This is a genomic window from Micromonospora mirobrigensis (assembly GCF_900091555.1).
GTDB classification, from domain to species: Bacteria; Actinomycetota; Actinomycetes; order Mycobacteriales; family Micromonosporaceae; genus Micromonospora; species Micromonospora mirobrigensis.
In genome coordinates this window covers 1,022,407-1,248,262 of record NZ_FMCX01000001.1, presented here as the reverse complement: position 1 = coordinate 1,248,262, position 225,856 = coordinate 1,022,407, and the positions used below count along the sequence as shown (strand labels likewise).

The following is a 225,856-nucleotide window of genomic DNA, read 5'->3' as shown; positions in this document are numbered from 1 at the left end:
TGCCGTTGGCCCGGTAGCGCTTGGTCCGCAGCCAGATCTGCTCGAACTGCTCCCGCTGGTAGACGTTGCGCACGGCGTCGTCCGAGGAGGAGGCGGGGTCGTTGACGATGACGTCCCCGTCGGCGGTGAAGCCGACCACCACGAACAGGTGCCCGGCGGTGCCGTAGTTGGCCCCGTCCAGTTCGCTGGCGAGGAAGGACTGCGAGGTGACGACCGGGATACCAGCCTTGATGAAGCGTTCCACCTCGTCGAGGGAGTGCAGCCGGGTGACCTTGGCGTCGAGGCCCGGGAAGCTGGCCGCGTACGCGGTGTTGAACGGCCAGTTGCCGGCGCCCTCGTACTCGTGGTCGTAGGTCATCCGGGCGGCGTGGTCGACCGTCGGGTCGGCGTAGCTCGGGTCGACCCAGGCGGTGTCCTCCGCCGACGGCCTGCGTCCCCAGTACTCGACCACCATCTCGGTGGAGGTCGGTGAGCACCAGGCCTCACCGCCGTTGTCGTACTCGGGGTACTCGCCCCTGTGGATGTTCTGCGAGTAGCGTGGCACGGGCAGTTCGGTGCCCCAGGCGATGCCACCCCTGCTCGGGGTGACGGTGAACCGGTCGGGCACGTTGGAGGCCATCGCGCCGAGCATCCGGACCCGGGGGGAGGCGGCCTGTCCGGGCGCCCGGTAGAGGCTCAACCTCAGCTGGTACGACCGCAGCAGCACGCCGGCCTTCGCGTCGTCGATGGCGAAGGTGTCGGTCCAGACGCTCGACCAGGGGTCGCCCTGCCCGTCCAGGGTGGCCCGCTTGATGTCCTGGTCGCCGGAGGCCCAGCGGCCCATCACGTACCAGGGGGTGTGGTCGCCGGTGTTGTAGGTGCCCTGGAGCTCGACCTGGATCCAGGTGCCGGCCGGGGTCTCGGCGTTCCAGGAGGCGACCAGTTCGGTGGCGTCGAAGCCGACCTGCCGCTGCGGGGAGGTCCAGGTGGCGTACTCCCAGGTGCGGGTGGTGCCGCTGTGTTCGTCGGTGAACTCGGTGGTTCCGGCCGGCTCGCCCATGGTGATCCCGGTGCGGTGACCGGGGATGGCGTACGTCCCGTGGTGTTCGCCGGTACGCCAGTCGGGGTGGCTGGACCATTCCTGCCAGGTGATCTGTTCGTCGTGGGTGGGCACGGGGAGATTGTTGTCGGCCCGGGCCGGGGTGGGGGCGAGGAGGGTGAGCGCGGTGGCGCCGGCGAGGGCGACCGCGCGCAGCTTCGGTGTGACCATCGGAACTCCGCGAGGTGAGGTGGACGGGGGTGGGTTGGTCGGGGTCACCAGTTGGTGGAGCCGGCCACCTGCGGCCAGGCGACGCCGGCCGGCTTGATCAGGTAGACGATTCCGCCGGACCCGCTGCCGGTGCCGCCGCTGGCGGTGGTCCGCTGCGTGCGCAGCCAGATCTGCTCGAACTGGGCGCGGGGGTAGACGTGCCGGACCGCGGCGTTGCTCGGCGACGCCGGGTCGTTGACGATGACGTCGCCGGTGGCGGTGAAGCCGACCACGACCATCAGGTGCCCGGCGGTCCCGTAGCCGGCACCGTCGAGCTCACTGGCCAGGAAGGACTGGCTGGTCACGACGGGGATGCTGGCGGCGATGAAGTGTTCCAGCTCGTCGAGCGAGTGCAGCCGGGTGACCTTTGCCTCCAGGCCGGGGAAGCTGGCCGCGTAGGCGGTGTTGAACGGCCAGTTGCCGGCGCCGTCGTACTGGTAGTCGTAGGTCATCCGGGCGGCGTGGTTGACCGTTGGGTCGGGATAGCTCGGGTCCACCCAGGCGGTGTCGGTGCTGGACGGCCCGCGGCCCCAGTACTCCACCACCATCTCGGTGGAGGTGGGCGAGCACCAGGCCTCGCCGCCGCCGTCGTACTCGGGGTAGTGCCCGGCGTGGATCTCCTGCGAGTGCCGGGGTACGGCCAGTTCGGTGCCCCAGGCGATCCCGCCGGCGCTGGGGGTGACGGTGAACCGGTCGGGTACGGCCGAGCTCATCGCGCCGACCGAGCGGACCACCGGCGTCGTGGTCCGGGTCGGGTCCCGGTAGAGGGTGAGCCGGAGCTGGTAGGCCCGGAGCAGCACCCCGGCGGCCGGGTCGTCGACGGCGAGGGTGTCGGTCCAGACGCTGGAGGTCTTGTCGGTCTGCTTGTCGACGCTGGTCCGCTTGATGTCGGCGTCGCCGGAGGCCCAGCGGCCCATGACGTACCAGGGGGTGCGGGTGCCGGTGGTGTAGGTGCCCTGGACCTCGACCTGGAGCCAGGTGCCGGCGGGGGTGTCGGCGTTCCACGAGGCGACCAGCTCGGTGGCCCCGAAGCCGACCTGGGTGACCGGCGAGGTCCAGGTGCCGTACGCCCAGGTGCGCCGGGTGCCGGTGTGCGGGTCCCGGTACCCGATGGTGCCGACCGGGGTGCCGAGGGCGAGCCCGGTCGCGGTGACGGTGGTGCCGGCGGTGGTGCCGGCGCCGAGGCTGGCACCGGACCAGCCCTGCCAGGTGATCTGCTCGTCGTGGGTGACGGTGGTCGTGCCGGTGGCCGGGCGGACGGCTCCGGCCGGTGCCGTGGTGCCGAGCAGGGTGAGTGCGGTCAGGCCGGCGAGGGCGGCCGTGCGCAGGGGGTTCGTGACCATGGCAGCTCCACAGTGCTGAGGCGTCCTTGCCGTTCACTGTCCCGCCCGGAGGGAAGTTTCGCCAGGGGTCGAAGCATGGAAACTTGTTGCCGGTATGAGGATCTGGTCGGGATGACGCCTCGATATTGATCTAAATTGATTGATCGGGTGGAGTGTGCGCAAGGACCCCGAGGAGGTTATCCATGGCCCTCCGCACGCCCACCCTTCGCCGCCTGGCGCTCGCCCTCGCCGCCGGGCTCGGCCTCGTCACCCTCGCCGGCACACCGGTCTCCGCACGACCGGCGCCGGACCGCACCGCCGAACCGGCCGCCGTCGCCTACCGGGTCGTCGGCCCCCGCACCCTCGCCGACCGGGACGCCGTCGCCCGCACCGGCGCCGCCATCGACCTGGTCGAGGACGGCAGGCTGTACGTCTCGGCCACCCGGCGGGAGGTCGCGGCCATCCAGCGCCTCGGCTTCACCCTGGAACTCCAGACCACGCCGGCGCCCGCCGGCAACGTCGGCAACCAGGCGTTCCCGTCCGCCGACTCCAACTACCACGACTACGCCGAGCTGAACGCGCTGGTCAACCAGGTGGTCGCCGACCACCCGACCATCGCCCGGCGGACCAGCATCGGCACCTCGTACGAGGGCCGGGACCTGATGGCGGTGAAGATCTCCGACAACGTCGGCACCGACGAGAACGAACCGGAGATCCTCTTCAACGCCCAGCAGCACGCCCGCGAGCACCTGACCGTCGAGATGGCGATCTATCTGCTCAACCTCTTCACCGACAACTACGGCACCGACTCCCGGATCACCAACATCGTCAACTCCCGGGAGATCTGGATCGTCCCCACCGTCAACCCCGACGGCAGCGAGTACGACATCGCCACCGGGTCGTACCGGTCGTGGCGGAAGAACCGCCAGCCCAACAGCGGCTCGTCGTACGTCGGGACCGACCTGAACCGGAACTGGTCGTACCAGTGGGGCTGCTGCGGCGGCTCGTCCGGCTCCACCTCGTCGGACACCTACCGCGGCCCGTCCGGCTTCTCCGCCCCCGAGACGTCTGCCCTGCGCAACTTCGTCAACAGCCGGGTGGTCGGCGGGGTGCAGCAGATCAAGGCGAACATCGACTTCCACACCTACTCGGAGCTGGTGCTCTGGCCGTACGGCTACACCACCGCGAACACCGCCACCGGGATGAACGCCGACCAGTACAACACCTTCGCCACCATCGGCCAGCAGCTGGCGGCCACCAACAACTACACCCCGGAGCAGTCCAGCGACCTGTACATCGCCGATGGCACCAGCATCGACTGGATGTGGGCGACCCACGGCATCTGGGCGTACACCTTCGAGATGTACCCGGGGTCGTCCAGCGGCGGCGGCTTCTACCCGCCCGACGAGGTGATCCCCGCCCAGACCTCCCGGAACAAGGAGGCCGTGCTGCTGCTGTCGGAGTACGCCGACTGCCCGTACCGGGCGATCGGGAAGCAGGCGCAGTACTGCGGCACCGGCGGTGGTGGCACCACCGTCTGGTCGGACACCTTCGAGACCGCGACCGGCTGGACGACCAACCCGGCCGGCACCGACACCGCCACCACCGGGGCGTGGGAACGCGGCGCCGCACAGGCCACCACCTCGTCGGGGGCCAAGCAACTCACCCCGTACGCCGGCAGCAACGACCTGGTCACCGGCCGGCTCGCCGGCACCGCGGCGGGTGACTACGACGTCGACGGCGGGGTGACCAGCGCCCGGTCCCCGGCGGTGACCCTGCCGGCGAGCGGCACCCTGACCCTCTCGCTGGCCTGGTACCTGGCGCACGGCTCGAACGCCTCGTCGGCGGACTACCTCAAGGTCAGCGTGATCCACAACGGCGGCACCACCACCCTGCTCAACGTCGCCGGGGCGGCCACCAACCGCGACGGCGCCTGGACGGTGTCGAACCTCGACCTCACCCCGTACGCCGGCCAGTCCGTCCGGATCCAGGTCGACGCCGCCGACACCGCCACGGCCAGCCTGGTCGAGGCGGCTGTGGACAACGTCACCATCACCGCCTCCTGACCTCGCACCGGCGGGGGCCCGCCACCCCCTCGGGCCCCCGCCACCCCACTGCCGGTCCCCGGACGTGCGCTATCGTGGCACGGATCGTCCCGCAGCGAAGCCGGTGGGAAACCGGCGCTGTCCCGCAACTGTGATGCCCCGCCCGGACACGGGTGGGGACGAGCCAGGTCGCCTGCGGACGATCGCGACACGCGCTCTCGAGGAAGGGCGCCTCGCGGACGGGTGGCCCCTGCGCCCTGTCGGCGAAGCACCACGCTCCTCGACCGACAGGAGGACCGATGTCCAGACGTACCCCCCGGGTGTTCGCCGCCCTGCTCGCGGCCGCCGCGCTGACCCTCGGCGCCTGCGCCGAGAAGAGCTCGGACACCACCGGAGCGGCCGGCGGGAACTCCCCGGCCGCCAGCTTCCCCGCCACGGTCGGCAAGCTGACCCTCGACAAGCGCCCCGAGAAGATCGTCTCGATGTCGCCGACCGCGACCGAGATGCTCTTCGCCATCGGCGCCGGCAAGCAGGTCACCGCCGTCGACGACCAGTCGAACTATCCGGCCGAGGTGCCCAAGAGCGACCTGTCCGGCTTCCAGCCCAACGCCGAGGCGATCGCCGGCAAGAGCCCCGACCTGGTGGTGCTCTCCAACGACACCAACAAGATCGTCGACCAGCTCACCAAGCTGAAGATCCCGGTGCTGCTCGCCCCGGCCGCCAACACCCTCGACGACACCTACCGGCAGATCACCGACCTGGGCACCCTCACCGGCCACCCGGCCGAGGCAACCGACCTCACCCAGCGGATGCGCGACGACATCGCCAAGCTGGTCAAGGACCTGCCGCAGCGGTCGGAGAAGCTGACCTACTTCCACGAGCTGGGCCCGGAGCTCTACACCGCCACCAGCAAGACCTTCATCGGCTCGCTCTACGCCCTGGCCGGCCTGGAGAACATCGCCGACGCCTCCGACGCCGACGGCAAGGCGATGGGCTACCCGCAGCTCTCCCAGGAAGTGATCGTCAAGGCCGACCCGGACTTCGTCTTCCTCGCCGACACCAGGTGCTGCCAGCAGTCGCCGGAGAAGCTCAAGGCGCGCAGCGGCTGGGCCGGCCTCACCGCCGTCAAGAACAACCAGGTGGTCGCCCTCGACGACGACATCGCCTCCCGCTGGGGCCCGCGCGTCGTCGACCAGGTCCGCGCGATCGTCGACGCGGTCGCCAAGGTGCCCGCGTGACGGTCCACCACCGGTGACCGTGCGACCCACGGAGCCCGACCGGCCGGCCGGGGCGTCCCGTACGCCCCGGCCGGCCGGCGTGCCCGTGACCGGTCCCCCCGCCGCCGGGCCGGGCGCCGCCGCCCAGCCGGGTGGCGCCACCGCCGGGTCCGGTGGCGCCGAGCGGCCCCCGGCCGGGCCGGGTGCGACGGCCCGGCCGGCCGGGCTGCGACTGCGCTGGCTGGTCGCCGGCATCGCCGCCGTCCTGGTGGCGCTGGTCGCCGGCGTCTCGCTGGGACCGGTCAGCCTGCCCGCCGGCAGCGTCGCCGTCGAGCTGCTCAACCTGTTCCCCGGGGTGCACCTGGACAGCGGGCTCAGCGCGAGCGAGATCGCCATCGTCACCGAGCTGCGGCTGCCCCGGGCGGTGCTCGGGCTGCTGGTCGGGGCGCTGCTCGCCCTCGCCGGCGGGGCGTACCAGGGGGTGTTCCGCAACCCGCTCGCCGACCCGTACCTGCTGGGCGTGGCGGCCGGCGCCGGACTCGCGGTGACCGTGGCGATCGTCCTCGGGGCGAACGTCGAGGTGTTCACCGGGATGTCGCTGACCGTGCCGCTGGCCGCGTTCGTCGGCTCGCTCGGGGCGGTGCTGATGACGTACCTGCTCGGGGCGGCCGGCGGACGGGACCGCTCCCCGGCCACCCTCATCCTGGCCGGGGTGGCCGTCTCCGCGTTCCTCGCCGCCGGCCAGACGTACCTGCTGCAACGGCACGCCGACACCATCCAGCCGGTCTACTCCTGGCTGCTCGGCCGGCTCGCCACCGCCGGCTGGGAGGACGTCCGGCTGGTCCTGCCGTACTTCGCGGTCACCGCCGTGGTGGTGCTGCTGCACCGGCGGGAACTCGACGTGCTCTCCCTCGGCGACGACGAGGCGACCAGCCTCGGGCTGCACCCGCAACGCTCCCGCTACCTGCTGATCGCCGCCGCCTCGCTGGGCACCGCCGCCGCCGTCTCCGCCTCCGGCCTGATCGGCTTCGTCGGGATCATCGTGCCGCACACCGTACGGATGCTGGCCGGCTCCAGCTACCGGGTGGTGCTGCCGCTCTCCATGCTCTTCGGCGGCGCCTTCCTGGCCCTGACCGACGTGGTGGCCCGGACCGCCGCCGCCCCGCAGGAGATCCCGATCGGCGTGGTCACCGCCCTGCTCGGCGGCCCGTTCTTCGTGCTGATCCTGCGGACCGCCCGGCGGGTCTTCCCGTGACCGGGCGCGAGCCGGCGGGTGCCGTGAGCCCGACCGCCGTGGCCGTCGAGGTGCGGGACCTGCACGTGACCCTGGACCGGGTGCCGATCCTCACCGGCGTCGACCTGACCGTCGCCGCCGGTGAGTGGGTCACCGTGATCGGCCCGAACGGCGCCGGCAAGTCGACCCTGTTGCGCGCCGTCGGCGGCCTGCTGCCCGCCGGCCCGGCGGTCACCCTCTTCGGTACGCCGATCCGGGCCCTGAAACCCCGCCAGCGGGCCCGGGTGGTGGCCACCGTGGCGCAGTCCCCGGCGGTGCCGGCCGGCATGTCGGTGCTGGACTACGTGCTGCTCGGGCGCACCCCGTACATCGCCCCGCTGGGCCGGGAGTCGGCCGCCGACCTGGGCGCCGTGCACGACGTGCTGGCCCGGCTGGACCTGGACGCCTTCCGCAGCCGGGAGCTGGCCACCCTCTCCGGCGGCGAACGGCAGCGGGTCTTCCTGGCCCGGGCGCTCGCCCAGGGCGCCACCCTGTTGCTGCTCGACGAGCCGACCAGTGCCCTGGACATCGGCCACCAGCAGGAGGTGCTGGAGCTGGTCGACCAGCTCCGCCGGGAGCACGGCCTGACCGTGCTCGCCACCATGCACGACCTCTCCATCGCCGGCGAGTACGCCGACCGCCTCGTCCTGCTCGACGCCGGCCGAGTGGTCGCCGCCGGCCCGCCGGACGAGGTGCTCACCGAGGAGCTGCTCGCCCGCCACTACCGGGCCAACGTCCGGGTCGTCCCCGGCGAGCACGGCCCCCTCGTGGTCCCCGTCCGCCGGGGGTGGAAGCAGGGGCCCCCTCTTAACGCCTCCGGTATAGGAAGGGCCCCCTGTTAACACCTACGGGCGGGCGATGATCGAGAAGAGCGCGCCGGCCGGGTCGCGGAGGGCGGCCTGCCGGCCCTGCGCGATGTCCCGCGGCGGCACCAGGATCGTGCCGCCCAGCTCGGCGGCGCGGGCCGCCGTGGCGTCGGCGTCGGCCACCGCGAACCACACCGACCAGTACGCCGGCAGGTCCGCCGGATAGCCGTCCCCCAGCGGTGGCGTCATCCCGGCGACGATCCGCGCCCCGCACCGCCAGCCGGTCCAGGTGCCCCCGTCCATCGGCCGGTCCTCGGGATGCCAGCCGAAGACCAGCTCGTAGAAGGCCTTCGCGCCCTCCGGGTCGGGGCTGACCAGCTCGTTCCAGCACATCGAGCCGGGGGCGTTGAACAGCTCCGCGCCGCGCATCCGCATCGGCTGCCAGACGCTGAACACCGCGCCGGCCGGGTCGGCGAAGACGCCCATCCGCCCCTGGTCGAACACGTCGAAGGGGCTGACCAGCACCTGCCCGCCGGCCGCCTCGACCCGGGTGGCCGCGAGGTCGGCGTCGTCGGTGGCCACGTACGTCGACCAGATCGGCACCTGGTCGGGGGTGGCCGGCGGCCCGGCTCCGGCGACGGCCCGCCCGTCGACGAGGAAGGTGGTGTAGCCGCCGGCCTCCGGCTGCGGCGCCACCCGCCCGGTCCAGCCGAACAGCTCGGGATAGAAGCGTTTCGCCCCGGCCAGGTCGGAGGTGGCCAGGTCGGCCCAGCAGGGCGTACCGGGCTCGACGCCGCTCACGGGAACCCCTCTCGGCCGCAGCACGGCCCGCAGGCCGGAGGCGGCCGGGACGGCACGCCCTGCCGGCATCGTGGCACCGGTACCGGCCCGGGCGGGGCGGAATCGGGCTAAACGTCAGCGGAACCGGCGACCCTGGTCCCGCCGGTACGCCCAACCGGCCACCCCGGCCAGCACCACGATCCAGACCCCCAGCATGACCAGGGCCAGCGGGTCGGGCCGGCGGTCGGTCACCGCCGCCCACATCAGCTCCACCGCGCCCCGGGTGGGGAGGTAGGGCGCGATCGTGCGGACGAAGCCCGGCGCGTCGTCGGGGCCGGAGAGCAGCCCGCCGCCGAACGCCAGCGGGAAGAAGACCACCTGCGCGACCACGGTCGCGGCCCGACTCGGCAGCGAGTAGCCGATGGCGAGCCCGAGCAGGGTGAACGGCGCCGACACCACGGCCACGCCGAGGGCGCCGAGCAGCAGCTGCACCGGGCTGACCCGGGCCGCGGTCGCCACCGCCGCGATCACCACCACCGGCAGCATGCTCAGGTAGGTCAACACCACCCCGGCCAGGATCCGGCCGGTGAAGCGCACCGCCGGACCGGCCGGCAACGTCCGGGTGTACGGATCCCAGGGCTGGTTGCGGTCCTCGGCGACGCCGATGCCGTACTGGAAGATGTTGGCGCTCATCACCGCGAAGGTGATCATCGCGGCGGTGGCGTACGTGGCGCCGACCGCGTCGTCACCGGCGAACGGCACCACGAAGAAGAGCATGGTGGCGGCGGGGAAGAACGCGCTGCCGACCACCGCGACCGGGATCCGGACGGTCTCCAGGAGTTGGTAGCGGGCGTGGACCAGGGCGAGTGGCACGGTCGGCTCCTCAGGCGGTCGCGGTCGCGGCTTCGGCGCGGTCGCCGTCGGTGATGGCGAGGAACGCCTCCTCCAGGGAGGTCGGGCGCACCTCCAGGTCCCGGAACGGCACCCCGGCGCCGACCAGATCCCGGACCAGTTGGTCGGCGTCGGTGGTGAGCAGGTGGGTCCGGCCGTCGGTGCGTTCGGTGGCCACCACGCCGGGCAGGTCGGGCAGCTCGTCGGCGACGAAGCTGACCCGGTGCACCCCGACGATGCCGCGGATCGCGGCCACCGTGTCGTCGGCGAGCACCCGCCCCCGGCCGATCACCACCACCCGCTGGGCCAGCGCCTCCACCTCCTCCAGGTAGTGGCTGCTCAGCAGCACCGTCCCGCCCTCGGCGTGGAACGCCCGGATCGCCTCCCACAGGGTGCGCCGGGCCGCCACGTCCAGTCCGGTGGTCGGCTCGTCCAGGATCACCAGCCGGGGCCGGCCGACGAAGGCCAACGCCACGGCGAGCCGGCGCCGCTGCCCGCCGGAGAGCCCGCCGGTCTGCCGGCGTGCCTGCTCGGCGAGGCCGAACCGGTCGAGCAGTTCGGCGCGGGGCACCGGGTCGGGGAAGTGCGCGGAGACGAAGTCGACCACCTCGCCGACCCGCAGCGTGCCGGGCAGGCCGGTCTCCTGCGGGGTGACCCCGAGGGCGCGGCGGGCGGCCGGGTCGCGGGGGTCGCCGCCGAACAGCTCGACCCGACCGGTGGTGGGGTGGCGCAGCCCGACCAGCAGGTTGATCAGGGTGCTCTTGCCGGCGCCGTTCGGCCCGAGCAGGCCGACGAGTTCACCGGCGCGGACGGTCAGGTCGACCCGGTCCAGGGCGAGCACCTCGCCGTACCGTCGGGTCGCCTGGTGGGCGCGCGCGAGGATCATGGGGCTCCTTCTCGGGGTTGCGGTCCCGGTCGGATCTGCCGCCCTCCCGTTGTACTCTGCCGCCGCCACTCCCGCTGTCCCGTCCGCCGCCGGTCGGTTAAGAAGGGGCCCCTGCTATACCGGAGGCGTTAACAGGGGGCCCCTCCTTTCACCCCAGCGGGGTGGGGAGGGGGGCGTGGTGCAGGACGGCGAGGCGGGAGACCGCCCGGGTCAGCACCACGTAGAGGCGGTGCAGGCCGCGCGGCTCGGCGGCCACGATCGCGGCCGGTTCGACGACCACGACGTGGTCGTACTCCAGGCCCTTGACCAGGGTGGCGGGGACGACGGTGACCCGCTCCGCGGCCTCGACGTCGTCGGCGGTCGCGGTCGGCACGCCGGCGTCGGCGAGCGCGCCGCGGATCCGGTCGACCGTGTCGTCGGCGGCGATCACGCCGACCGAGCCGTCGTGCGCGAGCGCCGCCCGCACCTCCGTCACCGTCGCCGCCACCAGGTCCTCGACGGTACGCACGTCAAGCGTGCCGTCCCGGCGCAGCGACTCCGCCGGGGGCACGTCGACGGCGAGCGCCGGAAGCAGCCGGTTGGCGAAGGCGACCACGGCGGCGGGCACCCGGAAGCCGATGCTCAACGGCACCACCGCGGCGTCCGGCTTGCCCAGGTGGGCCAGGCTCTCCCGCCAGTCCCGGGCGGCCCAGGGGGCGGTGCCCTGGGCGAGGTCGCCGAGGAGGGTGATCGAGCCGTGCTCGCTGCGCCGGGCGATGGCCCGGCACTGCATCGGGGAGAGGTCCTGCGCCTCGTCGACCACCACGTGCCCGAAGCCGGCCGGCCGTTCCAGCAGCCCGGCGGCCTCGTCGATCAGCACGGCGTCCGCGGCGGTCCACCGGGTGGCCTTCGGGGTACGACCGAGCTTCGTCCCGACGCTCCGCGAGCCGTTCCCGGCCGGTCCGTCCGCCTCGGGCGCCCGGCCGTGCAGCAGCCCCTGCTCGTCGGCGGTCAGCAGCCCGTCGGCGGCGGTGGCGAGCGCGTCCGGGTCGGTGAGCAGCCTGTGCAGCAGACCGTCCGGGGTGAGCGCCGGCCAGACGGTGTCGAGGAACTCGGTGACCGGCTTGGCCTTGCCCATCCGGCGCAGCCAGGCGTCGCTCGGTGACTCGGCCCGGCGCGCCTCGGCCTGGCGTTGCAGGAGTCCCACCACCCGGGCCCGGATCCGCTCGCGGCCGGTGGCGTACGGCAGCCCCTCCGCGCGGGTCTCGGCGACCACCCGGTGCAGCGGGTCGAGGCCGATCCGCCAGCGGAACGAGCCGTCGGAGACCATGATCGGCTCGGTGGGGCTGCCGATGTGCGCCTCGACGGCCCGGCGCAGCAGCTCGGCCATCCGTACGTCGTGCTTGAGGGTGGCCACGGCCGGGTCGTCGACCGCCCGGACCGGCACCCGCTCGACCAGGTCCTCGACGGTGGCCTGGGCGACCTCCACCTCGCCGAGCGCCGGCAGCACCGCGGCGATGTACGACAGGAAGGCCCGGTTCGGCCCGACGATCAGCACGCCCGAGCGGCGCAGCCGCTCCCGGTGCAGGTAGAGCAGGTACGCGGCCCGGTGCAGCCCGACGGCCGTCTTGCCGGTGCCCGGGGCGCCCTGCACGCAGATCGAGTCGGCCAGGTCGGCGCGGACCAGCTCGTCCTGCTCGGGCTGGATGGTCGCGACGATGTCCCGCATCGGCCCGACGCGCGGCCGTTCGATCTCGGCGGTGAGGATCCGGCTGGCGGTGCCGAGTTCCTCGCCCCGGTCGAGGTGCTCGTCCTCGAAGCTGGTCAGCACCCCGGCGTTGAACCCGAACCGGCGCCGGACGGCCACGCCCTGCGGGTCGCGGGCGCTGGCCCGGTAGAACGACCGGGAGACCGGGGCGCGCCAGTCCAGCACCAGGGGTTCGCCCAGGTCGTCGGTGACGTGCCGACGGCCGACGTGGTACTCCCGCCCGGCGTGGTCCGGGTCGAGGTCGCCGAAGTCGAGCCGGCCGAAGAAGAGCGGCGTGGTCGGGTCGTCGGCCAGCTCCTTGACCCGCCGGGCCATGTGCCGGCCGAGCTGTTCGGCGGTGTACGCGTCCCCGGCGACCTTGTCGCCGGTGGCGAAGAGGGCCTCGGCCCGCTCGCGCATCCGGCGCAGCGCGGCGCGGGAGGCGTCCAGGTGGGCGCGTTCGGCTCGGAGGTCGGTGTCGAGTTCGGTCAGGGACACGGTGGGTCCTCACGGATGGCTGGCTGGTCGCTCGCGTCTCCGGGGCGGATGGCCGGTGCCCGGCGCGGGACGTCCGCTGCGGTGTCGTCACACCCCGGCCGTCAGGCGGCCATCAACGTTAGTCGACCGCGCCGTCCCTCTCCACCTGATTTCACCCGCCGGGCGGGCGTGACGTCTCCGGCCGGCGCGGGATCATGGGGGGATGACGGAGGCGCGCGCCGAGCAGCGCCGGATGAGGATCAGTGACCCGCAGGTGATGCGGGCGCTGGCCCATCCGGCCCGGTTGTCGATCATGGAACATCTCAGCACCCTGGAGGGCGGCGCGACCGCCACCGAGTGCGCGGAGCTGGTCGGGCTGTCGCCGAGCGCGACCAGCTACCACCTGCGGGCGCTGGCCCGGTTCGGACTGGTGGAGCAGGCGCCGAGCCGGGGTGACGCGCGGGAGCGGGTCTGGCGCACCTTCAGTCAGAGCTGGATGGTCGACGCCGGGCGGGACGCCGGCCCGGAGGCCCGGGCCGCGGAGGCGACCCTGGTGGAGGCGCACACCGCGCGGGACGCGGAGCGGACCCGGGACTGGCTGCGGCGTGCCGGCGACGAGCCACCCGAGTGGTACGCGGCGACGCTGTCCAACGACACGCTGCTGCTGGTGACGGCCGAGGAGCTGGCGGAGTTGAACGAGAGGGTGATGGAGCTCCTCGCCCCGTACCGGCAGCGGACCCGGCAGGCCGACCCGCCGGCGGGGGCCCGCACGGTGGCCGCGCACTACAAGGTGGTGCCGCTGCCGTAGCGCAGGGTCTTGTGTGGACCATTTGTGAAGGATTAATTTCGAAGTATGTCCTTCACAACTGGCGAGTCGCGCTGGTCCGACGTCTGGATCTCCGCCACCGCCCGCGGCACCACCATCTGCGGCGAGTTCCTCGCGGCCACCGCCCTCGCGCTCGCCCTCCAGGGAGCCGGCGCCGGCGGTCTCGCCGTCGCCGGCCTGCTCCTCGCCGCCACCCTCCCGCTGGTGGCGCTCGCGCCGCTGACCGGGCGACTCGTCGACCGGTACGACAGCCGCACCCTGCTGGTCACCGCGGGCGCCCTCCAGTCCGCGGTCTGCCTGCTCCTGGCGTACGCCGGACACCCCGTCCTGGTGGTCACGCTGGTCGCGCTGCTCGCCTGCGGCCTCGCGGTGACCCAGCCCTGCCTCGCGGCGCTGCTCCCGACCATGGTCCGGCGCGCGGACCTGCCCCGGGCCAGCGCGATCCAGCAGACCGCCGTCTCGGTCGGAGCACTCGGCGGCCCGGTGCTCGCCGGCCTCCTGGTCGGCCAGTTCGGCACTCGGGTGCCGTTGCTGCTCGACGCGGCGAGCTACCTCGCGCTGGTCGCCGCCGGCCTGCTGCTGCGCACCCGCCGGGGTGGCCGGCGGACGGTCGCCGCCACCGTGACGGCCGCTGGAGCGGCCCCGGCGTGGCGGCTGCGCCGGGACCCGTTGATGCTGGCCATGGTGGTGATCACCGCGACGGTGATCACCGCGATCGGCGGCATCAACGTGATCGAGGTCTTCTTCATCCGGGAGACCCTGGACTCGTCCACCACCATGTACGGGCTGGTCGGTGCGGCCTGGATGGCGGGCATGCTGCCGGGAAGCTGGCTCGCCGCCCGGCTGGCCGGCCGGCTCACCGCCGACGGCGCGCTGGTCCACGGGGTGCTCACCACGCTGGGCGGCTGCGCGCTGATGGTGGTGTGCGCCGCGTTCGTGCCGACGGCCGGCTACCTGGTTCCGCTCTGGCTGATCGGTGGGGCGGCCAACGGCGGTGACAACGTCTTCGCCAACGTGCTCACCGCCCGGCGGGTGCCGGAGGCGGCGCGTGGCCGGGCGTACGCGGTCAACGGCGCGGCCGTGCAGGGCGGCTCGATGGCCGGCCGTCTGATCGGCGGCGCGCTGCTGGCGGTGCTGCCGCCGAGGCCGGTGATCGCCGGCCTGGGCGTGGCCGGCCTGCTGGTGGTCGCCCTGTTCGTGCCGGTCGTCGCCCGGGCGGTCCGGCGGTCCGGGCCCGCCGCGGCACCCGACGACCCGCCGGGTGCGGAGTTGGCCACTCCCACGGCCGCCCGGTGAGCCCTCGGCGGGCGGCGGGGATACGGTCGGGGCATGGCTGAGCGCGTCGCACGTCCCCGGGTCGGGCACATCCAGTTCCTGAACTGCCTGCCGATCTACTGGGGCCTGATGCGCTCCGGCGCCCTGCTCGACGTCGACCTGCACAAGGACTCGCCGGACCGGCTCAACGCCGCGCTGGTCGCCGGCGACCTGGACATCGGCCCGATCTCGAACGTCGAATATCTGCGGCACGCCGACGAGCTGCTGCTCCTGTCCGACCTGGCGGTCGGCAGCGACGGGCCGGTGCTCTCGGTCAACATGGTCTCCACCCGGCCGCTGGGCGAGCTGGACGGCCGCCCGGTCGCGCTCGGCTCGACCTCACGGACCGGCGTGCTCCTGGCCCAGCTGCTGCTCGGTGAGCGGTACGGGGTTCGGCCGGAGTACTTCCGCTGCCCGCCCGACCTGACCCAGATGCTGCTGGAGGCCGACGCGGGGGTGCTGATCGGCGACGTGGCGCTGCGCGCCCTGCACGAGGCGCCCCGCCGGGGCCTCGAGGTGACCGACCTCGGGCAGGCCTGGCGGGAGTGGACCGGCCTGCCGATGGTCTTCGCCGTCTGGGCGGTCCGCCGGGACTTCGCCGCCGCCCATCCCGGCTTGGTCAAGGAGGTGCACGAGGCGTTCCTGCGCTCGCGCGACCTCTGCCTGGCCGAGCTGGACCAGGTCGCCGAGGCCGCGGCCCGGTGGGAGACGTTCGACGCGGCGACCCTGGCGACCTACTTCCGCACGCTGGACTTCTCGCTGGGTGAGCGACAGGTGGCGGGCGTGCGCGAGTTCGCCCGCCGGGTCGCCGCGATCGGCGAGGCGCCGGCGCTGCCCGAGGGCGGCCCGGAGTTCTTCGCCGGCTGACCGACCCCCGGCCCCGCCCGGCCCGGGGCCGTCGGCAGGTCGGCCGGGTCAGACGGCCGGGCGGAGCAGCGCCTTGGTGATCTTCTGGCAGTTCTGCATGCCGTAGTCGTAGCCCATGCCGATCGGGTAGCGGACCATCACGCCCATCGTCCAGGTGTCACCGATGGCCAGGCAGTTGATGTGCATCTCCTGCTCCCGGTCCCGGTTGATCCACCCGTTCTTGATGGCGATCTTCTTCTGTTCGGCGGGCGGGAACGCCTTGCGGATGCCGAAGTCGCCCGGGGCGCGCACCAGCCGCATCTCGTTGAGCAGCCACTTGGTCCACTTCGGCCCGGCGGCCCGACCGTCCTTGATGCACAGGCCCATCCGGGCGGTGTCGCGGGGCGAGAGGTTCGTCCGGCTCCAGCCGCCGTCGGCTGCCGGCTTGCTGTCGGTCAGGTCGCAGATGGCGATCAGTCGCTTGATCGACGGGGACCGGCCGACGGCGTTGTAGAACTGCTCGGCCCGGGTGTTGTCACTGTCCCGGATGATCTTCGTGGCGTCGGCCAGCTTGGCGTCGCTCGGCGTGTCGCCGGCCTCGGCGGTACGCCGCAGGTAGTCGGCCACCACCCACGCCTTGATCATCGATGCGGTGGTGCTGGTCTGCGCCTGGTTCGCCGAGCCGATGAACTTTCCGGTCCGGGTGTCCAGCACGCTCCACGAGTACCAGCCCTTGATGCCGAGGCTGGTCAGCGAGCGGGCCTGGAACGGCAGCGGCGGCAGCGGAGGCGGCGTCGGCGACGGGGTGGGGGACGGGCGCGAGCTGCGGTTGGTGGGCTGGCCGGAGGCCCGACCCTCCGTCGAGGTGGTGCCGGTCCCGCTCGGGGCCGCGGAGGCCAGCGGCGAGCCGGGGACGAAGCGGAGGGAGACCAGCACCAGCCCGACCAGGGTGACCGCGATCGCCCCGACCAGCAGGGGGGTGTTGCGTCCGCGCCGTCGGGGGGCGCGTCGGCTGCCCGCCATCAGAGCGTCCCGGCCGGCTGCTGCGGCGCCTTGGCGGCGGTGCCCGGCTGCTGCGGGGTCACCAGTTGGGTGGCCACGCTGGCGCAGACCTTCGCGCCGTAGGTCAGACCGTTCTCGGTCGGGTACCGCATCATCACTGCGAGGCTCCACTTGTCGGTCACGGCGAGGCAGTTCACGTGCCAGTTGCCGTCGTACTGCAACGGGGTCCAACCGTTCTTGATGCTGACCCGGGTCTGATCCGTGATCGACGAGGGCAGCCCGTCGATGATGCCCCATCGACCGCCGCCGGAACGCTTCTGCTGCTCCTCGACCGTTCCGCGGACCTTCGACATCTCGTCGAGCACCAGCCCGGTCCAGGTCGGCCCGGCGGCCGTGCCGTCGGCGACGCAGTCACCGAGCCGGGCGGCGTCCCGGGGGGACATCTGGGTGAAGCTCCACCAGCCGAGATATCCGGGCACGGTGCCGGGGTGGGTGTCGGTCAGCCCGCACATCGTGATCATCCGGTCGATGTCGGCCGCGCCACCGGCGGCCTTGTAGAGCGCGTTGGCCGCGTCGTCGTTGCTGTCCCGGATGGCGGTGACCACGTTCTCCCGCATGTCGGCCGGGGGCTGCTGGTCGCCGAGTTGCCGGAGGTAGTCCGAGACGATCCAGACCTTGATCATCGACTCGGTCGAGCTGGTCGACGTGAGGTTCGGGGCGCCGGAGATCTCCCCGGTCGCCCGGTCCAGCAGCGCCCAGGAGAAGAACTCTCCGTCGAAGTTCACCGACACCGGGCGGTCGGCCAGGGTGGCCGGGCCGGTGACGGTGTTCTCCGGCACGACCACGCGCTCCGCGGCGCCGTTGCCGGCGACCAGATCGTCGCCGACCAGCCGCGCGTACGCGGTGGGGGCCAGGGCGACGCCGCCGAGCAGGAGGGTGACGGCGGCGAGCACCAGGGCCATGCGGGATCGCATGAGTAGGAAGCTCCAGATGTGGGGGCCGGGGGGCCGGTGGTTGTCCGGATCGGCTGTTCGCCCAGGCCGGGGGAGTGGCCTGCGTCGTGTCGGCGACCGTCGGCGGCACGACCGTTCTGCGCGGAAAGTCTACGTCCGTGGGGGCGACGCGCCAGGGTTCGACGCTCGGTGCGGCGGGTTGATGAGCCGCTATGCCGCGCTTGGGGGGATTCACCTTTGCAAAGTGAGTGATGTCACAGCTGGCCACGTGGCCCGGCTCGCCGGTGACGCTGTGTTCGCGCACCGTTCCGGAGGCCGGAATCCTGTTACACACCTCTGGTGTGTGGGTCGGTGAGCTGTAACACTGGCTGCATGTATGGCAACGACTTCCCCGCGCCGGACGACGCGTCCGGCGGAGGCCTGCTCGGTGAGGTGGAAGCCGCCGAGGCGGCGCTCCGCGAGGCCGCGGCCCGTGCCCGGCGCTTCGGGGCGCCCACTCCCGACGCGGACCTCGACGCCTACTTCGCCGACGTGATCGAGGCCGACCAGAAGATCGAGCCGCGCGACTGGATGCCGGAGGCGTACCGCAGGACGCTGATCCGGCAGATCGCCCAGCACGCGCACTCCGAGATCATCGGCATGCAGCCGGAGGGGAACTGGATCAGCCGGGCGCCGTCGCTCAAGCGCAAGGCGATCCTGCTGGCCAAGGTCCAGGACGAGGCCGGCCACGGGCTCTACCTGTACGCCGCCGCGGAGACGCTGGGCATCAGCCGGGACGAGCTGGTGGACCTGCTCCTGTCCGGCCGGCAGAAGTACAGCTCGATCTTCAACTACCCCACCCTCACCTGGGCCGACGTGGGCGTGATCGGCTGGCTCGTGGACGGCGCCGCGATCGTCAACCAGGTTCCGCTCTGCCGCTGCTCCTACGGCCCGTACGCCCGGGCGATGATCAGGGTCTGCAAGGAGGAGTCGTTCCACCAGCGGCAGGGCTACGAGATCCTGCACGTGCTGGCGCACGGCACCGCGGAGCAGAAGGCGATGGCCCAGGACGCCGTGGACCGCTGGTGGTACCCGTCGCTGGCCATGTTCGGCCCGCCGGACGGCGACTCCACCCACTCCGCGCAGTCGATGGCCTGGAAGATCAAGCGGTTCTCCAACGACGAGCTGCGCCAGCGTTTCGTGGACATGTGCGTGCAGCAGGCGGAGGTCCTCGGCCTCACCCTGCCCGACGAGGACCTGCGCTGGAACGACGAGCGCGGGGCGTACGACTACACCCAGCCGGACTACGACGAGCTGATGCAGGTGATCAAGGGCAACGGCCCGTGCAACCGGCAACGGATGGAGCACCGCCGCCGCGCCCACACCGACGGCGCCTGGGTACGCGAGGCCGCCGCGGCGTACGCCGCCAAGCGGGAGCAGCAGAAGGAGAAGGTCGCCGCATGAGCGAACGCACCGAGCGAGGCGAGGGCCGTGAGGGCATGCCCGGCCAGCACCGCGTGAGCACCGAGCAGCACACCCCGCTCTGGGAGGTCTTCGTGCGGGCCCGGCGCGGGCTGTCGCACACCCACGTCGGCAGCCTGCACGCCCCCGACGCCGAACTGGCGCTGCGCAACGCCCGGGACGTCTACACCCGGCGGCAGGAGGGCGTGTCGATCTGGGTCGTCCCGGCCGCCGCGATCACCGCCTCCAGCCCGGACGAGAAGGACGCCTTCTTCGACCCGGCCGCGGACAAGGTCTACCGCCACCCGACGTTCTACGAGGTGCCGGAAGGGGCGGGCCACCTGTGAGCGCCGATCTCTTCGACTTCGTCCTCGGGCTCGGCGACGACGCGCTGATCGCGGCGCAGCGGCTCGGCGAGTGGACCTCCCGCGCGCCGGAGATGGAGGAGGACATCGCGCTGGCCAACATCGCCCTCGACCAGCTCGGCGCCGCCCGTCTGCTGCTGACCTACGCGGGTGAGCTGGAGGGCGCCGGCCGGGACGAGGACGCCCTGGCCTACCTGCGCGGCGACCGGGAGTTCCGCAACTGTCTCCTGGTCGAGCTCCCCAACGGCGACTTCGCGGTCACCATGGCGAAACTGTTCTTCCTGTCGGCGTACCAGCTGCCGCTCTACGACGCGCTGGCCGGGTGCGGCGACGAGCGGCTGGCGGCGATCGGCGCCAAGGCCCGCAAGGAGTCGGCGTACCACCTGGACCACTCCTCGCTCTGGGTGCGGCGGCTCGGCGACGGCACCGAGGAGTCGCACCGGCGCATGCAGGAGGCCGTCGACCAGGTGTGGCCGTACACCCACGAGCTGTTCGCGGCGGACCCGGCGGCGCCGGTCGATCCGGCCGGCCTGCGGGCCGGCTTCGAGGCGACCGTCGAGCCGGTGCTGACGGAGGCGACCCTGACCCGGCCGGGCGACGGCTTCACGCCGGGCGGTGGCCGCCAGGGCCTGCACACCGAGCACCTGTCGTTCCTGCTGGCCGAGATGCAGGTGCTGCACCGCGCCCACCCGGGGGCGAGGTGGTGAATCCGAGGGAGGCCGCGGCGGCGGTGGTGGACCCGGAGATCCGGGTGATCACCATCGACGAGCTGGGCATCCTGCGGTCGGTGGAGACCGATCCGGCCACCGGCCGGGTCGTCGTCACCATCACCCCCACCTACACCGGCTGCCCGGCGATGGACGTGATCCGCGCGGACGTCCGCCGGGCGCTGGCCGCGGCCGGCCACCCCGACGCCGAGGTCCGCACGGTCTACAGCCCGGCCTGGAGCACCGACTGGATCTCCGATTCCGGTCGGGCCAAGCTCTCCGCCGCCGGCATCGCCCCGCCCGCCCCTGTCGCCCGGCCGAACGTGGTGCCGCTGACCCTCGCCGTGCGCTGTCCGCGTTGCGGTTCCCCGGAGACCGAGCAGGTCAGCCGCTTCGGCTCGACCGCCTGCAAGGCGCTCTGGCGCTGCCGTTCCTGCTCCGAACCGTTCGATCACCTGAAGGCGCTGTGACTGTCACCATCACCCGCCCGGTCCGTCGCCGGCCGGCCTTCCACCCGCTGAGCGTGACGGCCGTCGACCGGCTCACCGACGACGCCGTCGCGATCACCTTCGCCGTGCCGCCGGAGCTGCGGGAGACCTTCGCGTTCTCCGCCGGCCAGCACCTGACCCTGCGGCTGCCCGGCGAGGCCGCCGCCGACGGCGGGGACGTGCGGCGGTCGTACTCGATCTGCTCGACCCCGGACGACCTGGCCCGGCACGGCCGGCTGCGGATCGGGGTGCGGGAGATCCCCGGCGGGGCCTTCTCGGCGTACGCCTGCGGCGCGCTGCGGCACGGCGACACCGTGGAGGTGCTGCCCCCGCTGGGGCACTTCACCACGGCGTTCGCCTCGGACCGGGCCCGGCACTACGGCGCGGTGGTCGCCGGCTCCGGCATCACCCCGGTGCTGTCGCTGGTCGCGACCGCGCTGGCCGTCGAGCCGGCCAGCACCTTCACCCTGGTGTACGGCAACCGCACGGCGAACACGGTGATGTTCGCCGAGGAGTTGGCCGACCTCAAGGACCGCTATCCGACCCGGCTGCACCTGGTGCACGTGCTGAGCCGCGAGCAGGGCGAGTCGCCGCTGCTCTCCGGCCGGATCGACGCCGAGCGGCTGACCCGGCTGCTGGAGACGGTCGTTCCCGGCGACACCGTGCAGGAGTGGTTCCTCTGCGGCCCGTACACGATGGTGGTGGACGCCCGGGCGCTGCTGACCGGCCGGGGTCTGCCGGAGTCGGCGGTGCACACCGAGCTGTTCCACGTCGACGCGCCGCCGGAGCCGGTCCGCCGCCCGTCCGACGAGCCGGGCGCCGGCGCCGAGGTGACGATCGTGCTGGACGGCCGCTCGTCGAGCTTCACGATGGGCCGCGACGAGCGGGTGCTGGACGCCGCGCTCAAGGTCCGCGGCGAGCTGCCGTACGCCTGCAAGGGCGGGGTCTGCTCGACCTGCAAGGCCAAGGTCGTGGTGGGCGAGGTGACGATGGCTCGCAACTACGCGCTGGAGCCGGACGAGGTGGCCGCCGGCTACGTGCTGACCTGCCAGTCCAGCCCGACCACCGACAGGCTCACGGTCGACTACGACGCGTGAGGTTTAGGGCGGCGGCAGTGTGTCGTCACACCTGGTTGCTTCCCCGGCGACCCGACCACAACCTCCCGCCGCCTTTGCTCTGCTGCTGCGGACGCGACACCTGCCTTGACCAGGCGATTCCTGATTGCTGGCGCGGCGCGCCCCGGGATGGACTATCACGGTAGGTGACTGTTGCGCGGGTGGCAGCAGAGCAAAGGGTGGGCGGGGTATGGGTGGGCCGGGGCGCTTGGTCACGGAGAGTGCTGGAGTGTCGGTCGGGGCCGCCCGCCGCCGAGGAGGTCACATCCGGGTGGGCGCGCTTCATGGGGGCGGGCCGGGCGACGTAGGCTCGGGGGCGTGACGGTGAGCCGGGAGATCGACGACATCCTGCAGCGCGGCGCGGACGGCGGGCGGATCACGCCCGAGGAGGCCCTGCTGCTCTACACCGAGGCGCCCTTCCACGCCCTCGGCGAGGCGGCCGACGCGGTGCGCCGGCGGCGCTATCCGGACAACATCGTCACCTACCTGATCGACCGCAACATCAACTACACGAACGTCTGCGTGACGGCGTGCAAGTTCTGCGCCTTCTACCGCGCGCCGAAGCACTCCGAAGGGTGGACCCACCCGACCGAGGAGATCCTGCGGCGCTGCGGCGAGGCGGTCGAGCTGGGCGCCACCCAGGTCATGCTCCAGGGCGGCCACCACCCGGACTACGGCGTGGAGTACTACGAGGAGCTCTTCTCCTCGGTCAAGCAGGCGTACCCGCAGCTGGCCATCCACTCGATCGGCCCGAGCGAGATCCTGCACATGGCCAAGGTCTCCGGGGTGAGCCTGGACGAGGCCATCGCCCGGATCAAGGCCGCCGGGCTGGACTCCATCGCCGGGGCGGGCGCGGAGATGCTGCCCGAGCGACCGCGCCGGGCGATCGCCCCGCTCAAGGAGTCCGGCGAGCGGTGGCTGGAGGTCATGGAGCTGGCCCACCGGCAGGGGGTCGAGTCGACCGCCACCATGATGATGGGCACCGGCGAGACCGCCGCCGAGCGGATCGAGCACCTGCGGATGATCCGCGACGTGCAGGACCGCACCCGGGGCTTCCGGGCCTTCATCCCGTGGACGTACCAGCCGGAGAACAACCACCTCAAGGGCCGCACCCAGGCCACCACCCTGGAATACCTGCGGCTGGTCGCGGTGGCCCGGCTCTTCTTCGAGACCGTGCCGCACCTCCAGGCGTCCTGGCTGACCACCGGCAAGGACGTCGGCCAGCTCGCCCTGCACATGGGCGTCGACGACCTGGGCTCGATCATGCTGGAGGAGAACGTGATCTCCTCGGCCGGCGCCCGGCACCGCTCCAACCTGCACGAGCTGATCGGCATGATCCGCACCGCCGGCCGGATCCCGGCCCAGCGGGACACGCTCTACAACCGGCTGGCCGTGCACCGGACGCCGGCGGACGACCCGAGCGACGACCGGGTGGTCTCGCACTTCTCCTCGATCGCCCTGCCGGGCGGCGGAGTGGGCAAGGCCCTCCCGCTGGTCGAGGCGCGCTGACCGCTCAGGTCACAGCCGGGGAACGGTTTGCGCGTGGGGGCTGGTGCCCGCCGCCCGGGGTCGCTAACGTGCCCGCTCGTAACGCCGTTGCGCGGCCCTGACCAGGGACGGACGGCGACACAGGTCCTCCATCGGCCCAGGCGGGCCGTTCACATAACGCACGGCAGTCGGGAGCGGGACGGTTTCGTCCCGCTCCCGCTGTGTCCTCGACGGAGCGTCGACGGATCCCGGCCGGTTCGACCGGCTCGGCCGGCGGAACGGGTGGGGGAAATCCGGACGGCGGTCCTGGCGTGGCGGGACCGGCTTCGATAGCGTCCCTCGGGTTCCGCACTTTCCCGTCCCTTACCCCGGGGGATCGATGATCTTTGTAAACCGCTCGGCGCTGGCGCGTGCCGGTGCCGCAGCCCTGCTCGCCGTGGGCGGCCTCGCCGTCGCGACCACACCCGCCGCCGCCGCACCGGCGCCGACCGTCCCCGCGCCCGCCGGCGCCGCAGCCGGTGGCGAGGCCGACCTGGCCCTGGTGCCGCTCAGCACGAAGCTTGCGGTGGGCGTCCGGGAGGCCCGGGCCAAGCCGTTCAAGTTCACCGTGGACAACACCCGTGGCGCTGCCGACGCCCGCGACGTGACGTACACGGTGGACATCAGCAACCTGGATCCCGACCGGGTCGGCTACCTGCTGGACCCGGACTGCGCCGTCGCCCGGGACGGCGACAGCTTCACCTGCCCGCTCGGCGACCTGGCCGGCGGCACCAGCGAGGACTTCGCGATCCCGCTGTTCAGCACCGGCGGCAGGGGCGACGCCGGCAGCCTCACCGTCACCATCGGCTCGGCCACGGCCGACCAGGAACTCGGCGACAACACCGTCGACCTGGACATCGAGGTGACCGAGGCCGGCTACGACCTGACCGCCTGGGCCCAGGACGTCTACGCCGACGCGGTGGTCGACGGCGACGACGCCGGCGAGAACGCCCTGCGCGGGGTCCGGCCGGGCGACACCGCGCCGCTGGACTGGTTGGTCTACAACGCCGGCAGCCGGGCCACGACCGGGGTCTTCTACGGCATCACCCTGCCCGCCGGGGTCACCTTCGCGGAGCTGCCGGCCGGCTGCGTACGCCAGGAGATCGGCGGGCTCGCCCAGGCGTTCTGCCAGGACGACGCCGTCGTGCTGCGGCCTGGCGAGTTCTACACCGACACCGTGCGGGTGACCGTCGACGCGCGGGTCGACGACCCGGTGCTGCGGATCGGCAACCTCTTCGCCGTCGGCCTGGACGGCGTCTCGGCCGGCCGGGCCAAGGAGCAGCCGCGGGTCGCCACGAAGGCGCAGCGTCGCGCCCTGGCCGAGGTGGACGAGGGGGACAACAGCACGGTCTTCGACGTCTTCGTCGACCTCTCCGCCGAGCCGACCCCCGGCCCGACCGGTCAGCCGACGCCGACCCCGACCGCGACGGCGACTCCGACGACCGCCCCGACCGCCTCACCGACCGTGGCGCCGACCGGGCAGCCGTCCGCGTCCGCCACGACCCCCGGCGCCGGTGGTGACGGCGGCGGCTCCGGCTCCGACGACGGTGGGCTGCCGGTGACCGGTGTGCAGGCCGGCCTGATCGGCGGCATCGGCCTCGCGGTGCTGGCCGCCGGTGCGGCGCTGCTGCTGCTCGCCCGGCGTCGCCGGGTGGTGCTGGTCACCCCGGGTGACGAGACGCCGACCGACTGATCCGTACGCGGAGAGCGGGGGCGCGGTGGTCACCACCGCGCCCCCGTCCGCGTCCCGGTGACCCACCGGGCGTACGGGCGCGGGCGGCTGGCAGAGTGGAGGGGTGAGCCGTACCCCGCAGGGCCAGCGCGCCAGCCTGGACAAGTCTCCGCACGAGGTCGCCGCGATGTTCGACGGCGTGGCGGCTCGCTACGACCTGACCAACACGGTCCTCTCCTTCGGGCAGGACCGGTTCTGGCGCCGGGCCACCCGGGCCGCCCTCGGCCTGCGCCCCGGTGAGCGGGTGCTGGACGTCGGCGCCGGCACCGGTGTGTCGACCGAGGAACTGGCCCACTCCGGCGCGTACGCGGTCGGCGCGGACCTCTCGCTCGGCATGCTGCACGCCGGCAAGCGGAGCCGGCCGCAGGTTCCGCTGCTGGCCGGGGACGCGCTGCGGCTGCCGTTCGCCGACGCGAGCTTCGACGCGGTGACCATCTCCTTCGCCCTGCGCAACGTGTCGGACACCGACGCGGCGCTGCGCGAGCTGGCCCGGGTCACCCGGCCCGGCGGTCGGCTGGTGGTGTGCGAGTTCAGCACCCCGGTCAACCCGGCGTTCCGGACCGTCTACCTGTCGTACCTGATGCGTTCGTTGCCGGCGGTGGCCCGCGCGGTGTCCAGCAACCCCGACGCGTACGTCTACCTTGCCGAGTCGATCCAGGCCTGGCCGGACCAGCGGGCCCTAGCGGCGCGGATCGGCGCGGCCGGCTGGGGTCGGGTCGGCTGGCGGAACCTGACCGGGGGAGTGGTGGCGCTGCACCGCGCGACCCGCGACTGATCCGACCCGCGGATGAGAGTTACCTGGATATCCTGCGTGATTTGACGCGGTTGTCCACTTTGCGCCCGTAAGCTCGGGCGCATGACGCGAGCAGACGAGGCGCCCGGCGCGACGGACGAGGACGCCGCCGAACTCATCGCCCAGCTCCGCGCGCTGGCCGGCGCCGATCCGGCCGACGTCCGCCAGGTGGTCGCCGAGGTGCTGGGCGCGTTGGACCGGGCGGCCGGGGGCGCGCTGCGTGAACACCTGCCGGAGTCGATCCGGATCGACGCCGGACTGGACCCGGTGACGCCCCGTCACGGCTGACGCCGCAGTGGACGCTCACCCGCCGTCACCTCGCCCGGTTAGGCCCACCTAACCCGGCCCGCATATGACGTCGGTCATAGACTCCAACCCGATCGGCTTGTGAAGCATTTCACGAGCATGCGGGAGGAGGCGCAGATGACCGCGGTGGAGAACGACGCCGACGTGATCGTCGTGGGCGCCGGTCCCGGAGGATCGGCGACCGCATACCACCTGGCGCGGCACGGCGTACGCGTGCTGCTGCTGGAGAAGACCGAGTTCCCCAGGGAGAAGGTCTGCGGCGACGGGTTGACCCCGCGCGCCGTACGTCAGCTCATCCGGATGGGCGTGGACACCTCGCCCGAGGCCGGTTGGCTGCACAACAAGGGCCTACGGGTGATCGGCGGCGGGGTACGCCTGGAACTGGACTGGCCCGACCTGGCCAGCTTCCCCAACTACGGCCTGGTCCGCACCCGGCTCGACTTCGACGACCTGCTCGCCCAGCGTGCGGTCGCCGCCGGGGCGAAGCTGCGGACCGGCGTGAACGTGCTGGGCCCGGTGCTCGGCGCCGACGACCGGGTGGTCGGCGTGCAGGCCGAGGTCGGCCCGGACAAGGAGCCGGTCAGCTTCCACGCGCCGCTGGTGGTCGCCGCGGACGGCGTCTCCGGCCGGTTCCCGCTCGCCCTCGGGCTGGCCAAGCGGGAGGACCGGCCGATCGGCGTCGCGGTCCGCCGCTACTACAAGTCACCGGCGAAGCACGACGACGACTACCTGGAGTCGTGGCTAGAGCTGCGGGCCAAGGGCAGCGACGCGCTGCTGCCCGGCTACGGCTGGATCTTCGGCCTCGGCGACGGTCGGGTGAACGTCGGCCTGGGCGTGCTGAACTCCTCGGCGGCGTTCGGCAAGACGAACTACCGGCGGCTGCTCACCGACTGGTTGGCCAACACCCCGCAGGACTGGGGGATGACCGACGAGACCAACGCGGAGGGGCCGATCCTCGGTGCCGCGCTGCCGATGGGCTTCAACCGGGTCCCGCACTACACCCGAGGGGTGCTGCTGGTCGGCGACTCCGGCGGCATGGTCAACCCGTTCAACGGCGAGGGCATCGCGTACGCGATGGAGTCCGGTGAGCTGGCGGCCGAGGTCGCCGTGCAGGCGCTGGCCCGGCCGGCCGGCCCGGAGCGCGAGCGGGCGCTGATGGCGTACCCGCAGGAGCTCAAGGCGCGGTTCGGCGGCTACTACCGGCTCGGCGGGATCTTCGTGAAGCTGATCGGCCGGCCGGAGGTGATGCGGATGGCGACCAAGCACGGCATGCCGCACCCGTTGTTGATGCGCTTCGTGCTCAAGCTGCTGGCCAACCTGACCGACCCGCGCGGCGGGGACGCGATGGACCGGGTCATCAATGCGATGACGAAGGCGGCCCCGGCCGTGTAGCGCGAGGAGTGAGCTTGCGAGCCCCGCAGTCGCAACCCAAGAGGGTGCCGTGTAGCGCTGGCACCGCCGCCGTCCCGGCGCGCGGAGAGATCGACCCCCGCTGACGGAGGTCACGAGGGACGTGAATAGTGTGATTTTGGTCAAGCACCGAGGGCAGGGAAGGACGAGCAGGAGACAACGATGACGCTCTCGCCTTACGCACCGATCATCGGGCTGTTCGCCCTCGCCGCGGCGTTCGCGCTGTTCTCGGTGGGCGCCGCCCGCTTCGCCGGTCCCCGGCGGTTCAACAAGGCCAAGCTCGAGGCCTACGAGTGCGGCATCGAGCCGAGCCCGCAGCCGGTGGGCGGCGGCCGGTTCCCGATCAAGTTCTACCTGACGGCGATGCTCTTCATCGTCTTCGACATCGAGATCATCTTCCTCTACCCCTGGGCGGTCTCGTTCGACGCCCTGCCGATCTTCGGCTTCGTGGAGATGGTCATGTTCATCGTCGCGGTCTTCGTCGCATACGCCTACGTCTGGCGGCGCGGCGGCCTGGACTGGGACTGAGGGAGGTACGTCAGATGGGCATCGAGGAGAAGCTCCCCGCCGGCGTCCTGCTCACCTCCGTGGAGAAGCTGGTCAACTGGTCGCGGAAGTCGTCCGTCTGGGGCGCCACCTTCGGCCTGGCCTGCTGCGCCATCGAGATGATGGCCGCCGGTGGTCCGCACTACGACATGGGCCGCTGGGGCATGGAGGTCTTCCGGGCCTCGCCGCGGCAGGCGGACCTGATGATCGTGGCCGGCCGGGTGAGCCAGAAGATGGCGCCGGTGCTGCGCCAGATCTACGACCAGATGGCCGAGCCCCGCTGGGTCATCTCGATGGGCGTCTGCGCCAGCAGCGGCGGCATGTTCAACAACTACGCCATCGTGCAGGGCGTGGACCACGTCGTCCCGGTCGACATGTACCTCCCGGGCTGCCCGCCCCGGCCGGAGATGCTCATCGACGCGGTGCTCAAGCTCCGCGAGAAGATCATGTACGAGCCGCTGGGCGCGAACGGCCGCAAGATGCTCGAGGCCCGCAAGGCGCGCGGTGACGTCCCCGTGGTCCCGTACGGCTCGATGCCGTCGTCGTACCGCAACGACAAGGCCCGGCGTGCCGAGTGGACCAAGGCGGTCCGCGAGGGGCGCGAGGAGCAGCTCCGGATCGAGAACTGGATGAAGGCGCAGAACCACCTCCACCCGTCCGGGGGTATCAAGTGACCGCACCGAACGACAGGAACGACAACGCGGGGGTGCCGGTACCGGTCACCCCGGCCGGCGCGAGCAGCACCGCCCCCGCCGAGTACCCGCCGGCCAGCCCGGCCGGGCGCGGCATGTTCGGCACCCAGGGCAGCGGCGACGTCTCCGGCTTCGGTGGCCTGGTCCGCCAGCGCAAGCCCGTCGAGGGGAGCCCCCGGCCGTACGGCGGCTACTTCGACGAGGTCCGGGACGCGCTGGAGGAGGCGTACCCGCAGTTCGGCGAGGCGATCGAGAAGGTCGTCGTCGACCGGGGCGAGCTGACCCTGCACGTCCGTCCGGAGCGGATCGCCGAGGTCTGCCAGGTGCTGCGGGACGACATGGCGCTCCGCTTCGAGCTCTGCTCCTCGGTGTCCGGCGTGGACTACCTGGGCGCCGACGAGCGGCGGCTGCACGTGGTCTACCAGCTCACCTCGATGACCTACCGGCGGCGGATCCGGCTGGAGGCCGCCGTCTCCCCCGAAGCGCCGCACCTGCCGAGCGTCACCGCCGTCTACCCGACCGCCGACTGGCAGGAGCGGGAGGCGTACGACATGTTCGGCGTCGTCTTCGACGGCCACCCCAACCTGACCCGGATCCTCATGCCGGACGACTGGGAGGGCCACCCGCAGCGCAAGGACTACCCGCTGGGTGGTGTCCCGGTGGAGTACAAGGGCGCCGAGATCCCGCCGCCGGACCGGAGGAGGTCGTACCAGTGACGACGTCGAACTACGCCACCGAGCGCGAGACCACCGAGGGCAAGGTCTTCACCGTCACCGGTGGGGACTGGGACCAGGTCGTCTCCGGCACCGACCCGATCAGCGACGAGCGGATCGTGGTCAACATGGGTCCGCAGCACCCGTCCACGCACGGCGTGCTGCGGCTGATCCTGGAGCTGGAGGGCGAGACGGTCCGGGAGGCCCGCTCGGTCGTCGGCTACCTGCACACCGGCATCGAGAAGAACCTGGAATACCGCAACTGGGTCCAAGGCTCGACGTTCGTGACCCGGATGGACTACCTCTCCCCGATCTTCAACGAGACGGCGTACGCGCTCGCGGTGGAGAAGCTGCTCGGCATCACCGACGACATCACCGAGCGGGCCAACACCATCCGGGTGCTCATGATGGAGCTGAACCGGATCTCCTCGCACCTGGTCTGGCTGGCCACCACCGGCATGGAGCTCGGTGCGATCAACATGATGCTGTACGGCTTCCGCGAGCGGGAGTACATCCTCGAGATCTTCGAGATCATCACCGGCCTGCGGATGAACCACGCGTACGTCCGCCCGGGCGGGGTGGCGCAGGACGTGCCGGACGACGCGATCGTCAAGATCCGCAAGTTCCTCGACCTGATGCCGAAGAAGCTCAAGGAGTACGAGAACCTCCTCTCCGGCCAGCCGATCTGGCTGGAGCGTACGCAGCACGTGGCGGTGCTGGACGTGACCGGCTGCCTGGCCCTGGGTGTGACCGGCCCGGTGCTGCGCTCGGCCGGGCTGGCCTGGGACCTGCGCAAGACCATGCCGTACTGCGGCTACGAGAGCTACGAGTTCGACGTGCCGACGCACACCGACGGCGACGTGTGGGGCCGCTACCTGGTCCGGCTCGCCGAGATCCGGGAGTCGCTGAAGCTGGTCGAGCAGGCGCTGGACCGGTTGAAGCCCGGCCCGGTGATGGTGGCCGACAAGAAGATCGCCTGGCCGGCGCAGCTGGCCATCGGCGTCGACGGCATGGGCAACTCGCTGGAGCACGTCGCCAAGATCATGGGTCAGTCGATGGAGTCGCTGATCCACCACTTCAAGCTCGTCACCGAGGGCTTCCGGGTCCCGCCGGGCCAGGTCTACGTGGCCGTCGAGTCGCCCCGCGGCGAGCTGGGCGTGCACGCGGTCTCCGACGGCGGCACCCGACCGTACCGGGTGCACTACCGGGAGCCGAGCTTCGTCAACCTCCAGGCCCTCCCGGCGATGGCCGAGGGCGGCCTGATCGCCGACGTGATCGCCGGCGGCGCCTCGCTGGACCCCGTGATGGGTGGTTGTGACCGATGAGTTTTTCTGAGACGACGCGGGAGCGGGCGCGGGAGATCATCGCCCGGTACCCGGCCGACCGGTCCCGCTCGGCGCTGCTGCCGCTGCTGCACCTGGTCCAGGCCGAGGAGGGGTACGTCTCCCCGGCCGGCGTGCAGTTCTGCGCCGAGGTGCTCGGCCTGAACAAGGCGCAGGTCGGCGCGGTGGCGACCTTCTACACCATGTACAAGCGCAAGCCGACCGGTGACTACCTGGTCAGCGTCTGCACCAACACGATGTGCAACGTGCTGGGCGGCCAGGAGGTCTACGACACCCTCGCCGAGCACCTGGGCGTCGGGCACGACGAGACCACCGACGACGGCCAGATCACCCTGGAGCACGCCGAGTGCCTGGCGGCGTGTGACTACGGCCCGGTGATGACCGTCAACTACGACTTCTTCGACAACGTGGACCCGCAGGGCGCGCTCGGCGTGGTCGAGGAGCTGCGGGCCGGCGGCCGGCCGATGCCGACCCGCGGCGCCCGGCTCTGCACGCTGAAGGAGATGGCGGTCCAGCTGGCCGGCTTCGCCGACGAGCGGGACGGCGCGGTCGCCGACGGCGGACCGGGCGAGCCCACGCTGCGCGGCCTGCGCCTGGCGCAGCAGCACGGCATCTCGGTGCCCGGGTACGACCCGAACACCCCGATCCGCAGCAAGGCCGAGGCCGACAAGGCCGCCGCCGAGGCCAAGGCGAAGGCGGAGGCCGCGAAGCCGGCCCCGGCCGCCGCCCCGGCCAAGGGCGGCGACGGCGCGGCCACCCCGGTGCACGACGCCGGCACCTCCCAGCCGGCGGAGAAGACGGGCGACGGCGCCTCCGCCCCGACGGTTCCCGGGTCCGCCCCGGCCACCTCCGGAGCCGCCGAGCCGGCGAAGCCGGAGCAGATCGGCGGCAGCAGCACCGCCCCGGACGTCAAGGCGCCGGACGACAAGTCGCCGCAGGTGCGTACCGCCGAGACCCGGCAGCCGGACGCGAACACCGCCGTGGCGGACGCCCCGGGCACCAAGGTTCCGGTGGACACCACCGCCCCCGCCCCACGCGACGCCCAGGCGGCCGAGGCCGCGGGCGCGGCGGCGAACGCCCCGGCCGGTGACGGCAAGCCCGCCGGCGACGAGGCCGGGGCGCAGGAGCGCAACCTCAAGGAAGCGGAGTCCGGGACGGGTGCCAACGGCGCCGACCCGGCGGTCGCGAGCGAAACGGGGGTCCAGAAGTGACCACTCCTCGGCCGGAGACCCTGGCCAGGCTGACGCCGGTGCTCACCAAGCGCTGGCTGTCGCCGGACGCCTGGCAGCTCGGCACCTACGAGAAGCTGGACGGCTACGCCGCGCTGCGCAAGGCCCTCAAGGCCCACCCGGACGACCTGATCCAGCTGATCAAGGACTCCGGGCTGCGCGGCCGGGGCGGCGCGGGCTTCCCCACCGGTCTCAAGTGGGGGTTCATCCCGCAGGGCGACGGCAAGCCGCACTACCTGGTGGTGAACGCCGACGAGGGCGAGCCGGGCACCTGCAAGGACCTGCCGCTGATGACGCACGACCCGCACGCGCTGGTCGAGGGCGTGATCATCGCGTCGTACGCGATCCGGGCCAGCCGGGCGTACATCTACATCCGTGGCGAGGCGGTGCACGCCGCGCGCCGGCTGCGCAACGCGGTGCGTGAGGCGCAGGCCAAGGGCTACCTCGGGCGCAACATCCTCGGCAGCGGCTTCGACCTGGAGCTGGTGGTGCACTCCGGCGCCGGGGCGTACATCTGCGGCGAGGAGACCGCGCTGCTGGACTCGCTGGAGGGCTTCCGCGGCCAGCCCCGGCTGCGCCCGCCGTTCCCGGCGACCCACGGCCTGTACGCCAGCCCCACGGTGGTGAACAACGTCGGCACCATCGCCAGCGTGCCGCCGATCGTGCTGGGCGGCGCCGACTGGTGGAAGACCATGGGGACCGAGAAGTCCTCCGGTCCGATGATCTACTCGCTCTCCGGCCGGATCGCCAACCCCGGCCAGTTCGAGTGCTCGATGGGCGTCACGCTGCGCGAGCTGATCGAGCTGGCCGGCGGGATGCAGCCCGGTCACCAGCTGCGGTTCTGGACCCCGGGTGGGTCGTCGACGCCGCTGCTGACCGCCGAGCACCTGGACGTGCCGCTGGACTTCGAGGGAGTGGCGGCGGCCGGCTCGATCCTGGGCACCACGGCCACCCAGATCTTCTCCGACCAGGACTGCCCGGTGTACGCGACCTACCGGTGGCTGGAGTTCTACCACCACGAGTCGTGCGGCAAGTGCACCCCGTGCCGCGAGGGCAACTACTGGATGGTCCGGGTCTACCGGCGGATCCTCGCCGGCCAGGGCACCCACGAGGACCTGGACACCCTGCTCGACACCTGCGACAACATCCTCGGCCGCTCGTTCTGCGGTCTGGGTGACGGTGCGACCAGCTCGGTGACCTCGTCGCTGAAGTACTTCAAGCAGGACTACCTCGACTACATCGAGGGACGTACCGCGCCGAAGCTGTCGGACAAGTCTCTGGTGGGAGCCCACTAATGACCGACGTAGCCAAGCAGACCGAGACCGTCACCCTCACCATCGACGGCGTCGAGGTCACCGCCGAGAAGGGCGCCCTGCTGATCCGGGTCGCCGAGCGGATGGGCACCGAGATCCCGCGCTTCTGCGACCACCCGCTGCTGGCCCCGGCCGGCGCCTGCCGGCAGTGTCTGGTGGAGGTGGAGGGCCAGCGCAAGCCGGTCGCCTCCTGCACCCAGACCGTCGCCGACGGCATGGTGGTCCGCACCCAGCTCTCCTCCCCGGTCGCCAAGAAGGCGCAGGAGGGGGTGATGGAGCTGCTGCTGATGAACCACCCGCTCGACTGCCCGATGTGTGACAAGGGCGGCGAGTGCCCGCTGCAGAACCAGGCGATGTCCACCGGCCGCACCGACTCGCGCTTCCACGAGCACAAGCGGGAGTACCCGAAGCCGCTGCCGATCAGCACCCAGGTGCTGCTCGACCGCGAGCGCTGCGTGCTCTGCCAGCGCTGCACCCGGTTCTCCGAGGAGATCGCCGGCGACAAGTTCATCGACCTGATGGGCCGGTCGTCCGCCGAGGAGATCAACATCTACCGGGACGACGCGTACGGCGAGGAGGGCGACTCCGGGGATGTCCCGTTCAACTCGTACTTCTCCGGCAACACCGTGCAGATCTGCCCGGTGGGCGCGCTGACCGGCTCGCAGTACCGGTTCCGGGCCCGCCCGTTCGACCTGGTCTCCAGCCCCAGCGTCTGCGAGCACTGCTCGGCCGGCTGCGCCCAGCGCACCGACTGGCGGCGTGGCAAGGTGCTGCGCCGGCTGGCCGGCGACGACCCGCAGGTCAACGAGGAGTGGAACTGCGACAAGGGCCGGTGGGGCTTCCAGTACACCCGCGCCTTCGACCGGATCACCACCCCGATGGTCCGCGACGAGAGCACCGGTGAGCTGCGCGAGGCCTCCTGGAGCGAGGCGCTGACCCGGGCCGCGGACGGGCTGCGCGACGCCCGCGACTCCGGCCACGGCACGGCGGTGCTCACCGGCGGCCGGCTGACCGTCGAGGACGCCTACGCGTACGCGAAGTTCGCCCGGGTCGCGCTGCACACCAACGACGTCGACTTCCGGGCCCGACCGGTCTCCCGCGAGGAGGCCGACTTCCTGGCCAGCAACGTCGCCGGGATCACCGACGTCACCTACGCCGACGTGGAGAACGCCTCGGCCGTGGTGCTGGTCGGCCTGGAGCCGGAGGAGGAGTGCCCGATCCTCTTCCTGCGACTGCGCAAGGCGTACCAGAAGAAGAAGCTGAAGGTGTACGCGATCGCGCCGTTCGCCAGCCGCGGGCTGGAGAAGCTCGGCGCGAAGCTCGCCCGGGTCATCCCCGGCGAGGAGGCGCAGGTCCTGGCCGAGCACGAGACGGTGACCGAGGCGCTGAGCGCCGAGGGCGCCATCCTCTTCGTCGGCGAGCGGCTGGCCACCGTCCCCGGTGGGCTCTCCGCCGCGGCGGGCATCGCCCGGCGTACCGGGGCGAAGCTGGCCTGGGTGCCGCGGCGCGCGGGTGACCGCGGCGCCGTCGACGCGGGCTGCCTGCCGAACCTGCTCCCCGGTGGCCGGCTGGTCACCGAGCCGGCCGCGCGGGCCGAGCTGGGCGAGGCGTGGGACATCCCGGCCGGGGTGATCCCGAGCCAGGCCGGTCGGGACACCGAGGGCATCCTCACCGCCGCCGCCAACGGCCAGCTCGGCGCGCTGGTGGTGGCCGGTGTCGACCCGGCCGACCTGGCCGACCCGCGGCTGGCCGAGACGGCCTTGGACGCGGTGCCGTTCCTGGTCAGCCTGGAGCTGCGGATGACCGCGGTGGCCCGCCGGGCGGACGTCGTCCTCCCGGTGGCGCCGGTGGTGGAGAAGGCCGGCAGCTTCCTGGACTGGGAGGGCCGGCTGCGCCCGTTCGACGCGGTGCTGGAGACGGCCGCGATGACCGACGGGCGGGTGCTGGACGCCGTCGCCGCGCTGCTGGACGTCCGGCTCGGCACCGGTGACGTGCTGAGCGTCCGCCGCGAGCTGGGCGCCCTGCCGCCGACCCGCCAGCACCGACCGGCCGCGCCGTCGGTCGAGCCGACCGCCGTGCCGCACGCCGGGGCCGGCGAGGCCGTCCTGGCCACCTGGCACCAGCTGATCGACCTGGGCAGCCTCACCGACGGCGACGAGCACCTCGGCGGCACCGCCCGCCCGGCGGTGGCCCGGCTCGGCAAGGGCACCGCGGAGGCGCTCGGCGTCGCCGACGGCGACCCGGTCACGGTGGGCACCGACCGGGGGGCGCTGACCCTGCCGGCGGCGATCACCGAGATGCCGGACGGGGTGGTCTGGCTGCCCACGAACTCGCCCGGTTCGACCGTGCGGCGCAGCCTCGGGGCCGCGTCCGGCGCGCTGGTGAAGGTCTCCGCCGGCGCTACCGGCGGGCCGGCCGTTCCGGCCGGACGTGTCGCGGCGGACGAGACCGGTCGCCCGGGTCCGCTCCTCAACACCGGGGGTGTGGCCCAGTGAGCCCCGCAGTCGCGAACGAAAGGTGGGCCCAGTGAACGCGCTCTACCTGGCGCAGGACCCGACCCTTGCCGACTTCGGCAGGGACCCGTGGTGGCTGGTCCTGATCAAGATCGTCTTTGCCTTCGTCTTCGGCCTGCTGGCCACCCTGCTCGGCGTCTGGTTCGAGCGCCGGGTGGTCGGCTTCATGGCGGTGCGGCCCGGCCCCAACCAGGTCGGCCCGTTCGGCCTGCTCCAGACCCTCGCCGACGGCCTGAAGATGGCGTTCAAGGAGGACATCCTCCCGCGCAGCGCGGACAAGGTCGTCTACTTCTTCGCGCCGGTCATCTCGGTGGTCTGCGCGGTCACCGCCCTGTCGGTGATCCCGTTCGGCCCGATGGTCAGCATCTTCGGCCACCGGACGCCGCTGCAGGTCACCGACGTCCCGGTGGCGGTGCTGGTGCTGCTGGCCTGCTCCTCGCTGGCCGTCTACGGCGTCGTGCTGGGCGGCTGGGCCTCCGGCTCCACCTACCCGCTCCTCGGCGGCCTGCGCTCCAGCGCCCAGATGATCTCGTACGAGGTCGCGATGGGGCTGAGCATCGTGGCGGTCTTCATGACCGCCGGCACGATGTCCACCAGCGGCATCGTCGCCGCCCAGGGGGACGCCACCCAGCTCAGCGTCGGCGGGTTCGACATCCCGGCCCCCGGCTGGTACGCGATCCTGCTGCTGCCCAGCTTCATCATCTTCTTCATCGCCATCGTCGGTGAGACGAACCGGGCGCCGTTCGACCTGCCCGAGGCGGAGTCGGAGCTGGTCGCCGGCTTCATGACGGAGTACAGCTCGCTGAAGTTCGCGCTCTTCATGCTCTCCGAGTACGTCGCCATGGTGACCATGTCCGCGGTCACCACGACGCTCTTCCTGGGCGGCTGGCGGGCCCCCTGGCCGATCACCCTGTGGTCGGGCGCCAACTCGGGTTGGTGGCCGATGCTCTGGTTCTTCGGCAAGGTGCTGGCCCTGGTCTTCGTCTTCGTCTGGCTCCGCGGCACGCTGCCCCGGCTCCGCTACGACCAGTTCATGCGCTTCGGCTGGAAGGTCCTGCTCCCGATCAACCTGGTCTGGATCCTGGTCCTGGCCGGGCTGCGCTCGATCGAGGACTGGCAGTCCCGGGACCGGCTGCTCGCCACCGCGATCGGCGCCGGTGTGCTGCTGCTGGCCACCCTGCTGTGGCCGAGCCGCCGCCGGGAGCCGAAGCCGACGGTCCAGGAGCAGGTCAACAGCCGTCCGCACGGCAGCTTCCCGCTGCCACCGATGGACCTGCAGGTACCACCGAGCCCGCGCACCAAGCGCGTGGTCGCCGAGCGGGAGCCGGCCAACGTCGCCGCCGGCTCGGACTCCAGGGAGGTGTGACGTGGGCGCGATCACCGGAACGTTCAAGGGCTTCGGGGTCACCTTCTCGCACATGTTCAAGAAGGTCGTCACCACCGACTACCCGTTCAAGCCGCCGACCCCGGCGCCGCGCTACCACGGGCGGCACATCCTGAACCGGCACCCGGACGGGCTGGAGAAGTGCATCGGCTGCGAGCTGTGCGCCTGGGCCTGCCCGGCCGACGCGATCTACGTCGAGGGTGGCGACAACAGCGAGGAGCAGCGCTTCTCGCCGGGCGAGCGGTACGCCAGCGTCTACCAGATCAACTACGCCCGGTGCATCTTCTGCGGGCTCTGCATCGAGGCCTGCCCGACCCGGTCGCTCACCATGAGCAACGAGTACGAGCTGGCCCGGGACAACCGGCAGGACCTGATCTTCACCAAGGAGCAGCTACTGGCGCCGCTGCTGCCCGGGATGGAGCAGCCGCCGCACCCGATGCGCCTGGGTGAGAGCGAGAAGGACTACTACATCGGGGCGCTGACCAACCCGGGCACGTCGGCCGGTGCCGAGCACGCGGCCAACAACCCGGGCCGGTACCAGGTGGAGGAGCACCCCGGCGTGACCTTCCCCGGTGCCGAGCAGCACGCCCAGCGGGCGGCGGCGGCCAAGGGAGAGAACGCATGACCACGTCAACGGTGCTCGCCGCGGCGAACCAGGTGCCCACCGGCGAGGCGGTGACCTTCTGGATCCTCGCCCCGCTCGCGCTGCTCGGCGCGATCGGGATGGTCTGGGCCCGCAACGCCGTGCACTCGGCGCTCTTCCTGGTGCTGACCATGCTCTGCCTGGGCGTCTTCTACGTCCTCCAGGCCGGGCCGTTCATCGGCATGGTGCAGATCATCGTCTACACCGGCGCGATCATGATGCTCTTCCTGTTCGTGCTGATGCTGGTCGGCCGGGACTCGTCCGACTCGCTGATCGAGACCCTGCGCGGCCAGCGGGTCGCCGCGGTGGTGCTCGGCCTCGGCTTCGCCGGCCTGGTGGGCAGCGGCCTCTACCGGGCGCTGGACGGCGTCCGGGCGGCCGGCCTGGAGCAGGCCAACGCCGAGGGCAACGTGCAGGGCATCGCCCGGCTGCTCTTCACCAAGTACGTCTTCGCCTTCGAGCTCACCTCCGCCCTGCTGATCACGGCGGCGGTCGGCGCGATGGTGCTGGCGCACGTCGAGCGGCGCAAGGAGGACCGGATGGACCAGATCGCCACGATGAAGGCCCGGTTCCGCCCCGGCAACTACCCCGGCCCGAAGCCCGGCCCGGGCGTCTTCGCCACCTCCTCCTCGGTGGCCACCCCGGCCCTGCTGCCCGACGGCCGGCAGAGCGAGCGGAGCACCCCGGAGATCCTGCCGGTGCGCGAGCTGACCGCCGAAGAGACGACCCTGAAGGGGACGGACCGATGACCCCCGACTACTACCTGGTGCTGGCCGCGGTGCTCTTCACCATCGGCGCCGTCGGCGTGCTGGTCCGGCGCAACGCCATCGTGCTGTTCATGTGCGTCGAGCTGATGCTCAACGCCGCGAACCTGACGCTGGTCACCTTCAGCCGGATCAACGGTGACCTGAACGGCCAGATCATGTCGTTCTTCGTGATGGTGGTGGCGGCCGCCGAGGTCGTGGTCGGCCTGGCGATCATCATGTCGATCTTCCGGACTCGACGCTCGGCGAGCGTCGACGACGCCAACCTGCTGAAGTACTGAGGGGCAACCGGTGGAAGAGATTCTGACGTATGCGCAGGCCGAGCCCGCAGGAACCGTCGCCTACGCTCCGGCGGGTGGGCTGCTGGGCAGCGTCTGGCTGCTGGTGGCGATCCCGCTGGTCAGCGCGGCGATCCTGCTGCTGCTCGGCCGGCGCGCCGACCGGTGGGGGCACTGGCTGGGGGTGGCCGCCGTCGGCGCCGCCTTCGTGCTGGGCCTGACCTACTTCTTCCAGCTGCGCGGCCTGGAGAACAAGTCCGTCGAGCGGAGCCTCTGGCAGTTCATCGCGGTCGGCGACTTCAAGGTCGACTTCGGGATGCTCTTCGACCCGCTGGCGGCGGTCTTCGTACTGCTGATCACCGGGGTGGGCTTCCTGATCCACCTGTACGCGGTGGAGTACATGGCGCACGACGAGGGCCGGCGACGGTTCTTCGCGTACTTCAACCTCTTCGTCGCGGCGATGCTGCTGCTGGTGCTCGGCAACAACTACGTGATGCTCTACTTCGGCTGGGAGGGCGTCGGTCTGGCGTCGTACCTGCTGATCTCCTTCTGGTACGAGCGGCCGAGCGCCGCCACGGCCGGCAAGAAGGCGTTCCTGATGAACCGGGTCGGCGACGCCGGCCTGGCCATCGGCATCTTCATCATGTTCGCCACCCTGGGCACCACGCAGTACGACGAGGTGTTCAACGGGGTGGGCGCGCTGGCCGGCGGCACGGTGCTGGCCCTCGGGCTGCTCCTGCTGCTCGGCGCCACCGGCAAGTCCGGCCAGTTCCCGCTCCAGGCGTGGCTGCCGGACGCGATGGAGGGCCCGACCCCGGTGTCGGCGCTGATCCACGCGGCCACCATGGTCACCGCGGGCGTCTACCTGATCGCCCGCTCCAACCCGATCTTCTCGGCCAACTCCACCCTCCAGCTGGTGGTGGTGAGCGTCGGCGCGCTGACCCTGCTGATCGGCTGTGTCATCGGCGCCGCCAAGGACGACATCAAGCGGGTGCTGGCCTGGTCGACGGTGAGCCAGATCGGCTACATGTTCCTCGGTGTCGGCCTGGGCGGCGCGGCGTACGCGCTGGCCATCGTGCACCTGCTGGCGCACGGCTTCTTCAAGGCCAACATGTTCCTCGGCGCCGGCTCGGTCATGCACGGCATGCACGACCAGGTGGACATCCGCCGGTTCGGCAACCTCTCCAAGTACATGAAGGTCACCTGGTTGACCTTCATGATGGGCTGGCTGGCGATCATCGGCATGTTCCCCTTCTCGGGCTTCTTCTCCAAGGAGCCGATCATCGTGGCCGCCTTCGAGCGGGAGGGCTGGACGGCCTGGCTGTTCGGCGGGGCGGCGCTGCTCGGCGCCGGGCTCACCGCCTTCTACATGACCCGGCTCTTCGTGCTCACCTTCCACGGCCCGGCCCGCTGGACCGAGGACATCGAGCACCCGCACGAGTCGCCGAAGCTGATGACCATCCCGCTGATCCTGCTGGCGATCGGCTCGGTCGCCGCCGGTTTCCTGCTCTCCACCTCGGTTCCGGACTGGCTGGAGGCCACCGCCGGGCTCGGGGTCCAGGAGAAGGGGCACGAGGCGGTCCTCGCCCACTGGCTGATCACCACGCTCTCGCTGCTGGTCACCGTGCTCGGCGCCGGGCTGGCCTGGGCGCTGTTCCGCAACGGCACGGCCACCGCGCCGCAGCAGGCCGGCGTGCTGGTCACCGCCGCCCGGCGCAACCTCTACGTCGACGCCTTCAACGAGGCGGTCTTCGAGAAGCCGGGCATCTTCCTCACCCGGGCGCTGGTCTTCCTCGACAACCGGGGGGTGGACGGGCTGGTCAACGGCCTGGCCGCCGCGGTGGGCGGGGGCTCCGGCCGGCTCCGGCGGCTCCAGACCGGCTTCGTGAGGTCGTACGCGACCTCGATCCTGACCGGCGCGCTGCTGGTGGTGGCGGCGTTCCTGGCCGTGCAGGCGGGGTGGCTGGCGTGATCGACCTCAACGCGCCCGCCACCGCCGGCGGACCATGCAGTGACGACGGAGGTAAGGCCGCATAATGTCCAACTTCCCGTTCCTCTCGGTGCTGACCGTGGCACCGCTGGTCGGCGCCCTGGTGGTGGCGCTGCTGCCGCGCCGCAACCCGGAGCTGGCCAAGCAGGTGGCCTTCGGCTGGTCGCTGCTGGTGCTGGTCCTCTCGGTGATCATGTGGATCACCTTCCAGGCCGGCGGTGACCGGTTCCAGTTCCGCGAGTCGTACCCGTGGATCCCCACCTGGGGGGTCCGCTTCACCTTCGCGGCGGACGGCATCGCGCTGGTCATGCTGATGCTGATCGCGATCCTGGTGCCGCTGGTGATCCTGGCGTCCTGGCACGACGCCGAGCACTCCAAGCGGTCGGTGCCGGTCTACTTCGCGCTGCTGCTCATCCTCGAGTCCACGATGATCGGCGTCTTCGCCGCCGCCGACGTCTTCCTGTTCTACGTGTTCTTCGAGGTCATGCTGGTGCCGATGTACTTCCTCATCGGCAGCTACGGCGGCCACCAGCGGCAGTACGCGGCGGTGAAGTTCTTCCTCTACTCCCTGGTCGGCGGCCTGTTCATGCTCGCCGCGGTGATCGGCCTCTGGGTGGTCGGCGGACGGACCTTCGACTGGAACCAGCTGGTCAACGCCGACATCGCCACCGGCACCGCCCGCTGGCTCTTCCTCGGCTTCTTCCTGGCCTTCGCCATCAAGGCGCCGTTCTTCCCGTTCCACACCTGGCTGCCGGACGCCGGTCGCGCGGCTCCGGCCGGCGCGGCGGCGCTGTTGGTCGGCGTGCTGGACAAGGTGGGCACGTTCGGCATCCTGCGCTACTGCCTGCCGCTGTTCCCGGAGGCGGCCAGGTGGTTCGCCCCGTACGCGCTGGCGCTGGGCCTGATCGGCATCATCTACGCGGCGCTGCTGGCGGTCGGCCAGAACGACCTGAAGCGACTGGTGTCGTACACCTCGATCGCCCACTTCGGCTTCATCGGGGTCGGCATCTTCGCCTTCACCACCCAGGCCGGCACCGGCGCGGTGCTCTACATGCTCAACCACGGGCTGGCCACCGGCCTGCTCTTCCTGGTGGTGGGCATGCTCATCGCCCGCCGCGGCTCGGCGATGATCAGCGACTTCGGCGGCGCCGGCAAGCTGGTGCCGCTCCTGGCCGGCGTGCTCTTCTTCGCCGGTCTGGCGTCGCTGGCGCTGCCCGGCACCGCGCCGTTCATCTCCGAGTTCCTGGTGCTGCTCGGCACGTTCACGGTGAACAAGCCGGTCGCGGTGATCGCCACGCTGGGCATCGTGCTGGCCGCGGCGTACGTGCTGTGGATGGTGCAGCGCACCACCCAGGGCACGCTCAACCCGGCGCTGACCGAGGTCGACGGCATGCGGCGTGACCTCAACCTGCGCGAGAAGGCGGTGGTGGCGCCGCTGATCGCGCTGATCGTGCTGCTGGGCTTCTACCCGAAGCCGGTCACCGACGTGATCAACCCCGCCGTCCAGGCCACGATGCAGGACGTCGGCAAGACCGATCCCGCCCCCGAGGTCGGCACCGTCCAGGAGGCCAACCGATGACCGAGCTGAAGTTGCCGTCGATCGACTACGCGGCACTCTCGCCCATTCTGATCATGCTGGGCGCGGCGCTGGTCGGCGTGCTGATCGAGGCGTTCGTGCCGCGCCGGCACCGGCACCTCGTCCAGCTGCTCTTCGCGCTGGCGGCGGTGCTGGGCGCGCTGACCATGGTGGTGCTCAACTCCGACGACCGGCTGCTCACCGCCGCCGGGGCGATCGCGATCGACGGGCCGACCCTGTTCCTCCAGGGCGCGATCCTGATCCTGGCCGCGATGGCGCTGCTGCTGATCGGTGAGCGGTCGGTGGAGCGGGGTGGGTACTTCGTGGCCCAGGCCGCGGTGACCGCCGAGTCGGTGGACGACCGGCGGCAGGCCGAGGGCGCCAACGGGGCCACCGAGGTGTACCCGCTGACCACCTTCGCCATCGGCGGCATGCTGATCTTCGTGGCGGCGAACGACCTGCTGACCATGTTCATCGCCCTGGAGGTCTTCTCCCTGCCGCTCTACCTGCTCTGCGCGCTGGCCCGTCGCCGGCGGCTGCTGAGCCAGGAGGCGGCGATGAAGTACTTCCTGCTGGGCGCGTACTCCTCGGCGTTCTTCCTGTTCGGGGTGGCCCTGGTCTACGGCTTCACCGCCGGCGTCCCGGGCCGGTCGGCCGGGGTCGACTTCGCCACCATCCACGCGGCGGTCGGCACCTCGCCGGCCAGCTCGGTGCTGCTCTTCGCCGGCATCGCGCTGCTCTCCATCGGCCTGCTCTTCAAGGCCGCGGCGGCGCCGTTCCACGTCTGGACGCCGGACGTCTACCAGGGCGCGCCGACCCCGGTGACCGGCTTCATGGCCGCCTGCACCAAGGTCGCCGCGTTCGGCGCCCTGCTGCGGGTCTTCCACGTGGCATTCGCGGGCGCCGCGTGGGACTTCACCCCGGTGCTCGGCGCGGTGGCGGTGCTGACCATGCTGGTCGGCGCGGTGCTCGCGGTGACCCAGACGGACATCAAGCGGCTGCTGGCCTACTCGTCGATCGCGAACGCCGGCTACCTGCTGGTGGGCGTGCTGGCCCCGTCGAAGGACGGCCTCTCCGGCACGATGTTCTACCTGGCCGCGTACGGCTTCTCGGTGCTCGCCGCGTTTGCCGTGGTGACCCTGGTCCGGGACGCCGACGGCGAGGCCACCCACCTGTCCCGCTGGGCCGGGCTGGGCCGGCGGTCGCCGTTCTTCGCGGCGGTCTTCACCTTCATCCTGCTGGCCTTCGCCGGTATCCCGCTGACCAGCGGCTTCACCAGCAAGTTCGCGGTGTTCGCCCCGGCGCTGGACGCCGGTCAGGCGTGGCTGGTGATCGCCGGTGTGCTGACCAGCATGGTGCTGGCCTTCCCGTACCTGCGGGTCGTGGTGATGATGTGGCTGTCCGAGCCGGGCGAGTCCACCCCCACGGTGGCCGTGCCGGGCGGGCTGACCGCCGCCGCGCTCATGATCGGCGTGGCCGCCACGCTGATCCTGGGTGTCGCTCCGGCGCCGCTGCTGGACCTGGCGTCCGGTGCCGCCGAATTCGTCCGATGACAGGGATCGACCAGGCCGGGGGCCGGCACGCCGTGGGCGTGCCGGCCCCCGGCCCGTCCGCCCCGTCCGGGGTCGACTCGAACGGGTGTGGCATGGTTGAAGGCGTGGTGAATCCGGCTGGCGAGCGTTCAGATGCCACCGGTTCCGACGACCGTCGGGGCCGGTCGGGCAGGGGTCAGTTCGGCGCGCTCGGCCTGCACCTGGCCGATCCGGGCGTCGAACGCTCGGTGCTCGGTCTGCTGGACGACGTCGAGGGTGCGCTGCGGGCCGGCGTGGCCAGCGCCGACCCGCTGGTGACCGAGGCCGCCCGGCACCTGGTGGAGGCGGGCGGCAAGCGGTTCCGGCCGCTGCTGGTGGCGCTTGGCGCCCAGTTCGGCGACCCGACCGGTCCGCAGGTGGTGCCCGCCGCAGTGGTGATGGAGCTCACCCACCTGGCGACGCTCTACCACGACGACGTGATGGACGAGGCCGCGGTGCGGCGGGGCGCCCCGAGCGCCAACTCCCGCTGGACCAACTCGGTGGCCATCCTGGTCGGCGACTACCTCTTCGCCCGGGCCGCCGACATCGCCGCCGACCTGGGCCCCGAGGCGGTACGCCTCCAGGCGCGCACCTTCGCCCGGCTGGTGCACGGGCAGATCGCCGAGACCGTCGGCCCGCGCGACGGCGAGGACCCGGTCGCCCACTACCTGCACGTGATCGCCGAGAAGACCGGTTCGCTGATCGCCACCTCCGCCCGCTTCGGCGGCATGTTCGGTGGGGCGGCGCCGGAGCACGTCGAGGCGCTCGCCGGTTACGGCGAGACGATCGGGGTGGCCTTCCAGCTCTCCGACGACCTGCTGGACATCGCCAGCGAGTCGACGCAGTCCGGCAAGACGCCCGGCACCGACCTGCGCGAGGGCGTGCCGACCCTGCCGGTGCTCTACGCGCTCGCCTCGGACGACTCGGACGCGGCCAGCGTACGGCTGCGGGAGATCCTGGCGACCGGTCCGCTGGTGGACGACGCCCTGCACGCCGAGGCGCTGGGCCTGCTCCGGGAGAGCCCGGCCCTGAAGCGGGCCCGGGAGACCGTCCGCAGCTACGCCGAGGACGCCAGGGCGCAGCTGGCCCCGCTGCCGGACACCCCGCCCCGCCGCGCCCTCGAGTCCCTCTGCGACTACATCGCCGACCGCACCAGCTGACCCACCGCGCGCCCTGCGCGCCGGTCAGGGGCGGGCCAGGAGGCGGCTGCCGGTGAGCATGAACAGGGCGGCGAGGAGCATCGCGGCGGCGGCAGCCGCCCACATCACCGGGTAGCCGAAGGTGTCGGCGAGGGCGCCGAGGCCGAGCGGACCGAGGCAGCCGCCCGCGTACACGCCGGTCTGGGTGATCGAGGTGGCGGCGGCCGGGGCCTGCGGGTGGAGCCGGACCACGGCGAAGTTCATCAGCCCCGGCCAGGCCCAGCCCAGGCCGAAGCCGAGCACCACGCCGGCGACCAGCGGCACCGGGCCGGCCATCGCGAGCAGGGCCAGCCCGCCCGCGCCGACCACGAGCATGCCGGCGATCAGCGCCACGTGGCCGCTCTCCCGCCGGTCGGCCAGCCAGCCGGCGCCCACCCGGGCCGCCACGCAGACCGCGCTGCCCAGGGTGAGGGTGAGACCGGCCAGGGCCGGGGAGAGACCACGGGTGGCCGAGGAATCCACCACGAAGGTGCCCAGCGCGTTGGCGGCGGCCGCGGCCAGGGTGGCGGCCACCCCGACGACCACCAGCGCCACCGTCGCGCGCCCGCCCCGCCCGCCGCTGCGCCGCCGCGTCGCCGCCGGCTCCCGCCCGGGTACGACCGCCAGGGCGGCCAGCGCCCCGACGGCCGCCGCCACGAAGGCCCACCGCCAGCCGACGGTCAGCGCCACGGTCGGTACGGCCGCCCCGGCCAGCAGGGTGGAGACCGGGATCGCGGCCTGCTTCACCCCGAACGACAGCCCCTGCCGGCGGGCCGGCACGTGCGCGGCCAGCGCCGCGTTGCTGGCCAGCTGGCCGAGCGCGTTCGCTCCGGCGCTCAACCCGAGCAGGACCACGAGCACCGGGTACGACCGGGCCAGTCCCGCCACCGCCAGCAGCGAACCGGCGGAGAGCAGGATGCCGGCGCGGGCCACCACGGCCGGGCCGTACCGCTCGACCAGCGCCCCGGAGGGCACCGAGGCCAGCGCGCTGACGCCGAAGTAGACGGAGACGGCGAGCCCGAGGCCCGCCGGGCTGAAGCGCAGGTCGTGGCCCATCTGCACGGCGAGGCCACCGACCAGGAAGATTGGGACGACGCAGGCGATGGTGACGGCGATGGCGCCCGCGCTGGCCCGTACCGGGCGGGGCGGCGCGGACCCTGCGGGGGTGGCGAGGGCGGTGTCGGTCATGGTCCCGCCAACCTACGCGACGCCCGGTTGCCGCACGCATCGTGTCCGCCGGAGTACGCATGGTGGGCGGCGGTCTGGCATCCTCGACCCGAACAGGCATTTCGCACTCGGCCCCTTTTTCATATGGTGTAAGTCCCTGGCCGGCGGAGGTGGTTGTGCGCGACCCCTTGGCGGAACCTTCGGATCTCATCCGAAGTGTGTCCCGCGCGCTTCGTGTGCTCGAGTCGGTCGGCCGCGCCCCGAAGGGGCTGACCGTCAAGCAGATCGCGCGCCGCTGCGAGCTGACCGTGGCCACCACGTACCACCTCGTCCGCACCCTGGCCTACGAGGGCTACGTGATCCGCCGGGAGGACGGGACGTACATCGTCGGGCTGGAGATCGCCGACCGGTACCGGGAGCTGGTGACGGCGTTCCGGGGGCCGCCCCCGGTCGGCGACTGCCTGCGCCGGGCCGCCGGGGAGACCGGCTACAGCCACTTCCTCGGCCGTTTCGTGGGCGGCCAGGTGGCGATCACCGCGACCGCCGAGGGGCACCGCTCACCCCACCTGGAGGACCTGGTCCCCGGCTTCGACGAGGGCGCGCACGCCACCGCGCTCGGCAAGGCCCTGCTGGCCACCCTCACCCCCGACCAGCGGCTGCGCTACCTGCGCGAGTACGGCATGCGGCCGTTCACCACCGCCACCCTGACCAGCGGGGATGCGTTCGAGGCGGACCTGGCCGCCGGTGACCGGCGGGGCATGCAGCTGGAGCTGGGGCAGTTCCGGCAGGGCGTGGCCTGCGCGGCGGTGCTGGTCGCCCCGGACAAGGACATGGAACGCCGGCTGGTGCTCGCCTGCGCCCTGCCGGCCAGCGAGATGATGACCTCCGCCCGGGTGGTCCGGGCCAAGCTGCTCACGGTCGCCCGGTCGGTCGCCGACGCGGTCGCCGCCGACACCTGACCCGGGACGATCCGGGCTCGCGGCTGAACCGCGCGGCGTCGGCGTACGTATGCAGGGGTGGATTCATCGCCGGACTCGCCGCCGGAAGCGAGGAGACCGCCATCAGCGACCACGACGCCCAGCTGCTGCGCGCGCTGCACGACGAGCACGCGGAGGCGCTCCTGGCGCACGCCCTGCGGCTGGTCAACGGGGACCGGACCCGGGCCGAGGACCTGGTGCAGGAGACGCTGCTGCGGGCCTGGCGCCACCCCGAGTCGCTCGACCCGCGCCGCGGCTCGGTCCGCGCCTGGCTGTTCACCACCGCCCGCAACCTCGCCATCGACGCCTGGCGGCGCCGGTCCAACCGGGTCGGTGAGGTCTTCACCGACCAGCTGCCCGAGCGGGCGGGGACGGTGGACGAGGCGGAACGCGCGGTGGAGGCGTGGACGGTGGCCGAGGCGCTGAGCCGGCTCAGCCCCACCCACCGGGACGTGCTGGTGGAATGCTTCTACCAGGGACGGTCGGTGGCCGAGGCCGCCGCGCGGCTGGGCGTGCCGCCGGGCACGGTGAAGTCCCGTACGCACTACGCCCTGCGGGCGCTGCGGCTGGTCCTGGCGGAGATGGGGGTGACCGGATGACCCGCTGCGAGTTCGCCCACGACGACGGCGCGTACGTGCTGGGCGCCCTGGCCCCCGCCGAGCGGGCCGCCTACGAACGGCACCTGGCCGGCTGCGCGTCCTGCCGGGAGGCGGTCGCCGAGATCGCCGTGCTGCCCGGGCTGCTGGGCCGCCTCGACCCGACCGCGCTGGCGGAGTTCCTGCCGCCGCCCGAGGAGGACACCCGGGTGCCCGCGCTGCTCGCCGCCGCGACCGAACGTCGGCGCCGCGAGCGGTCCCGCACCCGCCGACGGTACGCCTCGACCGCGCTGGTCGCCGCCGCCCTGGCGCTCCTGGCCGGGCTGGGCGTCAGCGCCGTGCTGCGACCCGCGCCGGCCCCGGCGCCGACCGTCCGGGCCGTCCGGATGGTGTCCATGGTGCCGGTGTCGACGGGCGCGCCGGTGCACGCCGAGATCGGCCTCACCGGCACCGACTGGGGCACCGAGGTCACCATGCACTGCGGGTACGACGCCACGTCCGGCTATCACAAGGCGTACACGTTCCGGCTGGTGGCGCACGGCCCGGACGGCGCGACCGAGCAGATCGGCTCCTGGCTGGCGGCCCCCGGCGACGACGTACGCCTCACCGGCGCGACCCGGTTCACCGACGCGGAGCTGGTCCGGCTGGAGCTGACCCGCGCCGACGGCACCCCCGTCCTCGGCTACGACGTCGGCTGACCCGCCCCGGGCCACGTCGGTCAGCGGGCGGCGGGGACCGGTTCGGGGGTGGCGCGGGCGGCGGCCCGGGTGCGCCGGCCCTGGCGCAGGGCGTCCACGGTGAAGACCACCAGGGCCAGCCAGACCAGCGCGAAGCCGGCCAGCCGGGCCGGCGGCATCGGCTCGTGGAAGATCAGCACCCCGCAGCCGAGCTGGAGGATCGGCGCCAGGTACTGCAACATGCCGAGGTTGGTCAGCGGCAGCCGGTTCGCCGCGCCCGCGAAGAGCAGCAGCGGGATCGCGGTGGCCGCACCGGCCCCCACCAGCAGCGCGGTGTGGCCCGCCGAGAGGTGCCCGAAGGTGGCGTCGCCCCGCCACCCCAGCCAGCCCAGGTACGCCAGCGCGGGCAGCGCCAGCACCGCCGACTCGACGAAGAGTCCCTCGGCGGCGGGCAGCCCGAGCCGCTTCTTGACCAGCCCGTACCCGCCGAAGCTGAAGGCCAGGGTGAGCGCGAGGTACGGCAGCCGGCCGTAGTCGACGGTCAGCACCACCACCGCGACCGTGCCCACCCCGAGCGCCGCCCACTGCGCCGGGCGCAGCCGCTCGCGCAGCACGAACACGCCGAGCAGCACCACGACCAGCGGGTTGATGAAGTAGCCGAGCGCGGTCTCCACCACCCGGTCGGAGTTCACGCCGTAGATGTAGGTGCCCCAGTTGACCGCGATCAGCAGCGCCGCCGCGACGATCCCGGCCAGCGCCCGGGGGCGGCGGGCCAGCGCGCGCAGGAAGCCGACGTTGCGGGCGGCGGCGAGCAGCAGCGCCACGAAGAGCAGCGACCAGACCACCCGGTGGGCGAGGATCTCCACCGGTCCGGTCGGGCGCAGCCGCTTGAAGTAGAGCGGGAAGAAACCCCAGAGCAGGTACGCGCCGAAGCCGTACAGGTAGCCGAGACGGAGCTGGTTCACTCCTCCACCGTAAGTGGCGAGGCGGGGTCGCGCTCCTTGCCGGTGAGCGGGCTCACCGATGCCGGCTCCCGCCGGTCGAGCTGCATGAACCGGTCCGGGGCGACCGGGGTGAAACCGATCCTCCGGTAGACGTCGTGCGCGTCGGCGGTGGACAGCAGGATCCGGCGTACGCCCAGCTCGGTCAGGTGGTCGCGGACCGCGCCGGCCAGCCAGGAGCCCAGCCCCCGACCCCGCTGCTCCCGGTCCACGTAGACGTCGGCGAGCCAGGCGAAGGTGGCCTCGTCGGTGACCACCCGGGCCACCGCCACCTGGACCCCGTCACGGGGCCGGTAGACGCCGTACCCGATCGAGCCGGCGAAGGCCCGCTCGACGGTGGCCCGGTCCCGCCCCAACGCCCAGTACGCGTCGGTGCAGAGCCAGTGGTGCACCCGGGCCAGGTCGAGCCGGTCCGGGTCGGTGCTGAGCTGATAGCCGTCGGGGCGGGTCAGGGAGTACACGCGCTCCACGCTAGCCCCGCCCCGACGGGCCGTCAGTCCCGGTCGAGGACCGCTCCGAGGATCCAGGTGACCACGCTGACGAAGAGCGCGCCGAGGACCGCGGCCGGCCAGAAGCCGTCCACGTGGAACGGCAGCCCGGCCTCGTCGGCGATGAAGCTGGTGAGCAGGAAGAGCAGGCCGTTGACCACCAGCGCGATCAGGCCGAGGGTCAGCAGGTAGAAGCCGCAGCCGACCGTCTTGATGATCGGCTGGAGCACCGCGTTGACCACACCGAAGATCACCGCGACGAGCACCAGCGTGGTGACCGTCTCGGTGGCCGAGGTGGAGTCCAGTGAGATGCCGGGGATGAGCAACGTGGCGAGCCAGAAGGCGAACGCGGTGGCCGCCAACCGGATCAGAAGACCCTTCAGAAAACCCATGGCGGGGATCGTGCCACGGACCGGCAACCGGCGGGAACCTCAGAAGATCACCGATTTCAGCGCCGGGCCGGCCGGCCGATCACCTGCGACTCGATCGGGGTCGGGGAGAGCAGCGCCCAGCGCAGCGCCCGCCGGTTCACCACCGCCACCATGTCCTCCCGGATCCGGGTCAGCCAGTCGGCCGTCCCGCCCAGGCCGAGCGCCGTGCCGGCCAGCGCCGCCTCGGCCCGGTCCAGCGGTTGCAGCACCGCCAGGTCGGCCCGGGCCAGCGCGTCCACGTCCGCCGCAGTCAGCTCGTCCCGGACGACCAGGGTGGACCGCCAGGCCGGCCCGGGCGCCGGGTCGGCCGGCACCGGCCCGACGTCCAGCACCAGCAGCAGCGGTCGCAGCGACGTGCCGGCGGCGTCACCCACCGGCCGCCCCGGTGGCAGCACCGGGATGGTGCCGGAGGTGGCGGCCACCCCGCGGACGAACGGCTCCCAGAACCGGGGCCGCCCGGTCTGCACCACCACGGCCGCGCCCAGCGCCATCGCCCGGACGGTGATCAGCTGCGCGGCGCGCAGGCCACCGACCAGCAGCACCCGGGTGCCCTCGGGCCGGAACAGCCGTACCGTGACCGCGCCACCGTGCCGGTTGGCGCCCACCATCAGCCCGGCGTCGCCGAGGGTCAGCTCCGCCGGCCCGTCGCCGTCGTGGCCCGCCCCGGGAGCGGCGGCCAGCGGCAGGGTGGCTGCCAACCCGGCCAGTTGCTCGCCGTCCAGCCGGCGCACCTCCGCGCCCAGCTCGGCGGCCGAGCGGCGCAGGACCTGCGCGGCGGCGGCCAGCTCCCCCGGGGTACGCGCGGCGAGCCGCACGGTCAGCCCGGTCCGCCCCGCGCCCGTCCCGGTACGCGGGCCGGCGCAGAGCGACACGGTGGTGGCGGTGGCCGGCGTCACCAGCACCCGGCTCACCAGGTGCGCCCCGGCCGGTTCCCCCTCGGCCGGCAGCCGCACCCGGAAGCAGCTCTGGAGCAGCTCGCCGGTGCGGACCGCCTGCCAGGACTCGCGTACCGGTGTCCCGTCGTCGTGGTGGGCGAGGTCCGCGACCGCCCGCAGCGCGGCGGGCGCGCCCAGCGGCCGGGCGGCGGACGGCCCCAGCCGCCGGACGATCCGCCGGACGGTGCCGGAGAGCGCCCGGCGCAGGTCCTCGTCCGACCAGCCGTCCACCCGCAGCACCCGGACGGCGAGCAGCGCCCGGCTGTGGCCCGGCAATCGGCCGTCGGTGAGCTGCCGGTAGGAGGTGCCCGCGGTGCCCTCGGCCGCCGAGGGAGCGGGTGCGGGCGCCGCGCCGAGCAGGAGCTGGACGCAGACCGGTGGGCTCTCCGCCGACACCGGCGGCAGCAGCGACGCCGGCCCGGGCAGCACCCGACCGCCACCGCCCAGCAGGTCACCCGGGTCGCCCACCTCCAGCAGCGCGGTCAGCCCGGTCGGGTCGTCCAGCACGGCCGCCGGACCGCCGGCCAGCTCCACCGCTCGCACGACGGCGCCCGGCGCCACCAGGTCCACCAGCTCCGCCGCCCCGGCCGACGGCAGGGCCCGGCGCCGGGCGAGCCGGGCCACGGCCACCCCGAGCCACCCGGCCAGCGGTCGGCCGCGCAGGCGTACCCACCAGGCGCAGAGCAGGAGGAGGGCGGCCACGCAGGCCAGGGCCACCACCCCCGCGCCCCGGCCGAGCGCGGCCAGCGGCAGGGCGAGGGCCACCTGGGCGGCGACCACCCGGCCGGTGCGGCCCGGCGCCCGGCGGTCGGTGACAGTGGGCATCCACCGTGGCGGCAGGGACTGCCGGGTGGGCGTTCGTGCCGGGTCGCCCGTCGTGGTCGCCGTCACCGCGTCTCCTCCGCTCGTCACCCGGTCGCCGGCTCATCCTAGGCGGGTGAGCGTGACGGAGGGGGCACGCATTGTCCACAGAAGAGGCCACAGGGGTAGCAGAACCGCGACCAGGCCGCTACCGTCAGCGACGAGTTCTGCCGGTCGACCTCCCGTCCCCTCCTGGTCGACATCCGCGACGGGTCGGGCTCCATCAGGGACAGTCGCCGGCAGTCGACGACGACAACGGGAAGCGAGGTGCGTGCGGGTGGCCGAGACCCAGGCGGAAGCCGTGGTGATGCAGCAGACCGCCGCGAAGTTCGAGCAGGTCGACCAGTCACTGCAGAGCATGTTGAGCAGCCTGATGGCCGAGCTGGAGGTGTTGCAGCAGGCCTGGCGGGGGGCCGGTGGACGTTCCTTCGAGCAGGTCAAGCAGCAGTGGTCGCAGGACCAGGCCGCCCTCGCGCGGGCCCTGCGCGAGACCGCGGGCGCGATCCGCACCGCGGGTCGGCAGTACGACGTCTCGGACACCGAGGCGGCCAGCCGGGTCGCCGGCACCAACCGCGGCATCCAGTTGCCGCTGTGACCCACCGGGGGAGGAAGATCCGATGAACGACGGTGTGCTGGTCGTCAACTTCGCCGCGCTCCAGCAGGCCAGCGCGGACATCCAGAAGGCGCTGAACACGCTCGACAGCCAGCTCGGGCAGTTGGAACGGGACGCCGCGCCGCTGGTGGCGAGCTGGGCCGGCGAGGCGCGCCAGGCGTACGAGCAGCGGCAGACCCGCTGGCGCTCCGCCTCGCAGGACCTTCAGTCCATGCTGCGGGACATCAAGCTCGCGGTGGACGACTCCGCGAACGACTACCTCGACACGGAGAAGCGGAACGCCGGCCTCTTCCAGTGAACGCCGCGCGGCGGCGTCGGGCCCTCCCGCCCGACGCCGCCGTCCGCGCATCCGGCCCGCCCTCCGGGTGCCCGTGCGCCTGGCTCAGGCGGGTCGCCAGCGGCGGCGGGCGCCGCGGGGCAGCACCACGGCCAGCAGCACCACGGCCACCGAGACCGCACCGCCCGCGGCGGCCAGCAGCACCGCCCGCTCCCGGGCCGCCGCCCGACGTCCCCGCTGCGCCGCCAGGGCCGGGTCCGGCCGCTCCCGGGGCAGCGCCGCGGCCACCGGCGGCGCGCCGGCACCCCCGCCGGTCTCGGTGACCGCCCGGTACGGGTTCAGCACCCCAGCGCCGTAGTCACCGCGCCGCCCGGTCCCCGGCGCGGGGTCGGCGCTGGCCAGGATCCGCCGGCTCACCTGGGCCGCGGTCCAGTCCGGGTGGTACTGGCGCACCAACGCCGCGGTCGCGGCGACGAAGGGCGTGGCGTAGCTGGTCCCGTCCGCCACCAGGTGCCCCCGCCCGGGGGCGGCCATCAGCACCTCGCCACCCGGCGCCACCAGGTCGACGTACGGGCCGGTCTGCGAGAACGTCGACCGCCCACCGTCGGGCCCGATCGCGCCCACCCCGAGCACCCCCTCGTACGCCGCCGGATAGGGGCGCGGGTCACCGCTGTCGTGCAGGTTGCCGGCGGCGGCCACCACCACCACGTCCCGCTCCTCGGCGTACCCGACGGCGGCCCGTACGGCCGGGGAGTCGGCGTAGACCACGACGGAGAGGTTGAGCACGTCGGCGCCGTGGTCCACCGCCCAGCGGATCGCCCGGGCGAACCCGGCGGCGCTGACCGTACGTCCCGACTCCCGGCCGTCGACGACCTGCTGCTCGCTGACCCGGACCGGCAGGATCCTGGCGTCCGGCGCCAGCCCCCGGAAGGCCACCCCGCGGGCCGGCCCGGCGGCGATGATGCTCGCCACACCGGTGCCGTGCCCGGGGCAGTCCCGCCCACCGTCGCCGCCCGGATCGAGCAGGTCGGTGCCGGGCAGCACCCGACCGGCGAGTTGCGGATGCCGCCGGTCCACGCCGGAGTCGATGACGGCGACGGTGATCCCCGCGCCGGTGGCGAGGGGTGCGAGGCGCTCCGGGGCGTACCGCTGCTGCGGCCACGGCCGCTCGGCGACCGTGCGGGCCGGGGCGGGCGGGCTGGCACAGGGCGGCGCGGGGGCGGCCGCGGCGGCCGGTGCGCCGGTGCCGGCGACGACCGGCGGGGTGGCCAGGAGCGCCGCCAGGACGGCGGTGAGAGCGGGGCGTGCACTGGGCCGGGGCATCGACCGCCTCCGTATCGTGTCGGCTCCGAAACCGGATGTTATAGCTTCCGCCGTGACCCGGCGCACCGCCGCCGGCCAGCCATTGTGATCTTGTTACTACCTTGTAGGTTGTACGCGATGCCGATGGCCTTTTCGCGGGAGGAGAGGTGGCCGTGACCGACTGGGAGCCGGCTACCGAGGCCGAAGCGGCGATGCGCGACGCGCTGAGCGCGAACGACCAGGAGCTGTATTTCCGCATCCTGGCCCGTACTGATCTCCTGCTGCCCGTCTCCGGTCAGCCCGGGCCCGGCCAGTCGCCCGGGTGGGGCACCTGGACGACCAGCGGGCGGACGCACGTGCTGGCCTTCACCTCCCCGACCGCCCTGCGGGCCTGCCTGGGCGACTCGACCGGCCCCACCCGACGGGCCGCGTACACCGACCTGGCCGAGGACTGGCCCAACCACGAGTGGTGGCTGGCGGTCAACCCGGGGCTACCCATCGAGGGCTACCTGCCGGCCTGGTTCGTCACCCAACTGTCCCGGGGCGAGGTCCGGCTGCCGGGCCGCACCATGGGCGCCCGGGCCCGGTTGGAGCGGGCCGAGTCGCTGGCCCGGGCCAGGGCGAACGCGGTCGACCGGGAGGCGCCCCGACGGGAACCGACGCCCGCGCCCGCCCCGCCGAACCCGCCGGCCCGCCGCGAGAGCGACCGTCCCGGCCCGAGCGCGGTGCCGGCCCCGCTGCCCGGCCCCGCTGCGGAACCCGTCGACCGGACGATCCCGGTACGCGCTGCGGCGAGCCGCGGTGCGACGGCGTTCGGCCCGGCGGGCGAGTCGCCGTCGGCCGTGGAGAGCGGCCGTACCGGTTCGCCGCCGGTCCGTCCCGAGGGCCGGCCGGAGCCGTCCTCGATCGCGGCGGCCAACGGCTGGCGGGAGCGACCGGACGACGAGCAGTCGGGCCGGTCCTTCTTCGAGCCGTCCGCCCAGCGCCGCGCCGGCGGTGAGGAGACCCGCCGCCCCGCCGAGCGCGCGGTGCCCCCGTCCCGGTTGGGGCGGAGCGGTCAGCCCTTTCCCCGCCGCCGGCCGATCAGCGAGCCGGTGCCCGCGCCACCCGTCGGGCCGCTGCCCGAGGAACCGACCCAGGCGTTCCGGGTCCCGGTGGCCGACGACGGGCTCACCCAGGTGTTCCCGCGCCGTGCCCCGGAGCCGCCGGCTGAGGAGGCGACCCAGGTGTTCCGGGCGGGCGCCCCGGACCACGATCTGACGGTCTCGCTGCCACGGCGGGCGGAGCCGGCCCCCGAGCAGGCACGGGTCGGCGGCGAACGCCCGGCCGGCCCGTTGCCCCGTCGCCACCCGGACGAGCAGACCCAGCGGCTGGCCGGCTCGCCCTCGTACGCGGCGGCCGGGCAGCCCGTCTCCCCGGCCGGTGCCGACGTGGACGACCTGCCGCCGTCGATCGCCGAGCCGGTCTCCGCCCCGCCGGCGCCGCGGCGCAGCCTCTCCCCGATCGTCATCGAGGGCACGGTCATCGAGTCCCGCGACCTCGGCGAGGCAGAGCCGGCCGGCCCGGACCGCCCGGCCCCGACCGGACCGCCGGCCGCCAACGGCGCGGCCTGGACCACTCCGGCCCGACCCGTCGACCCGCCGACCCTGGAGGTACGCGCCGCCCGCCCGGCCGAGCCGGCGCTCGCGGTGGCCGAGTCGTCCGCGCCTGCCGCACCCCCGGTCACCCCGGTCGAGCCGATGTCCTCTCCGGCCGGGGCGTCCGAGCTGGCGGGCGGGTCGGTGACGGGACAGGATGCTGCGGTGCCGCCGTCGTGGGCGACGGCGGCCGAGAACCTGTCGGGTGGTCGGGAGCCGGTGGCCGAGGCCGTTCCGGAGGCTCGCCTGGCGGCCCCGGCCGCACCCGAACCGCCGTCCGCCGCACCCGCCACGGCGTCCACCGCAGGCGCGCCGCCCTCCGCTGCACCCGCACCCGCAGCGACGCCCCCCGCACCGGCGCCGTCGCCCGCGTCGCCCGCGACGACGCCCGCCGCACCGGCACCGTCGCCCGCCGCGTCCACGCCACCTGCGCCGGCCGTACCCGCACCGGCCGTACCCGCACCAGCGCGAACCGCACCCTCACCTCACCCGGCCGGGGCCGGGGCTCAGCCGGCCGCGTCCGCGCCCGCCGCGTTCACCCCGGCCAACGAGGTGGAGGAGGAGTTGCTGGCCTCCGCCGGCGCCGGCAACACCGACGGCTTCCTCTCCACGCTGCTGCTGGCCCGGGTGCTGCTGCCGGCCGCCCCCGGTTCCGCGCCGGGCAGCCGGCCGGGCGAGCCGGGCTTCGTCTGGCACACCGAGCAGTTGGACGGCGAACCGTACGTCCTGGTCTGGACGTCGCCCGAGCGGATGGCCGACGCCGCCGTCGGCCCGGTGGAGACCGTGCTGGTCCGGTTCGTGCAGCTGATCCGGCGCTGGCCGGACCGGACCTGGTCGTTCGCGGTCAACCCGGGGACCCCGGTCGGCGCCAAGCTGCCCGGTGAGCAGATCGTCGGGCTGGCCAACTGGGCCGCCGACGTCGGCCTGGGCGACGAGCCGGAGACCGAGCCGGCGGCGGCCGAGGAGCCGGCCAGCCGCCCCCGGGTGGCCCCGCCGGTGGTGGACCCGACCCGTCCGGTCGTGATGCAGAAGGCGGTCGCCCCGAGCCAGCTCGCCTACTACCTGGACCGCGGCTACGACCGGGTCTCCGGCTTCGTGCACCGGGCCGGTGAGCTGGCACACCTGCACACCCCCGCCGAGCTCTACGACGCGCTGGGCCTGGGCTATCCCGACTCGCCCTTCGACCGGGCCGCCAGCGAGATCTACGTGCTGCGCTGGCCGGCGCACCGGCCGAGCCTCTACCGGATCCCGTACGGCGGGCAGAACGAGGCCGCCATGCGGGCCATGGAGGGCTGGGTCATCGAGCGAGGGCCGTTCCGGGGCAACGGCTTCGCCCCGGGGGAGAGCAGCGACGTGGTGGCGGAGTTCAAGGTGGACAGCGCCCGGTTGCCGCACGGCGCCCAGCTGTGGCGGATCGGGGCGGACGGCGCCGAGCGGGTGGTGGCGGTGCTGGACACCGACGCGTTGCTCTGGCGACAGGCCGGTGAGGACTGATGCGCGACGGCTACGTGGCCCGCTGGCGCGGCCGGGAATACCAGGCCAGCCCGGACGGCGACGACGTACGGCTCTACCAGCCCGGCCCGGGGGACGGCTTCGCCGAGGTCCGGCCCGGCCGCTACGTGCGGGTGGTCCCGGCGACCGAGGTCGACGACCTGGCGTACGTCCGGACGACCTGCACCTGGCAGGGGCAGCCGTTCATCGTGCTCGCCGCGCAGGACGGCTGGCTGCGGGTGGAGTACACCGGCGGGCGCTGGCCGGTGGCCCGGGCGATGGGCCTGGAGGTCTTCGACTTCGGGGTCTACCAGGGCTGGGCGCCCGCCGCCGAGGTCGCCGACCTGCGCGAGCAGCGGGTCTGAGTCAGGACTTCGTCCAGCGCAGGATCTCGCCCAGCACCACGTCGCGGGCCTCGACGTGGGGGAAGTGCCCCACCCCGTCCAGCAGCCGCCACTCGTAGGGGGCGGTGACATAGCGGCCGGAGCCCTGGGCGGTCCGGGCCAGGCTCGCCACGTCGGCGGCGCCGTGCAGTTGCAGGGTCGGGGTGACCAGCGGCTTCTGCATCAGCTTGACGAACCGGTAGCCGTGCAGCCGCAGCACCGACCGGAACGCCCACCGGTAGCCCTCCAACGCGCAGAACGCCGCCTGCGGGATCCGCATCGCCGTCCGGCAGGCCCGGGCGTACGCCTCGAAGTCTCCACCGGCGACCCAGGCCGGCCCGCCCCAGCGGCGCAGCAGCGACTCCACCTCGGCGGCGTCGTCCCGGGTCAGCACGTGCTCGTAGCGGGGCAGCTGGTATTTCAGGGTGGGCGTCGAGGCGGAGAACTGCCCGCGCGGGTCGGCGAAGATGGCGGCGCGCAGCCGCAGCGGGTGCGGGGCGCCGAGCACCACCAGCCGACGCACCAGGTTGGGGTGGAACGACGCCACGGTCCAGGCGATCATGCCGCCGGCCCCGGTGCCGACCACCGTGGCCGAGCGTTCGCCGAGCGCCCGGATCAGGCCGGCCACGTCGGCGGCGAGGGTGTAACCGTCGTACCCCCGGGGTGGCTTGTCGCTCGCGCCGTAACCGCGCAGGTCCACGGCGACCGCCCGGAAGCCGGCGTCGGCCACGGCGGGCAGCATCTCGTGCCAGGCCCACCAGTACTCCGGGAAGCCGTGCAGGAAGAGCACCATCGGCCCGGTGCCCGCCTCCACCACGTGGAACCGGCTGCCGTTGGCGCCGACGAAGCGGTGCGTCCAGGGCCCCTCGGTGAGGACGCAGGACTCGTCGACGGCTCCGCCGTGCTGCTCGGTCATGGGCACAGCCTAGGACCCGGTCGACCTGGCCGGCCCGCCCGTCGGTGCGGATGTGACGGCCGGTCGGGTGTGCGGGCCGCCGCCAGTCCGGCCGGGTGGCCCGCTCAGCGGGTCGACGGCCGGTCGGTGACGATCCGCATGGGCGTGCCGGGGCCGCAGTCGAACGGCTCGGCGGGCGGCGCGACCCGCAGGGTGACGAAGGCGCCGACGGCCAGGGGGCCGGCGTCCGGGCCGTGCAGCGCGTACTCCCGGTCGTTCTCGTCGACCAGGCCGTAGCAGGGGCCGTCGCCGCCGCGGGTGATCCGGCCGGCGATCAGGTCGGTGGGCCGGTTGTCGGTGGGTTTGCGCGGCGGCGCGGTCGGCCGGGGCGGGGTCGGCGGGCGGGTGGCCGACAGCGACGGCCGGTCGGCCGGCGCGACCGGGTCGCCGGTGGGGGAGGTGGCCTGGTCGTCGGGCATCGGCGCTCCGTTCCCGGCCGTTGCACAGCCGGTGAGAGGGACGAGCAGGGCCAGCACGAGGCCGGCGGGCATCGCCACGGTACGTCGGTTCACCCGGATCTGACTCGGCGGAGGCCGGCCCGGTTCCCGCCGTACCCGTCGGGTCGCCGCGTCGGGGGCCGGACAGGGCGATGCCCGGGCGGGGTGACCCCGCCCGGGCATCGCGTGCTGATGGAGCGCTGACCCTCAGGTCAGGAGATGCGGATCTTCATCGAGGTGCCGTTCTGCTCCAGAACGCGGATCTTGACCCCGTTGTTCGGGACCTTGACGCCGTGGTTCGGCAGCTCCGCGTACCAGTACTGCTTGCTGTCGTCGAACAGCGGCGCCGGACCCTGGCCCCGGATGTACGAGGGCTGGCTGTTCACGTGGAGGGTGAACGAGTCGGCCTTCTTGAGGCTGAACGGCGCGTCGTAGACCTGGACCCGGGCCCGCCAGGCGTTACCGGTCAGGTTGTACAGCGGCTTCGGCCGGGAGTCGATGTTCAGGTTCCGACCCTCGCCCGGGTGGCCGCCGGGGTTGTTGACCTTGTCGTACGGCATGGTGTTGTTGTCCGCCCACCGGGTGTTCCAGTAGGTGATCAGCAGACCCTGCTGGTACGCGTAGTGGTCCACGTAGTCCGGCCGCGTGTTGGCGTAGCCGAAGTAGTACGGACCGGTCTTGAGGTACTGGTCGTACGAGACGTAGGAGCGGTTCGCCGCGATGTAGAAGTTGTCGAAGTCGCGGGTGTAGGTCTCCTCGACGATGCTGAAGCCGTTGAGGGCCCAGCCGTTCGCGCCGTTCTCGGCGCCGTCGGAGAGGACGGTCTGCCCGTCGGCGGTTACCGTGATGGCGTCGCCGAAGAAGCCACCCTCGGAGACACCGCCGTCGGTGATGTAGTGGTAGCGGAACTGCACGACCTTGCCCGCCGCCACGTCCATCGGGATGGTCAGATCGACCCAGTCGGCGACACCGTCGTCGTCGGTGTCGGAGATGCCGTCAAGGGCGTTCCGGCCATTGCCGTCGGTCTTCGGCTGGCCGTTGACCAGGAAGGGCAGCGCGACCCAGTTCTGGCCACCGTCCAGCGACGCCTCGAAGTACATGTAGTCGTAGTCGGTCTCGATGTTGTAGCGAGCCTTCATCGACAGCGAGGCAGAGGACTTCCCGGTGAAGTCGAACGTCCGGGTCATCGTGGTGTTCAGGTTGTCGTCGTTGCCGGAGAAGTACTGCTTGGTGCCCTCCGCCGGCTTGCCGTTGTTGAACTCGTAGGGGCGCTGCGGGAGCACCACCACCGCAGCCTGGGCCTTGGCGGAGTTGTACTCGGACGGACCGAGCTTGATCGTCTGCGGGTCCTGCTTGGCCGGGACCACGGTCTCGTAGTCCAGCCAGCCGAGCTGCAGCTTGTTCCAGGCGCCCAGGTCGGCGCCGCGCTCACCGAGGCCGGCGTCGTTCTTGGCGCTGACCCGGCTCTGCGCCATCAGCGTCCAGTGCTCGAGGCTGTTGTCACCGCTGGTGCCGGTGTTGTAGTCGTCCGGCAGACCCAGGTCGTGACCGTACTCGTGGTAGAAGACGCTCCGGCCGCCGTTCTCCGGCTGCACCGTGTAGTCGCCGATCCAGACGCCGGTGTCGCCGATCTGGGTGCCGCCGAGCTTGGCCTGCGGCGGGCCGGTCTGGCCCTGGTCGGTGCCGAAGGCGTACCACCGGTGGCTCCAGATGGCGTCCTCACCCTGGTACGGGTCACCGTCGGCCTGGTCGCCGCCGGCGTGGACGATCTGGAAGTGGTCGATGTAGCCGTCCGGCTCGTTGAAGTTGCCGTCGCCGTCGACGTCGTAGCGGTCCCACTGGTCGAAGGACTTGACGTCGGCCGCGATCTCGGCGTCGGTGCGGCCCTGCTTCTTCTGGTCCGCGACCCACTGGTTGGCCGCGTCCCGAACCAGCTCCCAGGTGTTCTGGCAGGTGGTGGAGGCGCAGACGGCCGGGTCGTTGCCGTTGGCGTCGGTCGGGTTGTCGTTCGACCGACCGTAGCGGGCCTCGTTGTACTTGACCTTGACCCAGTCGGTGACCTCGCCGTCGACCGTGTACCGGCCGGACGACTGGGCCTCGTAGTACTGCTTGAGCGACTCGTCGCCCTGCCCGGTGCCGAAGTACAGCTTGCGGTAGTGGTCCGCGCTGTAGTCCGGCTGCCAGACGGTGGAGTTGTCGACGGCCCGGTTCGGCGCGTCGATCTCGTTGTGCAGGGGCCCGTCGAACCGGGTCGGCCCAGGGGTGTTCGGGTCGATGTCCTTGTCCGGGAAGGACGGGTGCCGCTCGTTGCCGAACTCAGCCAGGATCACGAAGATCCGGTCCGACTTCTCCCGCTCCAGCTCGACGTACTGGTCGGTGCGGGCAGCCGCCGCGTTGACCGCCGTCCGCGCCTTGGTGTTCCGGCCGGCGGCGTTGGTCGCGGTCTTGCCGACCTTGACGACGGTGCTGCCGTTGATCTTCTGCGGCTTCGCCCGCCCGGAGAGGACCTCGCTGAGGCCCTCCTGGCGCAGCGCTCGCCGCTTCTCCTCGAGCGGGTTGGGCAGGTCGTGGTCGACCTGGGCGGGCTCGGTGACCGACGGAGCGGACGTCGGCGCCTTCGGCAGCGGAGCGGCACTGGCGGACGAGGCCGCCACCAGACCGGTCGCCGTCAGCGACAAACCGAGCAGACCCACTGCGACTTTGCGCACGTGGTACCTCCGGTGTGAGGGAACCGGCCCAACGGGGGTTCGGGCCGGTGAGATCGGTCCCACTGAGGGGACCAATGGTGAACATAGACACTCCTGGGGCAGGTGTGAAGATTGGTGCGTCGTTTTGTTGCAGAAATTTGTTGAAGGAGCTCCGCCCCGTCACATCGATCGACTGGCAGAGCCGTCCTGGGCTGGGTGAACGTCGATGTCCGCCGGACGGTGACAGGTTTCGATCGATCGTCGGGTACGCACGAGAAAGGGGCCGGAGGCGTTCGCCTCCGGCCCCTTCCGGGGTGTCGCTACCCGATCAGTTGCTGACCTTGACGATCATGTCGCTGGTCGGGGTGGTGCCCTGCTGGAGGATCTCGATCTTGGTGCCGGTGCCGGCCACCTTCACCGAGTTCCACGGGTTGCTGCTGTTCCAGTACTTGTTCGCGCCGCTGTCGGTGAAGAGCGGGTTCGGGTCGAGCGCCGGAACGGTGACCGCCACGCCGTTCTTGTGGAAGGTCTGCGCCGGCTTGGTGTACAGGCTGAACGTCGCGTCGTAGCCGTTGCGGCGGTTGCTGATGGTGCCCTCGCCGCCGACCTTGATCTGGCCGGGCCGGACGTCGACCGGCAGGTTCAGGCCGTAGCCCGGGTGCGCCGACGTGTTGTTGTCGCCGTAGGCGTAGTTCACGTACCAGACCAGCATGCCGGGCTGGTTCGCGAAGCGCTCGACGAAGTCCGGCCGGGTGGTGCCCCAGCCGAAGTTGTAGCCACCGGTCCGCAGCGTGTCGTCGTAACCGAAGTAGGTCCGGTTCTCGGCGAGGTAGAAGCGGGGGTACGAGTCGGTGACCGAGCCGCCCATCCGGGTGAAGCCCTTGACCGCCCAGTCCGCCGACAGCGTCTCCGCGTCGTCGGTCCACGCGACCGCGCCGTTGCGGGTCAGCGAGATGTTGTCCAGGAACGCGCCGGCGTAGTGCAGGCCGCCGTCGGTGGCGTAGCGGTAGCGGAAGGTGATGCTCTTGCCGGCGTACGCCGAGAGGTCGTACGTCGAGTCCACCCACGCGCCGTTGCTGGAGCCGTCGATGCCGTCCTCGAGGGTGCCGTCGGTGGACCGCGTGTCGTGCAGGTTGTTCTTCAGCGGCGTCCAGGTGGCCCCACCGTCGGTGGAGACCTCGGCGAAGAGGTAGTCGTAGTCCTCTTCGATCTCGTAGGAGAGCTTCGACGAGATCGACGCGGTGGTCGCGCCGGTCAGGTCGATGGTGCGGGTCAGCGTGTTGTTCGCGCTGTCGGCCGCCCCACCCCACCACTCGTACGACCCGCCGAACGGCGTGTTGTACTTCGTGGTCTGCGTCTGCGCGGGCAGATTGACCAGGACCGCCTGGGCCTTCGGCCCGTCGCTGTCACCGGCCGGGCCCAGGGTGACCTGGGTGCTGCCCTTGCCGTACTCGACCGTGCTGTGGTTCAGCCAGCCCAGGAAGAGCTTCGACCACGGGTCCATGTAACCCGGGGTCGAGCCGATGTCGTCCTTGCCGTGGCTGAGCCACGAGCCCGAGGACATCAGCGTCCAGAAACCGGTGCCGTTGTCGCCACCCTGGGTGTCGTACAGGTCCGGCAGGCCGAGGTCGTGGCCGTACTCGTGGGTGAAGACGCCCAGGCCGCCGTTCTCCGGCTCGGTGGTGTAGTCACCGATCCAGAGGCCGGTGTCGCCGATCTGCACACCGCCGTCGAGGTTGCCCGACGGGCCGTTCTTGCCCACGCCGGAGGCGACCTTCCAACGGTGCGACCAGATGGCGTCCTCGCCCTGGGCGCCGCCGCCGGCCTCCTCGCCCTCGCCCGCGTGCACCGCCTGGAAGTGGTCGATGTACCCGTCGGGCTCGTTGAAGTCGCCGTCGCCGTCGTGGTCGTACCGGTCCCAGACGTCGAACTGCTTGAGGTAGCCCTGGATCTCGGCCTGGGACTTGCCGGCCTTGACCTGGGCCTGGTACCACGCCGTGGCGCTGTCGCGGATGAAGGCCCAGTAGCCGTCGTTCTCCGCGATGTTGTTGCTGCCGTACCGGGCCTCGTTGTAGGGCACGGTGACCCAGTCGCTGACGTCGCCGCCAACGGTGTAACGGCCGCCGGACTGCTTCAGGTAGAAGTCCTTGAAGGACTCGCCCGCACCGTAGAACATGTCCATGTAGTGGGCCCGCGAGAAGTCGGACCGCCACAGGGTGCTGTTGTTGTCGGTGGAGCTGCCGTCCCAGTTGCGGTCCGGCTCGGGGATCTGGTTGACCACCGGGCCGGGCGTGCCGCCGGTGGCCGGGTTGGTCTTGTCGCCGAAGTTGACCAGCATGGTGAAGATCGGGTCGGTCTTCGGGGCCTGCTGGTACTCGACGAACACGTCGTCCTTGACCTCGACGACCTTGGAGCCGTTGCGGGTCTGGACCTTGGCCTTGCCGGACAGCACGTCGGCGATGGCCTGCTTCTTGAGCTCCCGCTGGTGATCCACCTTCGGATCGGGGAGGTTGTCCCTGCCGTGCTTCGCCTTGGTGGCGCCGGAGGTCGGTTCCGCCGCGGGGGTGGCGGCGGACGCCGGCACCGTGACGGCGCCGGCTGCCAGCAGCGCGGCCGTGGCCGAGGCCAGGCCTGCTGCGACTCGTCTCCTCAAAGGTCCTCCTCCTTTGTGGAATCTGTTACATGACGGTGACGGACTGCGCCGTCCGCTGTCATGTGATTCGTTCTCGACGATGGCACGAGATTGGTCACTTGTCACCGGGCAAGCAGGCAAGTTTCTGAGTATTTTTTGCCATCAAAACGGGCCAATGCCGCGTCAGGGCACCGAAAAACTCAGCTAATTGTCAGCCCGACATCACTCACGGTGAGCGGATTATGAGGTCCCCGATATGGAGCGTCGACGGGTGCAAAAATGTCACACGATTCGACGGGGATCGACGGGTCGGTGTCAGAAAATAGCGGGTCCCGCCCGGAGCAGTGTGCTCCGGACGGGACCCGCTGGATACCCCGTCCCGACGAAACAGGGCGTATCAGGCCAGATCCGCGTACGCCGATCAGTCCTCGGCCTTGCCGCCCTGCAGGCCGGAGGAGATCAGCTCCATCACCGAGGAGTCCTGGAGCGTGGTGACGTCGCCGAGCGACCGGTTCTCCGCCACGTCCCGCAGCAATCGGCGCATGATCTTGCCGGAGCGGGTCTTCGGCAGCTCCGGCACCAGCATGATCTGCCGCGGCTTGGCGATCGGGCCGAGCGTCTTCGCGACGTGGTTGCGCAGCTCGGCGATGAGCTGCTCACCGGCCTCGCCGGAGATGTCGGCGGTGCCGCGCGGGATGGCGAACGCGACGATCGCCTGGCCGGTGGTCGGGTCGGTCGCGCCGACCACCGCCGCCTCGGCCACCGACGGGTGGCTCACCAGCGCCGACTCCACCTCGGTGGTGGAGATGTTGTGGCCGGACACCAGCATCACGTCGTCGACCCGGCCGAGCAGCCAGATGTGCCCGTCGTCGTCCTTCTTCGCGCCGTCCCCGGCGAAGTAGATCCACTGGTCGCCGCCGGTGTTGCCGGCGCCCGCCCCGAACCGGGACCAGTACGTCTCCAGGAACCGGTTGTCGTCGCCCCAGATGGTGCGCAGCATCGACGGCCACGGCTCGCGCAGCACCAGGTAGCCGCCGCCGCCGTTCGGCACCGACTGGCCCTGGTCGTCGACCACGTCGGCGACCACGCCGGGCAGCGGGGTCATCGCCGAGCCGGGCTTGGTCTCGGTGACGCCGGGCAGCGGCGAGATCATGATCGCCCCGGTCTCGGTCTGCCACCAGGTGTCCACGATGGGCAGCTCACCCCGGCCGACGTGCTGCCTGTACCACATCCACGCCTCGGGGTTGATCGGCTCGCCGACGCTGCCCAGCAGCCGCAGCGACGACAGGTCGAAGCCGGCCGGGATGTCCTCGCCCCACTTCATCATGGTGCGGATCAGCGTCGGCGCGGTGTACAGGATGCTCACCTTGTACCTGTCGACGATCTCCCAGAACCGGCCCTTGTGCGGGGTGTCCGGGGTGCCCTCGTACATGACCTGGGTGGCGCCGTTGGCCAGCGGGCCGTACACGATGTAGGAGTGGCCGGTCACCCAGCCGATGTCGGCGGTGCACCAGTAGACGTCGGTCTCCGGCTTCAGGTCGAAGACCGCGTGTGCGGTGTACGCCGCCTGGGTCAGGTAGCCGCCGGTGGTGTGCAGGATGCCCTTCGGGCGGGCGGTGGTGCCGCTGGTGTAGAGGATGAACAGCGGGTGCTCGGCGTCGAACGGCTGCGCGGTGTGCTCCGGCGCGGCGGTCTCCACCGTCTCGTGCCACCAGTGGTCCTTCGCCGACCAGGCGACCTCCTCGCCGGTGCGGCGGACCACCAGCACGTGCTCGATCGTCGGGCAGTTCGCCACCGCCTTGTCGACGGTCGGCTTCAGCGCCGACGGCTTGCCCCGCCGGTAGCCACCGTCGGCGGTGATCACCACCTTGGCGCTGGCGTCCTGGATCCGGTTGGTCAGCGCGTCGGCGGAGAAGCCGCCGAAGACCACGCTGTGCGTCGCGCCGATCCGCGCGCAGGCCAGCATCGCCACCGCCGCCTCGGGGATCATCGGCAGGTAGATGGCCACCCGGTCACCGGCGACCACGCCCAGGTCGGTCAGCGCGTTGGCCGCCCGGCAGGTCAGCTCGTGCAGGTCGGCGTAGGTGAGGGTGCGGGTGTCACCCGGCTCGCCCTCCCAGTGGATCGCCACCTTGTCGCCCCGGCCGGCCTCGACGTGCCGGTCCAGGCAGTTGTACGCCACGTTGAGCTGCCCGCCGACGAACCACTTCGCGAACGGCGCGTTCGACCAGTCGAGCACCTGGTCCCACCTGCGTGCCCAGGCCAGCCGGTCGGCCTGCCGCTCCCAGAAGGCCAGCCGGTCGCCGGCCGCCTCGTCGTACGCGTCGGCGGTGACGTTGGCGTTCGCCGCGAGTTCGGCCGGGGGCGGGAACTGCCGCGTCTCGTTCAGCAAGTTGGCCAATGCCTCGCTCATGCCGTGACTCCTCCGTCGCGTGACCAGCGTCTCCTACCCGGCCGAGGTTATCCCCGCCGCCCTGCCCCCGCGACAGCTCGCCCCCCGCCGCCGCGCCCAGCGGCCCACCGCACGCGCCGAGATGTAAGCAGGGGCCCCTTCTTAACGCCTGCGGTAGAGCAGGGGCCCCTTCTTAACACCGCTCCGCGGGGACCGGACCGGGTGGCGGTGGTCGCTTCCGGGCGACCGGCGGGTGGGCACCGGTCACCGGTCGCTAGCGTTGCGGGGGTGACCACCGATCCGCTCGCCCCGCTGCTGGAGCTCGCCGACATCGCGCCCGCCGTCGAGCGGGCCCGCGACCACGTCGACCAGGCCATGCGGCACCGCGCCCTGCGCCGCCAGGGCGGCCAGGTCGCCGCCGAGGTCAGCCTCCGGTCCGCGGTGGCCAGCGCCGCCCTCGAGGGGTACGCCCACGAGCGCGAGGCGGTCCGCACCGGCACCGTCACCGAGCCGGTGCTCCAGGGCGCGCTCCGGGTGGCCGGCGCGCTGCCCCAGCTGGTGGAGCTCTGGCCGAAGGCGCCCCGGCAGGCGCTGGCCAAGCTGCACGTGCTGGCCGCGCGGGACGTCGTACCCGAATCGGAGCTGGGGCGGCCGGTGGCCGACCCGGTGGTCGCGGTCCGGCTGGACGGCCTGGCCGGGCTGGTGGCCGGGGGGACGAAGGTCTCGCCGCTGGTGCTGGCCGCGGTGGTGCACGGCGAGCTGCTCAACCTGCGCCCGTTCGCCGGCCCGTCCGGGGTGGTGGCCCGGGGCGCGGCGCGGCTGGTGCTGATGTCCCGCGGCGTGGACCCGCGCGGCCTGGTGGCGGTGGACGTCGGGCACCGCGAGCGGGAGCCGGAGTACGTCGGCGCGGCCGGCGCCTTCGCCACCGGCACCCCGGACGGGCTGCGGTCCTGGCTGCGGCACTACCTGACGGCGGTGGAGGTGGGCGCCGACCAGCTCACCGCGATCGGCGACGACCTGCTCGCCGCCTCCTGAGCCGGTCCCGGCGGGCCTGTGGCCGGGCTCAGTCCCGGCGGGTCGCCCGGTTGACCTTCGCCTGTACCGCCCGGCGGGCGATCGGCCCGAGGTCGTCGACGATCTCGATGAGCACGGCGAGCTGGTCCAGCGCCGCCATCGCCCGTTCGGCGCCGGCCCGGTCCACCCCGTCGTAGAGCTCCAACCCCACGAACGCCGCGGAGACCGCCCGGGCCAGGCCGGGCACGTCGGCGATCTCGGCGAACGGGGAGCCGGCCAGCAGTCGGCGCAGCACCGACTCGATCTCGTCCACCCAGAGTTGCAGCGCAGCGGCCGTCGGGGCGGCCAACCGCTCGTCGGTCTGCGCGCCGGCCAGCATCTGGGCGAGGAACGAGACGTTGCCCAGGTGCCGCTCCTCCTCGTGCAGGGCCCGCCCGACGTCGAGCAGTTCGCGCAGCGACCTCACCCCGGCCAGCCGGCGCGACCAGTGCCCCACCCGTTCGGCGGTGCTCGTCCGGCAGGCCGCCGTCAACAGGTCGTCCACCGTGCCGAAGTGGTAGAAGACCAGTGCCTGGTTCACCCCGGCGGCGGCGGCGATGGTGCGGGCCGAGATCCCGGCGATGCCGTGCTGCCGGATCGCCGCGATGGTGCCGTCGAGGAGGCGCTGCTTGGTGTCGGACATCGTTCTCCTCGCGGGTTCGCCGGGTGCGGCGCTGCGATCATCGCATCGGTCACCAGCTGCGCGAACCAGGTGACCCCGGGCAGCCGCAGCGTCCAGCCCAGCAGGGCCCAGCCGAGGTGCAGATGGTCGAGCGCGCGGGCGACGGCGGCCACCCCCCGATCCGTGTGACCGTCGCCGCCCGCGTACTCGGCCCGCCACTGGTGCGCGGCGGCGGGCAGGATCATGAGGTGCACCGGGTCGCGGCGCTCCAGGAAACGGCGGGTCGCGGCGCACGGACCGCAGCCGTCGTCCAGCCAGAGGACGGCGGGCGGACCGACGGCGTACGGCCGGCGGCGCGGCCACCAGTCGCGGACCCGGCGCCGGTAGTCCCGCCACGGGCCGCCGTGCCGCCGGGCCAGGTCGTCCCCCTCGTGCGGCCTGGCCACCCCGGCGCCGAAGGCCACGGCCGCGCCGGCCACCCCCAGCAGGGCCAGGCTGCGGGTCGCCGCGGCGGTCAGCAGCACCAGCGCCACGGCGCTGACCTGCATCGGGTTGGCCAGATAGGCGTACGGCCCGGTGGTGACCAGGCGCGGCGGCGGATCCCACGGGTACGGGGTGCCGCCGCCGCGTACCGCGAGCTCCCGCACCGCCGCCAGGGCCGGTGTGGCGGCCAGCAGCGCCAGCTGGGCGAGGACCAGCAGCCGGGACGCCGGTAGCCCGGTCAGCCGGTCCCAGGAGCCGTCGCCGAACTCGAACGCGACGGTGGGCAGGAACCACAGCAGCAGCGCGGCGAAGAGCCCCAACTGGAGGAGGGTACGCAGGGCCAGGTGCCGACGGTCGGCGCTGCACCGACCGAGCAGCTGCGCTGGTGCTGCCACGCCCAGCAGGCCGACCAGCTCACCCACCGGCCAGTGCGGGCCGAGCCGGACCAGCGGCGACAGCGCCGGCATCGTCACCGCGTCCAGCCAGAGCAGCAGGCCCAGGGCGAGGGGCGGTGGAACGTGCCGACGCAGCAGCACGGGCAGCGGGCCCCAGAGCGCCGACCAGCCGATCCACAGGTCCACCGGCAGTCCACGGAAGGTGCCCGCCACCGGTGCGAAGTTCCACCAGCCGGCCGGCCGGGCCAGCCCGTCGAGCGCGGCCACTCCGATCCCGGCGGCCACGAAGGCGAGCAGCGCGGCGGCCCGGGCGTCCCGGGAGCGTTCGACCCGGCCGGCGGCCAGCACCGCCAGCAGGGGAAGCGCCAGGCTCAGGTGCCGGGCCAGGGTCATCGCAGGGCCAGCATGTCCAGCAGGTGACCGGCGCCCGCGCCGAGCAGGACGTCCTGGAGCGGACCGAAGTACCAGGAGGGGTCGAGCCCGCGCCGGAAGTCGACCCGGACGCGCACCTCGGTGTGGCCCGGGTCGACCGGCCGCCAGCGCAGGTCGGCGTGCTCGAAGGCGAGCCAGCGCCCGGTGATCGACGTGTCCTCGACGAACCGGAAGGCCAGGTGCTCGGGCTCGTGGGCCGCCACCTCGGCGACCAGGTGCCCGCCCGGGCCGTGCGCGCTGCCGTGGTAACCGAACATCCAGCGGTCACCCGGGTCGAGCCCGTCCCCGGTGACCTGCCCCGGGGTGGGGACGCCGAGCAGCCGCAACGGCACCGACCGGACCCCGACCGGGTGGGGGCCGTGGGCCAGCCGGGCGGCGACCTGGTCGGCGGGGAGGGCGACCACCCGTACCACCTCGACCGACTGCTCCGGATCGAAGCGAGGGGCGACACCGCTGCCCTCCAGCCCGGGCAGGAGCAGCAGCGGCACGGCCAGCACCGCGTACGAGCGCTCGCAGCGGCGTACCGCGTCGATCGCCGCCGTGGTGCCGTGCGCCACCGCGTACACCAGCGGAGCCGCCAGGATGACGCAGACCGCGCCCTCGTGCAGCGCGACCGCCGCCAGGAGCAGGGCGATCGTGGTCACCGAGAAGACCCGGCCGTGCGCCGTACGCCCGGGGGTGAGGGCGAGTGCCACGGCCAGCAGCACCGGCAGCGCCACGAAGAGCAGCGCGCTGTCGGCGTGCCCCTGGCTGACGGTGGTCACGAAGAGGGCCAGCCCGCAGGCCGCGATCATGCCGGCCAGCACCCAGTTCGCCCTGGTACGCCGTGGCCGTTCGTCCGTCCCGCTCATCTCGACCTCCCGTTTTGAGCACCCGCTCAACGCGGAGGGTAGCGTCGATTGAGCAGTCGCTCAAGAGGCTGGACGACCGAGCGGCCACGAAGGGTCTGTCCTGGACGCGCTACGGCGCGATGGGGCGTCGATCTGTGCCTGGAGGGCGACCCGGGCGGGTCAGGCGGCGGGGACGGCGGTGCGGGTGCGGCGGTGCCGGCCGTACCAGGCGATGCCGATGGCCACCCCGACCCCGACGCCGAGCGCCGCGGCGGCGACCGGCACGGCGGGGCGTTCCCGCAGTCGCCGGCCCAGCGGGATGGGGTGCCGGAACTCCAGCACCGGCCAGGTGTTCTCCGCGGCCAGCTTGCGCAGCGCCCGGTCCGGGTTGACCACGGTCGGGTGGCCCACGCACTCCAGCAGCGGGCGGTCGCTGTACGAGTCGGAGTACGCGTAGCAGTCGGTCAGGTCGTACCCGCGCTCGGTGGCCAGCTCGCCCACGGCGTCGACCTTGCTCGGGCCGGCCGCGTAGAACTCGACCTCCCCGCTGTACCGGCCGTCCTCGACCGCCATCCGGGTGGCGATCACGTCGGTCACGCCGAGCAGCGCGCCGATCGGCCGGACCATCTCCTCGCCGGAGGCGGAGACCAGCACGACGTCCCGGCCGGCCGCCTGGTGCTCCTCGATCAGGGCGGCGGCCTCGGCGTACACGTAGGGGTTGATCAGCTCGTGCAGCGTCTCCGCGACGATCTGGCGGACCTGTTCCACCTGCCACCCCTTACAGAGCGTGGCGAGATAGTCCCGGGTGCGGGCCATGGTCTGCTCGTCGGTGCCGCCCAACCGGAACATCAGCTGCGCGTACGCCGACTTGACCACGTCCCGTCGGGTGATCAGGCCGTCACGGTAGAACGGACGGCCGAACGCCAAGGCACTCGACTTGGCGATGACGGTCTTGTCCAGATCGAAGAAAGCGGCACTTCGGCCCACGGCGCGAAAGTCTAGCCCGATCACGCAGGGTCGGCGGGTGGCCGGGGTCAGGCAGTGGGGAGATTCCCGGACCCGACGTGGCGACAGCGCTCAAAGTGACGCCCCTCACACCGAAAGTCATCAAAATTAGGCGGTGAGTAGGGCTGACGGCACTCGACGTGTGCACGTTGCTGCGGCATGCTTGTCATCACGACGAGTGTTCATGTCTCGTACCCCGGACAGACCCTCGGCGGTTGCACCCCCCGTGACCGCTGAGTGGTTCGGCTCAACCCCCCCGGAGCCGAACCGCCGACGACCCCCGTCACCCCCCCGACGGGGGTCGTCCCTTTCCGGGCGGTGTGGCCGAGCACGGCTCAGCGGACGACGGCGCTGGCGATCTCCGGGGCGGGCAGGAAGCAGACCAGGGCGACACCCGCGCCGTCGGTCACCACCCACGGATGCCCGACATAGGTCTGCTGGCGGTACGACTGCCCGGGTTGCAGCGAGGTGTAGGGCTGCCGCTGGCCGCCGTAGTCGAGCCAATAGACCGTCACCGGCTCGGATCGGGCGTTGGCGAAGTCGACGAAGGTCTCCGGGCCGCCGCCGCTGGACCGCAGGCTCGGCTCCTGCGACGGGGGCAACGGCGAGAGCTCGCCGGGCCCCGGCACCGGTGGCTGGGTGGTCGGCGGCGGTGGCGGCGGAGCGGTGCTGGCCGGCGACGTGCTCGGCCGGTCGGGCGGTCGGGTGATCGCGGTGCCGGTCGGCTTCGGTGTCGGCTTCGCCTTCGGCGAGGCCAGCCGGGTCGAGAGCGACACCGGCGCCGGTGAGAAGGTCCGGCCGGGCGGGGCGGGCGCCGGCGTCGACGGGCCCGCGACGCCGATCACCTCGCCGGCCTGGGGCGGCGGCAGCCCCGCCCGGCGCGGCGAGGCGAAGAACGGCTGAAGGGCCAGCAGCACCACGGCGAGCGCGCCGACCCCCACCAGGGTCAGCACGAACACGGTCCGGGACTCCGCCCGGCCGCCGTCGCGCTCCGCGATCGGGCCCGACGTGGTCCAGCCCCGCGACGGCGCCTCCCCGGTGCCACGGCGCCGGGCCGTCCACGACGGAGCGATCTCCGGTGTACGTCCGTCCGGTCGCAACGGTGATCCGTGTCCAGGCTTGACTTCCGGTGCGTCGGCCATGGCCCCGCCTTCGGCGTCCCCGGTGCCGCCCCACGCGGCACCGGGGAACGATTATCCGGGGCGGTCGTTGCCCGACGTCAATGGTTCCGCAGGGCAGAAACAACGAGAACGTTCGTCAACTGTCTCCGGCTCGGTGGACCCGGGTCGAGCCGACGGGTCCGCTGGTCAGGCCGATTTCGCGACGGCCGGTCCGGACACGTGACGAACCGTCGGCGCCGATCGCTGATATGGCCCGGAAATCTGTTCCGGATCATGATTTCGGCGCAGAATGCCTGCTCACAGTCGGTGCGGTTGTCCGCTCTTCGACAATGCGGACCGGCGCTCGCGGGGGACGTCCTCCATAACAGATCCACCGGGCCGGCGGGTCGTCGTCCACAACGCCGCCCGCTGTCCACAGGCGAGCGGTGGGGCGTCGCCCGGAGGGGCGCTCGGGGGCAGGGTCTGGTCCAGCACCCGAGCCCGACCGCTGGAGGCCACGATGCCACCCCGTACCTTCCCCGCCCGCCCGCGACTGCCGTTGCTGGTGACCTCCGACGGTGACCTCCTCGACGAGCTGCTCCGCCTCGCCGCGGCGGGAGGCACCGAGGTGGAACTCGCCGCCGACCCCGCGGCCGCCCGGACCCGATGGCTGCCCGCACCCCTGGTGCTGGTCGGCAGCGATCAGGCGCAGGCCTGCCTGCGCGCCCGGCTGCCCCACCGGCCCGGGACGGTCCTGGTAGGCCGCGCGGGACAGCTCGACCCGCGCTGGGAGATCGCCGAGCTGATCGGCGCCGAGCACGTCGCGACGCTGCCCGCCGCCGAGCCCTGGCTGGTCGACCGGTTCGCCGAGTGCACACCGGACCGCGGTGGCGCCGGCCCGGCGCGGATCGTCGCGGTGCTCGGCGGGCGGGGCGGGGCCGGGGCCAGCGTGCTGGCCGGTGGACTTGCCGTCACGGCCGCCCGGGCCCGGCTGCGCACCCTGCTGGTGGACGCCGATCCGCTCGGCGGCGGGCTCGACCTGGTGCTCGGCTGGGAGCAGCTGGACGGCCTGCGGTGGCCCTCGCTCACCGACGCCGACGGCCGGGTCGACGCCCCCGCGCTGGTCCGCGCCCTGCCCAGCCGGGGCGACCTCGTCGTGCTGTCCTGGGACCGGGGAGACCTGCTCAACCTGCCCGCCCAGGCGATGGCGGCCACCGTGGACGCCGCCCGGCGGGGCCGGGACTTCGTGGTGATCGACCTGCCCCGGCAGCTCGACGACGCCGCGGTGGTCGCCCTCCAGGCCGCCGAGCGGGCCTTCCTCGTCGTCCCCGCCGAGCTGCGGGCCACGGCGGCGGCCGCCCGGGTCGCCGCCGCGGCGGCACCGCACTGCGCCGAGCTGGCCGCCATCGTCCGCGGCCCGGCACCCGGTCGGCTGAAGGCCACCGAGGTCGCTCGCGCGCTCGGCCTGCCGCTGGCCGGAACGCTCCGCCCCGAGCCGGGACTGTGCCGCGGGCTGGAACGGGGCGAGGCCCCCGCCGCGGCCGGCCGCGGCCCGCTCGCCGCGCTCTGCCAACGGCTGGTCGAGGAACTGACCGGCGCCACCGGCGCGGGTGCGGCATGACCGACCGGCCCGCCGCCGAGGAGCTCGCCGCCCGCGTCCGGCGGCGCTTCGCCGCCGCGGACACCCCGGTCACTCCCGCGTCGGTCGTCAGCGCCGTACGCGCCGACCCCACGGCCGGTGTCCTCGGCGACACCACCGTGCTGCGGATGGCCGACCGGGTGCACGACGACCTCGTCGGCGCCGGCCCGCTCGCCCCGCTGCTGGCCGACCCGGACGTCACCGACGTGCTGGTCAACGGGGTCCGGGTCTGGGTGGACCGGGGAAACGGGCTGCACCAGGTGGCCGTACCGCTCGGCGGGCCGGACGACGTCCGGCGGCTGGCCCAGCGCCTCGCCGCGAGCGCCGGCCGGCGGCTGGACGACGGCTCGCCGTACGTCGACGCCCGGCTCGCCGACGGCACCCGGCTGCACGCCGTCCTGCCGCCGGTGGCGACCGACGGGCCCTACCTGTCCCTGCGCACCTTCCGGCAGCGGCCGTTCACCCTCGACGAGCTGGTACGCCACGGCACCGTGCCGCGGCCACTGGCCCCCGTGCTCGCCGCGATCGTCGCGGCCCGGCTCGCTTACCTGGTCACCGGGGGCACCGGGTCGGGCAAGACCACCCTGCTCAACACGCTGCTCGGGATGGTGCCGTCGACCGAGCGCATCGTGCTGGTCGAGGACGCCGCCGAGCTGCGACCGGTGCATCCGCACGTGGTCGGCCTCCAGGCCCGCACGTCCAACGTCGAGGGCACCGGTGCGGTCGTCCTCGGCGACCTGGTCCGGCAGGCGCTGCGGATGCGACCGGACCGACTGGTGGTGGGGGAGTGCCGGGGCGCCGAGGTGGTCGACCTCCTCGCCGCCCTGAACACCGGCCACGAGGGTGGGGCGGGGACGCTGCACGCGAACGCGCCGACGGACGTACCGGCCCGGTTGGAGGCGCTCGGCCTGCTCGGTGGGCTGCCCCGGGCGGCGCTGCACGCTCAGGTCGCCGCGGCCCTCCAGGTGGTGCTCCAGGTTCGTCGAGGCGGGAACGGGCGGGTCCTGGAGTCGGTCTGCCTGCTGCTGCCCGAGGGACCGGACCGGCTGGTCACCGCCGTACCGGCGTGGATCCGTGGGCGTGGGCTCGGGCTGGCCGGACGCGCGCTGGCGGCGCTGCTGCACGAGCGCGGGGTCGCCGTGCCACCGCTGCTCTGCTCGGCCTGGCCGGGATCGGCAGGTCCGGCATGAATCCGGCCCTCTGGGCGGTGGCCCTCCTGCTGGGCGGGGCGGCGGTGGCGGTCGCCTGGCCGGTGCGTACCAGCCGGGCCCGCCGCCGCAAGGTGCTCGGCACGGGAGTGGCGGGGGCGGACCGTGCCGGGGAGGCCGCTCGCCACGGCACCCCGTCGACTCCGGGCCGGGAAGCGCGTGACCGGACCGGTGGCGGGCACCGCGCGGGCCACGGTTCCGTCCTCTCGATCGGGGCCGGCCAGGCCGGTGACGTGGGGGTGTGGGAGTCCACCGGACCGGCCACCCCTCGGCCGCCCGTCTCGACCGGCACGCCCGTCCCGCCCGGGCACCTGGTGGACCGCCGCGCCCACGGTCCATGGCGATCGGCAGGACGGCCGCCGACCGGTGGCCCACCGGGCCGGCGCGACCCCCGCCGTCCGGAGGGCGGCCCCGATCGGAGCGGCGGCCGGTCGATTCGCGGCTCGGCGTCGTTCGGCGCCGGCCGCCCGTCCCGGCTCACTCCCGGGCGGGTGACCCTCCTGACGGTTCTGGCCGGCGCCACGGTGGGTGCCCTGCTGGGTGGCCCGGTCGCGACGGTCGCGGTGGCCGGCTACGGGGCGTTCGGTGTCCGCTCGGTCCGCCGGCGGCGCGCCGTCCGGCACGCCGCGCTGGCCCGCCGCCGCCGACTGGACCAGCTCTGCGCGCTCGCCGCCGACCTGCGTGCGGGGCTGCCGGTGCCGGTGGCGGCCGAGGGAATCACCGACGCCGCGGTGACCGGACCCGAGGTGCGGCCGGCCCGGCCGGGCGGCGCGGACCGGCTGGCGCAGCTGGCCCGGGCCGCGGTGCGACTCGCCGACCGGACCGGGGCGCCCCTGGCCGAGCTGGTGGAACGGATCGAGGCGGACGCCCGGGCCACGGACCGGGGCCTCGCCGCCGCGGCGGCCCAGGCCGCCGGGGCCCGGGCCACCGCCCTGCTGCTGGCGGTGCTGCCGCTCGGCGGCATCGGCCTCGGGTACGGCATCGGCGTCGACCCCGTCGCGGTGCTGCTGCACACCCCGGTCGGCGGTGGTTGCGCGGTCGCCGCGATCGTCCTCCAGGTCGCCGGGCTGCTCTGGGCGGAGCGGCTCGGGGCGGCACCGGCGGGGGAGAGCTGATGAGCCGGGTGCCGTTGCTCGCCGGTTGCCTGATCGCCGCGGCCCTGCTCGTCGCCTGCTGGCCGGTTCCGGTGCGCCGGGCCGCCCACCGGCTCCGGATGGCCGGCCTGGCCCGTCCGGCCACCGACCTCGACCGCTCCAACGCCGGCCTGGCGCCTCCGGCCACCGCCACCGACCTCGACCGCTCCAACGCCGGCCTGGCGCCTCCGGCCACCGCCACCGAACTCGACCGCTCCAACGCCGGCCTGGCGCCTCCGGCCACCGCCACCGAACTCGACCGCTCGCACGCCGGCCTGAGCCGTCCAGCCGCCCCCACCGACCCAGACCGCCCGGCGGTCGGCCCGACCCGGCCGGCCGCCACCGCCGACCCCGACCGCCGAAGCGCCGGCCGTACGGCAATCGGGATGGGCCGGTGGGCGGCCAGAACGGACGTGATCCGGCTGAGTGCCGCGCTGGCCGGGCTGGCGGTGCTGGTCGTGGTAGGTGGCTGGGTGGGACTCTTCGGTGCCGTCCTCACCGCGACGGTCGCCGATCGCCTGCTCCGGCGCGTCGAACCGCGAGCCGTCCGGGACCGCCGACTCCGCGAGCTGGCCGACCTTCCGCTCGCCGCGGACCTCCTGGCGGCCACGCTGCGGGCCGGTGCTCCCGTCGACCACTCGGTGCTCGCGGTCGCCGACGCCCTCGGCGGTCCGCTGGCCGACCGCCTCGGCCGGGTGGGCCGAACCCTGCTGCTCGGTGGCGGGCCGGACGAGGCCTGGGCGCACCTGACGCCGGTGCCCGGCGCGGACCGTCTGGTCACCGCGGCGGTGCGGTCGTCGAGCAGCGGGGCGGCCCTGGCCGGTGCCCTCACCCGGCTCGCCGACGACCTACGGGCCGATCGGGCCACCGCCGCCGAGGCGTCGGCCCGGCGTGCCGGTGTGCTGATCGTGCTGCCGCTGGGGCTCTGCTTCCTGCCGGCCTTCATTCTCGCCGGCCTGGTGCCGGTGATCGTCGCCGTCCTCGGCGACGTGCTCTGACAACCGAGGAGAGAGGAACGTGCAATGCGTAAACTCCTGTCCCGCCTGCGCGGGGACGCCGGGATGAACACCGCCGAGTACGCGGTGGGAACGCTCGCGGCGGTGGCCTTCGCCGGCATCCTGCTCAAGGTGCTGACCTCGGGCAACGTGCAGTCCGCGTTGACCGCCGTCATCGACCGGGCGCTGAAGTGAGCCGGCGCCGGTGGGCCGGCCGGGACCGGGGCTCGTTCACGGCCGAACTCGCGGCCGGCCTGCCGGCGCTCACCCTGCTGCTGCTCGCCGGGCTGACGGCGGTGGACGCGGTCATCACCCGGGCGGGTTGCCTGGACGCGGCCCGGGCGGCGGCGCTCGCCGCCGCCCGGGGCGATCAGGGTGCGGCCGTGGCTGCCGGCGTCGCCCCGGACGGGGCCGACATCCGGCTCACCGTCGACGGGGACCGGGTCACCGTCACGGTTCGCGCGCCGGTCCGAACGCTCGGTGCCCGACTGCCCCGGCTCACCGTGGTCGGCGCCGCCGTCGCCGCCGTCGAGCCCGGCCTCCCGGCGGCCCGGCCGTGAACCGCCCACCACGGGTGGCCGGAGATGCCGCCGCGCCATCCGGCGCCGGCCGGACGGTCTGCGCCGTCCGCGGTCCTGCCGCGTTGCCCGGGGACCCGGCCGTTCGCGCCCCTGGTGACCGGACCGGCGGGGATCGGGGCAGCGCCACCGTCTATCTGCTCGCCGTCGGGCTGGTCCTCGTCGTGTTCGGGATCTTCGGTGCGGCGGTGGGTGCCGCCCGGGTGGCCCGGCAGCAGGCCCGGGTCGCGGCCGACCTGGGCGCGCTCGCCGGAGCGGGTCGGGCGGTCGAGGGCCCGGACACGGCGTGCGCCGTTGCCGGCGCCATTGTCCGCGCGAACGGTGGCCGTCCGGTCGCCTGCCGGCTCGACGGGCTCGACGTGCTGGTCACCGTCGAGATCACGGTGACCGCCCTGCCCGGGCTGGTACGGGAGGTCAGCGTGACCTCCCGCGCCGGCCCGGTACGCGGCTGAGCTCGCCGCTGCGCGGGTCAGCGCCCCTGGAGGGCGTCCAGCCCGATCGCCATGGCGATCACCAGGCGACGGTCGACCTGCGGCTGGTGGATCTCCACCACGTACCGGTCGCGCAGGCCCCACTTCTTGATCACCGAGAAGACCGGCTGGCCGTTGGCGGTGAAGTCGAAGTGGTACGGCAGCCAGGACAGCGAGTCGACGAAGCGCCGCAGCAGGGCCACCGGCATGCTCCGCTCCTGCCCGGTCACCTGCGGCAGGCCCGGCTGCTCCACGTGCCAGGTGGAGCGGAGCAGGGACTGGGCGAAGTCCTTGCGGAACAGCCCGATCGGGTTGCCGGCGTGGTCCGTCACGTCGTACGTGGCGCCCAGGTCGAGCCGCTGGCGGGCCTTGAACCCGAGCAGCGGGTACTGCTTCGAGTCGTCGGTGTAGATGGTCACCTGCTCCTTGAAGGCCAGGCGCTTCTGCTGGGCGAAGGCCAGCAGGCCGCCCTCCGAACCGTCCGGTGCGACGGAGTGGACCTCGTACTGGTTCACCATCATCCGGATCCGCTGGCGGATGTGGAACTGGCGCTGCTGCTGCAAGGCGTCGAGCTGCATCTGATCTCCTAGGAAGGGTGGGCCGGAGTCTCGCACAACCGGCCCGTCAGCGTCCGCCCTCCATGGTCGCCTTCATGGCCCAGGCGTTCAGCACCTGGTGGATGCCGCGCAGGCGTTCGTCGATCTGGGCCAGCCGCTCCGCCTGGGCGAGGGAGGCCAGCGCCGCGCCGTACGCGATCAGCTGGTCGGGGGTGAGTGTCTCCTGGTCGATCGTGTAGAGCAGGTCGACGGTCTCGGCGATGGTGTCGGCCATGGCTCCTCCTGCGGCGAAGGTACGGCGAGCTCGGCGGGCGCGGCCGGCGCCACTGGCGACCGACCATGCATGGAAGCGCTCCCATACTTCAATGCCCACCCGCACCCGATCTCATGCACGATCCCCGAACCCCACCACCCCCACCGGCCCGTCGATCATGAAGTTGGCGGCGTCAGGGAGCGTTCTCCATGACGCCAACTTCATGATCAACGGGGCGCGGGGCGAGGGGCCGCGGGAGGGTGGGGGTGGGGAGGTTGGTCAGGACGACGTCGAGGACCCGGACGGCGTCCGGCTTGGAGAGCGGGTTGTTGCCGTTGCCGCACTTCGGGGACTGGACGCAGGACGGGCAGCCCGCCTCGCAGCCGCACTCGGCGATCGCGTCCCGGGTGGCGCGCAGCCAGGCCGCCGCCGTCCGGTACGCCCGCTCGGCGAAGCCGGCCCCACCCGGGTGCCCGTCGTAGACGAAGACGGTGGGCGCCTCGGTGTCCGGGTGCACCGCCGTGGAGAGCCCGCCGATGTCCCATCGGTCGCAGGTCGCCATCAGCGGCAGCAGCCCGATCGCCGCGTGCTCGGCGGCGTGCAGCGCGCCCGGGATGTCGGCCGCCTCCACGCCGGCCGAGGCCAGCGACTCCGGTGAGACGGTGAACCAGACCGCCACCGTCCGCAGCTCCCGGGCGGGCAGGTCCAGCGGGCGGGTGTCGATCACCTCGCCGGAGGCGATCCGCCGCCGCTGGTACGACACCACCTGGCTGGTCACGTCGACCTCGCCGAGGAAGAGGCCGACCGGCCCGGCGTCGGTGTACGAGCGCACCGACACCACCGACAGCGAGGTGACGTCCCGGGCGTGGGTGGACCAGTCCGGCTCCTCGGCGTGCACCAGCGCGCACCCGTCGGCGAGGTCCAGCGAGTCGACCACGTACGAGACGCCCTGGTGCAGGTAGACGGCGCCGGTGTGCAGCAGGAAGTGCGACGAGCCACCGTCGACGGTGCCGAGCAGCCGCCCGGTCGACGCCTCCACCACGCAGACCGGTGCGCCGCCCTCGCCGCGCAGGTCGACCTCGGGCCGCTCGCGGTGCCGCCAGTACCAGCCGGTCGGCCGCTGCCGCAGCGCACCGGACGCCACCAGCGCGTCCACCGCCTCCTTGGCGCCATCGCCGAAGAGTTCCAGGTCGGCGGGGGTGAGCGGGGCCTCTGCGGCGGCGCAGGCCAGCTGCGGGCCGAGCACGTACGGGTTGGCCGGGTCCAGCACGGTCGCCTCGACGGGTCGCCCGAACAGCGCCTCCGGGTGGTGCACCAGGTAGGTGTCGAGCGGGTCGTCCCGGGCCACCAGCACGGCGAGCGCCTCGTCGCCGGAGCGACCGGCCCGGCCGGCCTGCTGCCACAGTGACGCCCGGGTGCCGGGCCAGCCGCAGATCAGCACGGCGTCCAGCCCGACCAGGTCGACGCCGAGCTCCAGCGCGTTTGTCGAGGCGAGGCCGAGCAGGTCGCCGTGGAGCAGGGCGCGTTCCAGCTCGCGCCGCTCCTCGCGCAGGTAGCCGGCCCGGTAGGCGGCGACCCGCTCGCCGAGACCGGGTACCGCCTCGTCCAGCGCCCGGCGGGCGGTCGCCGCCACCACCTCGGCGCCCTTGCGGGACCGGACGAAGGCGAGGGTGCGTACCCCCTCGGCGACCGTGTCGGCGAGCAGGTCGGCGGTCTCCCGCAGCGCCGAACGCCGCACCTGCAGAAGGTCGGCCTCCGGCGACGAGGAGTCGGCGGCCGGCAGCAGCGGCGGCTCCCAGAGCGCGAAGGTCACCCCGCCGCGCGGCGAGGTGTCCTCGGTGACGGCGGTGACCGGCAGCCCGGTGAGCCGGCCGGCAGCGGTGGCCGGGTCGCCCGAGGTGGCCGAGGCGAGCACGAAGGTCGGCCCGCCGGCGCGGCCGTACTTCGCGCACTGTCGCCGCAGCCGGCGCAGCACGTGCGCGACGTGCGAGCCGAACACTCCGCGGTAGGTGTGGCACTCGTCGACGACCACGTGGGTCAGCCGGCGCAGGAAGCCGGACCACTGGGCGTGCCCGGGCAGGATCCCGTGGTGCAGCATGTCCGGGTTGGTCAGCACGAACCGGGAGTGCCGCCGGATCCACTCCCGCTCGGCGCGCGGGGTGTCCCCGTCGTAGGTGGCGGGGCGTACCCCGTCGAGTTCCAGCGCGGCGACGGCCCGCAGCTGGTCGGCGGCGAGCGCCTTGGTCGGCGCCAGGTAGAGCACGGTGGCCCGGGGGTCGGCGAGCAGGGTGGCCAGCGCCGGGAGCTGGTAGGCCAGGGACTTGCCGGAGGCCGTCCCGGTGGCGACGACCACGTGCCGCCCGGCGTACGCCAGCTCGGCGGCCTCGGCCTGGTGCCGCCACGGCGCGACGACGCCGCGCCGGTCGAGCGCCGCGCGCAGCTCCTCGGGGGTCCAGTCCGGCCAGGGCGCGGTGACCCCGGCCCGGGCGGGCACCCGTTCGACGTGGGTGACCGGGTCGGCGGTGGTCCGGGCGCGCAGCCGTCGCAGCAGGTCGGCCGGCGCGCTCTGCGGGCCACGACCTGCGGGTACGGGGAATGTGCGCGTCACGTCCTGCACTCTCGCAGTGGTGTTCGGGATGAAACTCCGGGGCCCGGGGTAAGGGGTTGGCTCAGCCGGTGACCTTCGGGCCCGTCCCACCCGGGATGGTTAGATGCCCAGGAGAGTTTACGGCTCTTGCGAGGGAGGAGACCGATGGAGCTGTCGCTGGCGACCCGTACCGTGGGGGAGCACACGGTGCTCGAGGTCGGCGGTGAGGTGGACGTCTACACCGCCCCCCGCCTGCGCGAACGGCTCCTGGAGTTGATCGACGGTGGGGCCCGGCAGGTCGTCGTCGACCTGGGTCGGGTGGACTTCCTCGACTCCACAGGTCTCGGCGTGCTGGTCGGCGCGCTCAAGCGGCTGCGTACCGCCGGGGGCAGCTTCGCCCTGGTCTGCGACAAGGAGCCGCTGCTCAAGATCTTCCGGATCACCGCCCTGGACCAGGTCTTCCCGCTGCACCCGACGGTCGACGCGGCGGTCGGCGCCGACTCGACCGGCTCGGGCGCGTGATGGCGACGGTCCGACTCTCCTTCTCGCCGGCGCCGGTGCACGTGCGCACCGCCCGGCTCGTCGGGGTGGCGGTCGCCCGTCGCGCCGGCGTACGCGAGGACCTGCTGGACGAGGTCCGGCTGGCCATCGGTGAGGCGTGCACCCGGGCCGTCGCCCTGCACCGGCAGTACCACGTGCCCGACCCGGTGCTGGTGGAGATGGACGACGCCGGCTCGTACACGGTGCGGGTGATCGACCGGGCGCCGATCGAGGCGAGCATCGGCCTGGCCGCGCTGGACGCCGACCAGCTGGCCAACGAGTCGCTGAACGAGGACGACCTGACCACCGGGGTGGGCTTCGCGCTGCTCGCCGGTTTCGTCGAGGACCTCCAGGTGCGCCCGGTGGTGGAGGGCGTCGGCACCGAGGTCCGGATGGTCTGGCCGGTCGGCCGCTGATCCGCTGATCGTCGAGGGTCCACAGGCCACGTCCCGACAGGGGGCGTGGCCTCGTCGTGTTGGTCGCCCTCTATATCAGATTTTTCCTCATAACACAGCGACGAAGATCATCGGGACACGGTGGGCCCTGCGTGTGACCTCGGACACTGCGGAGGGCTACAGTACCCGGGTTGTCAGCAAGTGACCCGTCCCGCAGCCAGCGGGAACGGGTGTTCATCGCTGGTCCGCCGGGGTGGGTTGGCGCGCGCTTGCGAGTCCGCATCCAGGCGTCGGCCCGTGCGTCTCCACGAGCCGGCGCGAGTGTTCGGTATCAGGAGGACATAGATGTCCGGGACCTTGGCCGCCGACGGCGGCGCACTGTCCCTTACCGGAGCCAACGTGACGTACGTCGTCATCGCCGCGGTCATCGCGCTGGTGGCGCTCGTCTTCGCCGCCGCCTTGACAAAGGCCGTGCTGGCAGCCGGTAAGGGCACCACCAACATGCGGGAGATCTCCGGGGCGGTGCAGGAGGGCGCGTCGGCGTACCTGCTCCGGCAGTTCCGGACCCTGGCCATCTTCGTGGTCATCGCCGTCGTGCTGCTCTTCCTGCTGCCGGTGCACGACACCGACGGCAGCGAGATCGCGGTGAAGATCGGCCGGTCCGCCTTCTTCGTGGTGGGCGCCCTGTTCAGCGCGTTCATCGGCGGCGCCGGCATGTGGCTGGCCACCCGCGCCAACCTGCGGGTCGCCGCGGCGGCCCGGGAACGCCAGGGCGGCCGCGAGGCCGCCATGCGGATCGCCTTCCGCACCGGCGGCGTGGTCGGCTTCCTCACCGTCGGCCTCGGCCTGTTCGGTGCGGCGCTGGTGGTGCTGCTCTTCCGCGGCGACGCCCCGACCGTGCTGGAGGGCTTCGGCTTCGGTGCCGCGCTGCTCGCCATGTTCATGCGGGTCGGCGGCGGCATCTTCACCAAGGCCGCCGACGTCGGCGCCGACCTGGTCGGCAAGGTCGAGCAGGGCATCCCCGAGGACGACCCGCGCAACGCCGCCACCATCGCCGACAACGTGGGCGACAACGTCGGCGACTGCGCCGGCATGGCCGCCGACCTGTTCGAGTCGTACGCGGTCACCCTGGTCGCCGCGCTGATCCTGGGCCGGGCCGCGTTCGGCGTGGACGGCCTGGTCTTCCCGCTGGTGATCTCCACCATCGGCGTGCTGGTCGCCATCGTCGGGGTCTTCATCACCCGGCTGCGGGCCAGCGACCGCAACGGCCTGACCGCGATCAACCGGGCCTTCTACCTCTCCGCGCTGATCTCGGCGGTGCTGGTGGCGATCGCCGCGTTCGCGTACCTGCCGGCGACCTTCGCCGAGCTGGAGGGCGGGCTGACCGGCGTCGACCGCAACCCGCGGCTGGTGGCCATCGGCGCGGTGGTGATCGGCATCGTGCTGGCCGCCGCGATCCAGGCGCTGACCGGCTACTTCACCGAGACCAACAAGCGCCCGGTGCAGGACATCGGCAAGAGCTCGCAGACCGGCGCCGCCACCGTCATCCTGGCCGGCATCAGCGTCGGCCTGGAGTCGGCGGTCTACTCGGCGCTGCTGATCGCCGCCGGCGTCTTCGGCGCGTTCCTGCTCGGCGGCAGCTCCATCACGCTGTCGCTGTTCGCGGTGGCGCTGGCCGGCACCGGCCTGCTCACCACCGTCGGCGTGATCGTCGCGATGGACACCTTCGGGCCGATCTCCGACAACGCCCAGGGCGTCGCGGAGATGTCCGGCGACATCGACGAGCACGGCGCGCGGACGCTCACCGAGCTGGACGCCGTCGGCAACACCACCAAGGCGATCACCAAGGGCATCGCGATCGCCACCGCGGTGCTGGCCGCGACCGCGCTGTTCGGCTCGTACACCGACACGCTGGCCAGCTCGTACGCGGACGCGAAGGTGCCGAACGTGGAGGCCGCGATCGCGGACCTGCTGAACGTGGCGAACCCGCGCAACCTGGTCGGCCTGATCATCGGCGCGGCGGTGGTCTTCCTCTTCTCCGGTCTCGCCATCAACGCGGTGTCCCGCTCGGCGGGCGCCGTGGTGATGGAGGTCCGCCGGCAGTTCCGCGAGCTGCCCGGGATCATGGACCGGACCCAGCGCCCGGAGTACGGCAAGGTCGTCGACATCTGCACCCGGGACGCGCAGCGCGAGCTGCTGACCCCCGGCCTGCTGGCGATCATGGCGCCGATCGCGGTCGGCTTCGGCCTCGGGCCCGGCGCGCTGGCGTCGTACCTGGCCGGTGCGATCGGGGCCGGCACGCTGATGGCGGTCTTCCTGGCCAACTCCGGTGGCGCCTGGGACAACGCGAAGAAGCTGGTCGAGGATGGCGCGTACGGCGGCAAGGGCTCCGAGTCGCACGCCGCGACGGTCATCGGCGACACCGTCGGTGACCCGTTCAAGGACACCGCCGGCCCGGCGATCAACCCGCTGATCAAGGTGATGAACCTGATCTCGCTGCTGATCGCGCCCGCCGTGGTGGCGTTCAACGTCGGCGACGACGCGAACACCCCGGCACGGGTGGCGATCGCCGTGGTGGCGACGCTGGTCATCGTCGCCGCGGTGGTCTGGAGCAAGCGCAACGGTGTGGCGATGGAGTCCGACGCCGGGGCGAACACCCCGGACCAGCGGCCGGAGACGATCAACGCCTGACCCCGTTTCGCGGTCCACGGTCCCGGTCGGCGCACGCCGGCCGGGACCGTCCCGTGGACGAAACCTGACCGGTGGCGGTTCGCCCGGAAGGCCGTACGCTGCAACGCATGCGTACGTGCCGGGCGTCTGCCGCCGGAAAGCTCACGGTGGTCCTGGCCACGCTCCTGCTCACGGTGACCGCCTGCGGTGGCGGTCCCAGCCCCCGGGCCTGGGCGGCCTCGGTCTGTGAGGCGCTCACCCCGTGGCGGGCCGAGATCAGCAAGCTGACCAGCAGCACCCGGCAGCAGATGACCGCGCAGACCACCCCGGCGCAGGCGCGGGAGAACCTGGTCCGGCTCTTCGACGGGGCCCGGCAGGCCAGCGAGACGGCCCGCCGGGAGGTGGAGCGGGCCGGGGTGCCGGAGACCACCGGCGGCGACCAGGTCTCGGCCGGGTTCCGCGGCTCGCTGAGCCGGATGCGGGACGCGTACGGCCGGGCTCGGGACAGCATCCGCGGGCTCGACACCAGCCGGCCGGCCACCTTCTACGACGGCGTGCAGGCCGCGGTGGAGAGCCTGAACAAGGAGTACGACGCGAGCGCGCTGGACACCAGCCGGCTCAGCTCCACAGAGCTGAAGGCCGCCTTCGACGAGGTCCCGGAGTGTCGCTGAGCCCACCCCACCCACCCCCCGACCCGGGCCGGCAGCTGTCGCTGTTCGGCACCGAGGCGGCCGACCCGTCCGTGGCGGACCTGGCCGGCCTGCTCGCCGGGCCCGGGGAGGTGGTCCGGATGGGCGGCACGGCGCGGCTGTCGGTGGTGGTGGACGCCGGCTGGCGGGTGCACGTGCTGGTGGCGGAGCTGACCGCGCGGGGGCTGCCGCCGACCTGGGAGGCGGTCGGTGAGCCGGACGGCCCGCGGCGGCACCTGATCCGCACCGCGTACGCGAGCACCCTGGCGCCGCTGGCCCGGGCCTGGGCACGGGGGCCGGCGAAGCGACCACCGGCCGGGTTCCACCTCAACGGCCGGCGGCTGCGGATCTGGCTGGCCGCGGCGGGGCGCGCCGAGCCGTCGGGCTTCCTGCTCGGGCTGGGCGAGGGCGACACCGAGTGCTGGGGGCCGGTGGGCCGGGCGCTCGCGGCGGTCGGCCTGGCCGGGGTGTTGCTGGAGGCCGGGGCGGGCGGGCCGGCGTACCGGATCTCGGGCCGGCGGCGGCTGGCCCGGCTCGCGGAGCTGGTCGGCGACCGGCCCGCCGCCGCGCCCGCGGCCGACTGGCCGGGGAGTCCCTGACCCACCGGGTGTCCGATCGCGGACAGCTCGCACGGACGCCCGGTTGCGGAAAACGGCTCGATCAGCCCTCCACCGAGGGTGCGCCATCGTCACAGTGACCCACTTCCCGGCCTACCCACGGTGTACGGTGGCGCCGTCCGGCACAACCGCCAGCGCGCGGCCGCCCCCGGAGCGCCGCGCCGGGGCCGCCCGCCGACCATGCCGCCGTGAGAAGCGGGGCGGCGCGTTACGTTGGACATCCGGACCGCCGCCGGTCCGGCCGGTGCGACACGGCCGGAAACGGGCATGTAGCAGGAGTGAGGTCGAAGAGAGACGTGCCGAGCAAAGCTGGAACCACCCGTCTGGTCATCGTCGAGTCTCCGGCGAAGGCCAAGACGATCTCGGGCTACCTCGGCCCGGGGTACGTCGTGGAGGCCAGCTTCGGCCACGTCCGGGACCTCCCGCGCAACGCCGCCGACGTGCCGGCGAAGTACAAGGGCGAGTCGTGGGCCCGGCTCGGGGTGGACGTCGACAACGGCTTCCACGCCCTCTACGTGGTCTCCGCCGACCGTAAGCAGCAGATCAGCAAGCTGGTGAAGCTGGCCAAGGAGGTCGACGAGATCTTCCTGGCGACGGACGAGGACCGCGAGGGCGAGGCCATCGCCTGGCACCTGGTGGAGACGCTCAAGCCCAAGGTGCCGGTCAAGCGGATGGTCTTCCACGAGATCACCAAGCCGGCCATCCAGGCCGCTGTGGCCAACCCGCGCGAGATCGACCGGGACCTGGTCGACGCGCAGGAGGCCCGGCGCATCCTCGACCGCCTGTACGGCTACGAGGTCTCCCCGGTGCTGTGGAAGAAGGTCATGCCGAAGCTCTCGGCGGGCCGGGTGCAGTCCGTGGCGACCCGGATCGTGGTCGAGCGGGAACGCCAGCGGATGGCCTTCCGCACCGCCGAGTACTGGGACATCCTGGCCACCCTGGCCGTGGCGAACCCCGGCGAGGGCCCCCGCACCTTCAACTCCACGCTGGTCGCGCTGAACGGCGACCGGATCGCCACCGGCAAGGACTTCGAGCCGACCACCGGTCGGGTGAAGCCCGGCGCGGGCGTGGTGCACCTCGACGAGGGCGGCGCCCGGGGCCTGGCCGCCCGCCTCGAGGGGCGGCCGTTCGCGGTCACCCGGGTCGAGGAGAAGCCCTACCGCCGCCGCCCGTACGCGCCGTTCATCACCTCCACCCTCCAGCAGGAGGCGGCCCGCAAGATGCGCTTCTCGTCCCAGCAGACGATGCGCACCGCGCAGCGGCTGTACGAGAACGGCTACATCACCTACATGCGTACCGACTCGGTGAACCTGTCGGAGACCGCCATCGCGGCGGCCCGCCGGCAGATCGTCGAGCTGTACGGCGAGCGCAGCGTGCCGCCGGAGCCGCGCCGCTACACCGGCAAGGTGAAGAACGCGCAGGAGGCGCACGAGGCGATCCGCCCCGCCGGGGACAACTTCCGCACCCCGGGCGACGTGGCCAAGGAGCTGTCGGCCGAGGAGTTCAAGCTCTACGAGCTGATCTGGCGGCGCACCATCGCCTCGCAGATGACCGACGCGGTCGGCTCCAGCGTCTCGGTGCGGATCCGGGCGACCTCCACCGCCGGGGAGGAGGCCGACTTCGGCTCCACCGGCAAGACCATCACCGACCCGGGCTTCCTGCGGGCGTACGTCGAGTCCTCCGACGACGAGAACGCCGAGGCGGAGGACGCCGAGCGGCGGCTGCCGACCCTGGTCAAGGGGCAGCCGCTGACCGCCGACGAGCTGGCCGCGCAGGGGCACCACACCCAGCCGCCGTCGCGCTACACCGAGGCGTCGCTGGTGAAGGCCCTGGAGGAGCTGGGCATCGGCCGCCCGTCGACGTACGCGTCGATCATGCAGACCATCCAGGACCGCGGGTACGTCTTCAAGCGCGGCCAGGCGATGATCCCGTCGTTCCTGGCGTTCGCGGTGATCGGGCTGCTGGAGCGGCACTACCCGCGCCTGATCGACTACGACTTCACCGCCAGCATGGAGAACGAGCTGGACGAGATCGCCGGCGGCGACCACGCCTCGGTCGACTTCCTCACCTCCTTCTACTTCGGCAGCGCCAACGGCACCGGCGACCAGGCGATCGCCCACGCCGGTGGGCTGAAGAAGCTGGTGACCGAGAACATCACCGAGATCGACGCGCGCAGCGTCAACTCGATCCCGCTGCACACCGACGACGAGGGCCGCGAGGTCGTCGTCCGGGTCGGCCGGTTCGGTCCCTACCTCCAGCGGGCGCTCCCCGGCGAGCAGCCGGCCCCGAAGGCCGAGGGTGAGGAGGGCGGCAGCCAGGGCGACCGGGCGCCGATCCCCGAGGGGCTGGCGCCGGACGAGCTCACCCCGGAGAAGGTGCACGAGCTGTTCCTCGGCGGCGGGGGTGAGCGCAAGCTCGGTGACGACCCGGCCACCGGCGAGCCGATCGTGCTGAAGTCCGGCCGGTTCGGCCCGTACGTCTCCAGTGGCGAGCGCAAGTCGTCGCTGTTGAAGTCGCAGTCGCCCGACTCGCTCACCTTCGACGAGGCGTTGAGGCTGCTCACCCTGCCCCGGGTGGTCGGCGTCGGCCCGGACGGCGCCGAGGTGCTGGCGGCCAACGGCCGCTACGGCCCGTACGTCAAGCGGGGCGAGGAGTTCCGGTCGCTGGAGTCGGAGGAGAAGCTCTTCACGGTCACCCTGGACGAGGCGCTGGCCCTGCTGGCCGCCCCGAAGGCCCGCCAGCGTCGGGCCGCCGCGCCGCCGCTGCGGGAGATGGGCGTCGACCCGCTGACCGAGAAGCCGCTGGTGATCAAGGACGGCCGGTTCGGGCCGTACGTGACCGACGGGGAGTTCAACGCGTCGCTGCGGCGCGGGCAGACCCCGGAGGAGCTGACCATCGAGCAGGCCTCGGAGATGCTCGCCGAGAAGCGGGCGAAGGGTCCGGCGCCGAAGAAGAAGGCGGCGGCGAAGAAGGCCCCGGCCAAGAAGGCGACGGCGGCGAAGAAGACGGCCGCCGCGAAGTCCACCGTGGCCAAGAAGACCACCACCGCCAAGGCCACCCCGGCGAAGAAGGCCCCGGCCAAGAAGGCCGCCCCGCGCAAGGCCGCCACCCCGGCCGACTGACCCACCCCGCCTGAGCGTCGGGTCTCGGAAAGTTCGGGCGGATCAGGCGGGTCAGGCGGGTCAGGGGCCGAGGATGCGGTCCAGGTGGGGGTTGGCGAAGAGCCGGTCGGGGTCGAGGCGGTCCCGGATCGCCAGGAAGTCGGCGAAGCGCGGGTACGCGGGCGCGAGCGACCCGGCGTCCCGCCAGTGCAGCTTCCCCCAGTGCGGCCGGCCGCCCAGCCCCGCGGCGACCTGCTCGAACGCCCGGAAGTACGGCTCGTACGGCATACCGACGTACTGGTGGACGGCGAGGTACGCGGACTCCCGGCCGTACCCGTGGGACAGCCAGATGTCGTCGGCGGCGGTGAACCGCACCTCGACCGGGAAGAGCACCTTGAACGGCAGCCCGTCGACGATCCGGCGCAGCGCGTCGAGGGCCTCCGGGAGGGCGGCGCGCGGCAGGGCGTACTCCATCTCCACGAAGCGGACCCGGCGCGGGGTGCAGAAGACCGCGTCGGAGCGGCCGGTGTACGTCCGTTCGGTGAGCGCCCGGGCGGAGACGGCGCTGATCGCCGGGGCGAGCGCCGGCACGGCGCGGCCCAGCCGGCAGGCCCCGGCGAAGACGGTGTTGGCGAGGAACTCGTCGTCCAGCCAGCCGCGCCAGCGGGGCAGCGGCCGGTCGTCGGCGGGCACCCGGTCGTTGGTCTTCACCTGCACCCGCGCGGTGTACGGGAACCAGTAGAACTCGACGTGGTCGTGCCCGGCGACCAGCTCGGGCAGTTCGGTGAGCACCTCGGCGAGCGGGGCCGGCCGCTCGTGCGCGCGGAGGGTGAAGGCGTCGACGCAGCGCAGGGTCACCTCGACCAGCACGCCGAGTGCGCCGAGGCCGACCCGGGCGGCGGCGAAGACGTCGGGGTGCTCGTCGGCGGAGCAGCGCAGCACCTCGCCGGTGCCGGTGACCAGGGTCAGCGCCTCGACGAAGGTGGAGAGGCAGCCGAGGTGCGCGCCGGTGCCGTGGGTGCCGGTGGAGATCGCCCCGGCGACCGTCTGCGCGTCGATGTCGCCCAGGTTGGGCAGGGCCAGCCCGTGCGCGGTGAGCAGCGCGTTGAGCGCCCGCAGGGTGGTGCCGGCGGGCACGGTGACCAGCCGGTCGGTCCGGTTCACCCGGATGTCGGTGCGCAGGGCGGCCAGGTTGAGCTGCCGGCCGGCGGGTAGGGCGATCGGGGTGAAGGAGTGGCCGCTGCCGACGGCGCGGATCCGCTCGCCGGCGCCGGCGGCGGCGCGTACCGCCTCGACGACGTCGTCGACGGTCTGCGGGCGGTGGACGGCGGTCGGGGTGGCCTGCTGGTTGCCGGCCCAGTTGGTCCAGCCGGCGGCCGGCGGCGCGGTGACGGCCATGCACCCTCCTCGATCCAGACGTGAACTGACTTCATATCAGGAACGTTGTGCCTGGTAAATACCGCAATCGGGGTCCGATCGTTAGTACCGGTAGTCACGAACACGTGACGTGCAGATATGTTCATCCGTCGAAGGGGGGTGGCGCCGAGTGTCCACACCAGCCGCCACGACCGGACCGCTGCGCCGCGTTCCGGTGCAGGGTCGAAGTGTCGCGCGTGTCCAGCGGATGCTGGACGCCTGCGCCGAGCTCGTCGACGAGGTCGGGTACGAGGGTCTGACCACGACGCTGCTCGCCGAACGGGCCGAGGTGGCGATCGGGTCGGTCTACCAGTTCTTCCCGGACAAGCGGGCCATCGTGCAGGCGTTGACCCTGCGGACGATGGAGTCCTACCTCCAGCGGCTCGACGAGCGGTTCGCCTCCGACGAGATGACCCACTGGTGGGACGGCGTGGACGCGGGCATCGACGAGTACATCACGATGCACCGCACCGTCCCCGGGTTCCGTACCCTGCACTTCGGCGACGTGGTCGACCTGCACCTGCTCGATGAGCAGCGCGACAACAACGGCGTTATCGCCGACCAGCTGGCCCGGGTGCTCACCGAGCGGTTCGGGCTGAGCGCCGTGCCCGACCTGCGGTTCCACCTGGAGATCGCGGTGGAAGCGGCCGACGCCCTGATCAAGCTCGCGTTCCGCCGCCGCCCCGAGGGGGACGACCGGGTGCTGGTCGAGGCGAAGGCGCTGATCCGCGAATACCTCTACCGCCAGGTCGACGTGCGGACCGAGGCCGGCCAGCCGGGCTGACCGGCTCCGGCCACGAGCGGGGACGACGCCCGGGGTGCGACCGGGCGATTCCACGGCGGGCGCCCGCGAGACGCGCGGGGGCCCGCCGGCTCACAGGAACGCGTGACCCTCGCCCCGGTACGTCGGCACCGTCGCCACGACGGCGTCCCCCTGCACCAGGTGCAGCTCGTTGACGTGTTCGCAGAGCTCACCGGCCTTGGCGTGGCGGAACCAGACCCGGTCCCCGACGCGCAGTTCGTCGGCGACCGGACCGGCCAGCGGGGTCTGCACCTCGCCGGCCCCCTCGGCGCCGAGCAGCTTCAATCCGGCCGGCAGCCACGGCCGGGGCAGCCGGCTGTCCGCGGCCGGGCCGGAGGCGATCCAGCCGCCGCCGAGGACGGTGGCCAGGCGCGGCGCCGGGCGGCGGACCACCGCGCAGGCGAAGAAGGCGGCCGGGGCGGGCCGCCAGGCCCGGTAGGCGTCGAAGAGCGTCGGCCCGTACAGGCCGGATCCCGCGGTGACCTCGGTGACCGCGGGGTCCGCGCTGGTGGCGGCCACGCTGCCGGTGCCGCCGCCGTTGACGAACTCCAGGTCGGCGTGTTCGCGTACCGCGGCCACCGCCGCGCCCCGGCGGGCCAGCAGCTCCCGGTACGACCCGCGCTGGGCGATCCGGACCGCCCTGGCGTACGCGGGCTGCCCGGGCGGGGCGTCGCCGAGCCCGGCGATCTGTGCCTCGTACGCCATCAGGCCGACCAGCCGGAAGCCGGGCCGGCCGGCGACGGTGGCGGCCAGGGCGCCGGCGGCCCGGGCGCTGTGCACCGGTGAGCGGCGCACGCCGACGTGCAGCCGCCCGCCCAGGGGTCGCCACGAGGCGTCCAGGTCGAGGCAGAGCCGCAGCTCCGGCCGGCGCTGCGGCGGGCAGACGGCGTCGACCAGGTCGAGTTGCTCGGCTGCGTCCACCATCAGGGTGACCCGGCCCGCCAGCGTCGGGTCGGCGGCCAGCCGGTCGAGCGCTCCCCGGTCGGCCGTCGGGTACGCGACCAGCACGTCCTCGGCCGCACCGGGCCCGGCCAGCCAGAGCGCCTCGGGCAGGGTGAACGCCATCACCCCGCGCCAGCCCGGCCGGGCCAGGGCGCGGGCGATCAGCTCCCGGGACCGGACCGACTTGCTGGCCACCCGGACCGGCTTGCCGGCGGCCCGGTCGGCCAGGGCGGCGGCGTTGGTGTCGAAGGCGTCCAGGTCGACGACCGCGTACGGCGGGTCGAGGTGGGCGGTCGCCCGGTCCAGGCGCTGCCGGAGTTGCTCGCTGTGGGTCGCCACGTCTGCACGCTAACTGTCTGGGAGTGAATGCGAAATACCCTCGCGTCTGTCCGGGCTGCGCCGACCGGCGGCGGCGGCCTAGGCTCGGCGCGCAGGATGTGGCAGGTCAAGACGACCCCGTCCACGCGACTAGAGTGTTCCACCGGGGATGCCCAACGTTGGGCCGGCACGTGGAGGTACGGCCATCGAAAGCCAGCAGAACGGCGAGTCGTCCGGCGTGTCGCCAACCGGAGCCCACGGCCCGCAGCCCGGAGCGTCCGGCCCGCAGCCCGGTACGCCCGACCCGCACGACGGCGCGTCCGGCCCGCAGCCCGGCGCGTCCGATCCGCAGCGCGAGGCCGACGGTGCCGCCGCCGGCTCCCCGGCCGACCGGTCCGGCGCCGCGGCGATCCGCTCGGTGCTGCGCATCCGGCCGTTCCGCCGGCTCTGGATCGTGCTCGGCGCGGCCTCCTTCGGCGACTGGCTCGGCCTGCTCGCCACCTCCGTCTTCGCCGCCTCCCAGGTGCAGGGCAACACCGCGAAGGGCGCGGCGTTCGGCACCACGATCGCCATCCGGCTGCTGCCCGCACTGGTGCTCGGCCCGCTGGCCGGCGTCTTCGCCGACCGGTTCGACCGGCGCTGGACGATGGTCATCTGCGACCTGCTGCGCTTCGTGCTCTTCGCCTCCATCCCGCTCTACGCCCTGACCGGCGCCGCGGGCGGCCTGGTGGTCGGCTGGGCGCTGATCGCCACCTTCCTGATCGAGTCGGTCACCCTGCTCTGGATCCCGGCCAAGGAGGCCGCGGTCCCCAACCTGATCCCGCGCGCCCGGCTCGAAGCGGCCAACCAGCTCACCCTGATCACCACGTACGGCCTCACCCCGGTCGCCGCCGCCATCGGCCTGGCCGTGCTCGACCGCGGGGTCCGGGGCGCCGTCGGCGGCGACCTGCCCGCCTGGGCCGAGCCAGCCCAGCTCGCGCTCTGGTTGAACGCCTTCTCCCGGCTGGCCACGGCGCTGGTGGTGGCGTTCGGCATCAAGGAGATCAGCCACGCCCAGCGCGGCGAGGCCGAGCGCACCGAGCAGACCATGTTCCGGCAGTTCGCCGACGGCTGGAAGTACATCGGCCAGACCCCACTGGTACGCGGCCTGGTGCTCGGCATCTTCGGCGCGTTCGCCGGCGGCGGCATCGTGATCGGCACGGCGAAGTTCTTCGCCGCCTCGCTCGGCGCCGGTGACGCCGCCTTCTACATGCTCTTCGGCGCGATCTTCATCGGCCTGGCGCTCGGCATCGGGCTCGGCCCGATGATCGTCCGGGAGATGTCCCGGCGGCGCTGGTTCGGCATGAGCATCGTGCTGGCCAGCGCCTCGGTCATGGTGCTGGCGTTCGCCATCCACCTGTCGATGGCGATCCTCGGCGCGATCCTGGTCGGCGCGGGCGCCGGGATGGCCTTCCTGGCCGGCACCACCCTGCTCGGCGGCGAGGTCGCCGACGAGGTCCGCGGCCGGGTCTTCGCCGTGGTCCAGATCGGCACCCGGCTGGTGCTGATCCTCGCCATCGCGCTGAGCAGCCTCCTGGTGGGTGTCGGCGGGTCGCGCAAGCTGGCCATCGCCGACCTGGGCATCTCGGTCTCCTCCACCCGCCTGCTGCTGCTGGTGGCGGGCGCCGCCGGCATCTTCGCCGGGATCAGCGCCTTCGGCCAGATGGACGACAAGAAGGGCGTACCGGTCCTGGCGGACCTGTGGGGCTCGATCCGGGGCCGCCCGCTGATGCCGGCCGAGCCGTTCGTCTCCGCCGGGCTCTTCGTGGTCTTCGAGGGCGGCGAGGGTGCCGGCAAGTCCACCCAGCTGGAGGCGCTCGCCGCCCGGCTGCGCGGGCAGGGCCGCGACGTGGTGGTCACCCGGGAGCCGGGCGCCACCGAGGTCGGCGCGAAGATCCGCTCGCTGGTGCTGGAGAAGTCCGGCGCCGACGCGCCGTCGCCGCGCGCCGAGGCGCTGCTCTACGCCGCCGACCGCGCCCACCACGTCGCCACCGTGGTCCGGCCGGCGCTGATCCGGGGCGCGGTCGTGGTCAGCGACCGGTACGTCGACTCGTCCCTGGCCTACCAGGGCGCCGGCCGTACGCTGCCGGTCGACGAGGTCTCCTGGCTCTCCTCGTGGGCCACCGGTGGGCTCAAGCCCGACCTGGTGGTCCTCCTCGACGTGGACCCGCGCACCGGCCTGTCCCGGGTCGAGTCCCGCAACCAGGGCACCGACCGGCTGGAGGCCGAGTCGGTCGCCTTCCACGAGCGGGTCCGGTACGCCTTCCTCGACCTCGCCGCCAACGACCCGAAGCGCTACCTGGTGCTCGACGCGTCCCGCCCGGCGGAGGAGATCGCCGGACTGGTCGCCCGCCGGGTGGAGGAGTTCCTCGCCGACCCGGCCGGCATCGTGCACCCCCGTCCCGCCCAGGGGCCGGACACCTCGGTGCAGCCGGAGTTATCCGACGCGGAGCTGGTGACGTTGGAGCACCGGACCTGATGCCGGACGTCTTCACCGACCTGGTCGGGCAGGACGAGGCGGTCGAAACGCTGCGCCGGGCGGCTGCCTCGGCGGCCGCGGTGCTGCGCGCCGGGTCGCCGGCCGGCACCGTCGACCCGGACGGTGGCGACGTGGACGCCGGGGGAGAACGGGCCGTCGACCCCCGTGCCGGGATGACCCATGCCTGGATCTTTACCGGGCCGCCCGGGTCGGGCCGCTCGGTCGCCGCCCGGGCCTTCGCCGCCGCCCTCCAGTGCGTGCACGGCACCGGCTGCGGCGAGTGCCCCGGCTGCCACACCACGATGACCGGCACCCACGCCGACGTCCGGCTGGTGGTGCCGGAGGGGCTCTCCATCTCCGTCGGCGAGATGCGGTCCCTGGTGCTGCGCGCCGCGAGCACGCCGAGCGGCGGCCGATGGCAGGTGGTGATCATCGAGGACGCGGACCGGCTCACCGAGGCGGCCGGCAACGCGCTGCTCAAGGCGATCGAGGAGCCGCCGCCGCGGACGGTCTTCCTGCTCTGCGCCCCGTCCACCCACCCCGACGACGTCTCGGTGACCATCCGGTCGCGCTGTCGCCTCGTACCCCTGCGGCAGCCGCCGGCCGAGGCGGTGGCCGAGGTGCTGGTCCGCCGGGACGGCATCGCGCCGGACGTCGCGGCCTGGGCCGGCGCGGCCGCCCAGGGGCACGTCGGGCGGGCCCGACGGCTGGCCCGCGACCCGGAGGCCCGCAAGCGCCGGGACGCGGTGCTGGCCGTGCCGCGCCGGCTGACCGGGGTGGGCGCGGCCTTCGACGCGGCGTCGGCGCTGATCGAGGCGGCCGAGGCGGAGGCCGCGGCGGCCGTGGTGGAGGCCGACGAGGCCGAACGGGCCGCCCTCCAGACCGCGTTGGGCGCCGGCGGCACCGGCCGGGGCGCGGCCGGGGCGATCCGGGGCGCCGCCGGGCAGCTCAAGGAGCTGGAGAAGCGGCAGAAGTCGCGGGCCACCCGGGCGCAGCGGGACGCGCTGGACCGGGCCCTGGTCGACCTGGCAGGTTTCTACCGGGACGCGCTGACCACGGCGCTGCGCGCCCCGGTCGCCCCGGTGCACACCGACACGGCCGCGCTGGCCGCCGCCGGGGCGCAGAAGTGGGACGCCGAGGGGTCGCTGCGCCGGCTGGAGGCGGTGCTGGCGTGCCGGGCGGCGATCGAGGCGAACGTCAAGCCGCGGATCGCGGTGGAGGCGATGATGCTCGCCCTCTGGCGGGGCTGATCCCGGCCGTCCACAGGCATCGACAGGCGCGATTCGGGTGCGGTACGGTCCGGTGACGCCATGGTGACCATGGTGGGACGCTCAGTGAGGGCCTGCCGGGGAGGAGTCCGCCGATGCCGCGCGCGGAGATCGACGAGGCCTGGATCGAGGAGGCGGTGCGGCGTTACCGCCGCATCGAGTCCCTCCAGGCCGAGTTCGACCAGGCGGTGTCGACGGTCGAGGTCACCGTCCGCTCGCCGGACGGGCTGGTCGAGGTGGTGGTGACCGCCGGTGGCCGGATCACCGACGTCCGCTTCCTCGGCCCCCTGCACAACCGCCACCCCCGGGACGTGGCCGGCTCGGTGCAGGCCGCGGTGACGGCCGCCGCCGACGCCGCGCAGTGGGCCCGGGAGAAGCTGCACAACGAGACCTTCGCCGCCTACCGGCCGCTCGCGGGGGCCTGAGATGGACCGGCTGCACACCCTGGCCGCCCGGCTGGACGAGGCCAGCGACACCCTGGCCGCGCTGGCGCACACCGTCACCGCCACCGACCCCGCCCACCCGGTGTTCGGCGCCGACGCCCCGGGCCGTCCCGGCGAGATCGGCCGGGCCCTGCACCGGCGGTGGACCGAGGCCACCGGGGACCGGGCCCGGGAGGCGGCCGCCGCCGCGGCCCGCCTGGCCGCCGCCGCGGCCGCCGTCCGCAGCGCCGCCGACCGCTACGCCGACGTCGACCACGCCGCCCGTCGCCGGCTCACCAGGGAGGCCTGATGGACGCCCTGGACCGGCTCGCCGAGCCCGGCCTGGACCTGCTGCGTCGGGTCGACACGCTGCTCGCGGCCGGCGCCCCGGAGGGCCATCAGCTCTGGCCGCTGCTGCGCCGGATGCAGGTGCTCCCCGGCGACGCGCTGCGTGCCTTTCTCGACCTGCACCCGGCGCCGCTGGCCTCCGCCGGGCACGCGGTGCGCCGGCTCGTCCGGGGGTACGACGACGCCGGCGCCGCCCTGACCGACCCGGGGCTCTGGTCCGGCCCGGCCGCCAGCGCGTACGACCAGGCCCGGTCGGCCCTGCTGCGCCACCTCGACGAGGGGCCGGAGAGCCTGGTGGGCCGGCTGGAGGCGACCGCGGGTTACGCCGACGCGCTCGCCGAGTGGGTGCGGGGCAGCCGGCTGGCGGCGGCCCGGGCCCTGGCCGACGTGCTCGGCTGCACCGAGGCGGTGGCGGTGGTCGCGGCGACCTCGGCCGGTGGGGCCGCCACTCCCGGAGGCGCCGGGGTGGCCGAGGCGGCGGTGATCGCGGCCCGGGTGCTGGCGGTGCTCTGCGTTGCGTACGACGGGGCTGAGACCCTGCTCCGGCAGTGGTCGCCGAGCCTGGCCGAGTCGACCTGGCGGCCGCCGGTGGAGAGCGCGCCGCGGTGGGGCGGCGCCGGCACCCGCATCGGGCACTGACCCGCCGGCGAGTCGACCATCGTCGACCGCTGCGCGGTGTGATCGTCCGGCGACGGCCGGCGGGCCGGGGCCGGGCGCGGGACGTATGGTGAGGGGATGGGCATGCTCTGCGCGGTCAGCTTCAACCGGTACGGGCGCCTCTACTACCTCGACCCGGGCGAGTTGAGCCCGCAGGTGGGCGACAAGGTGCTGGTCCCCACCGACGACGGCCCCGAGGTGGCCGAGTGCGTCTGGGCCGCGCAGTGGGTCGGCGAGGACACCGACGGTTTCCCGAAGCTGGTCGGCCTAGCCCGGGAGGACGACCTGAGCCGCGACGAGATGCTGCGGCGGCGCAAGGCGGACGCGAAGGTCGCCGCGAAGCGGCTGATCCGCGAGCACGGCCTGCCGATGAAGGTGGTCGCCGTCGACCACGTCCTCGGCCCGGCCGAGGGTGGCGGTGAGCGGACCACCGTCTACTTCACCGCGCCGCACCGGGTGGACTTCCGGTCACTGGTCCGGGACCTGGGCGCCACCCTGCACTGCCGGGTCGAGCTGCGCCAGCTATCCGCGCGGGACTCCGCCCGGGTGCAGGGCGGCATCGGCTCGTGCGGCCGGGACCTGTGCTGCGCCACCTTCCTCAAGGACTTCGAGCCGGTCACCATCCGGATGGCCAAGGACCAGGATCTGCCGCTCAACCCGCTGCGCATCTCCGGGGCGTGCGGCCGGCTGATGTGCTGCCTGAAGTACGAACACCCGCTCTACCAGCGGTTCCAGGAGTCCGCCCCGGCGGTCGGCAGTCGGGTGAGCACCCCGGAGGGCGACGGCAAGGTGATCGGCCACAGCGTCCCCCGGGACACGGTCACCGTGCGGCTGGACGCCGACGGCTCCCGCTGCGCCTGCTCCCGCGCCTCCGTCTGCGCCCCCCGCCAAGCCCACGACCAGCACTACACCCCCTGAACCCGGATCCTCCCCGCGCCTCTCCCCGCACCCCGCCCCGTTGATCATGAAGTTAGCGTCGAAGTGGATCTCCTTTTACGCCGCTAACTTCATGATCAACGCGCTGGGCGGGGTCAGTGGAGGGTGATGGGGGGTTCGGCCAGGTGGGGGGTCAGGGGGCGGGTGGGGGTCAGCCAGGAGGACTGGGGGGACTGGTCGGGGTTGATCTGCCAGTCCCGGGAGACACGGTCGACCGCGATCGGGTAGATCGTGAGGGTGCCGTCGGGGTCGATGCGCAGGCGGAGGAAGGACTTCGAGTCCTCGATGCCCTGCGCGGCGAAGAGTTCGTTGACGTTCACTCCGAACGCCCCCGCCACCAGCAGGTATGCCGCCACCAGCTCGGCGGCGACGAAGCCGATGACCGGCCCGTACACGACCGCGGCGGCGACCGCCGGCAGCGGCCAGGGCCACCCGTAGAACGGCAGCATCAGCCAGACCCAGGTGCCGACGGCGGCCAGCGCCAGCTGTGCCACGCCGTGGCTGACGCCGAGGATCCAGTGCCGGGCGTGCCGTTTGCCGCCGGCGCTGGGTGGCTTGGCGAAGAAGGCGGCGCCGAGCAGCGTCACCACCACCATGATCATCAACGGTACGCTGAACAGCCGCTGCTCGGTGGTGCCGGCCCGGTCGTTGGCCACCCCGGCCATCGCCAGCATCAGCAGCGTGTGCAGGGTACCGAGCAGGGTGGTGAAGCCCGGGTTGCGGAACGGCAGCCGGGCGAAGATCCCCCAGCCGTACCGCCTCGACCGGGACTTCTCCGGGAACCGGGCGACCAGGTCGTACTCGCGGGTGACGCTGGCCCGCCGCGCGAGGGTGTCCCGCGGCGGCACCTCCAGTCGCTCCGGCAACATGTGCGTGGGGTAGAGGTACGCGCCGCCGCCCCCGCAGGTGATCAGCTGCCGCTCCGGGCCGGCGTACCGGGCGTAGTGGTGCAGGTCGCCGGAGAGCAGCAGCCGCACCTGCGCCCCGGTCGGGGCGACGATGGTCCGCACGAAGTAGTCGATCGAGTCGTACGCGGTGGGGTGGTCGACGGCCTTGACCCAGGTCGGCGCCGGCACCGCCAGGATCACCCGGCTCCGGGCGGTCAGCTTCTTCGCCACGTCGTCGAAGTAGCTGAGCTGCGGGTCGTCCAGGTACGAGCCGGACTGGTCGTCCAGCCCCAGCAGCCACCAGTCGGCCGGCAGCTCGATCGCGAAGTACGACCGGGACTGGCCGGTGCCCCAACCGCCGAAGTGCCGGTCCCGGGACCGGACGAAGAGCCGCAGGAACGCGGTCAGGCCGTCGTACCAGTCGTGGTTGCCGGGGACCGCGAAGAGCGTCGGCCGGTCGGGCGGGCTGGCCGGCAGCGCCGCCTGGTACGGCCCCTTGCAGCGGTCCTCGTAGGCGGCGTAGCTGGCCGACGGGTAGACCTGGTCGCCCCCCATCACCAGGGTCTGCGCCCGGGGCAGCCGGTGCCCGTCCACCGTCAGCTCCGGCTGGGCGAGCAGGTAGGCGATCGAGTACGTGGCGTCGAAGCCGTCGCCCAGGTCGGCCACGTAGTCCAGCCACAGCCCGCCGTCCGGCCCGACCTGCTTGGAGATCTTGGCGTCCAGCGCGTTCTGGAGCTCCCGTTTGTCCAGGTACGCCCCGAAGAGCATCGCCAGCAGCGTACGGATGCCGGTGCTGATCAGCAGGAACGGCGCCAGCCACGGCACCGGCTTGCGCGGGGTGAAGCCCAGCTCCAGCGGATCGGTGCTGCGCGGCCGGTGCGCTGCCCGGGGCAGCTCCGCGCCGGCCGGCCCACCGGCTGCGTCGGGCTGGTCGGGGTTCCCGGCCGGTACGCGATCGTCGCTCACGCGCGGGAGCGTACGCCCGGATCGTGGGGGAACGCTGTCCGCCGGGCGACCGAACATGCCTCGATGTCCGGATCGGCTCGGGTGGGGGTATCCCGTTCGGTCGTCCGGGGTGGGGTGCCGTACACTTGACGATCGTTGCCGCCTTAGCTCAGTCGGCTAGAGCGACGCACTCGTAATGCGTAGGTCGACGGTTCGATTCCGTCAGGCGGCTCGGTACAGAAGCCCAGGTCACAGACCTGGGCTTCTGCCGTTTCCCGAGGCCGACCACGCCGGTTCCCATCGCGGACCACCGGCTGAACGCAGGGAGCGGGCCACTGTCGCCGATCGCGCCCGGTCCGACGAAGCCATCGAGCCGGGCGCGTCGAGCGAGCTACGCCACGAAGCGGGACCGGCGTCGACGTCCGATCACGTAACCCGCGCCACCGAGGGCCAGGAGCGCGCCGCCGACGCCGACCACGGTCATGGTGTCGGCGCCGGTAACGGGCAGCCCACCGCCCTCACCGCCGCCGGGAGCGCCCACACTGGCGGAGGGAGCGGGCGTCGGCGCGGTCGTCGTGGTGGCGCTGGGCGTGGCGCTCGACGTTGGCACGGGCTGGGACGTCGCGGTCGGCGTGGGCTGTGCCGTCGGCGTCGGTGCGGGCTGGGACGTCGCTGACGGGGAGGGCTGAGCGGCGCAGTCGAGCGCACGCGCGGCGTACAGCCCGTCGTTCAGGTAGGCCAGGTGGGCCTCGATGGTGCCCTCGTCGAGTGCCTTCTGGGCAGCCGCCTGCACGTTGGGTCCGGCGCCCGTCAACGTCCGGACCGCGGCGAGCCGCAGGTCCGCTGCCCAGGCCTTCCGCACGCCGTCCTTGAGGAAGGCGCGCAGCTCGTCCGCGGTGCCGTCGAGCTGCTCCTGGAGCGCCTTGGGCAGGACGACCAGCGAGTTGGTGTTCGCCGCGTACAGGATCTGGGCGGCCAGTACGCGCACCTCCACGTCCGTGGCGGTGTCCAGGTCGATGGTGACCAGCTCGCGGATGTCCGTGTACACCTTGCGCTCGACCGTCTGACAGGCCTCGTTCAGCACCGGCGGTTCGGTCTGGGCCATCGCCGGCGCCGCCGGAGTCAGGAAGGCCAGCGCCATCAGGACGCCGGCCGTTAGCTTTCCTCGCACCTGGTTCTTCCTCCCCGCTGCTGCTCAGAACGGGGAGATACTAGCGTCGCGTACCCCGAGTCGTTGCCCCGTCCGTGACCGGCCCCGGTGACCGGCGGGCGGCCCATGATGTTTGCCGGCGTCGATCGGGCCGGGTAGGGTCACCGGTCGTGAACACCGGACCGGCACTCTGCCACGCACGGATCGGTGACCCGGTGGAGGGCTGACCGCGCGACGGGTGCGCAGAGCGCACCCTCGATGTTCGGCACGTGGACCTCCCGGCGGCTGCGCACCGCAGGGTCCCGTTCCGTTTCGAGCACCGTGAGGTCAGTCGAGTGTCAGTTTCGTTCAACCACACCATCATCGCCGCCAGGAACCGCGACGAGTCGGCGCGGTTCTTCCGGGAGCTGTTGGAGCTGCCCGAGGCGCCCTCCTGGGGGCTGTTCACCAACATCCAGCTCACCGACGGCGTGCTGCTCCAGTTCGCCGAGCCGCCGGTGGAGATCCAGATGCAGCACTACGCGTTCCTGGTCGACGACGAGCTCTTCGACCGGGCGTACCGACGCCTGTGTGACCAGGGCGTCGAGCACTGGGCGGATCCGCAGATGCGCCGCCCGGGTGAGACCAACGACGAGCACGGCGGCCGGGGGGTCTACTTCAAGGACCCGGCCGGCCACGCCATCGAGTTGATCACCCGCCCGTACCTGTAACCACCAGGAGCGGTCGCCGGCCGGGCATCCGGATCGGGTGCCCGGCCGGCGAGCCAGGGGTGGCCGCGGGCCGGGGAGTCGTCAGAACAGGCCAGGTTGGACGGAACCATCGGGCGGGTCCAGGTCCCTTAATGGGGTATGGGCTTGCTTCGCAGGGCGGAACCCGACGGCTACGAGGAGTTCGTCGCCAGCCGGTACCGCGAGATCGTCCGCTTCGGCGCCCTGCTGACCGGGGACGGGCGGCTGGGTGAGGATCTCGCCCAGGAGGGCCTGATCGCGGCCTATCGGTCGTGGCGCCGGTTGGCCGTGCCCGAGGGGCGACCGGAGGCGTACGTCCGGCAGGTGATGGTCCGTACCGCGATGCGGGCCAGGCGCCGGCGCTGGCGCGGCGAGGTGCCGACCGAGGAACTTCCGGAGGGCTCCCGTGGTGACTTCGCGGAGCAGTCCGATCTCAGCGTGCAGGTGCTCACCGGTCTGCGCCGGCTGCCCGCCGACCAGCGGGTGGTGCTCGTGTTGCGATTCTGGTCCGACGCCTCCGAGGCCGAGGTGGCGCAGACCCTCGGAGTCGCGGTCGGAACGGTCAAGAGTCGTACCTCCCGGGCCCTGGCGGCATTGCGAGCCAGCGGCCTGTTCGCCGAATCCGCCAAGGGGACGCCGTGAATCCCACCCACATTCGGGAGCTGCTCGATCGCGCAGCCGCTGCCGTGACCCCGACCGAGACCGATCCGGCCTCCCTGCTGCTCGGCCGCGGGCGGCGTAGCGTGCGACGTCGCCGCCGTGCCTGGGCAGCCGCCGGCTCGGTCGTGGCCGCGATGGCTGCCGTCGTTCTGGCCCTGCCCTCCGCGGTGTCGGCTCCCAACCGGTCCGGGACCGTGGGGGCGGCCGGGACCACGGTGAGCCTGGGGGGCGTGTCGGTGGCCGTCCCGGACGGCTGGCGGACGAGCGAGGTGGCGGACTTCGACCCGTGCACCGCCGAGCCGCACACCGTCTACCTCGCCGCGGGGTGGCAGTTCCGGGGTACGGCGGCGCTGGCCGGCTCGCCGCGAGGCGGGCCCGTCGAGTGCAGGTCGGATGGTCAGGCGTGGGTGGCTGTCGTGGAACGGGGTTTTGCGCCGACGGTCAACCCGGCCCGGCTCGTGGTCAACGACGGTCAGCTGCTCCAGGCCGAGGAGGCCGCGGCCTTCTTCGTCCCGTCCGCGTGGGCCTACCGCCCCTTCACGCAGCGGATCGAGGCGACGGCGGCCGTCATCTCCGGTGACGAGCAGCAGCGTGAGCAGCTGCTCGACCGCGTGACCTGGCCCGCCGGCCCGGCGGCCCCGGCCTCCGGTGGCCTGGCGCTGCCCGGCCGGATCACCAGCGCCACCAGCGCCGCGCCTCCCAGCAACGCCATGGTCGTCGCGACGGATGCCAAGACCCTCGCCCGGATCCGCACCGCCCTCACCGCACTGCGCGATCCTGTGCGGCCGGGTGAGGAGTGCACGCTGCGGCAGCCCGGTGCGGTCGGAATCAGCCTCGGCAGCGTCACCGTGGTGCTGGGCGACGCGACCTGTCCGCAGGCGGTGTCGAGCGGTGGTGGCCGGGTCAGAGCCCCGGCCGGGCTGGGCCGGGAGTTGCTCGGCCTGATCGCGGCGCGCAACGGGATCGCGATCGGACGGGTGACCACGGACTGATCGGACCTCATCACCGTGATCATCAGCTGCGGGTCCGCGGGGAAGCCACGCGGCTACTTTGGGCAGACGTCACCGAAAGGACGTTGACCTCCCGGGGTGCACCTGCTTTGCTGCGTCGCAATCGACCTTGCAGGTCTCGATATCTCGCCACCCTGGAGCTCTCATGTCCCCCGTTGACGCTGTCAAGTCAGTCTTTGCCAAGTACGCGACCTTCGGCGGTCGGGCCCGCCGGTCCGAGTACTGGTGGTTCGCCCTCTTCTCCTGGGTCGTCAGCATCCTGGCCAGCGTCCTGGATGGTGCGTTCGGGACCCGGATGGGTTCGGGGCCGAGTTCGCTCGGCATCATCGGGCTCATCGTCACCCTGGCCCTCCTGCTGCCGAGCCTCGCCGTGGGCGTGCGGCGGCTGCACGACACCAACCGCTCGGGTTGGTGGCTGCTGATCGTGCTGGTCCCGCTGGTCGGGGCCATCGTCCTGCTCGTGTTCTTCGTGATGGAGGGCACCCGTGGCGAGAACCGCTTCGGTGCGGACCCGAAGGTCGCCTCGTACGGCGTCGCGCCCGGCATGGCCTGACAGGACTGACCGCCTGAGCTGAGTCGGCTCGGGCGCCGGCCGGCGGTGGACGGGAAGCCCCGTCCACCGCCGGCACTTTTCGCAACCAATGGTTGCGCTATCGCCCTCGGGCTCCCTAGAGTGACAAGCAACCAAAGGTTGCTCTAGTCACGAGGAGAGCCGGGCATGGAGTACGGGAGCATCGAGCGGGAGATCCACGTGGACGCGCCACCGGAAACGGTGTTCGACGTCGTCAGCAACCCCGCCCACATCCGCGACTGGTGGAACGCCGAGACCGACATCGAGCCGGTCGTGGGCAGCACCGGCGAGCTGACCTGGCGCGACGAGGCGGCCGGCCGGACGGACGTCGTACCGATCACCGTGGTGGAGGTGAGACCGCCCCGGCTCTTCTCGTTCCGCTGGACGCAGGACGCCGGCCGGACCGCCACCGCCGCCAACTCGCTGCTGGTGACGTTCGAGCTGACCCCGGTGGGGGACGGCACGCGGCTCCGGCTCACCGAGACCGGCTTCCGCGAGCGCGGCTGGGAGATCGCCGCGCTGGAGAAGGCGTACCACGAGCACGTCACCGGTTGGGACTTCTTCCTGCCCCGGATCGCCGAGCGCGCCACCCGCGTACCCGGGGCGGAGCGCGACGACCGGCAGCCGGCACGGCCGTGACCACCGCCATCGACGACGACCTCTGGTCGGCGGTCGGCGACCCCACCCGGCGTCGCCTGCTGGACCGGCTGCTCAGCGACGGCGCCGGCACGGCGACCAGCCTCAGCGAGCATCTTCCGGTCACCCGGCAGGCCGTCGCCAAGCACCTCGACGTCCTCGACCGCGCCGGCCTGGTCCACGCGACGACCGTCGGGCGGGAGAGGCGCTACCGGGTAGACGACGCCCAACTCGCCCGCGCGGTAGCCCAACTCGCCTCGGTCGGTGCGGCCTGGGACGCCCGACTGCGCCGGATCAGGACGATCGCCGAGGCAGTCCACCGCTCCCGGCAGGCCCATCCGCACGCCGCGAACGAGGAAGAGGGGAGCGACCATGGCTGAGATCCTGCACCGCGTCGGCGCCACCGCCGCCGCCGAGAAGGTGTACGACGCACTGACCACCCGGGACGGACTGGCCGCCTGGTGGACCACCGACACCACGGGGGACGTGGCCGTCGGCGGCACCATCCGGTTCCGCTTCGGCGAGCCGGGCGGATTCGACATGAAGGTGCTCGACCAGCGGCCGAACGAGCGGGTCGAGTGGGAGGTCACCGACGGTCCGGCCGAGTGGATCGGCACCCGGGTGGTCTTCGACCTGAAGCGGGCCGGCGACTGGACGATCGTGCTGTTCCGGCACGAGGGCTGGGCCGAGCCGGTGGAGTTCATGTACCACTGCAGCACCAAGTGGGCCACGTTCCTGGTGAGCCTGAAGCAGCTGGTGGAGACCGGCGCCGGCGCACCGCACCCGCACGACGTGCGGATCAGCGACTGGCACTGAGGTCGGTGCCCGTGGCGGGCAGTCGTATCAGGCGCTGCGGCTGCCGCCACGTCACCGTCCGGGGGGTGGACCCACCAGGGCGGCGACGGCCAGCACCACGACCTCCCGCCGTCGTCCCGGGTCGATCCCGTCGACGAGGGCGGCGTACTCGGGGGTGGTGGCGCTCCAGAAGCCGGACAGGTGCAGCACCAGGCCGAGGAGTTCCTCCGGGGTGAAGGTGTCCGGAACCGTGCCGTCCGCCTGCGCGGCGGCGATTGCCGCGATCTTGGCGCTGTTGCCGGAGCGGATGATCTCCAGCGCGCTGTCGGCGCCACGCTCCAGGCGGTACCAGGTGGCGAGCCGCTGCACCCAGGGCCGCTGTCGGTAGGAGTCGAAGAGCCGGCCGGCGTACCCGGGAAGGTCGGTCGCGTCGATCGGGATCTCGTCGACGGTCGTTCGGGCGATCTCCTCGAAGACCGCGTCGAAGAGCCCGTCCTTGCTGCCAAAGTAGTGGTAGATCTGCGCCTTGTTGCTGCCGGCGGCGGCGGCGATCCGATCGACCCGGGCACCCGCGATCCCCACGGCGGCGAACTCGTCCCGGGCGGCGTCGAGGAGCCGCCGGCGGGTCTGCTCGGCGTCCCGTGGCCACCTTTCACCCATCCCTCGACTCTACCGACCGGTTGGTTGGCAGCCGGCCGCTGACGGAGGTAGGTTCTAAATAACCAGTTAGTTGAAAAGCTCCCGACCGGGAGCGAGAAGGAGGAACCAATGTCTGTCTTCCTGGTCACCGGCGCGTCCCGGGGGCTCGGGCGGGCGATCGTGGCGGCGGCCCTCGCGGCCGGCCACGACGTGGTCGCCGGCGCCCGGACCACCGCCAGCCTCGACGACCTGGCCGCCGGCCACGGCGACCACCTGGTCGTGGTGCCCCTGGACGTGACCGACCCGGCGGCGGCCGACGAGGCCGTGCGGACCGCCGTCGACCGGTTCGGCCGGCTGGACGTGCTGGTCAACAACGCCGGGTACGCCAACATGGCCAGCATCGAGGAAGGCGACCCGGACGACTTCCGGGCCCAGGTCGACACCAACCTTTTCGGTGTCGTGAACGTCACCCGGGCGGCGCTGCCGGTCCTGCGCCGGCAGCGGGCCGGACACGTCGTACAGGTCTCCTCGGTCGGCGGCCGGCTGGCGACGCCGGGTCTCGGCGCGTACCAGACCGCCAAGTGGGCGATCGGCGGCTTCTCCTCGGTCCTCGCCAAGGAGGTGGCGCCGCTGGGCATCAGGGTCACCGTGCTGGAGCCGGGCGGCATGCGCACCGACTGGGCGGGCTCGTCGATGCGGGTGGCGCCGATCGGCCCGGACTACGAGTCGACCGTCGGGGTCTCGGCCCGCGTACACGACAGTCGCAGCACCATGGCCAGCGATCCGGCGAAGGTCGCGGAGCTGGTGCTGCGGATCGCCGGCATGGACGAACCGCCGCTGCGGCTGCTGGTGGGCCCGGACGCCTACCGGTACGCCACCGCGGCCGGCCGCGAGTTGCTCGCCGAGGACGAGCGCTGGGCCGAGCTGAGCCACTCGACGACCGCGGACGACGCCACCGCCGAGCACCTGGACCCGTTGGGCACCACCACTCAGAGCCGCCCCTGACCGGACCCGACGGACGCCCCCGCGCCGATACAGTGCTCGGATGTTCTCGATCGAGCTGACCGGCGGCGCCGAGCTGCGCCCGCTGGAACCGTGGCAGGCCGAGGAGTACCTGGCCCACATGGACCGGGCCCGGGCCGCGGTCGACCCGTGGATCCCCTGGGCCAGCCGGGCCACCGACGTCGAGTCGGCCCGGTCCATCCTCCAGCGCTTCGCCGACCTGGCCGCCCGCGACGCCGGCCGGCTCTACGGCATCTGGCTCGACGGCACCCTGGTCGGCGGCACGATGTTCGTCTCCTTCGACGCCGCCGCCGGCACCTGCGAGCTGGGCTGCTGGTTGGAGCCGGCCGGGCAGGGCCGGGGCCTGATCACCCGGGCGGCCGGGCGTCTCGTCGACTGGGCGGTGCGGGTGCGCGGCATCCACCGCGTCGAGTGGCACTGCCGCCCGGAGAACACCGCCAGCAGCAACGTCGCCCGCCGGCTCGGGATGCGCCGCGACGGGGTGCTCCGCGAAGAGTGTCTCTACCAGGGCGTACGCCACGACACCGAGGTCTGGTCACTGCTTGCACCTGAGTGGACCGGGCCGATCGGCCACTGAGGGACAGTGCGAAGCGGGACGGTACGGTACCGTCCCAACGGTCAGGTCTCGTACCAACCGTTCGGTGCTGTCTGCCGCGATCGATTCCTGGCAAACTGCGCTGGTCCGGCGTCCCCACCGGGGCGACCGGGGCTCACCTGCCCTTCGCGGGCTCGCCCTATACGGGGGTTTTCCTTGGCTCTCCGCCGTTCGGCGGTGGCCGCGCTCGCCCTGGCCGTCACGGGATCGCTGGTTCCCGCGCTCTCGACCGCCCAGGCCGCGCCGTCCACCGACCACACCTCGATCACCAAGCGACTGCCGCGGCCCGAGCGCCCGGCGGCCCGTACACCCCAGGCGTACGACCCGCACGCCGTCCTGGTGAAGTTCAAGTCCGGCACCGCCCGGTCCGCCAAGGACAGGGCGCTGTCCCGCCGGGCCGCCCGGATCGCCTCCCAGGTGGGGCGCACCGGCTACGTCAAGGTGTCCACCGAGGGCTCGGCCACCGAGCTGCTGGCCGCCCTCCGCAAGGACCCGACCGTCGCCAGCGTCTCGCTGGACTACCAGCGGCGGACCACCGCTTCGCCCAACGACGAGTTCTACGCCTACGGCGACCAGGAGTACCTGAAGTCGCTGCGGCTGCCGCAGGCCTGGGACGTCTCGAAGGGCTCCACCGCGCAGATCATCGCGGTGGTGGACACCGGCGTCCGCACCACCCACGAGGACCTGACCGGCCGCACGGTGGCCGGCTACAACGCCATCACGAAGTCGACCACGGCGGCCAGCTACCAGGACGACTTCGGCCACGGCACGGAGGTGGCCGGCGTCGCAGGCGCGAACACCAACAACGCCATCGGGGTCGCCGGCGCCTCCTGGACCTCCCGGATCATGCCGGTCAAGGTCCTCGACAAGACCGGCAGCGGCTACGACTCCGACATCGCCGACGGCGTGATCTGGGCCGCCGACCACGGCGCCAAGGTGATCAACCTGTCCCTGGGCGGCACCGAGGACAACCAGGTCCTGCACGACGCGATCAAGTACGCCTACAACAAGGGCGCGGTGGTCGTGGTGGCCGCCGGCAACGACGGCGACGGCACCACGCAGTACCCGGCGGCCTACCCGGAGGCGCTCGCGGTGGCCGCCACCGACTACGTCGGCCGGGTGACCGACTTCAGCTCCTCCGGCGACTGGGTCGACGTCGCGGCCCCCGGCTTCAACCTCACCAGCACCGCCTGGAACTCGATCTACCCGACCGAGAACGACTGGTACGTCGTCGACGGCGCCAGCGGGACCTCGTACGCGGCGCCGCTGGTCTCCGGCATCGCGGCGCTCATCCGCACCAAGTACCCGACGATGACCCCGGCGCAGGTGATGGCCCGGCTGCGCTGGGCCACCCGGGACGCCGGCCCGCGCGGCATCGACCCCTACTACGGCTACGGCTTCGTCGACGCGTACCAGGCGCTCGGCGGTCGGTGGACGACCGAGCTGACCGGCCCCGGGGGCGACGGCAACGACACCCCCGACCGGGCGACGCCGCTGCCGGTCGGCACCACCTCCGGCTCCGTGGGCATCGAGGGTGACTTCGACTGGTACCGCTTCCAGGTGACGGCGCAGCAGCAGTGGTCCTCGCTGGTCTCCGGGGGCAGCATCTCGGACACCGTCGCGCAGAGCTTCGACCCGGTGGTCGGGCTCTACAACGCCGACCTGCGGTTGATCCGTCAGCAGGATGCCTACGGGCCGGGCGTCGGCGAGCAGCTCAAGGCCGACCTGGACCCGGGCACGTACTACCTGTCGGTGCGCAGCTTCAACGGCTCCCGCGGCACCGCGTACAACCTGACCACCGCGGTGAACCCGGTGGTGGGGGCGGTCGCGCCGGCCGGCCAGCAGCTCTGGGTACGGAACGTGAACCCGGCACCCAACGCCCTCGGCCAGCCGGTCACCACCACGCCGAGCGTCACCTTCGCGCGTCCGCTGCTGCCGGAGTCGGTGACCACCAGCACCGTCAGGCTGGTCAACGGCCGCACCGGTGGCACGGTCCCGACCAGCCTGACGCCGGTCGGGAACAGCGTCACCCTGACCCCGAACGGGCCGCTCCAGGACAACACCCCGTACCGGATCGTCGCCAGCGGCGTGAAGGACAGCTCGGGTGTCACCATGTCCCCGGCGTACTCCAGCGTCTTCCGGACCGTGGACACCGCGCCCGGCAAGGTCGGCTCGCTGGCCGTCAAGGGTGGCTACCGGGCCGCCACGCTGAGCTGGACCCTGCCGTCGATCTCCGACCTGGACCAGGTGGTCGTGCGGATGGCCGCCGGGACCACGGCGCCGACCTCGCCGACGTCCGGCACCTCGGTGTACGCGGGCACCGGCACCACCGTCACCGCCAAGAACCTGGTGGCGGGCTCGACGTACTCGTTCTCGGTGTGGGTCAAGGACCGTACCGGGCACTACAGCGCGGTCTCCACAGGCCGGGCGACCGGTACGGCGACCAGCATCACCAGCAGCGTGACCGGGTTGACCTATGGCAAGTCGGTGCAGGTGTCGGGGAAGGTGGTCCGGAAGGACACCGGTGCGGCGATCGCCGGTGTTCCGGTGGAGCTGATGGTGCGCCGTAAGGGCACCACGACGTTCAGCCGGATCGCGACGGTGACGTCGAACAGCGTCGGGTACGTGGCGTACACCCACAAGCCGACCTGGTCGGCGGAGTACATGTGGACGTACCGGGGTTCGGGCGCGTTCGTCGGTGCGTCCAGCGTGTTGCGGTCGGTGGCGGTGGCGCCGGTGGTGTATGCGAACCTGTCGCGGACGTCGTTCGCGTTGGGTGGCTCGGCGACGCTGTCGGGCAGTGTGGCTCCGGCGCACGCCGGTCAGGCCGTCTACCTGCAGCGGTTGGTTTCCGGAGTGTGGAAGACCGAGACCAGCAAGGCGTTGTCGTCGACGAGCGCGTACGCGTTCTCGATCAAGCCGCCGGCCCGGGGCACCTACTCCTACCGGGTGTACAAGCCGGCGGACAGTGACCACGCGGCGGGTTACAGCCCGACGCGGACCGTCACCGTCTCCTGACCCGAACCACCCCCCGTCAGCCCCCTGCCGTTACGCCGGCAGGGGGCTGACGGCTATCCGACACCGGAGCCGGTGAACCCGCGCTGAGCTGGGCGGACGCCGCCGACGGCCGATCGGTGGGGCCGCCCGGGCGGGTCCCGCTCTGTCAGACTTCGGGCACCTCGCCGTCGTCCTGTGGGGACCGGCACCGCAGATCACGGGGGTTCCCCTTGGCTCTCCGCCGTCTGGCGGTGGTCACGCTCGCCCTGACCGTCACGGGGACGTTGTCTCCCGTGGCGTCGGCCCAGGCCGCGCCGTCATCCGCCCAGCCCACCAGCACAGCCTCCACCGCGTCCACCGACGCCGACCCGCACGCCGTGCTGGTCCGCTTCAGGTCCGGCGTCTCCGCCCCGAAGCGGGCCGCGGCCCTGACCCGCCGCGCCGCGCGGGTCGACGCGCCGGTGCGGGGCACCGGCTGGGTCAAGGTACGCGCCGCCGGTCCCGCCACCGACCTGCTGGCCGCCCTGCGCACGGACCCGTCGGTCGCCGCCGCCTCGCTGGACCACCGGCGACACACCGCCGCCGTGCCGAACGACCCGGCCATGGCCGGCGACCAGTTTCCCCCGCTGAACGTCCTGCGGCTGCCGAAGGCGTGGGACTACGTCAAGTCCTCCGCCGGCCAGGTGATCGCCGTGGTCGACACCGGCGTGAACCTCACGCACGAGGACTTGGCCGGGCGTCTGGTGCCCGGCTTCAACGCGATCGACCCGGCCGCGCAGCCGGTCGACGACAACGGGCACGGCAGCATGGTCGCCGGCGTGGCCGCCGCCGACACCGACAACGGCAAGGGCATCGCCGGGGTGGCCTGGGGTGGCCGGATCATGCCGGTCAAGGCGGTCGGCGCCGACGGCAGCGGCTCCGACTCGGACATCATCGAGGGGATCGTCTGGGCCGCCGACCACGGTGCCACGGTGATCAACCTGTCGCTGGTCGGGCCCGACGACAACCCGGCCCTGCACGAGGCGATCACCTACGCCACCGGCAGGGGCGCGGTGGTGGTGGCCGCCGCCGGCAACGAGGGCACCGGCGTGGCGCAGTACCCGGCGGCGTACCCGGAGGTCATCGCCGTGGGCGCCACCGACGGCGGCGGCAACCTGACCGACTTCAGCTCGTACGGCGACTGGCTCGACCTCGTCGTTCCCGGGCTGAAGATCCACTCCACCGGCCTGGACCAGTCCTACCCGGTGGTCGACGGGACGTCCTTCTCGGCGGCTCTGGTCTCCGGCGTCGCCGCGCTGGTCCGCACGAAGTACCCGGACTTCACCCCGGCCCGGGTCCGCGAGCGGCTGACCATGACCGCCCGGGACTCCGGGCCCCGCGGCCTGGACCCCTACTACGGCTACGGCGTGGTGGACTCCTTCCGGGCCGTCGGCAGCACCGGCACGTCGCTGCCCTTCCCGCAGCCCGACATGTACCCGTCGGAGCCGAACGACGTCCCGGCGCGGGCCACCCCGGTGGCTCCCATCGAGACCTGGGGCCGGATCAACACCGGCGGTGACGTCGACTGGTACCGCTTCGATGTCGCGGCCCGCAGGGGGACCACCCTGTCGCTCCGGCCGACTGACTACTCGGCGCTGTCGCACAACCCCGACCTGGCGATGACCCTCTACGACGCCGACCTGCGCCGGATCGCCGCCGCCGACGCCACCGGCAGGAGCGGCACGGAGCAGCTCACCGCCACCGTGGACGCCGGCCGGCACTACGTCGCCGTGCGCAACGACAACGGCAGCCACTCCAGCGCGTACTGGTTGAAGCTGACCGATGCCGCCGCCGGCACCGCCCCGCCGGCCGGGGAGCAGGTGTGGGTGCGGGACGTCTCGCCGGCCGACTTCGCCCTGGACCAGCCGGTCACCCTCCGACCCACCGTCACGTTCACCCGCCCGGTGGCGCCCGGGTCGGTCACCGGCAACACGGTCCAGCTGCTCGACGGCCGCGGCCGCTACCACGTCGACGCCAACCTGACGGTGACCGGCAACGTGGTGACGATCGTGCCGAAGGAGCTGCTGTTCGACAACAACCCGTACCGGATAGTGGTGGACGGGGTGACCGACACCGCCGGGGTAACCCAGAGCGATCCGTTCACCACCACCTTCAAGACCAGGGACCTGCCGCCGGGGCCGCTGTCCAGCTTCTCGGTGATCGGCACGTACCGAGGCGTGCACGTGCGGTTGGGGGTGTTGCCCCGGGTCATCGACTACGACCGGACGATCGTGCGGATGGCGACGGGCACCACCCCGCCCTCCTCGCCCACCTCCGGCACCGAGGTCCCGTCCAACGGGTACGTCGGCAACCTCACCCCGGGCACCACGTACAGCTTCTCCGCCTGGGTGCGGGACAAGGCGGGCAACCTCAGCAAGGTCTCGACGGCCCGGGCGGCCGGCACCGCCACCACCATCGCCAGCAGCCCGACCTCGCTGGTGCACGGCACCGCCCAGGTGACGGTGACCGGGCGGTTGACCCGTACGGACACCGGGGCGGCGATCGCCTTCACGTCGGTGCAGCTGCACGCCCGGCCCAAGGGCGCCACCAGCTTCACCTATCTGGGCAGTGCGACCAGCACCAGCACCGGTGCGCTGACGTACCCGGGGCTGCGACCGGATGCCAGTACCGAGTACAAGTGGGTCTACCGCGGCTCGAACGACGAGACCACCGGTCAGGCGTACATCGGGGCGGCCAGTCAGCTGAAGCTGGTGTCGGTGGCCCCGTACCTCAGCGCGAAGCTGTCTCGGACGTCGTTCGCGCTCGGTGGGACGGTGACCCTCTCCGGCACGGTCACCCCGGGCCACCCCAGCCAGACCATCTATCTTCAACGGTCGATCGGCGGGGTGTGGAAGGACGTGGCGACCGGGAAGCTCACCTCGACCAGCGCGTACGCGTTCACCGTCAAGCCGGCCGCGCGCGGCACCTACTGGTACCGGGTCCGCAAGCCGGCGGACAGCGACCACCTGGAGGCCCGGAGCCCGGCCCGCAGCTTCACGGTCTCCTGACCCGGAACCCGACCGGACACGATCAGCCCCCCGCCTCGACTTCGGGCGGGGGGCTGATCGTGCGGTGTGGACGATCAGAGCCGATGACCCGGCTCGGTGCCGGTCGGGTAGGTGGTGGTCTCCGTCACCGGGGTCACCACCTCGGTCTCGGTCACCACGTAGTCCGGCTCGCTGACCGTGACCCGGTCGGTGTCCTGGTCCCGGTCGGAGCGGTGCTTCGCGGCGGCGGCGGCAGCGATCCCCGCCGCGGCGGCCGCGGCGCCGGCGGCGACCGTCTTGCCGGAGACACCGGCCTTGCCGCTGTCACCCCGGGAGGCGGCGGCGTCCTCGACACCGGGGGTCCCGACCGACAGGCCGTCGTTGACCGAGCCGCGCCACGCGCCGCTCTCGGAGCCCTGGCCCTCGATGTACGACCGGAACTTCTCCAGGTCCGACTCGGCCTGCTTCTCGACGATGTTCAACGCGTCGCCGGCCTTCTCGACCAGGCCCTCGGGCTCGTACTCCAGGTGCAGCCGCACCGCGGTGCGGCCCGGGCCGAGCGGCTCGAAGTAGACGGCGCCGGCGTTGGTGGCGCCCTCGGTGGCCGCCCAGGCGACCTTCGTGTCCGGCACCTGCTCCAGGATCCGCGCGTCCCACTCACGCTTCACGCCGCCGATCTGGGCCACCCAGTGCAGCCGCTTGTCGTCGAGCTGGCGGACCTCCTTGACGCCGCCCATGAAGCGGGGGAACTCCTCGAACTGCGTCCACTGGTTGTAGGCGGTGCTGACCGGGACCTGCACCTCGATGGACTTCTCGACCTTCGTGGTCATCGCGAACTTCCTCCCTCGTCAGTCGAACCGCTCTCGCGGGGGTGCCAGAGCCGTCCTCGTCGGAGAAATTCGTACCCGCGTCCGGCGGAGCAAACCCGAACGACCGAAAAGGACCAGAAAACGGCACCGGACACGCCGAAGGCCCAGGTCAACGCGCTGACCTGGGCCTTCGGGGGCGGTGGGCGGGCGTACGCCTCAGCCGTCCTCGCGGTCCGGGCTCTCCAGCCGGAAGAAGTTGCTCTGCCGCCCGTCGGAGCGCTCCTCCTGGAAGATGAAGTTCAGCCGGCGCGCGTCGAAGGCGCGGAACCACTCGTCCCAGCTGATCTCGGTGAGCCGGCTCTCCCGGCCGTTGGCCGGGAAGTCCAGGCGCAGCACGCCGACGTGCCCGTCGTGCTCGCTGCCCTCCACGGTGCACGGCACGCCCTTGCGCGCCTCGGCCCACTGCCGGATCACGTCGTGATCGGTGGTGACCAGGCTGCGGCCGGGGCGCTCCGGCTGGTCGTCGGTGGAGGTGATCTCCTGCGAGTACTTCACCGAGCTGGAGGTGTGCGACCCGGTACGCGCGCCGCCGCCGGTCGACGTCGAGGCGCCGCTCGACTTGGAGGCGCTGCTCGACTTGGAGGCGCTGCTCGACTTGGAGGCGCTGCTCGACTTGGAGGCGCTGCTCGACGCCGAGGCGCTGCTCGACGTCGAGGCGCCCTTGCCGGCGTGCTCGTCCTTGAGGCTCTTGACCAGCGTCTTGACCAGGTCTTCGTGGTGCATGTCGCGGGTTCCGGAGACGCCGCGGCTGCGCAGCCGCTCCCGAAGTTCGTCGACCTTGAGCTTGGCGATCTCGCTCTCGTCGATGTCGGGCGTGTTCGGCGTCTGGTTGCCGGGCGGGTTCTTGGTCGTGGTCGAGCCGCTCTTCGTCGCCATGTGTCGTCATTCCTTCCTCGGCCCCGGGGTTCGGGGGGGGTGCCGCGTCAGGACGCGGGACGGGCCGATTACGACCACATCTGTACCCAGAGCCGCCGGCTGAAACGCCCGACCGCCGGATGAGGACTCAGCGGTAGAGCGTGCCGAGGTAGCCCGGACCGTAGTGTCGCTCCAGGTCGGCGAGGGTGTCGGCGGGCGCCTCCACCTCCTTGATCAGTTTCGCGCGGCTCGGCAGCGCGTCCGGCTGCCAGGTCTCCGGCTGCCACAGCTCCGAGCGGAGGAACGCCTTCGCGCAGTGGTAGAAGATCTGCTCGACGGTGACCTCGACGGCCAGCACCGGGCGGTGTCCCTTGACGACCATCCGGTCGAACCAGGGCGCGTCGCGCAGCAGCCGGGCCCGGCCGTTGATCCGCAGCGTGTCGGTGCGCCCGGGGATCAGGAAGACCAGCCCGACGTGCGGGTTGTCGAGAATGTTGCGATAGCCGTCCGCGCGCCGGTTGCCCGGCCGCTCCGGAATGGCGATGGTGCTGTCGTCCAACACCTGGACGAAGCCGGCCGGGTCACCCTTGGGTGAGACGTCGCAGCTGCCGTCCGCACCGGCCGTGGCGACCAGGCAGAGCGGCGAGGCGGCCAGCCACTGCCGGTCCCGCTCGTGCAGCACCACCCGGTCCTTGGCCAGCACCCGGGGCATCGGCGGCCCCAACAGCTCGCGCAGCTCCTCGTGCGACCTGATCTCTTCCGTCACGTGAACCTCCCCCGACCGTTGACCATGGTGGCGGAGCCGGCCGTGCCGGCGAGCCGCCGGCATCAGCCTAGGAGAGCGCGTCGAACGCGAGGTTTGCCCACGAACCGCTCGGGTACCGCCTCACACGCAGCGCGCCGGACGCGACCCGTGGAGGCCCGCGATGGAGAGCCGACTCAAGGTGCTGGGCCACCCCGTGCATCCGATGCTGGTGATGTTCCCGGTGGCGCTCCTGGTCACCGCCACCATCTTCGACATCGTCGACACCGCCGGTGGTCCGAACTTCCTCGCCGAGGTGGCGTACTGGAACATCACCGTCGGCCTGATCGGTGGCCTGCTCGCCGCGGTGGCCGGCGCGTTCGACCTGCTGGCCATCCCGGCCGGCACCCGCGCCAAGCGGGTCGGGGTCACCCACGCCGGCGCCAACCTCGCGGTGATCCTGCTCTTCGCCGCGGTCTGGGCGGTCCGGCTCAACGCCGACTCCCGGGCCGCCGGAGGCGCGTTGATCGCCATCGAGGTGGTCGGCCTGGCGCTGCTCGGCGTCAGCGCCTGGCTCGGCGGGGAGCTGGTCGACCGCCTCGGGGTGGGCGTGGACCGCGACGCGCACCTGGACGCGCCCAGCTCACTGCGGCCCCACGCCGCCGGACAGCAGAGGATCGGAGACATGCGATGACGGAACAGGGCGGTGCCGGGTCCGGCCGCGGCTGGCGGGGCCGGCAGCAGGGCTGGGACCCGATGGGCGAGTTGCAGTCACTGCGCTCCGAGCTGAGCCGGCTGGTCGGCGGGCGCGGCGGGTCGACTCCGGACGTCGAGCTGGCCGAGACCACGGACGGCTGGGAGGTGCTGGTCCGGCTGCCCGGCGTGGCACCGGAGGAGGTCGCCGTCGAGCTGGACGACCGGGAGCTGTGCGTACGGGCCCGCTCGGAGGCGGAGGTCAACGCCGACCAGGGCATCCCGGGCGGCTTCGAGACCCGGGGCTTCGAGTACCGGGTGGACCTGCCGTCCCGGGTCGACCCCGACACCATCGACGCGGTGATGGACCACGGCCTGCTCCGGGTGCACCTGCCCCGGGCGAAGCGCCCCGCCCCCCGCACCATCACCGTCGGCCGCACCGGCCCGCGTACGAGCGGGTCGGCGTCCCTCGCCGACCCGGCCGCCGACCGGGAGTTGCACCACCCCGACACCACCGTCGGCGAGATCGACCGGCCCTGATCCGCATGGTGCACCCCGCCCTGCTCGGGCCGGTCGGCGAGCCCGTGCCCGACGTCGAGCGGATCGCCGTACTGCGCGCCAACGCCCTCGGCGACTTCATCTTCACGCTGCCCGCGCTGGACTCGCTGCGGGCCGCGTACCCGGAGGCGGAGATCGTGCTGCTCGGCGCGCCGTGGCACGCGAAGCTGCTACGCGACCGGCCCGGCCCGGTGGACCGGGTGCTGGTGGTGCCCCCGGCGGCCGGCATCCGGGCCGCCGACCCGGGTGAGCCGGAGGTCGCGCGGGAGGACTTCCTGGCCGCGGCCCGGGCGGAACGCTTCGACCTGGCCCTCCAGCTGCACGGCGGCGGCGCCAACTCCAACCCGCTGGTCGCCGGCCTCGGCGCCCGGGTCACCGCCGGCCTGCGGGCCGAGGACGCGCCGCCGCTGGACCGCTGGATCCGCTACGTCTACTACCAGCACGAGGTGATCCGCTACCTGGAGGCGGTGGCCCTGGTCGGCGCCCCGGCCAGCACCGTCATCCCGGCGCTGGCCGTCACCGACACCGACCGCGCCGAGGCCCGGCGGGTGCTCGGCGAGCCGGGCCGGCCCCGGGTGGCGCTGCACCCCGGCGCCACCGACAACCGCCGCCGCTGGCCTCCCGAACGCTTCGGGGAGGTGGCCCGGGCGCTGACCGGCGACGGGTACGAGGTGCTGGTCACCGGCACCCCGTCCGAGCGGGAGGTGGTCGACCGGGTGGTCGCCTCGGCCGGGGTGCCGGTCCGAGCGGAGGTCGGCACGCTCGGCCTGGGCGGGCTGGCCGCCGCGTACCAGGGGTGCGCGCTGGTGATCTCCAACGACACCGGGCCGCTGCACCTGGCCGGCGCGGTCGGCACCGCCACCGTCGGCGTCTACTGGGTGGGCAACCTGATCAACGGGGCGACGCCGCTGCGCGCCCGGCACCGGCCGATCGCCTCGTGGACCACCAACTGTCCGGTCTGCGGCGTCGACTGCACCCGGGACATCTATCCGCACCGGCCCGGCGACGACGGCTGCGAACACCGCGACTCGTTCGTCGCCGACGTCCCGGTCGTCGAGGTGCTGGAGGCCGCCCACGACCTGCTCAAGGTGTAAGGAGGGGCCCCCTGTTAACGCCTGCGGTATAGCAGGGGCCCCTTCTTAACAGCCGACCTCGAACTCGGTGAGGACGACCTGCCACGCCTCGACGTCCCGCTCGGTGACCGTGGTCGGGGCCTCCAAGTGGTACGCGCCGCTGGGCACGACGCCCGCGCCGCCGTACCGGTCGAGGACGGCGAGCTGGGCGGCCACGTCCTCGCCCTGGTGCCGCTCGGGCAGCCGGCGCCAGAAGTCGAAGCCGCCCACGTCGACCAGCTTGGCCCGGTCGTAGAGCACGCAGCCGCCGATCCAGGAGACCTTGTACGCCCGCCACTCCCCGGGCGCCAGGTCGAGGCGCTCGGTCACGTGCAGCAGGTTCGCGGCCGGGTGGATGACGGACCGGTCCCACTCCGGGGTGCCGGGGCGGACCCGCTCCGGGACGGGCGGCCCGTCCCACTCCTCGTAGTGCCGGTGGGTCTCCGGGCGCACGTCGTCGGCGTACGACAGGCCGTGCACCGCGTTTCCGACGAAACCGCAGCCCAGCTCGCGGATCCCGTCGACCAGCCGGCGCAGCGCCCCCGGCTCCAGCCAGACGTCGTCGTCGAGGCAGAGGACGTACCGGGCGGCCGAGGCGGCCAGCAGGTAGGCCCGGTGCTCGGCCAGCCCGCGCCGGGGCAGCCGCCGGGTCAGCAGCACCGGGTTGCCGCGGTGGCGCAGCGCCCGGGCCATGGTGGCCGCGGCCGGGGCGGCCCACGCCGGCTCGCCGTCGGACTGGTCGCTGACCACGACCCCGAAGCCGGGTACGTCCTCCTGGGCGGCCAGCCCGGAGAGGGTGACCGCCAGCTCGGCGGGTCGGTTGCGGGTCGGGATCAGCACGTCCAGCAGCCGGGGGACCCGGAACAGATCCGGGTTGCCCGGGTCGAGCGGCCGGTTCACGGTCGGCGCCTGCCCGTCGTCGGCGCGGCCACCCCGTCGCGGGCGGCCACCCCGTCCCGCGCGGCGGCACGGTCCCGCGCGGCCACCCCGTCCCGCGCGGCGGCACCGTCACGGGCCACCCCGTCGCGGGCGGTGGCCGGCGGGCCGTCGTGCGCGGCGGCGCGGATCCGGTCGATGATCGCGGAGGTGGACCGGTCCGGCACGTACCCGAGGGTGCGGACCTGCCCGCCCAGCCGGCGCACCAGCGGCGCCTCCGGCACCATCTCCGGCGGGTAGTCGCCGCCCTTGACGTACACGTCGGGGCGGACGGCCTCGATCAGCGCGGCCGGCGAGTCCTCCTCGAAGACCACCACGTGGTCGACGCAGGAGAGCGCGGCGAGCAGGGTGACCCGGTCCTCGACCGGGTTGACCGGCCGGTCCGGGCCCTTGAGCCGGCGGACGCTGCCGTCGGAGTTGACCGCCACCACCAGCAGGTCACCGAGGGCACGGGCCTGTTCCAGGTAGCGCACGTGGCCGGGGTGCAGCACGTCGAAGCAGCCGTTGGTGAAGACCACCGAGCGGCCGGCCACCCGGTGCTCCGCGACCAGCGTGGCCAGCTCGTCCGCGTCGACCAGCACCGGACCGTCCGGGTCGCCGGTGGGGTCGCCGAGGGCGGTGAGCAGGTCCTCCCGGCGGCAGACGCAGGTGCCGGTGTCGGAGACGGTGACGGTGGCGGCGAGCTGGGCCAGCTGCGCGGCGGTCGGCAGCGCCGCGTCGGCGGCCAGCGCCAGCGTCATCGCCGCCAGGTACGCGTCCCCGGCGCCCACGGCGTGGCTCGCCGGGACCGGGGTGCTGTGGCTGCGCCGGGGCGTGCCCTCCGCGCCGCCGACCACCGCGCCGTCGGTGTCCAGGGTGACCGCGACGACGTCCGCGCCGGTGTGCGCCCGCAGCTCGGCGAGCCGCGCCTCGGCCAGGACGGCCCGGTCCACGCCGTCCCCAGCGGCGGCGTTCACCGTCACGCCGGTGCCGGTGACGCTGAGCCCGTCCCCGGTCATCGCCACCCGGCTCTCCGCGGGCGTCGGCTCGCCGGTGGGAGCGCCCGCCGGGGCGGCGCCCCAGGGGCCGTTCGGGTCGTACCGGCCGGCGTCGGGGACGAAGCGTTCCCCGGCGCCGCCCGGGGCCGCCCCGACGAGCAGCTCGGACGGGCCGTCGTCGGGCGGATCGGCGTCGGCGTGGTCGAGGTGCGGGCGGGTCTGCGGTGGGCTGCCGAAGCCGACGGCGGCCCGGGCCAGCAGGCGGGTGGCCTCGGCGAAACTGGGGGTGACCACGGTCGGGGAGAGCCCGTGCCAGTCGGCCAGGTCGTGCGCGTCCAGGGCGACGGTGGCGTACCGGTCGCGGTTGGCGACCAGCCAGGCCCGGACGATCTCCGGCAGCGCGCCCAGCCCGTAGTCGCAGACCACCAGGGTGGGTGCGGCGCCACCGCCGGCGGCGCGCAGCTCCTCGGTGGCGCACTCCAGCGCGGTGATCAGCCGGGCCACCCCGTCGGGGTCCAGCGGGTCGTCGGGGTCACCGGAGTCCTCCCGGAGCAGGATCTGGTTGCCGGCGAGCATCCGGCGCTTGACCGGCGTGGGCCGGCCCTCCTGGCCCACCGTGCGGTCCCAGACGCCCGCCCGGTCCAGACAGTCGTGCAGTTCGTCGCCGGCCACGTCCGCGCCGACCGGCGCCACCAGCACCGCCCGGCCGCCGAGCGCGGCGACGTTCACCGCCGTGTTGGCGGCTCCGCCGGCGGCGGAGATCCGGCGGCGCAGGGTGAGGACCGGGGCGGGCGCCTCCCGGCAGAGCCGGTCGGACTCGGCGAACCGCCACTCGTCGAGCATGGCGTCCCCGACCACCAGGACGGGACGCTCCAGCCAGCTCTCCACGACGGTCGCGAGCCGGCGCTGTTCCGCTGCTGCTGCTCCTGCCATGCCCCTCCGGGTCCCCGCGCCGGTCCGGATCAAACCTGCGCGCATCGACCGGGGTCGTGAGGTGGCGACGCCCACCCGCGTGCCGTGTTTCGGGCAAACCGCCCCGGGAACGATTCCAGGATCACCCCGGAGAGGAGTACGACATGGCCAACGAACTACAGGGCAAGCGGATCGCCTTCCTGGCAGCCGATGGCGTCGAGGAGGTCGAGTACGTCCAGCCGCGCGAGGCGGTGGAGCAGGCCGGGGCGGCGGTCGAGCTGGTCTCGCTGAAGCCCGGCACGATCCAGTCCTTCAACCACCTGGACCAGTCCAAGACGTACGACGTGGACGTGACCGCCGAGCAGGCGGACGCCGGGGCGTACGACGCCCTGGTGCTGCCGGGCGGGGTGGCGAACCCGGACTTCCTGCGGGCCGACCAGGAGGCGGTGCGGTTCGTCCGGTCGTTCTTCGACGCCGGCAAGCCGGTCGGGGTGATCTGCCACGGCCCGTGGACGCTGATCGAGGCGGACGTGGTCCGGGGTCGCCGGATGACCTCCTGGCCCAGCCTGCGCACCGACCTGACCAACGCCGGCGCGAACTGGGTCGACGAGGAGTGCGTCACCGACAACGGCCTGGTCAGCAGCCGGAAGCCGGACGACCTGCCGGCCTTCTGCGCCAAGATCGTCGAGGAGTTCGCCGAGGGCCGCCACTGAGCGGTTCGGTGCGACCGATCTGCGGCATCCCGGCCCGTCCTCAGCTCCGGACGGCCCGGGATGCCGCACGTCGGGCCCTCGTAGCGGCGTGCGACAGAGGGCCAGTCCCGGGTGCCAGAGGGTTTTCCCGAGCCGGGCGCATGATTCGCCGGGTGCGGGAAAGAAGGCCGGATGACCACGGAAGCTCCCGGCCGCCCGGTGTTGACCGCCCGCCAGATCCGCCTGCTGATGTTCGGCCTGATGACCGGCATGCTGCTCGCCGCCCTCGACCAGACCATCGTGGGTACGGCGTTGCCGACCATCGTCGGCGAGCTGGGCGGGATCAACCACTACTCGTGGGTGGTGACCGCGTACCTGCTCGCCTCCACCGCCTCGACCCCGCTGTACGGCAAGATGGCCGACCTGTACGGGCGCCGCCCGGTCTTCCTCTTCTCGATCGGCACGTTCCTGCTCGGCTCGCTGCTGGCCGGGCTGTCGCAGAACATGACCCAGTTGATCCTCACCCGGGGCGTGCAGGGCCTGGGCGCGGGTGGCCTGATGACGCTGGCGTTCACCATCATCTCGGACGTGGTCTCCCCCCGGGAGCGGGGCCGCTACCAGGGGCTCTTCGGCGCGGTCTTCGGGTTGTCGTCGGTGGCCGGGCCGCTGGTGGGCGGCTACTTCGCCGAGACCAACTGGCGGTGGATCTTCTACATCAACGTGCCGCTGGCGATCCTGGCGATCGTGGTCTGCTACCACGTCATGCGGCTCATCCCGTTCCAGCGGCGCGAGCACGCCATCGACTGGGTGGGGGCGGGGCTGCTGGTCGCCGCGGTGAGCTGCCTGCTGCTCGCGTTGAGCTGGGGTGGCAACTCCTACGCCTGGGGCTCGGGGGTGATCATCGGGCTCTTCGCGGCCGGGGTGCTGCTCGGCGCGCTCTTCGTGGCGCAGGAGGCCCGGGTCGCCGAGCCGATCCTGCCGCTGCGGCTGTTCCGCAGCGCCACCTTCGCGCTGGCCAACTCGGCGGGCTTCGTGCTCGGTCTGGTGATGTTCGGGTCGATCATCTTCATCCCGCTCTACCTCCAGATCGTCAAGGGCGCCTCGCCGACCCGCAGCGGTCTGCTGATGCTGCCGATGATGGCCGGCATCATCGTCACCTCGATCCTGACCGGTCGGGCGATGAGCCGGATCGGCCGGTACAAGTGGTTCCCGGTGGCCGGCTCGGCGACGCTGGTCGCCGGGATGCTGCTGTTCCGGCAGCTCCAGGTCCAGACCTCGCTCTGGGCGGCGTTCGGCTACATGGTGGTGATCGGCGTCGGGCTGGGGCTGTGCATGCAGTCGCTGATCCTGGCCGTGCAGAACGCGGTGGACGTGCGGGACCTGGGTGCCGGCACCTCCTCGGCGACCTTCTTCCGCTCGCTGGGCGGCTCGTTCGGCGTGGCGATCCTCGGTGCGGTGCTGTCGTCGCAGCTCACCGCCCAGCTGGCCGACCGGTTGCCGGCCGCGATCGGGCAGCTGCCGCCGGAGCAGCGGGCCGCGGTGGCCGCCGCCGGCGGCACCAACATCTCGATCAACGACCCGGCCAGCATCATGGCCCTGCCCGGCCCGGTCCGGGCCGCCATCCAGGCCGCCTTCGTCGAGTCGCTGCACCTGGTCTTCCTGACCACCGGGCTGGTCGCGATCCTGGCCGTGCTGGTCACCCTGGCCCTGCCGAACAAGGAGCTGCGCGGCGCCGGCCCGCAGGGCGCCACCGGCGGTGCCGACCCGCTCGGCGGCGAGGCCCCCGCCCCCGGCGGCAAGCCGCTGACCAAGGAGTCCAAGGCCGAAGCCGCCGCCGACATGGAGGCCAAGTCGCAGACCATGCTCTGACCGGCTGGGCGGACCCCGACCGGGTCAGGTCGTGAGTTGGTCGAGGATGAGGGCCAGCGGCGGCCAGGCCGCGCGACCACGACGGACCACGGCGTACGCGCGCAGCAGCGCCTCCGGGCCGGTCAGCGGCAGCAGGCGTACGCCGGGGAGGGTGAGCTGGTCGGCGGGGAGCAGGCCCACCCCGAGCCCGGCGACGATCAGGTCCTGCACCAGCTCCAGGCTGTCGGCGCGGTGCGCGATCCGCGGGGTGAAGCCGGCCATCGAGGCGATGGTGCGGACCACCACCTCGTCGGCGACGTTCCGGGAGTTGACGATCCAGTCCGCGTCCCGGAACCCGGCGAAGACCGCCGCCGCGTCCCCGGTCGGAGCGGTGGATCCGCTCGGCACGCCGAGGTGCCAGGCGGCCGACCAGAGCGGGGTGGCCTGGACGGCGGAGTCGAACGGCGTCGGCGCCAGGTTGTAGTCGTAGACCAGGGCCAGGTCGACGTCGTCGGTGCCGAGCAGCGCGTACGCCTCGGCGGGCTCGTGCTCGTGGATCCGCAGCCGCACGCCCGGGCGGTCGGCGGCGAGCCGGGCGGTGAGCGGCAGCAGTGAGCGGCGTACGGCGGTCGCGAAGCCGGCGACCCGGACCTCGCCGGACGGTTCGGCCGCCGGGTCCAGGTCCAGCCGGGCGGCGTCGACGGCGGCGAGGATGGTCACCGCGTGGGCGGCCAGCCGCCGCCCGGCCGGGGTGAGCCGGACCCGGCGGCCGTCCGGCTCGATCAGTTCGGCGCCGACCTCCCGGGCCAGGACGGCGAGCTGCTGGGACACGGTCGAGGTGGTGACGTGCAGCTCCTCGGCGACCTGACGCATCGAGCCGAGCCGGGCGAGTTCCCGCAGCAGGCGCAGGCGACGGAGGTCCACGACGCCATCGTCCAGCAATGCTGAACGTTCCGTCCAGCATTAACACGTGGACGCGAACGGTGTGGGCGGGCTCTACTGGGCGCATGTCCGTCACCACCTCGGCCCGCGCCGGCACCGCCATGGCGGTCGCCGCGATGAGCTGCGTGCAACTCGGCCTCGCCGCCTCGGTCGGGCTCTTCGACGCCGTCGGTCCCGAGGGCACCGCCTGGCTGCGCCTGGCCTGGGCCGGCGTGCTGCTGGCCGTGCTGGTCCGCCCCCGCCCGTCGGCCTTCACCCGCTCCGCCCTGCGCGCCTGCCTGGCGCTGGGCGTGGTGACCGCCGCGGTGACCATCCTGTTCATCGCCGCAGTGGCCCGGCTGCCGCTCGGCACGGCCAGCGCGCTGGAGTTCCTCGGCCCGCTCGGCGTCGCCGTGGCCCGGGGGCGGGGCCGAGCCCGGCTCTGGGCGGCGCTCGCCGCGGTCGGGGTGCTGCTGCTCACCGAGCCCTGGCACGGCGGGGTCGACCCGGTCGGCGTCGGGTACGCCCTCGGCGCGGCGCTGTGCTGGGCGGCGTACATCCTGCTCACCCAGCGGGTCGGCGACGAGGTCGCCGGGCTGCGCGGCCTGGCGGTCTCCATGCCGGTGGCCGGGGTGGTCGCCACCGTGGCCATCGGGCCGTCGGTGGTCGGCGACCTGACCTGGTCGGTGCTGCTGGCCGGGCTCGGGCTGGCGGTGCTGCTGCCGGTCGTCCCGTTCGCGTTGGAGCTGCTGGCGCTGCGCCGGCTCACCGCCGCCGCGTTCGGCACCCTGATGAGCCTGGAACCGGCGATCGCCCTGCTGGTCGGTCTGCTCGCGCTCGGGCAGGTGCCCGGGCCGGCCGCGGTGGCCGGGATCGCCTTCGTGGTCGCCGCCGGCATCGGCGCGGAACGCAGCGGCACCCGGGCGGAGCCCACCGCGCCCGCCGCCGACACCGCCGCCGAGATGGAGGCGAGGAGCCCGGCCACGCTCTGACCGGGCTGCGAGGTGTTAAGAGGGGGCCCTTCCTATACCGAAGGCGTTAACAGGGGGCCCCTGCTTGCACCGGCTACTTGAGGATCAGGCGGTTGGTCTGCTCGAAGACGTCCAGGTCGGCCAGGGTCTCCAGGACGCTTGCCGAGAGCGGGGCGGGCAGCTCGTCGCGGTGGAAGAAGCCGGCGTCGGTGGTCTCGTCGGTGAACCGGGCCAGCTCGCCGTCCCACTCGTCGATCCGGAACGCCGTGGTGAAGATCTGGTACGTGTGCCCGTACATGTTGGTGTGGGTGCGGTCCGGCCCGGTGTAGAGGGCGAACGCGCTGACCCGCAGCGCCCGCAGGCCGGTCTCCTCGCGGACCTCGCGCACGGCGCAGTCGGCGATCGACTCGCCCAGCTCCATCGCGCCGGCGGGCATCGCCCAGTGGCCGTTGTCGGATCGCTTGATCAACAGCACCCGGGCGGCGTTGTCCCGCAGCACCGCGCGGGCCCCGACGAACATCAACGTGCGGTCGCCGGCCAGGGAACGCAGCTGACCGACGTACGAGTCGGCCCAGGAGATGCTCACCCGGCCAAGATACGGGGGTTCCCAACGCGTGACCGGCGACACTAGCTTGTTACCCATGCGTAGCACGATGATGGACGCCCCCCTCCAGGTCGCTCGGATCCTCGAACACGGCTCCACCGTGCACGGCACGGCGGAGGTCGTCACCTGGACCGGCGCCGAGCCCCGCAGGATGTCGTACGCCGAGGTCGGCCGCACCGCCGCCCGGCTCGCCCATGCCCTCCGTGACGAGCTGGGTGTCACCGGCGACGAGCGGGTCGCCACCTTCATGTGGAACAACGCCGAGCACCTGGTGGCGTACTTCGCCGTGCCCAGCATGGGCGCGGTGCTGCACACCCTGAACATCCGGCTCTTCCCCGACCAGGTCACCTACATCGCCAACCACGCGCAGGACCGGGTGGTGATCGTCGACTCGACGCTGATCCCGCTGCTGGCGAAGGCGATCGGTCAGATGACCACGCTGCGGCACGTGGTGGTGGTCGGCGGCGGCGACCCGGCCGCGCTGCTCGCGGCGACCGGCGACCGGGTCGCCGTACACCGGTGGGACGACCTGCTGGCCGGGCGGCCGGACCGCTACGACTGGCCGGCGGTCGACGAGCGGGACGCCGCCGCGCTCTGCTACACCTCCGGCACCACCGGCAACCCCAAGGGGGTCGCCTACTCGCACCGCTCCATCTACCTGCACTCGTTGCAGATCTGCATGCCGGAGGGCTTCGGGCTGGGCCCGACCGACCGGGAGCTGGCCATCGTGCCGATGTTCCACGCGATGTCCTGGGGCCTGCCGTACGCGGCGTTCCTCTCCGGCGCGGCGCTGATCATGCCGGACCGGTTCCTCCAGGCCGCCCCGATCGCCGAGATGATCGCCACCGAGCGGCCCACCCTGGCCGGCGCGGTGCCGACCATCTGGAACGACCTGCTCGCCCACCTGGACAGCCACGACGTGGACACCTCCTCGCTGAAGGAGGCGATCGTCGGTGGTTCGGCCTGTCCGCCGGCGCTGATGCACGCCTTCTCGGAGCGGCACGGCATCGAGGTGGTGCACGCCTGGGGGATGACCGAGATGTCCCCGCTCGGCTCGGTCTCCCGCCCGCCGGCCGGGGCGACCGGCGACGATGCCTGGCGCTACCGCTACACGCAGGGGCGAGTGCCCGCCGGGGTGCAGGCGCGCATCGTCGGCCCGCTGGGCGAGCCGCTGCCCGCCGACGGGACGTCCGTCGGCGAGCTGGAGGTTCGTGGGCCGTGGGTGACCGCCACGTACGTCGGTGACGACATCCCGGACGAGGAGAAGTTCCGCGACGGCTGGCTGCGTACCGGGGACGTCGGCACCCTCTCGCCGGACGGCTTCATCACGCTGACCGACCGGGCCAAGGACGTGATCAAGTCCGGCGGCGAGTGGATCTCGTCGGTGGAGCTGGAGAACGCCTTGATGGCCCACCCGGACGTGGTGGAGGCCTGCGTGGTGGGGGTGCCGGACGAGCGTTGGGGTGAGCGTCCACTGGCCACCGTGGTGCTGCGCGAGGGCGCCGAGGTCGGCGTCGAGCAGCTGCGCGAGTTCCTCGCCGGCACGATCGCCCGGTGGCAGCTGCCGGAGCGTTGGGCGGTCATCGACGCGGTGCCGAAGACCAGCGTCGGCAAGTTCGACAAGAAGGTCGTCCGTTCCCGGTACGCCGACGGCGGGCTGGCCGTACGCGAGTTGACGGCGCCGTAACACTTTTGCGGAGTACGACGCCTGTTGGGCAGGGACGTACTCCTGAGACATCCCCCCCAGGGGCGGCCCCGGCGTTCGCACCGCGCCGGGGCCGCCCGCTTCTGGGGGGTCCGTGCCCGGTTCGGCACGGTGCGCCCCGCACGGTCATTCTTGCGAAACTTGTTCGCCTCTGTCCCGGTGACTGCGAAATTCGCTTGCGTACGCCCTGGTCAGGCGTCACTCGTCGTGATCAGTACCTTGCCGACCACCGAGTTCTCCACCGCCTCGTGGGCGGCCCGCGCGGAGGACAACCCGTGGTGGTGCAGCGGCAGGCCGGCCTCCTCACCGACCCGGACCGCGCCCTGGGCGACCGCGGCGGCCACGTCCTCGACGCCCTGCGCCTTGGCCACCTTCGGCTCGGTGTAGACCAGCACGAACTGCCAGCGGGCGTTCGGCACCATCATCGACCGGATCGGGATGGTGACCTCGTCACCGCCGTCGTCGGCGTACACGCAGACCGCGCCGCCGGTGCGCAGCAGCTGGGCGTCGGCGGCGGCGTTGCGGGCGGCGGAGACCTCGACGATCGTGTGCACCCCGTCGGGCGCGATCTTGCGGACCTCCTCGACCACGTCCTGCTCGCGGTAGTTGACCACGAACGACGCGCCGGCCGCCGCGGCCAGCTGCGCCTTCTCCGGGCTGCTCACCGTGGCGATCACACACGCGTCCGCCCAGCGGGCCAGCTGGATCGCCGCGTTGCCCACCGCGCCCGCCCCGCCCTGCACCAGCACCGTGTGGTCCGACAGGGCACCCGCGTGCAGCTTGTCCGGCATGAACTCACCGGCCGTGAGGCAGCGGTGCGCGGTCAGGAACGGGATGCCCAGGCAGGCGCCCAGGTCGAACGAGGCGTCACCCAGCCGCACGGCGTGCCGCACCGGCACCAGCGTGTACTCCGCCGCCGTGCCCCACGGACGCTGCCACGCGACCTCCCACAGCCAGACCCGCTCGCCGATCCACTCCCGGTCCACCCCGCCGCCGACCGCCTCGACCACGCCCGCGCCGTCCTGACCGGGCGTCTGCCAGCCGGCCGGCAACGCCCACTGCCGGCGGGCCTTCCAGTCCGTCGGGTTCACCCCCGACACGGCCACCCGTACCAGCAACTCACCCGGCCCGGGCTCCGGCACCGGCTTGTCGACCAGTTCGAGCACCGTCGGGTCGCCGGTGCGCTCGTACACGATCGCCTTCATCGCCGGTCTCCTCACCTCGATGCCCGGGGCCCTGCCCTACCCGCCGGATCGGTGATCATTCCGATCCGGGCCGCCCCGGAAACCGTACAACCGGGTAGTCGGCGTCGGGAGGCGGACCATGCGGGACATTGCGGCGACGCGGCCGGCACCACAGCCAAAGGTCGCGCCCGAAGCCGGCGCGGCCAGGCCCGGCCCGACCACGCCCGGCCCGACCACGCCCGGCGCGGCCAGGCCCGGCCCGGCCACACCCGTTCCGCATCCGTCCCGGCCGGAGCGACGCCGGCTGCCCCGCTCCAGCCGCAGCCGCTCGATCTGACCCGGGACTCACCCGTTGCCGGAGTGGTCGTCGGATGACCCCTGTGGACGCTACCGACCTGATGGCACAGACGACTCAGCCTCGCGATCACCACCTCCGGCCACAGCCGATGCGCACCGTCAACATCGATCTGCCTGCTCCGCCGCGGGGCACCCGGCACGGTGAGTCGTTTGTGTCATCAGATCGAAAGGCGCGACGACGGCATGCACGGACCCCGCCGGCGCAGCGAGGGGTGGCGGACCGGCTGCGGGCGACCGGCTGAGCGGTCAGCCGGCCGCGTTCGCCGCCTTCACGTACGCGATCAGCTCCGGGCTCGGGCCGGCGTACCGCTGGCTGATCTCGACGCTGTTCTCCGCCTGCATCCGGTAGAGCGAGTCGCGCAGCCCCGGATCCCCGCCGTGGAACGCGGCCAGCAGCTCCATCCAGCGGCGGGCCAGCGCCCGCACCCTCGGGTCGGCGGGGTCGGTGCCCGCCTCCTGCTCGGCGCGTACCTTCGCGATGAGCTCCGGCCACTCGTCCTGCACCGACCGGACGGCCTCCGGCCGGCACGACTCAGCCGAGGCGCTGCACCAGCTCCGGGGTGAGCGCGTCGATCGAGGGCAGCACCACGGCGGCCAGCGCCGCCGCGTCCGGGTCCAGCGGGTACGCGCCGTGCGGCACCGCCACCACCCGCATCCCCGCCGCCGCGGCCGAGCGGACCCCGTTGGAGGAGTCCTCGACGGCGACGCAGCGCCCCGGGTCCACCTCCAGCCGGGTCGCCACGTCCAGGTAGACGTCCGGGGCCGGCTTGCCGCGCGCCGTCTCCTCGGTCGACAGGGTCGCCCCGAACGCGTCGGCCAGGCCCGTCGCGGTCAGCGCCGCCGCGATCAGCCGGGTCGGCGACGAGCTGGCCAGCCCCAGCGGCCAGCGCGCGGCCAGCGCGCGCACCACCCGGTCGGCGTCGTCGATCAGGGGTACGTGGTCGGCGTACCGGCGGGACATCTCGGTGACCACCTCTTTGGCGACCTGCTCGGCGCTGCGGTCCACGCCCAGCTCACCGCTGAGGTACGCGGCCCACTCGCCGGTGCTCATCCCCATCAGCCGACGTTGGGTGTCCGGCTGCCAGGTGCCCCCGTGCGCGGCCACGTACGCCCGCCGCACCTGCTCCCAGACCGGCTCGGAGTCCACGATCACGCCGTCCAGGTCGAAGATCACCGCATCCGTCACGTACCCCATCCTGCCGGACCGGGCGGGCGGACGCCCGGTCAGCGGGCCCGGGCCGGCGCGTCCGCGTCGGCGGCGCCGCGCTGCGCGGGCAGGCCGATCGGCGCCCGCGCCGGGATGATCGTCCGGCACCGGGTGGCGATCGGTTCGAGCAGCTCACGCAGCCGGTGCGTACGCTCGGCGCCCAGCGCCCGCCACGGCCCGGCCGCCGCCCGGTCGGTGGCCTCCTCGACGGCCCGGAACGTCGCCGTCGCATGCTCGGTCGGGCGGTGGTCGGCGGTCAGCCAGCCCCGGTCGACCAGCCGATCCTCGGCGACGGCCCACTCCTCGTCGGTCCAGCCGCGGGCCGGCTGGTGGAACTCGCGGTACTGGTCCACCCGGCACCGCCAGGCGACCACCTCGGCCGGGTCCAGCCCGGTGGCGACCAGCGCCGCGACGTGCCCGTCACCCCGGTGCTCGCGCAGGGTGGTGGCCGCCTGCCAGAGCCGGGCCAGCGGATATTCGCCCCGGGGCAGCGCGGCGTTGACCGCGCCCAGCACCCGGCCGGCCGGCTCCACCCGCCCGGCCGCCTCCTCCAGCAGCTCCGCCGCCTCCACCAGGTGCGACTCGGGCAGCTCGTAGGTGAACTCGGCGAGCGCCTGCACCGCGCCGGTGAGCCGGGCCCGCAGGGTCTCCTCCGGGGTGGCCAGCCGCCACACCGAGGGCAGCGCCCGGGCCACCATGCCGGGGGCGAAGCTGAAGAAGGCGGCGACCACCGGCGCGGCCGGGACCGCCCCCAGCGGGGCGGCCCGACCGGCGAAGTAGCCCCGCCAGTAGCCGCGCAACCCGACCGCCTCGTAGGCGGCGCGGGCGCGCGGGTGGAAGTAGGTCACCGCGTGGACCGGCTCGAAGTGGGTCCACATGGTCCGGGTCAGGCCCGGTTCGTCGTCCAGCGCCGGCACGTGCACCTCCGCGTCGCCTGGGGCGGTCACCGAGGACGGCGGACCGCCCTCGGTGACTGTGAACCTACTGCCCGTGGGTGACGTGGAGGAAGAGCGATGTGACCTACTGCGCGGCGAGGACGTCCACCACGAAGCGCAGCGGGCCGGCCGGACGGCCGTTCTCCGGGGAGGCGTCGGGGTACGCCAGCGCCTGCGGGATGTCGAGCTGCACGCGGCTGCCCACCGGCACGCCGACCAGGCCCTGGTCCCAGCCCTTGATGACCTGACCGACGCCGATCGGGAAGCTGACCGGCTGACCGCCGTTCCAGGAGGCGTCGAACTCCTTGCCGTCCTTGTAGAAGACGCCCACGTAGTTCGTGGTGATGGTCTGGCCGGCCTTCACCGCCGGGCCCTTCCCCTTGACCAGCGGGGTGACCGTCAGCTTGGTCAGCTCGCCCTTGCCGGCGGCGACCTCGGGCCGCTTGGCCAGCGCCGGGTCGGTGCCCGGGGGCAGCTGCGGCGCGCCCGGGGTGGGCGGCTGCTCCGCCGCCGGGGCGGTGGCCTCGGCGGTGGCCGTCGGGGTGGCGGTGGCCGGCTTGTCGTCGTCGCCGCTGTTGAGCCAGACGATGCCACCGATCAGGGCGGCCACGGCCAAGACACCGGCGAAGGCGCCCAGCATCGCCTGGCGCCGCTTGCGCGCCTCGGCGGCCTTCTTCGCGGCCAGCTGGGCGGCGAGCCGCCGCTCCCGCTTGGTGCCCGGGGCGTCGTCCTCCGACCGGTTCTGCACCTTTTCGCTCACGTCGTCGACTCCCTGCCGGTTGGGTGCTGGGGCCCGGGCGACCGGTGCCGGGGCCAGCGCACACGGTACCCGCCGCGGCCGGCCCGCCGCCGCCTGCCTTTCACACCCGTCACTGTGGCCACGGCAGCACCGCGAAGTCGGTCACGAAGCAGGCGACCGCCCCGCCGGCGGTGCGACCGATCCAGGTGCCGTAACAGCCGTCACCCCAGCCCGACCAGACGGTCAGCACGTTCGCCCCGGTCGACTCGTCGACCACCGCGTCGACCAGCCCCGGGACCGGACCGGCGGCGGCGTCCTGCTCGGCCGCGAAGGCGCCGACCGTCCGGTCGTCGTCCCAGCCCTCGAGCACGGCCAGCGCCGCCCGGTCGGCGAGGGTGCCGGTGCCGGTGTCCACGCCGTAGCCGAAGAAGTCGTCGTCGGCGAGGGCGGTCGGGTCCTGGTCGTCGACCAGCGCCGGCTCCCAGCCGGCCACCGGCTCGTCGCGGATCACCAGTTGGAGGGCGGCCACCCGGCGGTCGGTCTCGACGCCGTCGCGGCGTACCGACGCCACCCAGGCCCGCGCCGGGTAGGAGCCCGGGGCCACGGTGACGGTGTACGGCTCGGAGTCCGCGCCGACGAACGGGTCGCAGCCGACCACCTGCCCGGTGGGCAGCACCACGGTGCCCGCCGGGTACGCCTCGATGACGTACTCCCCGGCGTCGTCGGCGGAGTGCGGACCGGGGGTGAGCAGACGGTCCAACTCGGGCAGGTACGGCATGCGGGTCCTCTCGGCGGGGGTGGCCGGCGGAGCGTACCCATCGGAGGTAGTTTCCGGTGCATGGCGATCCTCACCGAAGCAGACGTGGCCCTGCTCTCCGAGCCGCAGCTCGCCCATGTGGCCACCATCGAACCCGACGGCACGCCGCACGTGACCCCGGTCTGGGTGGACACCGACGGCGAGCACATCATCTTCAACACCGCCAAGGGGCGGCAGAAGTTCAACAACATGCAGCGCAACCCGGTGGTCGCGGTGTCCGTGGTGGACAAGGCCGACGACTTCCGCACCCTCTGGGTGAAGGGCGCCGTCGAGTTCGTCACGGAGGGTGCGGACGAGCACATCGACCGGATGGCGAAGAAGTACCTGGGTCAGGACACCTACCCGTTCCGCCGGGCCGGCGAGGAGCGGGTGATCGTCCGGATCACCCCCACCCAGAAGCTCGGCCGAGGCTGAGCTGTCAGAAGGGGGCCCCTCCCTGCACCCCGGTCAGGCGGTCTTGCGGGGGGCCGCCTTCTTCTCGGCGGTCTTCTTCGCGGGCGCCTTGGTGGCCTTCTTCTCCGCGGTCTTCTTGGCGGCGGCCTTCTTCGCCGGCTCGGCCTTCTTCGCTGCCGTCTTCTTCGCCGGGGCGGCCTTCTTCTCCGCGGTCTTCTTCGCCGGGGCGGCCTTCCCTGCCGGGGCGGCCTTCTTCTGCGCCGACCGGGCCGACGAGATCGGGGTGGGCTGACCCGCGCCGCCACCCTCGGGCGCCTCGCCCCGAGCCGCCCGGGCCCGGTCCACCGACGCCCGCAGCGCGGCCATCAGATCCACCGCCGCGGCCGGCGCGGCCTCTTCCTCCTCCGGCTGGACGACCTCGCGTCCCTCGACCTTCGCGTCGATGACCTCCTGCAACGCCGCCCGGTAGTCGTCGGTGAAGGCGTCCGGCGCGAACTCGCCGGTCATCGAGTCGATCAGCGAACTGGCCATGGCCAGCTCCGGGGGGCGAACCTTCAGGTCCTCGTCCAGGAAACCGAAGTCGGGGGTACGCACCTCGTCCGGCCAGAGCATCGTGTTGAGCAGCAGCACGCCCTCGCGTACCCGCAGGGTGGCGAGCTGTTCGCGTTGGCGCAGCGCCACCTTGACGATGGCCACCCGCTCCGAGTCGGCGAGCGCGTCGCGCAGCAGCACGTACGGCTTGGTCGCCGTGCCCTCCGGCTCGAGGAAATAGGCCTTGTTGTAGAGGATCGGGTCGACCTGCTCGGCGGGGACGAACTCCAGCACGTCGATCGCCCGGGAGCTGGTCAGCGGCAGGTCGGCGAAGTCCTCGTCGGTCAGGATCACCATCTCGCCGCCGCCGAGGTCGTACCCCTTGGCGATGTCGTCGTAGGTGACCTCCTCGCCGCAGACCGAGCAGGTCCGCTTGTACCGGATACGACCACCGTCGGAGCGGTGCACCTGGTGGAAGCGGATGTCCTTCTCCTCGGTGGCCGAGTAGAGCTTCACGCCGATCGAGACCAGCCCGAACGACACGGCCCCTTTCCAGATCGCCCGCATGGCGTGCTCCTCTCCGGAGATCCTGACCAGAATCCCAAATGATCGAACGACCTGCACGCTCTTCCGCGCGCTACTACAGTCGAAAGGTGCCCGGCGCGCCGTTGAAGCCGATGCTCGCGATCACCGGGCAGCTCCCGGCCGGTGCCGGCTGGGCGTACGAGTTCAAGTGGGACGGCATCCGGGCCCTCGCCGACATCCAGCAGCACCGCCAGCGCCTGTACGCCCGCAGCGGCGTGGACGTCACCGTCGCGTACCCGGAACTGATCACCCTGGCCGAGCAGGTCGACGACGCGCTGCTCGACGGCGAGGTGGTGCTCTTCACCGACGGTCAGCCGTCGTTCACCGCCCTGGCCGAGCGGATGCACGTCCGCAACGCGGCGAAGGCGGCCCGGCTGGCGGCCACCGTGCCCGTCACGTACATGGTCTTCGACCTGTTGCGGTTGCGCGGCGAGGACCTGACCGGGCGTCCCTACCGGGAGCGGCGGGCGGCGCTGGAGTCGCTCGGCCTCGGCGCGGCCCGGTGGGCGGTCCCGCCGGCCTTCGGCGACGGCCCGGCGACCTACGAGGCGGCCGGCGAGCACGGCCTGGAGGGGGTGATGGCCAAGCGGGTCGACTCGGCCTACCGGTCCGGGGTGCGCTCGCCGGAGTGGGTGAAGGTCAAGCTGGAGGTGACCGGGGACTTCGTGGTCGGCGGCTGGCGCCCCGGCGCCCGCAAGATCGGCGGCCTGCTGGTCGGGGTGCCCGGCCCGGACGGCCGGCTCACCTACCGGGGCCGGGTCGGCGGGGGGATCGGCGCGCCCATCGAACGCGAGCTGCTGCGCGAGCTGGAGCCGCTGCGCTCACCCGGGTCACCGTTCGCCGACGACGTGCCGCGCGAGGATGCCCGGGGGGCGATCTGGGTACGTCCGCAGGTGGTGGTCGAGGTGAAGTACGGGCAGCGCACCCCGGACGGGCGGCTGCGCTTCCCCCGGATCCTGCGGCTGCGCCCGGACAAGCCGGCGGAGGAGGTGGCCGACGATGCCTGAGCGGTTCAAGGTCGAGGTCGAGGGGCGCTCGCTGGAGCTGTCCAACCTGGACAAGGTGCTCTTCCCGAAGGCAGGCTTCACCAAGGGCGAGGTGATCGACTACTACACCCGGATAGCGCCGGTGCTGCTGCCGCACCTGGCCGACCGGGCGCTCACCCGGATCCGCTTCCCCAACGGCGTCGAAGGGAGCTCGTTCTTCGAGAAGAACGCCCCGGCCGCCACCCCGAGCTGGGTACGCACCGAGAACCTGCCCGCCCCCGGCTCCAGCAAGGGGCGGGAGACCATCGACTACGTGGTCGCCGACGACCTGCCCACCCTGGTCTGGCTGGCCAATCTGGCCGCCCTGGAGCTGCACATCCCGCAGTGGAAGATCGGCGCACACCCGGACCTGATGGTGGTCGACCTGGACCCGGGCGCCCCGGCGGCCCTGCGGCAGTGCTGCGAGGTCGCGCTGCTGATGCGCGACCGGCTCGCGGCCGACGGCATCGACTCCTACCCGAAGACGTCGGGCAAGAAGGGCATGCAGCTCTGCTGCCCGATCGCCGGCACGCAGGACGCCGAGGACGTGTCCGGCTATGCCAGGCGGATCGCGCGGGAGCTGGAGCAGGCGCACCCGAAGTTGGTCGTGTCGAAGATGGCGAAGAACCTGCGCCCCGGCAAGGTCTTCATCGACTGGAGCCAGAACAACGCGGCGAAGACGACGGTGGCGCCGTACTCGCTGCGCGCCCAGGCGGTGCCGTCGGTGTCGACGCCGCTGACCTGGGACGAGGTGGCGGCGGGGGCGGCCGGGAGGCGGCCGGCGACGAAGCCGTACCCGGCGACCGAGGTGCTCAGGCGGGTGGAGAAGTCGGGTGACCTGTTGGCGCCGCTGCTCGACGGTGGCCCGGAGCTTCCTGCCGCCTGATCCGCGTCCACGCGGTGGACAGGAGCACCAGGATGATCACGCTGGCCAGCACGTCGCTGGCCAGTGCCATCCCGGGCGAGGCCGCGGCGTACGGCGGGGCCGCGTACGCCATCGCCGCGACGGCGAGCAGCGCACCGGCCACGGTCGCCAGCACATGCCGTTGCCCCCATCCCGCCCGCCGTGACCAGCGCACGACGAGCGTCCCGACCAGGATCGCCACGGCGGCCAGGACCGCTACGCCGGCCCAACCGGGCACCGAGTTCACCGCCAGGAAGCCGACGAAGACCAGCAGTCCGGGCAGGGCGGGGTGCGGAGAACGGGCCACCGACCGTTGCGGGGCCTGCCGCCACCGGGGCAGCAGCGCCGCGCCGACCAGGACGAGGGGCAGCACCGCCGCCGTGGTGAGCTGGAGCGGGCTGGCCAGGAACCCTTTCCGTCCGCTCTCGTCGGAGAAGATCAGCAGGCTGCCCAGCAGATAGAGGGCACCGACCACGACCAGCCCGATCCGGCCCAGCCAGGGCGCCCGGCGCCGGGCCGGGGACATCATCGACTCGACCAGTGCGATGGGCGCGCAGATGCTCAGGGCGATGTGGTTGACCAGGTACACCGACGCCTGCTGAGCGCTGATCCCGAGCACCGGGACGTGGGTGGAGTCGGCGCTGGCCTGGGTGTCGGCGTACTCGGTGTCGGCCAGGAAGGCCGGGTTGAACAGCGACTGGTCCACCAGGCCGGCCTGGACCACGCCGAAGGCGGTGGCGAGCAGCACCACGGCCGGCCAGCCGGCCCCGGTGCGCCGCACGGTCTCCCTGATGAGTACGGCCGCGCCGCCGTACATCGGGGCCAGGAAGATCACGACGAGCGGGAAGTCGGTGACCGCGAACCCACCCCACGAACACTCGGCCGTCCAGGGGGCGAGCACCAGCAACCCCGCCGCGGGGGCGACCCGACGCCAGCGGGCCGGCGGGCGACCGGTGACCACGGCGGCCGGATCCGGATCGACGGACATGGTCCCATCATGGCCGGTCCGCGCCAGCAGGCGACAGACCGCTTCGTGGCCGACGGTCGTCGCGCCGGGCGCCGGGACCGCTGGATAGGGTGAGCCGTGGACAGCGGTGAACTGAGGCGTGAACTGGGTGCCCTGCCGGCGCTCGTGGTGCGGGCGGTCGGCCCCGAACTGCACGTGAGCGTGCCGGCGATCGACGACACCGTACGGCTGCGGCCCGACGCGGTGCTGCGGGCCCGGCGGATCTCCTCCCCGCAGGGCGACCCGGCCCTGGAGCTGGCCGTGCGGCACGGCGAGGCGGTGCTGCCGCTGATCCTGCTCGACGACGACGTGGTGTGGGCGCCGGCCGACACCGCCTCGCAGCTCGACAGCGCCCTGCCGGTGCGGATCTCCGACGCGCCGCCGCTGGTGGCGTACTCGGAGATGGAGCGCAACGGCCTCGGCGCGGCCCGCGCCCTGGACGGGCCGACGGCCGACCTCGACGCGGTCGGCGCGACGCTGCTGCTGCAACGCTGCATCATCGCCGGGGCGCTGCGCCACGGGCTGCGGCCGGTGCGCGCCGTCGCCTGGTGGCGGCAGCTCGCGGAGCGGCTCGGCGACGACTTCACCCTGGGCCGCTTCCGGCCCGACCCGCAGTGGGACGCGCTGCTCGCCGACGCGGACCGGGTGCGACCGCTGCCCCCGGCGTAGCCCGCCTGCCGGCGCTGCCCGCCCGCTCGCCGGCGGCCCGGACGGCCCGGCAGCGGGCCCGTGGATCGGGTCCGCCACCGGGCCGAGCGCTGCTCAGCTGTTGCTGGTGTACACGTCGTCGACCAGGAACGTCTCGTCCTGGTAGGCCGTGCTGCTGGCCGCGAACTGGTGGCCGGTCAGGTTGCTGGTCGTACCGTCGGAACGGGTCGTCGTCCCGATCACGGTGCCGCCGACGGAGACCGTCGCCTGGGTCGTGGTGGCCTGCACCTTGATCGTGGACCAGACGCAGGTCGGGGCGCAGGACGTCGACGGGTCGAAGGCCGGTCCCGTGCCGAGGATGCGCCAGGTGCCGCCGACGTAGGCCCGGATCGTGCCGTCGAACCAGGCGGCGAGGTGGTAGGCCGCCGGGCGGGTGCCGTTGACCGGGGAGGCCAGCACGTCGAAGAGGAACCCCGACGTCGGTACGCCGGTGCCGGAGGGCCGCCACTTGTCGGGGTGGAACCGGAACTCCAGGGTCTTGGTCGGGCCGGACGAGTCGACCCGGCGGATCGCCGGGAGGTGGACGGTGCTGCTGTCCGCGATCCGAAGGACGCGCCTGGTGCCGCTGCCGGCCGTCGCCTGGCTCACCCAGATCCCCAGGTAGCCGGTGGAGCCGTCGACCGTACGGTCGATCGAGTAGCCGCGCGGGATGCCGTTGACCGGGTCGTTCTCGAACGAGTCGACGTCGTTGGCGTACAACTCGACCTCGTTGAGGACGCTGCACGGCGCGGTGACCCCGGTCGGGCAGGCCGAGGCCGCCCCGGTCACCACCCGGACGTAGCGGGCCGTGCGAGGGGTCAGGCCGGCGGAGTACTTCAAGGCGTAGCTCCGCTGGCCGGTGACCGTGTACCAGTCCGACCAGGGGTCGGTGACGTTGAGTCGGGTCTGCACGGTCGCGTCCTCGGTCGCCCCGATGGCCAGGCTCAGCCCGACCTTCGACAGCGTGTACGCCCGGTCGAGCGTGAGGTCGAGGGTGCCGGTGCCACTGCCCGACCGGACGGCGCTGGACCAGGCCTCGTTGCTGCCGTCGACGGCGCCCCGGGCCCCGGTGCGGGGATGCCCGGGCACGGCGCCAAGGTCACCGGTGAGCTGGACCGCCCCGCTGGCGGCCTTGCTGACCAGGTCGATCTTGCCGGTGTCCGGGGTCAGGATGTCGGCGAACGCCCGCTTGAGCTGGAACTGGGTGGTGCCGCCGGACATGGTGCCGCCGAACAACGTGCACTTGTTGGAGTCGACGTTGTTGTAGCGGATCGCGTGGCAGGTGTCGGCGAGCAGGGCGGCCCGGTTGGCCTCGGTCCAGGCGAAGTCGGCGTTGCCGCTGCTGCCCTTGTTCATGTTCTGCGGGTCGGCCGTGTCGTGGTTGGCGTAGAAGACCTGCTTGGCGCTCCACACCTTGCCGGTGCCGTCGTAGGAGACCGCGACGTGGTTGTCCGGACGCCCGGCCACCAGGACCAGGATGCCGTTGGGCAGCAGGGCCAGCCGCGGGTTGATCCGGCCGAACGGGCGGACGCCGCCGGAGATGGCGAACTCCGGAATGCCCTGCGGGGCCGCCGTCCAGGTGAGGCCCAGGTCGGTGGAGCGTCGTGCCCACAGGTTGTCGTACGACGACGAGCGGGACACCGCCAGCAGGTCACCGTTGGACGTGATGACGATGGCCGTCTCGGAGTAGGTCTGCGCGGTCGTGCCCTGGGTGATCGTGCTGCGCAGGGTCCAGGAGTTGCCGCCGTCGGTGCTCTGCATGAGCAGCGAGGTGCCCACCTGGTTGCCACCCGCGTCCTTGATCTGGGCGTACCCGGCCATCAGCAGCGGACCGCCCGGCACCTGGATCACCGAGTTGGGGAAGAAGTTGGCGGTCGGGTGGAAGAACGTCTGCGGCGCGATGTTCAGCCGGGCGTTCACCTCCGAGAAGAAGGTCACCCCGTCGTCCACCGAATACTGCACCCTGATGGTGCGCTCGTTGAGTGAGACGGAGGTCTGGCCGGTGAACACCGGTCGCACCACCCTGCCGTCGTCGAGTCGGGCGCTCGTCTCGTAGCCCTCCGGGCTGGTCGGGGTGAACGTCTGTGCGAGGTCGGTCGACCACATCTGCCCTGGTGGCGAGTAGCCGCCGCCGTCGTAGTTGGTCAGGAACCCGCCGTGGACCAGGCGGTTGGGGGCGTCGACGCTGCCCGAGTCGTGCGCCTCGGTCATGGCGTACCAGGTGGGCGGGTCGCCCACCGGGTCGTAGACGGTGCCCGCCGGGCCGACCACCAGGGCGGGTGCGGTCGGGGAGAGGCCAGCCACCTCGTCCCGGGTCACGGCCTCGGCCGGTGCGCCGCCGCTGACCACGGCTCCGCTCGCGGCGAGCAGCACGGCGACGGTGAAGATGGCACCTCTGTTCATGCGACCTCATGTCAGTCGGTGGGCGAAGTCGGACCGAAATCGTCCTGAATGGACGCTAGCAAGGTGTCCGGCACGCCGAGGTCCCGTGACCGCCCGCCCGGTCGACGAGCGAAGAGTTGGCCGCAGTGTCACCGGCTGGTCACCGGCGGCTGCGGGCCGCGTACGTCCGTCCGGGGCGGTTAGGGTGCCTCCATGGCCCCTCATCCGTCCGTCTCCGTCCCGGACGACGCGCTGACCGCCACCGGGCACCCGCTGTTGACCTGGTGCGACGACGCGACCGGGGAGCGGGTGGAGCTGACCACGGGCCAGCTCGGCGGCTGGGCGGCGGGGGCCGCCGGGCTGCTGCGGGACGGCTGCGGCCTGCGCGCGGGGGACCGGGTGGCGGTGCTGCTGCCGCCGCACTGGCGTACCGCCGCGGTGTTGCTGGGGGCGTGGGCGACGGGCCTGGCGGTGTCGTTCCGGCCGCGGGCCACCGCCGGGCTGCCGGTGCTCGAGCCGGGCGCGGACCGGCCGTACGACGCGGTGTTCGTGACCCCGGAGCGGCTGGACGACTGGCTGGAGGACGTGCCCGACGGGACGCACCGCTACCTGGTCGGGACCGGGCCGGACCCGCTGGCCGAGGTGCCGGTGGGCTGGCTGGACTGGTCGGCGGAGGTGCTCCGGCACGGCGACACCCCACCCGACCACCGGGCGGTGCGGCCGTCGGACCCGGCCACCCCGGACGGCACCAGCTACGGCGCGTGGGGGCGGCTCGCCGCGGAGCTGGCCGAGCAGCTCGACCTGCGCCCGGGTGACCGGCTGCTGGTCGACGCCGCCGAGCACGAGCAGCCGTTGAAGTGGCTGCTCGCGCCGCTGACCGCCGGGGCGTCGATCGTCCTCTGTGCCAACCTCGACCGGGCCCGGCTCGACGCCCGGATCGCCGCGGAGGGCATCACCCGGGTCCTCTGAGCCCTGCGCCGCCGGGCGTCGGGGCCGCGCTCCCGGCCGGGGAGACCCGCGCCCGGTGGCGGACGAGCAGGTCGTGCAGGGCGGTGGCGGTCGCGTCGTCGGCGGGGAGGAACGCCTCCATCCGCAGCTCGGCCAGGGCCACGTCGGTGGTGGTGCCGAAGTGGGTCAGCGTGGTCATCAGCCGCAGCTCGCCGTCGCCGTGCCGCAGCCGCAGCGGCACGGCGAAGCCCAGGTAGCCGGGGCCTGGGTCGCGGGGCCGCTCCGGCACCAGCGCGGTCAGCTCGGCGACCAGCGCGGTCAGCCGTTCGTGCGGGTCGCGGGCGGCCTCGGCGCGCAGCCCGTCGAGGACGTGCCAGGCCCACTCGTCGAGGTTGACGATCCTGCCGGCCAGCCCGTCGGGGTGCAGCAGCACCCGGGGCACGCTCACCGGCGGTGCCAGCAGCTCCGGCGCCACCGGCCCGGCCAGCGCGGCCAGGGCCTCGTTGGCGAGCAGCAGGTCACCGAAGCGGTCCACCACCACGGCGGGGAACGGCAGGTGCCCGTCGAGCACCCGGGTCAGGGCCGCGCGGACCGGCGCGAGCCGGGGATCGTCGAGGTGGTCCTGCGGGTACGCGGGCGCGTAGCCGGCGGCGAGCAGCAGCGCGTTGCGTTCCCGCAGCGGCATCCCCAGCGACTCGGCCAGCCGGATCACCATGGTCCGGCCCGGATGGGAGCGCCCGCTCTCGACGAAGCTCAGGTGCCGCTGGGTGGTGCCGGCGGCCAGGGCCAACTCCAGTTGGCTGAGCCGCCGCCGGGCCCGCCACTCCCGCAGCACGCCGGGAAAACCCGCCGCTCGTTCCACCGTCACGTCCGTGTGTCTACCGCAGCCGCCGCGCCCCGGCGATTCCCTGCCGGGAATTGTCCGGCCGCGTCGCCGGGCGGGATCGTTCGCTCCGGGCCGGTGCTGTCCGGCGCGACGAGAGAGGACGCCAGCGTGCGCAGTTTCCACGTCGATTCGGGGGCGGGCATCGCCGGCCTCGCCGTACGCGAGCACGACCGCCCCAGCCCCGGGCCGGGCGAGGCGCTGGTGGCGGTGCGGGCGGTGTCGTTGAGCTTCCGCGAGCTGATGATCCTGCGCGGGAACTACGTGCTGCCGGTGCGGCCGGACGTGGTGCCGGTCAGCGACGGGGCCGGCGAGGTGGTGGCGGTCGGCCCGGGAGTACGCGGGGTGGCGGTCGGCGACCGGGTCACCGCGGCGGTCTTCCCGTACTGGCGGGACGGGCGGCTGGACCCCGACCTCCTGCCGCAGCTGGGCGGCTCGCTCGACGGCCTGCTCACCGAGTACGCGGTCCTGCCGGCGCAGGCGTTGGTGCCGATCCCCGCGCACCTGTCGTACGCGGAGGGGGCGACCCTGCCGTGCGCGGCGGTGACGGCCTGGAATGCGCTGACCGGCGTGCGGGCCGGCGACACCGTGCTGACGCTCGGCTCGGGTGGGGTGTCGCTGTTCGCGCTGCAACTGGCCCGGCTGGGCGGCGCGCGGGTGGTCGCCACGACGGGCCGCGCCGACCGGGTGCAGCGGCTGCGGGCGCTGGGCGCGGAGCAGGTGGTGGACCGGGTGGCGCACCCGGACTGGCCGGCCCGGGTCCGCGAGCTGACCGGCGGGCGGGGCGTGGACCGGGTGGTGGACGTGGTCGGGGACGTCGAGGCGTCGCTGCGCTGTGTGGCGTACCAGGGGGAGGTGGCCTGCGTGGGGTTCCTGGCCGGGGTACGGCCGAAGCTCGATACGGGGTCGCTCTTCGCGGCCGGCGCGGCGGTGCGGCCGGTGGCGGTAGGCAGCCGGGCCCAGTTCGTGGCGATGAACCGGGCGATCGAGGCGAACCGGCTGCGCCCGGTGATCGACCGGGTCTTCGCCTTCGACCAGGCGGTCGACGCGTTCCGCTACTACGAGTCGGGGGAGCCGTTCGGCAAGGTGGTGGTCACGATCGGCTCCTGACGATGGCACCCGGGGGCTGTTGTCGGCGCCGACGGCGTGTTCTGATAGCCGAGCAGGAGGTCAGCGGCCTGGTCCCGCCTCCATCCCCCATGCTTCGAGAGGTGCAAGCATGCACAAACGATCCACCTTCCAGCTGGCGCTGCTCACCGCCACGGCGGCCACCTTCCTGACCAGTGGCGGCGCCGCCGGCGCGGTGGCCAACGCGGCCCCCGCCACCACCACCTCCGCCGGCGCGGCGGCCTGTGCGCCCGGGGCTGAGGCGCACAGCACGGCCCGCGTCGCCGAGGGCGCCACCGCCAAGGAGCCGGAGCTCTACTCGAAGAACGAGGCCAACGCGTACGGCGTCATCAAGGACTCCCCGCGGCTGGCCAACGGCAGCGTCACCATCCCCACCGTCTTCCACATGGTCTCCGACCACACCCTCACCGCGGCCGAGACCACCCGGTGGAAGACCCTGATCGCCAACCAGATGCAGGTGCTCAACGACTCGTACGCCGGCAAGACCGCGGCGGACGCGTCCGACACCCCGTTCCGGTTCGACCTGGTCGACACCACCTGGACCGTGAACAGCGCCTGGTACACCGTCGAGCCCGGCAAGAACGAGCGCGACATGAAGAAGGCCCTCTACACCGGCGACTCCCGCACCCTGAACGTGTACGCGGCGAACATCGGCGGCGGGCTGCTCGGCTGGGCGTACTTCCCGAAGGGCTACAACAACGGCCGCGACTACATCGACGGCGTGGTGATGCTCGACGAGTCGATGCCGGGCGGCACCGCCGGCAAGTACGCCCTGGGTGACACCCTCACCCACGAGGTCGGGCACTGGCTGATGCTGGAGCACACCTTCGCGCACGGCTGCTCCGCCTCCGGCGACTACGTGGCCGACACCCCGCGCGAGGCCGCGCCGCAGTTCAACTGCCCGGTGGGGGCGGACACCTGCACCGCGCCGGGTCTCGACCCGATCCACAACTTCATGGACTACACGCAGGACTCCTGCATGAACATGTTCACCGCCGGTCAGGCGGACCGGATGAGCGACGCGTGGGTCGCCTTCCGGGCCGGCGGCGCCGGCTGATCCAGCTGGACCCGGTGACGGGGTCGACGGGCTGCGGCCCGTCGGCCCCGTTCGCCGTTCGGGCTGTCTCCCGGCCGGGGGCCGGGCTTTCGGGGCCGGGGCCTGCGGGGCGGCCGCCGAATTGGCGAGGGCCCGGCGGCGGGAAGTGGTTGTCCTGTCGAGCCTGATACCTCAGAGTCATCAATATTCCTCTGAGGTATCAGGGTGAAAAGGAAACTGGCCGCCAGCGGCGGCGTCGGTGGGTCAGCCGGGCAGCGGGGCTCCGTGCCAGCGCCACTGCGCCAGGCGGGGCCGCCCGGGCAGATCGATGCGCCCGGTGGCCCAGCGCAGGGCCGCCCACGGTTCCTCCCCGGCCAGCTCCCGCGCCTGCTCGGGATGGAGCCGGGCGAGCGCGCGGGCGCACACGTCGCGCGGCGGGTCGAGGGTCAGGCCGAGGCCACGGGCGATGTCGTCGCCGTGCACCAGCGCCTCCACGCACCCCATCGCGGCGAAGCCCTCCGGGTCGGCCAGCCCCGCCGGGTGGTAGGCCCTGACCTCCGGGCCGGAGGCGCGCACGGTGGCCGCCAGCAGCCGGCCGCCCACCTCGGCGAACTCCAGCACCTCGGCCGGGGTGGCGTCCCGGTCGGCAGTGCCCATGAACCGCACGAACCGCTGCTCGGGCCGGGCGATCAGCTGCCCCGCGAACGACAGCAGGCAGTCACCGACGTGCTCGGCGGTGTGCCAGCAGTCCCACTCCAGGTCGCCGGCCGGCACCGACCAGTCCCGGTCGGTCGCCGGCCGGAGGCAGGCGACGACGCTGGAGAGTGCCGCGTCGAGATCATCGGTGGTGACCGTCATGGTTTCCTCCAGGGGGTGCGGGACCGACGCCATCACCCTGCCCGAGGGGTCCGACAACGTGAGGGCGGGTCGGACACCGCGTGCCCCGCCGGACGGCCTTTGTCCGAAGTGCCGTTCGGGCGGAGCCGCCCGTCCTACGCTCCAGGGGTCATGGCGTGCCGCGCCGCCGATCGAGCCCTGGGAGCAGCCGATGACGCAGTCCTCCGCCGGCGCCGCGCCGCACCGGCCGTTCGGCGAGCTGCGGCAGGTCGACGCCGGGGACCTGACCATCGGGTACGTCGACGCCGGGCCCCCGGACGGCGACGTGGTGATCCTCCTGCACGGCTGGCCGTACGACATCCACAGCTTCGCCGAGGTCGTGCCGCTGCTGACGGCGGCCGGCCGCCGGGTGCTCGTGCCGTACCTGCGCGGTTTCGGCACGACCCGCCTGCGCGCCGCGGACACCGCGCGCAACGGCCAGTCGGCGGCCCTGGCCGCCGACACCCTCGCCTTCATGGACGCCCTCGGGGTGCGGCAGGCGACGCTAGGCGGCTTCGACTGGGGTGGCCGCACGGCCGACGTGATCGCCGCGCTGTGGCCGGAACGCTGCCGAGGGCTGGTGGCGGTGAGCGGCTACCTGATCGCCGGGCAGGAGTCGGGCCGCAAACCGCTGCCGCCGAAGGCGGAGCTGTCCTGGTGGTACCAGTTCTACTTCGCCACCGAGCGTGGCCGGCAGGGCTACGCGGCGAACGTGCGCGACTTCGCCCGGCTGATCTGGCACACCGCCTCGCCGCGGTGGGACTTCGACGACGCGACCTTCGACCGGAGCGCCGCCTCGTTCGAGAACCCCGACCACGTCGACGTGGTGATCCACAACTACCGCTGGCGGCTGGGGCTGGCCGAGGGCGAGCCCCGGTACGCCGACGTCGAGCGGCGGTTGGCGGCGAATCCGCCGGTCACGGTGCCCACGATCAGCCTGGAGGGCGACGCCAACGGCGCGCCGCACCTCGACCCGTCGACGTACGCCGGCCGGTTCACCGGGGCGTACGAGCACCGGACGGTGAGCGGCGGGGTTGGGCACAACCTGCCGCAGGAGGCGCCGAGGGCCTTCGCCGACGCGGTGCTCCAGGTGGCGGCAACCCGCTGACCCGGCGATAAACCGATGCCCTTCGCGGGATCGTGCTGGTAGACAGCCGGGGTGGAGAAAACTCTGGAGTTCCCCGACCGGCTGCGGCTGATCGACGACCGGTCGACCGCCTTCCGCGCCGCGATCGCCGCCGCGCCCAGCCTCGACGTTCAGGTGCCGACCTGCCCCGAGTGGACGCTGTTCGACCTGGCGCGGCACATCGGCGAGGGGCGCCGCTCCTGGGCCGCCACCGTGGCCGCCGGCCCGGCCGCCTCGGGTCGAGTCCCGTTCGAGGGCCCGGCCGCGCCCCGGGAGCGCGAGGCACTGGTGGCCTGGCTGGCCGAGTCGACCCAGCAGCTGCTGGACGCGTTGCGGGAGGCCGGCCCGGATAGCGGCTGCTGGACGTGGTGGGACGGGTCGCAGTCGCCGCAGACCTGCGGTGCCGTCGCCCGGCACCAGCTCCAGGAGATCGCGGTGCACACCTACGACGCTCAGGCCGCCGTGGGCGCCGCGGAGCCGCTGCCGGACGAGGTGGCGCTCGACGGCGTCGAGGACTTCCTGTTCACCTGCTGCGCGACGACGGCCGCCTGGCCGCACGAGCCCGCCGCGGTCGACTACCACGCCACCGAGGGCCGCTCCTGGCGTCAGTGGGTCTCCGCCGACGGGTCACGCATCGCCCGTCTGCCGGACGCCGCCGCCGAGAGCCCGGATGCCTCCGTGCGGGCCACGGCGAGCGAGCTGGTGCTGTCCTTCTACGGCCGGATTCCGACGCAGTCCCTGAAGGTCGACGGCGACGGGCGGATCTTCGAGCTGCTGGAGGCCTGGGACATGGAGCCCTAGGACGGGTCGCGGCCCCTGCCTCCCGTCACCGCACCCTGAGCCGGTCGGCCAGCCACGGCGCGCGGCGCGCGCACGCCGTGGTGTGGTCGGCCGGCAGCGCGCACCGCCCGCGGCCGTCGGGCAACGGCCGATCGCAGAACACCCAGTGGCGTACGCCCTGGTCGTCCTCGGCCGACACGGTCACGCCGCCCGGCTCGACGCGGGCGCTGAGCTGCGCCAACACCCGGGCGGCCGTACGCGCGAAGATCCGGGCCCGGTGCAGGTCCGGCGCGGTGACCGGCAGGTGGATCACCCAACGCGCGGTCATCGGTAGCGGCGGTTCGCCGACTGGGCGCTCTGCCACGTACGCAGGGCGTTCTTGATGCGTACGTTCTCCTCCTGAACCGCGACCAGGGCGGTCTGCGCGACCGCCAGTTCGTCGGCGACCCGGTGCAGGAAGGCGCGGATCTCGACCGGGTCGAGACCGTGCCGGCGCTGGTTGAAGCAGCGTTCGCGCATCTGCCAGGGGCGCAGCGGGCCGCTCCTGATCGTGCTGGTCGGTGCTGGTTGCGGTGCGTCGGGCCGGCGGGTCAGCCGGCGGAGCAGGTTGCGCACGAGGTGACCGCCCTTCGGGAAGGCCGTGAAGTCGTGGTGGAGGGGGCGGCCTCCGCCGGTTGCGGTCGGCGGAGACCGCCCCAGCACCTGCCACCGCAGCCTCGATCGGCGGTACGACAGCAGGGCCGCGCCGGGGGAGCGCGGAGGGGGTTGGGTCTCGACGGCGATGCGAGACCTCCACGAGAGGCGCCAACCGACCGCAGCAGCACCGCATCACCGAGAGCGACGGTATTGCCACCGAGTCACCTATGTCAAGCATGTCTTCTAGTCAGCTACCCACCTATGTCATCGCTGCTAGGTGCGTTGCCTGTGGCGGAACAGTTGATCGATACTGGGCGGGCCAACCGACTGCAAGGGGCCTGACGTGCCTATCCCGCCCACGATGGACGAGCTGCTCGCCGACCTGACGAAGAAGATCAAGGACGGGACGTATCCGCCTGGGTCTCAGCTTCCGTCTGGGCGGGAGCTGGCGGACGCGTACGACGTGTCGCAGTCGACGATCAGTCGGGCCGTGGCGCGGCTGCGAGAGCGGGGGACGCTTGTCGGCCGTCCGGGCCGTGGCGTCTTTGTCGCCGAAGACTAGGAAGGTCTGTCGGTCAGCCGATGGCTCCAACATTGGAATCTAGGGGGCATCGACTGTTGATGCTGCTCAAGCACCTCGGGCTCGATCGGCGGGCTAGGTATAGCCATCGGTGCGAGCCAATCTAACCGTCTACGCGCAGTGCGCCGCGTGTCGTTGACAGAGCTGGCGTAGGTGTCTAGCGGCTTGGTTGGTGCAGTTAGATCCTTCTGTGCGCAACAACAAGTCATACATCTGACAAATTGACGCGCCCGGCGGGGGGCTCATGAATGATCCCTGAAACGTGTCGTGGAAGCGGGTCATGGTCCAATGGTGTTAGTTTGCTGCTCCTAGCGATCGGGGCGCCCGGTTTTCGTCAAAGCAAGTTCTCTATTATGGCTCATCGAGAAAACGCATGAATTGGCTCCAATGTGAGCCTCGTCGTGAGGAAAAATGCAGAAGCAGATTATCGGAGGACGTTATCTACTGCTAAGCCTAGTGGGCTCTGGCGGCATGGGGCGAGTGTGGTTAGCTCGAGACGAGCTTCTCAACCGTGACGTCGCACTTAAAGAGGTAGTCCCGCCTGACTGGCTTGCCAAGGGAGAACGTGATGAAATCCGTCTGCGGACACTTCGCGAAGCACGCACGGCCGCGCGCCTGAACCATCCGAACGTCGTGCGTATTTATGACGTAATTCACTACAGTGATAGTCCGTGGATCGTCATGGAATACATTCCGTCGCGCACCGTGCAGCAGATCATCTCAACTGAGGGGCCGCTAACTCCTGAACGAGCCGCAAAGATTGGCATTTCAGTCCTGGCTGGACTTCGTGCAGCGCATAGCGCTGGCGTTTTGCACCGGGATGTTAAGCCTCACAACGTCTTAGTGGCGGATGACGGACGCGTGCTCTTGACGGACTTCGGCCTAGCTACTTTCGAGAGTGGTGACGGAGGGATGACTGGCCCTGGACTTGTCCTTGGGTCTCCCCAATTTGTAGCGCCGGAACGCGCGCGCGACGGCGTGTCGGATCCGCGCACAGACATGTGGTCTCTTGGTGCGACGCTTTATGCGGCCGTAGAGGGAAAATCGCCCTACGCCAGATCGAACGCTATGGCAACACTGAGCGCCCTGGCTAGCGAACCTCCAGACCCCATCAGACGCGCAGGCCCACTTGCCCCTGCAATCGCGGGACTATTGCAGCGTGATCCATGGAAGCGCTTGACGGCAGTTGAGGTTGAACCCCTACTGCGAGCGGTCTTCGCTCAGGAGAGTGCTGCCACCTCCACACCAACTTGGACGCTAAGCAAGCGAGAAGATGATCCTGAGATGCCGCGAGACGGCCATTTGGATTTCTTTGAGCGTCTCGGCGTGGAAACACGCGGGTTTACCGATTCGCCTGCTGATCAAGACCTGTTGGGGCGGGGGCCAATCGTAGAGGTGATTTCAGACCTAATCAGTCCGATGCATTCAGTAGATGATATTGAAGCAAAAAGCGGACCGCAGGTCATTACTATCGACGGTCCATGGGGTTCTGGCAAAACTACTGTCATGCACCTCGTTAAGCGGCGAATCGATCAGCGGGCCTTGGAATGGGAAGGTGCGGTCAGAAGCACTAACGGTTGGTTGCGCCAGCCGAGTAGGTTAAAGAAATCTGCCCGCCTCACTCCCGCTGGTGCTCATCGACTGCTCGGCGTCTGGAGGCGTCCTGCTACCACTTGGCCTCTCGCTTCGACGGCCCATCGGGCAACGTCGGCCGGTTCTGCTCCACCGGTGACTGCCCTCTTTGAGCCTTGGGCTCACCAGACTAGCGAGCAGGTCTGGGCAGGTCTGGCTAAGACCATCACTCAGGCAGTGGTGCCTGCTGTTCTGCCTACCACGAACGAGCAGCGGAGGTTTTGGTTCGCCCGTAATGCGGAGCGGCTAGACTCAACACGGCTGCGGCGTGGGCTTTGGCAAGGGGTAGCGTCCCCGGTCTTGCGGATTTCCTTGTTCGCGCTCTTCATCCCTGCCGCCGTCCAATTTTCGCGACCCGACTACAAATGGCATATTGCGGGCATTCCAGCGTTGTATTGGGCGTGGGTAGTTCCGCTGTTTCTCTTAATCCTGGGTGCCAGCCACACGCTCCTTCGTTACTTGCTCGGGCGGGCCTCCGCATTTCTCCCGGAGGAAGTCTTCCTTGGTCCTGTGCTGAGTGGTGGAATCATGGAAAAGTCGGCCGGGCACGTATTAAGCGATCCGCTGCATCGTGCCCAGTCAGGTAGTCTCTACTTGATTCAACACGACGTTAAGCTGGTTCTGGAGCTGCTGAGTTCCGCGAAGCGCGAACTCGTTCTTTTCATTGACGATTTGGATAGATGCGGACCGACTGGCTCGGTGGAGGTGCTGCAAGCTATTAATCTGTTCATTTCTGGATCGATTGGTGGGTGCAAACTTGTAATCGGGTTAGATCAAGCCATCGTCGCGGGTCAACTTGATGAATTCTACAGCCGAAGGGGGGATAGCGTCACACGGTTCGGCGATGATCCTAGTGCTGGCTGGAGCTTTCTTCGAAAGATGACTCATCTGCCAATAACGCTCCCCCGCGTTAGGGACGAGCTTCTCGATATCTACCTGAACGACCTATTGGGGCCAATTCAGGTGGGGTTGGGCGAGAATCGTTCAGAGGAGCCCCACTTGGCGCCCGGAGCTGATGCACGCGAACGGGGTTCGCTTGTCACGTCAAGCGCCTCGCTCAGCACGGCGATGTCAAGAATTTCAGAAGTAGATGTTTGGGCGCTTGAACGGCACCCTGAGGTTCGTGCGTTCATTCGGGAACGCCTGAGCCTCTACAATGACACCTCCGGTCGAGAGACCAAGAGGTTACTAACCGTCTGGCAATTCTACCTTCGGCTTTGGCTTCGCACGGGCGGGCCAACTTCCTCGTCAGAATGTGTGGGTGCTGCGAAGAGCTTGGTGATTTTCGCGGAGATTCTTACTCGTTGGCCCGCGCTAGTTCGCCGCCTAGCCACTGTCAGGGATGGTGAGTGCACTTTAATGACCCTGGCTAAAAACGTCGAAGATCAGCTGCGTTGGGATAGGACGATTAAGGAAGTTGGGTTAGATTCCGAGGAGCATCAGAGGGCTGTTCGAGGCTTGCGGAAAGTGCTAGGTGACCCAGAGGGATTGGAGGCCGGCAAGCTGGCAGATTCGTTGCTCTAAGGCTCGTCCAGTTGCAGTGTCCGACCTGGCTGAGTCGTTTACGCCATCAGGTCGACAGCGCCAGCGACAGACATCCGCGCCGAGCACGTCCGTACGAGCGGCGGCCTTGCGCGACGAGCACCCGGCCCGGATCGAGACGCCCCCGAACCGGGCCGGGCGCGAGTCAGTCGAGCGCGGCAGCGAACGTCCCAGCCTCGTACGACCCACCGCGCTGGTGCACGATCACCGCCAACCGATTCGCCGCGTTGATCAACGCCACCAGGCACACCAACGCCCCCACCTGATCCTCGTCGTAGTGCTTCCGCACCAACTCCCACGTCTCGTCCGACACCCCCGTGAAGGCGTCGGCCAGCCGAGTCCCCTCCTCCGCCAGCGCCAACGCCGCCTGCTCCGCCTCGCTGAACACCGTCGACTCCCGCCAAGCCGCCACCAGACTCAGCCGCACGGAAGACTCCCCGGCTGCCAGGGCCTCCTTGACGTGCATGTCGATGCACCACCCGCACCCGTTGATCTGACTCGCCCGCAGAGACACCAGCTCCTGCACCGACTTCGGCAGCGTCGACTGCTGAACGACCAGCCCGGCGTTGGCGAACCGCTTGGCGAACTTCATCGCGACCGCGTTCTCGAAGAGGTTGAATCGAGCGTCCATCGTTTCCGTCCTTCGTTCCGGTGAGCTGGGACGAACACGAGATGCCGCGGACCGCCCGCCCGTGACGCCGGCTAGGCATGACGGACGCCACAGCACCGGGCTGTCACAGAACCCCGGGCGCCGGCATCCCATGCGAAAGGCAGCAGAGAGCGAAGAGGAGCAACCCATGGCGGCACCGGACCCGGCCACCGCGGAGTTCGTCAAGCACCGCAACCTGCTCTTCACCGTCGCGTACGAGATGCTCGGTTCGGCGGCCGACGCGGAGGACGTACTCCAGGAGACCTGGCTGCGGTGGGCGGGCGTCGACCTGGGTGAGGTCCGCGACCAGCGCGCCTACCTGGTGCGGATCACCACCCGCCAGGCGCTCACCCGGTTGCGGACGGCTGCCCGCCGCAGGGAGTCCTACGTCGGTTCGTGGCTGCCCGAGCCGCTGCTCACCGCCCCCGACGTCGCCGAGGACGTCGCGCTGGCCGACAGCGTGTCGATGGCGATGCTGCTGGTGCTGGAAACCCTCGCGCCGACCGAACGCGCGGTGTTCGTGCTCCGCGAGGTCTTCGACATCGGGTACGACGAGATCGCCGATGCCGTCGACAAGAGTCCCGCCGCCGTCCGGCAGATCGCCCACCGGGCCCGCGCGCACGTCGCCGCCCGCCGCCCCCGCCAGGCCGTCTCCGCGACCGAGACACGGTACGCGCTGAGCGCGTTCCAGCGGGCCGTCGAGACCGGCGACCTCCAGGGCCTGCTCGACATCCTCGCCCCCGACGTGGTGCTGCTCGGCGACGGTGGCGGCGTGAAGCAGGCCGTCCCGCGGCCCATCCTCGGTGCCGACAAGGTGGCCCGGCTGCTGGTCGGCGGCTGGGCCAGGGTCGCGGCCAGCACCTCCTGGCAGCCGACCCTGGTCAACGGCCACCCCGCGCTCGTCGTGCACCTCGACGGCGAGCTGGACACCGTCGTCGCGCTGCGGATCGAGGACGGCCGGATCACCGGCCTCTACGCCGTCCGCAACCCGGAGAAGCTCTCCCACATGACCCGGGAGACCACCCTGAGCCGCTGATCCCGGGCATCAGATGCGCAAGTCATGAGCTGTCCCATGCCGAGGTGCGGCGAGACACCAGGATCAACGCCAGGGAAAGCTGTCCGTACTAGCCGACGCTCGCTATCATGGTGGATAGGAAGTTCGCTTCCGAACCCGCCTTAGGCCCCGCATACGCGGGGCCTTCGTGCATCTAGCGCTGTTGGTGGGCGATGGGGTACCAACACTGGCGATGCCACACTTTGGGCTCTATACGTGCCCATAGGTGATCATTTGCCCGCTTGGCCTTGTCGCTGGTCTCGGTGTGGCACTCCATGCGACGGTACAGGAAGGTAACCAGATCGATCGCCTGGACGAGGCGCGAAGCGCTCGATGGAGCGAAGTGCAATGTGTCGACGATCTGGGTCAGCCTCCTCGCCCGGTAACCCCAGGTACCGGACCTTCGGTACATTGCCATGTCCGATCGATGCTTGGCCTGCTCGCCGACCTCGTCCGCGATGATCAGCACGTGTTCCCCGTGTGCCTTCGCGCAGTCGTCGATCCGCTCAAGAAGGTGCAGAAGCACAAGTGAGTGCGGGGGCTCCGGCGTGAGATACCGCTGCCTCAACCCTGCAGAGTGAATCCCGCGAAGGATGATCGCTCTTGCATGTTGACCGATTGCTTGGAAGGCGTCGTTGTAGACGCCGATCCGCACTCGGGGAGGAATGCCTTGCCACCAGCCCTCGCCTTGGAACAGCTCATAGCCGTGCAGCTCGGCGTCCTCTGCCACACCATGGTTCTTGACCGCCTTGACGATGACCTCGTCCAGAGCAGCAGTGATCGCCTGAGCCCCTGTGCCGTCGCACAGTAAGGCAGCCATGTAGTACCAGTCCGCACTGTAGGACTCGTCGAGATAGCCGAGCAGCACCGTGGCAGCCTACTCAACTCGAAGGTCGTGAGGCGGTAGGTCCAGGTAGGACACTCGGGCGCGTCCTGCTGATGGACCGGGGAGCCGCCATCAACCCGCAGTGCCCCCCTCCGGCGTCGCGCCGTCCGCTACGCGCCTTGCGTGAGCTGAGCGCCTCCTGCGGCAGGTTCCGGCTGCACGTCGATGTCGAAACTGTGCGGGTCGACGTCGAGCATGAGGGCGATGGCCTCACGCGTCATCGCTTCGACCTGGTCCAGGCGACGTGCCTGGGAGAACACGCCCTTGATCTCCGGCACGGTGATCGCCCACCAGTCGCCGGAACGTACGCACTTCGCGGTGTACTTCATCGGCTCCAGCCCCCAACGCAACCCGGGTGAGTCGTTCACGCTCTCAAGTCCGTAGCGTCCGCGGCACCCACCCGCGCCCGGCCACGCCCAGGTCAGTCGAAGGACGGCAGCGAAGGCCCGAGCACGTCGTCGGCGTCGACGATCGTGTACGCGTACCCCTGCTCGGCCAGGAACCGCTGCCGGTGCGCCGCGTACTCGGTGTCGATGGTGTCCCGGGAGACCACCGTGTAGAAGTGCGCCTGCCGGCCGTCCGCCTTCGGGCGGAGCACCCGGCCCAGCCGCTGCGCCTCCTCCTGCCGCGACCCGAACGTCCCCGACACCTGGATCGCCACCGCCGCCTCCGGCAGGTCGATCGAGAAGTTCCCCACCTTGGAGATCACCAGGGTGCGCAACTCACCCGAGCGGAACGCGTCGAAGAGCCGTTCGCGCTCCTTGTTCGTCGTCGAGCCCTCCACGATCGGCGCGCCCAGATATTCGCCCAACTGGTGCAGCTGGTCGAGGAAACCGCCGATCACCAGCACCTGCTCGGACGGGTGCCGCTCCACCAGCGCCTTCACCACCGGCAGCTTCGTCCGGGCCGTCGCCGCCATCCGGTAGCGCTCCTCGGCCTCCGCCGTCGCGTACGACATCCGCTCCGCGTCGGTCAGCGTCACCCGCACCTCGACGCACTCCGCCGGGGCGATCCAGCCCTGCGACTCGATGTCCTTCCACGGCGCGTCGTACCGCTTCGGGCCGATCAGCGAGAAGACGTCACCCTCCCGGCCGTCCTCGCGTACCAAAGTCGCCGTGAGGCCCAGCCGGCGGCGGGCCTGGAGGTCCGCGGTGAACCGGAAGATCGGCGCGGGCAGCAGGTGCACCTCGTCGTAGACGACCAGGCCCCAGTCGCGGGCGCCGAACAGGTCCAGGTGGGTGAACGCGCCGCCGCGCCGCGAGGTGAGCACCTGGTACGTCGCGATGGTGACCGGGCGGATCTCCTTGCGCTCACCCGAGTACTCGCCGATCTCCTCCTCGGTCAGCGACGTGCGCGCGATCAGCTCCCGCTTCCACTGCCGGCCGGCGACCGTGTTCGTCACCAGGATCAGCGTGGTGGCCTTCGCCTCGGCCATCGCCGCCGCCCCGACAAGCGTCTTGCCCGCGCCGCAGGGCAGCACCACCACGCCCGACCCGCCGGCCCAGAACGCCTCCACGGCCTCCCGCTGGTACGACCGCAGCGTCCACGGCTTCGACCCGTCCTTGCCGGCCTCCGCCAGCTCGATCGGGTGCGCCTCGCCGTCGACGTAACCGGCCAGGTCCTCCGCCGGCCAGCCCAGCTTCAACAGCGCCTGCTTCAACCGGCCCCGCTCCGACGGGTGCACCTGGATGGTGTCGTCGTCGATCTTGTTGCCGAGCATGCCGGCGAGCTTCTTGCTCTTCGCCACCTCGATCAGGACCATCCGGTCCAGACCACGCAGCACCAGGCCGTGCGCCGGGTCGTTGGCCAGCTGCAACCGGCCGTACCGGTCCATCGTCTCGGCCACGTCCACCAGCAGCGCGTGCGGCACCGGATAGCGGGAGAACTTGAGCAGCGCGTCCACCACCGCCTCGGCGTCGTGCCCGGCCGCCCGCGCGTTCCACAACCCCAGCGGCGTCAGCCGGTAGGTGTGCACGTGCTCCGGGGAGCGCTCCAGCTCCGCGAACGGGGCGATCGCCATCCGGCAGGACTGCGCGTCCGGGTGGTCGATCTCCAGCAGCAGCGTCTTGTCCGACTGCACGATCAGTGGTCCACCGCTCACGCCAGCGTCCTCTCTACGACCGGGGGCGTCCGCCCAGCTCCGGCGGGCTGCACCCGCCCCGGGCCGACCATCCAGTGTTGCACGCCCATCGAAGCGCCCGAAAAAGTTCGCCGCCCGGTGCAACTTCCAAAGATTGGTAAACGTCATGCAGAGGGGCGGGTCTGCTGTGCGCGTTCGATGGATCGGGGGCGAGCGCGCGCCTGCCCGCCCCCGTAATCAGTCCTCCAGCACCGCGGCCGTGATCCGGTGCAGGGCGAAGGTGTGCAACATTTCGGTGCGTTCGTCCTCGGCACGCAGATAGCCGGCACCCATCGACACCGGCCGGACCAGCCGCGACGCGGTCGCCCCGTGCGCGTCGACGTAACCGACCCAGACCAGCGCCCTGTCCCGGACCGCCTGCTGGAGCACCGCCAGCGCCTCCGCGTGACCGGTCACCGGCGCCGGACCCCCCGGGGTGCCGCGCACCACGGCGGGGGCCCGCCGGGCCGCCCGGGCCGCCTTGTCGCCCCGGCGGACCTGCTCCACCACCCCCAGCAGCCGCGGCATCGCAAGCTTCGGCGTCGCCAGCGGGTCCAGCGCCCGGGTCGCCACCGGCGTCCGCCCCGGCGCCCGCCGGGACTTCGGCCGGGCCAGCACCGCCGAACCGGAGGCGTCCTCCGGCACCGGCGCGTACCCGGCGTCCCGCAACGCCACCAGCATCCGGTTCACCTGGTACGGCGTGGAGAGCACCGTCGGGGCCAGCCGGCGGAACGCCAACGGCTCCAACCGGCGGTCCGCCAGCACCTCGGTCAACAGCGCCTCGTCGTCGCTGCGCACGTACGCCCCGGCCGAGCCGACCCGCAGCCCGCCGTGCTTGCGCGCCACGTCGTCCACCAGATAGGTCAACCCCTGCGGGATCGGGGTACGCGACCGGCGGCGGAACAGCCCGTGCAGGTCGTCGGCCGTGTAGCCGGCGTCCAGGGCCCGCCGGACGCTCGCCGTGGTGACCCGGTGCACGCTCGCCCCACCCGCCGACTCGTGCTCGGCGATCACGTCCAGCTCACCGGCGAGCGCCGGATCGGGCGGGCCGGGCACCACCACGCTCAGGTCGGCCTGCACCAGGAAGTGGTCCACCGGGGCGGGCAGCAGCGCGTCCAGGGCGCGTACCGCCGTCGAGGGGTCACCGGACTCCGCCTCGGAGAGCAGCCCCAGCGGGTCGCCGCCCCGCTCGTCGGAGTCCGTCACGTCGGCCAGCAGCAGCCGCCCGTACGAGGTGAGCGCCCCCAGCCCGGTCACGCCCAGCTGGGCGGCCTCGGACAGCACCTCCCGGTGCGCCACCTCCCGGCCCCGGGCCCGCCGGGGCGAGCGCCACTCCAGCAGCGCCAACACCTCGTCCGGGGTGGGCGCGGTGGCCGGTTCCAGCTCGGCCAGCACCGCCAGCACGGACCGGCGGGCGGCCGGCGCCCCGGCCCGTTCCGCCTCGGCGGAGAGCACCGAGATCGGCCGGTCCCGGTCGTCGCGCTGCCCCACCAGGCCCACCTGGCGGGTCATCGTCAGCCAGCCCCGGGCCAGCTGCTCCCAGCGCTGGGCCAGCGACATCGCCCGCCACACCTCGTATCCGCCGGTGGGGAGCACCTGCTGGTCGCCGCCGTACCTGGTGGTCGCCGTGCCGGTCAGCTCCAGCTCGCCGAGGAGCCCGGCCGCGTACGCCACCTCGAACAGCAGCGCGGTGGTCGGATCGTCCAGCCCCAGCACGCGGGCCAGCCGGCGCAGGTCGCGCACCCCGACGCCGCCCGAGCGGAGCACCGGGGCCGGCTCGGCGGCCAGCGCCTCCAGCAGCGCCTCGGTGTGGCGTACCACCTCCATGGTCTGCCCGGCGCCCGCCGAGTCGACGGCCTTCGCCTCGCGCGGCGGCGCGGACACCGGCGGCGGGGTGGTGGTGACCGGGCCGAGCGGGCCGGTGTCCCGGCGCAGCAGCAGCCCCACCTCGCGGGGCAGCTCGACGGTGCCGCTGCCCCTGCTGGCGGAGATCGGCACGAGCAGCCGGTTGTCGACCAGCCAGCGGATCGGCGAGCCGGTCGGCGCGCCGCCGTTGGTGGCGTCCGGGGGAACGGTGTCCTCCGCGCCGACGGCGGGGGCCTGCAACGCCCCCGGGGGCACGCTGCCGACCGGCGGGCCGGCGGCGAGCCGGTCCAGGATCGCCCGGGCCGACGGCGGGGCGGCGAGCAGGGTGCGGCGCAGCTTCGCCGGGTCCGCGCAGAGCGCGGCCGTCCGCACGTCCAGCTCCGCCGCCGGTCGACCCAGCCCGGCAGGGTACGGGGAGACCTCGTCGACGCCGCCCACCACGCGCAGGTCGTGTTCGGGGCCGTACAGCAGGAACAGCGCCCGCAGCCGGTTCACCGCGCCCCGGACCAGGGCGGGGGCGGGCGGGCGGGCGCCGCCGGTGGCCATGGCGAGGATCGCCTCGGTGGAGGTGGCGCCCGAGTCCGCGTCGCGGGTCAGCCGGGCGGCGTCGAGGACCTGGAGGGTGAACTGGTCCAGCCCGTCCAGGGCGCGCGCCACGGAGACCCGGGACTGGGCCCGGATGGCCAGCGCGGAGACGTCGGCGGGCACCGGCACGACGAGGTCCGGCCGCAGCTGGAGCAGCGCGGCGAGGGATTCGTCCGGCAGCGACCGCAGGTGGTCGGCGAGTGAGGTGGTCATCGTCGTTCCACGCTAGCCCGCAGGGACGACGTCCCGCCCCCCGGACGTCCGGCTCGGCCGGGGTTGGGCGGGTACGTTCTCGACATGCCCCCACTGATGGTCGGTTTCGACCTCGACATGACCCTGGTCGACTCCCGCCCGGGTATCGCCGCCGCGTTCCGGGCGTTGACCGCGCGGACCGGCGTGCACGTCGACGCCGAGGCGGCCGTGGCCCGGCTGGGCCCGCCGCTGCGCACCGAGATCGCCCGCTGGTTCCCGCCCGAGCAGGTCGAGGAGGCGGTGCTGACCTACCGGGAGCTCTACCCGGCGTACGCGATCACCCCGACCGTGCCGATGCCCGGCGCGGCGGCGGCGATCGCGGCGGTGCACGACCGGGGTGGCCGGGTCATGGTGGTCACCGCCAAGCTGGGCCGGTTGGCGAAACTGCACCTGGACCACCTGGGGCTGGCCGTGGACGAGCTGGCCGGGGACCTGTTCGCCGACCAGAAGGCGACCGCGCTGCGGGAGCACGGGGCGACCCTCTACGTCGGCGACCACACCGCCGACATGGTGGCGGCCCGGGCGGCCGGGATCCCCGGGGTGGCGGTGGCGACCGGCCCCTGTCCGGCCGGTGACCTGCGCCACGCCGGGGCGTACGCGGTCCTCGATGACCTCACCGGATTCCCGGGGGCGCTGGACCGGATCATCGGGCTAGCCTTGGAGCAGTAGTCGGATCGAGCGAAGCAGGGGTTCCACAGTGCCGACGGGTCGAGTGAAGTGGTATGACGCGGCCAAGGGATACGGGTTCGTCACCAGTGACGAGGGTGGCGACGTGTTCCTGCCGAAGGGCGCGCTGCCGGCGGGTGTCACCGACCTCAAGGGTGGCCAGAAGGTCGACTTCAGCGTGGTGGACAGCCGCCGGGGTTCCCAGGCGATGGGGGTCCGGCTGCTGGAGGCGCCGCCCTCGGTGGCGGAGCTGCGCCGCCGGCCCGCCGAGGAGCTGCACGGCATGGTCGAGGACATGATCAAGGTGCTGGAGGCGAAGGTCCAGCCGGACCTGGGCCGGGGCCGCTTCCCCGACCGCAAGACCGCGCAGAAGATCGCTCAGCTGGTCCACGCGGTGGCGCGCGAGCTGGAGGTCTGAGGGACGAGCCCGGCGTCGGCGGCCCGGCCCAGCAGCGCCTCCACGGCGGCGAAGCCGGCCTCACCCAGGTCGGCGGTGAACTCGTTGACGTAGAGGTCGATGTGCCGGTCCACCACGTCGGGCTCCATCTCCTGGGCGTGCGCCAGCACGTAATCACGACTTGCCGCCGGGTCCGCCCAGGCCTGCCGGACGGACTCCCGGATCCAGCCGGCGGCCTCCACCGGGTCGACGGCGCCCTTGCGGGCCAGGATCGCCCCGAGGGGGATCGGCAGGCCGGTGGTCGACTCCCACCACTCGCCGAGGTCGACCAGGGCGGTCAGCCCGTGCCGGTGGTAGGTGAACCGCGCCTCGTGGATCACCAGCCCGGCGTCGTACCGGCCGGCGGCCACCCCGGGCATGATCTCGTGGAACGGCACCACCTCGATCCGGGCCGGCGGCCGCTCCGCCGACCAGAGCCGGAACAGCAGGTACGCCGTCGTCCGGTCGCCCGGCACCGCCACGGTCGCCCCGGACAGGTCGGCCAGGTCGCTCCCGGTCCGGTCGCTCCCGGTGTCGGTCCCGGTCCGGTCGGTCCCGGTCCGGTCGCTGGCGGTGCGGTCGCCGCGGGTGAGCACCAGCGGGCCGCAGCCCCGGCCGAGCGCCCCGCCGCACGGCAGCAGGTGGTAGTCGTCCAGCAGCCACGGCAGCGCGGCGTAACTCACCTTGACCAGGTCGAACGCACCCCGCTCGGCGGCGGTGTTGGTGACGTCGACGTCGGCGTAGGTCACCTCGACCGGCGGCGCGCCGGGCACCCGCCCGTGCACCAGGGCGTCGAAGACGAACGTGTCGTTGGGGCAGGGCGAGATCGCGAGGGAGAGCGCCACGCTCCCACGGTAGCCCCGCGCCGCCTCCGCACCGCCCCCCGGGGCTCGAGGCGCCTGCTCCGGCCGTCTCGCCAGGGCCGGGCCAGCGCCAGGTCCGACCGGCCGATCCGCCGGGTGTCCGCCGATCGGCGGCTGGCCGGCGGACAGCCGGGAGCTCCGCTGGGGATACCCGGTCGGCTCGCTTTGGAGCTGATGACGTGAACGAATCATCCCCGTCCGGTTCGGGGAGGGCGGGCACCTGGTGAGTCGGGGAGGGCGGGCACCTGGTGCGCGGGTGAACGATGTGCCTCCGGTGCACGGCTCCCTCGGCTCGGGGCCGGCCGAGTGCCGGTGAATCGTTTACGTCATCAGCTCCAAAGCGTTCGCCACTACCGGGTCATCCCCAGGCGGCCGGCTTTTCCACAGCGTTATCCACAGGCATGGAGTGCCTGTTGATGACGCCAACGGGTTGGTTGAGCCTGAACTGGTGACCACGGACCCCACACCGGTCGATTCCCCGCACCCGGACCCCGTCCGCACCCCCATGGCCGATCTCGGGCGGACGATCCGGGCACTGCGTCGCCACGCCGATCTCAGCCAGCGTGACCTTGCCGAGCGGTCGGGCGTGCCGCAGGCCACGATCGCGCGCATCGAGTCCGGCCGCGCCACCGACCCGCGGTTCCGCACGGTCGAACGGCTGGCACGTGCGATGGCCTGCCGGATCACCATCACCGTCGAGGCACCTACCGGAGGCGAGCATCCGGGCGGCGAGGGGACGGATCACAGCGGCGGGACGTTGGCCTGCGCCGTCCCGCCGGTGCCGCACGACGACATGCGGGACATGGCTGACCGGCGCTATCCGGCACACCTGGACGCCTGGCCGGTGCGGGAGCCGAAGGACTGGCCCGGTGCCTGGTGGGCAGACTGGTACAAGCTCCCACCCGAGCGGTACCCGCTGAAGCTGCCGCCGGCGGCCTACGAGCGGAGCCGGCGCTACCGGGATCTCCGCCGGTGGGGCGAGCAGGTCCGAGGCGCGACCGTGGTGCGCTGGGTCGACGACGATGGGAGACCCGACAACTGCTGGCGGTTCGTTGCCGAACTGCCCGGCGGAGCGCTGGTCGGGGAGTTGCGTGCCCACGAGCGCGGCCCACACCTCGAGTACGGCGACCACCTCGAGTACGGCGACCACCTCGAGTACGGCGACGAAGAGGGGCCTGAACTGGTGCTCGACGGAGTGCTGGTCGCTCGACAGTACCGCCGGTTGGGCATCGGCGGTCGACTGCTCGCCTGCATGGCGGCTCGGATGGTGGCGGCCGGGATCACTCGCGCCCGCGCCGTGGCGGATGGGCAGAGCATCGACTTCCTCGTCGCCTGCGGTTTCCGTGGTGCGAACAGTCGGCCGGTGGCGCTGGAGCTGGACCGGCCGCTCAACCCAGCGCGCGGGCGGCCTCGGTGAGGGCGGCGAAGGCCTCCCGCATGCGCCAGGTGTCGCGGTCGCGGGGGCCGATCGGGTTGGAGACGGTGCGCAGCTCGACGAAGGGCAGGCCGGCCTGGGTGGCGGCGACGGCCACGCCGTACCCCTCCATGGCCTCGGCCACGGCGTCGTGGTGCCGGTCGGCCAGGGCCAGCGTGCTGGCGGCCGTGCCGGTGACCGTGGTGACGGTCAGCACCGCGCCCACGGTCGCCGCCGGCAGCGCTTGGCGCAGGTCGGCGAGCAGGCCCGGGTCGGCGTCCACCGAGGGGCCGCCGCCCAGCCACTCGGGCGGCATGCCCAGCTCGTCGATCGGGATGAAGCCCTCCGGCGACTCGGCGCCCAGGTCGGCGGCGACACTGCGGGTGCCGAGCACGGTGCCGCCGACCGGCGCCCGACCGGCGAAGCCACCGCCGATGCCGGCGCTCACCACCGCCCGGAACGGATGGCCGGTCGCCTCCGCGAGGGCGAGCAGCCGGGCCGTGGCCGCACCCGCCACCGCGGGGCCCACCCCCACCGGACGGACCGTCACCGTCGGGTCGGTCAGGCCGGCGCGGACCGCCTCCGCCTCCGCCGGTACGGCGGTCACCACCAGTAGGCCGGTCACGACACCGGGCCGGGGGAGTTGCGGCGCTGCTCGTCGTCCGCCCCGCTCGGCCCGGAGACCGACGAGGAGGGCCGGTAGACGTGGTAGCCCGGCGGCGCCAGCCCGGCCTGGTCCGCCTGACCCGGCACGCCGGCCCCGGTCGGCGCGGGCGAGGTGGGAGCCGCCTCGGCCTCGGCCTCGGCCCGGCGGGTGGCCTCGGCCTGCTCGGCCTCCGCGCGGCGAACGGCCTCGGCCTGCTCGGCCTCCGCCTGGCGGTCCTGCTCGGCCAGTTCGGCGTCGTCGAGTGGGCGCCCGGCCAGCCGCTCGGCGCGCAGCCGGCCGGCGACCAGGGCGCCCCGGGCGGCGGCGAGGACCGCCACGCCGGCGACCACCAGGATCCCCACCCGGCCGGTGAACGGCACCAGGCCGAGCGCGCCGCCCGCCACGAAGGCGAGCATCAGCGCCGTCTCCGAGTGCGCGAACGAACTCGCCCGCAGCCGCTCCGGGATGCGCTCCTGGATGGAGGCGTCCACCGCCAGCTTCGCCAGCCCGCTGAACAGGGCGGTCACCAGGCAGAGCACGGCCACCAGGGGCAGCGAGAACTTCACCGCGGCCAGCACCGCCACCCCGGCCACGATGATCAGCGAGCTGGACTGGATCGCGGTGGGACGGTGGATGCGCAGCCGGGTGCCGACCGCGGTGGCCAGGAAGCCACCCACCGCCAGCGCGCCGCCGACCAGGCCCAGCGCGGCCTGCGGGCTCAGCTGCCGACCGAGGAAGTCGGTGGTCAGGTCGCCGGACTTGATCGCGAACGCGAGGAAGAGCAGCAGGAAGCCGTACATGCCGCGCAGGCTGGCGGAGCCGATCAGGGTGGCGATGACCAGCCGGCCCGCCGGACGGCCCCGGCCCAGCGGCCGGTCCCGGTCCTGGCGGCGCAGCGCGCGTAGCGGCCGGGGCACCCGCTCGGGTGGCTCCGAGTCCGCCTTCGGCGGCAGCCGCAACGCGATCACCATGCCGACCAGGAAGATCACCGAGGCGACCCGGAGCGGCCACTGCGGCCCCAACCAGAACGCCGCCAGGCCGAGCGGCGCCACCAGGGCGCCCGCCACCGTCCCGTAGACGCTGGCCCGCGCCCCGACCTGGGACAGGCCCAGCCCCTCCGGCAGCAGCCGGGGAACGGCCGCCGAGCGGGCCACGCCGTACGCCCGGGAGAGCGCCAGCACCCCGAAGGCCGCCGGGTACAGGCCGAAGCCGCCGAGATAGTCCGAGATCAACCAGGCCAGGAAGGCCCGGCCCAGCATGGTGGCGGCCAGCGCGTACCGGCGGCCGTGCCGGAAGTGGTCCAGCAGCGGGCCGACCACCGGCGCCAGCATCGCGAACGGCACCATCGTGACAAGCAGGTAGAGCGCCACCTTGTTGCGCGCCTCGCCGAGCGGCACGTCGAAGAAGATCGTCCCGGCCAGGCCGATCGCGATCAGCGTGTCCCCCGCGCAGGAGACCGCGTGCAGGTCGAAGAGGCGGACCATGCCCACCTCGTTGCCGGCGCTGCGGGCCCGGGCCGAGCCGGCCCGCCGGGTCATCCAGCGGCCGCTGCTCACCGAACCGCGCAGCAGCAGCCGGGTGGCCCGGATTCCGGTACCCACGGTCCGCCCCAGGAGAGACCGCTCGGGACGGGAGAACAACGGCATGTGCTCCATCCTCGCCCATTCGACCCGCGAACGCCGCAGCACGGCGGAGAAGCTCACCGGGGAGTGCCTGTCGGTCCGCGCCGGGCATGGGGAACAATGGACCGGTGACCAGGCCCGCCTCCACCCGCGTCCGCCTCGACCAGGTCTGCGCCGCCGCCGTCGATGTGGCGCGCGCCGCGATCACCGAGGTCGACCCCTCCGACGTCGGCGCCCACCTGCAGGCCGTCGCCGAAGGTGATCGGCTCGTCACCCACTACTTCGAATGCCTGATGGCCGGCTACCGGGGCTGGCGCTGGGCGGTCACCGTCACCCGGGTCCCCCGCAGCCGCACCGTGACCATCTGCGAGACGGTCCTGCTGCCCGGCTCCGACGCGCTGCTCGCCCCCGGCTGGGTGCCCTGGCAGGAGCGGCTCAAGCCGGGCGACCTGGGCCCCGGCGACCTGCTGGTCACCCCCGCCGACGACGACCGGCTCGCCCCCGGCTACCTGCTCTCCGACGACCCGGCGGTCGAGGAGACGGCGTGGGAGCTCGGCCTGGGCCGTCCTCGGGTGCTGTCCCGGGAGGGCCGCGCCGAGGCCGCCCAGCGCTGGTACGACGGCGACCACGGCCCCGACGCTCCCATCTCCACCGCGGCGCCCGCCGCCGCCCGCTGCGGCAGCTGCGGCTTCTACCTGCCGCTCGCCGGCGCGCTGCGGCAGTCCTTCGGCGCCTGCGGCAACTTCTACGCCCCCGACGACGGCCGGGTGGTCTCCGCCGACCACGGCTGCGGCGCGCACTCCGAGACGCTGACCGAGACCCCCGAGACGCCCGTCGACGAGCTGCCGACCGTGTACGACGACAGCGCCGTCGAGGCGATCTCGGTGAGCCGCGCCCCCGGCTCGGTGGAGGCGTCGGAGCCGGCCGAGCCGTACGGGCACCCCTGACCGGTCAGCCCCGCGCGGCGGCGGCCTCCCGGCGGCGACGCCGGTGCGCGTCGTGCCGCATCATCGTGGCCAGACCGGGGAAGCCCCACAGGAAACCGGCCAGGCAGGTCCAGAGCCAGTTCTGGTGGCCGTGTTCGGTGAGCCAGCCCCGGAAGAAGATCAGCAGGACCAGACCGGCCACCGCCCACGCCACCAGCCCGGCGAGGACGAAGGGGACCATCGGCGGGTCGAGCGGCTCCGGCCGCGGCGGCTGCTGCTGAGGCACCGGCAAAGCGTACGCGATCGCCTTCCCCTGCCGGCCACTGATCTGCGACGATGCGCGCGACAGTCCGAAGATCACCTGCGAGGGACCTGATGGCCATTGCGCCGCCGCCGGACCACGGCACCGTTCCCGATCCCGCTCACCCCCGCTCCGGATTCGACCGTTTCTTCGAGGTCTCCGCCCGCGGCTCGACGATGAGCCGCGAGGTGCGGGGTGGCCTGGCCACCTTCTTCACGATGGCGTACATCGTGGTGCTCAACCCACTGATCCTGGGCGGGGCCGTCGACGGCGACGGCAACAAGCTCCCGATCCCCGCGCTGGCCGCCGCGACCGCGCTGGTGGCCGGCCTGATGACGATCCTGATGGGGCTGGTCGGCCGGTTCCCGATGGCGCTCGCCGCCGGGCTGGGCGTCAACGCGCTGGTCGCCTTCGAGATCGCCCCGGAGATGACCTGGGCGGACGCCATGGGTCTGGTGGTGATCGAGGGTGTGGTGATCGCGATCCTCGTGCTCACCGGGCTGCGTACGGCGGTGTTCCGTTCGGTGCCCACCCAGCTGAAGACAGCGATCGGCGTCGGCATCGGGCTCTTCCTCACCATCATCGGCCTGGTCGACGCGGGCTTCGTGCGACGGGTGCCGGACGCGGCGAACACCACCGTGCCGGTGGGCCTGGGCATCAACGGCAAGATCGTCAGCTGGCCGATGCTGGTCTTCGTGGTGGGCCTGCTGATCACGATCGTGCTGGTGGTACGCCGGGTGCGCGGCGCGATCCTGATCGGCATCCTCGCCTCCACCGTGCTGGCGATCGTCGTGGAGGCGATCGCGAAGGTCGGCCCGTCGTTCGTCAACGGTCAGCCGAACCCGAAGGGCTGGTCGCTGAACGTGCCGGCGCTGCCGGAGAAGGTGGTGGACGTCCCCGACCTGTCCCTGATCGGCAACTTCAACGTGCTGGACTCGTGGAGCCGGGTCGGCTGGCTGGTGCCGTTGATGTTCGTCTTCACGCTGTTGATCACGGACTTCTTCGACACGATGGGGACGATGGTCGCCATCGGCCAGGAGGGGGACATGCTCGACGAGCGGGGCACCCCGCCGCGGGCGCGGGAGATCCTGCTGGTGGACTCGATCGCCGCGGCGGCGGGCGGCGCGGCCAGTGTCTCGAGCAACACGTCGTACATCGAGAGTGCCGCCGGTGTCGCGGAGGGCGCCCGCACCGGCGTGGCCAACCTGGTCACCGGCGTGCTGTTCCTGCTGGCGATGTTCCTGGCGCCGCTGGCGACGGTGGTGCCGTTCGAGGCGGCCTCGACCGCGCTTGTGGTGGTGGGTTTCCTGATGATGACTGCGGTGCGGACCATCGACTGGACCGACTACGAGATCGCCGTGCCGGCGTTCCTCACCATCGTGCTGATGCCGTTCACGTACTCGATCTCCAACGGCATCGGCGCCGGCATCATCACCTACGTCCTGGTGAAGCTCGCCAAGGGTAAGGCCCGCGAGGTGCACCCGCTGCTCTACTTCGTGGCGTTGCTGTTCGTGCTGTACTTCCTGCGCGGGCCGATCGAGTCCGCGGTGCTCTGACGCCCCGCTCCGGGCCGGGGGCGAACCGGATACCTGGCCCGGAGCAGGGCAAACCTCCCGTGAGTGTGGTCATATCGCATGTCGTTAGCCATGCTCATTAGATAAGCTAACGACTGTGACGGAGCGGACGGTGACGGCGGAACGCGTGCCACCGGCGCAGCTGGCCCCCCAGCTGCGGGATGCGATCACCCGGCTCAACCGGCGGGTCCGACAGGCCCGCCCGGTCGGTGACCTCACGGTCACCCAGCTCTCCGCGCTGACCAGCCTCAAGCTGGCCGGCGCGCTGACCCCACGGGAGCTGGCCGACATCGAACGGGTGCAGCCGCCCACGATGACCAGGATCGTCGCGAAGTTGGAGGAGCGCGGCCTCGTGCAGCGCACCCCCCACCCGACCGACGGACGGCAGGTCATCCTGGCGGCTACCGAGGGGGCCCGGGCCGTGCTCGAGAAGTTCGAGCGGGCCCGCGACGAGTGGCTGGCCAGCCGGCTCGAAGCGCTCGGCGAGGAGGAACGCGACACGCTGCGGCGGGCCGCCGAGATCCTCCAGCAGCTCGCCCGCGCCTGACCGCACCTCGCGGTCCGCGCCGTCCGACGTCGATGACGCGTACGCGCGACCCGAGGAGGCGCACCAAGAGTGCAGGCGAAGCTGAGCACGATGTTCCAGTCCCTGAAAGTCCGCAACTACCGGCTCTTCGCCACCGGACAGCTGATCAAACTGATCGGCGTCTGGATGATGTTCATCGCCCAGGACTGGCTCGTCCTCGACCTCTCCGGCAACTCGGCCACCGCGCTGGGTGTGGTCACCGCCCTCCAGTTCACCCCGGTCCTGCTGCTCACCCTGATCTCCGGCCGCCTCGCCGACCGGTACGACAAGCGCCTGCTGCTCTTCGTCGCCAACGCGTTCTGGACCGTCCTCGCCCTGGCCATGGCCGCGCTGGTGATCACCGGGCTGGTGCAGCTCTGGCACGTCTTCGCCTTCGCCGCCCTGCTCGGCACCGCCAACGCCGTGGAGACCCCGGTCCGGCAGGCGTTCGTCAGCGAACTGGTCGGCACCGAGCTGCTGCCCAACGCGCTCTCCCTCAACGCGGCCACCTTCAACTCGGCCCGGATCGTCGGCCCGGCCGTCGCCGGCCTCGCCATCGCCGCCTTCGACGTCGGCCCGGTCTTCCTGGTCACCGCGTTCAGCTCGCTGGCCCCGCTGGTCAACGTGGTCCGGATGCGCCCCGCCGAGCTGCACCGCAAGGAGCTGCCGCCGATCGGTGAACGAGACCAGGCCAAGGTGATCGACGGCCTGCGGTACGTCTGGCGCCGCCCCGACCTGCTGCTGCCGATGGTGATGATCTCGATCATCGCCACCTCGCTGTTCAACTTCCAGCTCACCCTGGCCGCCCTCGCCAAGACCGTCTTCAACACCGGCGCCGCCTCGTTCGGCCTGTTCAGCAGCGCCCTGGCGGTCGGCGCGCTGGCCGGGGCGCTCGCCGGCACCGGCCGCCGCAGCCGCCCGTCGGTCTGGGTGGTGCTCGGCGCGGCGGTCGCCTGCTCGGTCTTCGGCACCCTGGTCGGCTTCGCGCCCGCGTACTGGCTGGTGGTGACCCTGCTGCTGCCCACCGGCTTCTGCATGGTCTTCTTCGCCCAGGCCGCCAACCAGCGCATCCAGCTCGGCGTCGACGCGGCCTTCCGGGGCCGGGTGATGGCGCTGTGGGTGCTGGTCTTCCTCGGCACCAACCCGGTCGGCGCCCCGGTGATCGGCTGGCTCGCCGAGACCTACGGTGCGGGCGCCAGCATCTGGATCGGTGGGCTGATCTCGCTGGTCACCGCCCTGCTCGCGCTCACCTGGCAGCTGCGCCGCTCCGGCGCCCGGCTCCGGTTCCGGGTGCTGCCGATGCCCCGGTTCTACGTGGTCTCCGCCCCGGACTGCTGACCGCCCGGCAGCCGGCGCGGGTCAACGGTCGCCGCTCGACCGCCCCGGCGGGCGGCTGATCGGATCCGGTCCGGGTGCGCCCGGCGCCCGGCGGGACGGCCGCCGGGCGACGTTCCGGATAACGCCAATCCGGTGGCGGCGGCTCTCCGCTGGCCTTAGCGTCGAGATGTGGGTGACCCTGGTGCGGTGACGCTGACCCTGGCGTTCGTCGCTGTCGCCTGCCTACCGGCGGCCTTCGCCGCCCTCTTCTGCGCCGACGAGATCATCGACCGGGTCGCCTGCCGTTGGGCCGAGTGGCGCGAGGGGCGGCGGGAACGGCGCACCATCGCCCGGCTCGACCGGGCCCTCGAGGCCGACTCGCTCACCCGGGACATCGACCTCACCGAGTTCGACCGGGACGGCCGCCGGCCGCTGGAACAGGTCGCCGCCGACCTGCGCCGCCTCGGTGGGCACCGGCGCGCGGCCACCGGCCGGTCCGTGGTCTGGCACGGCGCGGTGATCGAGGCGTACGACGAGCGGCTGCGGGCCGCCTGTCAGGCCCTCGGCATCCCGGAGCACCTCGCCGACCTGGACGGCGTCGACCGGGAGATCGAGCGGCTGCGGGTCGAGGGCCTGCTGCACGCCGCCGGCCTCACCCTGCCTGCCGCCCGCCCCGAGCAGCGCCAGCGGCACCGCTGACCGGTGCGACTCTTCGTCGCCGTGTACCCGCCCCCCGCGGCGGTCGACGACCTCACCGACCGGGTGACCCGGCTGCGGGTGGGCGCCGCCACCGCCGCCGGGACAAACGTACGGCTCGCCGACCCGGCGAACGCCCACCTCACCCTCGCCTTCCTCGGTGAGGTGGAGGGGAGCCGCCTGACCGAGGTGACCAGCGCCCTCGGGCTCGCCGCCGAGACGTTCCGGGCCGGGCGGGACAGCTCCCCGCGACTGCGCCTCGGCGGCGGTGGCAGCTTCGGGCGGGGCCGGTTCACCATCCTCTGGGTCGACCTGCGCGGTGACGTGGCGGAACTGTCCACCCTGGCCAGACTGATCCGCATCGGTCTGCGCCGGGCCAGGCTGCCGCACGACGAGAAGCCGTTCCGGCCGCACCTGACCATCGCCCGACCCGGCGACCGGATGGACGCCGCCGACGTGGCGGCCGACCGGGCCGCTCTGGACGGCTACCTCGGCCCCGAGTGGCCGGCGACGGAGCTGGTCCTGGTTCGCAGCCACCAGGGCCCCCGCCCCACGTACGACCGCCTGGCCGCCTGGCCCCTCTGACCCGGCCAGGCGGCGGGCCGACCTACCAGGCCCAGGCCTCCGGGCCGGGGCCACCGTTGCCGACCGGCGGGAAGAGCTCGTCGAGGCGCTTCAGCGTCGCCTCGTCCAGGTCGACGTCGAGCGCGCCCAGGTTGCGGTCCAGCTGGTCCATGGTGCGCGGGCCGACGATCGGGGCGGTCACCCCCGGCCGGGAGAGCAGCCAGGCCAGCGCCACGTCGGCCGGGTCGTGGCCGAGGTCCGCGCAGAGCTTCTCGTACGCCTCGATGGTCGGTCGGTGCTCGGCCAGCGCGTCGGCGGCGCGGCCGGACGTGCCGCGCGCGGCGCCACCCTCCGCCATCTTGCGGATCACCCCGGAGAGCAGTCCGCCGTGCAGCGGCGACCAGGGGATGATGCCGAGGCCGTAGTGCTGGGCGGCCGGGATCACCTCCAGCTCGGCGTGCCGGGTGAGCAGGTTGTAGATGGACTGCTCGGAGACCAGGCCGAGGAAGTTCCGCCGGCCGGCGGCGGCCTGCGCCTGGGCGATGTGCCAACCGGCGAAGTTGGACGAGCCGACGTAGAGCACCTTGCCCTGCGCGACAAGCGTCTCCATCGCCTGCCAGATCTCCTCCCACGGCGTGGTCCGGGAGACGTGGTGCATCTGGTACAGGTCGATGGTGTCGGTGCGCAGCCGGCGCAGCGACTCCTCGCAGGCCCGGATGATGTGCCGGGCCGAGAGTCCCTGGTCGTTGGGCCAGTCGCTCATCTTGCCGTAGACCTTGGTGGCCAACACCACCTTGTCCCGCCGGCCGCCGCCCTGGTCGAACCAGCGGCCGATGATCTGCTCGGTGACACCCTCGCCGAGCTTCCAGCCGTAGACGTTCGCGGTGTCGAAGAAGTTGATGCCGTGTTCCAGCGCCCGGTCCATGATGGCGAAGCTGTCCGGCTCGCTGGTCTGCGGCCCGAAGTTCATCGTGCCCAGGCAGAGCCGGCTGACCGAGAGCCCGGTGCGCCCCAGATTCGTGTACTCCATGACTCCACCCTGGCACGCGGCGACTTCGAGTGCCTTACGTTGCCGCGGCCAGGGTGGATCGGATCAGGAGGACTCGCGCGCCGCCGGGCCGGTGCCGAAGAGCACGTCGTCCCAGCTCGGCAGGCGCTTGCGCGGCTTGCCCGACGCGTCGGTGGACTCGCCGGCGGCAGCCGCGGCGGCCGCCGTTCCGGTGCGGCGGGGCCGGAGCACCGCCAGCGACGGCACGGCCGGGACCTCCTTGGGCGCGTCCGAGTCGTCGTCGAACGCCGAACCCTGACCACCGCCGAGCAGTGCCGCCGCGCCCCCGCCGACGGCCCGTTGCCGGGGCGCGTCGGAGCCGGCCAGCGCGGCCGGGGACCGCGGGTCGAGCCCGCGACCGGAGGTGCCGCCGAGCGGCCGGTCCAGCGAGGCCAGCAGGGCGTCCCGCCCGGCCCGGATCGGGTCCCGGCCGGAGCGCGGCTCGCCGGCGGCGGCGGGCAGCCCGTGCCCACCCCGGCTCGGCTCACCGCGCGACGGGCCGGGCAGGCCGTGACCGCCCCGCTCCGGTGCCGGCTCCTGACCGAGGATCGGCGTGGGCCGCTCGGCGCAGAGGTATTGCGCCATGTCGTCGTGCGGGACGACGTTCTGCCGGGTCTTGTCCAGGTCCCAGACCGCCTGCGCGGTGGCCTTGCCCGACGGCCAGGTGGCGATGATCCGCCAGGTGCCGTCGTCGCGGCGGTACGCGTCCCAGGAGATCTTCTCGGTGTCGATGCCGTGTTGGGCCAGCCGGCCGTTGACCACCTCGGCCAGCGGGGTCGGCTTCTCGGCGCCCTTGAGCCGGGTGCGGCGGGCGTGCTGGGCGAGCATGGCCCGCTCCTGGAGCACCGGGCCGGCGTAGCGCAGCACCCGGTCGACCGGCACGCCGGCGACCCGGGCGACGTCCTCGGCGGACTCGCCCGAACGGATCTTCGCCTGGATGTCCCGCGGGGAGAGCGACGGCAGCGGATCGGCGGCGGTCGACACCACCGCGAGCGGCGGGGCCCCCGGCTCGGCGTGCAGCGCCGAGGCGATGCGCTCGTCGATCGGGAGGGCGAGCAGACGCCCGACCTCGTCGGCGAGCACCAGAGCCTGGCCGTCCTCGGAGAGGGCGACGAAGCGTACTGGGCGCATGGCGTAGCCTCCGTCCCGCTTCGCTGGCCGTCACGCCACGAGCCGGCCACCCGGGCGTCTCGGACCACCGTACGCTCATCTGCCCACAGGTGGGGGATCCGACACCCGCATGTCGCGACTGAGCTGCAACGATGATCACGGTGGGTGGTCGCCGGCGGACCGGCGACCACCCACCGTAACGACGGCGTCTACAGTCGCTCGACCACGTGGTCGATGGCGGCGGTCAGCGCCTCCACATCGGCCGGCTCGACCGCCGGGAAGAGCGCCACCCGCAGCTGGTTGCGGCCCAGCTTCCGGTACGGCTCGGTGTCCACGATGCCGTTGGCGCGCAGCACCTTGGCGATCGCCGAGGCGTCCACCTCGTCGGCGAAGTCGATGGTGGCCACCACGTTGGACCGCAACGCCGGGTCCGCCACGAACGGGGTGGCGTACGACGAGCGCTCCGCCCAGCCGTACACGATGCCGGCGCTCTCGGCGGTGCGCTTCGCCGCCCAGGTCAGGCCGCCCTGCGAGTTCATCCAGTCGGTCTGCTCGGCGGCCAGGAAGATGGTCGCCAGCGCCGGGGTGTTGTACGTCTGCTCCAGCCGCGAGTTGTCGATCGCGGTGACCAGGTCGAGGAAGGCCGGGATGTAGCGCCCCGAACCCTTGATCTCGGTCGCCCGCTCCAGCGCGGCCGGCGACATCAGGGCCAGCCAGAGGCCACCGTCGGAGCCGAAGCACTTCTGCGGGGCGAAGTAGTAGACGTCGGTCTCGCCGACGTTGACGTCCAGCCCGCCGGCGCCGGAGGTGGCGTCGACCAGCAGCAGCGAGCCCTCGTCGGCGCCGGGCACCCGGGAGATCGGCACGGCGACGCCGGTCGAGGTCTCGTTGTGCGGGGTGGCGTAGACGTCCACGCCCGCCTCGGCCTGAAGCGACGGCGCGGTGCCCGGCTCCGACTTGCGCACGGTCGGCTCGCCCAGGAACGGCGCGTCCGCGACCGACTTGGCGAACTTCGCGCCGAACTCGCCGAAGCTGGCGAACTGGGCCCGGTCGCGGACCAGCCCGAAGGTGGCCACCTCCCAGAAGGCGGTGGTGCCGCCGTTGCCGAGCACCACCTCGTACCCCTCGGGCAGCGAGAAGAACTCGGCGAGCCCTCGACGCAGCCGGGCCACCTGGTCGCGGACCGTCTTCTGCCGGTGCGAGGTGCCCAGGTAGCTGGTGGCGACGTCGGCGAGCGCGGAGACCGCCGTCGGGCGGACCTTGGACGGGCCGCAGCCGAAACGGCCGTCGGCGGGCAGGAGCTCGTCGGGAATCCGGATGGTCGGTGCGTCAGCCACGGTTGTCTCGATCCTTCCGCATGGGCGAGGGCGGGCCCTTCACGCGGGCACGGATCGGCGGCGGACGCGCGCGCCGGGCGCACGGCGGCCGGGATCCGGGCCCGGTCCGGCGACTCTGCCGGCCTTCATCCTCGCACCCGGCCCGGCCCACCCGGTGGCTGGTCCCACCCCGGCCACTGAGGCATGCGCCACACCGGTCCCTGCTCGGGTACGCGGAAGGCCCCGACCGGGACGGTCGGGGCCTTCGCGGTTGTTAACAGGGGGCCCTTCCTATACCGGAGGCGTTAAGAGGGGGCCCCTCCTTGCGCCTCAGACGCCGTGCGGGATGGCGGCCCAGCCCTCGACGTCGTGCGGCTTGCGGGTGCCCGGGCCGATGTAGCGCGCCGACGGGCGGACCAGCCGGTTGAGCCGCTTCTGCTCCAGGATGTGCGCCGACCAACCGCCCATCCGGGCGCAGGTGAACATCGAGGTGAACATGTGCGCCGGGACCTCGGCGAAGTCCAGCACCACGGCCGACCAGAACTCGACGTTGGTGGCGAGCACCCGGTCCGGGCGGCGCGCCTGGAGCTCGGCCAGGGCCGCCTTCTCCAGCGCCTCGGCGATCTCGAAGCGGGGCGCGCCCAGCTCCTTGGCCGTACGCCGGAGCACCCGGGCGCGCGGGTCCTCGGCCCGGTAGACCCGGTGGCCGAAGCCCATCAGCCGCTCGCCGCGGTCCAGGACGCCCTTGACGTACCCCTCGGCGTCGCCGCTGCGCTCGACGGCCTCGAGCATGGTCAGCACCCGGGAGGGGGCGCCGCCGTGCAGCGGGCCGGAGAGCGCGCCGATGCCGGAGGAGATGCAGGCCGCGGCGTCCGCGCCGGTGGAGGCGACGATCCGGGCGGTGAAGGTGGAGGCGTTCAGGCCGTGCTCGGCGGCCGAGATGAAGTACGCGTCGACGGCCTTGACGTGCCGCGGGTCCGGCTCGCCGCGCCAGCGCTTCATGAACCGCTCGACGATCGTGGAGGCCTTGTCGATCTCCTTCTGCGGCACGGCCGGCAGGCCGAGGCCACGGGCCGACTGGGCGACGAAGGAGAGCGCGGTGACCGACACCCGGGCCAGGTCCGCGCGGGCCTGGGAGTCGGAGATGTCCAGCAGCTGGCTGAGCCCCCAGTACGGGGCGAGCATGGCGACGGCGGACTGCACGTCGACCCGGATGTCACCGGAGTGCACCGGCACCGGGAACGGCTCGGCCGGCGGCAGGCCGGGGCCGAACCGCCCGTCGACCAGCAGGGCCCAGACGTTGCCGAAGGAGACCTGGCCGATCAGGTCCTCGATGTCCACGCCGCGGTAGCGCAGCGCACCGCCCTCCCGGTCGGGTTCGGCGATCTCGGTCTCGAAGGCGACGACGCCCTCCAGGCCCGGTTTGAAGTCGGCCATGTCGCTTCTCCTGGCTTCTGGCTGCTCGGTACGCCCGCGGCGGCTCGCCCCACCCGGCACCTTAGGCGACCCTCAGGGATGTGTTCGTGACATCTTGCCTGCTGGGTAACCGAGCGCGCGACCCACCGCGACTGTGCCGCACGCGACATCCCCCGAGGTGCCCGGCCGTAACACGTCGGCAAGACTGGACGGTACGGGCTGGCCAGCGACCGGAGGGCGCGGACGGCCGCACGAGGGGGAGACGAGCTGTGACAGGCAACACACCCGTCCCGGCGGGCATGCGGCACGAGTACGCCGCCGACCTGGGGTTGACCGAGGCCGACCTGGCCGGGGACTGGCACGCCCAGTTCGACCGCTGGTTCGCCGACGCGGTCGCCGCCGGGCTGCCCGAACCGAACGCCATGGTGGTCGGCACCGCCGACGCGCAGGGCCGGCCCAGCGGGCGGACCGTGCTGCTCAAGGGGTACGACCCGGAGGGCTTCGTCTTCTACACCAACTACGGGTCGCGCAAGGGCGCCGAGGCACTCGCCAACCCGTACGCCAGCCTGGTCTTCCCCTGGTTCGCCATGCAGCGACAGGTGGTGGTCGCCGGGCGGGTGGAGCCGGTGGGCCGGGCCGAGACGCAGGCGTACTTCGCCAGCCGGCCGCGCGGCTCGCAGCTCGGGGCGTGGGCGAGCACCCAGTCGCGGCCGGTGACCGGCCGGGCGGAGCTGGACGAGGCGTACCGGGCGGTGGCGCAGCGGTTCGCCGACGTCGAGGAGATCCCCGCGCCGCCGCACTGGGGTGGGCTGCGGGTCCGGCCGGAGTCGGTGGAGTTCTGGCAGGGCCGGGCCAGCCGGCTGCACGACCGGCTGGTGTTCCGCCGGGTCGACGGCGACTGGGCGATCGAGCGGCTGGCGCCGTGACCGGTGTCAAGGAGGCCCGGCCGCGCGCGGCGCGCCGCTGGGCGATCGACCTGCGCCCGCTGCGGGTGCCCGCGTTCCGCCGGCTGTGGCTCGGCAACACGCTGGCCATGTTCGGTTTCCAGTTCACCACGGTCGCCGTGCCGGTGGAGATGTACGAGTTGACCCGGGACTCGTTCTGGGTGGGCATGCTGGGCGTCGCCGCCTTCGTACCCCTGCTGGTGTTCGGGCTCTGGGGTGGTGCGGTGGCCGACGCCCGGGACCGGCGCCGGGTGCTGCTGGGCGGGTCGGCGCTGCTCTGGTGCTCGGTGCTGGCGCTGCTCGGCCAGGCGCTGCTCGGGGTGGGCAGCCCGGGCCTGCTGCTGGCACTGGTGGCGGTGCACTCGGTGGCGTTCGCGGTCAGCTCGCCGGCCCGGGTGGCGATCCTGCCCCGGCTGCTCCCGGCCGACCTGGTGCCGGCGGCCACCACGCTGAACTACACCACCTTCACCGCCGCGTCGGTCTTCGGGCCGCTGGCCGCCGGCCTGATCTTCGCCGCCGCCGGGACCGGGACGGGCCTGCCGATCGCGTACGCGGCGGACGCGCTGCTCTTCACCGGCCTGGTGGTGGCGACCCTGCGGCTGCCGGCGATGCCGCCGGAGCCGGCCGCCGACGGCGAGGCGAGCCGGGGTGGCATCGCCGGCATCATCGACGGGTTCCGCTACCTGGCCGCCACCCGGATCCTGCTGCTCTCCTTCGTGATCGACCTGATCGCGATGATCCTGGCCATGCCCCGGGCGCTCTTCCCGGAGATCGCCGAGGACCGGTTCGGCGGCGGCGCGTCGGTGGGCTGGCTCTACAGCGCGATCGCCATCGGCGCGATGCTCGGCGGGCTGACCAGCGGCTGGATCGGCCGGATGCGCCGGCAGGGGCTGGCCCTGGTGGTGGCGGTGCTGGGCTGGAGCGCCGCGATCGCGGTGGCCGGGCTGGCCCACCAGCTCTGGCTGATGGTGACGCTGCTCGCGGTGGCCGGCGCGGCCGACCTGGTCAGCGCGGTGCTGCGGCAGTCCATCCTGCTGGTGCACGCCCCGGACCGGATGCGCGGCCGGCTCCAGGGGGTGAACACGGTGGTGGTCGCCGGTGGCCCGCGCCTGGGCGACCTGCGGGCCGGTACGACGGCGGCGGCGTTCGGTGGCGCCGGGGTGGCCTGGGTCGGCGGCGGACTGGCCGCCGGGGTGCTGACGGTGGTGCTGGTGGTGGCCTTCCCGGTGCTGCTGCGTTACCGCTCGGTCACCACGGCCCACCACGACTGAACGTGGGACCGACTAGGGTCGCGGCATGGACAATTCGCCGCGACCCCCGTCCGGGGCACAGTGGACCATTTCCGCCGCCGGGCACGAGGCCGTCATCGTGGAGGTCGGCGGTGGGGTCCGCAGCTACCGGTACGACGGGGTCGACCTCCTCGACGGGTACGACGCCGACGAGATCTGCCCGGGCTGCGCCGGCCAGGTGCTGGCGCCGTGGCCGAACCGGATCCGGGACGGCGCGTACACCTTCGGTGAGCGGTCGTTGCAGCTGGACCTGACCGAGCCGGCCACGCACAACGCGATCCACGGCCTGGTCAACTGGGCGTCCTGGCGGCTGGTCGAGGAGGTCGCCGACGCGGTGACCGTGGAGCACGACCTGCCCCCGACGCCCGGTTACCCGTGGGCGCTGCGGCTGCGGACCCGGTGGAGCGTGGGCGCGGACGGCCTGCGCGCCGAGCACGAGGTGACCAACCTGTCCGCCGAGGCGGCGCCGTTCGGCTTCTCGGTGCACCCCTACCTCTTCGTGCCGGGGGTGGCGGTGGACGACATCGCGATGCGGGTGCCGGGGCGTACCCGGCTCCAGTTGGACTCCCGGCTGCTGCCGGTCGGTGCGACCCCGGTGGCCGGCACCGAGTACGACTTCACCGAGCCGCGGCGGATCGGCCACGCGGTGCTGGACGTCGCGTTCGGCCAGGTGGAGCGGGACGCCGACGGTGGCTCCGCGGTGACGCTGACCGGCGCGGACGGCGCCGGGGTGGCGATCTGGGCGGACGCCGAGTTCGGCTGGTGGCAGGTGTTCACCGGGGACACCCTGAACGGGGATCGGCACCGCCGGTCGGTGGCCGTGGAGCCGATGACCTGCCCGCCGGACGCGTTCCGTTCCGGCCGCGACCTGATCACCCTGGACCCGGGCGGCAGCTGGCGGGGTGTCTGGGGCGTCCGCCCGACGGCGGCCTGACCGTGGAGTTCGCCGAGGTCGTCCGGCGGCGGCGGATGGTCCGCAACTACGACCCGGACCGTCCGGTCCCGCCGGAGGTGGTGGACCGGCTGCTGGAGCACGCCGTCCGGGCGCCCTCGGCGGGGTTCGCGCAGGGCTGGGGTTTCCTGGTGCTGGAGGAGCCGGCGGACCGGGAGCGGTTCTGGGCGGCGGCCACCCCGGGCGGCGGGGGCCGGGAACGCTGGCTGGCCGGCATGCGCCGGGCGCCGCTGATCGTGATCCCGCACGCCAACCGCTCCGCCTACCTGGAGCGGTACGCCGAGGCGGACAAGGGCTGGGCGGACCGGTCGACGGAGCGCTGGCCGGTGCCCTACTGGTACGTCGACACCGGCTTCGCGGCCCTGTTGATGCTGCTCACCGCCGTCGACGAGGGGCTGGGGGCGTGCTTCTTCGGCATCCCGCCGCAGCGGACCGAGGCGTACCGGGAGGCGTTCGGGGTGCCGGCGGAATACCAGCCGATCGGCGCGGTCACGGTGGGTTACCGGGCGCCGGACCATCGCTCGCCGTCGTTGCGCCGGGGGCGCCGTCCGGTGAGCGAGGTGGTCCGCCGCGGGCGGTGGAACTGAACGCGGCGGGACGACGGCGGTTAGGCTGGCACGATCCGACACGGGGGAGGGGAGCGTGCCGTGATTTTCAGAGCGGTCCGGGACGGACGTCCCTACCCGGAGCACAACTACACGCTCAAGCAGTGGGCGGAGATCCCGCCGCGCCCGCTGCGGCTGGACCAGTTGATCACCACGAAGCGGGAGTTGGCGCTGGACAAGCTCCTCGCCGAGGACTCGACCTTCTACGGCGACCTCTTCCCGCACGTGGTGCAGTGGAACGGCGGCCTCTATCTGGAGGACGGCCTGCACCGGGCGCTGCGGGCGGCGTTGCAGCAGCGCAACCAGATCCACGCCCGGGTGCTGGTGCTCGGCACCCCGGTGGAGTGACGCGTTCCTGAGTCTTCGTTAAGGTGGGCCGCATGACCGAACGCACCGAGCGGAGCGAGGGCCGTGAGGACATGCGCGGCCGGCACCGCATGACCGCACTCGACCTGCTGGACATCGACGCGTCGCTGGGCGAGGAGGAGCGGGAGATCCGCGCCGTCGTGCGCCGGCTCGTCGACGACCGGGTACGCCCGCACGTCGCCGGCTGGTACGAGGACGGCCAGGTCCCGGCCCGCGAACTGGCCCGCGAGTTCGGCAAGCTCGGCCTGCTCGGCATGCACCTGACCGGGTACGGCTGCGCCGGCGCCTCCGCCGTCGCGTACGGGCTGGCCTGCCTGGAACTGGAGGCCGGCGACTCGGGGGTCCGCTCGCTGGTCTCGGTGCAGGGCTCGCTGGCCATGTACGCCATCTGGCGCTACGGCAGTGAGGAGCAGAAGCAGCGCTGGCTACCCGCCATGGCGACCGGCGAGGCGATCGGCTGCTTCGGGCTGACCGAGCCGGACCACGGCTCCGACCCGGCGTCGATGGCCACCCGGGCCCGCCGCGACGGCGACGACTGGATCCTCGACGGCGCCAAGATGTGGATCACCAACGCGCCGATCGCCGACGTCGCGGTGATCTGGGCCCGCACCGACGACGGCGTGCGCGGTTTCGCCGTACCGATGGACACGCCGGGGGTCACCGCCCGGGAGATCCGGCGCAAGATGTCGCTGCGCGCGTCGCTGACCGGCGAGGTCGTCCTCGACGGCGTCCGCCTCCCGGCGGACGCCCGACTGCCCGAGGCGGTCGGCCTGAAGGCGCCGCTGAGCTGCCTGACCGAGGCGCGGCACGGCATCGTCTGGGGCGCGCTCGGCGCGGCCCGCGACTGCCTGGAGACCACCCTGGAGTACGCGACCACCCGCACCCAGTTCGGCCGGCCGCTGGCCGGCTTCCAGCTCACCCAGGCCAAGCTCGCCGACATGGCCGTCGAGTGGAACAAGGGCCTGCTGCTGGCGCTGCACCTGGGCCGGCTCGCCGACGCCGGGTCGCTGCGCCCGGCGCAGGTCAGCGTGGGCAAGCTGAACAACGTGCGGGAGGCGCTGGCGATCGCCCGGCAGTGCCGCACGATCCTCGGCGCCAACGGCGTCTCGGGTGAATACCCGATCATGCGGCACGCCAACAACCTGGAGAGCGTGCTCACCTACGAGGGCACCTCGGAGATCCACCAGCTGGTCATCGGGCAGACCCTGACCGGCGTCTCCGCGTTCGCCTGAGCTGCGCGTTCACCCGTTCGGGGCGCTCGCCGCGCGGGTGTCGCACGGTGCCCGTACCGTCATCACCAGTCGATGTACTGCCACGAGGACGGTGAGGGCGATGGCCCGCGACGGTGACATCAACGAACCCACCAGGGAATACCCGGAATATCCGACCGGGACGGACCTGGAGCGACGGTTGGACGACCCCGCCGGCCCCGGCGGGCCGCCACCGTCGGCCGCTCCCCGGGGGCCGGGCGCGCCGACCCGGGGCCTGCTCTGGGTGCTCGGCGCGGCGGCGCTGGTGCTGGTGGCGCTGCTCGCCACCCAGGCCACCGGCATCTTCCCGCACTTCCGTAACCCGTTCGCCGAGCAGCAGACCGACCGCAGCCAGCCGCCGCTGCTGAAGTCGATCCAGGACCTCAGCCGCTACGTCGCCGCGGAGGGCAACTTCCAGGTGGTGGTGGACACCCAGAAGGACCGGACCAACGTGCCGGACTTCCTGCTCAACGAGCGCACCCTCTTCGTCGGGGCGGGCAGCGTCGAGGCGTACGTCGACTTCTCGAAGATCTCCGAGGGGGCGATCGTGGAGTCCGCCGACGGGAAGTCCGTCGAGATCAAGCTGCCCGCGCCGCAGCTCGGCGAGACCAACCTCGACCTGGACAAGAGCTATGTCTTCGCCGAGCAGCGCGGCCTGCTCAACCGCCTGGGTGACCTGGTCGGCAACGACCCGAACCGGCAGCAGCAGGTCTACAAGCTGGCCGAGGAGCGGATCACCGGGGCGGCGCGGGACAGCGGCCTGAGCCAGCGCGCCGAGCAGAACACCCGCAAGATGCTGGAGGGGCTGCTCCGGTCGCTGGGCTACGAGAAGGTGACCGTCACCTACACCGCACCCTGACAGCGCGGGAGGCCGCGAGGGTGAACCCCTCGCGGCCTCCCGACGGGTCGGTCAGTAGCGGGTGTTGTACTTGTCCTCGTTCGGCATCAGCACCCAGAGGACCAGGTAGACGATGACCTGCGTGCCGGGCAGCAGCAGGGACAGGATGAAGAGCAGCCGGATCAGACCGGCGGAGGTGTTGAAGCGACGGGCCAGGCCGGCGCAGACACCGGCGAGCATGCGTCCCTCACGGGGGCGGACCAGTTTGCGGTTCATCGTCGTACTCCCACTCTGCGCGGCTGTCCGCCGCGCTGTGTCCAACGGTAGAGAGCGGAGGCCACCTCGCCCTCCGTCTCCGGGTGGATCCGGCGGCCCCGTACCCGTAGGGAGTTACCCGGGTCGCGCCCCGCCAACGCCTGCGGCCCGGTGGAAGAGGACGACCACCACATCGGGTCACCGGCGTCAGCGCCCGCTGCGTCTCCCCGGGCGGCACCTGTGGCGAAGCCTTTCGAGCTGATGGCGTAGACGATTCACTGATCGCAGGCGACAGCCCGGCCCGGGCGTCCGGCCCGACCGTCGGGGCTCGCCGGATTGGTGGAGACCCGGCCTGGGGGGGCCTGGGCGGGATCGTCGGGGCTTGCCGGGTCCGCGGTTCGCGACGCTGCGTGACGGCACCGGTCCGGGGCCGGCCGGTCTTGGAGCCCGGGCGGATCGTCCGGGCTCGTGGGTTCGTGGTGGGCTGGGTCGTCGGGCCCGGTCCGTGGTCGCCCTGTCTGCGGAGTCGACCAGGCCCCCGGTCTGATCCGTTTGCGTCATCAGGTCGAAAGGGGGCGCGACGGATCAGGCCACCCGCCGTGCCCGCTCGACGAGGCGGGCGCTGCGACCTCCGACATCCGCTGTCGGCCGGTGGGTGGCCGACGGACGGACGGGCGTGGTGGGCGGCGGGGGCGGGTACCTGACGGGGGGAGGTAGGCTCGCCGGTCGGGCCGGCCACACCCCGGACGGCTCCGAGCGCCGCCCTGACCAGGGCGGTCACCACCCGGGCCGGGCTCCGCACGACGGGGACGGCGGCGAGGAAGTGCAGCCATGATCAGTGTCTTCGACCTCTTCAGCGTCGGCATCGGCCCGTCGAGTTCGCACACCGTGGGTCCGATGCGGGCCGCCCGTACCTTCGTGACCGGGCTCAAGGCCGACGGCCTGCTCAGCGACACCACGCGGGTCCGCGCCGAGCTGTTCGGCTCGCTGGGCGCCACCGGCCACGGCCACGGCAGCGACCGGGCGGTGCTGCTCGGGCTGGAGGGGGAGGCGCCGGAGACGGTCGACACCGACTCGGTCGGCCCTCGGGTCGCCCGGATCCGCGCCGAGCGGCGGATCGCCCTGCACGGCGCCCACGAGATCGACTTCGACCCGGACCGTGACCTGGTGCTGCACCGGCGTCGCTCGCTGCCGTACCACCCGAACGGGATGACCTTCGCCGCGTACGACGCGACGGGCGCGCAGCTGCGGGCCCGCACGTACTACTCGGTCGGCGGCGGGTTCGTGGTCGACGAGGAGGCGGCCGGGGCGGACCGGATCAAGCCGGACACCACCGCCGTGCGGTACCCGTTCTACACCGGGGCCGAGCTGCTCGAGGTGACCTCCGCCACCGGGCTGTCGATCAGCGAGGTGATGCTCGCCAACGAGCGGTCCTGGCGCAGCGAGGCGGAGATCCGCGACGGCCTGCTGGAGATCTGGCGGGTGATGCGGGAGTGCGTCGAGTCCGGTTGCGAGCGGGACGGGGTGCTGCCCGGCGGGCTGAAGGTCCGCCGCCGCGCCGCCGAGCTGCGCCGCAGCCTGGCCGAGGAGGCCGACTCCACCGACCCGCTGCGGGCGATGGACTGGGTGACGCTCTTCGCGCTGGCCGTGAACGAGGAGAACGCCGCCGGCGGCCGGGTGGTCACCGCCCCCACCAACGGCGCGGCCGGGATCATCCCGGCGGTGCTGCACTACTACACCCGGTTCGTGCCGGGCGCCTCCGACGAGGGGGTGGTGCGCTTCCTGCTCGCCGCCGGCGCGATCGGGGTGCTGTTCAAGGAGAACGCGTCGATCTCCGGCGCCGAGGTCGGCTGCCAGGGCGAGGTCGGTTCGGCCTGCTCGATGGCCGCCGGCGGGCTGGCCGAGGCGCTCGGCGGCACCCCGGAGCAGGTGGAGAACGCCGCCGAGATCGGGATGGAGCACAACCTCGGGCTCACCTGCGACCCGGTCGGCGGCCTGGTGCAGATCCCCTGCATCGAGCGGAACGCGGTGGCCAGCATCAAGGCGATCACCGCCGCCCGGCTGGCGCTGCGCGGCGACGGGGTGCACCACGTCTCGCTGGACAAGGTCATCAAGACCATGCGGGAGACCGGCGCCGACATGAAGGTCAAGTACAAGGAGACCGCGCGCGGCGGCCTCGCGGTCAACGTGATCGAGTGCTGAGCTTGGGCGATTAGCCGCTCTTGTTGTCATCCGTGGCGATTAGAGTGGTGCTGTTCCCGGACGGAGGGACGGCCGATGACCCTGCTCAGCATCGTCGTACCGGCCCACCGGGTGCAGGGTTACCTGCGCGAGTGCCTGGACTCGATCCTCGGGCAGCCGGTCGACGACCTCCAGGTGGTCGCCGTCGACGACGCCTCACCGGACGCCTGCGGCGCCATCATCGACGAGTACGCCGCCCGCGACCCGCGGGTGCTCGCCGTACACCTGGAAACCAACGCCGGCCTCGGCCCGGCGCGCAACGTCGGCCTCGACCGGGCCGACGGCGCGTACGTCTGGTTCCTCGACGGGGACGACTGGCTCGAACCCGACTGCCTGCCCGCGGTGGCCGACCGGCTGCGTGGCACCCGCCCCGACGTGCTCCTGGTCGACCACGTGCGGCGGCGCTGGGACGACCGGCCGATCCCCAGCGTCCTCGCCGAGGTCTTCCCCGACCCGCCCGGCGAGCAGACCTTCCCGCTGCGGGAACGCCCCGAGGCGCTGCGCCTGCTGCACACCGCGTGGAACCGGATCGTCCGCCGCGACTTCCTCGTCGACCTCGGGCTGCGCTTCCCGACCGGCTGGTACGAGGACGTGCCGTTCAGCTACCCGGTGCTGCTCGCCGCCGGGCGGATCGGCGTGCTGGACCGGGTCTGCGTCAACTACCGGCAGCGGCGGCTCGGGGCGATCACCCGGACCCGGGGCGACCGCCACCTGGAGGCCATCGACCAGTGGGAACGGGTGTTCCGCTGGTTGGACGGTCAGGGGCCGGCGGTGGACCCGCTGCGGTCGGTGGTCTTCGAACGGATGGTCTGGCACTGCCTCTGCGTGCTCGGCAACGGGGAACGGATCGCCCCCGACCTGCGGCCGGTCTTCTTCGCCCGGCTCGTCGCCGCGTACACCCGGTGGTTGCCGGCGGGCGGGTATCCGGTGCCGGCGGGGCCGGAGGGGCTGCGGCACCGGCTGGTGGCGGCCGGGCGGTGGCCGGCGTACCGGGCGCTGCTCGCCGCCGACCGGGCCCGCGCGGCGGCCGGGACGGCCCGGCGACGGGTGACCCCGGTGGTCCGGCGGGCCGCCCGGCTCGGTCGGGACGCCCTGCGCTACGAGTACTACCTGGCCGAGCTGCGCCGGCCGATCGACCCGACGTTGGCCCTCTACGCCGCCTACTGGTACCGCGGCTACGCCTGCAACCCGGCCGCGATCTACGCCGCCGCCCGCCGGCTGGCCCCGCACGTGCGCGGGGTGTGGATCGTCCGCCCCGACAAGGTGGCCACCCTGCCGCCCGGGGTGGAGTACGTGGTGGCCGGCACGCTGGCCTACTACCGGGCGCTGGCCCGGGCCCGCTGGCTGGTCAACAACGTGAACTTCCCCGACTTCGTCCACAAGCGACCCGGCTCGGTGCACGTGCAGACCCACCACGGCACCCCGGTCAAGGTGATGGGGCTCGATCAGCAGCGCTACCCGCTCGGCGCGCTGGGGATGGACTTCGCGAAGCTGCTGCGCCGGATCGACCGGTGGGACCACAGCATCAGCGCGAACAGCTTCTCCAGCCAGATGTGGGAGCGGGCCTACCCGGCGGCGTACACCACGCTGGAGGTGGGCTACCCGCGCAACGACCGGCTGGTCACCGCCACCGCCGAGGAGGTACGCGCCGCCCGCGCCCGGCTCGGCATCGGCCCGGACGACCGGGTGGTGCTCTACGCCCCGACGCACCGCGAGCACCTGCCCGACTACCGGCCCTCGTTCGATCCGGAGCGGCTGCGTGACGCGCTCGGCCCGACCGGGCGGGTGCTGATGCGCAGCCACTACTTCCACGACCGGCGGCGACCCGAGCCCGGACGGGCCGTCGCCCGGGTCGCCGACGTCAGCGGGCACGACCCGGTGGAGGAGCTGTACCTGGCGGCGGACGTGCTGGTCAGCGACTACTCGTCGGCGATGTTCGACTACGCCGTCCTGGACCGCCCGATCGTGGTGTACGCCCCGGACCACGAGGCGTACCGGCTGGCCCGGGGGGTCTACTTCGATGTGACCGCCGAGCCGCCGGGGGCGGTGGCCGGCGACTTCGCCGGCCTGCTGGAGGCGTTCCGCTCCGGCGCGGTCACCGGGGCGGAGGCCACCGCCGCCAGGCGGCGCTTCCGGGAGCGGTTCTGCGCGCTGGAGGACGGGCACGCGGCGGAACGGGTGGCCCGTCGCGTCTTTCTGGACGAACCGGCGGCCCCGGTCACCGAACGTGCCGATCCCGGTCCGGCATTCGATACGGGGTGCCCCTGACCAGCAGTGGTGCCGTACGCTCTCGCGGCGCGTCGGTAACGGGGCCGTCACGAGCCGAACATGGAACGTTTACCCGATGTGCTGATCGAATGATCCTGGTCACAGTCAATCGCGGGTTCGGCCAGACGACGTGGGGGAGGAGACGGTGACCACCGTCGCGCTCAAGGATGTCACCAAGGTGTTCCAGGACGGCACACTCGCGGTGGACGCCGTCAATCTCGACGTCAACGACGGCGAGTTCATGGTGCTGCTCGGTCCGTCGGGCTGCGGCAAGTCGACGGTGCTGCGGATGGTCGCCGGCCTGGAGGACCCGACCTCCGGCGCCGTGATGCTCGACGGGGAGGTCGCCAACGACCTGCCGCCCCGCGAGCGGCGGATCGCCATGGTCTTCCAGGACTTCGCCCTCTATCCGCACATGACCGTCGGGGACAACATCGGCTTCCCGCTGCGGCTGGCCGGCGTCGAGCCGAACCCGCGCGGGGAACGGATCCAGGACGTGGCCAGCGCGCTGGGCATCGGCGACGTGCTCGGCCGCAAGCCCAGCCAGCTCTCCGGCGGCCAACGCCAGCGGGTGGCGATGGGGCGGGCGATAGTGCGCCGGCCCGGCCTGTTCCTGATGGACGAGCCGCTCTCCAACCTGGACAGCGGGCTCCGCGCCGAGTTGCGCGCGGAGATCTCCGGCCTCACCCGGGAACTCGGCGTCACCACCATCTACGTCACCCACGACCAGGCCGAGGCGCTGACCATGGCCGACCGGGTGGCCATCATGCGCAAGGGGGTGCTCCAGGACGTCGGCACCCCCACCCAGGTGTACGGCCGCCCGGCCACCCTCTACGTCGCCGCCTTCCTGGGCAGCCCGCGGATGAACCTGCTGGAGGCGTCGGTCTACGTCCACCTCGACCGGTACGTCACCCTCACCCTCGGCGACCAGGCGCTCTACCTGCCCTGGGACGACATCCGCAGCCGGGCCGTCGCGCACTACCACGGGGAGCGGATCGTGGTCGGCATGCGGGCCGAGGCGCTCACCCCGGTCGCCCCGGACACCCCCGGCGACGTGCTCCAGGGCCGGATCCGCTACCTGGAACACCACGGGCACGAGTCGCTGGCCTTCCTCGACATCGGCGCCACCGCCGTGATGGTCGACGAGATGGGCGGCGCGGTCGACGACGCCCCGCCCGGGCAGCGCGGGCTGCGCCGGTTCGGCCAGGTGATGCAGCGGCTGAAGGGGCGCGCCGGCGAGTCACAGCCGGAGCCGGTGTCCGGGTCCGGCAACCGGACCAGTGTGCTGCCCGACCCGGGCCGGCACCACCGCCGGCCGGCCGAGCTGGCGGTGCGGCTGGCGCCGTACCCGGCGGTGTCGGCGGGGGCGCCGCTGGCCGTGCAGGTCCGGATGGACGCGCTGCACTTCTTCGACGAGCGCGGCGACCGCATCGACGTCGGCTGGCGCTGAGGTGTAAGGAGGGGCCCCCTGTTAACGCATTTCGTATAGCAGGGGCCCCTTCTTAACGCCCCGGCTCACGGGTCGGCCGGCCGGCGGCGGTAGGGGCCCCAGGCCACGAACCGCTGGAACAGCTCGGCCGGTGACGGGCCGCCGTCGGGGTTCAGCCGGTAGAGGTCGCGCGCCGCCTCGTAGAGCAGCCCGCACAGGTAGAGCGACAGGCCGACCTGGTTGTCGGCGTACTCCGCCTTGAGCAGCAGCCGGGCGTCCGGGCACGGCCACGGCCGCCCGCAGGCCCGGCAGCACCACATCGGCCGCAGCGGCGTGTGCGGCGGGGCTTGGTGCGGGTAGGGCCGGGGCCGGTCCGCAGGCGGGCCGTCGCCCGGCTGCGGCAGTCGGTGGCTGATCATGACTGCTCGTCCGGGGTACGCGGGCGCGGTTGGGGTGTTAATAGGGGGCCCCTGCTATACCGGAGGCGTTAACAAGGGGCCCCTCCTTGCACCGCAAGTTACTGGCGAGTAGCGTTCGGGCATGTCCATCGACTCTCGCCAGGTGGCGGCAGGTCTGCTGGAGGCAGTGCCGTTCGCCCGTACGCTCGGAATCGAATTCGTCGAGGTGGCCCCGGAGGCCGACGGAGGCGTACGTGCCGTCGTCCGCCTCCCGGACGCCCCCGAGCACCACAACCACGTCGGCGGCCCGCACGCCGGCGCCATGTTCACCCTCGGCGAGACCGCCTCCGGCGCCGTGGTGCTGGCCGCCTTCACGCCGGTGCTGGACCGGGCGGTGCCGCTGGCCGTCACGGCGGAGATCGCGTACAAGAAGGTGGCGATGGGGCCGGTGCTGGCCACCGCGCGGCTCGGCCGGCCGGTCGCCGACGTCCTCGCCGAGCTGGACGCCGGCAGGCGGCCGGAGTTCCCGGTCGTGGTCGAGATCGGCACCGAGGACGGCACCGTCACCTCGCTACTGACGGTGGTCTGGACGCTACGCCCCAACCGCTGACTCGCCGCGCCGGGCGAATCGGGTTTGCCCGGCCCCTCCGGTGGATAGATTCGCACCATGCTGGGCCTACCCGCGCACGTCACCGCATGTCTCTTCGATCTGGACGGTGTGCTGACGCAGACCGCGAAGGTCCACAACGCCGCCTGGGCGGAGACCTTCGACGCGTACCTGCGGCACCGTTCCGAGACCACAGGCGAGCCGTTCCGGCCGTTCGACCCCGGCCCGGACTACAACCGGTACGTCGACGGTCGCCCCCGCGCCGACGGCGTCCGCACCTTCCTCGCCTCCCGGGGCATCACCCTGCCCGAGGGGGACCCCGACGACCCGCCGGAGGCGGAGACCGTCAACGGGCTGGGCAACCGCAAGAACGTGCTGCTGCTCGAGCGGATCCACACCGACGGCGTCGACGCGTACGAAGGCTCGGTGCGCTACCTCAAGGCCGCCGCCGACGCCGGGCTGCGCCGGGCGGTGGTCTCGGCCAGCGCCAACTGCCGCGACGTGGTGGCCGCCGCCGGGCTGGAACCGCTGCTGGAGGCCCGGGTCGACGGGGTGGTCGCCCGCTCCGAGGGGCTGCGCGGCAAGCCCCACCCGGACACCTTCCTGGCCGGGGCGAAACTGCTCGGCGTCGACCCCGCCAACGCGGCCGTCTTCGAGGACGCGCTGGCCGGCGTGGAGGCCGGCCGGGCCGGCAACTTCGGGTACGTGATCGGCGTGGACCGGGTCGGCCAGGCCGACGCGCTGCGCGAGCACGGCGCCGACGTGGTCGTCACCGACCTCGCCCAACTGCTGGACGGGGTCGCCCGGTGATCCGGGAACGGGCGTACCCGGTCGAGCCCTGGCACGTCCGGGAGACCCGGCTGGACATGGACGTGCTGGCCCAGTCCGAGTCGGTCTTCGCCCTCTCCAACGGGCACGTCGGGCTGCGCGGCAACCTCGACGAGGGCGAGCCGCACGGCCTGCCCGGCACCTACCTCAACTCCTTCTACGAGCTGCGGCCCCTGCCGTACGCGGAGGCGGGTTTCGGTTTTCCCGAGTCCGGCCAGACGATCGTCAATGTCACCAACGGCAAGCTGATCCGGCTGCTGGTCGACGACGAACCGCTCGACGTGCGGTACGGCGAACTCCTCTCCCACGAGCGGGTGCTCGACCTGCGCGCCGGCACCCTGCACCGGGAGCTGCACTGGCGCTCCCCGGCCGGCCGGGAGGTCAAGGTCCGCAGCACCCGGCTGGTGTCGTTCACCCAGCGATCGGTGGCCGCCATCCACTACGAGGTGGAGGCCGTCGACGGCCCGCTGCGGCTGATCCTCCAGTCCGAGCTGGTCGCCAACGAGACCCTGCCGGCGCAGAGCCGCGACCCGCGGGTGGCCGCCGTGCTGGAGTCGCCGTTGCAGGCCGAGGAGGAGCTGACCACCGACGACGGCGGCCTGCTCATCCACCGCACCAAGGTCAGCGGACTGCGGGTTGCCGCCGCGATGGCCCACGACGTGCACGGCCCGGAACGCACCACCATCGAGTCCGAGGGGTACGAGGACTGGGTCCGCACCACCGTCGGCTGCGTGCTCAAGCCCGGCCAGACGCTGCGGGTGGTCAAGTACCTGACGTACGGCTGGTCCAGCCGCCGGTCCCTGCCCGCCCTGCGCGACCAGGTCGGCGCGGCGCTCGCCGCCGCCCGGCTGGACGGCTGGGACGGGCTGCGCCGGGCCCAGCGGGAATACCTCGACGAGTTCTGGGATGCCGCCGACGTGCGGGTCGAGGGCGACCCGGAGGTGCAGCAGGCCGTCCGGTTCGGGCTCTACCACGTGCTCCAGGCCGGCGCCCGCGCCGAACGCCGGCCGATCTCCGCCAAGGGCCTCACCGGCCCCGGGTACGACGGGCACGCCTTCTGGGACACCGAGATGTTCGTCCTGCCGGTGCTCACCTACACCCAGCCCAACGCGGCCCGGGACGCCCTGTACTGGCGGTACTCGATCCTCGACCAGGCCCAGGAGCGGGCCCGGACGTTGAACCTGCACGGAGCCGCCTTCCCGTGGCGGACCATCGAGGGGCCGGAGTCGTCGGCGTACTGGCCGGCCGGCACCGCCGCCTTCCACGTCGCCGCCGACGTCGCCGACGCGATGCGCCGCTACGTGCTCGCCACCGGCGACGAGGGGCTGGAACGGGAGATCGGCCTGGAGCTGCTGGTGGAGACCGCCCGGCTGTGGCGCTCGCTGGGCCACCACGACCGGCACGGCCGGTTCCACATCGACGGGGTGACCGGCCCCGACGAGTACACCGCCGTCAAGAACGACAACGTCTACACCAACCTGATGGCCCAGCGGAACCTCCTCACCGCCGCCGACTGCGCCATGCGCTACCGGGACCAGGCCATCGACCTGGGGGTCAGCGAGGAGGAGGCCGCCACCTGGCGGGACGCCGCGCACGCCATGCACATCCCGTACGACGACGGGCTCGACGTGCACGAGCAGGTGGAGGGCTTCACCCGGTTGCAGGAGTGGGACTTCGAGCACACACCGGCCGAGAAGTACCCGCTGCTGCTGCACTACCCGTACTTCGACCTGTACCGCAAGCAGGTGGTCAAGCAGGCCGACCTGGTGCTGGCCATGCACTGGCGGGGGGACGCGTTCACCCCCGAGCAGAAGGTCCGCAACTTCCTCTACTACGAGCGGCGTACCGTCCGCGACTCGTCGCTGTCGGCGTGCACCCAGGCGGTGATGGCCGCCGAGGTCGGGCACCCCGAACTGGCCCACCGCTACCTGCGCGAGGCCGCCCTGATGGACCTGCACGACCTCAACGAGAACACCCGCGACGGCGTACACATGGCATCGCTCGCGGGCGCGTGGATCGCGCTGGTCGCCGGCTTCGGTGGACTGCGCGACCACGACGGGACGCTCTCGTTCGCGCCCCGGCTCTCCAGCCGGTTGAGCCGGCTGGAGTTCTCCCTGCAGTGGCGGGGGATGCGGCTGCGGGTCGACGTGCGACCGCACCAGACGACGTACTCGCTGCGCAACGGCGGTTCCGGCTCGGAGCTGGAGCTGCGGCACCACGACGAGCGGATCCGGGTCACCACCGCCCAACCCGTCACCGTGCCGGTGCCGCCCGCCGAGGCCGCCGGCCCGCCACCCGAGCAGCCGCCGGGGCGGGAACCGCTGCTGCGGCTGCCGGAGAACGCGGTCTGACCCCGCCGCGCGGGCCCTGCGGCCCGCGCGGCGGGGTCAGGATCAGAACTGGCGTCCGTTGGACGGGCGGCCCGCGGCGTCGCGCGGGGCGGCCGTCCGCGGATCGTCGGCGGTACGCGCCTGCGCCGCCTCGTCCGCCCAGTCCCGACCGCGCTCGGCGTCCTGTTCGCGGCGGTCCCGCTGGGCGGTCTGCTGCCGGGGCTTGTCCTGCTGCTGGGCCATGGCGATCCTCGCGATCCGTCGGGGCGCGGCTGCGCCGGGTCGGTCCCCCGTCGCCTTCCCGATCACCCCGCACCCAAACGACCGCCGCGCCACCCACCCGAGCGCCCGTGGGCGGGCCATGATGCCTGTGGTCGGCGTTGCCGGCGGAGCGCAAGAAGCCGATCGAGTGATACCTCAGAGTCATATTGATGACCCTGAGGTATCGGACTCGCGCGCACTTACGGCCGCCGCTGCCGTCGCTCGGCGGGCGGGCCTGCGGCATACCCTGGCGGGATGGCCGCCGACGACGTGATCATCGAGCTGGGTACGCGCCCGCCGGGCGCAGACGAGTCCGAGGCTGCCCGGCGCATCCCCGACCGAGATGCGCGGGGCCGGCTGATCCGGCTGGACGGCCAGCTGGAGCTGGTCAACGCCGGGCCGGCGGCGGTCGAGGTGCGGTCGGCGCAGGCCCGGCAGCCGGGTGTGCTGGTTCGCGACACGGGCCGGTCCCGGCTGCTGCGTCCCGGTGGTGTGGGGCGGTTGGACGTGGAGGTGCTGATCGAGTGCGGCGCGCTGTCCGGGGCGGAGCCGCTGTCGGTGCGGTTCTCGGCGGTGGCGGCCGACGGCGGGGCCCGGGAGGTCCGGTATCCGGTGGCGTTGAAGGGCAGTGTCTGGGACCGGGCGGCCACCCCGATGTGCGAGCAGCTGCCGATGCGTACGCGCAGCAGGTGAGCGGTGCGGACCCCGGGGTATGCGGGGCGCGCCGGGCGGCATCCGCCCGGGGTTGCGGAGGTCGGAGATGGAGACGCGCGCGGCGCTGATCCCGGTGGCCGGGGACGGGCTCCCCGCCGATCTGGTGATCCCGGACGACCCGGTGGGGGTGGTGCTCTTCGCGCACGGCAGCGGCAGCTCCCGCAAGAGCCCCCGCAACACGGCGGTGGCCCGGGTGCTGCACGACCGGGCCCTGGCCACGGTGCTGGTCGACCTGCTGACCGAGGCGGAGGACCGGGTGGACGCCCGGACCGCCGAGCTGCGCTTCGACATCGGGATGCTGGCCGACCGGCTGGCCGCGATCGTGGACTGGATGGCCGGTCAGCCGGAGGTGGGTCCGCTGCCGACCGGCCTCTTCGGGGCCAGTACGGGTGCCGCGGCGGCCCTGGTCGCGGCGGCGGCCCGACCGGACCGGGTGGGCGCGGTGGTCTCCCGAGGTGGCCGGCCGGACCTGGCCGGCGCCGCGCTGGAGCGGGTGCAGGCCCCGACGTTGTTGCTGGTCGGTGGCCTGGACGAGCAGGTGATCACGCTCAACGAGGAGGCCCTGGTGAAGCTGGGCGACCCCGGTGAGCTGCGGATCGTCCCCGGCGCCACGCACCTCTTCGAGGAGCCCGGCACGCTGGACCAGGTGGCCGACCAGGCCGCCACCTGGTTCGCCCTGCACCTACCCCGCTGAGCGGGGAGTGGCGGCGGCTACCCGTTCGCGATGGCGTTGGACGGTGTCGACGACGCGGTAGGCGACGGCGGCGATCGGCACCGAGACGAACGCGCCGGCGATGCCCGCGATCAGCGTGCCGGCGGTGACCACCACCAGGATGACCGCCGGGTGCAGCTGCACCTGACGCTTCATGATCAGTGGTTCGAGGAGGTTGCCCTCGATCTGCTGGACGGCGATCACCGCGGCCAGCACCAGCAGCGCCGTGGTCGGCCCCTTCGCGGCCAGCGCCACCAGCACCGCCACCGCGCCGGCCACCGTGGCACCGATGATCGGGATGAAGCCGCCCAGGAAGGTGATCAGCGCCAGCGGGAGGGCCAGCGGCACGCCGAGCAGCACCAGGGCCAGGCCGATGCCGATCGCGTCGATCGCCGCGATGATCATCGTGCCCCGGCTGTACGCGCCGAGGGTCCGCCAGCCGGCCCGGCCGGCCTCGGCGGTCACGTCCCGGTTCGGGCCGGTCAGCCGGCGCAGCACCCAGCGCCACATCGACCGGCCGTCCTTGAGCAGGAAGAAGAGCAGCACCAGGGCGAGTAGCGTCGAGCCGGCCACCTCGGCGGCCGTCCGTGCCCCGCCGACCGGGTCGAAACCACCGCCGAAACCGGACCGGACCTGGTCGATCAGCTTGTCCAGCTGGGCGTCGGAGACCGGCAGGGTGGAGGTGACGAAGTCCCGGCTGCGTTGCAGGCCCGCACCGAGCTGGTCGCTCAGCTCACCGAACTGGGCGGCGGTCAGCCGCCACACCAGCACGCCCACGCCGACCAGGATGCCGAGCAGCAGCAGGATGGTGAGCAGGGCCGCCGGCGCACCGGGCACCCGCAGCCGCCGCAGGAGCAGCAGCACCGGGTCGAGCAGCGCGGCCAGGAAGAGGGTGACCGCCAGGGCGATGGCCAGCGGCGCCAGCAGCACCGCCACCTTGCCGACCAGGTAGAGGCCGATGATCACCACGATCAGGCAGGCGCTCCACGCCACCGCCGTCCGGACCAGCCAGGGCAGCGCCGCCCAGGCCTGTCGCGGCCCGGGCCGCACGCCCGCCGCCGTCACCTCGGGCGTACGCCCGTCGTCCCCGCCCACACCGGTCTCCTCGGTCACGGCGGGTCGATACCCGATCGGCGTCGCCGCGACACCCGCCCGCTCAGCGTAGACCGGGCCAGGCCGCCAGGTAGCCGCCGCTCGCCGTGGACCGCCCGCCCGGGCCGCGGTGGAAGGGGCCGCGGTCGACCCGGGCCGCCACCGCCGCGATCCCCGAGCCCGCGGCCACCGCGCGGACCGTGCCGGCGCCGCCGTCGGTGAGCACCACCCAGGTGGTACGCCGGCGCAGGTCGGCCGAGAGCACCAGCACCCAGGCGTCGCCACCCGCGTACGGGGCGAGTCGCCGCCCGTTCAGGGTGATCCGGTCCCGGTCGGCGATCTGGTACGCGGAAACCCCGCCCGCGTACACCCGACCCTGCTCGTCGGCGGTGACCGCGGACGGGGTGATCGTGTTCCCCCGGTCCCCCTTGCTGGCGATCCGGGCCAGCAGGAACGTGCCGGCGAGCTGCCGCCCCGACGCCGGGTCGAACCGGGCCAGGTACGTCTGCTGGGCGTTGCCGGTGTTGAACGGCTGGGCGTACTTGTCGGCGCCGACGTTGGGGGCGTCCCGGCCGAGGTCCGCGGCGGAGCGGCCGAAGACGCTGTTCCCGCCGTCGGTCAGCCCGGCCAGGTAGAGCTTGCCGTCCCGGCCCAGCGCCACCCGCTCCACCCGGCTGTCGGCGCACCGGTCGCCGAGCTGCCCGGCCGGATGGTCGTACGCCCGCCAGCGCAGCCGGCCGCTCCGGTCGTACCCGTGCAGCCAGGGGATCTGCACGGTTCCGCAGGGCGGCGCGTTCACCTGGCGGTAGCCGCCGACGAGGACCAGGTCGTGCCGGTCGTCGACGGCCACGTCGTGCACCGTCCGCCCGTCCGGCCGCACGGTGGCCAGCGGCGCGCCGGTCCGGTCGTACACCTTGACCTGCCCGCCCACGACGGCGGCGACGGTGCCGGCGGTGCCGACGGACACCCGCTCGGCGGCGCCGGGGCGCTGCCAGCGCACGGCGCGGGCCGTCGGGTCGAGCAGCGCGACGCCCCGGTCGGTGGCCACGGCGATCTCCCCGCCGGGCCGGCGCACCTCCAGGTCGGCGACCGTTCCGGCCAGCCGGGTGACGCCGAGCAGCCGGCGCCCGGTGCCGTCGAGGCGCAGCACCGCGCCGGGACCGCGGCCGAGGGTGGTGGTGACGCCGCCGCGCACGTCGGTGAAGCGTCCACCCACGACGATCTCGCAGCGCGGCGTCACGTCCACCGCGTTGGCGCTGTCCTCGCCGGAGCCGCCCAGGTAGCCGGCGCTGCTGAGGTCGAGTTCACGGGCGGTGTCCGGGGCCGGCCGGGGGTCGGGGCAGCTGACCGGGGCGGCCGTCGGCGACGGGGAGGCGGTGGGGGAGCGGGTGGTGGCGGGCGGCCGGGCCGGTGTGGACGGCCCGGTCGCCGCCGGGTCGGCCCAGCGGGCCGGTGCGTCCGGCCGGTCCGGCGGGGCGGTGTCGCAGCCGGCGGCCACGGCGAGGGCGAGGAGGGCGGCGGTCAGGCGGTGGCGTCGCGGCACGGCGGGAAGCCCCTTCGGGGGAGGAGACGGCTGCGATCGTACGGCCCCGGCGGGTGTTTGCGGTCCGGACCCGAGGGAAGGCAGAAAGTACACCGAGTTGGAGGAGACGCGACATGAGTGACTTCATGGACAAGGCGCAGGACTTCGCCGACAAGCACGACAAGCAGGTCGACCAGGGCCTGGACAAGGCCGGCGACCAGGTCGACCAGCGCACCGGCGGCAAGTACGACAACCAGATCGACAAGGGCGTGGACATGGCCCAGCAGCGAACCGGCGAGGGCGACACCTCTCCGCGCTGAGCAGCACCCGACTCCCGGGTCACCGCGCGACGGTGGCCCGGGAGTCGCACGTCCGGGTCACCAGCCGGGGTAGCGGACCCCGTTGACGTTGACCCGCAGTGAGTAGAGCGAGCTGGAGGCGCAGATGTAGAGGTGGTTGCGCTTCGGGCCGCCGAAGGTGAAGTTGGCGACCACCTCCGGCAGGAGCAGCTTGCCGAGCAGCGTCCCGTCCGGGTCGAAGCAGTGCAGGCCGTCGTGCGCGGCCACCCACACCCGCCCGGCCTGGTCCAGGCGTACGCCGTCGAAGGAGCCGGCGTCGCAGGTGGCGAAGACGTCGCCGCCGCGCAGGGCGCCGTCCCCGGTCACCGTGAAGCGGCGCAGGTGCCGGGCACGGGTGTCCACCACGTACAGCTGGGACTCGTCGGGGCCGAAGGCGAGCCCGTTGGGCTGCCCGAAGTCGTCGGCGACCCGCCGCACGTCGCCGTCGGGGGTGACCCGGTAGACGTGGTTGCCGCCGATCTCGCTCTCGCCGAGGTGCCCCTCGTAGTCGCTGTCGATGCCGTAACTGGGGTCGGTGAACCGATCTACCTCGATCGCCTCCGTCAGTGACTGGGATTCGGCCTGAAGCTATCATTGCCGAACAAGAGTCGGCATGAGCCGATCGCGCCGAACGGAAGGTGTTGCCGGTGGACGACCTGGACCGGGGGCTGCTGGCCGCCCTCCAGCGCGACGCGACCCAGTCGTACGCCGCCCTCGCGGCGGCGGTGGGGCTCTCCACCGGCGCCGCCCACGAACGCGTCCGCAAGCTGCGTGAACAGGGCGTGATCCGACGGACCACGGTGGACGTGGACCCGGCCACCGTCGGCCGCGGGGTGCTCGCCTTCGTGCTGGTGGAGGCGAACGCGTGGATGGGCGACCGGCCCACCCGGGACGCCCTCGCCGCGCTGCCCGAGGTCGAGGAGGCGCACGTGATCGCCGGCCCGGCCTCGCTGCTGGTCAAGCTCCGGGTCGGCAGCCCGGAACAGCTCCAGGCCGCCCTGCGCCGGCTCTTCCAGGTCGAGGGCGTCACCGGTACGCAGACCGTCGTGGTGCTGGAGTCCTTCTTCGAGCGGCCGCCGGACCCCTACCCGTCGACCCGCTGAACGCGACGCGGCCACGCCCCGAGGGGCGTGGCCGCGTCGGAACAGGGTCAGGAGGACTGCTTCTCGCGCAGCTCCGCCATCGAGGTCGGCCGGCCGGAGAGCGCGTCGCGCAGCCGATCGACCAGACCGGTGCCGGGGGCGAGCAGCTTGTTCGCCGGCGGGTGGTCCGGGGCGGCCGGGTGCGGCCGGGTCGGCGCCGCCTTCTTGGCCGCCTGCACCTTGCCGGCCAGCTCGACCAGCTCCTCCCGGGCGCACGCGGCGCGCAGCCGCGGGAAGAGGTCGGTCTCCTCGTCCTGCACGTGGTGGCGGATCGTGCTGGTCAGGTGGGCCAGCAGCTCGTCGAAGCGGGCGTCCGACGGGTCGAGCGACTCCAGCTCCTTCATGGTCCGCTCGGCGTCCGCGTGCTCGGAGATCTCGTGCTCGGCGAGCTGGTCGCCGTCCGGCAGCGCCTTGCGGGCGGCCGGGTAGACGTACGCCTCCTCGGCGATCGAGTGGCGCACCAGCTCGGCGATCACCACGTCGGCCAGCTGCCGGCGGTGCTCCGGCGTGCCCTGCCGGGTCTCCAGCTCGACGAAGATGGCCTCCACCTCGCGGTGGTCGGCGGTCAGGACGTCCACGACGTCCTGATGGTCTGCGGTCTCGTGATGGCTCATCTGGGGGCCCCTTACCGGTGCGGACGGTGGTTGAGGGCCCTGCTACCCGTCAATCCGCGACTGAACCTTCTGCCTCCGGGTCGGTCGGGACCACCACCGGCGCCCGGCTGGCGACCCGCGCACCGGCCGGCGCGGCCGGCAGGCGGAAGCAGAGCAGGGCGATGTCGTCACCCGCCGGGCGACCGTGTCGGGCCGCGGTGATGAGCTGCCCGGTCCAGCCGTCCCCGCCGGCGCCCTCGGCGGCGACCGCCGCGGCGAGCCGGTCGATCCCGGCGTCGATCACCTCGCCCGGCGTCTCGACCAGCCCGTCGGTGTAGAGCACCAGCAGCTCGTCGGCGGAGGCGGCCAGCTCCTGTTCGACGCGGGGCCGGCCGGCGACCCCGAGCGGCCGGCCGGTCACCGCCAGCCGGACCACCGTGCCGTCGGTGCGGCGCAGCAGCGGCGGCGGATGCCCGGCCAGGGCGTACCGGAGGGTGCCGGCGGACGGGTCGACGACCACGCAGGCGGCGGTGCAGAAGACCACGTCGGGCAGGGCGGCGACGTAACTGTCCAACTCGGTCAACAGCGCCGCCGGCCCGGCCACCCGGGCGGCCAGGGCCCGCGCCGCCGTGCGCAGCTGCCCCATCGCCAGGGCCGCCTTCACCCCGTGCCCCACCACGTCGCCGACCAGCAGGGCGTGCCGGCCGTCGCCGAGGGCGATCTTGTCGTACCAGTCGCCCCCGGCGTTGAGCACCGACGGGGCCGGGAGGTAGCGACCCACCGTCCCGGCCGGCAGGTCCTCGGTGAGCAGCCAGCGTTGCAGGTCGACCACCGCGTCGTGCTCGGCCTGGTGCAGCCGGTCCCGTTCGGCGGTGAGCCGGTCGATCCGCCGGCCGGCCAGACCGCCGCTGACCAGGGCCAGGCTGACCAGCAGCACGATCCCGCCCAGTGAACCGGTCAGCTGCCGCCCCGCCGGGCGGAACGCCTCCGCGGCGGACCGTTCCAACACCACGTACTCGCCGAACCGCCCGATCCGGGTCCAACCGGCGATCCGGTCGGACCGGCCGCTCAGCCCCAGCCCGACCCGACCGGCACCGGTGGCGAACTCCGGCCCGCCGGTGGCCAGCCGCCGGTAGGCGTCGCTGTCGTGCACGTCCCGGGTGACGGTCAGCCCCGGACCCACGATCAGCTGCCCGGCCCGGTCGACCACCAGCAGGTCGGTGCCCGGGCCGTAGAACTCCGACCCGATCTGCGTCGCCTGGATCGCGGCCCGCTCCCGCACCCACGACATGCTCCACCCGCCGGCCAGCACGCCGTTCACCCGGCCGTCCGGGCCGCGGGTCGGCACCGCGAAGACCACCACCTCGCCGGTGAAGGCGGGCGAGGTGAGCGCCGGGCTGGTGGTCCACTCCGCCCCGGCGACCACGTCCTGCCACCAGGTGCCCCCGGCCGGCACGTCCACCGCGCCCCGGGTGGCGACCCGGGTGACGCCGTACCGGTCGAGCCAGGTGACCCCGCCGGTCAGGCCGAGGTCGTCGACCTTCAGCAGCCCCAGCCGGCGCTGCACGGCGGCCCGGTCGGCGTCGACGAAGACCTGCCCGGTGGCCACGGCGGCGAGCAGCCGGACCAGGGCGATCCGGCTGCCGTACACGTTGGCGGCGACGGCCTGGCAGCGCAGCCGGACCTGCTCGACGGCGGCGGCCCGATCCGCCCGGTACGTGCTGACCGCGAGCAGGCCGCCCGCGCTGCCCAGCGCCAGGCAGACCACCGCGACGGCGGCCAGCAGCCGGCGGCCCGCTCCGAGGCTGGCGGCCGGCCGGTCAGCCGCTGGTCCCTGCACCGTCCCAACATGCCAGCCCGTTCAGCCAGGCGGTAGTGGCCGTCAGGCTCGCCTCGCAGCCGCCGACCCGTTGTCCCCGCCCCGTTGGTGTCGTACTCTTCCGGTGGCCCGCCCTCACGGTCCCGTGAGGAGCAGTCATGCCCTTGAACCGCCTGCTGACCCTGGGGGTCGGCGCCTGCACGGCGGTCGCGCTCAGCGTGCCGATCGCCGCCGCGCCGGCCTCGGCCGCACCGAACCACCACCACCGCACCGGCGGCAGCCTGGTGCTGGTCGGTGGCGCCCTCGCCGACGACAACGCCGAGATCTACGGCGACATCGTCCGGCTGGCCGGTGGCCCCGGCAAGGCCCGGATCGGCATCTTCACCGCCGCCGCCCCGGTGCCCGCCGAGGACCCGGACGCCGACACCCCGGACTGCAACAACAGCGTCTGCAACGGCGAGTACTACGCCAAGCTGTTCAAGACCTACGGCGTCGCCGACGCGCAGTGGATCCCGATCGACCTGGACCACCCGAAGGCGGCCGAGGACCCGAAGGTCGTCGCGCAGATCTCCTCGATGACCGGGTTCTTCTTCGGCGGCGGCGACCAGTACCGCTACGTCACCACGATGACCCGCGGCGACGCGCAGCGGGACACGCCCGCCCTGGCGGCGGTCCGGCGCAAGCTCCGCGACGGCGCCGTGGTCGCCGGCACCAGCGCCGGCGCGCAGATCATGGCCGGCCGCGACATGATCACCGGCGGCTCGGTCGACCCGGGCCTGCGCGACGGCGCGAAGCCGGGCTACTTCGACGACGGGGACGTGCTCGGCTATCTGCCGAAGGGCGGCTTCGGCTTCTTCACCGCGGGTCTGCTGGACACCCACTTCTCCCGGCGCGGCCGGGAGGCCCGCTCGATCCGGCTCGCCGCCGACACCCACCACCAGCGGGTCTTCGGGCTCGACGAGAACACCGCGCTGGAGGTGACCGGCGTCGGCGGGCGGGCCCAGTCGCTGCGGGTGCTCGGCCAGCGCGGGGTGAGCGTGCTCGACCTGCGCCGGGCCCGGGTGACCGACAACGCCGGGGTGTGGGGCATCGAGGGCGTCCGGTGGAGCCGGCTCACGGCCGGTGACGCGTACCGGGCCAACGGGTGGCGGCCGGTCTTCGCCGCCGGCAAGACCCCGGTGACCGGCGCCGACGGGCCGTGCACGGTGCCGCCGTCGGACGACGTGTTCTACGACTACGGGCTGGTCGGGCTCGCCGAGGGGCTGGCCGAGCAGGCCGGCTGCGAGGCGGTGCACGGCACCTCGTACGAGAAGGACCCGCAGTGGGCCGCGGAGCTGACCCGCGGGAAGGGCTTCGCCGCGTACCGGGGTGCCGGCGTGCCGCTCTCCTTCACCGGTGTGGTGATCGGGATCAGCCCCGCCTGACCGGGGCCACGGGCTCCCCGTCCAGCGGGGCGGGGAGCCCGTTCCCACCCGGGCCGTTGCCCCGGGCGACAAGAGTCCCGCCCCCGGTCGCCGGCTGTTAACCCGCCGGTCAGGAGACCGGCCGCTACTTCCTGTTGCGTGACGGGTGAAGCCCCCGTCCACGCAGGAGGAAACACGTGACTTCCCGAACCACCCGTCGGCTGCTCGCCCCGGTGGTCGCCGGTGCGGTCGCCGCCGCCGGCCTGACCCTGGTCAACCCGATCACCGCAGCGGACGCCGGCGCGGGCAAGGGCCGGGCCCGCAACGTCATCTTCATCAACGGCGACGGCATGGCCGCCGCCCAGCGGGAGGCGGCCCGGCTGTACCACGCCGGCCTCGACGGCCAGCTGACCATGGACGAGCTGCCGGTCTCCGGCCAGCTCACCACCAGCCCGCACGACCCCAAGGCGCCGGTGACCGACTCGGCCGCCGCGGCGACCGCCTGGGCGACCGGTGAGAAGACCTACAACGGCGCGATCAGCGTCGACACCGCGGGCAACCCGCTGCCCACCCTCGGCGCGCAGGCCAAGGCGGCAGGAAAGGCCACCGGCCTGGTCACCACCGCCCAGGTCACCGACGCCAGCCCGGCGGCCTTCTTCGCCAACACCGCCAACCGCTCGGCCCAGGACGAGATCGCCCGGCAGTACCTCGAGGTGACCCGGCCGGACGTGATCCTGGGCGGCGGCGAGGACTGGTGGCTGCCCGCCGGGAGCCCGGGGGCGTACCCGGACCGGACGGCCGCGGACCCGTCGGAGGCCAGCAAGGGCACCAAGGGTGACCTGATCGCCGAGGCCCGGGCCAAGGGCTACCAGTACGTCTCGACCGCCGACCAGCTCCAGGCCGCCCGGGGTGGCAGGCTGCTCGGTCTGTTCGCCAACGAGGAGCTGTTCCAGCAGCGCCCCGAGGGTGAGGGCGACGCCTACGACCCGCCGGCCAGCCTCGCCACCATGACCACCAAGGCCCTCGACACCCTGTCGAAGAACCGGAAGGGCTTCTTCCTCTTCGTCGAGGAGGAGGGGGTCGACGAGTTCGCCCACGAGAACAACGGCACCCGGATGCTCCAGGCCCTCGGTGAGCTGGAGAAGGCCGTCGCGGTGGCCCGCAACTACGCCGCCACCCACCCGGACACCCTGGTCGTGGTGACCGGCGACCACGAGTGCGGCGGCCTGACCGTCGAGGACACCGGCACCGCCGACGAGTCCGGCGACGGCATCTCCGCCGAGGACGGCCCGTTCGCCATCAAGGGCAGCAACCTGAGCTTCAACCTGGACTGGACCACCAGCGGCCACACCGGCGTCGACGTGCCGGTGACCGCGTACGGGCCGCTGGCCGGGGAGTTCACCGGCAAGCACCCGAACACCCACGTGCACGACGTGCTCGCCCGCGTCCTCACCCGCTGATCCCGGCCGCGTTCGCGCCCTCCCGGTCCCGTCCCGGGGCTGGGAGGGCGCGACCGGTTCAGGCGCCGCCGAACTCCTGCTGGGCCGCCTCCATCGCCTTGAGCCGGGTACCGGCCACCGGCCCGAGCCGGTCGATCACCGCCGCCACCACCGTCTCCACCAGCGCCAGCGACGGCACGAAGCTGTCGTACGCCGACGGCGACTCGACCCGGCTGGGGAGCACCACCTCGGCCAGTCCGGCCACCGGGGAGAGCCACCGGTCGGTGAAGAGCACCACCTTGGCGCCCCGCCCGGTCACCTCCCGGGCCAGCTCCAGCGTCGGCTCCTCGTACCGGCGGAAGTCGAAGAGCGCGAACAGGTCCCGCCGGCCCACGTCGACCAGCATGTCGGTGCGCTCCACCGGGGTACGCGGCAGCAGCCGGCTCCCGCCGCGTACCTGCATCAGGTGCAGCACCAGGTAGTGGGCGAGCAGCCCGGAGAACCGGCCCCCGGCGGCGGTGACCCGCAGCTGCTGGTCGGCGAGGAGGCGTACCGCCGCGTCCAGCTCGCCCTGGGGCAGCTCGGCGAGGGTGCCGGCGACCGCCTCGGGCAGGGTGGCGGCGGCCCGGGGGAGCGCGCCCTCCGGCGGAACCCCGGTCCGCTCGGCGGCCCGGTACGCGGTCAGCGGCGACGCCTCCCGCTCGGCCAGCTCGTCGCGGAGCGCCCGCTGGAACTCGGGGTAGCCGCCGAAGCCGAGCCGGGACAGGAAACGCAGCACGGTCGGGGCGCTCACCTCGGACCGCTCGGCCAGCGCGGCGACGGTGCCCAGGCCGGCGGCCGGATAGGAGGCGAGCAGGGCCCGGGCCACCCGGCGCTCGGCCGGACTGCATTCGCCCAGCCGCTGCCGGATCAGCGCGGCCACGCCCACGGCATGCGCCTCCTGCGGTTGATCGGTCGACACCGGGTGAGCGTAACCGGGCGGGTGCCGGAGTCTCGCCCGCCCGTGGACGCACCCCGCCCGTGGACGCACCCCGCCCCCGGCGCGCGGCCTCGCGGCGCCGGGGGCGGGCCCAGGGGGCTGGGTCTTCAGGACTTCGTCACGGTGCAGGTGTAGTCGGCGGTGCCGGAGCCGGAGTACGCCTCGACGTCGACGTAGTAGGTGGCGCTGCCGGAGGTGGTCCGGGTGAGGCTGGCCGACTCGTCGGCGCCCGCCCCGTTGTTGACCGAGCGGGTGACGGTGCTGCCGGACGAGTCGAGCAGGTACAGGTCGGCGTCGTACGCGCTGGGCACCGCGCAGCTGACCGAGAGGGTCTGCCCGCTGTTCACGGTCAGCGCGTAGTAGTCCCGGTCGGTGCTGGCCTTCATGTCACCGGTCAGGGTGGCCGGGAAGGTCAGGCCGGCGACGCTGTTCGCGGCGCTGCGCGTGTCGTTCGGCTCGACCTCGGTGTAGCTGCTCCCGCCGGTCGGGGGCGGCGGGGTGGTCGAGCAGTCGGTGACCGGGGTGCCACTGTAGAGGCTGGCGTCCGCCACGCCGGCATTCACGCTCTTCAGGTAGTAGCCGCAGGTGGGCCGGTTGGCGAAGTTGTACGTCTGGCCGCTGGTCAGCTTCCAGATCTTGAAGTTGGAGTAGGTCAGCGGCTGCCCGGAGACGGCCACCTCGGGCTGGTGGTCGCCGAGCACCACGTACGCGCTGGGTCCGCTGAGGGTGCCCAGGCCGGCCTTGTCGATGTAGATCGAGGCGCCCTCCTCGATGCCGACGCCCCACGCCTTGCCGCCGCTGACCAGCCCGTCCTTGAGCGCCCGGGCCACGAAGGCGAACGTGCGGCCCATCCGGTCGCGGGTGACGAAGTGCGAGTCGTTGATGGTGTTGGCGTAGTTGGGCCAGCGGAACATGCCGGTGATGAAGGTGAGCGACCGGTCGTACGGGTCGGCCAGGGCGGTGGCCGAGGTGGTGCTGGCGGTGCAGGCGTCGTACACGACGTCGCTGTTGATGTGGAGCCCGGCGCTGCCGCCGCCGACCCCGCCGCCCTTGGCCACGACGGACTCGACGGACGCCTCCAGCGCGGTGCCCTTCCAGGCCACGTAGTTGCACTGGTTGCCGCCGGCGAAGTAGACGAACTCCGCGTTGCGGATGTCGGTGTTGACCTGGGTGTCGTTGCCGTCGCGGGCCGCGGTGAGGGTCAGCGTGGTGCAGGAGTTCACCCCGGCCAGGCCGGTGATCACGTCGCACTCCGGGGTGCCGCTGCCGGAGGCGGCGATCACCGCCACGTCGATCGAGCCGGTGCCGCCCCGGATCGCGTCGATCGCCCGGGTCATGGTCGCGTTGATGATGCCGCCGGAGCCGTTCATCGTGTACGCCGGGCCGGACCAGGCGGTCCGCGAGACGTCGGTCGCGCTGCCCTGGCGGACCCGGGTGACCTGGGCCTGGGCTGCGGTCACCCCGATCGGGGCGAGGGTGAGCAGAGCGCTCGCGGCTGCCGTGACGGCGAGCCGGCGGCGGTTGCGGGAAGGGGACATGGGCACCTCCGAGGGGCCACGGATCGATGAAACAGAAGTTACATCCATTAAGTTCACTGGTCTAGACGTAACTTTTGTTACATCGCCGTGACGACTTCGGTCCGTGACCGGCGGCGGCCCGGCGCGTTACAGAAAACTGTAACCCCATCGAAATCGTAACGTGGGTTACAGTCCGGGGGCTGGTTCGTTCTGGCCCCCGGAAGGACACCCCATGCGCATCCGACACTTCGCCCTGCTCGGCGCGACCACCGCGCTGCTCGCCGCCACCGCCGCCTGCGGCGGTTCCTCCTCCACCGCCGGCTCCGGCGACGACGTCAAGCCGGTCTCGGTGACCGTCGACGGGGTCGGCGACGTCACCACCGACACCGCCCTGGCCGGCAAGGTCCCCGCCGACGTCCGCGGCCGGGGCACCCTCACCGTCGCCACCAACGCTCCCTACCAGCCGTTCATCGACTTCAAGGTCGAGGGCAAGAACGACGCCTTCAAGGGCCTCGACTACGACCTGTTCCAGGCCGCCTCGGCCCGGCTCGGCCTCAAGGCCACCTTCACCCAGCAGCCCTTCGACGGCCTGGTCCCCGGCCTCCAGGCCGCCAAGTACGACGCCATCGCCGGCGGCATCACCGACAAGAAGGAGCGCCAGCAGGTCGCCACCTTCGTCGACTACTCCGCCTCCGGCACCGGCTTCCTGGTCAAGACCGGCAACCCGCTCGCCGTCAAGACCGTCGCCGACCTCTGCGGGCGCAAGGTCGCCGTGCAGAAGGCCAGCAACCAGGCGAAGAACCTCGCCACGTACGCCAAGGACAGCTGCGCCGGCAAGGCCATCGAGATCAAGGAGTACCCGGAGAACCCGCAGGCGGTGCAGGCGCTGATCGCCGGCAACGTCGACGTGGTCGCCGCCACCAGGGTCAACCTGGTCGACACCGCCGCCTCGCTCGCCGGCAAGGCCGAGTTGGTCGAGGACGCCTCCGCCCCCAACGGCTGGCTGGCCAGCCCCAACGGCTTCGGCTTCCTCAAGGCCAACAAGGAGCTGGCCGAGGCGTACCGGGCCGCCGTGCAGTCCCTGATCGACGACGGCACGTACACCAAGATCCTGGCCCAGTGGAAGCAGGAGCCGATCGCGATCAAGCAGGCCACCATCGACCAGGCCATCGACTGATCCTGGCGGACCACCACCCCTGATCAGCGGTCGCCGGGCGCCCTCCGCATCCGTGAGGGCGGGCCCGGAGAGGCGCCCGGCGACCGCCGCACCGTTTCCGTTCGCGACCGCGGGCTCCGCAACGCCGCGGACCCCGCCGCTGGAGGCACCGCAATGACGACCGACACCGACACCGTACGGGTGGTCCCCGTCCGGCACTACGGGCGCTGGGCGACCGCGCTGCTCGTGGTCGGACTGGCCGCACTCTTCCTCCGGGCGCTGTTCGACAGCCCCAACCTGGAACCCGGCACGATCCGGGAGTACCTGTTCAAGGACTACGTCCTCGACGGCGTGGTCACCACGCTCTGGCTGACCCTGCTGGCCATGGTGCTCGGCACCGTCGGCGGGGTGCTGCTCGCCGTGATGCGGCTGTCGGCCAACCCCGTGCTGCGCGGCGTCTCCTGGGCCTTCATCTGGGTCTTCCGGGGCACCCCGCTGCTGGTCCAGATCATCTTCTTCGGCTTCCTCGGCGCACTCTTCCCGAGGCTGACGCTGACCGTGCCGTTCACCGGCACCATCCTGTTCGACAAGCCGACAAGCGTCGTGGTCACCGGCACCGTCGCCGCCGTGCTGGCCCTGTCCCTCAACGAGATGGCGTACGCCGCCGAGGTGATCCGCGGCGGCATCCTCGCCGTCGACGACGGGCAGACCGAGGCCGCCGCCGCGCTCGGCATGAGCCCCGCGCTCACCCTGCGCCGGGTGGTGCTGCCCCAGGCCATGCGGGTGATCATCCCGCCGATGGGCAACGAGACCATCACCATGCTGAAGTCCACCGCCCTGGTCTCGATCATCGCCGGCCGGGACCTGATGACCGCCGTGCAGACCGTCTACCAGAACAACTACAAGGTGATCCCGCTGCTGTTCGTCGCCGCGATCTGGTACCTGGCCCTGGTGAGCCTGCTCTCCGCCGGCCAGTGGCTGATCGAGCGGCGGTTCGGCCGCGGCTTCGCCCGGGGAGGCGTCCGATGACCGTCACCGAGCAGACCCCCGTGACCGCCACCCGGCCGATGGTCCGGGCGCAGGACGTGGTCAAGCGGTACGGCCCGATCGAGGTGCTCAAGGGCATCGACCTCAGCGTCGCCCCCGGCGAGGTGAGCTGCCTGCTCGGCCCCTCCGGCTCCGGCAAGTCCACGTTCCTGCGCTGCATCAACCACCTGGAACGGATCGACGGCGGCCAGCTCTCCGTCGACGGGGAGCTCGTCGGCTACCGCCGCCACGGCGAGAAGCTGTACGAACTCAAGGCCCGTGAGGTGGCCCGCCGCCGCCGGGACATCGGCATGGTCTTCCAACGGTTCAACCTCTTCCCGCACCTCACCGCGCTGGGCAACGTGATCGAGGCCCCGATCCGGGTGCTCGGCACGCCGCGCGACAAGGCCCGTGCCGAGGCCCTGCGGCTGCTGGACCGGGTCGGGCTGGCCGAGAAGGCCGGCAACTATCCGGGGCAGCTCTCCGGCGGGCAGCAGCAGCGGGTGGCGATCGCCCGGGCGCTGGCCATGCACCCCAAGCTGATGCTCTTCGACGAGCCCACCTCGGCGCTCGACCCGGAGCTGGTCGGCGAGGTGCTGGACGTGATGAAGGGGCTCGCCGCCGACGGGATGACGATGATCGTGGTGACCCACGAGATGGGCTTCGCCCGGGAGGTCGCCGACTCGGTGGCCTTCCTCGACGGCGGGGTGGTGGTCGAGGCCGGGCCACCGGACGAGGTGCTGGGCAACCCCCGGCACGACCGGACCCGCGCGTTCCTGGACAAGGTGCTCTGATGGGCCCGCTGCTGGCGGCGGCCGGGGACCGGCTGGCCGCGTACCACGACCGGCTGGCCCGGCTGGTCGCCGTGGACTCCGGCTCCGGCAACGTCGAGGGGCTGCGCGCCGCCGCCGACCTGGTGCAGACCTGGTGCCTGGCCGCCGGGATGGCGGTCGAACGGGAGGCGGTCGCCGACCCGGACGGCCGGCCGCTCGGCGACGTGCTGGTCGCCCGGCGACGGGGTCGCGGCACCCGCCGGATCCTGCTCGCCGGTCACCTGGACACCGTCTTCCCGCCCGGCACGGCCGCCGCCCGGCCGTTCCGGGTGCAGGACGGCCGGGCGTACGGGCCGGGGGTCAGCGACGACAAGGGCGGGCTGCTGGCCGGGCTCGCCGCCGTCGAGGTGCTCACCGCGCTGGGCCTCGACGGGTACGCCGAACTGGTGCTGGTCTGCACGCCGGACGAGGAGATCGGGTCGACCGGCAGCCGTCCGCTGCTGCGTACCCTCGGGGCCGAGGTCGACGTGGCGCTCTGCCTGGAATGCGCCCGCGACAACGGTGACCTGGTCTCCGCCCGCAAGGGCGTCGCGGACCTGGAGGTGACCCTGCGGGGCCGGGCCGCGCACGCCGGCATCGAGCCGGAGCGGGGCGCGAACGCGCTGCTCGCCGCGGCCCGGCTGACCGTCGCGCTGGACGCCCTCAACGGGCGGTGGCCCGGCGTCACCGTCAACGTCGGCCTGCTGGAGGCCGGTGGCCGGCCCAACGTGGTCGCCGACCGGGCCCGGCTCCTGATCGACCTGCGCGCCTGGCGCACCGGCGAGTACGAGGCGGCGCTGGCCGAGATCCGCCGGCTGGTCGCCACCCCGATGGTCTCCGGGGTCCGGGGCGAGCTGGCCGTGCACGCCCCCACCCCGCCCTGGGAGCCGGGCGCCCGCGGTCGGCGGCTGACCGAGCTGGCCGGAAAGGTCGGCGCCGGCATCGGCCTACCGGTGTCGCACACCGCGACCGGTGGCTGTGCCGACGCCAACCTGCTCGCCGAGGCGGGCGCGGCCGTGCTCGACGGGCTCGGCCCGGTCGGCGGGGACGACCACAGCCCCGCCGAGTGGCTGGACCTGGACTCGGTGGTGCCGCGGGTCGCCCTGCTCGCCGGCCTGGTCGACGAGGTGTGCCGCTCGGGTCAGGAGCTGTAACCGCGGCCGGCGATCCAGTTGGCCAGCTCGGTCACGTCCATCCAGTACTCCGGCTCGTCCGGGCGGGCCGGGTCGGCGATCAGCACGGTGTCGCCGCCGTCCCTGTACTCCACCACGGTCAGGTAGTGGCCCGGGTAGCTGTGCTCGACGCCATCGACGTCGCGCGCGCCGCCCAGGATGTTGGCCACCACCGGCCGGCCCTGGTCGACCGCCGAGCGCACGTCGGCCCGCAGCCGCTCGACCTGCTCCCGGGTCGCCACGTCGTCCCGGATCTCGGTGGTCCGGTACCTGCCGCCGGTGTACTCGTTGAGCACCCGGGTGATGTCCAGCGCCGAGTCGGTGCCGTTCTCGGTGGTGCCGAGCTTGCGGGCCAGCTCGTCCTGGCTGACCTCCTTGCCCTCGGCGGACAGGGCGATCCGGGTGGAGGCGGGGCCGCAGTAGAAGAAGTTCGGCTGCGCCTGGTACTCGTAGCCGGCGCGGCGCTCGCCCTTGCCGCCCTTGGCGTCCTTGCCGTTCTTGGCGTCCTTGGTCGCGGTGACCGGTTTGGCCACGGCGGGTGCGGCCTGCGCGGCCACCGCCGGTCCGGCGATCACGCCACCGGACACCAGCAGGCCGGCGACGGAGAGCATGCCGTTACGGAAGATCGGATGCATCCCTGAAGCTCCATTCGGGGGGTTTGCCGCCCGCGCCGGGTTCGTGGACGCGGGCGCAAGCACCGGGAAGGGCGCTCGACGTACTCGGGGTCGTGGCGGTCCTGGTCGGGCCGCCACCGGTGAGGCACAACGACCCGCAGCGGAGGATGATTCCGCCCCGTGCGCTCAACGGCCACGCGGCTGGGGCCGCGCCGGTCAGTCGGGCAGCGGGGCGAGGCTGCCGAGCAGGCGGGTGACGGCGATCTCGATGACCACCCGCTCCGGATTCGGGCGGGGCTGCCGGTAGCGCTCGGCGTACCGGCGTTCGGCCTCCGCCACCGCCTCCGGATCGGTCCGCAGCACCGCCCGCCCCTCCACCGTCAGCCACCACCGGCCGTCGACCTGGCAGACCGCCACCGGTGTGCCCTCAGGGCCGGCCGCGGCGACGTGCCGGGCCTTGGCCGAGGTGCCCGAGGTGATCACCCGGGCCAGCCCGGCCTCCGCGTCGAAGGTCACCCCCACCGGTACGACGTGCGGGGTGCCGTCGGCGCGCAGCGTGGTCAACGTGGCGAGGTGCCGTACCCGGAAGAACGCGTCGACCCGTTCGTCGCGTGGGTCCAACCGGTGGTCGCCCGCCATGTCCCGTCCCCTGTCCTGAAGATCCGGGCCGGATGTCCGGCCCGCCCGATCATGACACGGGGCGGCGGAGCCGGTCCGGCTGCGGCGGGAAGTCCTGATCGCCGGTCAGCAGCCCCTGGGCGCGGCGCCGGTGGACCAGCCGGGTGAGGAAGATCAGCGCACCGGCGAGCACGCCCAGATCGTCCAGGTAGATCGGGTCGGGGAGCAGGTCCACCGGGGAGATCGTATAGATCAGCGCGCCGTAGAACGCCACCTTGCCGCCCACCCCGAGGGCGCCGAGCATCCGCCGGACGCGGACCACCCGGACCGCGAGCAGCACCGCGCCGACCAGGGCGGCGAGCAGCACCACTCCGGCGATCACCAGCAACCACGTGCGGTCCATACCGTCACGCTAGCCGAGCCCGGCCGGCTCCGCCCGCCGTCACCAGGCGGCGACCGCCGCCCGTCCCGCGGGCCGACCGGAGGTCACCGGGGTCAGGTCCCGGGTGTTCCCGTCCACCGTCCGCCGGGCCGCCGGGCCCAGGTCACCGGTGGTGTCGGCCGCCCGCCGCAGGTCGGCGAGGAGCGACACCGGCTCGGCTTCCGGCGTACGCCCGGCCGCCCGCAGGGCCTCCTGGCGGAGGCTGCGCGCCGCGGCGGCGGCCAGTTCGGCGGCCCGCCAGGCGGCCTGCTCGCGCTCGTGCGCCCTGCGGTGCCGGGCGAGCTGGTTGTCCAGCACGGCCCGCCGCAGCACCAGCTCCTGCTCGACCGGGTGCAGCCGCGGGTCCCAGCCGTTGCGGTGGGCGAGGGCGTCGGCCAGCTGCTCCGCCGAGAGCTCCCGCCGCTCGTGGGCCTCCCGGGCGACCCGGTGCAGGAAACGCTCCCGCTCGACGTACTCGGCGGGGGTCCGGGTGGTCTGCGGCAGCGGCATGGCGGCGGCGGCGTCGAGCCGGCGGACGCCCGCCTCCGCCTCCTGGGTGGCCTGCCACGCCGCCTCCACCTCGTCCTGCGCGGCCAGCCACTCGGTGCGGCGGCGCTCGGCGGTGGTGGCGGCCCGGTCGGCGGCCACCGTGATCTCCTCGGCGTACCTGTCGAGTTCCCGCTTCTCCGCGGCGAACTCCAACGTGCTGGGCATGGCCGCGCCGCGGATCCGGCCGGCCACCACCGAACGGAAGCGGGACGGTCGGACGACCAGCCCGGCCACGGCGATCGCCGGGACCACGAGCAGGGCAAGCCAGATGACGGCGGCCTGGGGGACGTCGAGCATGACGGAGGAGAGCACGGTCTGCATCACCAGCACCTAACGGTGGGAACGATGTGGACGGAAGGTCGGGTACCCGGTCGGCGGGTTCGGCACACGGGCCACGGCGCGGCGACGTACGCGTGCCGGGGTGGCGGTCCGGCGCGGCCGAGCGGGCGCCGGGAGTTGCCGCTGCTCAGCGCGGCGGAGGGCCCCGCCGGCCGACGGAGTCCCGGCCGGGTTCGGTCGACGGCGCGACGACCGGCGAAGGGTGGGGCGCCCGGGCGTCGGCGGACCGGTCGACGGAGGCGACGACCGGCGGCGCGGGCTGCACGGCGGCGAGCGGCGCGTGCCGGTCGGACCCGGACGGGTCGACGGTGGTGGCCGGGGCGGACCGGGCGGCTGCCGACGTGGAGGCCACGGGCAGGGTCGCGCCGGCGTCCGGGGACGGGTGCGCGACGGCGGTCGCCCAGAGGCTCGGGGAGGCCGTCCTGGTCTCCGGCATGCCGGCGCCGAACGGGCCGCCGAGGCCGGCGGCGAGGACCAGGGCGGCGATCGCCAGCCGGGTGAGGCTGCGCAGCGAGCGGAGCGTCGCCGGCCAGTGGGGGCGGGCGATCGCTACGGGCAGCACGGGTCCAACCTATCGTCCGGTCCGGTCGACCGCAGCTCGGCGAGGTCGGCGAGGCCGTGACCGCCCTCACGTCGAGCACTGTGGACCGACCGGTGTCGTCGCGCCCGGACCCTCCCCGCCACCTGCGGCGAAGCGTGGCTTCCCGGCCCGTGCTGCGGCCCGTTGATCTTGGTGGGGCGGGGGTTCAGGGGGAGAGTGGGCGATGGCCCGCCCCGGGGTGCGGGGCGGGCCATCGAGGCATGTCGGGTCGTCGGTCAGCGGTCGGTGCCGAGCACCGGCGGGGCGCCGGCCTCGCCGTCCTGCCAGACCATCTCGTCCTCGGTCAGCCAGGTGAGCCGCTCGTCGGTCTCACCCTCGTCCTGCCCGCCCCGGCCACCGAGCACCCCCGGCCGCCCGGCCCCGGCGCGGCCGCCGTTGCCGACGCCCATCCCGGACCGGCCGGCCTCGCCACCGAACGCGCCCGAGCGACCCGGACCGCCGCCGGTCGCCCGGCCGGCGGTGAGCCGGCCGCTGCCGGCCGCGGAACGGCCCTCGGCGCCGAGACCCGCGCCGGCCCGGCCGGCCGCGAGTCGACCGCTGCCGGCCGCCGAACGTCCCTCCGCGCCGATGCCACCGGCGCCCGCGCGGGTCGGCACGGACGTCGCGGGCCGCGCCGACCCGGCCAGCGCGCCGGTGCCGAGCACCCCGCCGACCGCGGCCGCCGTCGCGCCGCCCCCGAGGAGCAGGCCGCTGCCGCCCCCGGACGGGGTGGTGACCGTGCCGGCCGGCTGACCGGCGCCGCCGGTGAGCAGGCCGGAGGCCGCGCCCGGCTGGACCCCGGCGAGCGAGGTGCCGCCGGGCTCGGTGCCGGTCACGCCGCCGCCGCCACCGATCGGGTCGACGACCGCGCCCGCCGTGCCGGACGGGACCGCGCCGACGGAGTAGCTGCCGGAGTGGGAACCGCCGCCGGCGCCGCCGGTGGGGGAGAACCCGGAGACCGAACCGGTCGGGCTGGTGCTGCGGCTGCCGCCACCGCCCGAGCCGCTGCCCAGGGCGGAGACCGAGCCGACGCCGCCGACCCCGCCGATCCCGGCCGCCGCGACGGCGGACCCGGTCAGGCTGCCCGGCATCTCCGGGTGCGGCGGCGGGGGCGGGAGCATCCGACCGTACGCGGAGGTGTCGTAGCCGGCGGCCAGCTCGGCCACCACCTGCACCATCCGCTGCCGGGCCCGCTCCTGCTCGGCCTTGTCCTGCTCGTGGCCCATCAGGCCGCCGACCACCGCGCCGGCCACCCCGAAGACCGCGCCGCCCCGGACCGCACCGGAGATCGTCCGGTCGTTGTCGTCGGTGGCCTCCGGGCTCTCGGCGACCTGCTGAGCCGTGGCCAGGTGGCCGGACATCAGCGACAGCGCCCGGTGCACGTCGGCCATGCCGTCGGAGAGGGCCCGCGAGTAGTCGACCACCAGCCCCAGCCGGGCCTGGAACTCCAGCGCGGCGGTGCCCGTCCAGCTGTTGCTCAGCTTGTCGAGGTCGGCGCCCAGCTCCCGGGCGAGGCCCTCGACGATGTCCCTGGCGGCGGTCCACTGGGCGGCCAGGGTCTCCACCTGCCCCGGGTCGCCGGCCTTGACGGCGTCGTACAGCTCGCGGTGGCTGGCGTGCTGGTAGCGGCTGGCGTAGTCAGACACCCTGATCCTCCCCCGCCCCGCCCAGCGCCGCGTCCACACCGCTGAGCGCCTGGATGATCTCGGCGGCGTTGGCCGCGTTGCGCTCCTCGGCCGTCCGGTAGTTGGTGATGATCGTGTCGGTCGCCGCGTCGGCGGCAGCCACGGCCAGCCGGAGCCGGTCGACCTGCGTCACGTAGTGCACCAGCACGTCGCCGTAGCGGTCCGCGTTGTCACCCGCGTCGGCGAAGCGGCCGAGGGCCGGCGGGCGGCCCGCGCCAACACCGAGCTTCCTGAGCGTGGCCTCGGCCTCGGCCAACCGGCCCGCCAACCGTTGCTTGAAGTCCTCAAGGGACAGTACGTCGACTGTCGTACGCCCGGTCATGGCTGCATCCCCGTAGTCATCGTCGATAACCGTTGCCCAGGCTCAGGTTAGTCGACCCGGACCAACCGGGGCGACCCGTCGACCGTCGAGACCCGACGGTGCGGCCGCCCTGGTCGGCCCGATGCTGCGGTCAGCCGCCGGAGCCGTCCCGAGTGACCGAGGGCGACGGACTCTCCGGCCCGGGTGAGCGGCGCCCGGAGGGCTCGAAGAAGGTCCGGGCGGCCACCCGGTCCAGGGTCGGCCCGGTCGGCACGAGAGCGAGCAGGGACGCCGGAACGGTCAGCGGGGTCACCCCGGCGTAACCCAGCGCGGCCATCGCGTCCCCACCGCGGGTGCCCAGCGGATGGCGTACGCCCTGCGAGCTGATCAGGTAGACGGTCGAGCCGGCGGCCGGCTCGCCACCCTCCCCGGAGCCGGCCGCGGCCCGGACCAGGACGCCCTTGCCGCCGGGGAGCACCACCCGGTCGGCGGTCCGTACCGGGTCGCGGGTGCCCTGCCGGACCGCCCGGTCCTCCTCGCTCGGCGGGGTCAGCTCGGCCGGCGGACGGTCGAACGCCTCCACCGTCGTGCGGGGCGGCCCGCCGTCCGGGCCCTGCCGGTAGGTGGCGCAGAGCACCGTCTCGCCCGACCGCGCCGGTTGCATGGCGGGCATCCGCGCCGGCATCCCCGGCGCCTCGAGCGGCTTGCGGACCAGCAGCTTGCCGGCGAGGTCCGGGGTGATGTCGGTGATCCGACCGCCGTCGCCGAGGAGCAGCAGCGCGGTCACCTCGCCGATCGACACCAGCCCCTCCCGGGTCAGCACGTAGTGGCTCCCGGCGGCCCGGAACACCTGGCCGATCTCGGCCGGGCCGTCGCCGACCGCCAGCCCGCTGCGCTCGCCGTCCCCGTCGACCCGCGGCGCCTTGAGCACCGGCCCGGCCGGCACCGCGTTCAGCAGCTGCTCGCCGACGTCCAGGGTGGTCGTGCCGGTGATGCCCAGCGCGGCCACCGACGTCTCACCGCCGGCCAACTGGAGGCGGGAGTTGTTGGTGATCAGGTAACGCTTCCCGCCGGTGGTCGCCAGCACCGCCCGGTCGGTGAGCGGGGTGCCGCCCGGCAACGGCCGGTCGATCAGCAGCTGGGTGGTCGGGTGGCGGGGGTCTGTCGGGTCGGGCACCGTGCAGACCGACCAGGGGAGGCCGACCAGCGACTTCGGGTCCGGCAGATCGTCCGGGGCGCCGACGATGCCGACCGTACGACCACGCGGCCGGTCCTCGATGGAGGCCCGGGACATCGTCCGCACCTCGACGTCCGGCTTGTCGAGGATCAGCCGGGCCGAGGCGTAGTTCAACGTCGGGTGCAGCCGGCCCTCGACGAAGACGTACGTCGCGCCGGTCTCCCGCTCGATCACCAGGGTGTCCGCGGCCAGCGGGGCGGCGTTGCCGGTGAGCTGCCCGTACGCCCCGGCGCCGCCGAGCACGACGGCGGCCGCCAGCACGCTGCCCAGGACGGCCAGGCCGAGCCGGCGCATCGGCAGATTGTTGGTCTCCGGGTCGCCGGAGAGCACCGCCGAGACGATGCGGCGGGTGACGAACCGGTACGCCTGCACCTGATCGCGGCGGGTCCGCATGAGTAACCTCCGGCCGGGGGTGGATCCGCGGCACCGAAGGTCTCGTCGGCGTCGCGGGCTTCCCTACGATAAGGGGCCGCAGGCGGGTCATCGGGACCCCTGCCGTCCCCCGCGGCGACAGCTCCGGCGGACCACCCGCCCCGTCCAGAGAGGACGCCCAGCGATGATGCAGGTCCAGGCGCCGCCCGGCGGTACGACCACCGCCACCGCCGACCCTCCGGCGCCGGCCGCCGCCCGGCGGGCCCGGGGGCGGATCGGCCCGGTGGTGGTGGGGCAGCTGGTGGCGGTCGAGCTCTGCGCGCTCGCCGCCGGCCTGGCCCTCGGCGGCCCGACCTGGCTGCTCGGCCTGGTCGGGGTGCTGGCCGCGCTCGGGGTGCTGGCCACCTTCGCCCGCCGCGGTGGCCGCTGGTGGCACGAGGACCTGCTGCTGCGCCGGAGCCTGCGGCGGCGCCGGCAGGGCGCCCGGGCGGCGCTGGCCGGCGGCACGGAGGACGTCCGGTTGGCCGCGCTGGCGCCGGAGCTGACGGTGGTCGAGCTGACCGAGCGGGGCACCCGGCTCGGCGTCGGGCAGGACGCGCGGGGCTTCTTCGCCGCGGTGGCGCTGGTCGGCCGCGCCGACGTCGGGGGCGGCTCGGTGGAGGCGCCGGCCGTGGACCGGGCGCTGCGGGTGCTGGCCGAGTTCACCGGCCCGGTCACCGCCACCCAGGTGGTGTCGCACACCCTGGTCTGGTACCCGGTGCCGGGCGGTCCGCCGGCGGCGCACCGCACGGTCTGGGTGGCGCTGCGGCTCTCGGTGGCCGACGCCCGGGCGGAGTCGGTGAGCCGGGGCGGCGGGCTGCGCGGCGTGCATCGCACCGTGGCGGCCGGGGTCGGCCGGCTGGGCAAGGTGCTCACCGCGGCGGGCCTGCCGCACCGGGTGCTCGGCCGGGACGAGCTGCGCGCGGCGGTGGTCTCCGCGGCCGGTCTGGACCTGGCGCCGGAGCCCCCGGCGGAGACCTGGACGGGGCTGCGCGGCGGCGGCTGGACCCAGCGCTGCCTGGCCCTGCGGACCCGGCCGGGCACGCCGCTGGCACCCCTGGTGGACGCGGTGACGGCGACCTCCGCGCCCTCGCACACGGTGGCCGCGACGGTGCCGCCGGGCGGCCGGCGGGTCCAGCCCCTGCTGCGGGTCGCCGCCACCGACAACCACGTGGACGCCCTGGTCAAGGCGGTACGCGAGGTGGCCCGCCGGGCCGGGGCGCCGACCCGGCCGCTGGACGGGCAGCACGCCCCCGGGGTCTACGCCACCGCCCCGGTGGCGGCGCCGTCGCCGGCGACGGTCAGGGCCGCAGGTTGACGATCCAGCCGTACAGGCCGCAGACCCAGACGGCCAGCGGCACCAGGGAGACGATCACCAGGATCTCGACGATGTCCAGCATCCGGCCCCAGAGCGGGGAGATCGGCTTGCCGGCCACGGTGAGCCCGTAGATCAGGCTGACCACCGCGGCGAGCAGCAGCCCGCCCAGCACCACACCGAGCCGGGTGCCGAGGCCGCCGGCGGTGAACGTGGCCCAGCCGGCCAGCACCAGGCCGGCGGTGCCGGCGAGCAGGACGGGGGTGCGCTGGGCGCGTCCGACGAACGGGCGGGCCCGCAGCAGCGACAGCACGGCCAGCACCAGGCAGAGCAGCACGGCCGGCAGCCGCCCGTCCACGGCCAGCACCAGCTCGCCGCCGAGCACCAGCAGGGCCACCGTCCAGAGCAGACCGGTGAGGAACTGGTCGGCGCGTTCGCTGAGCCGCAGCACCTGCCGGCCGTCCACGGTCTCGGCGTCGGTCTTCAGGTCGTCCGGGCCGGTCGGGATGGACGGCACCGGCAGCCGGGCCAGCCGGTACGCGGCCATCGGCAGCATCGGCAGGGTGCCGAACGCCACCGTCGCCACGATCGCCGCCGCGGCCGCGGGGGTGGCCCCGAACACCGGGCAGACCACCGCGCCCAGGGCCACCGCCGCGCCCACCGAGGTGGCGCCGACGAAGAGCGGCAGCCGGTCGCCGACGGCCAGCGCGGCCAGCGCGCCGAAGACCGCCACCGCCGTCGCGGCGAGCAGGACGTGCGCGCTGGCCAGCTCGCCCAGGGTGCGGTCGCCGGCCAGCACCAGCAGGCCGCCGACGGCGGCGAAGCCGGTGCCGGCCAGGCCAAGCAGGGCGCCGGTCCGGCTGTCCCCGGCGGCCCGGGACAGCACCGCGGCGCCCACCAGCAGGGCGACCGCGACCAGCAGCGCGGCCAACGCGCCGGGCAGCTGCGGCGGTCCGGCGAAGAGCGTCGCCGCCGCACCGGCGGCCAGGGTCACACCGGTGAAGAGCACCGAGAAGGAGCGGGTGGTGTCGACCTGCCAGGCGCCCGGCCGCTGGTTGGTGGCGGTGGCCACCGCGTCCACCACGTCGTCGAAGACGATCTCGGGGGCGGCGGCCGCGCGGGGATTGAAGTAGAGCACCTCGCCGTCGCGGATGCCGAGCTGGGTGGGCGTACGCCCGCCGTCGAGCGGTGGGCCCCCGAGCCGGGCCAGGCTCCACCCGCCGTGCCGGACCCCCTCGTCGGCCAGGTCCTCGCCGGCGTAGCGGAGCAGCGTCGGCAGCAGGTCGGCGAGCGGGACGTCCGACGGCAGGGCGAGGTCCATCCTGGTCCGGGGGGCCACGACGGTGATCCGGCTCAGCCCGCCGGTCGCGGTCTTCGTCGCCACTGTGGCCTCCTCGTGCTCGCCTACGATCCACCCGACCGGCGGCGTCCGCCCCCACGGGTCCACGACGCCCCCGGGAGATTACCTACGATGGCGGTCGCACAGGTTGCCCACCCGACGACTCGCCGGCCGTTGGCCGACCACGATCAGGGCCGCTTCTGGGGAGGAGACAGCCGTGAGCACGGTGGTGTTCCGTCGGCTTCCACGTCAACCGGGGCCCGCGCTGCCGCGCGGCGAGGTGCTGCTGGAGTCCCCACCGGAGTTGCCCGAGCAGACGCCGCGCAGCATGGGGCAGATCCTGATGATCCTGCCGATGATGTGCGGGGTCGGCGCGATGGCCTTCCTCTACGCCGGCAAGGGCGGCGGGATGATCACGTACGTCGCCGGTGGCCTGTTCGGCGTCTCCATGCTCGGCATGGCGCTGGGCACCCTCGCCGGTGGCAACAACGACAAGGCCGAGCTGAACGCCGAGCGCCGCGACTACATGCGCTACCTGGCGCAGATGCGCAAGCGCACCCGGCGCGCGGCCGAGCAGCAGCGGGCCGCGATGGCCTGGCGGCATCCGGAGCCGGACGCGCTCTGGTCGATCGCGGCGTCCCGCCGGCTGTGGGAGCGGCGGACCACCGAGGACGACTTCGGCGAGGCGCGGATCGCGCTCGGCCCGCAGCGCCTGGCCGTGGAGATCGTCCCGCCGGAGACCAAGCCGGTGGAGGACCTGGAGCCGATGAGCGCGATCGCGCTGCGCCGCTTCGTCCGGGCCCACTCGACAGTGCCCGACCTGCCCACCGCGCTGTCGCTGCGGGCGTTCAGCCGGATCGTGCTGCGCGGCGACCGGGAACCGGTGCTCGACCTGACCCGCGCCGCCCTCGGCCAGCTGGTCACCTTCCACGCCCCGGACGACCTGCACGTGGTGGTGGTCGCCGCACCGGACCGGCAGGCCGCCTGGGACTGGGTGAAGTGGCTGCCGCACGCGCACCACAGTGGTCGTACCGACGCGGCGGGGGCCCGCCGGCTGGTCTTCGCCAGCCTCGCCGAGGCCGAGGAGTCGCTGGCCGGCGAGCTCTCCGGCCGGCCCCGGTTCGCCCCGGAGGCGAAGCCGCTGACCACCGCCCCGCACCTGGTCGTGGTGGTCGACGGCGGGGAGCTCTCGCCGACCTGCCAGCTGATGGGGCCGGGCCTGCTCGGCGCGACGGTGGTGGACCTCTCCGGCACCGTGCCCCGCGACGCCGGCCGCTGGCTGCTCTGCCTCGACGCCGGCGACGGCAGCTCGCTGGAGCTGGTCCGGGGCACCAGCTCCAGCCGGCTGGGCCGCCCGGACCGGCTCGACGCGTCGGCCGCCGAGGGGCTGGCCCGGCAGATCGCGCCGTACCGGCTCTCCCAGCAGCAGACCACCAGCGAGGAGCCGCTGGCCCGGAGCATGGAGCTGCCCGACCTGCTCGGCGTCTCCGACGCCGCCGCGGTCGACGTCCGGCAGACCTGGCAGCCGCGCGGGCACCGGGACCGGCTGCGCATCCCGCTCGGCGTGGGACCGGACGGCAACGTCGTGGAGCTGGACTTCAAGGAGTCCGCGCACGAGGGCATGGGACCGCACGGCCTGGTGATCGGCGCGACCGGCTCCGGCAAGAGCGAGCTGCTGCGTACGGTGGTGGCCGCGCTGGCGGTCACCCACTCCTCCGAGGAACTGAACTTCGTCCTGGTGGACTTCAAGGGCGGTGCGACGTTCGCGTCGCTGGACGCCCTGCCGCACACCAGCGCGGTGATCACCAACCTCTCCGACGAGCTGCCACTGGTGGACCGGATGCGGGACGCGCTGGCCGGCGAGATGAACCGCCGCCAGGAGGTGCTGCGGGCCGCCGGCAACTACGTCTCCCGCTACGAGTACGAGAAGGCCCGGGCCGCCGGTGAGCCGCTGGACCCGATGCCCAGCCTGCTGATCATCTGCGACGAGTTCAGCGAGCTGCTCGCCGCGAAGCCGGACTTCATCGACCTGTTCGTGATGATCGGCCGGCTGGGCCGGTCGCTCGGCGTGCACCTGTTGCTGGCCTCGCAGCGGCTGGAGGAGGGCAAGCTGCGTGGCCTGGACACCCACCTGTCGTACCGGATCGGCCTGCGGACCTTCTCCGCGGTGGAGAGCCGGATCGTGCTCGGGGTGCCCGACGCGTACGAGCTGCCCAGCGCGCCGGGGCACGGGTACCTCAAGACGGACACCAGCACGATGCTGCGGTTCCGGGCCGCGTACGTCTCCGGGCCGTACCGGGCGCCGGGGCAGACCGCCGCGGTGACCCGGGCCGCCGTGCAGCGCCGGATCGTGCCGTACGGGGTGGACTTCGTTCCGGTGCGCTCGGCCGAGCTGCCGGTGGAGACCGCGCCGGAGCCGGAGCAGCCGGCCGACGGCAAGGCGGTCGCCATGCTGGACGTGCTGATCGAGCGGCTCACCGGCCAGGGGCGCCCGGCGCACCAGGTCTGGCTGCCGCCGCTGGCCGAGCCGCCGGGGCTGGCCGAGCTGCTGGGCCCGCTGGCCGTGCATCCGAGCTTCGGGCTGTGCACCGCCAACTGGCCGGGCCGGGGCCGGCTCACCGTGCCGGTCGGGGTGGTGGACCGCCCGTACGAGCAGCGCCGGGACCCGATGATGGTGGAGTTGGCCGGCGCGGGCGGCAACGTGGTGGTGGTCGGCGCGGCGCTCAGCGGCAAGAGCACCATGCTGCGATCGCTGATCGCCTCGCTGTCGCTGACCCACACCCCGCGCGAGGTGCAGTTCTTCTGCCTGGACTTCGGCGGTGGGGCGCTGCGCAGCCTGGACGGGCTGCCGCACGTCTGCGGGGTGGCCGGCCGGCGGGACACCGAGGCGGTCCGCCGGACCGTGGCCGAGGTGGTGGCGATCCTGGACGACCGGGAGGCCCGGTTCGCGCAGTACGGCATCGACTCGATGGCCGGCTACCGCCGCCGTCGGGCCGCCGGGGAGTTCGCCGACGACCCGTTCGGGGACGTCTTCCTGGTGGTGGACGGCTGGGGGACGCTGCGCCAGGAGTACGAGGAGCTGGAGCAGACCATCACCACGCTGGCGAACCGGGGCCTGGGCTTCGGCGTGCACGTGGTGGTCACCGCGACCCGCTGGGCGGAGATCCGGATCAACCTGCGGGATCTGCTCGGCACCAGGCTGGAGCTGCGCCTCGGTGACCCGGCCGAGTCGGAGCTCGACCGGCGGGCGGCGGCGAACGTGCCGGAGAAGTCCCCGGGCCGGGGCCTGACCCGCGACAAGCTGCACTTCCTCACCGCGGTCTCGCGGATCGACGGGCGGCGGGACATCGAGGACCTGACCGAGGCGTCGGTGGCGCTGGCCCGGCACGTGGCGGAGAACTGGCCGGGCCGGCCGGCGCCGAAGGTGCGGCTGCTGCCGCGCCGGCTGTCCCTGACGGAGCTGGCCCGGGTGGTCGACCGGTCCGCACCGGGCCTGCCGATCGGGGTGAACGAGTCGGCCCTGGCGCCGGTCCACCTGGACCTGGCCGGCGAGCCGCACCTGACCGTCTTCGGCGACGCCGAGTGCGGCAAGACGAACCTGCTGCGGCTGGTCGCCCGGCAGATCGTGGACCGCTACACCCCGGCCCAGGCCCGGCTGGTGATCGCCGACTACCGGCGTGGCCTGCTCGGTGCGGTGGAGGGCGACCACCTGCTCGACTACGCGCCGTCGAACCAGGTGTTCGCCAAGGGGCTGGCGTCGATCCGCAGCGCCCTGCAGAACCGGTTGCCCGGCCCGGAGGTGACCACCGCGCAGCTGCGCGACCGCAGCTGGTGGAAGGGTCCGGAGCTCTACATCCTGGTGGACGACTACGACCTGGTGGCCTCCGGTGGCAACAATCCGCTCAGCGCCCTGCACGAGCTGCTGCCGCAGGCCCGGGACATCGGCCTGCACCTGATCGTCACCCGCCGGGTGGGCGGGGTGGCGCGGGCGCTCTACGAGCCGGTGCTGCAACGCCTGCGCGAGCTGGATTCGCCGGGGCTGCTGATGTCCGGCAACCGGGAGGAGGGCGCCGTCCTCGGCACCCTGCGGCCGACCC

The 225,856-nt window shown here is 73.1% G+C and carries 204 protein-coding genes, 1 tRNA gene, 4 pseudogenes and 1 riboswitch (2 of these 210 running past the window's edge); of the genes and pseudogenes, 125 read left to right on the top strand and 84 right to left on the bottom strand.

Annotated elements, in window-relative coordinates:
* Window positions 1-1,249, bottom strand: the 5' portion of a protein-coding gene (locus GA0070564_RS05845) for a C39 family peptidase (RefSeq protein ID WP_091603503.1). It extends 89 nt beyond the left edge of the window; 1,249 of the gene's 1,338 nt are visible here — the first part of the coding sequence; its start codon is at window positions 1,247-1,249; its stop codon lies beyond the left edge, outside the window.
* A gap of 44 nt (window positions 1,250-1,293) precedes the next feature.
* On the bottom strand, window positions 1,294-2,631 hold the full coding sequence (locus GA0070564_RS05840; protein WP_091603500.1) for a peptidase C39 family protein: 1,338 nt from the start codon (window positions 2,629-2,631) through the stop codon (window positions 1,294-1,296).
* Window positions 2,632-2,813: 182 nt separating this feature from the next.
* On the opposite strand from GA0070564_RS05840, the gene GA0070564_RS05835 reads away from it, so the two are divergent.
* The 4 genes from GA0070564_RS05835 to GA0070564_RS05820 all read left to right on the top strand — a co-directional run bounded on the left by GA0070564_RS05835 (window position 2,814) and on the right by GA0070564_RS05820 (window position 7,987).
* On the top strand, window positions 2,814-4,676 hold the full coding sequence (locus tag GA0070564_RS05835; protein WP_091603497.1) for a M14 family metallopeptidase: 1,863 nt from the start codon (window positions 2,814-2,816) through the stop codon (window positions 4,674-4,676).
* A 99-nt stretch (window positions 4,677-4,775) separates the two neighbouring features.
* Window positions 4,776-4,844: riboswitch (cobalamin riboswitch) on the top strand.
* 110 nt (window positions 4,845-4,954) lie between these two features.
* Complete coding sequence (locus tag GA0070564_RS05830) at window positions 4,955-5,893, top strand: ABC transporter substrate-binding protein (protein WP_091603495.1); 939 nt, start codon at window positions 4,955-4,957, stop codon at window positions 5,891-5,893.
* A 205-nt stretch (window positions 5,894-6,098) separates the two neighbouring features.
* On the top strand, window positions 6,099-7,127 hold the full coding sequence (locus GA0070564_RS05825) for a FecCD family ABC transporter permease (RefSeq protein WP_245669850.1): 1,029 nt from the start codon (window positions 6,099-6,101) through the stop codon (window positions 7,125-7,127).
* A gap of 23 nt (window positions 7,128-7,150) precedes the next feature.
* Window positions 7,151-7,987 (top strand): ABC transporter ATP-binding protein, encoded by an 837-nt coding sequence (locus GA0070564_RS05820; protein WP_091604630.1) that lies wholly within the window; start codon window positions 7,151-7,153, stop codon window positions 7,985-7,987.
* 3 nt (window positions 7,988-7,990) lie between these two features.
* Here the strand turns inward: GA0070564_RS05820 and GA0070564_RS05815 are convergent, their stop codons facing one another.
* The 4 genes from GA0070564_RS05815 to GA0070564_RS05800 form a co-directional block, all read right to left on the bottom strand.
* Window positions 7,991-8,752 (bottom strand): VOC family protein, encoded by a 762-nt coding sequence (locus tag GA0070564_RS05815; RefSeq protein ID WP_091603492.1) that lies wholly within the window; start codon window positions 8,750-8,752, stop codon window positions 7,991-7,993.
* A 114-nt stretch (window positions 8,753-8,866) separates the two neighbouring features.
* Window positions 8,867-9,604, bottom strand: a complete 738-nt coding sequence (locus GA0070564_RS05810; protein WP_091603489.1) for an ABC transporter permease — start codon at window positions 9,602-9,604, stop codon at window positions 8,867-8,869.
* Between the two features lie 10 nt (window positions 9,605-9,614).
* Window positions 9,615-10,508, bottom strand: a complete 894-nt coding sequence (locus tag GA0070564_RS05805) for an ABC transporter ATP-binding protein (RefSeq protein WP_091603486.1) — start codon at window positions 10,506-10,508, stop codon at window positions 9,615-9,617.
* Between the two features lie 148 nt (window positions 10,509-10,656).
* Complete coding sequence (locus tag GA0070564_RS05800) at window positions 10,657-12,732, bottom strand: HelD family protein (protein ID WP_091603483.1); 2,076 nt, start codon at window positions 12,730-12,732, stop codon at window positions 10,657-10,659.
* 202 nt (window positions 12,733-12,934) lie between these two features.
* Between GA0070564_RS05800 and GA0070564_RS05795 the strand changes: the two genes are divergently transcribed.
* The 3 genes from GA0070564_RS05795 to GA0070564_RS29185 are packed head-to-tail and all read left to right on the top strand — an operon-like array spanning window position 12,935 to window position 15,718.
* Complete coding sequence (locus GA0070564_RS05795; protein ID WP_091603480.1) at window positions 12,935-13,519, top strand: helix-turn-helix domain-containing protein; 585 nt, start codon at window positions 12,935-12,937, stop codon at window positions 13,517-13,519.
* Window positions 13,520-13,564: 45 nt separating this feature from the next.
* Window positions 13,565-14,833: an MFS transporter gene (locus tag GA0070564_RS29190; protein ID WP_176730549.1), complete on the top strand. Its 1,269-nt coding sequence runs from the start codon at window positions 13,565-13,567 to the stop codon at window positions 14,831-14,833.
* 33 nt (window positions 14,834-14,866) lie between these two features.
* Window positions 14,867-15,718 (top strand): menaquinone biosynthetic enzyme MqnA/MqnD family protein, encoded by an 852-nt coding sequence (locus GA0070564_RS29185; RefSeq protein WP_176730548.1) that lies wholly within the window; start codon window positions 14,867-14,869, stop codon window positions 15,716-15,718.
* Between the two features lie 48 nt (window positions 15,719-15,766).
* Here the strand turns inward: GA0070564_RS29185 and GA0070564_RS05785 are convergent, their stop codons facing one another.
* Together GA0070564_RS05785 and GA0070564_RS05780 are read right to left on the bottom strand one after the other, a co-directional pair.
* Window positions 15,767-16,720 (bottom strand): serine hydrolase, encoded by a 954-nt coding sequence (locus tag GA0070564_RS05785; RefSeq protein WP_091603477.1) that lies wholly within the window; start codon window positions 16,718-16,720, stop codon window positions 15,767-15,769.
* The gene (locus tag GA0070564_RS05780; protein WP_091603474.1) at window positions 16,720-17,673 is read right to left on the bottom strand and encodes a hypothetical protein; all 954 of its coding nucleotides are present in this window, start codon (window positions 17,671-17,673) and stop codon (window positions 16,720-16,722) included. The genes GA0070564_RS05785 and GA0070564_RS05780 overlap by 1 nt, the downstream gene beginning before the upstream one ends.
* Before the next feature lie 351 nt (window positions 17,674-18,024).
* Between GA0070564_RS05780 and paaA the strand changes: the two genes are divergently transcribed.
* From paaA to GA0070564_RS05655, 25 genes and pseudogenes are all read left to right on the top strand, one after another.
* Complete coding sequence (gene paaA / locus GA0070564_RS05775) at window positions 18,025-19,095, top strand: 1,2-phenylacetyl-CoA epoxidase subunit PaaA (RefSeq protein ID WP_091603471.1); 1,071 nt, start codon at window positions 18,025-18,027, stop codon at window positions 19,093-19,095.
* Window positions 19,096-19,130: 35 nt separating this feature from the next.
* Window positions 19,131-19,439: a 1,2-phenylacetyl-CoA epoxidase subunit PaaB gene (paaB, locus tag GA0070564_RS05770; RefSeq protein ID WP_091604626.1), complete on the top strand. Its 309-nt coding sequence runs from the start codon at window positions 19,131-19,133 to the stop codon at window positions 19,437-19,439.
* Window positions 19,436-20,164, top strand: a complete 729-nt coding sequence (gene paaC / locus GA0070564_RS05765) for a 1,2-phenylacetyl-CoA epoxidase subunit PaaC (RefSeq protein ID WP_091603468.1) — start codon at window positions 19,436-19,438, stop codon at window positions 20,162-20,164. Before paaB ends, paaC begins: the two co-directional genes overlap by 4 nt.
* Complete coding sequence (gene paaD, locus GA0070564_RS05760; protein ID WP_091603466.1) at window positions 20,158-20,634, top strand: 1,2-phenylacetyl-CoA epoxidase subunit PaaD; 477 nt, start codon at window positions 20,158-20,160, stop codon at window positions 20,632-20,634. Before paaC ends, paaD begins: the two co-directional genes overlap by 7 nt.
* Window positions 20,631-21,749: a 1,2-phenylacetyl-CoA epoxidase subunit PaaE gene (gene paaE / locus GA0070564_RS05755; RefSeq protein WP_091603464.1), complete on the top strand. Its 1,119-nt coding sequence runs from the start codon at window positions 20,631-20,633 to the stop codon at window positions 21,747-21,749. The genes paaD and paaE overlap by 4 nt, the downstream gene beginning before the upstream one ends.
* 336 nt (window positions 21,750-22,085) lie before the next feature.
* A complete protein-coding gene (gene mqnC, locus GA0070564_RS05750) occupies window positions 22,086-23,276 on the top strand; it encodes a cyclic dehypoxanthinyl futalosine synthase (protein WP_091603461.1) in 1,191 nt (396 codons plus the stop codon).
* A 358-nt stretch (window positions 23,277-23,634) separates the two neighbouring features.
* Complete coding sequence (locus tag GA0070564_RS05745) at window positions 23,635-24,987, top strand: cell wall anchor protein (RefSeq protein ID WP_091603458.1); 1,353 nt, start codon at window positions 23,635-23,637, stop codon at window positions 24,985-24,987.
* 103 nt (window positions 24,988-25,090) lie between these two features.
* Window positions 25,091-25,801 (top strand): demethylmenaquinone methyltransferase, encoded by a 711-nt coding sequence (locus GA0070564_RS05740; protein WP_091603456.1) that lies wholly within the window; start codon window positions 25,091-25,093, stop codon window positions 25,799-25,801.
* 81 nt (window positions 25,802-25,882) lie between these two features.
* Complete coding sequence (locus tag GA0070564_RS05735) at window positions 25,883-26,107, top strand: hypothetical protein (protein ID WP_091603454.1); 225 nt, start codon at window positions 25,883-25,885, stop codon at window positions 26,105-26,107.
* 135 nt (window positions 26,108-26,242) lie between these two features.
* A complete protein-coding gene (locus GA0070564_RS05730) occupies window positions 26,243-27,517 on the top strand; it encodes a geranylgeranyl reductase family protein (protein ID WP_091604623.1) in 1,275 nt (424 codons plus the stop codon).
* Window positions 27,518-27,697: 180 nt separating this feature from the next.
* Window positions 27,698-28,063, top strand: coding sequence for an NADH-quinone oxidoreductase subunit A (locus tag GA0070564_RS05725; RefSeq protein ID WP_091603451.1), 366 nt, complete (start codon window positions 27,698-27,700; stop codon window positions 28,061-28,063).
* Window positions 28,064-28,077: 14 nt separating this feature from the next.
* On the top strand, window positions 28,078-28,755 hold the full coding sequence (locus tag GA0070564_RS05720) for a NuoB/complex I 20 kDa subunit family protein (protein ID WP_088969370.1): 678 nt from the start codon (window positions 28,078-28,080) through the stop codon (window positions 28,753-28,755).
* Window positions 28,752-29,489: an NADH-quinone oxidoreductase subunit C gene (locus GA0070564_RS05715; RefSeq protein ID WP_091603448.1), complete on the top strand. Its 738-nt coding sequence runs from the start codon at window positions 28,752-28,754 to the stop codon at window positions 29,487-29,489. Before GA0070564_RS05720 ends, GA0070564_RS05715 begins: the two co-directional genes overlap by 4 nt.
* Window positions 29,486-30,811, top strand: coding sequence for an NADH-quinone oxidoreductase subunit D (locus GA0070564_RS05710; protein WP_091603445.1), 1,326 nt, complete (start codon window positions 29,486-29,488; stop codon window positions 30,809-30,811). The genes GA0070564_RS05715 and GA0070564_RS05710 overlap by 4 nt, the downstream gene beginning before the upstream one ends.
* Window positions 30,808-31,620: pseudogene (nuoE, locus tag GA0070564_RS30310) on the top strand (NADH-quinone oxidoreductase subunit NuoE); the annotation flags it as partial. The gene GA0070564_RS05710 and the pseudogene nuoE, both read left to right, overlap by 4 nt.
* Before the next feature lie 416 nt (window positions 31,621-32,036).
* Entirely contained in the window at window positions 32,037-33,353 is a 1,317-nt protein-coding gene (gene nuoF, locus GA0070564_RS05700; RefSeq protein ID WP_091603439.1) for an NADH-quinone oxidoreductase subunit NuoF, read from the top strand.
* Entirely contained in the window at window positions 33,353-35,866 is a 2,514-nt protein-coding gene (locus GA0070564_RS05695; RefSeq protein ID WP_091603436.1) for an NADH-quinone oxidoreductase subunit G, read from the top strand. Before nuoF ends, GA0070564_RS05695 begins: the two co-directional genes overlap by 1 nt.
* 31 nt (window positions 35,867-35,897) lie before the next feature.
* Window positions 35,898-37,250, top strand: coding sequence for an NADH-quinone oxidoreductase subunit NuoH (gene nuoH / locus GA0070564_RS05690; protein WP_091603432.1), 1,353 nt, complete (start codon window positions 35,898-35,900; stop codon window positions 37,248-37,250).
* A gap of 1 nt (window position 37,251) precedes the next feature.
* Window positions 37,252-37,893, top strand: coding sequence for an NADH-quinone oxidoreductase subunit NuoI (gene nuoI / locus GA0070564_RS05685; protein WP_091603429.1), 642 nt, complete (start codon window positions 37,252-37,254; stop codon window positions 37,891-37,893).
* Window positions 37,890-38,660 (top strand): NADH-quinone oxidoreductase subunit J, encoded by a 771-nt coding sequence (locus tag GA0070564_RS05680; RefSeq protein ID WP_088969378.1) that lies wholly within the window; start codon window positions 37,890-37,892, stop codon window positions 38,658-38,660. The genes nuoI and GA0070564_RS05680 overlap by 4 nt, the downstream gene beginning before the upstream one ends.
* Entirely contained in the window at window positions 38,657-38,956 is a 300-nt protein-coding gene (gene nuoK / locus GA0070564_RS05675; protein ID WP_007074133.1) for an NADH-quinone oxidoreductase subunit NuoK, read from the top strand. The genes GA0070564_RS05680 and nuoK overlap by 4 nt, the downstream gene beginning before the upstream one ends.
* 10 nt (window positions 38,957-38,966) lie before the next feature.
* Window positions 38,967-40,925: an NADH-quinone oxidoreductase subunit L gene (nuoL, locus tag GA0070564_RS05670; protein WP_091603426.1), complete on the top strand. Its 1,959-nt coding sequence runs from the start codon at window positions 38,967-38,969 to the stop codon at window positions 40,923-40,925.
* 64 nt (window positions 40,926-40,989) lie between these two features.
* Window positions 40,990-42,522: an NADH-quinone oxidoreductase subunit M gene (locus tag GA0070564_RS05665; RefSeq protein ID WP_091603423.1), complete on the top strand. Its 1,533-nt coding sequence runs from the start codon at window positions 40,990-40,992 to the stop codon at window positions 42,520-42,522.
* The gene (nuoN, locus tag GA0070564_RS05660; protein ID WP_091603419.1) at window positions 42,519-44,072 is read left to right on the top strand and encodes an NADH-quinone oxidoreductase subunit NuoN; all 1,554 of its coding nucleotides are present in this window, start codon (window positions 42,519-42,521) and stop codon (window positions 44,070-44,072) included. Before GA0070564_RS05665 ends, nuoN begins: the two co-directional genes overlap by 4 nt.
* A gap of 92 nt (window positions 44,073-44,164) precedes the next feature.
* Entirely contained in the window at window positions 44,165-45,250 is a 1,086-nt protein-coding gene (locus tag GA0070564_RS05655) for a polyprenyl synthetase family protein (protein ID WP_091604620.1), read from the top strand.
* A 24-nt stretch (window positions 45,251-45,274) separates the two neighbouring features.
* Here the strand turns inward: GA0070564_RS05655 and GA0070564_RS05650 are convergent, their stop codons facing one another.
* On the bottom strand, window positions 45,275-46,456 hold the full coding sequence (locus GA0070564_RS05650; protein ID WP_091603416.1) for an MFS transporter: 1,182 nt from the start codon (window positions 46,454-46,456) through the stop codon (window positions 45,275-45,277).
* Between the two features lie 155 nt (window positions 46,457-46,611).
* Between GA0070564_RS05650 and GA0070564_RS05645 the strand changes: the two genes are divergently transcribed.
* From GA0070564_RS05645 to GA0070564_RS05635, 3 genes are all read left to right on the top strand, one after another.
* On the top strand, window positions 46,612-47,394 hold the full coding sequence (locus GA0070564_RS05645; RefSeq protein WP_091603414.1) for an IclR family transcriptional regulator: 783 nt from the start codon (window positions 46,612-46,614) through the stop codon (window positions 47,392-47,394).
* Between the two features lie 122 nt (window positions 47,395-47,516).
* A complete protein-coding gene (locus GA0070564_RS05640; RefSeq protein ID WP_231926875.1) occupies window positions 47,517-48,011 on the top strand; it encodes a sigma-70 family RNA polymerase sigma factor in 495 nt (164 codons plus the stop codon).
* Window positions 48,008-48,706, top strand: a complete 699-nt coding sequence (locus tag GA0070564_RS05635; RefSeq protein ID WP_091603411.1) for an anti-sigma factor family protein — start codon at window positions 48,008-48,010, stop codon at window positions 48,704-48,706. Before GA0070564_RS05640 ends, GA0070564_RS05635 begins: the two co-directional genes overlap by 4 nt.
* Window positions 48,707-48,726: 20 nt before the next feature.
* On the opposite strand, the gene rarD is transcribed toward GA0070564_RS05635, so the two are convergent.
* The 4 genes from rarD to eccE are packed head-to-tail and all read right to left on the bottom strand — an operon-like array spanning window position 48,727 to window position 52,431.
* Window positions 48,727-49,650, bottom strand: a complete 924-nt coding sequence (rarD, locus tag GA0070564_RS05630; protein ID WP_091603408.1) for an EamA family transporter RarD — start codon at window positions 49,648-49,650, stop codon at window positions 48,727-48,729.
* Entirely contained in the window at window positions 49,647-50,147 is a 501-nt protein-coding gene (locus GA0070564_RS05625; RefSeq protein WP_091603405.1) for a GNAT family N-acetyltransferase, read from the bottom strand. Before GA0070564_RS05625 ends, rarD begins: the two co-directional genes overlap by 4 nt.
* Window positions 50,148-50,179: 32 nt before the next feature.
* The gene (locus tag GA0070564_RS05620; RefSeq protein ID WP_091603402.1) at window positions 50,180-50,566 is read right to left on the bottom strand and encodes a phage holin family protein; all 387 of its coding nucleotides are present in this window, start codon (window positions 50,564-50,566) and stop codon (window positions 50,180-50,182) included.
* Window positions 50,567-50,622: 56 nt separating this feature from the next.
* Window positions 50,623-52,431 (bottom strand): type VII secretion protein EccE, encoded by a 1,809-nt coding sequence (gene eccE / locus GA0070564_RS05615; RefSeq protein WP_245669813.1) that lies wholly within the window; start codon window positions 52,429-52,431, stop codon window positions 50,623-50,625.
* Window positions 52,432-52,678: 247 nt separating this feature from the next.
* On the opposite strand from eccE, the gene GA0070564_RS05610 reads away from it, so the two are divergent.
* Together GA0070564_RS05610 and GA0070564_RS05605 are read left to right on the top strand one after the other, a co-directional pair.
* Window positions 52,679-52,996, top strand: a complete 318-nt coding sequence (locus GA0070564_RS05610) for a WXG100 family type VII secretion target (protein ID WP_091604617.1) — start codon at window positions 52,679-52,681, stop codon at window positions 52,994-52,996.
* A 22-nt stretch (window positions 52,997-53,018) separates the two neighbouring features.
* The gene (locus GA0070564_RS05605; protein WP_091603396.1) at window positions 53,019-53,312 is read left to right on the top strand and encodes a WXG100 family type VII secretion target; all 294 of its coding nucleotides are present in this window, start codon (window positions 53,019-53,021) and stop codon (window positions 53,310-53,312) included.
* An 84-nt stretch (window positions 53,313-53,396) separates the two neighbouring features.
* Here GA0070564_RS05605 and mycP read toward each other — a convergent pair whose 3' ends face one another.
* Entirely contained in the window at window positions 53,397-54,614 is a 1,218-nt protein-coding gene (gene mycP, locus GA0070564_RS05600) for a type VII secretion-associated serine protease mycosin (RefSeq protein ID WP_091603393.1), read from the bottom strand.
* Window positions 54,615-54,766: 152 nt separating this feature from the next.
* On the opposite strand from mycP, the gene GA0070564_RS05595 reads away from it, so the two are divergent.
* Both GA0070564_RS05595 and GA0070564_RS05590 read left to right on the top strand, forming a co-directional pair.
* The gene (locus tag GA0070564_RS05595; RefSeq protein ID WP_176730547.1) at window positions 54,767-57,724 is read left to right on the top strand and encodes an SseB family protein; all 2,958 of its coding nucleotides are present in this window, start codon (window positions 54,767-54,769) and stop codon (window positions 57,722-57,724) included.
* Window positions 57,721-58,086, top strand: coding sequence for a hypothetical protein (locus GA0070564_RS05590; RefSeq protein WP_091603390.1), 366 nt, complete (start codon window positions 57,721-57,723; stop codon window positions 58,084-58,086). The genes GA0070564_RS05595 and GA0070564_RS05590 overlap by 4 nt, the downstream gene beginning before the upstream one ends.
* Window position 58,087: 1 nt before the next feature.
* Here GA0070564_RS05590 and GA0070564_RS05585 read toward each other — a convergent pair whose 3' ends face one another.
* From GA0070564_RS05585 to acs, 5 genes are all read right to left on the bottom strand, one after another.
* Window positions 58,088-59,020 carry an alpha/beta fold hydrolase gene (locus GA0070564_RS05585; protein ID WP_091603388.1) on the bottom strand — a complete coding sequence of 311 codons (933 nt, stop codon included), beginning with the start codon at window positions 59,018-59,020 and terminating at the stop codon, window positions 58,088-58,090.
* 104 nt (window positions 59,021-59,124) lie between these two features.
* Entirely contained in the window at window positions 59,125-59,478 is a 354-nt protein-coding gene (locus GA0070564_RS05580) for a hypothetical protein (RefSeq protein WP_091604611.1), read from the bottom strand.
* Window positions 59,479-59,708: 230 nt separating this feature from the next.
* Window positions 59,709-62,189 (bottom strand): immune inhibitor A domain-containing protein, encoded by a 2,481-nt coding sequence (locus GA0070564_RS05575; RefSeq protein WP_091603385.1) that lies wholly within the window; start codon window positions 62,187-62,189, stop codon window positions 59,709-59,711.
* A 322-nt stretch (window positions 62,190-62,511) separates the two neighbouring features.
* Window positions 62,512-64,836 (bottom strand): immune inhibitor A domain-containing protein, encoded by a 2,325-nt coding sequence (locus tag GA0070564_RS05570; protein ID WP_091603382.1) that lies wholly within the window; start codon window positions 64,834-64,836, stop codon window positions 62,512-62,514.
* A 400-nt stretch (window positions 64,837-65,236) separates the two neighbouring features.
* The gene (gene acs, locus GA0070564_RS05565) at window positions 65,237-67,228 is read right to left on the bottom strand and encodes an acetate--CoA ligase (RefSeq protein WP_091603379.1); all 1,992 of its coding nucleotides are present in this window, start codon (window positions 67,226-67,228) and stop codon (window positions 65,237-65,239) included.
* Between the two features lie 267 nt (window positions 67,229-67,495).
* Between acs and GA0070564_RS05560 the strand changes: the two genes are divergently transcribed.
* Entirely contained in the window at window positions 67,496-68,242 is a 747-nt protein-coding gene (locus GA0070564_RS05560) for a Fic family protein (protein ID WP_091603376.1), read from the top strand.
* 28 nt (window positions 68,243-68,270) lie between these two features.
* Here the strand turns inward: GA0070564_RS05560 and GA0070564_RS05555 are convergent, their stop codons facing one another.
* The 5 genes from GA0070564_RS05555 to GA0070564_RS29595 form a co-directional block, all read right to left on the bottom strand.
* Window positions 68,271-68,903, bottom strand: a complete 633-nt coding sequence (locus tag GA0070564_RS05555) for a TetR/AcrR family transcriptional regulator (protein WP_091603373.1) — start codon at window positions 68,901-68,903, stop codon at window positions 68,271-68,273.
* A complete protein-coding gene (locus GA0070564_RS05550; RefSeq protein ID WP_091603370.1) occupies window positions 68,798-70,153 on the bottom strand; it encodes a methyltransferase in 1,356 nt (451 codons plus the stop codon). The genes GA0070564_RS05555 and GA0070564_RS05550 overlap by 106 nt, the downstream gene beginning before the upstream one ends.
* The gene (locus tag GA0070564_RS05545) at window positions 70,150-71,043 is read right to left on the bottom strand and encodes a hypothetical protein (protein ID WP_091603367.1); all 894 of its coding nucleotides are present in this window, start codon (window positions 71,041-71,043) and stop codon (window positions 70,150-70,152) included. The genes GA0070564_RS05550 and GA0070564_RS05545 overlap by 4 nt, the downstream gene beginning before the upstream one ends.
* 159 nt (window positions 71,044-71,202) lie before the next feature.
* Window positions 71,203-72,009: an HAD family hydrolase gene (locus GA0070564_RS05540; protein ID WP_091603364.1), complete on the bottom strand. Its 807-nt coding sequence runs from the start codon at window positions 72,007-72,009 to the stop codon at window positions 71,203-71,205.
* Between the two features lie 353 nt (window positions 72,010-72,362).
* Window positions 72,363-72,986, bottom strand: coding sequence for a VHL beta domain-containing protein (locus tag GA0070564_RS29595; RefSeq protein ID WP_245669812.1), 624 nt, complete (start codon window positions 72,984-72,986; stop codon window positions 72,363-72,365).
* A gap of 706 nt (window positions 72,987-73,692) precedes the next feature.
* On the opposite strand from GA0070564_RS29595, the gene ssd reads away from it, so the two are divergent.
* The 7 genes and pseudogenes from ssd to GA0070564_RS05500 all read left to right on the top strand — a co-directional run bounded on the left by ssd (window position 73,693) and on the right by GA0070564_RS05500 (window position 79,132).
* Window positions 73,693-74,748, top strand: a complete 1,056-nt coding sequence (ssd, locus tag GA0070564_RS05530) for a septum site-determining protein Ssd (RefSeq protein ID WP_176730587.1) — start codon at window positions 73,693-73,695, stop codon at window positions 74,746-74,748.
* Window positions 74,745-75,956, top strand: a complete 1,212-nt coding sequence (locus GA0070564_RS05525; RefSeq protein ID WP_091603354.1) for a TadA family conjugal transfer-associated ATPase — start codon at window positions 74,745-74,747, stop codon at window positions 75,954-75,956. Before ssd ends, GA0070564_RS05525 begins: the two co-directional genes overlap by 4 nt.
* Window positions 75,957-76,315: 359 nt before the next feature.
* Window positions 76,316-77,089: pseudogene (locus GA0070564_RS05520) on the top strand (hypothetical protein); the annotation flags it as partial.
* A 404-nt stretch (window positions 77,090-77,493) separates the two neighbouring features.
* A complete protein-coding gene (locus GA0070564_RS05515; RefSeq protein ID WP_091604605.1) occupies window positions 77,494-78,105 on the top strand; it encodes a type II secretion system F family protein in 612 nt (203 codons plus the stop codon).
* Window positions 78,106-78,129: 24 nt separating this feature from the next.
* Entirely contained in the window at window positions 78,130-78,297 is a 168-nt protein-coding gene (locus tag GA0070564_RS05510) for a DUF4244 domain-containing protein (RefSeq protein ID WP_091099129.1), read from the top strand.
* Entirely contained in the window at window positions 78,294-78,662 is a 369-nt protein-coding gene (locus GA0070564_RS05505) for a TadE family type IV pilus minor pilin (protein WP_091603351.1), read from the top strand. The genes GA0070564_RS05510 and GA0070564_RS05505 overlap by 4 nt, the downstream gene beginning before the upstream one ends.
* A gap of 83 nt (window positions 78,663-78,745) precedes the next feature.
* On the top strand, window positions 78,746-79,132 hold the full coding sequence (locus GA0070564_RS05500) for an Rv3654c family TadE-like protein (RefSeq protein ID WP_091603348.1): 387 nt from the start codon (window positions 78,746-78,748) through the stop codon (window positions 79,130-79,132).
* A 17-nt stretch (window positions 79,133-79,149) separates the two neighbouring features.
* Here GA0070564_RS05500 and GA0070564_RS05495 read toward each other — a convergent pair whose 3' ends face one another.
* The 3 genes from GA0070564_RS05495 to GA0070564_RS05485 form a co-directional block, all read right to left on the bottom strand.
* Window positions 79,150-79,728, bottom strand: a complete 579-nt coding sequence (locus GA0070564_RS05495; protein WP_091603345.1) for an LURP-one-related family protein — start codon at window positions 79,726-79,728, stop codon at window positions 79,150-79,152.
* 46 nt (window positions 79,729-79,774) lie between these two features.
* Window positions 79,775-79,981 (bottom strand): hypothetical protein, encoded by a 207-nt coding sequence (locus GA0070564_RS05490; RefSeq protein ID WP_091603342.1) that lies wholly within the window; start codon window positions 79,979-79,981, stop codon window positions 79,775-79,777.
* Window positions 79,982-80,153: 172 nt separating this feature from the next.
* Window positions 80,154-82,577: a DEAD/DEAH box helicase gene (locus GA0070564_RS05485; RefSeq protein WP_425412406.1), complete on the bottom strand. Its 2,424-nt coding sequence runs from the start codon at window positions 82,575-82,577 to the stop codon at window positions 80,154-80,156.
* A 135-nt stretch (window positions 82,578-82,712) separates the two neighbouring features.
* On the opposite strand from GA0070564_RS05485, the gene GA0070564_RS05480 reads away from it, so the two are divergent.
* The 6 genes from GA0070564_RS05480 to topA all read left to right on the top strand — a co-directional run bounded on the left by GA0070564_RS05480 (window position 82,713) and on the right by topA (window position 90,580).
* Entirely contained in the window at window positions 82,713-83,069 is a 357-nt protein-coding gene (locus GA0070564_RS05480) for an STAS domain-containing protein (RefSeq protein WP_091603339.1), read from the top strand.
* Window positions 83,066-83,503 carry an ATP-binding protein gene (locus GA0070564_RS05475; protein WP_091603336.1) on the top strand — a complete coding sequence of 146 codons (438 nt, stop codon included), beginning with the start codon at window positions 83,066-83,068 and terminating at the stop codon, window positions 83,501-83,503. The genes GA0070564_RS05480 and GA0070564_RS05475 overlap by 4 nt, the downstream gene beginning before the upstream one ends.
* Before the next feature lie 324 nt (window positions 83,504-83,827).
* Entirely contained in the window at window positions 83,828-86,173 is a 2,346-nt protein-coding gene (locus GA0070564_RS05470; protein WP_091603333.1) for a sodium-translocating pyrophosphatase, read from the top strand.
* A gap of 107 nt (window positions 86,174-86,280) precedes the next feature.
* Window positions 86,281-86,823, top strand: a complete 543-nt coding sequence (locus GA0070564_RS05465; RefSeq protein ID WP_091603330.1) for a hypothetical protein — start codon at window positions 86,281-86,283, stop codon at window positions 86,821-86,823.
* Window positions 86,814-87,440: a hypothetical protein gene (locus tag GA0070564_RS05460; protein WP_091603327.1), complete on the top strand. Its 627-nt coding sequence runs from the start codon at window positions 86,814-86,816 to the stop codon at window positions 87,438-87,440. The genes GA0070564_RS05465 and GA0070564_RS05460 overlap by 10 nt, the downstream gene beginning before the upstream one ends.
* Before the next feature lie 314 nt (window positions 87,441-87,754).
* The gene (gene topA / locus GA0070564_RS05455; protein WP_091603324.1) at window positions 87,755-90,580 is read left to right on the top strand and encodes a type I DNA topoisomerase; all 2,826 of its coding nucleotides are present in this window, start codon (window positions 87,755-87,757) and stop codon (window positions 90,578-90,580) included.
* Between the two features lie 60 nt (window positions 90,581-90,640).
* On the opposite strand, the gene GA0070564_RS05450 is transcribed toward topA, so the two are convergent.
* Window positions 90,641-91,957, bottom strand: a complete 1,317-nt coding sequence (locus GA0070564_RS05450) for a D-arabinono-1,4-lactone oxidase (RefSeq protein WP_091603321.1) — start codon at window positions 91,955-91,957, stop codon at window positions 90,641-90,643.
* A gap of 226 nt (window positions 91,958-92,183) precedes the next feature.
* On the opposite strand from GA0070564_RS05450, the gene GA0070564_RS05445 reads away from it, so the two are divergent.
* Window positions 92,184-92,759 carry a TetR/AcrR family transcriptional regulator gene (locus GA0070564_RS05445; protein ID WP_091603318.1) on the top strand — a complete coding sequence of 192 codons (576 nt, stop codon included), beginning with the start codon at window positions 92,184-92,186 and terminating at the stop codon, window positions 92,757-92,759.
* Between the two features lie 90 nt (window positions 92,760-92,849).
* On the opposite strand, the gene GA0070564_RS05440 is transcribed toward GA0070564_RS05445, so the two are convergent.
* Window positions 92,850-94,058 carry an amino acid deaminase/aldolase gene (locus GA0070564_RS05440; protein WP_091603314.1) on the bottom strand — a complete coding sequence of 403 codons (1,209 nt, stop codon included), beginning with the start codon at window positions 94,056-94,058 and terminating at the stop codon, window positions 92,850-92,852.
* 148 nt (window positions 94,059-94,206) lie between these two features.
* On the opposite strand from GA0070564_RS05440, the gene tmk reads away from it, so the two are divergent.
* The 6 genes from tmk to GA0070564_RS05405 all read left to right on the top strand — a co-directional run bounded on the left by tmk (window position 94,207) and on the right by GA0070564_RS05405 (window position 100,168).
* Window positions 94,207-96,555, top strand: a complete 2,349-nt coding sequence (tmk, locus tag GA0070564_RS05430) for a dTMP kinase (RefSeq protein WP_281182058.1) — start codon at window positions 94,207-94,209, stop codon at window positions 96,553-96,555.
* On the top strand, window positions 96,555-97,805 hold the full coding sequence (locus GA0070564_RS05425; RefSeq protein ID WP_091603305.1) for a DNA polymerase III subunit delta': 1,251 nt from the start codon (window positions 96,555-96,557) through the stop codon (window positions 97,803-97,805). Before tmk ends, GA0070564_RS05425 begins: the two co-directional genes overlap by 1 nt.
* Window positions 97,806-97,918: 113 nt before the next feature.
* Window positions 97,919-98,248 (top strand): YbaB/EbfC family nucleoid-associated protein, encoded by a 330-nt coding sequence (locus GA0070564_RS05420; RefSeq protein ID WP_088969422.1) that lies wholly within the window; start codon window positions 97,919-97,921, stop codon window positions 98,246-98,248.
* Window position 98,249: 1 nt separating this feature from the next.
* Window positions 98,250-98,555, top strand: coding sequence for a hypothetical protein (locus GA0070564_RS05415; protein WP_088969423.1), 306 nt, complete (start codon window positions 98,250-98,252; stop codon window positions 98,553-98,555).
* Window positions 98,555-99,232 (top strand): hypothetical protein, encoded by a 678-nt coding sequence (locus GA0070564_RS05410; protein WP_091603302.1) that lies wholly within the window; start codon window positions 98,555-98,557, stop codon window positions 99,230-99,232. The genes GA0070564_RS05415 and GA0070564_RS05410 overlap by 1 nt, the downstream gene beginning before the upstream one ends.
* 96 nt (window positions 99,233-99,328) lie before the next feature.
* The gene (locus GA0070564_RS05405; RefSeq protein WP_091603299.1) at window positions 99,329-100,168 is read left to right on the top strand and encodes a PSP1 domain-containing protein; all 840 of its coding nucleotides are present in this window, start codon (window positions 99,329-99,331) and stop codon (window positions 100,166-100,168) included.
* A gap of 113 nt (window positions 100,169-100,281) precedes the next feature.
* On the opposite strand, the gene GA0070564_RS05400 is transcribed toward GA0070564_RS05405, so the two are convergent.
* On the bottom strand, window positions 100,282-102,096 hold the full coding sequence (locus tag GA0070564_RS05400) for a metallophosphoesterase family protein (protein ID WP_425412405.1): 1,815 nt from the start codon (window positions 102,094-102,096) through the stop codon (window positions 100,282-100,284).
* Between the two features lie 80 nt (window positions 102,097-102,176).
* Between GA0070564_RS05400 and GA0070564_RS05395 the strand changes: the two genes are divergently transcribed.
* Window positions 102,177-102,250, top strand: a tRNA-Thr gene (locus tag GA0070564_RS05395).
* Window positions 102,251-102,409: 159 nt separating this feature from the next.
* On the opposite strand, the gene GA0070564_RS05390 is transcribed toward GA0070564_RS05395, so the two are convergent.
* A complete protein-coding gene (locus tag GA0070564_RS05390) occupies window positions 102,410-103,189 on the bottom strand; it encodes an ALF repeat-containing protein (protein WP_091603296.1) in 780 nt (259 codons plus the stop codon).
* A gap of 314 nt (window positions 103,190-103,503) precedes the next feature.
* Between GA0070564_RS05390 and GA0070564_RS05385 the strand changes: the two genes are divergently transcribed.
* From GA0070564_RS05385 to GA0070564_RS05355, 7 genes are all read left to right on the top strand, one after another.
* Window positions 103,504-103,878, top strand: coding sequence for a VOC family protein (locus tag GA0070564_RS05385; RefSeq protein WP_091603293.1), 375 nt, complete (start codon window positions 103,504-103,506; stop codon window positions 103,876-103,878).
* 144 nt (window positions 103,879-104,022) lie between these two features.
* Window positions 104,023-104,538: a SigE family RNA polymerase sigma factor gene (locus GA0070564_RS05380; protein WP_245669810.1), complete on the top strand. Its 516-nt coding sequence runs from the start codon at window positions 104,023-104,025 to the stop codon at window positions 104,536-104,538.
* A 152-nt stretch (window positions 104,539-104,690) separates the two neighbouring features.
* Window positions 104,691-105,548 carry a hypothetical protein gene (locus tag GA0070564_RS05375; RefSeq protein ID WP_141714703.1) on the top strand — a complete coding sequence of 286 codons (858 nt, stop codon included), beginning with the start codon at window positions 104,691-104,693 and terminating at the stop codon, window positions 105,546-105,548.
* Window positions 105,549-105,711: 163 nt separating this feature from the next.
* On the top strand, window positions 105,712-106,119 hold the full coding sequence (locus GA0070564_RS05370; RefSeq protein WP_091603284.1) for a DUF805 domain-containing protein: 408 nt from the start codon (window positions 105,712-105,714) through the stop codon (window positions 106,117-106,119).
* A gap of 165 nt (window positions 106,120-106,284) precedes the next feature.
* Complete coding sequence (locus GA0070564_RS05365) at window positions 106,285-106,776, top strand: SRPBCC domain-containing protein (protein WP_091603281.1); 492 nt, start codon at window positions 106,285-106,287, stop codon at window positions 106,774-106,776.
* Window positions 106,773-107,153: an ArsR/SmtB family transcription factor gene (locus GA0070564_RS05360; RefSeq protein WP_091603278.1), complete on the top strand. Its 381-nt coding sequence runs from the start codon at window positions 106,773-106,775 to the stop codon at window positions 107,151-107,153. The genes GA0070564_RS05365 and GA0070564_RS05360 overlap by 4 nt, the downstream gene beginning before the upstream one ends.
* Window positions 107,146-107,589: an SRPBCC family protein gene (locus GA0070564_RS05355; protein ID WP_091603275.1), complete on the top strand. Its 444-nt coding sequence runs from the start codon at window positions 107,146-107,148 to the stop codon at window positions 107,587-107,589. Before GA0070564_RS05360 ends, GA0070564_RS05355 begins: the two co-directional genes overlap by 8 nt.
* A gap of 51 nt (window positions 107,590-107,640) precedes the next feature.
* Here the strand turns inward: GA0070564_RS05355 and GA0070564_RS05350 are convergent, their stop codons facing one another.
* On the bottom strand, window positions 107,641-108,228 hold the full coding sequence (locus tag GA0070564_RS05350; RefSeq protein WP_091603272.1) for a TetR/AcrR family transcriptional regulator: 588 nt from the start codon (window positions 108,226-108,228) through the stop codon (window positions 107,641-107,643).
* A 108-nt stretch (window positions 108,229-108,336) separates the two neighbouring features.
* On the opposite strand from GA0070564_RS05350, the gene GA0070564_RS05345 reads away from it, so the two are divergent.
* The 4 genes from GA0070564_RS05345 (at window position 108,337) to GA0070564_RS05330 (ending at window position 115,869) form a co-directional block, all read left to right on the top strand.
* On the top strand, window positions 108,337-109,212 hold the full coding sequence (locus tag GA0070564_RS05345) for an SDR family NAD(P)-dependent oxidoreductase (RefSeq protein WP_091603269.1): 876 nt from the start codon (window positions 108,337-108,339) through the stop codon (window positions 109,210-109,212).
* A gap of 40 nt (window positions 109,213-109,252) precedes the next feature.
* Window positions 109,253-109,807: a GNAT family N-acetyltransferase gene (locus GA0070564_RS05340; RefSeq protein ID WP_091603266.1), complete on the top strand. Its 555-nt coding sequence runs from the start codon at window positions 109,253-109,255 to the stop codon at window positions 109,805-109,807.
* 174 nt (window positions 109,808-109,981) lie between these two features.
* Window positions 109,982-112,843, top strand: coding sequence for a S8 family serine peptidase (locus GA0070564_RS05335; protein WP_176730546.1), 2,862 nt, complete (start codon window positions 109,982-109,984; stop codon window positions 112,841-112,843).
* 209 nt (window positions 112,844-113,052) lie between these two features.
* Window positions 113,053-115,869, top strand: coding sequence for a S8 family serine peptidase (locus GA0070564_RS05330; protein ID WP_141714702.1), 2,817 nt, complete (start codon window positions 113,053-113,055; stop codon window positions 115,867-115,869).
* A 359-nt stretch (window positions 115,870-116,228) separates the two neighbouring features.
* Here GA0070564_RS05330 and GA0070564_RS29770 read toward each other — a convergent pair.
* The 3 genes and pseudogenes from GA0070564_RS29770 to GA0070564_RS05315 all read right to left on the bottom strand — a co-directional run.
* Window positions 116,229-116,678 (bottom strand): annotated as a pseudogene (locus GA0070564_RS29770) (SRPBCC family protein); the annotation flags it as partial.
* Between the two features lie 195 nt (window positions 116,679-116,873).
* On the bottom strand, window positions 116,874-117,593 hold the full coding sequence (locus GA0070564_RS05320; RefSeq protein ID WP_091603255.1) for an SAP domain-containing protein: 720 nt from the start codon (window positions 117,591-117,593) through the stop codon (window positions 116,874-116,876).
* A 127-nt stretch (window positions 117,594-117,720) separates the two neighbouring features.
* Window positions 117,721-118,338 (bottom strand): pyridoxamine 5'-phosphate oxidase family protein, encoded by a 618-nt coding sequence (locus GA0070564_RS05315; RefSeq protein ID WP_176730545.1) that lies wholly within the window; start codon window positions 118,336-118,338, stop codon window positions 117,721-117,723.
* Window positions 118,339-118,498: 160 nt separating this feature from the next.
* Here GA0070564_RS05315 and GA0070564_RS05310 point away from each other — a divergent pair, with 160 nt between their 5' ends.
* The 3 genes from GA0070564_RS05310 to GA0070564_RS05300 are packed head-to-tail and all read left to right on the top strand — an operon-like array spanning window position 118,499 to window position 120,659.
* Window positions 118,499-119,008 carry a DUF2231 domain-containing protein gene (locus GA0070564_RS05310; protein WP_091603249.1) on the top strand — a complete coding sequence of 170 codons (510 nt, stop codon included), beginning with the start codon at window positions 118,499-118,501 and terminating at the stop codon, window positions 119,006-119,008.
* Window positions 119,005-119,547, top strand: coding sequence for an Hsp20/alpha crystallin family protein (locus GA0070564_RS05305; protein ID WP_091603246.1), 543 nt, complete (start codon window positions 119,005-119,007; stop codon window positions 119,545-119,547). Before GA0070564_RS05310 ends, GA0070564_RS05305 begins: the two co-directional genes overlap by 4 nt.
* Window positions 119,548-119,552: 5 nt before the next feature.
* Window positions 119,553-120,659, top strand: a complete 1,107-nt coding sequence (locus tag GA0070564_RS05300) for a glycosyltransferase family 9 protein (RefSeq protein WP_091603243.1) — start codon at window positions 119,553-119,555, stop codon at window positions 120,657-120,659.
* Window positions 120,660-120,704: 45 nt separating this feature from the next.
* On the opposite strand, the gene GA0070564_RS05295 is transcribed toward GA0070564_RS05300, so the two are convergent.
* Window positions 120,705-121,577 carry a glycosyltransferase family 2 protein gene (locus GA0070564_RS05295; protein WP_091603240.1) on the bottom strand — a complete coding sequence of 291 codons (873 nt, stop codon included), beginning with the start codon at window positions 121,575-121,577 and terminating at the stop codon, window positions 120,705-120,707.
* On the bottom strand, window positions 121,574-123,523 hold the full coding sequence (gene rfaE2 / locus GA0070564_RS05290; RefSeq protein ID WP_091603236.1) for a D-glycero-beta-D-manno-heptose 1-phosphate adenylyltransferase: 1,950 nt from the start codon (window positions 123,521-123,523) through the stop codon (window positions 121,574-121,576). Before rfaE2 ends, GA0070564_RS05295 begins: the two co-directional genes overlap by 4 nt.
* Before the next feature lie 143 nt (window positions 123,524-123,666).
* Here rfaE2 and GA0070564_RS05285 point away from each other — a divergent pair, with 143 nt between their 5' ends.
* On the top strand, window positions 123,667-124,215 hold the full coding sequence (locus GA0070564_RS05285; protein ID WP_091603233.1) for a type 1 glutamine amidotransferase domain-containing protein: 549 nt from the start codon (window positions 123,667-123,669) through the stop codon (window positions 124,213-124,215).
* A gap of 171 nt (window positions 124,216-124,386) precedes the next feature.
* Window positions 124,387-126,063 (top strand): MDR family MFS transporter, encoded by a 1,677-nt coding sequence (locus tag GA0070564_RS05280; protein WP_091603230.1) that lies wholly within the window; start codon window positions 124,387-124,389, stop codon window positions 126,061-126,063.
* A 24-nt stretch (window positions 126,064-126,087) separates the two neighbouring features.
* Here the strand turns inward: GA0070564_RS05280 and GA0070564_RS05275 are convergent, their stop codons facing one another.
* Window positions 126,088-126,966: a LysR family transcriptional regulator gene (locus tag GA0070564_RS05275; protein ID WP_091603227.1), complete on the bottom strand. Its 879-nt coding sequence runs from the start codon at window positions 126,964-126,966 to the stop codon at window positions 126,088-126,090.
* An 83-nt stretch (window positions 126,967-127,049) separates the two neighbouring features.
* On the opposite strand from GA0070564_RS05275, the gene GA0070564_RS05270 reads away from it, so the two are divergent.
* Window positions 127,050-127,955, top strand: a complete 906-nt coding sequence (locus GA0070564_RS05270) for an EamA family transporter (protein ID WP_218104875.1) — start codon at window positions 127,050-127,052, stop codon at window positions 127,953-127,955.
* A 73-nt stretch (window positions 127,956-128,028) separates the two neighbouring features.
* Here the strand turns inward: GA0070564_RS05270 and GA0070564_RS05265 are convergent, their stop codons facing one another.
* Window positions 128,029-128,520 carry an NUDIX domain-containing protein gene (locus GA0070564_RS05265; RefSeq protein ID WP_088969449.1) on the bottom strand — a complete coding sequence of 164 codons (492 nt, stop codon included), beginning with the start codon at window positions 128,518-128,520 and terminating at the stop codon, window positions 128,029-128,031.
* A 70-nt stretch (window positions 128,521-128,590) separates the two neighbouring features.
* Between GA0070564_RS05265 and GA0070564_RS05260 the strand changes: the two genes are divergently transcribed.
* On the top strand, window positions 128,591-130,225 hold the full coding sequence (locus GA0070564_RS05260; protein WP_176730586.1) for a fatty acid--CoA ligase: 1,635 nt from the start codon (window positions 128,591-128,593) through the stop codon (window positions 130,223-130,225).
* A 209-nt stretch (window positions 130,226-130,434) separates the two neighbouring features.
* On the opposite strand, the gene GA0070564_RS05255 is transcribed toward GA0070564_RS05260, so the two are convergent.
* The 6 genes from GA0070564_RS05255 to GA0070564_RS05230 all read right to left on the bottom strand — a co-directional run bounded on the left by GA0070564_RS05255 (window position 130,435) and on the right by GA0070564_RS05230 (window position 135,443).
* Entirely contained in the window at window positions 130,435-131,448 is a 1,014-nt protein-coding gene (locus tag GA0070564_RS05255) for an NADPH:quinone reductase (RefSeq protein ID WP_091603220.1), read from the bottom strand.
* 582 nt (window positions 131,449-132,030) lie between these two features.
* Window positions 132,031-132,288: a TipAS antibiotic-recognition domain-containing protein gene (locus tag GA0070564_RS05250; RefSeq protein ID WP_091603217.1), complete on the bottom strand. Its 258-nt coding sequence runs from the start codon at window positions 132,286-132,288 to the stop codon at window positions 132,031-132,033.
* A gap of 28 nt (window positions 132,289-132,316) precedes the next feature.
* Entirely contained in the window at window positions 132,317-132,970 is a 654-nt protein-coding gene (locus tag GA0070564_RS05245) for an HAD family hydrolase (protein WP_091604600.1), read from the bottom strand.
* 38 nt (window positions 132,971-133,008) lie between these two features.
* Window positions 133,009-133,869: an SCO6745 family protein gene (locus GA0070564_RS05240; RefSeq protein ID WP_176730585.1), complete on the bottom strand. Its 861-nt coding sequence runs from the start codon at window positions 133,867-133,869 to the stop codon at window positions 133,009-133,011.
* A gap of 142 nt (window positions 133,870-134,011) precedes the next feature.
* The gene (locus GA0070564_RS05235; RefSeq protein ID WP_091603211.1) at window positions 134,012-134,686 is read right to left on the bottom strand and encodes an FKBP-type peptidyl-prolyl cis-trans isomerase; all 675 of its coding nucleotides are present in this window, start codon (window positions 134,684-134,686) and stop codon (window positions 134,012-134,014) included.
* 109 nt (window positions 134,687-134,795) lie between these two features.
* Window positions 134,796-135,443 carry a DUF4241 domain-containing protein gene (locus GA0070564_RS05230; protein ID WP_091603208.1) on the bottom strand — a complete coding sequence of 216 codons (648 nt, stop codon included), beginning with the start codon at window positions 135,441-135,443 and terminating at the stop codon, window positions 134,796-134,798.
* 60 nt (window positions 135,444-135,503) lie between these two features.
* Between GA0070564_RS05230 and GA0070564_RS05225 the strand changes: the two genes are divergently transcribed.
* Window positions 135,504-135,896: a PPOX class F420-dependent oxidoreductase gene (locus GA0070564_RS05225; RefSeq protein ID WP_091603205.1), complete on the top strand. Its 393-nt coding sequence runs from the start codon at window positions 135,504-135,506 to the stop codon at window positions 135,894-135,896.
* 33 nt (window positions 135,897-135,929) lie between these two features.
* On the opposite strand, the gene ku is transcribed toward GA0070564_RS05225, so the two are convergent.
* Entirely contained in the window at window positions 135,930-136,973 is a 1,044-nt protein-coding gene (ku, locus tag GA0070564_RS05220; protein WP_091603202.1) for a non-homologous end joining protein Ku, read from the bottom strand.
* Between the two features lie 86 nt (window positions 136,974-137,059).
* Between ku and ligD (GA0070564_RS05215) the strand changes: the two genes are divergently transcribed.
* The gene (ligD, locus tag GA0070564_RS05215) at window positions 137,060-137,998 is read left to right on the top strand and encodes a non-homologous end-joining DNA ligase (RefSeq protein ID WP_091603199.1); all 939 of its coding nucleotides are present in this window, start codon (window positions 137,060-137,062) and stop codon (window positions 137,996-137,998) included.
* On the top strand, window positions 137,991-138,902 hold the full coding sequence (ligD, locus tag GA0070564_RS05210; RefSeq protein WP_091603196.1) for a non-homologous end-joining DNA ligase: 912 nt from the start codon (window positions 137,991-137,993) through the stop codon (window positions 138,900-138,902). Before ligD (GA0070564_RS05215) ends, ligD (GA0070564_RS05210) begins: the two co-directional genes overlap by 8 nt.
* On the opposite strand, the gene GA0070564_RS05205 is transcribed toward ligD (GA0070564_RS05210), so the two are convergent.
* Window positions 138,829-139,908 carry a hypothetical protein gene (locus GA0070564_RS05205; RefSeq protein ID WP_091603193.1) on the bottom strand — a complete coding sequence of 360 codons (1,080 nt, stop codon included), beginning with the start codon at window positions 139,906-139,908 and terminating at the stop codon, window positions 138,829-138,831. The genes ligD (GA0070564_RS05210) and GA0070564_RS05205 overlap by 74 nt on opposite strands.
* Window positions 139,909-140,004: 96 nt before the next feature.
* On the opposite strand from GA0070564_RS05205, the gene GA0070564_RS05200 reads away from it, so the two are divergent.
* Window positions 140,005-140,595 carry a hypothetical protein gene (locus GA0070564_RS05200; protein ID WP_091603190.1) on the top strand — a complete coding sequence of 197 codons (591 nt, stop codon included), beginning with the start codon at window positions 140,005-140,007 and terminating at the stop codon, window positions 140,593-140,595.
* Window positions 140,596-140,688: 93 nt separating this feature from the next.
* On the opposite strand, the gene GA0070564_RS05195 is transcribed toward GA0070564_RS05200, so the two are convergent.
* On the bottom strand, window positions 140,689-143,016 hold the full coding sequence (locus GA0070564_RS05195; protein WP_091603187.1) for a sialidase family protein: 2,328 nt from the start codon (window positions 143,014-143,016) through the stop codon (window positions 140,689-140,691).
* Between the two features lie 192 nt (window positions 143,017-143,208).
* On the opposite strand from GA0070564_RS05195, the gene GA0070564_RS05190 reads away from it, so the two are divergent.
* A complete protein-coding gene (locus tag GA0070564_RS05190) occupies window positions 143,209-143,964 on the top strand; it encodes a TIGR03089 family protein (RefSeq protein WP_091603185.1) in 756 nt (251 codons plus the stop codon).
* On the opposite strand, the gene GA0070564_RS05185 is transcribed toward GA0070564_RS05190, so the two are convergent.
* Window positions 143,948-144,811: a helix-turn-helix transcriptional regulator gene (locus GA0070564_RS05185; protein ID WP_091603182.1), complete on the bottom strand. Its 864-nt coding sequence runs from the start codon at window positions 144,809-144,811 to the stop codon at window positions 143,948-143,950. The two genes, GA0070564_RS05190 and GA0070564_RS05185, sit on opposite strands and share 17 nt — an antisense overlap.
* A 126-nt stretch (window positions 144,812-144,937) precedes the next feature.
* Here GA0070564_RS05185 and GA0070564_RS05180 point away from each other — a divergent pair, with 126 nt between their 5' ends.
* Together GA0070564_RS05180 and GA0070564_RS05175 are read left to right on the top strand one after the other, a co-directional pair.
* A complete protein-coding gene (locus tag GA0070564_RS05180) occupies window positions 144,938-145,936 on the top strand; it encodes a zinc-dependent alcohol dehydrogenase family protein (protein ID WP_091603179.1) in 999 nt (332 codons plus the stop codon).
* Window positions 145,937-146,045: 109 nt separating this feature from the next.
* Complete coding sequence (locus GA0070564_RS05175; RefSeq protein WP_091603176.1) at window positions 146,046-147,011, top strand: zinc metalloprotease; 966 nt, start codon at window positions 146,046-146,048, stop codon at window positions 147,009-147,011.
* A gap of 243 nt (window positions 147,012-147,254) precedes the next feature.
* Here the strand turns inward: GA0070564_RS05175 and GA0070564_RS05170 are convergent, their stop codons facing one another.
* A complete protein-coding gene (locus GA0070564_RS05170; protein WP_091604597.1) occupies window positions 147,255-147,848 on the bottom strand; it encodes a maleylpyruvate isomerase N-terminal domain-containing protein in 594 nt (197 codons plus the stop codon).
* Between the two features lie 190 nt (window positions 147,849-148,038).
* Between GA0070564_RS05170 and GA0070564_RS05165 the strand changes: the two genes are divergently transcribed.
* Together GA0070564_RS05165 and GA0070564_RS05160 are read left to right on the top strand one after the other, a co-directional pair.
* A complete protein-coding gene (locus GA0070564_RS05165) occupies window positions 148,039-148,974 on the top strand; it encodes an alpha/beta hydrolase (RefSeq protein WP_091603173.1) in 936 nt (311 codons plus the stop codon).
* Between the two features lie 51 nt (window positions 148,975-149,025).
* Window positions 149,026-149,793 (top strand): maleylpyruvate isomerase family mycothiol-dependent enzyme, encoded by a 768-nt coding sequence (locus GA0070564_RS05160; RefSeq protein WP_091603170.1) that lies wholly within the window; start codon window positions 149,026-149,028, stop codon window positions 149,791-149,793.
* A gap of 25 nt (window positions 149,794-149,818) precedes the next feature.
* On the opposite strand, the gene GA0070564_RS05155 is transcribed toward GA0070564_RS05160, so the two are convergent.
* Both GA0070564_RS05155 and GA0070564_RS05150 read right to left on the bottom strand, forming a co-directional pair.
* On the bottom strand, window positions 149,819-150,100 hold the full coding sequence (locus tag GA0070564_RS05155) for a hypothetical protein (RefSeq protein WP_091603167.1): 282 nt from the start codon (window positions 150,098-150,100) through the stop codon (window positions 149,819-149,821).
* Window positions 150,097-150,387, bottom strand: a complete 291-nt coding sequence (locus tag GA0070564_RS05150; RefSeq protein ID WP_091603164.1) for a DivIVA domain-containing protein — start codon at window positions 150,385-150,387, stop codon at window positions 150,097-150,099. The genes GA0070564_RS05155 and GA0070564_RS05150 overlap by 4 nt, the downstream gene beginning before the upstream one ends.
* Window positions 150,388-150,769: 382 nt before the next feature.
* On the opposite strand from GA0070564_RS05150, the gene GA0070564_RS05145 reads away from it, so the two are divergent.
* Together GA0070564_RS05145 and GA0070564_RS29760 are read left to right on the top strand one after the other, a co-directional pair.
* Window positions 150,770-150,970, top strand: coding sequence for a winged helix-turn-helix domain-containing protein (locus GA0070564_RS05145; RefSeq protein ID WP_091603160.1), 201 nt, complete (start codon window positions 150,770-150,772; stop codon window positions 150,968-150,970).
* Window positions 150,971-151,399: 429 nt separating this feature from the next.
* Window positions 151,400-154,144 (top strand): serine/threonine-protein kinase, encoded by a 2,745-nt coding sequence (locus GA0070564_RS29760; RefSeq protein WP_141714701.1) that lies wholly within the window; start codon window positions 151,400-151,402, stop codon window positions 154,142-154,144.
* 163 nt (window positions 154,145-154,307) lie between these two features.
* Here GA0070564_RS29760 and GA0070564_RS05130 read toward each other — a convergent pair whose 3' ends face one another.
* The gene (locus tag GA0070564_RS05130; RefSeq protein WP_091603156.1) at window positions 154,308-154,793 is read right to left on the bottom strand and encodes a carboxymuconolactone decarboxylase family protein; all 486 of its coding nucleotides are present in this window, start codon (window positions 154,791-154,793) and stop codon (window positions 154,308-154,310) included.
* Window positions 154,794-154,959: 166 nt separating this feature from the next.
* Between GA0070564_RS05130 and GA0070564_RS05125 the strand changes: the two genes are divergently transcribed.
* On the top strand, window positions 154,960-155,847 hold the full coding sequence (locus tag GA0070564_RS05125) for an RNA polymerase sigma-70 factor (protein ID WP_245669809.1): 888 nt from the start codon (window positions 154,960-154,962) through the stop codon (window positions 155,845-155,847).
* 172 nt (window positions 155,848-156,019) lie between these two features.
* On the opposite strand, the gene GA0070564_RS05120 is transcribed toward GA0070564_RS05125, so the two are convergent.
* The 4 genes from GA0070564_RS05120 to GA0070564_RS05105 all read right to left on the bottom strand — a co-directional run bounded on the left by GA0070564_RS05120 (window position 156,020) and on the right by GA0070564_RS05105 (window position 161,534).
* Window positions 156,020-156,733, bottom strand: coding sequence for a DUF3800 domain-containing protein (locus GA0070564_RS05120; protein ID WP_091603150.1), 714 nt, complete (start codon window positions 156,731-156,733; stop codon window positions 156,020-156,022).
* Between the two features lie 128 nt (window positions 156,734-156,861).
* On the bottom strand, window positions 156,862-157,080 hold the full coding sequence (locus GA0070564_RS05115; protein ID WP_091603147.1) for a type II toxin-antitoxin system HicB family antitoxin: 219 nt from the start codon (window positions 157,078-157,080) through the stop codon (window positions 156,862-156,864).
* A 92-nt stretch (window positions 157,081-157,172) separates the two neighbouring features.
* Complete coding sequence (locus GA0070564_RS05110; RefSeq protein WP_091603144.1) at window positions 157,173-158,852, bottom strand: DNA repair helicase XPB; 1,680 nt, start codon at window positions 158,850-158,852, stop codon at window positions 157,173-157,175.
* 216 nt (window positions 158,853-159,068) lie between these two features.
* Entirely contained in the window at window positions 159,069-161,534 is a 2,466-nt protein-coding gene (locus GA0070564_RS05105; protein WP_091603140.1) for a helicase-associated domain-containing protein, read from the bottom strand.
* 84 nt (window positions 161,535-161,618) lie between these two features.
* Here GA0070564_RS05105 and GA0070564_RS05100 point away from each other — a divergent pair, with 84 nt between their 5' ends.
* Window positions 161,619-162,242 carry an HAD family hydrolase gene (locus tag GA0070564_RS05100; RefSeq protein ID WP_091603137.1) on the top strand — a complete coding sequence of 208 codons (624 nt, stop codon included), beginning with the start codon at window positions 161,619-161,621 and terminating at the stop codon, window positions 162,240-162,242.
* A 28-nt stretch (window positions 162,243-162,270) separates the two neighbouring features.
* Entirely contained in the window at window positions 162,271-162,657 is a 387-nt protein-coding gene (locus GA0070564_RS05095; protein WP_091603134.1) for a cold-shock protein, read from the top strand.
* Here GA0070564_RS05095 and GA0070564_RS05090 read toward each other — a convergent pair.
* Complete coding sequence (locus GA0070564_RS05090; protein ID WP_091603131.1) at window positions 162,618-163,520, bottom strand: 1,4-dihydroxy-6-naphtoate synthase; 903 nt, start codon at window positions 163,518-163,520, stop codon at window positions 162,618-162,620. The two genes, GA0070564_RS05095 and GA0070564_RS05090, sit on opposite strands and share 40 nt — an antisense overlap.
* A 466-nt stretch (window positions 163,521-163,986) precedes the next feature.
* On the opposite strand from GA0070564_RS05090, the gene GA0070564_RS05085 reads away from it, so the two are divergent.
* Window positions 163,987-164,955, top strand: a complete 969-nt coding sequence (locus GA0070564_RS05085; RefSeq protein WP_141714700.1) for a GNAT family N-acetyltransferase — start codon at window positions 163,987-163,989, stop codon at window positions 164,953-164,955.
* Here GA0070564_RS05085 and GA0070564_RS05080 read toward each other — a convergent pair.
* Both GA0070564_RS05080 and GA0070564_RS05075 read right to left on the bottom strand, forming a co-directional pair.
* A complete protein-coding gene (locus tag GA0070564_RS05080) occupies window positions 164,927-165,577 on the bottom strand; it encodes a futalosine hydrolase (RefSeq protein WP_091603125.1) in 651 nt (216 codons plus the stop codon). The genes GA0070564_RS05085 and GA0070564_RS05080 overlap by 29 nt on opposite strands.
* Window positions 165,574-167,244, bottom strand: coding sequence for an MFS transporter (locus GA0070564_RS05075; protein ID WP_091604591.1), 1,671 nt, complete (start codon window positions 167,242-167,244; stop codon window positions 165,574-165,576). The genes GA0070564_RS05080 and GA0070564_RS05075 overlap by 4 nt, the downstream gene beginning before the upstream one ends.
* Before the next feature lie 86 nt (window positions 167,245-167,330).
* On the opposite strand from GA0070564_RS05075, the gene GA0070564_RS05070 reads away from it, so the two are divergent.
* The gene (locus GA0070564_RS05070; RefSeq protein WP_091603122.1) at window positions 167,331-168,167 is read left to right on the top strand and encodes a DUF3027 domain-containing protein; all 837 of its coding nucleotides are present in this window, start codon (window positions 167,331-167,333) and stop codon (window positions 168,165-168,167) included.
* A 4-nt stretch (window positions 168,168-168,171) separates the two neighbouring features.
* Here GA0070564_RS05070 and GA0070564_RS05065 read toward each other — a convergent pair whose 3' ends face one another.
* Entirely contained in the window at window positions 168,172-168,432 is a 261-nt protein-coding gene (locus GA0070564_RS05065) for a DUF2530 domain-containing protein (RefSeq protein ID WP_091604588.1), read from the bottom strand.
* Between the two features lie 89 nt (window positions 168,433-168,521).
* Here GA0070564_RS05065 and GA0070564_RS05060 point away from each other — a divergent pair, with 89 nt between their 5' ends.
* The 5 genes from GA0070564_RS05060 (at window position 168,522) to thpR (ending at window position 173,184) form a co-directional block, all read left to right on the top strand.
* Window positions 168,522-170,003 (top strand): NCS2 family permease, encoded by a 1,482-nt coding sequence (locus GA0070564_RS05060; protein WP_091603119.1) that lies wholly within the window; start codon window positions 168,522-168,524, stop codon window positions 170,001-170,003.
* A 115-nt stretch (window positions 170,004-170,118) separates the two neighbouring features.
* Window positions 170,119-170,568 carry a MarR family winged helix-turn-helix transcriptional regulator gene (locus GA0070564_RS05055; RefSeq protein ID WP_176730544.1) on the top strand — a complete coding sequence of 150 codons (450 nt, stop codon included), beginning with the start codon at window positions 170,119-170,121 and terminating at the stop codon, window positions 170,566-170,568.
* A gap of 69 nt (window positions 170,569-170,637) precedes the next feature.
* Window positions 170,638-171,924: an MFS transporter gene (locus GA0070564_RS05050; RefSeq protein ID WP_091603116.1), complete on the top strand. Its 1,287-nt coding sequence runs from the start codon at window positions 170,638-170,640 to the stop codon at window positions 171,922-171,924.
* Between the two features lie 186 nt (window positions 171,925-172,110).
* Window positions 172,111-172,602 carry a hypothetical protein gene (locus GA0070564_RS05045; protein ID WP_245669808.1) on the top strand — a complete coding sequence of 164 codons (492 nt, stop codon included), beginning with the start codon at window positions 172,111-172,113 and terminating at the stop codon, window positions 172,600-172,602.
* A gap of 3 nt (window positions 172,603-172,605) precedes the next feature.
* Complete coding sequence (thpR, locus tag GA0070564_RS05040; RefSeq protein ID WP_091603111.1) at window positions 172,606-173,184, top strand: RNA 2',3'-cyclic phosphodiesterase; 579 nt, start codon at window positions 172,606-172,608, stop codon at window positions 173,182-173,184.
* Window positions 173,185-173,206: 22 nt separating this feature from the next.
* On the opposite strand, the gene GA0070564_RS05035 is transcribed toward thpR, so the two are convergent.
* The 4 genes from GA0070564_RS05035 to GA0070564_RS05020 form a co-directional block, all read right to left on the bottom strand.
* Entirely contained in the window at window positions 173,207-174,193 is a 987-nt protein-coding gene (locus GA0070564_RS05035) for an aldo/keto reductase (protein WP_091603109.1), read from the bottom strand.
* Window positions 174,194-174,256: 63 nt separating this feature from the next.
* A complete protein-coding gene (gene sepH, locus GA0070564_RS05030; RefSeq protein ID WP_091603106.1) occupies window positions 174,257-175,342 on the bottom strand; it encodes a septation protein SepH in 1,086 nt (361 codons plus the stop codon).
* A gap of 188 nt (window positions 175,343-175,530) precedes the next feature.
* On the bottom strand, window positions 175,531-176,658 hold the full coding sequence (serC, locus tag GA0070564_RS05025; protein ID WP_091603103.1) for a phosphoserine transaminase: 1,128 nt from the start codon (window positions 176,656-176,658) through the stop codon (window positions 175,531-175,533).
* 309 nt (window positions 176,659-176,967) lie between these two features.
* The gene (locus tag GA0070564_RS05020; RefSeq protein ID WP_091603100.1) at window positions 176,968-178,074 is read right to left on the bottom strand and encodes a citrate synthase 2; all 1,107 of its coding nucleotides are present in this window, start codon (window positions 178,072-178,074) and stop codon (window positions 176,968-176,970) included.
* 278 nt (window positions 178,075-178,352) lie between these two features.
* On the opposite strand from GA0070564_RS05020, the gene pdxH reads away from it, so the two are divergent.
* The 7 genes from pdxH (at window position 178,353) to GA0070564_RS04985 (ending at window position 184,318) form a co-directional block, all read left to right on the top strand.
* On the top strand, window positions 178,353-178,979 hold the full coding sequence (gene pdxH, locus GA0070564_RS05015) for a pyridoxamine 5'-phosphate oxidase (protein ID WP_091603098.1): 627 nt from the start codon (window positions 178,353-178,355) through the stop codon (window positions 178,977-178,979).
* The gene (locus GA0070564_RS05010) at window positions 178,976-180,268 is read left to right on the top strand and encodes an MFS transporter (protein ID WP_091603095.1); all 1,293 of its coding nucleotides are present in this window, start codon (window positions 178,976-178,978) and stop codon (window positions 180,266-180,268) included. Before pdxH ends, GA0070564_RS05010 begins: the two co-directional genes overlap by 4 nt.
* A gap of 25 nt (window positions 180,269-180,293) precedes the next feature.
* A complete protein-coding gene (locus tag GA0070564_RS05005) occupies window positions 180,294-181,220 on the top strand; it encodes an aldose 1-epimerase family protein (protein WP_091603092.1) in 927 nt (308 codons plus the stop codon).
* Window positions 181,221-181,222: 2 nt separating this feature from the next.
* Window positions 181,223-181,825: a nitroreductase family protein gene (locus GA0070564_RS05000; RefSeq protein WP_091603089.1), complete on the top strand. Its 603-nt coding sequence runs from the start codon at window positions 181,223-181,225 to the stop codon at window positions 181,823-181,825.
* Between the two features lie 60 nt (window positions 181,826-181,885).
* Complete coding sequence (locus GA0070564_RS04995) at window positions 181,886-182,191, top strand: type II toxin-antitoxin system VapB family antitoxin (protein WP_091603086.1); 306 nt, start codon at window positions 181,886-181,888, stop codon at window positions 182,189-182,191.
* A gap of 89 nt (window positions 182,192-182,280) precedes the next feature.
* A complete protein-coding gene (locus tag GA0070564_RS04990) occupies window positions 182,281-183,441 on the top strand; it encodes an acyl-CoA dehydrogenase family protein (protein WP_091604581.1) in 1,161 nt (386 codons plus the stop codon).
* 100 nt (window positions 183,442-183,541) lie between these two features.
* Window positions 183,542-184,318: a DUF4230 domain-containing protein gene (locus GA0070564_RS04985; protein ID WP_091603083.1), complete on the top strand. Its 777-nt coding sequence runs from the start codon at window positions 183,542-183,544 to the stop codon at window positions 184,316-184,318.
* Window positions 184,319-184,369: 51 nt separating this feature from the next.
* Here GA0070564_RS04985 and GA0070564_RS04980 read toward each other — a convergent pair whose 3' ends face one another.
* Window positions 184,370-184,573: a PspC domain-containing protein gene (locus tag GA0070564_RS04980; protein ID WP_091603080.1), complete on the bottom strand. Its 204-nt coding sequence runs from the start codon at window positions 184,571-184,573 to the stop codon at window positions 184,370-184,372.
* 810 nt (window positions 184,574-185,383) lie between these two features.
* On the opposite strand from GA0070564_RS04980, the gene GA0070564_RS04975 reads away from it, so the two are divergent.
* The 3 genes from GA0070564_RS04975 to GA0070564_RS04965 all read left to right on the top strand — a co-directional run bounded on the left by GA0070564_RS04975 (window position 185,384) and on the right by GA0070564_RS04965 (window position 190,511).
* Complete coding sequence (locus tag GA0070564_RS04975) at window positions 185,384-186,754, top strand: L-serine ammonia-lyase (RefSeq protein ID WP_091603077.1); 1,371 nt, start codon at window positions 185,384-185,386, stop codon at window positions 186,752-186,754.
* Between the two features lie 75 nt (window positions 186,755-186,829).
* Complete coding sequence (locus GA0070564_RS04970) at window positions 186,830-189,061, top strand: bifunctional glycosyltransferase/CDP-glycerol:glycerophosphate glycerophosphotransferase (RefSeq protein ID WP_091603074.1); 2,232 nt, start codon at window positions 186,830-186,832, stop codon at window positions 189,059-189,061.
* A 145-nt stretch (window positions 189,062-189,206) separates the two neighbouring features.
* Complete coding sequence (locus GA0070564_RS04965) at window positions 189,207-190,511, top strand: ABC transporter ATP-binding protein (RefSeq protein ID WP_091604578.1); 1,305 nt, start codon at window positions 189,207-189,209, stop codon at window positions 190,509-190,511.
* Window positions 190,512-190,576: 65 nt separating this feature from the next.
* Here the strand turns inward: GA0070564_RS04965 and GA0070564_RS04960 are convergent, their stop codons facing one another.
* On the bottom strand, window positions 190,577-190,909 hold the full coding sequence (locus GA0070564_RS04960; protein WP_091603071.1) for a hypothetical protein: 333 nt from the start codon (window positions 190,907-190,909) through the stop codon (window positions 190,577-190,579).
* 121 nt (window positions 190,910-191,030) lie between these two features.
* Here GA0070564_RS04960 and GA0070564_RS04955 point away from each other — a divergent pair, with 121 nt between their 5' ends.
* Genes GA0070564_RS04955 through GA0070564_RS04945 form a run of 3 tightly spaced genes read left to right on the top strand, consistent with a single transcriptional unit; the run spans window position 191,031 to window position 194,674 of the window.
* Window positions 191,031-191,498 carry a DUF4442 domain-containing protein gene (locus GA0070564_RS04955; protein WP_091603068.1) on the top strand — a complete coding sequence of 156 codons (468 nt, stop codon included), beginning with the start codon at window positions 191,031-191,033 and terminating at the stop codon, window positions 191,496-191,498.
* 57 nt (window positions 191,499-191,555) lie between these two features.
* A complete protein-coding gene (locus tag GA0070564_RS04950; RefSeq protein WP_091603066.1) occupies window positions 191,556-192,305 on the top strand; it encodes an HAD family hydrolase in 750 nt (249 codons plus the stop codon).
* On the top strand, window positions 192,302-194,674 hold the full coding sequence (locus tag GA0070564_RS04945) for a glycoside hydrolase family 65 protein (RefSeq protein ID WP_091603063.1): 2,373 nt from the start codon (window positions 192,302-192,304) through the stop codon (window positions 194,672-194,674). Before GA0070564_RS04950 ends, GA0070564_RS04945 begins: the two co-directional genes overlap by 4 nt.
* A gap of 42 nt (window positions 194,675-194,716) precedes the next feature.
* On the opposite strand, the gene GA0070564_RS04940 is transcribed toward GA0070564_RS04945, so the two are convergent.
* Window positions 194,717-194,896, bottom strand: coding sequence for a hypothetical protein (locus tag GA0070564_RS04940; RefSeq protein WP_091603060.1), 180 nt, complete (start codon window positions 194,894-194,896; stop codon window positions 194,717-194,719).
* A gap of 273 nt (window positions 194,897-195,169) precedes the next feature.
* Here GA0070564_RS04940 and GA0070564_RS04935 point away from each other — a divergent pair, with 273 nt between their 5' ends.
* Both GA0070564_RS04935 and GA0070564_RS04930 read left to right on the top strand, forming a co-directional pair.
* Window positions 195,170-195,607, top strand: a complete 438-nt coding sequence (locus GA0070564_RS04935) for a hypothetical protein (RefSeq protein WP_091603057.1) — start codon at window positions 195,170-195,172, stop codon at window positions 195,605-195,607.
* Between the two features lie 67 nt (window positions 195,608-195,674).
* Window positions 195,675-196,322, top strand: coding sequence for a dienelactone hydrolase family protein (locus GA0070564_RS04930; RefSeq protein ID WP_091603055.1), 648 nt, complete (start codon window positions 195,675-195,677; stop codon window positions 196,320-196,322).
* On the opposite strand, the gene GA0070564_RS04925 is transcribed toward GA0070564_RS04930, so the two are convergent.
* Together GA0070564_RS04925 and GA0070564_RS04920 are read right to left on the bottom strand one after the other, a co-directional pair.
* Window positions 196,311-197,453, bottom strand: a complete 1,143-nt coding sequence (locus GA0070564_RS04925) for an AI-2E family transporter (protein WP_245669807.1) — start codon at window positions 197,451-197,453, stop codon at window positions 196,311-196,313. The two genes, GA0070564_RS04930 and GA0070564_RS04925, sit on opposite strands and share 12 nt — an antisense overlap.
* A gap of 43 nt (window positions 197,454-197,496) precedes the next feature.
* Window positions 197,497-198,975, bottom strand: a complete 1,479-nt coding sequence (locus GA0070564_RS04920; RefSeq protein ID WP_091603052.1) for a hypothetical protein — start codon at window positions 198,973-198,975, stop codon at window positions 197,497-197,499.
* 113 nt (window positions 198,976-199,088) lie between these two features.
* Here GA0070564_RS04920 and GA0070564_RS04915 point away from each other — a divergent pair, with 113 nt between their 5' ends.
* Window positions 199,089-199,274 carry an antitoxin gene (locus tag GA0070564_RS04915; RefSeq protein ID WP_091603049.1) on the top strand — a complete coding sequence of 62 codons (186 nt, stop codon included), beginning with the start codon at window positions 199,089-199,091 and terminating at the stop codon, window positions 199,272-199,274.
* Between the two features lie 57 nt (window positions 199,275-199,331).
* On the opposite strand, the pseudogene GA0070564_RS04910 reads toward GA0070564_RS04915, so the two are convergent.
* Window positions 199,332-199,832: pseudogene (locus GA0070564_RS04910) on the bottom strand (SMP-30/gluconolactonase/LRE family protein); the annotation flags it as partial.
* A gap of 107 nt (window positions 199,833-199,939) precedes the next feature.
* Between GA0070564_RS04910 and GA0070564_RS04905 the strand changes: the two are divergent.
* A complete protein-coding gene (locus GA0070564_RS04905; protein WP_091604572.1) occupies window positions 199,940-200,395 on the top strand; it encodes an Lrp/AsnC family transcriptional regulator in 456 nt (151 codons plus the stop codon).
* A gap of 47 nt (window positions 200,396-200,442) precedes the next feature.
* Here the strand turns inward: GA0070564_RS04905 and GA0070564_RS04900 are convergent, their stop codons facing one another.
* Both GA0070564_RS04900 and GA0070564_RS04895 read right to left on the bottom strand, forming a co-directional pair.
* On the bottom strand, window positions 200,443-201,048 hold the full coding sequence (locus GA0070564_RS04900) for a hemerythrin domain-containing protein (protein WP_091603043.1): 606 nt from the start codon (window positions 201,046-201,048) through the stop codon (window positions 200,443-200,445).
* A gap of 49 nt (window positions 201,049-201,097) precedes the next feature.
* Window positions 201,098-202,867 (bottom strand): PP2C family protein-serine/threonine phosphatase, encoded by a 1,770-nt coding sequence (locus GA0070564_RS04895; RefSeq protein ID WP_091603040.1) that lies wholly within the window; start codon window positions 202,865-202,867, stop codon window positions 201,098-201,100.
* 137 nt (window positions 202,868-203,004) lie between these two features.
* Here GA0070564_RS04895 and GA0070564_RS04890 point away from each other — a divergent pair, with 137 nt between their 5' ends.
* Both GA0070564_RS04890 and GA0070564_RS04885 read left to right on the top strand, forming a co-directional pair.
* The gene (locus tag GA0070564_RS04890; protein ID WP_091603037.1) at window positions 203,005-204,270 is read left to right on the top strand and encodes a cyanophycinase; all 1,266 of its coding nucleotides are present in this window, start codon (window positions 203,005-203,007) and stop codon (window positions 204,268-204,270) included.
* A 176-nt stretch (window positions 204,271-204,446) separates the two neighbouring features.
* On the top strand, window positions 204,447-205,709 hold the full coding sequence (locus GA0070564_RS04885; protein ID WP_091603034.1) for an alkaline phosphatase: 1,263 nt from the start codon (window positions 204,447-204,449) through the stop codon (window positions 205,707-205,709).
* 58 nt (window positions 205,710-205,767) lie between these two features.
* Here GA0070564_RS04885 and GA0070564_RS04880 read toward each other — a convergent pair whose 3' ends face one another.
* Both GA0070564_RS04880 and GA0070564_RS04875 read right to left on the bottom strand, forming a co-directional pair.
* On the bottom strand, window positions 205,768-206,649 hold the full coding sequence (locus tag GA0070564_RS04880) for a MurR/RpiR family transcriptional regulator (RefSeq protein ID WP_218104873.1): 882 nt from the start codon (window positions 206,647-206,649) through the stop codon (window positions 205,768-205,770).
* 125 nt (window positions 206,650-206,774) lie between these two features.
* Window positions 206,775-208,205, bottom strand: a complete 1,431-nt coding sequence (locus tag GA0070564_RS04875) for a pre-peptidase C-terminal domain-containing protein (protein WP_091603028.1) — start codon at window positions 208,203-208,205, stop codon at window positions 206,775-206,777.
* 211 nt (window positions 208,206-208,416) lie between these two features.
* Here GA0070564_RS04875 and GA0070564_RS04870 point away from each other — a divergent pair, with 211 nt between their 5' ends.
* From GA0070564_RS04870 to GA0070564_RS04855, 4 genes are all read left to right on the top strand, one after another.
* Window positions 208,417-209,361, top strand: a complete 945-nt coding sequence (locus GA0070564_RS04870) for a transporter substrate-binding domain-containing protein (protein WP_091603025.1) — start codon at window positions 208,417-208,419, stop codon at window positions 209,359-209,361.
* Window positions 209,362-209,514: 153 nt separating this feature from the next.
* Window positions 209,515-210,369, top strand: a complete 855-nt coding sequence (locus GA0070564_RS04865) for an amino acid ABC transporter permease (RefSeq protein ID WP_091603023.1) — start codon at window positions 209,515-209,517, stop codon at window positions 210,367-210,369.
* The gene (locus GA0070564_RS04860; RefSeq protein ID WP_281182054.1) at window positions 210,366-211,160 is read left to right on the top strand and encodes an amino acid ABC transporter ATP-binding protein; all 795 of its coding nucleotides are present in this window, start codon (window positions 210,366-210,368) and stop codon (window positions 211,158-211,160) included. The genes GA0070564_RS04865 and GA0070564_RS04860 overlap by 4 nt, the downstream gene beginning before the upstream one ends.
* Window positions 211,160-212,332: a M20/M25/M40 family metallo-hydrolase gene (locus tag GA0070564_RS04855; protein ID WP_091603020.1), complete on the top strand. Its 1,173-nt coding sequence runs from the start codon at window positions 211,160-211,162 to the stop codon at window positions 212,330-212,332. Before GA0070564_RS04860 ends, GA0070564_RS04855 begins: the two co-directional genes overlap by 1 nt.
* Here GA0070564_RS04855 and GA0070564_RS04850 read toward each other — a convergent pair.
* The 8 genes from GA0070564_RS04850 to eccB form a co-directional block, all read right to left on the bottom strand.
* On the bottom strand, window positions 212,320-212,985 hold the full coding sequence (locus tag GA0070564_RS04850) for a C39 family peptidase (protein WP_091603017.1): 666 nt from the start codon (window positions 212,983-212,985) through the stop codon (window positions 212,320-212,322). The genes GA0070564_RS04855 and GA0070564_RS04850 overlap by 13 nt on opposite strands.
* Window positions 212,986-213,180: 195 nt before the next feature.
* Window positions 213,181-213,603, bottom strand: a complete 423-nt coding sequence (locus tag GA0070564_RS04845; protein WP_091603014.1) for a pyridoxamine 5'-phosphate oxidase family protein — start codon at window positions 213,601-213,603, stop codon at window positions 213,181-213,183.
* 49 nt (window positions 213,604-213,652) lie between these two features.
* On the bottom strand, window positions 213,653-213,985 hold the full coding sequence (locus GA0070564_RS04840; RefSeq protein WP_091603012.1) for a DUF1232 domain-containing protein: 333 nt from the start codon (window positions 213,983-213,985) through the stop codon (window positions 213,653-213,655).
* 39 nt (window positions 213,986-214,024) lie between these two features.
* Window positions 214,025-214,873: a hypothetical protein gene (locus GA0070564_RS04835; protein ID WP_091604566.1), complete on the bottom strand. Its 849-nt coding sequence runs from the start codon at window positions 214,871-214,873 to the stop codon at window positions 214,025-214,027.
* 145 nt (window positions 214,874-215,018) lie between these two features.
* Window positions 215,019-215,453, bottom strand: coding sequence for a hypothetical protein (locus GA0070564_RS04830; RefSeq protein ID WP_091603009.1), 435 nt, complete (start codon window positions 215,451-215,453; stop codon window positions 215,019-215,021).
* 254 nt (window positions 215,454-215,707) lie between these two features.
* Entirely contained in the window at window positions 215,708-217,117 is a 1,410-nt protein-coding gene (locus tag GA0070564_RS04825) for a WXG100 family type VII secretion target (RefSeq protein WP_091603006.1), read from the bottom strand.
* On the bottom strand, window positions 217,110-217,478 hold the full coding sequence (locus tag GA0070564_RS04820) for a hypothetical protein (protein WP_091603003.1): 369 nt from the start codon (window positions 217,476-217,478) through the stop codon (window positions 217,110-217,112). Before GA0070564_RS04820 ends, GA0070564_RS04825 begins: the two co-directional genes overlap by 8 nt.
* Window positions 217,479-217,608: 130 nt before the next feature.
* Window positions 217,609-219,087, bottom strand: a complete 1,479-nt coding sequence (eccB, locus tag GA0070564_RS04815) for a type VII secretion protein EccB (RefSeq protein WP_091603000.1) — start codon at window positions 219,085-219,087, stop codon at window positions 217,609-217,611.
* A gap of 163 nt (window positions 219,088-219,250) precedes the next feature.
* Here eccB and GA0070564_RS04810 point away from each other — a divergent pair, with 163 nt between their 5' ends.
* Window positions 219,251-220,423 carry a type VII secretion protein EccE gene (locus tag GA0070564_RS04810; RefSeq protein WP_091602997.1) on the top strand — a complete coding sequence of 391 codons (1,173 nt, stop codon included), beginning with the start codon at window positions 219,251-219,253 and terminating at the stop codon, window positions 220,421-220,423.
* Here GA0070564_RS04810 and eccD read toward each other — a convergent pair.
* Window positions 220,407-221,804, bottom strand: a complete 1,398-nt coding sequence (gene eccD, locus GA0070564_RS04805) for a type VII secretion integral membrane protein EccD (protein ID WP_091602993.1) — start codon at window positions 221,802-221,804, stop codon at window positions 220,407-220,409. The genes GA0070564_RS04810 and eccD overlap by 17 nt on opposite strands.
* 172 nt (window positions 221,805-221,976) lie before the next feature.
* Between eccD and eccCa the strand changes: the two genes are divergently transcribed.
* Window positions 221,977-225,856, top strand: the 5' portion of a protein-coding gene (gene eccCa, locus GA0070564_RS04800; RefSeq protein ID WP_091602990.1) for a type VII secretion protein EccCa. Its footprint extends 83 nt past the window's final position; 3,880 of the gene's 3,963 nt are visible here — the first part of the coding sequence; its start codon is at window positions 221,977-221,979; its stop codon lies beyond the right edge, outside the window.

What these genes read in the sequence shown, in the direction of transcription:
- GA0070564_RS05840 (WP_091603500.1), bottom strand. Translation starts at nt 2,631, where the DNA reads ATGGTCACGAACCCCCTGCGCACGGCCGCCCTCGCCGGCCTGACCGCA.
- GA0070564_RS05835 (WP_091603497.1), top strand. Translation starts at nt 2,814, where the DNA reads ATGGCCCTCCGCACGCCCACCCTTCGCCGCCTGGCGCTCGCCCTCGCC.
- GA0070564_RS05830 (WP_091603495.1), top strand. Translation starts at nt 4,955, where the DNA reads ATGTCCAGACGTACCCCCCGGGTGTTCGCCGCCCTGCTCGCGGCCGCC.
- GA0070564_RS05805 (WP_091603486.1), bottom strand. Translation starts at nt 10,508, where the DNA reads ATGATCCTCGCGCGCGCCCACCAGGCGACCCGACGGTACGGCGAGGTG.
- GA0070564_RS05795 (WP_091603480.1), top strand. Translation starts at nt 12,935, where the DNA reads ATGACGGAGGCGCGCGCCGAGCAGCGCCGGATGAGGATCAGTGACCCG.
- GA0070564_RS29190 (WP_176730549.1), top strand. Translation starts at nt 13,565, where the DNA reads ATGTCCTTCACAACTGGCGAGTCGCGCTGGTCCGACGTCTGGATCTCC.
- GA0070564_RS29185 (WP_176730548.1), top strand. Translation starts at nt 14,867, where the DNA reads ATGGCTGAGCGCGTCGCACGTCCCCGGGTCGGGCACATCCAGTTCCTG.
- GA0070564_RS05785 (WP_091603477.1), bottom strand. Translation starts at nt 16,720, where the DNA reads ATGGCGGGCAGCCGACGCGCCCCCCGACGGCGCGGACGCAACACCCCC.
- GA0070564_RS05780 (WP_091603474.1), bottom strand. Translation starts at nt 17,673, where the DNA reads ATGCGATCCCGCATGGCCCTGGTGCTCGCCGCCGTCACCCTCCTGCTC.
- paaA (WP_091603471.1), top strand. Translation starts at nt 18,025, where the DNA reads ATGTATGGCAACGACTTCCCCGCGCCGGACGACGCGTCCGGCGGAGGC.
- paaB (WP_091604626.1), top strand. Translation starts at nt 19,131, where the DNA reads ATGCCCGGCCAGCACCGCGTGAGCACCGAGCAGCACACCCCGCTCTGG.
- GA0070564_RS05745 (WP_091603458.1), top strand. Translation starts at nt 23,635, where the DNA reads ATGATCTTTGTAAACCGCTCGGCGCTGGCGCGTGCCGGTGCCGCAGCC.
- GA0070564_RS05735 (WP_091603454.1), top strand. Translation starts at nt 25,883, where the DNA reads ATGACGCGAGCAGACGAGGCGCCCGGCGCGACGGACGAGGACGCCGCC.
- GA0070564_RS05730 (WP_091604623.1), top strand. Translation starts at nt 26,243, where the DNA reads ATGACCGCGGTGGAGAACGACGCCGACGTGATCGTCGTGGGCGCCGGT.
- GA0070564_RS05725 (WP_091603451.1), top strand. Translation starts at nt 27,698, where the DNA reads ATGACGCTCTCGCCTTACGCACCGATCATCGGGCTGTTCGCCCTCGCC.
- GA0070564_RS05720 (WP_088969370.1), top strand. Translation starts at nt 28,078, where the DNA reads ATGGGCATCGAGGAGAAGCTCCCCGCCGGCGTCCTGCTCACCTCCGTG.
- GA0070564_RS05695 (WP_091603436.1), top strand. Translation starts at nt 33,353, where the DNA reads ATGACCGACGTAGCCAAGCAGACCGAGACCGTCACCCTCACCATCGAC.
- GA0070564_RS05680 (WP_088969378.1), top strand. Translation starts at nt 37,890, where the DNA reads ATGACCACGTCAACGGTGCTCGCCGCGGCGAACCAGGTGCCCACCGGC.
- nuoK (WP_007074133.1), top strand. Translation starts at nt 38,657, where the DNA reads ATGACCCCCGACTACTACCTGGTGCTGGCCGCGGTGCTCTTCACCATC.
- GA0070564_RS05665 (WP_091603423.1), top strand. Translation starts at nt 40,990, where the DNA reads ATGTCCAACTTCCCGTTCCTCTCGGTGCTGACCGTGGCACCGCTGGTC.
- nuoN (WP_091603419.1), top strand. Translation starts at nt 42,519, where the DNA reads ATGACCGAGCTGAAGTTGCCGTCGATCGACTACGCGGCACTCTCGCCC.
- GA0070564_RS05655 (WP_091604620.1), top strand. Translation starts at nt 44,165, where the DNA reads ATGGTTGAAGGCGTGGTGAATCCGGCTGGCGAGCGTTCAGATGCCACC.
- GA0070564_RS05650 (WP_091603416.1), bottom strand. Translation starts at nt 46,456, where the DNA reads ATGACCGACACCGCCCTCGCCACCCCCGCAGGGTCCGCGCCGCCCCGC.
- GA0070564_RS05635 (WP_091603411.1), top strand. Translation starts at nt 48,008, where the DNA reads ATGACCCGCTGCGAGTTCGCCCACGACGACGGCGCGTACGTGCTGGGC.
- GA0070564_RS05620 (WP_091603402.1), bottom strand. Translation starts at nt 50,566, where the DNA reads ATGGGTTTTCTGAAGGGTCTTCTGATCCGGTTGGCGGCCACCGCGTTC.
- GA0070564_RS05605 (WP_091603396.1), top strand. Translation starts at nt 53,019, where the DNA reads ATGAACGACGGTGTGCTGGTCGTCAACTTCGCCGCGCTCCAGCAGGCC.
- mycP (WP_091603393.1), bottom strand. Translation starts at nt 54,614, where the DNA reads ATGCCCCGGCCCAGTGCACGCCCCGCTCTCACCGCCGTCCTGGCGGCG.
- GA0070564_RS05585 (WP_091603388.1), bottom strand. Translation starts at nt 59,020, where the DNA reads ATGACCGAGCAGCACGGCGGAGCCGTCGACGAGTCCTGCGTCCTCACC.
- GA0070564_RS05580 (WP_091604611.1), bottom strand. Translation starts at nt 59,478, where the DNA reads ATGCCCGACGACCAGGCCACCTCCCCCACCGGCGACCCGGTCGCGCCG.
- acs (WP_091603379.1), bottom strand. Translation starts at nt 67,228, where the DNA reads ATGAGCGAGGCATTGGCCAACTTGCTGAACGAGACGCGGCAGTTCCCG.
- GA0070564_RS05555 (WP_091603373.1), bottom strand. Translation starts at nt 68,903, where the DNA reads ATGTCCGACACCAAGCAGCGCCTCCTCGACGGCACCATCGCGGCGATC.
- GA0070564_RS05550 (WP_091603370.1), bottom strand. Translation starts at nt 70,153, where the DNA reads ATGACCCTGGCCCGGCACCTGAGCCTGGCGCTTCCCCTGCTGGCGGTG.
- GA0070564_RS05545 (WP_091603367.1), bottom strand. Translation starts at nt 71,043, where the DNA reads ATGAGCGGGACGGACGAACGGCCACGGCGTACCAGGGCGAACTGGGTG.
- GA0070564_RS05525 (WP_091603354.1), top strand. Translation starts at nt 74,745, where the DNA reads ATGACCGACCGGCCCGCCGCCGAGGAGCTCGCCGCCCGCGTCCGGCGG.
- GA0070564_RS05515 (WP_091604605.1), top strand. Translation starts at nt 77,494, where the DNA reads ATGGGCCGGTGGGCGGCCAGAACGGACGTGATCCGGCTGAGTGCCGCG.
- GA0070564_RS05510 (WP_091099129.1), top strand. Translation starts at nt 78,130, where the DNA reads ATGCGTAAACTCCTGTCCCGCCTGCGCGGGGACGCCGGGATGAACACC.
- GA0070564_RS05495 (WP_091603345.1), bottom strand. Translation starts at nt 79,728, where the DNA reads ATGCAGCTCGACGCCTTGCAGCAGCAGCGCCAGTTCCACATCCGCCAG.
- GA0070564_RS05490 (WP_091603342.1), bottom strand. Translation starts at nt 79,981, where the DNA reads ATGGCCGACACCATCGCCGAGACCGTCGACCTGCTCTACACGATCGAC.
- GA0070564_RS05480 (WP_091603339.1), top strand. Translation starts at nt 82,713, where the DNA reads ATGGAGCTGTCGCTGGCGACCCGTACCGTGGGGGAGCACACGGTGCTC.
- GA0070564_RS05470 (WP_091603333.1), top strand. Translation starts at nt 83,828, where the DNA reads ATGTCCGGGACCTTGGCCGCCGACGGCGGCGCACTGTCCCTTACCGGA.
- GA0070564_RS05465 (WP_091603330.1), top strand. Translation starts at nt 86,281, where the DNA reads ATGCGTACGTGCCGGGCGTCTGCCGCCGGAAAGCTCACGGTGGTCCTG.
- GA0070564_RS05450 (WP_091603321.1), bottom strand. Translation starts at nt 91,957, where the DNA reads ATGGCCGTCACCGCGCCGCCGGCCGCCGGCTGGACCAACTGGGCCGGC.
- GA0070564_RS05445 (WP_091603318.1), top strand. Translation starts at nt 92,184, where the DNA reads ATGCTGGACGCCTGCGCCGAGCTCGTCGACGAGGTCGGGTACGAGGGT.
- tmk (WP_281182058.1), top strand. Translation starts at nt 94,207, where the DNA reads ATGCCCAACGTTGGGCCGGCACGTGGAGGTACGGCCATCGAAAGCCAG.
- GA0070564_RS05425 (WP_091603305.1), top strand. Translation starts at nt 96,555, where the DNA reads ATGCCGGACGTCTTCACCGACCTGGTCGGGCAGGACGAGGCGGTCGAA.
- GA0070564_RS05420 (WP_088969422.1), top strand. Translation starts at nt 97,919, where the DNA reads ATGCCGCGCGCGGAGATCGACGAGGCCTGGATCGAGGAGGCGGTGCGG.
- GA0070564_RS05415 (WP_088969423.1), top strand. Translation starts at nt 98,250, where the DNA reads ATGGACCGGCTGCACACCCTGGCCGCCCGGCTGGACGAGGCCAGCGAC.
- GA0070564_RS05410 (WP_091603302.1), top strand. Translation starts at nt 98,555, where the DNA reads ATGGACGCCCTGGACCGGCTCGCCGAGCCCGGCCTGGACCTGCTGCGT.
- GA0070564_RS05405 (WP_091603299.1), top strand. Translation starts at nt 99,329, where the DNA reads ATGGGCATGCTCTGCGCGGTCAGCTTCAACCGGTACGGGCGCCTCTAC.
- GA0070564_RS05400 (WP_425412405.1), bottom strand. Translation starts at nt 102,096, where the DNA reads ATGTTCGGTCGCCCGGCGGACAGCGTTCCCCCACGATCCGGGCGTACG.
- GA0070564_RS05375 (WP_141714703.1), top strand. Translation starts at nt 104,691, where the DNA reads ATGGCTGCCGTCGTTCTGGCCCTGCCCTCCGCGGTGTCGGCTCCCAAC.
- GA0070564_RS05370 (WP_091603284.1), top strand. Translation starts at nt 105,712, where the DNA reads ATGTCCCCCGTTGACGCTGTCAAGTCAGTCTTTGCCAAGTACGCGACC.
- GA0070564_RS05365 (WP_091603281.1), top strand. Translation starts at nt 106,285, where the DNA reads ATGGAGTACGGGAGCATCGAGCGGGAGATCCACGTGGACGCGCCACCG.
- GA0070564_RS05355 (WP_091603275.1), top strand. Translation starts at nt 107,146, where the DNA reads ATGGCTGAGATCCTGCACCGCGTCGGCGCCACCGCCGCCGCCGAGAAG.
- GA0070564_RS05350 (WP_091603272.1), bottom strand. Translation starts at nt 108,228, where the DNA reads ATGGGTGAAAGGTGGCCACGGGACGCCGAGCAGACCCGCCGGCGGCTC.
- GA0070564_RS05345 (WP_091603269.1), top strand. Translation starts at nt 108,337, where the DNA reads ATGTCTGTCTTCCTGGTCACCGGCGCGTCCCGGGGGCTCGGGCGGGCG.
- GA0070564_RS05340 (WP_091603266.1), top strand. Translation starts at nt 109,253, where the DNA reads ATGTTCTCGATCGAGCTGACCGGCGGCGCCGAGCTGCGCCCGCTGGAA.
- GA0070564_RS05320 (WP_091603255.1), bottom strand. Translation starts at nt 117,593, where the DNA reads ATGGCGACGAAGAGCGGCTCGACCACGACCAAGAACCCGCCCGGCAAC.
- GA0070564_RS05310 (WP_091603249.1), top strand. Translation starts at nt 118,499, where the DNA reads ATGGAGAGCCGACTCAAGGTGCTGGGCCACCCCGTGCATCCGATGCTG.
- GA0070564_RS05305 (WP_091603246.1), top strand. Translation starts at nt 119,005, where the DNA reads ATGACGGAACAGGGCGGTGCCGGGTCCGGCCGCGGCTGGCGGGGCCGG.
- GA0070564_RS05300 (WP_091603243.1), top strand. Translation starts at nt 119,553, where the DNA reads ATGGTGCACCCCGCCCTGCTCGGGCCGGTCGGCGAGCCCGTGCCCGAC.
- rfaE2 (WP_091603236.1), bottom strand. Translation starts at nt 123,523, where the DNA reads ATGGCAGGAGCAGCAGCAGCGGAACAGCGCCGGCTCGCGACCGTCGTG.
- GA0070564_RS05285 (WP_091603233.1), top strand. Translation starts at nt 123,667, where the DNA reads ATGGCCAACGAACTACAGGGCAAGCGGATCGCCTTCCTGGCAGCCGAT.
- GA0070564_RS05280 (WP_091603230.1), top strand. Translation starts at nt 124,387, where the DNA reads ATGACCACGGAAGCTCCCGGCCGCCCGGTGTTGACCGCCCGCCAGATC.
- GA0070564_RS05270 (WP_218104875.1), top strand. Translation starts at nt 127,050, where the DNA reads ATGTCCGTCACCACCTCGGCCCGCGCCGGCACCGCCATGGCGGTCGCC.
- GA0070564_RS05260 (WP_176730586.1), top strand. Translation starts at nt 128,591, where the DNA reads ATGGACGCCCCCCTCCAGGTCGCTCGGATCCTCGAACACGGCTCCACC.
- GA0070564_RS05255 (WP_091603220.1), bottom strand. Translation starts at nt 131,448, where the DNA reads ATGAAGGCGATCGTGTACGAGCGCACCGGCGACCCGACGGTGCTCGAA.
- GA0070564_RS05240 (WP_176730585.1), bottom strand. Translation starts at nt 133,869, where the DNA reads ATGTGGACCCACTTCGAGCCGGTCCACGCGGTGACCTACTTCCACCCG.
- GA0070564_RS05230 (WP_091603208.1), bottom strand. Translation starts at nt 135,443, where the DNA reads ATGCCGTACCTGCCCGAGTTGGACCGTCTGCTCACCCCCGGTCCGCAC.
- GA0070564_RS05225 (WP_091603205.1), top strand. Translation starts at nt 135,504, where the DNA reads ATGGCGATCCTCACCGAAGCAGACGTGGCCCTGCTCTCCGAGCCGCAG.
- ku (WP_091603202.1), bottom strand. Translation starts at nt 136,973, where the DNA reads ATGCGGGCGATCTGGAAAGGGGCCGTGTCGTTCGGGCTGGTCTCGATC.
- ligD (WP_091603196.1), top strand. Translation starts at nt 137,991, where the DNA reads ATGCCTGAGCGGTTCAAGGTCGAGGTCGAGGGGCGCTCGCTGGAGCTG.
- GA0070564_RS05205 (WP_091603193.1), bottom strand. Translation starts at nt 139,908, where the DNA reads ATGTCCGTCGATCCGGATCCGGCCGCCGTGGTCACCGGTCGCCCGCCG.
- GA0070564_RS05195 (WP_091603187.1), bottom strand. Translation starts at nt 143,016, where the DNA reads ATGAACAGAGGTGCCATCTTCACCGTCGCCGTGCTGCTCGCCGCGAGC.
- GA0070564_RS05190 (WP_091603185.1), top strand. Translation starts at nt 143,209, where the DNA reads ATGGCCCCTCATCCGTCCGTCTCCGTCCCGGACGACGCGCTGACCGCC.
- GA0070564_RS05175 (WP_091603176.1), top strand. Translation starts at nt 146,046, where the DNA reads ATGCACAAACGATCCACCTTCCAGCTGGCGCTGCTCACCGCCACGGCG.
- GA0070564_RS05170 (WP_091604597.1), bottom strand. Translation starts at nt 147,848, where the DNA reads ATGACGGTCACCACCGATGATCTCGACGCGGCACTCTCCAGCGTCGTC.
- GA0070564_RS05165 (WP_091603173.1), top strand. Translation starts at nt 148,039, where the DNA reads ATGACGCAGTCCTCCGCCGGCGCCGCGCCGCACCGGCCGTTCGGCGAG.
- GA0070564_RS05155 (WP_091603167.1), bottom strand. Translation starts at nt 150,100, where the DNA reads ATGACCGCGCGTTGGGTGATCCACCTGCCGGTCACCGCGCCGGACCTG.
- GA0070564_RS05145 (WP_091603160.1), top strand. Translation starts at nt 150,770, where the DNA reads ATGGACGAGCTGCTCGCCGACCTGACGAAGAAGATCAAGGACGGGACG.
- GA0070564_RS29760 (WP_141714701.1), top strand. Translation starts at nt 151,400, where the DNA reads ATGCAGAAGCAGATTATCGGAGGACGTTATCTACTGCTAAGCCTAGTG.
- GA0070564_RS05130 (WP_091603156.1), bottom strand. Translation starts at nt 154,793, where the DNA reads ATGGACGCTCGATTCAACCTCTTCGAGAACGCGGTCGCGATGAAGTTC.
- GA0070564_RS05125 (WP_245669809.1), top strand. Translation starts at nt 154,960, where the DNA reads ATGGCGGCACCGGACCCGGCCACCGCGGAGTTCGTCAAGCACCGCAAC.
- GA0070564_RS05115 (WP_091603147.1), bottom strand. Translation starts at nt 157,080, where the DNA reads ATGAAGTACACCGCGAAGTGCGTACGTTCCGGCGACTGGTGGGCGATC.
- GA0070564_RS05105 (WP_091603140.1), bottom strand. Translation starts at nt 161,534, where the DNA reads ATGACCACCTCACTCGCCGACCACCTGCGGTCGCTGCCGGACGAATCC.
- GA0070564_RS05100 (WP_091603137.1), top strand. Translation starts at nt 161,619, where the DNA reads ATGCCCCCACTGATGGTCGGTTTCGACCTCGACATGACCCTGGTCGAC.
- GA0070564_RS05075 (WP_091604591.1), bottom strand. Translation starts at nt 167,244, where the DNA reads ATGCCGTTGTTCTCCCGTCCCGAGCGGTCTCTCCTGGGGCGGACCGTG.
- GA0070564_RS05070 (WP_091603122.1), top strand. Translation starts at nt 167,331, where the DNA reads ATGGGGAACAATGGACCGGTGACCAGGCCCGCCTCCACCCGCGTCCGC.
- GA0070564_RS05060 (WP_091603119.1), top strand. Translation starts at nt 168,522, where the DNA reads ATGGCCATTGCGCCGCCGCCGGACCACGGCACCGTTCCCGATCCCGCT.
- GA0070564_RS05035 (WP_091603109.1), bottom strand. Translation starts at nt 174,193, where the DNA reads ATGGAGTACACGAATCTGGGGCGCACCGGGCTCTCGGTCAGCCGGCTC.
- sepH (WP_091603106.1), bottom strand. Translation starts at nt 175,342, where the DNA reads ATGCGCCCAGTACGCTTCGTCGCCCTCTCCGAGGACGGCCAGGCTCTG.
- GA0070564_RS05020 (WP_091603100.1), bottom strand. Translation starts at nt 178,074, where the DNA reads ATGGCCGACTTCAAACCGGGCCTGGAGGGCGTCGTCGCCTTCGAGACC.
- pdxH (WP_091603098.1), top strand. Translation starts at nt 178,353, where the DNA reads ATGCGGCACGAGTACGCCGCCGACCTGGGGTTGACCGAGGCCGACCTG.
- GA0070564_RS05005 (WP_091603092.1), top strand. Translation starts at nt 180,294, where the DNA reads ATGGACAATTCGCCGCGACCCCCGTCCGGGGCACAGTGGACCATTTCC.
- GA0070564_RS04990 (WP_091604581.1), top strand. Translation starts at nt 182,281, where the DNA reads ATGACCGCACTCGACCTGCTGGACATCGACGCGTCGCTGGGCGAGGAG.
- GA0070564_RS04985 (WP_091603083.1), top strand. Translation starts at nt 183,542, where the DNA reads ATGGCCCGCGACGGTGACATCAACGAACCCACCAGGGAATACCCGGAA.
- GA0070564_RS04980 (WP_091603080.1), bottom strand. Translation starts at nt 184,573, where the DNA reads ATGAACCGCAAACTGGTCCGCCCCCGTGAGGGACGCATGCTCGCCGGT.
- GA0070564_RS04975 (WP_091603077.1), top strand. Translation starts at nt 185,384, where the DNA reads ATGATCAGTGTCTTCGACCTCTTCAGCGTCGGCATCGGCCCGTCGAGT.
- GA0070564_RS04970 (WP_091603074.1), top strand. Translation starts at nt 186,830, where the DNA reads ATGACCCTGCTCAGCATCGTCGTACCGGCCCACCGGGTGCAGGGTTAC.
- GA0070564_RS04960 (WP_091603071.1), bottom strand. Translation starts at nt 190,909, where the DNA reads ATGATCAGCCACCGACTGCCGCAGCCGGGCGACGGCCCGCCTGCGGAC.
- GA0070564_RS04955 (WP_091603068.1), top strand. Translation starts at nt 191,031, where the DNA reads ATGTCCATCGACTCTCGCCAGGTGGCGGCAGGTCTGCTGGAGGCAGTG.
- GA0070564_RS04950 (WP_091603066.1), top strand. Translation starts at nt 191,556, where the DNA reads ATGCTGGGCCTACCCGCGCACGTCACCGCATGTCTCTTCGATCTGGAC.
- GA0070564_RS04940 (WP_091603060.1), bottom strand. Translation starts at nt 194,896, where the DNA reads ATGGCCCAGCAGCAGGACAAGCCCCGGCAGCAGACCGCCCAGCGGGAC.
- GA0070564_RS04935 (WP_091603057.1), top strand. Translation starts at nt 195,170, where the DNA reads ATGGCCGCCGACGACGTGATCATCGAGCTGGGTACGCGCCCGCCGGGC.
- GA0070564_RS04930 (WP_091603055.1), top strand. Translation starts at nt 195,675, where the DNA reads ATGGAGACGCGCGCGGCGCTGATCCCGGTGGCCGGGGACGGGCTCCCC.
- GA0070564_RS04915 (WP_091603049.1), top strand. Translation starts at nt 199,089, where the DNA reads ATGAGTGACTTCATGGACAAGGCGCAGGACTTCGCCGACAAGCACGAC.
- GA0070564_RS04900 (WP_091603043.1), bottom strand. Translation starts at nt 201,048, where the DNA reads ATGAGCCATCACGAGACCGCAGACCATCAGGACGTCGTGGACGTCCTG.
- GA0070564_RS04890 (WP_091603037.1), top strand. Translation starts at nt 203,005, where the DNA reads ATGCCCTTGAACCGCCTGCTGACCCTGGGGGTCGGCGCCTGCACGGCG.
- GA0070564_RS04875 (WP_091603028.1), bottom strand. Translation starts at nt 208,205, where the DNA reads ATGTCCCCTTCCCGCAACCGCCGCCGGCTCGCCGTCACGGCAGCCGCG.
- GA0070564_RS04870 (WP_091603025.1), top strand. Translation starts at nt 208,417, where the DNA reads ATGCGCATCCGACACTTCGCCCTGCTCGGCGCGACCACCGCGCTGCTC.
- GA0070564_RS04865 (WP_091603023.1), top strand. Translation starts at nt 209,515, where the DNA reads ATGACGACCGACACCGACACCGTACGGGTGGTCCCCGTCCGGCACTAC.
- GA0070564_RS04860 (WP_281182054.1), top strand. Translation starts at nt 210,366, where the DNA reads ATGACCGTCACCGAGCAGACCCCCGTGACCGCCACCCGGCCGATGGTC.
- GA0070564_RS04855 (WP_091603020.1), top strand. Translation starts at nt 211,160, where the DNA reads ATGGGCCCGCTGCTGGCGGCGGCCGGGGACCGGCTGGCCGCGTACCAC.
- GA0070564_RS04850 (WP_091603017.1), bottom strand. Translation starts at nt 212,985, where the DNA reads ATGCATCCGATCTTCCGTAACGGCATGCTCTCCGTCGCCGGCCTGCTG.
- GA0070564_RS04845 (WP_091603014.1), bottom strand. Translation starts at nt 213,603, where the DNA reads ATGGCGGGCGACCACCGGTTGGACCCACGCGACGAACGGGTCGACGCG.
- GA0070564_RS04840 (WP_091603012.1), bottom strand. Translation starts at nt 213,985, where the DNA reads ATGGACCGCACGTGGTTGCTGGTGATCGCCGGAGTGGTGCTGCTCGCC.
- GA0070564_RS04835 (WP_091604566.1), bottom strand. Translation starts at nt 214,873, where the DNA reads ATGCAGACCGTGCTCTCCTCCGTCATGCTCGACGTCCCCCAGGCCGCC.
- GA0070564_RS04820 (WP_091603003.1), bottom strand. Translation starts at nt 217,478, where the DNA reads ATGACCGGGCGTACGACAGTCGACGTACTGTCCCTTGAGGACTTCAAG.
- eccB (WP_091603000.1), bottom strand. Translation starts at nt 219,087, where the DNA reads ATGCGGACCCGCCGCGATCAGGTGCAGGCGTACCGGTTCGTCACCCGC.
- GA0070564_RS04810 (WP_091602997.1), top strand. Translation starts at nt 219,251, where the DNA reads ATGATGCAGGTCCAGGCGCCGCCCGGCGGTACGACCACCGCCACCGCC.